General features: G+C 56.5%; 201 protein-coding genes and 11 pseudogenes (1 of these 212 cut by a window edge). 97 read left to right on the top strand and 115 right to left on the bottom strand.

Annotation, left to right across the window (positions count from 1 at the left end):
* The 6 genes from NXC24_RS22865 to NXC24_RS22840 all read right to left on the bottom strand — a co-directional run.
* Positions 1-425 carry the 5' portion of a lysine 2,3-aminomutase gene (locus NXC24_RS22865; RefSeq protein ID WP_104825736.1) on the bottom strand. 727 nt of this gene lie to the left of the window's left edge, so 425 of the gene's 1,152 nt are visible here — the first part of the coding sequence; the start codon lies at positions 423-425; the stop codon falls past the left edge of the window.
* Positions 426-619: 194 nt separating this feature from the next.
* A complete protein-coding gene (locus NXC24_RS35200) occupies positions 620-868 on the bottom strand; it encodes a hypothetical protein (RefSeq protein WP_158704529.1) in 249 nt (82 codons plus the stop codon).
* 81 nt (positions 869-949) lie between these two features.
* Complete coding sequence (locus tag NXC24_RS22860; protein WP_104825735.1) at positions 950-1,843, bottom strand: MurR/RpiR family transcriptional regulator; 894 nt, start codon at positions 1,841-1,843, stop codon at positions 950-952.
* A gap of 722 nt (positions 1,844-2,565) precedes the next feature.
* Positions 2,566-3,840, bottom strand: coding sequence for a diaminobutyrate--2-oxoglutarate transaminase (gene ectB / locus NXC24_RS22850; RefSeq protein WP_104825932.1), 1,275 nt, complete (start codon positions 3,838-3,840; stop codon positions 2,566-2,568).
* 234 nt (positions 3,841-4,074) lie between these two features.
* A complete protein-coding gene (locus tag NXC24_RS22845; RefSeq protein ID WP_104825734.1) occupies positions 4,075-5,061 on the bottom strand; it encodes a LuxR family transcriptional regulator in 987 nt (328 codons plus the stop codon).
* A gap of 415 nt (positions 5,062-5,476) precedes the next feature.
* A complete protein-coding gene (locus NXC24_RS22840; RefSeq protein WP_245464059.1) occupies positions 5,477-6,256 on the bottom strand; it encodes a hypothetical protein in 780 nt (259 codons plus the stop codon).
* Positions 6,257-6,725: 469 nt separating this feature from the next.
* On the opposite strand from NXC24_RS22840, the gene NXC24_RS22830 reads away from it, so the two are divergent.
* A complete protein-coding gene (locus tag NXC24_RS22830; protein ID WP_104825732.1) occupies positions 6,726-7,439 on the top strand; it encodes a winged helix-turn-helix domain-containing protein in 714 nt (237 codons plus the stop codon).
* Between the two features lie 290 nt (positions 7,440-7,729).
* Here the strand turns inward: NXC24_RS22830 and NXC24_RS22825 are convergent, their stop codons facing one another.
* The 12 genes from NXC24_RS22825 to NXC24_RS22770 form a co-directional block, all read right to left on the bottom strand.
* Positions 7,730-8,743 (bottom strand): 1-aminocyclopropane-1-carboxylate deaminase, encoded by a 1,014-nt coding sequence (locus tag NXC24_RS22825; RefSeq protein ID WP_104825731.1) that lies wholly within the window; start codon positions 8,741-8,743, stop codon positions 7,730-7,732.
* A gap of 363 nt (positions 8,744-9,106) precedes the next feature.
* Entirely contained in the window at positions 9,107-9,331 is a 225-nt protein-coding gene (locus tag NXC24_RS35840) for an exopolysaccharide production repressor protein (RefSeq protein WP_281060695.1), read from the bottom strand.
* 54 nt (positions 9,332-9,385) lie between these two features.
* A complete protein-coding gene (fdxB, locus tag NXC24_RS22815; protein WP_104825729.1) occupies positions 9,386-9,715 on the bottom strand; it encodes a ferredoxin III, nif-specific in 330 nt (109 codons plus the stop codon).
* The gene (locus tag NXC24_RS22810; RefSeq protein WP_104825728.1) at positions 9,712-9,915 is read right to left on the bottom strand and encodes a CCE_0567 family metalloprotein; all 204 of its coding nucleotides are present in this window, start codon (positions 9,913-9,915) and stop codon (positions 9,712-9,714) included. Before NXC24_RS22810 ends, fdxB begins: the two co-directional genes overlap by 4 nt.
* Positions 9,916-9,939: 24 nt before the next feature.
* The gene (locus tag NXC24_RS22805; RefSeq protein ID WP_104825727.1) at positions 9,940-10,428 is read right to left on the bottom strand and encodes a NifX-associated nitrogen fixation protein; all 489 of its coding nucleotides are present in this window, start codon (positions 10,426-10,428) and stop codon (positions 9,940-9,942) included.
* 12 nt (positions 10,429-10,440) lie between these two features.
* Entirely contained in the window at positions 10,441-10,941 is a 501-nt protein-coding gene (gene nifX, locus NXC24_RS22800) for a nitrogen fixation protein NifX (RefSeq protein WP_104825726.1), read from the bottom strand.
* The gene (gene nifN / locus NXC24_RS22795; protein ID WP_104825725.1) at positions 10,907-12,298 is read right to left on the bottom strand and encodes a nitrogenase iron-molybdenum cofactor biosynthesis protein NifN; all 1,392 of its coding nucleotides are present in this window, start codon (positions 12,296-12,298) and stop codon (positions 10,907-10,909) included. Before nifN ends, nifX begins: the two co-directional genes overlap by 35 nt.
* Entirely contained in the window at positions 12,298-13,743 is a 1,446-nt protein-coding gene (nifE, locus tag NXC24_RS22790) for a nitrogenase iron-molybdenum cofactor biosynthesis protein NifE (protein WP_245464064.1), read from the bottom strand. Before nifE ends, nifN begins: the two co-directional genes overlap by 1 nt.
* Positions 13,744-13,855: 112 nt before the next feature.
* Positions 13,856-15,397 (bottom strand): nitrogenase molybdenum-iron protein subunit beta, encoded by a 1,542-nt coding sequence (gene nifK, locus NXC24_RS22785; protein WP_104825723.1) that lies wholly within the window; start codon positions 15,395-15,397, stop codon positions 13,856-13,858.
* Between the two features lie 125 nt (positions 15,398-15,522).
* Positions 15,523-17,025, bottom strand: coding sequence for a nitrogenase molybdenum-iron protein alpha chain (gene nifD / locus NXC24_RS22780; protein ID WP_104825722.1), 1,503 nt, complete (start codon positions 17,023-17,025; stop codon positions 15,523-15,525).
* Positions 17,026-17,128: 103 nt separating this feature from the next.
* A complete protein-coding gene (nifH, locus tag NXC24_RS22775) occupies positions 17,129-18,022 on the bottom strand; it encodes a nitrogenase iron protein (RefSeq protein ID WP_104825721.1) in 894 nt (297 codons plus the stop codon).
* 595 nt (positions 18,023-18,617) lie between these two features.
* A complete protein-coding gene (locus tag NXC24_RS22770; RefSeq protein WP_104825720.1) occupies positions 18,618-19,592 on the bottom strand; it encodes a LysR family transcriptional regulator in 975 nt (324 codons plus the stop codon).
* 996 nt (positions 19,593-20,588) lie between these two features.
* Between NXC24_RS22770 and NXC24_RS22760 the strand changes: the two genes are divergently transcribed.
* The gene (locus NXC24_RS22760) at positions 20,589-21,554 is read left to right on the top strand and encodes a hypothetical protein (RefSeq protein WP_104825718.1); all 966 of its coding nucleotides are present in this window, start codon (positions 20,589-20,591) and stop codon (positions 21,552-21,554) included.
* 176 nt (positions 21,555-21,730) lie between these two features.
* Here the strand turns inward: NXC24_RS22760 and NXC24_RS22755 are convergent, their stop codons facing one another.
* A complete protein-coding gene (locus NXC24_RS22755; RefSeq protein WP_104825717.1) occupies positions 21,731-23,812 on the bottom strand; it encodes a prolyl oligopeptidase family serine peptidase in 2,082 nt (693 codons plus the stop codon).
* Positions 23,813-24,846: 1,034 nt separating this feature from the next.
* On the opposite strand from NXC24_RS22755, the gene NXC24_RS22750 reads away from it, so the two are divergent.
* Positions 24,847-25,395, top strand: a complete 549-nt coding sequence (locus NXC24_RS22750; RefSeq protein ID WP_104825716.1) for a hypothetical protein — start codon at positions 24,847-24,849, stop codon at positions 25,393-25,395.
* 174 nt (positions 25,396-25,569) lie between these two features.
* On the opposite strand, the gene NXC24_RS22745 is transcribed toward NXC24_RS22750, so the two are convergent.
* The 3 genes from NXC24_RS22745 to NXC24_RS22735 form a co-directional block, all read right to left on the bottom strand.
* Positions 25,570-26,631, bottom strand: a complete 1,062-nt coding sequence (locus tag NXC24_RS22745) for an LLM class flavin-dependent oxidoreductase (protein WP_104825715.1) — start codon at positions 26,629-26,631, stop codon at positions 25,570-25,572.
* A 244-nt stretch (positions 26,632-26,875) separates the two neighbouring features.
* Positions 26,876-28,378, bottom strand: coding sequence for an SDR family oxidoreductase (locus NXC24_RS22740; RefSeq protein WP_104825714.1), 1,503 nt, complete (start codon positions 28,376-28,378; stop codon positions 26,876-26,878).
* Between the two features lie 115 nt (positions 28,379-28,493).
* Positions 28,494-29,066: a nuclear transport factor 2 family protein gene (locus NXC24_RS22735; protein WP_104825713.1), complete on the bottom strand. Its 573-nt coding sequence runs from the start codon at positions 29,064-29,066 to the stop codon at positions 28,494-28,496.
* 1,000 nt (positions 29,067-30,066) lie between these two features.
* Here NXC24_RS22735 and NXC24_RS22730 point away from each other — a divergent pair.
* On the top strand, positions 30,067-30,795 hold the full coding sequence (locus NXC24_RS22730) for an aspartate kinase (RefSeq protein ID WP_104825712.1): 729 nt from the start codon (positions 30,067-30,069) through the stop codon (positions 30,793-30,795).
* A gap of 54 nt (positions 30,796-30,849) precedes the next feature.
* Here NXC24_RS22730 and NXC24_RS22725 read toward each other — a convergent pair.
* Positions 30,850-30,948, bottom strand: a pseudogene (locus tag NXC24_RS22725) (SOS response-associated peptidase); the annotation flags it as partial.
* A gap of 81 nt (positions 30,949-31,029) precedes the next feature.
* Positions 31,030-31,893: an isocitrate lyase/phosphoenolpyruvate mutase family protein gene (locus tag NXC24_RS22720; protein ID WP_281060691.1), complete on the bottom strand. Its 864-nt coding sequence runs from the start codon at positions 31,891-31,893 to the stop codon at positions 31,030-31,032.
* A 723-nt stretch (positions 31,894-32,616) separates the two neighbouring features.
* Between NXC24_RS22720 and NXC24_RS22715 the strand changes: the two genes are divergently transcribed.
* Both NXC24_RS22715 and rpoN read left to right on the top strand, forming a co-directional pair.
* Complete coding sequence (locus NXC24_RS22715) at positions 32,617-33,156, top strand: peroxiredoxin (protein WP_104825710.1); 540 nt, start codon at positions 32,617-32,619, stop codon at positions 33,154-33,156.
* Between the two features lie 78 nt (positions 33,157-33,234).
* On the top strand, positions 33,235-34,677 hold the full coding sequence (gene rpoN / locus NXC24_RS22710) for an RNA polymerase factor sigma-54 (RefSeq protein ID WP_104825709.1): 1,443 nt from the start codon (positions 33,235-33,237) through the stop codon (positions 34,675-34,677).
* A gap of 45 nt (positions 34,678-34,722) precedes the next feature.
* Here the strand turns inward: rpoN and NXC24_RS22705 are convergent, their stop codons facing one another.
* Positions 34,723-35,379 (bottom strand): nitrogen fixation protein NifQ, encoded by a 657-nt coding sequence (locus NXC24_RS22705; RefSeq protein WP_104825930.1) that lies wholly within the window; start codon positions 35,377-35,379, stop codon positions 34,723-34,725.
* A 472-nt stretch (positions 35,380-35,851) separates the two neighbouring features.
* Between NXC24_RS22705 and NXC24_RS22700 the strand changes: the two genes are divergently transcribed.
* From NXC24_RS22700 to NXC24_RS22635, 13 genes are all read left to right on the top strand, one after another.
* Positions 35,852-36,172 carry an iron-sulfur cluster assembly accessory protein gene (locus NXC24_RS22700; RefSeq protein WP_104825708.1) on the top strand — a complete coding sequence of 107 codons (321 nt, stop codon included), beginning with the start codon at positions 35,852-35,854 and terminating at the stop codon, positions 36,170-36,172.
* A gap of 685 nt (positions 36,173-36,857) precedes the next feature.
* Positions 36,858-38,072 (top strand): cysteine desulfurase NifS, encoded by a 1,215-nt coding sequence (nifS, locus tag NXC24_RS22690; RefSeq protein WP_104825706.1) that lies wholly within the window; start codon positions 36,858-36,860, stop codon positions 38,070-38,072.
* A 205-nt stretch (positions 38,073-38,277) separates the two neighbouring features.
* On the top strand, positions 38,278-38,661 hold the full coding sequence (gene nifW, locus NXC24_RS22685; protein ID WP_104825705.1) for a nitrogenase stabilizing/protective protein NifW: 384 nt from the start codon (positions 38,278-38,280) through the stop codon (positions 38,659-38,661).
* A 182-nt stretch (positions 38,662-38,843) separates the two neighbouring features.
* Positions 38,844-39,695, top strand: coding sequence for an electron transfer flavoprotein subunit beta/FixA family protein (locus tag NXC24_RS22680; protein ID WP_104825704.1), 852 nt, complete (start codon positions 38,844-38,846; stop codon positions 39,693-39,695).
* Positions 39,696-39,707: 12 nt separating this feature from the next.
* Entirely contained in the window at positions 39,708-40,820 is a 1,113-nt protein-coding gene (locus tag NXC24_RS22675; protein ID WP_104825703.1) for an electron transfer flavoprotein subunit alpha/FixB family protein, read from the top strand.
* A gap of 12 nt (positions 40,821-40,832) precedes the next feature.
* Positions 40,833-42,137: an FAD-dependent oxidoreductase gene (locus NXC24_RS22670; RefSeq protein ID WP_104825702.1), complete on the top strand. Its 1,305-nt coding sequence runs from the start codon at positions 40,833-40,835 to the stop codon at positions 42,135-42,137.
* 12 nt (positions 42,138-42,149) lie between these two features.
* Complete coding sequence (locus tag NXC24_RS22665; RefSeq protein WP_104825701.1) at positions 42,150-42,449, top strand: ferredoxin family protein; 300 nt, start codon at positions 42,150-42,152, stop codon at positions 42,447-42,449.
* A gap of 178 nt (positions 42,450-42,627) precedes the next feature.
* Positions 42,628-44,373: a nif-specific transcriptional activator NifA gene (gene nifA / locus NXC24_RS22660; protein ID WP_104825700.1), complete on the top strand. Its 1,746-nt coding sequence runs from the start codon at positions 42,628-42,630 to the stop codon at positions 44,371-44,373.
* Positions 44,374-44,604: 231 nt separating this feature from the next.
* Positions 44,605-46,086, top strand: a complete 1,482-nt coding sequence (gene nifB / locus NXC24_RS22655) for a nitrogenase cofactor biosynthesis protein NifB (protein ID WP_104825699.1) — start codon at positions 44,605-44,607, stop codon at positions 46,084-46,086.
* Between the two features lie 33 nt (positions 46,087-46,119).
* Positions 46,120-46,314 (top strand): 4Fe-4S binding protein, encoded by a 195-nt coding sequence (locus NXC24_RS22650; RefSeq protein ID WP_104825698.1) that lies wholly within the window; start codon positions 46,120-46,122, stop codon positions 46,312-46,314.
* 94 nt (positions 46,315-46,408) lie between these two features.
* On the top strand, positions 46,409-46,732 hold the full coding sequence (locus tag NXC24_RS22645; protein ID WP_104825697.1) for a nitrogen fixation protein NifZ: 324 nt from the start codon (positions 46,409-46,411) through the stop codon (positions 46,730-46,732).
* Entirely contained in the window at positions 46,729-46,941 is a 213-nt protein-coding gene (nifT, locus tag NXC24_RS22640; RefSeq protein WP_104825696.1) for a putative nitrogen fixation protein NifT, read from the top strand. The genes NXC24_RS22645 and nifT overlap by 4 nt, the downstream gene beginning before the upstream one ends.
* Positions 46,942-46,975: 34 nt before the next feature.
* The gene (locus NXC24_RS22635; RefSeq protein ID WP_104825695.1) at positions 46,976-47,863 is read left to right on the top strand and encodes an SIR2 family protein; all 888 of its coding nucleotides are present in this window, start codon (positions 46,976-46,978) and stop codon (positions 47,861-47,863) included.
* A 1,716-nt stretch (positions 47,864-49,579) separates the two neighbouring features.
* Here the strand turns inward: NXC24_RS22635 and NXC24_RS36205 are convergent.
* Positions 49,580-49,714 (bottom strand): hypothetical protein, encoded by a 135-nt coding sequence (locus NXC24_RS36205; RefSeq protein ID WP_281060690.1) that lies wholly within the window; start codon positions 49,712-49,714, stop codon positions 49,580-49,582.
* Positions 49,715-49,975: 261 nt separating this feature from the next.
* Between NXC24_RS36205 and NXC24_RS22620 the strand changes: the two genes are divergently transcribed.
* The 5 genes from NXC24_RS22620 (at position 49,976) to NXC24_RS22600 (ending at position 52,820) form a co-directional block, all read left to right on the top strand.
* Positions 49,976-50,404 carry a hypothetical protein gene (locus NXC24_RS22620; RefSeq protein ID WP_245464058.1) on the top strand — a complete coding sequence of 143 codons (429 nt, stop codon included), beginning with the start codon at positions 49,976-49,978 and terminating at the stop codon, positions 50,402-50,404.
* Entirely contained in the window at positions 50,326-50,826 is a 501-nt protein-coding gene (locus tag NXC24_RS22615) for a hypothetical protein (protein ID WP_245464057.1), read from the top strand. Before NXC24_RS22620 ends, NXC24_RS22615 begins: the two co-directional genes overlap by 79 nt.
* A 92-nt stretch (positions 50,827-50,918) precedes the next feature.
* The gene (locus tag NXC24_RS35195) at positions 50,919-51,152 is read left to right on the top strand and encodes a hypothetical protein (protein ID WP_158704528.1); all 234 of its coding nucleotides are present in this window, start codon (positions 50,919-50,921) and stop codon (positions 51,150-51,152) included.
* Between the two features lie 682 nt (positions 51,153-51,834).
* A complete protein-coding gene (locus NXC24_RS22605) occupies positions 51,835-52,041 on the top strand; it encodes a CsbD family protein (RefSeq protein WP_104825692.1) in 207 nt (68 codons plus the stop codon).
* A 524-nt stretch (positions 52,042-52,565) separates the two neighbouring features.
* Complete coding sequence (locus tag NXC24_RS22600; protein WP_104825691.1) at positions 52,566-52,820, top strand: DUF982 domain-containing protein; 255 nt, start codon at positions 52,566-52,568, stop codon at positions 52,818-52,820.
* Positions 52,821-53,289: 469 nt separating this feature from the next.
* Here the strand turns inward: NXC24_RS22600 and cysC are convergent, their stop codons facing one another.
* From cysC to NXC24_RS22540, 11 genes and pseudogenes are all read right to left on the bottom strand, one after another.
* Positions 53,290-55,227: an adenylyl-sulfate kinase gene (gene cysC, locus NXC24_RS22590; RefSeq protein ID WP_104825690.1), complete on the bottom strand. Its 1,938-nt coding sequence runs from the start codon at positions 55,225-55,227 to the stop codon at positions 53,290-53,292.
* Positions 55,227-56,127, bottom strand: a pseudogene (cysD, locus tag NXC24_RS22585) (sulfate adenylyltransferase subunit CysD). The gene cysC and the pseudogene cysD overlap by 1 nt, the downstream one beginning before the upstream one ends.
* Before the next feature lie 5 nt (positions 56,128-56,132).
* On the bottom strand, positions 56,133-56,882 hold the full coding sequence (locus NXC24_RS22580; RefSeq protein ID WP_104825689.1) for a sulfotransferase domain-containing protein: 750 nt from the start codon (positions 56,880-56,882) through the stop codon (positions 56,133-56,135).
* A 174-nt stretch (positions 56,883-57,056) separates the two neighbouring features.
* Positions 57,057-58,109: an NADP(H)-dependent aldo-keto reductase gene (locus NXC24_RS22575; protein WP_104825688.1), complete on the bottom strand. Its 1,053-nt coding sequence runs from the start codon at positions 58,107-58,109 to the stop codon at positions 57,057-57,059.
* A gap of 32 nt (positions 58,110-58,141) precedes the next feature.
* The gene (locus tag NXC24_RS22570) at positions 58,142-58,927 is read right to left on the bottom strand and encodes an ABC transporter permease (RefSeq protein WP_104825687.1); all 786 of its coding nucleotides are present in this window, start codon (positions 58,925-58,927) and stop codon (positions 58,142-58,144) included.
* A 3-nt stretch (positions 58,928-58,930) separates the two neighbouring features.
* Positions 58,931-59,845: a nodulation factor ABC transporter ATP-binding protein NodI gene (nodI, locus tag NXC24_RS22565; protein WP_104825686.1), complete on the bottom strand. Its 915-nt coding sequence runs from the start codon at positions 59,843-59,845 to the stop codon at positions 58,931-58,933.
* A complete protein-coding gene (gene nodU / locus NXC24_RS22560) occupies positions 59,833-61,560 on the bottom strand; it encodes a nodulation protein NodU (protein WP_104825685.1) in 1,728 nt (575 codons plus the stop codon). The genes nodI and nodU overlap by 13 nt, the downstream gene beginning before the upstream one ends.
* Before the next feature lie 35 nt (positions 61,561-61,595).
* Positions 61,596-62,313, bottom strand: a pseudogene (gene nodS / locus NXC24_RS22555) (nodulation methyltransferase NodS).
* The gene (gene nodC / locus NXC24_RS22550) at positions 62,231-63,589 is read right to left on the bottom strand and encodes a chitooligosaccharide synthase NodC (RefSeq protein ID WP_104825683.1); all 1,359 of its coding nucleotides are present in this window, start codon (positions 63,587-63,589) and stop codon (positions 62,231-62,233) included. The pseudogene nodS and the gene nodC overlap by 83 nt, the downstream one beginning before the upstream one ends.
* An 11-nt stretch (positions 63,590-63,600) precedes the next feature.
* Positions 63,601-64,260: a chitooligosaccharide deacetylase NodB gene (gene nodB / locus NXC24_RS22545; RefSeq protein WP_104825682.1), complete on the bottom strand. Its 660-nt coding sequence runs from the start codon at positions 64,258-64,260 to the stop codon at positions 63,601-63,603.
* The gene (locus NXC24_RS22540; protein WP_104825681.1) at positions 64,257-64,847 is read right to left on the bottom strand and encodes a NodA family N-acyltransferase; all 591 of its coding nucleotides are present in this window, start codon (positions 64,845-64,847) and stop codon (positions 64,257-64,259) included. The genes nodB and NXC24_RS22540 overlap by 4 nt, the downstream gene beginning before the upstream one ends.
* A gap of 328 nt (positions 64,848-65,175) precedes the next feature.
* Here NXC24_RS22540 and NXC24_RS22535 point away from each other — a divergent pair, with 328 nt between their 5' ends.
* Positions 65,176-66,102, top strand: a complete 927-nt coding sequence (locus NXC24_RS22535) for a LysR family transcriptional regulator (protein ID WP_104825680.1) — start codon at positions 65,176-65,178, stop codon at positions 66,100-66,102.
* Positions 66,103-66,511: 409 nt separating this feature from the next.
* Here NXC24_RS22535 and NXC24_RS22530 read toward each other — a convergent pair whose 3' ends face one another.
* Positions 66,512-66,724, bottom strand: coding sequence for a hypothetical protein (locus NXC24_RS22530; RefSeq protein WP_104825679.1), 213 nt, complete (start codon positions 66,722-66,724; stop codon positions 66,512-66,514).
* A 119-nt stretch (positions 66,725-66,843) separates the two neighbouring features.
* Here NXC24_RS22530 and NXC24_RS22525 point away from each other — a divergent pair, with 119 nt between their 5' ends.
* A complete protein-coding gene (locus tag NXC24_RS22525) occupies positions 66,844-67,101 on the top strand; it encodes a DUF982 domain-containing protein (protein ID WP_104825678.1) in 258 nt (85 codons plus the stop codon).
* Between the two features lie 210 nt (positions 67,102-67,311).
* Here the strand turns inward: NXC24_RS22525 and NXC24_RS22520 are convergent, their stop codons facing one another.
* Both NXC24_RS22520 and NXC24_RS35190 read right to left on the bottom strand, forming a co-directional pair.
* Positions 67,312-67,854, bottom strand: a complete 543-nt coding sequence (locus tag NXC24_RS22520; RefSeq protein ID WP_104825677.1) for a helix-turn-helix transcriptional regulator — start codon at positions 67,852-67,854, stop codon at positions 67,312-67,314.
* A gap of 146 nt (positions 67,855-68,000) precedes the next feature.
* The gene (locus tag NXC24_RS35190; protein WP_158704527.1) at positions 68,001-68,150 is read right to left on the bottom strand and encodes a hypothetical protein; all 150 of its coding nucleotides are present in this window, start codon (positions 68,148-68,150) and stop codon (positions 68,001-68,003) included.
* A gap of 495 nt (positions 68,151-68,645) precedes the next feature.
* Between NXC24_RS35190 and NXC24_RS22515 the strand changes: the two genes are divergently transcribed.
* Both NXC24_RS22515 and repC read left to right on the top strand, forming a co-directional pair.
* Positions 68,646-69,110 (top strand): protein psiB, encoded by a 465-nt coding sequence (locus NXC24_RS22515; protein ID WP_104825676.1) that lies wholly within the window; start codon positions 68,646-68,648, stop codon positions 69,108-69,110.
* Between the two features lie 864 nt (positions 69,111-69,974).
* Positions 69,975-71,273: a plasmid replication protein RepC gene (repC, locus tag NXC24_RS22505; protein WP_104825675.1), complete on the top strand. Its 1,299-nt coding sequence runs from the start codon at positions 69,975-69,977 to the stop codon at positions 71,271-71,273.
* 260 nt (positions 71,274-71,533) lie between these two features.
* On the opposite strand, the gene NXC24_RS22500 is transcribed toward repC, so the two are convergent.
* The gene (locus NXC24_RS22500; RefSeq protein WP_104825674.1) at positions 71,534-72,001 is read right to left on the bottom strand and encodes a helix-turn-helix domain-containing protein; all 468 of its coding nucleotides are present in this window, start codon (positions 71,999-72,001) and stop codon (positions 71,534-71,536) included.
* A gap of 960 nt (positions 72,002-72,961) precedes the next feature.
* On the opposite strand from NXC24_RS22500, the gene NXC24_RS22490 reads away from it, so the two are divergent.
* Complete coding sequence (locus tag NXC24_RS22490) at positions 72,962-73,291, top strand: hypothetical protein (protein ID WP_158704526.1); 330 nt, start codon at positions 72,962-72,964, stop codon at positions 73,289-73,291.
* 196 nt (positions 73,292-73,487) lie between these two features.
* On the opposite strand, the gene NXC24_RS22485 is transcribed toward NXC24_RS22490, so the two are convergent.
* The 3 genes from NXC24_RS22485 to NXC24_RS22475 form a co-directional block, all read right to left on the bottom strand.
* Positions 73,488-74,147, bottom strand: a complete 660-nt coding sequence (locus tag NXC24_RS22485) for a helix-turn-helix domain-containing protein (protein ID WP_104825671.1) — start codon at positions 74,145-74,147, stop codon at positions 73,488-73,490.
* Positions 74,148-74,557: 410 nt separating this feature from the next.
* Positions 74,558-75,196 carry a response regulator FixJ gene (gene fixJ / locus NXC24_RS22480; RefSeq protein WP_104825670.1) on the bottom strand — a complete coding sequence of 213 codons (639 nt, stop codon included), beginning with the start codon at positions 75,194-75,196 and terminating at the stop codon, positions 74,558-74,560.
* Complete coding sequence (locus tag NXC24_RS22475; protein ID WP_199773614.1) at positions 75,165-76,670, bottom strand: PAS domain S-box protein; 1,506 nt, start codon at positions 76,668-76,670, stop codon at positions 75,165-75,167. The genes fixJ and NXC24_RS22475 overlap by 32 nt, the downstream gene beginning before the upstream one ends.
* A gap of 236 nt (positions 76,671-76,906) precedes the next feature.
* Between NXC24_RS22475 and hemN (NXC24_RS22470) the strand changes: the two genes are divergently transcribed.
* The gene (gene hemN, locus NXC24_RS22470; RefSeq protein ID WP_104825668.1) at positions 76,907-78,256 is read left to right on the top strand and encodes an oxygen-independent coproporphyrinogen III oxidase; all 1,350 of its coding nucleotides are present in this window, start codon (positions 76,907-76,909) and stop codon (positions 78,254-78,256) included.
* Positions 78,257-78,411: 155 nt separating this feature from the next.
* Here hemN (NXC24_RS22470) and NXC24_RS22465 read toward each other — a convergent pair whose 3' ends face one another.
* The 13 genes and pseudogenes from NXC24_RS22465 to ccoN all read right to left on the bottom strand — a co-directional run bounded on the left by NXC24_RS22465 (position 78,412) and on the right by ccoN (position 90,035).
* Complete coding sequence (locus NXC24_RS22465; RefSeq protein WP_104825667.1) at positions 78,412-78,636, bottom strand: hypothetical protein; 225 nt, start codon at positions 78,634-78,636, stop codon at positions 78,412-78,414.
* A 403-nt stretch (positions 78,637-79,039) separates the two neighbouring features.
* Positions 79,040-79,126, bottom strand: a pseudogene (locus NXC24_RS22460) (thiazole synthase); the annotation flags it as partial.
* Between the two features lie 2 nt (positions 79,127-79,128).
* Entirely contained in the window at positions 79,129-79,326 is a 198-nt protein-coding gene (gene thiS / locus NXC24_RS22455; protein WP_104825666.1) for a sulfur carrier protein ThiS, read from the bottom strand.
* Positions 79,317-80,297, bottom strand: a complete 981-nt coding sequence (gene thiO / locus NXC24_RS22450) for a glycine oxidase ThiO (protein ID WP_104825665.1) — start codon at positions 80,295-80,297, stop codon at positions 79,317-79,319. Before thiO ends, thiS begins: the two co-directional genes overlap by 10 nt.
* Positions 80,298-80,657: 360 nt before the next feature.
* A complete protein-coding gene (locus NXC24_RS22445) occupies positions 80,658-81,338 on the bottom strand; it encodes an OmpW family protein (protein WP_104825664.1) in 681 nt (226 codons plus the stop codon).
* A gap of 283 nt (positions 81,339-81,621) precedes the next feature.
* Positions 81,622-81,900: a cbb3-type cytochrome oxidase assembly protein CcoS gene (gene ccoS, locus NXC24_RS36285; protein ID WP_104825663.1), complete on the bottom strand. Its 279-nt coding sequence runs from the start codon at positions 81,898-81,900 to the stop codon at positions 81,622-81,624.
* Entirely contained in the window at positions 81,897-84,176 is a 2,280-nt protein-coding gene (locus NXC24_RS22435; RefSeq protein ID WP_104825662.1) for a cation-translocating P-type ATPase, read from the bottom strand. The genes ccoS and NXC24_RS22435 overlap by 4 nt, the downstream gene beginning before the upstream one ends.
* Positions 84,173-84,667: a FixH family protein gene (locus NXC24_RS22430; protein WP_104825661.1), complete on the bottom strand. Its 495-nt coding sequence runs from the start codon at positions 84,665-84,667 to the stop codon at positions 84,173-84,175. The genes NXC24_RS22435 and NXC24_RS22430 overlap by 4 nt, the downstream gene beginning before the upstream one ends.
* A complete protein-coding gene (gene ccoG / locus NXC24_RS22425; protein ID WP_104825660.1) occupies positions 84,664-86,238 on the bottom strand; it encodes a cytochrome c oxidase accessory protein CcoG in 1,575 nt (524 codons plus the stop codon). The genes NXC24_RS22430 and ccoG overlap by 4 nt, the downstream gene beginning before the upstream one ends.
* A 414-nt stretch (positions 86,239-86,652) precedes the next feature.
* Positions 86,653-87,516 (bottom strand): cytochrome-c oxidase, cbb3-type subunit III, encoded by an 864-nt coding sequence (gene ccoP / locus NXC24_RS22420; RefSeq protein WP_104825659.1) that lies wholly within the window; start codon positions 87,514-87,516, stop codon positions 86,653-86,655.
* 1 nt (position 87,517) lies between these two features.
* Complete coding sequence (locus tag NXC24_RS22415; RefSeq protein WP_104825658.1) at positions 87,518-87,670, bottom strand: cbb3-type cytochrome c oxidase subunit 3; 153 nt, start codon at positions 87,668-87,670, stop codon at positions 87,518-87,520.
* A 9-nt stretch (positions 87,671-87,679) separates the two neighbouring features.
* Positions 87,680-88,411 carry a cytochrome-c oxidase, cbb3-type subunit II gene (gene ccoO / locus NXC24_RS22410; protein WP_104825657.1) on the bottom strand — a complete coding sequence of 244 codons (732 nt, stop codon included), beginning with the start codon at positions 88,409-88,411 and terminating at the stop codon, positions 87,680-87,682.
* A 7-nt stretch (positions 88,412-88,418) separates the two neighbouring features.
* Positions 88,419-90,035 carry a cytochrome-c oxidase, cbb3-type subunit I gene (ccoN, locus tag NXC24_RS22405; protein ID WP_104825656.1) on the bottom strand — a complete coding sequence of 539 codons (1,617 nt, stop codon included), beginning with the start codon at positions 90,033-90,035 and terminating at the stop codon, positions 88,419-88,421.
* A 387-nt stretch (positions 90,036-90,422) separates the two neighbouring features.
* On the opposite strand from ccoN, the gene NXC24_RS22400 reads away from it, so the two are divergent.
* The 6 genes from NXC24_RS22400 (at position 90,423) to NXC24_RS22370 (ending at position 97,074) form a co-directional block, all read left to right on the top strand.
* Positions 90,423-90,866: a pseudoazurin gene (locus NXC24_RS22400; protein WP_104825655.1), complete on the top strand. Its 444-nt coding sequence runs from the start codon at positions 90,423-90,425 to the stop codon at positions 90,864-90,866.
* Between the two features lie 23 nt (positions 90,867-90,889).
* A complete protein-coding gene (locus tag NXC24_RS22395) occupies positions 90,890-92,242 on the top strand; it encodes an STM4012 family radical SAM protein (RefSeq protein ID WP_104825654.1) in 1,353 nt (450 codons plus the stop codon).
* Positions 92,239-93,198 (top strand): class I SAM-dependent methyltransferase, encoded by a 960-nt coding sequence (locus tag NXC24_RS22390; protein WP_104825653.1) that lies wholly within the window; start codon positions 92,239-92,241, stop codon positions 93,196-93,198. The genes NXC24_RS22395 and NXC24_RS22390 overlap by 4 nt, the downstream gene beginning before the upstream one ends.
* A gap of 33 nt (positions 93,199-93,231) precedes the next feature.
* Complete coding sequence (locus NXC24_RS22385) at positions 93,232-94,440, top strand: MFS transporter (protein WP_104825652.1); 1,209 nt, start codon at positions 93,232-93,234, stop codon at positions 94,438-94,440.
* Between the two features lie 395 nt (positions 94,441-94,835).
* Positions 94,836-95,528, top strand: coding sequence for a carbonic anhydrase (locus tag NXC24_RS22375; RefSeq protein WP_104825650.1), 693 nt, complete (start codon positions 94,836-94,838; stop codon positions 95,526-95,528).
* A gap of 4 nt (positions 95,529-95,532) precedes the next feature.
* Positions 95,533-97,074 (top strand): SulP family inorganic anion transporter, encoded by a 1,542-nt coding sequence (locus NXC24_RS22370; protein WP_104825649.1) that lies wholly within the window; start codon positions 95,533-95,535, stop codon positions 97,072-97,074.
* A gap of 373 nt (positions 97,075-97,447) precedes the next feature.
* Here the strand turns inward: NXC24_RS22370 and NXC24_RS22365 are convergent, their stop codons facing one another.
* The 5 genes from NXC24_RS22365 to NXC24_RS22345 form a co-directional block, all read right to left on the bottom strand.
* A complete protein-coding gene (locus NXC24_RS22365) occupies positions 97,448-98,887 on the bottom strand; it encodes an amino acid permease (protein WP_104825648.1) in 1,440 nt (479 codons plus the stop codon).
* 169 nt (positions 98,888-99,056) lie between these two features.
* Positions 99,057-100,265, bottom strand: coding sequence for a beta-ketoacyl-[acyl-carrier-protein] synthase family protein (locus tag NXC24_RS22360; protein WP_104825647.1), 1,209 nt, complete (start codon positions 100,263-100,265; stop codon positions 99,057-99,059).
* Complete coding sequence (locus tag NXC24_RS22355; protein ID WP_104825646.1) at positions 100,266-100,547, bottom strand: acyl carrier protein; 282 nt, start codon at positions 100,545-100,547, stop codon at positions 100,266-100,268.
* A 95-nt stretch (positions 100,548-100,642) separates the two neighbouring features.
* On the bottom strand, positions 100,643-102,568 hold the full coding sequence (locus tag NXC24_RS22350; protein ID WP_104825645.1) for an acyltransferase family protein: 1,926 nt from the start codon (positions 102,566-102,568) through the stop codon (positions 100,643-100,645).
* Positions 102,569-102,741: 173 nt separating this feature from the next.
* Positions 102,742-103,332: a NodA family N-acyltransferase gene (locus tag NXC24_RS22345; RefSeq protein WP_104825644.1), complete on the bottom strand. Its 591-nt coding sequence runs from the start codon at positions 103,330-103,332 to the stop codon at positions 102,742-102,744.
* A 451-nt stretch (positions 103,333-103,783) separates the two neighbouring features.
* On the opposite strand from NXC24_RS22345, the gene NXC24_RS22335 reads away from it, so the two are divergent.
* Both NXC24_RS22335 and NXC24_RS22325 read left to right on the top strand, forming a co-directional pair.
* Positions 103,784-104,002, top strand: a complete 219-nt coding sequence (locus tag NXC24_RS22335; RefSeq protein WP_104825642.1) for a hypothetical protein — start codon at positions 103,784-103,786, stop codon at positions 104,000-104,002.
* A 1,043-nt stretch (positions 104,003-105,045) separates the two neighbouring features.
* Positions 105,046-105,633 carry a NodA family N-acyltransferase gene (locus NXC24_RS22325; RefSeq protein WP_104825641.1) on the top strand — a complete coding sequence of 196 codons (588 nt, stop codon included), beginning with the start codon at positions 105,046-105,048 and terminating at the stop codon, positions 105,631-105,633.
* A gap of 341 nt (positions 105,634-105,974) precedes the next feature.
* Here the strand turns inward: NXC24_RS22325 and NXC24_RS22320 are convergent, their stop codons facing one another.
* The 3 genes from NXC24_RS22320 to NXC24_RS22305 all read right to left on the bottom strand — a co-directional run bounded on the left by NXC24_RS22320 (position 105,975) and on the right by NXC24_RS22305 (position 109,790).
* Positions 105,975-107,009: an AraC family transcriptional regulator gene (locus NXC24_RS22320; protein ID WP_104825640.1), complete on the bottom strand. Its 1,035-nt coding sequence runs from the start codon at positions 107,007-107,009 to the stop codon at positions 105,975-105,977.
* Positions 107,010-107,217: 208 nt separating this feature from the next.
* A complete protein-coding gene (locus NXC24_RS22315; protein ID WP_104825639.1) occupies positions 107,218-108,156 on the bottom strand; it encodes a LysR family transcriptional regulator in 939 nt (312 codons plus the stop codon).
* An 806-nt stretch (positions 108,157-108,962) separates the two neighbouring features.
* Positions 108,963-109,790, bottom strand: coding sequence for a calcium-binding protein (locus NXC24_RS22305; RefSeq protein ID WP_104825638.1), 828 nt, complete (start codon positions 109,788-109,790; stop codon positions 108,963-108,965).
* 384 nt (positions 109,791-110,174) lie between these two features.
* Here NXC24_RS22305 and NXC24_RS22300 point away from each other — a divergent pair, with 384 nt between their 5' ends.
* A complete protein-coding gene (locus NXC24_RS22300) occupies positions 110,175-110,627 on the top strand; it encodes an SgcJ/EcaC family oxidoreductase (RefSeq protein WP_104825637.1) in 453 nt (150 codons plus the stop codon).
* A gap of 493 nt (positions 110,628-111,120) precedes the next feature.
* Complete coding sequence (hemN, locus tag NXC24_RS22295) at positions 111,121-112,467, top strand: oxygen-independent coproporphyrinogen III oxidase (protein ID WP_199773613.1); 1,347 nt, start codon at positions 111,121-111,123, stop codon at positions 112,465-112,467.
* Between the two features lie 96 nt (positions 112,468-112,563).
* On the opposite strand, the gene NXC24_RS22290 is transcribed toward hemN (NXC24_RS22295), so the two are convergent.
* The 3 genes from NXC24_RS22290 to NXC24_RS22280 all read right to left on the bottom strand — a co-directional run bounded on the left by NXC24_RS22290 (position 112,564) and on the right by NXC24_RS22280 (position 115,516).
* Positions 112,564-113,598, bottom strand: a complete 1,035-nt coding sequence (locus NXC24_RS22290) for a porin (RefSeq protein ID WP_104825635.1) — start codon at positions 113,596-113,598, stop codon at positions 112,564-112,566.
* Between the two features lie 486 nt (positions 113,599-114,084).
* Complete coding sequence (locus tag NXC24_RS22285) at positions 114,085-114,303, bottom strand: ferredoxin (RefSeq protein WP_104825634.1); 219 nt, start codon at positions 114,301-114,303, stop codon at positions 114,085-114,087.
* Positions 114,304-114,337: 34 nt separating this feature from the next.
* Complete coding sequence (locus NXC24_RS22280) at positions 114,338-115,516, bottom strand: cytochrome P450 (protein WP_199773612.1); 1,179 nt, start codon at positions 115,514-115,516, stop codon at positions 114,338-114,340.
* 695 nt (positions 115,517-116,211) lie between these two features.
* Here NXC24_RS22280 and NXC24_RS22275 point away from each other — a divergent pair.
* The 8 genes from NXC24_RS22275 to NXC24_RS22240 all read left to right on the top strand — a co-directional run bounded on the left by NXC24_RS22275 (position 116,212) and on the right by NXC24_RS22240 (position 125,752).
* Positions 116,212-117,234: an L-histidine N(alpha)-methyltransferase gene (locus tag NXC24_RS22275; RefSeq protein WP_245464056.1), complete on the top strand. Its 1,023-nt coding sequence runs from the start codon at positions 116,212-116,214 to the stop codon at positions 117,232-117,234.
* Between the two features lie 784 nt (positions 117,235-118,018).
* Positions 118,019-119,962, top strand: a complete 1,944-nt coding sequence (locus tag NXC24_RS22270) for an NAD(P)/FAD-dependent oxidoreductase (protein WP_104825632.1) — start codon at positions 118,019-118,021, stop codon at positions 119,960-119,962.
* A gap of 91 nt (positions 119,963-120,053) precedes the next feature.
* On the top strand, positions 120,054-121,166 hold the full coding sequence (locus tag NXC24_RS22265; RefSeq protein ID WP_104825631.1) for a hydrogenase small subunit: 1,113 nt from the start codon (positions 120,054-120,056) through the stop codon (positions 121,164-121,166).
* Positions 121,163-122,953 carry a nickel-dependent hydrogenase large subunit gene (locus NXC24_RS22260; protein WP_104825630.1) on the top strand — a complete coding sequence of 597 codons (1,791 nt, stop codon included), beginning with the start codon at positions 121,163-121,165 and terminating at the stop codon, positions 122,951-122,953. Before NXC24_RS22265 ends, NXC24_RS22260 begins: the two co-directional genes overlap by 4 nt.
* Positions 122,954-122,964: 11 nt before the next feature.
* The gene (gene cybH, locus NXC24_RS22255; RefSeq protein WP_199773609.1) at positions 122,965-123,678 is read left to right on the top strand and encodes a Ni/Fe-hydrogenase, b-type cytochrome subunit; all 714 of its coding nucleotides are present in this window, start codon (positions 122,965-122,967) and stop codon (positions 123,676-123,678) included.
* Position 123,679: 1 nt separating this feature from the next.
* Positions 123,680-124,270 (top strand): HyaD/HybD family hydrogenase maturation endopeptidase, encoded by a 591-nt coding sequence (locus tag NXC24_RS22250; protein WP_104825628.1) that lies wholly within the window; start codon positions 123,680-123,682, stop codon positions 124,268-124,270.
* A 139-nt stretch (positions 124,271-124,409) separates the two neighbouring features.
* Positions 124,410-124,703 (top strand): HypC/HybG/HupF family hydrogenase formation chaperone, encoded by a 294-nt coding sequence (gene hypC / locus NXC24_RS22245; RefSeq protein WP_104825627.1) that lies wholly within the window; start codon positions 124,410-124,412, stop codon positions 124,701-124,703.
* 302 nt (positions 124,704-125,005) lie between these two features.
* Positions 125,006-125,752, top strand: coding sequence for a hydrogenase expression/formation C-terminal domain-containing protein (locus NXC24_RS22240; protein ID WP_348632753.1), 747 nt, complete (start codon positions 125,006-125,008; stop codon positions 125,750-125,752).
* 194 nt (positions 125,753-125,946) lie between these two features.
* Here NXC24_RS22240 and NXC24_RS35185 read toward each other — a convergent pair whose 3' ends face one another.
* Complete coding sequence (locus tag NXC24_RS35185) at positions 125,947-126,105, bottom strand: hypothetical protein (RefSeq protein ID WP_158704525.1); 159 nt, start codon at positions 126,103-126,105, stop codon at positions 125,947-125,949.
* A gap of 428 nt (positions 126,106-126,533) precedes the next feature.
* Between NXC24_RS35185 and NXC24_RS22230 the strand changes: the two genes are divergently transcribed.
* From NXC24_RS22230 to hypE, 7 genes are read left to right on the top strand one after another with little or no spacing between them, the layout of a single operon-like run.
* Positions 126,534-127,415 (top strand): nickel-dependent hydrogenase large subunit, encoded by an 882-nt coding sequence (locus tag NXC24_RS22230; RefSeq protein ID WP_245464054.1) that lies wholly within the window; start codon positions 126,534-126,536, stop codon positions 127,413-127,415.
* Positions 127,408-127,749 carry a hydrogenase maturation nickel metallochaperone HypA gene (gene hypA / locus NXC24_RS22225; protein ID WP_104825623.1) on the top strand — a complete coding sequence of 114 codons (342 nt, stop codon included), beginning with the start codon at positions 127,408-127,410 and terminating at the stop codon, positions 127,747-127,749. The genes NXC24_RS22230 and hypA overlap by 8 nt, the downstream gene beginning before the upstream one ends.
* A complete protein-coding gene (hypB, locus tag NXC24_RS22220) occupies positions 127,749-128,615 on the top strand; it encodes a hydrogenase nickel incorporation protein HypB (protein ID WP_104825622.1) in 867 nt (288 codons plus the stop codon). Before hypA ends, hypB begins: the two co-directional genes overlap by 1 nt.
* Positions 128,616-128,622: 7 nt before the next feature.
* Complete coding sequence (gene hypF / locus NXC24_RS22215; RefSeq protein ID WP_104825621.1) at positions 128,623-130,896, top strand: carbamoyltransferase HypF; 2,274 nt, start codon at positions 128,623-128,625, stop codon at positions 130,894-130,896.
* On the top strand, positions 130,887-131,114 hold the full coding sequence (locus NXC24_RS22210) for a HypC/HybG/HupF family hydrogenase formation chaperone (RefSeq protein ID WP_104825620.1): 228 nt from the start codon (positions 130,887-130,889) through the stop codon (positions 131,112-131,114). Before hypF ends, NXC24_RS22210 begins: the two co-directional genes overlap by 10 nt.
* The gene (gene hypD / locus NXC24_RS22205) at positions 131,111-132,268 is read left to right on the top strand and encodes a hydrogenase formation protein HypD (RefSeq protein ID WP_104825619.1); all 1,158 of its coding nucleotides are present in this window, start codon (positions 131,111-131,113) and stop codon (positions 132,266-132,268) included. Before NXC24_RS22210 ends, hypD begins: the two co-directional genes overlap by 4 nt.
* Positions 132,265-133,311 carry a hydrogenase expression/formation protein HypE gene (hypE, locus tag NXC24_RS22200; protein ID WP_104825618.1) on the top strand — a complete coding sequence of 349 codons (1,047 nt, stop codon included), beginning with the start codon at positions 132,265-132,267 and terminating at the stop codon, positions 133,309-133,311. The genes hypD and hypE overlap by 4 nt, the downstream gene beginning before the upstream one ends.
* A 168-nt stretch (positions 133,312-133,479) precedes the next feature.
* On the opposite strand, the gene NXC24_RS22195 is transcribed toward hypE, so the two are convergent.
* The 3 genes from NXC24_RS22195 to NXC24_RS22185 all read right to left on the bottom strand — a co-directional run bounded on the left by NXC24_RS22195 (position 133,480) and on the right by NXC24_RS22185 (position 135,262).
* Positions 133,480-134,058, bottom strand: a complete 579-nt coding sequence (locus NXC24_RS22195; RefSeq protein ID WP_104825617.1) for a hypothetical protein — start codon at positions 134,056-134,058, stop codon at positions 133,480-133,482.
* A gap of 36 nt (positions 134,059-134,094) precedes the next feature.
* Positions 134,095-134,682 (bottom strand): hypothetical protein, encoded by a 588-nt coding sequence (locus tag NXC24_RS22190; protein WP_104825616.1) that lies wholly within the window; start codon positions 134,680-134,682, stop codon positions 134,095-134,097.
* A 142-nt stretch (positions 134,683-134,824) separates the two neighbouring features.
* A complete protein-coding gene (locus tag NXC24_RS22185; RefSeq protein WP_104825615.1) occupies positions 134,825-135,262 on the bottom strand; it encodes a SyrB-like regulator in 438 nt (145 codons plus the stop codon).
* A 383-nt stretch (positions 135,263-135,645) separates the two neighbouring features.
* On the opposite strand from NXC24_RS22185, the gene NXC24_RS22180 reads away from it, so the two are divergent.
* Positions 135,646-135,942, top strand: a complete 297-nt coding sequence (locus NXC24_RS22180; protein ID WP_104825614.1) for a hypothetical protein — start codon at positions 135,646-135,648, stop codon at positions 135,940-135,942.
* Positions 135,943-136,178: 236 nt separating this feature from the next.
* On the opposite strand, the gene NXC24_RS22175 is transcribed toward NXC24_RS22180, so the two are convergent.
* Positions 136,179-137,516, bottom strand: coding sequence for an ROK family protein (locus NXC24_RS22175; protein WP_245464053.1), 1,338 nt, complete (start codon positions 137,514-137,516; stop codon positions 136,179-136,181).
* A 320-nt stretch (positions 137,517-137,836) separates the two neighbouring features.
* Between NXC24_RS22175 and NXC24_RS22170 the strand changes: the two genes are divergently transcribed.
* The 4 genes from NXC24_RS22170 (at position 137,837) to NXC24_RS22155 (ending at position 141,547) form a co-directional block, all read left to right on the top strand.
* Positions 137,837-139,123: a DegT/DnrJ/EryC1/StrS family aminotransferase gene (locus tag NXC24_RS22170; RefSeq protein ID WP_104825613.1), complete on the top strand. Its 1,287-nt coding sequence runs from the start codon at positions 137,837-137,839 to the stop codon at positions 139,121-139,123.
* A gap of 59 nt (positions 139,124-139,182) precedes the next feature.
* Complete coding sequence (locus NXC24_RS22165; protein WP_104825612.1) at positions 139,183-139,851, top strand: HAD family hydrolase; 669 nt, start codon at positions 139,183-139,185, stop codon at positions 139,849-139,851.
* Between the two features lie 10 nt (positions 139,852-139,861).
* Positions 139,862-140,557: a GNAT family N-acetyltransferase gene (locus NXC24_RS22160; protein WP_245464052.1), complete on the top strand. Its 696-nt coding sequence runs from the start codon at positions 139,862-139,864 to the stop codon at positions 140,555-140,557.
* A gap of 273 nt (positions 140,558-140,830) precedes the next feature.
* Positions 140,831-141,547: a GntR family transcriptional regulator gene (locus NXC24_RS22155; RefSeq protein ID WP_104825611.1), complete on the top strand. Its 717-nt coding sequence runs from the start codon at positions 140,831-140,833 to the stop codon at positions 141,545-141,547.
* 62 nt (positions 141,548-141,609) lie between these two features.
* On the opposite strand, the gene NXC24_RS22150 is transcribed toward NXC24_RS22155, so the two are convergent.
* From NXC24_RS22150 to NXC24_RS22125, 6 genes are all read right to left on the bottom strand, one after another.
* Positions 141,610-141,804, bottom strand: a complete 195-nt coding sequence (locus NXC24_RS22150; RefSeq protein WP_104825610.1) for a helix-turn-helix transcriptional regulator — start codon at positions 141,802-141,804, stop codon at positions 141,610-141,612.
* 170 nt (positions 141,805-141,974) lie between these two features.
* The gene (gene ugpC / locus NXC24_RS22145; protein WP_104825609.1) at positions 141,975-143,147 is read right to left on the bottom strand and encodes a sn-glycerol-3-phosphate ABC transporter ATP-binding protein UgpC; all 1,173 of its coding nucleotides are present in this window, start codon (positions 143,145-143,147) and stop codon (positions 141,975-141,977) included.
* 75 nt (positions 143,148-143,222) lie between these two features.
* Entirely contained in the window at positions 143,223-144,248 is a 1,026-nt protein-coding gene (locus tag NXC24_RS22140; protein WP_104825608.1) for a Gfo/Idh/MocA family oxidoreductase, read from the bottom strand.
* A gap of 32 nt (positions 144,249-144,280) precedes the next feature.
* Positions 144,281-145,111 carry a carbohydrate ABC transporter permease gene (locus NXC24_RS22135; protein WP_104825607.1) on the bottom strand — a complete coding sequence of 277 codons (831 nt, stop codon included), beginning with the start codon at positions 145,109-145,111 and terminating at the stop codon, positions 144,281-144,283.
* 1 nt (position 145,112) lies between these two features.
* Complete coding sequence (locus tag NXC24_RS22130; protein ID WP_104825606.1) at positions 145,113-146,042, bottom strand: sugar ABC transporter permease; 930 nt, start codon at positions 146,040-146,042, stop codon at positions 145,113-145,115.
* A 76-nt stretch (positions 146,043-146,118) separates the two neighbouring features.
* Positions 146,119-147,585 (bottom strand): extracellular solute-binding protein, encoded by a 1,467-nt coding sequence (locus NXC24_RS22125; RefSeq protein WP_104825605.1) that lies wholly within the window; start codon positions 147,583-147,585, stop codon positions 146,119-146,121.
* A gap of 265 nt (positions 147,586-147,850) precedes the next feature.
* Between NXC24_RS22125 and NXC24_RS22120 the strand changes: the two genes are divergently transcribed.
* Positions 147,851-149,107: an ROK family transcriptional regulator gene (locus NXC24_RS22120; protein ID WP_104825604.1), complete on the top strand. Its 1,257-nt coding sequence runs from the start codon at positions 147,851-147,853 to the stop codon at positions 149,105-149,107.
* A 588-nt stretch (positions 149,108-149,695) separates the two neighbouring features.
* On the opposite strand, the gene NXC24_RS22115 is transcribed toward NXC24_RS22120, so the two are convergent.
* Complete coding sequence (locus NXC24_RS22115; protein WP_104825603.1) at positions 149,696-150,001, bottom strand: DUF982 domain-containing protein; 306 nt, start codon at positions 149,999-150,001, stop codon at positions 149,696-149,698.
* A gap of 577 nt (positions 150,002-150,578) precedes the next feature.
* On the bottom strand, positions 150,579-151,037 hold the full coding sequence (locus NXC24_RS22110; RefSeq protein WP_104825602.1) for a phasin: 459 nt from the start codon (positions 151,035-151,037) through the stop codon (positions 150,579-150,581).
* Positions 151,038-151,690: 653 nt separating this feature from the next.
* On the opposite strand from NXC24_RS22110, the gene NXC24_RS22105 reads away from it, so the two are divergent.
* The 3 genes from NXC24_RS22105 (at position 151,691) to NXC24_RS22095 (ending at position 154,710) form a co-directional block, all read left to right on the top strand.
* Entirely contained in the window at positions 151,691-152,446 is a 756-nt protein-coding gene (locus tag NXC24_RS22105) for an aquaporin (protein ID WP_104825601.1), read from the top strand.
* A gap of 570 nt (positions 152,447-153,016) precedes the next feature.
* Positions 153,017-153,607, top strand: coding sequence for a NodA family N-acyltransferase (locus tag NXC24_RS22100; RefSeq protein ID WP_104825600.1), 591 nt, complete (start codon positions 153,017-153,019; stop codon positions 153,605-153,607).
* 113 nt (positions 153,608-153,720) lie between these two features.
* Positions 153,721-154,710: a LysR family transcriptional regulator gene (locus NXC24_RS22095; RefSeq protein ID WP_104825599.1), complete on the top strand. Its 990-nt coding sequence runs from the start codon at positions 153,721-153,723 to the stop codon at positions 154,708-154,710.
* Between the two features lie 257 nt (positions 154,711-154,967).
* On the opposite strand, the gene NXC24_RS22090 is transcribed toward NXC24_RS22095, so the two are convergent.
* Together NXC24_RS22090 and NXC24_RS22080 are read right to left on the bottom strand one after the other, a co-directional pair.
* On the bottom strand, positions 154,968-155,876 hold the full coding sequence (locus NXC24_RS22090; protein ID WP_104825925.1) for a glycoside hydrolase: 909 nt from the start codon (positions 155,874-155,876) through the stop codon (positions 154,968-154,970).
* 392 nt (positions 155,877-156,268) lie between these two features.
* Positions 156,269-156,475: a hypothetical protein gene (locus tag NXC24_RS22080; protein ID WP_245464050.1), complete on the bottom strand. Its 207-nt coding sequence runs from the start codon at positions 156,473-156,475 to the stop codon at positions 156,269-156,271.
* Positions 156,476-156,596: 121 nt separating this feature from the next.
* Here NXC24_RS22080 and NXC24_RS22075 point away from each other — a divergent pair, with 121 nt between their 5' ends.
* The 3 genes from NXC24_RS22075 to NXC24_RS22065 all read left to right on the top strand — a co-directional run bounded on the left by NXC24_RS22075 (position 156,597) and on the right by NXC24_RS22065 (position 159,667).
* Positions 156,597-157,709: a histidinol-phosphate transaminase gene (locus tag NXC24_RS22075; protein ID WP_104825597.1), complete on the top strand. Its 1,113-nt coding sequence runs from the start codon at positions 156,597-156,599 to the stop codon at positions 157,707-157,709.
* Positions 157,710-157,920: 211 nt separating this feature from the next.
* Positions 157,921-158,949 carry an LLM class flavin-dependent oxidoreductase gene (locus tag NXC24_RS22070; protein WP_104825596.1) on the top strand — a complete coding sequence of 343 codons (1,029 nt, stop codon included), beginning with the start codon at positions 157,921-157,923 and terminating at the stop codon, positions 158,947-158,949.
* Positions 158,950-159,244: 295 nt separating this feature from the next.
* Positions 159,245-159,667, top strand: a complete 423-nt coding sequence (locus NXC24_RS22065) for a DUF4168 domain-containing protein (RefSeq protein WP_199773608.1) — start codon at positions 159,245-159,247, stop codon at positions 159,665-159,667.
* Positions 159,668-160,193: 526 nt separating this feature from the next.
* On the opposite strand, the gene NXC24_RS22060 is transcribed toward NXC24_RS22065, so the two are convergent.
* The gene (locus NXC24_RS22060) at positions 160,194-161,168 is read right to left on the bottom strand and encodes a LysR family transcriptional regulator (RefSeq protein ID WP_104825595.1); all 975 of its coding nucleotides are present in this window, start codon (positions 161,166-161,168) and stop codon (positions 160,194-160,196) included.
* A gap of 478 nt (positions 161,169-161,646) precedes the next feature.
* Here NXC24_RS22060 and NXC24_RS22055 point away from each other — a divergent pair.
* Positions 161,647-161,845, top strand: a pseudogene (locus tag NXC24_RS22055) (hypothetical protein).
* Positions 161,846-162,000: 155 nt separating this feature from the next.
* Here the strand turns inward: NXC24_RS22055 and NXC24_RS22050 are convergent.
* Positions 162,001-162,921 (bottom strand): sterol desaturase family protein, encoded by a 921-nt coding sequence (locus NXC24_RS22050; RefSeq protein WP_104825594.1) that lies wholly within the window; start codon positions 162,919-162,921, stop codon positions 162,001-162,003.
* 667 nt (positions 162,922-163,588) lie between these two features.
* On the opposite strand from NXC24_RS22050, the gene NXC24_RS22045 reads away from it, so the two are divergent.
* Complete coding sequence (locus NXC24_RS22045) at positions 163,589-164,062, top strand: hypothetical protein (protein WP_104825593.1); 474 nt, start codon at positions 163,589-163,591, stop codon at positions 164,060-164,062.
* 259 nt (positions 164,063-164,321) lie between these two features.
* On the opposite strand, the gene NXC24_RS22040 is transcribed toward NXC24_RS22045, so the two are convergent.
* From NXC24_RS22040 to NXC24_RS22000, 10 genes are all read right to left on the bottom strand, one after another.
* Positions 164,322-165,338, bottom strand: coding sequence for an AraC family transcriptional regulator (locus tag NXC24_RS22040; protein WP_104825592.1), 1,017 nt, complete (start codon positions 165,336-165,338; stop codon positions 164,322-164,324).
* Positions 165,339-165,832: 494 nt separating this feature from the next.
* Positions 165,833-166,237 carry a DoxX family protein gene (locus NXC24_RS22035; protein WP_104825591.1) on the bottom strand — a complete coding sequence of 135 codons (405 nt, stop codon included), beginning with the start codon at positions 166,235-166,237 and terminating at the stop codon, positions 165,833-165,835.
* Positions 166,238-166,544: 307 nt separating this feature from the next.
* Positions 166,545-168,734 carry a prolyl oligopeptidase family serine peptidase gene (locus tag NXC24_RS22030; RefSeq protein ID WP_104825590.1) on the bottom strand — a complete coding sequence of 730 codons (2,190 nt, stop codon included), beginning with the start codon at positions 168,732-168,734 and terminating at the stop codon, positions 166,545-166,547.
* A 779-nt stretch (positions 168,735-169,513) separates the two neighbouring features.
* On the bottom strand, positions 169,514-170,374 hold the full coding sequence (locus tag NXC24_RS22025; protein WP_104825589.1) for an alpha/beta hydrolase: 861 nt from the start codon (positions 170,372-170,374) through the stop codon (positions 169,514-169,516).
* A gap of 324 nt (positions 170,375-170,698) precedes the next feature.
* Positions 170,699-171,961: a nucleotide disphospho-sugar-binding domain-containing protein gene (locus NXC24_RS22020; RefSeq protein WP_245464049.1), complete on the bottom strand. Its 1,263-nt coding sequence runs from the start codon at positions 171,959-171,961 to the stop codon at positions 170,699-170,701.
* 823 nt (positions 171,962-172,784) lie between these two features.
* Positions 172,785-172,898 carry a hypothetical protein gene (locus NXC24_RS36280; protein WP_348632752.1) on the bottom strand — a complete coding sequence of 38 codons (114 nt, stop codon included), beginning with the start codon at positions 172,896-172,898 and terminating at the stop codon, positions 172,785-172,787.
* 79 nt (positions 172,899-172,977) lie between these two features.
* Positions 172,978-174,183: an MFS transporter gene (locus NXC24_RS22015; RefSeq protein ID WP_245464048.1), complete on the bottom strand. Its 1,206-nt coding sequence runs from the start codon at positions 174,181-174,183 to the stop codon at positions 172,978-172,980.
* Positions 174,184-174,247: 64 nt separating this feature from the next.
* Positions 174,248-174,760 carry a flavin reductase gene (locus NXC24_RS22010; protein WP_104825586.1) on the bottom strand — a complete coding sequence of 171 codons (513 nt, stop codon included), beginning with the start codon at positions 174,758-174,760 and terminating at the stop codon, positions 174,248-174,250.
* Between the two features lie 27 nt (positions 174,761-174,787).
* Positions 174,788-176,158 carry an LLM class flavin-dependent oxidoreductase gene (locus tag NXC24_RS22005; protein WP_104825585.1) on the bottom strand — a complete coding sequence of 457 codons (1,371 nt, stop codon included), beginning with the start codon at positions 176,156-176,158 and terminating at the stop codon, positions 174,788-174,790.
* A 291-nt stretch (positions 176,159-176,449) separates the two neighbouring features.
* A complete protein-coding gene (locus NXC24_RS22000; RefSeq protein ID WP_104825584.1) occupies positions 176,450-177,019 on the bottom strand; it encodes an XRE family transcriptional regulator in 570 nt (189 codons plus the stop codon).
* Between the two features lie 162 nt (positions 177,020-177,181).
* Between NXC24_RS22000 and NXC24_RS21995 the strand changes: the two genes are divergently transcribed.
* Together NXC24_RS21995 and NXC24_RS21985 are read left to right on the top strand one after the other, a co-directional pair.
* Entirely contained in the window at positions 177,182-177,724 is a 543-nt protein-coding gene (locus NXC24_RS21995; protein ID WP_104825583.1) for a GNAT family N-acetyltransferase, read from the top strand.
* A gap of 962 nt (positions 177,725-178,686) precedes the next feature.
* Positions 178,687-178,806: pseudogene (locus NXC24_RS21985) on the top strand (HU family DNA-binding protein); the annotation flags it as partial.
* A 117-nt stretch (positions 178,807-178,923) separates the two neighbouring features.
* On the opposite strand, the gene NXC24_RS21980 reads toward NXC24_RS21985, so the two are convergent.
* A complete protein-coding gene (locus NXC24_RS21980; protein WP_104825582.1) occupies positions 178,924-179,199 on the bottom strand; it encodes a hypothetical protein in 276 nt (91 codons plus the stop codon).
* Between the two features lie 1,335 nt (positions 179,200-180,534).
* Between NXC24_RS21980 and NXC24_RS21965 the strand changes: the two genes are divergently transcribed.
* The 8 genes from NXC24_RS21965 to NXC24_RS21930 all read left to right on the top strand — a co-directional run bounded on the left by NXC24_RS21965 (position 180,535) and on the right by NXC24_RS21930 (position 189,364).
* Positions 180,535-181,737 carry a cytochrome P450 gene (locus NXC24_RS21965; protein WP_104825581.1) on the top strand — a complete coding sequence of 401 codons (1,203 nt, stop codon included), beginning with the start codon at positions 180,535-180,537 and terminating at the stop codon, positions 181,735-181,737.
* Positions 181,738-181,823: 86 nt separating this feature from the next.
* Entirely contained in the window at positions 181,824-183,116 is a 1,293-nt protein-coding gene (locus NXC24_RS21960) for a cytochrome P450 (protein WP_104825580.1), read from the top strand.
* A gap of 1 nt (position 183,117) precedes the next feature.
* Entirely contained in the window at positions 183,118-183,426 is a 309-nt protein-coding gene (locus NXC24_RS21955; protein ID WP_104825579.1) for a ferredoxin, read from the top strand.
* The gene (locus tag NXC24_RS21950) at positions 183,413-184,258 is read left to right on the top strand and encodes an SDR family oxidoreductase (RefSeq protein ID WP_104825578.1); all 846 of its coding nucleotides are present in this window, start codon (positions 183,413-183,415) and stop codon (positions 184,256-184,258) included. The genes NXC24_RS21955 and NXC24_RS21950 overlap by 14 nt, the downstream gene beginning before the upstream one ends.
* A complete protein-coding gene (locus NXC24_RS21945) occupies positions 184,258-185,601 on the top strand; it encodes a cytochrome P450 (RefSeq protein ID WP_104825577.1) in 1,344 nt (447 codons plus the stop codon). The genes NXC24_RS21950 and NXC24_RS21945 overlap by 1 nt, the downstream gene beginning before the upstream one ends.
* Positions 185,602-185,694: 93 nt before the next feature.
* A complete protein-coding gene (locus tag NXC24_RS21940) occupies positions 185,695-186,693 on the top strand; it encodes a polyprenyl synthetase family protein (RefSeq protein ID WP_104825576.1) in 999 nt (332 codons plus the stop codon).
* A gap of 221 nt (positions 186,694-186,914) precedes the next feature.
* Complete coding sequence (locus tag NXC24_RS21935; RefSeq protein ID WP_104825575.1) at positions 186,915-188,465, top strand: hypothetical protein; 1,551 nt, start codon at positions 186,915-186,917, stop codon at positions 188,463-188,465.
* Positions 188,462-189,364 (top strand): hypothetical protein, encoded by a 903-nt coding sequence (locus NXC24_RS21930; protein ID WP_104825574.1) that lies wholly within the window; start codon positions 188,462-188,464, stop codon positions 189,362-189,364. Before NXC24_RS21935 ends, NXC24_RS21930 begins: the two co-directional genes overlap by 4 nt.
* 159 nt (positions 189,365-189,523) lie before the next feature.
* Here the strand turns inward: NXC24_RS21930 and NXC24_RS21925 are convergent, their stop codons facing one another.
* The 5 genes from NXC24_RS21925 to NXC24_RS21905 form a co-directional block, all read right to left on the bottom strand.
* Positions 189,524-189,988: a helix-turn-helix transcriptional regulator gene (locus NXC24_RS21925; RefSeq protein ID WP_245464062.1), complete on the bottom strand. Its 465-nt coding sequence runs from the start codon at positions 189,986-189,988 to the stop codon at positions 189,524-189,526.
* 456 nt (positions 189,989-190,444) lie between these two features.
* Positions 190,445-191,464 carry a PHB depolymerase family esterase gene (locus tag NXC24_RS21920; RefSeq protein WP_104825572.1) on the bottom strand — a complete coding sequence of 340 codons (1,020 nt, stop codon included), beginning with the start codon at positions 191,462-191,464 and terminating at the stop codon, positions 190,445-190,447.
* Positions 191,465-192,007: 543 nt separating this feature from the next.
* Entirely contained in the window at positions 192,008-192,229 is a 222-nt protein-coding gene (locus NXC24_RS21915) for a hypothetical protein (RefSeq protein ID WP_104825571.1), read from the bottom strand.
* Between the two features lie 430 nt (positions 192,230-192,659).
* Positions 192,660-193,046, bottom strand: a complete 387-nt coding sequence (locus NXC24_RS21910) for a hypothetical protein (protein WP_104825570.1) — start codon at positions 193,044-193,046, stop codon at positions 192,660-192,662.
* Between the two features lie 31 nt (positions 193,047-193,077).
* Positions 193,078-193,734 carry a DUF938 domain-containing protein gene (locus NXC24_RS21905; RefSeq protein ID WP_104825569.1) on the bottom strand — a complete coding sequence of 219 codons (657 nt, stop codon included), beginning with the start codon at positions 193,732-193,734 and terminating at the stop codon, positions 193,078-193,080.
* A gap of 891 nt (positions 193,735-194,625) precedes the next feature.
* Here NXC24_RS21905 and NXC24_RS35820 point away from each other — a divergent pair.
* Complete coding sequence (locus tag NXC24_RS35820; RefSeq protein ID WP_245464047.1) at positions 194,626-194,844, top strand: hypothetical protein; 219 nt, start codon at positions 194,626-194,628, stop codon at positions 194,842-194,844.
* A gap of 203 nt (positions 194,845-195,047) precedes the next feature.
* Here NXC24_RS35820 and NXC24_RS21895 read toward each other — a convergent pair whose 3' ends face one another.
* Positions 195,048-196,241, bottom strand: a complete 1,194-nt coding sequence (locus tag NXC24_RS21895) for a hypothetical protein (RefSeq protein ID WP_245464046.1) — start codon at positions 196,239-196,241, stop codon at positions 195,048-195,050.
* 811 nt (positions 196,242-197,052) lie between these two features.
* Positions 197,053-197,494, bottom strand: a pseudogene (locus NXC24_RS21885) (ISKra4 family transposase); the annotation flags it as partial.
* 908 nt (positions 197,495-198,402) lie between these two features.
* Here NXC24_RS21885 and NXC24_RS21880 point away from each other — a divergent pair.
* From NXC24_RS21880 to NXC24_RS35805, 4 genes and pseudogenes are all read left to right on the top strand, one after another.
* A complete protein-coding gene (locus tag NXC24_RS21880) occupies positions 198,403-199,335 on the top strand; it encodes a DMT family transporter (protein ID WP_245464045.1) in 933 nt (310 codons plus the stop codon).
* A 3-nt stretch (positions 199,336-199,338) separates the two neighbouring features.
* A complete protein-coding gene (locus tag NXC24_RS35815) occupies positions 199,339-200,577 on the top strand; it encodes an argininosuccinate synthase-related protein (protein WP_104825568.1) in 1,239 nt (412 codons plus the stop codon).
* Positions 200,574-201,317: a 2OG-Fe dioxygenase family protein gene (locus NXC24_RS35810; protein WP_104825567.1), complete on the top strand. Its 744-nt coding sequence runs from the start codon at positions 200,574-200,576 to the stop codon at positions 201,315-201,317. The genes NXC24_RS35815 and NXC24_RS35810 overlap by 4 nt, the downstream gene beginning before the upstream one ends.
* Before the next feature lie 282 nt (positions 201,318-201,599).
* Positions 201,600-201,714: pseudogene (locus NXC24_RS35805) on the top strand (IS1595 family transposase); the annotation flags it as partial.
* Positions 201,715-201,865: 151 nt separating this feature from the next.
* On the opposite strand, the pseudogene NXC24_RS35800 reads toward NXC24_RS35805, so the two are convergent.
* The 3 genes and pseudogenes from NXC24_RS35800 to NXC24_RS21855 form a co-directional block, all read right to left on the bottom strand.
* Positions 201,866-201,977, bottom strand: a pseudogene (locus tag NXC24_RS35800) (isochorismatase family protein); the annotation flags it as partial.
* A gap of 188 nt (positions 201,978-202,165) precedes the next feature.
* On the bottom strand, positions 202,166-203,662 hold the full coding sequence (locus tag NXC24_RS21860) for a hypothetical protein (protein ID WP_245464044.1): 1,497 nt from the start codon (positions 203,660-203,662) through the stop codon (positions 202,166-202,168).
* Complete coding sequence (locus NXC24_RS21855; RefSeq protein ID WP_158704524.1) at positions 203,646-204,968, bottom strand: DUF4365 domain-containing protein; 1,323 nt, start codon at positions 204,966-204,968, stop codon at positions 203,646-203,648. Before NXC24_RS21855 ends, NXC24_RS21860 begins: the two co-directional genes overlap by 17 nt.
* 277 nt (positions 204,969-205,245) lie before the next feature.
* Between NXC24_RS21855 and NXC24_RS21850 the strand changes: the two genes are divergently transcribed.
* The 3 genes from NXC24_RS21850 to NXC24_RS21840 are packed head-to-tail and all read left to right on the top strand — an operon-like array spanning position 205,246 to position 207,855.
* Positions 205,246-206,301 carry an EVE domain-containing protein gene (locus tag NXC24_RS21850; protein ID WP_104825564.1) on the top strand — a complete coding sequence of 352 codons (1,056 nt, stop codon included), beginning with the start codon at positions 205,246-205,248 and terminating at the stop codon, positions 206,299-206,301.
* Positions 206,279-206,698, top strand: a complete 420-nt coding sequence (locus tag NXC24_RS21845) for an ASCH domain-containing protein (protein ID WP_104825563.1) — start codon at positions 206,279-206,281, stop codon at positions 206,696-206,698. Before NXC24_RS21850 ends, NXC24_RS21845 begins: the two co-directional genes overlap by 23 nt.
* Before the next feature lie 17 nt (positions 206,699-206,715).
* Positions 206,716-207,855 carry a hypothetical protein gene (locus NXC24_RS21840; protein WP_104825562.1) on the top strand — a complete coding sequence of 380 codons (1,140 nt, stop codon included), beginning with the start codon at positions 206,716-206,718 and terminating at the stop codon, positions 207,853-207,855.
* A gap of 152 nt (positions 207,856-208,007) precedes the next feature.
* On the opposite strand, the gene NXC24_RS21835 is transcribed toward NXC24_RS21840, so the two are convergent.
* A complete protein-coding gene (locus NXC24_RS21835; protein WP_158704523.1) occupies positions 208,008-209,426 on the bottom strand; it encodes a DUF6035 family protein in 1,419 nt (472 codons plus the stop codon).
* Here NXC24_RS21835 and NXC24_RS21830 point away from each other — a divergent pair.
* From NXC24_RS21830 to NXC24_RS21820, 3 genes are read left to right on the top strand one after another with little or no spacing between them, the layout of a single operon-like run.
* Positions 209,413-211,314, top strand: a complete 1,902-nt coding sequence (locus tag NXC24_RS21830; protein WP_104825560.1) for an SIR2 family protein — start codon at positions 209,413-209,415, stop codon at positions 211,312-211,314. The genes NXC24_RS21835 and NXC24_RS21830 overlap by 14 nt on opposite strands.
* Positions 211,311-211,919 carry a hypothetical protein gene (locus NXC24_RS21825; protein ID WP_104825559.1) on the top strand — a complete coding sequence of 203 codons (609 nt, stop codon included), beginning with the start codon at positions 211,311-211,313 and terminating at the stop codon, positions 211,917-211,919. The genes NXC24_RS21830 and NXC24_RS21825 overlap by 4 nt, the downstream gene beginning before the upstream one ends.
* Positions 211,916-214,348 carry an AAA family ATPase gene (locus NXC24_RS21820; RefSeq protein WP_104825558.1) on the top strand — a complete coding sequence of 811 codons (2,433 nt, stop codon included), beginning with the start codon at positions 211,916-211,918 and terminating at the stop codon, positions 214,346-214,348. Before NXC24_RS21825 ends, NXC24_RS21820 begins: the two co-directional genes overlap by 4 nt.
* Before the next feature lie 206 nt (positions 214,349-214,554).
* Here the strand turns inward: NXC24_RS21820 and NXC24_RS21815 are convergent, their stop codons facing one another.
* On the bottom strand, positions 214,555-215,697 hold the full coding sequence (locus NXC24_RS21815; RefSeq protein ID WP_199773611.1) for an RHE_PE00001 family protein: 1,143 nt from the start codon (positions 215,695-215,697) through the stop codon (positions 214,555-214,557).
* Positions 215,698-216,220: 523 nt separating this feature from the next.
* Between NXC24_RS21815 and NXC24_RS21810 the strand changes: the two genes are divergently transcribed.
* Positions 216,221-217,138 carry a recombinase family protein gene (locus tag NXC24_RS21810; protein ID WP_104825556.1) on the top strand — a complete coding sequence of 306 codons (918 nt, stop codon included), beginning with the start codon at positions 216,221-216,223 and terminating at the stop codon, positions 217,136-217,138.
* 189 nt (positions 217,139-217,327) lie between these two features.
* Here NXC24_RS21810 and NXC24_RS21805 read toward each other — a convergent pair whose 3' ends face one another.
* From NXC24_RS21805 to NXC24_RS21795, 3 genes are all read right to left on the bottom strand, one after another.
* Complete coding sequence (locus tag NXC24_RS21805) at positions 217,328-218,143, bottom strand: MBL fold metallo-hydrolase (RefSeq protein WP_281060694.1); 816 nt, start codon at positions 218,141-218,143, stop codon at positions 217,328-217,330.
* 129 nt (positions 218,144-218,272) lie between these two features.
* The gene (locus NXC24_RS21800; RefSeq protein WP_104825554.1) at positions 218,273-219,277 is read right to left on the bottom strand and encodes a zinc-dependent alcohol dehydrogenase family protein; all 1,005 of its coding nucleotides are present in this window, start codon (positions 219,275-219,277) and stop codon (positions 218,273-218,275) included.
* 117 nt (positions 219,278-219,394) lie between these two features.
* Entirely contained in the window at positions 219,395-220,138 is a 744-nt protein-coding gene (locus tag NXC24_RS21795) for an SDR family NAD(P)-dependent oxidoreductase (protein WP_104825553.1), read from the bottom strand.
* A 109-nt stretch (positions 220,139-220,247) separates the two neighbouring features.
* Between NXC24_RS21795 and NXC24_RS21790 the strand changes: the two genes are divergently transcribed.
* On the top strand, positions 220,248-220,889 hold the full coding sequence (locus NXC24_RS21790; RefSeq protein ID WP_104825552.1) for a TetR/AcrR family transcriptional regulator: 642 nt from the start codon (positions 220,248-220,250) through the stop codon (positions 220,887-220,889).
* A 30-nt stretch (positions 220,890-220,919) separates the two neighbouring features.
* Here the strand turns inward: NXC24_RS21790 and NXC24_RS21785 are convergent, their stop codons facing one another.
* The 3 genes from NXC24_RS21785 to NXC24_RS21775 are packed head-to-tail and all read right to left on the bottom strand — an operon-like array spanning position 220,920 to position 224,568.
* A complete protein-coding gene (locus tag NXC24_RS21785) occupies positions 220,920-222,116 on the bottom strand; it encodes a TniQ family protein (protein ID WP_104825551.1) in 1,197 nt (398 codons plus the stop codon).
* Positions 222,014-222,937, bottom strand: coding sequence for a TniB family NTP-binding protein (locus tag NXC24_RS21780; RefSeq protein WP_104825550.1), 924 nt, complete (start codon positions 222,935-222,937; stop codon positions 222,014-222,016). Before NXC24_RS21780 ends, NXC24_RS21785 begins: the two co-directional genes overlap by 103 nt.
* Positions 222,928-224,568 (bottom strand): Mu transposase C-terminal domain-containing protein, encoded by a 1,641-nt coding sequence (locus tag NXC24_RS21775; RefSeq protein ID WP_104825549.1) that lies wholly within the window; start codon positions 224,566-224,568, stop codon positions 222,928-222,930. The genes NXC24_RS21780 and NXC24_RS21775 overlap by 10 nt, the downstream gene beginning before the upstream one ends.
* Positions 224,569-224,737: 169 nt before the next feature.
* Between NXC24_RS21775 and NXC24_RS21770 the strand changes: the two genes are divergently transcribed.
* The 5 genes and pseudogenes from NXC24_RS21770 (at position 224,738) to NXC24_RS21750 (ending at position 229,993) form a co-directional block, all read left to right on the top strand.
* Positions 224,738-225,910 (top strand): site-specific integrase, encoded by a 1,173-nt coding sequence (locus tag NXC24_RS21770; RefSeq protein WP_104825548.1) that lies wholly within the window; start codon positions 224,738-224,740, stop codon positions 225,908-225,910.
* 80 nt (positions 225,911-225,990) lie between these two features.
* Positions 225,991-227,157: an ATP-binding protein gene (locus NXC24_RS21765; RefSeq protein ID WP_104825547.1), complete on the top strand. Its 1,167-nt coding sequence runs from the start codon at positions 225,991-225,993 to the stop codon at positions 227,155-227,157.
* 285 nt (positions 227,158-227,442) lie between these two features.
* A pseudogene (locus NXC24_RS21760) lies at positions 227,443-228,234 on the top strand (recombinase family protein); the annotation flags it as partial.
* Between the two features lie 303 nt (positions 228,235-228,537).
* On the top strand, positions 228,538-229,653 hold the full coding sequence (locus tag NXC24_RS21755) for a Fic family protein (RefSeq protein WP_104825546.1): 1,116 nt from the start codon (positions 228,538-228,540) through the stop codon (positions 229,651-229,653).
* Between the two features lie 136 nt (positions 229,654-229,789).
* On the top strand, positions 229,790-229,993 hold the full coding sequence (locus tag NXC24_RS21750; RefSeq protein ID WP_104825545.1) for a cold-shock protein: 204 nt from the start codon (positions 229,790-229,792) through the stop codon (positions 229,991-229,993).
* A gap of 135 nt (positions 229,994-230,128) precedes the next feature.
* Here NXC24_RS21750 and NXC24_RS35795 read toward each other — a convergent pair.
* Positions 230,129-230,578 (bottom strand): annotated as a pseudogene (locus NXC24_RS35795) (GNAT family N-acetyltransferase); the annotation flags it as partial.
* Between the last annotated feature and the right edge of the window lie 108 nt (positions 230,579-230,686).

Raw genomic sequence — 230,686 nt, 5'->3', positions numbered from 1 at the left:
GCAGCAACTTCATCTGAATCCTTGCCAACTATGCGTTTGCGAAAGCAATAGCGGCAGTAAGCAGCGCAGCGGTCTGTCGCCAGCAACAGTCCCGTCTGAGCGTACTTGTGCTGAAATCCGGGCACGACCGTATTGTCATGCTCCCCGCTAGTATCCAGATTCCCGGTACCGTCGAACTCTTCGAATGAGGGCTCCACGATGAATTTGAGCTGATTGTAATAGCCACTGTTAACGATCTGTTCACGATAGAATTTTGTGACACGATAACGAGTAATGTTGTTAGCTTCCAGCTCGCCGGGGGTTATTGCACGCGCGCCCTCAACGAAATTGATAATCTTGGATGACAACCGTGGCTCAGAACTGGTGAGCGGAGCCACATTTAATTGCTTTGTCATCTTACTTGGGATGGTTCGAGTGGTCTTCATCTAAAGCCCTTAGTTAAACGAGGCGAGACGCAATGGTCATAACGGTTTCTTCGTTGTTCCCTTGCAATCGACGTGCCGTCGGCGATCTAGTGCGGGCAAAGGAACGCCAAGTCATGTTGTTACGCAGGGATGTCGACAGAACCCAGGCCAGATGCCTTCCAGAGGGGGAGGCATCATCTCGGAACAAGGGGCGACTATTTATCGGAATTGAGGCGGATTGCCTCGAAATTTGCATCTGGGGCGCTGAAAACCGAGCCTCCTGCTCCCGGATGATATCGGCAGCCCGCTATACTCGTAATGGCCCCTTCCACTCCAAAAGAGATCATGCCCGCTTCTGATTGATACGTCATAGGCAACCCCTGGCTAAGCCCAACAACGTCAACACCAGCACCCTGCTTCCTTTCATGTTCAGGTTCTGACAGAAGCTCATCGGAATTGCCCACCAGGTGCCTCCTGAAATACAATTCGTATATTGCAAAAGGTTGGGGCGGGCGGATAACGAGCAATTCAAAATTCCGCTTCGTTTAGTCATGAGAGTTCGTGCCGACGCCTCTCTTCAAGATATAAGTGTCGAATTCCACAAGTTGTTCTTCATGGTCAGCCAGAGCTCGAAGAGCGCAGCTCCCGCGTCTCGCCGCGACCAGTTCCATGAGACATTCTACTGCGGCCAATGCCGGAGTCATCGTGTGAATAAATGAAGGAACTTCGGTGCGAACGCGGATCACCGCTTGAGAAATCTTGGCGATTGGAGACAGTTCGCTGTCCGTCAAAGCGACGAGTTTTGCCCCACGGGATACGGCAAACTCGGCTGCCTGTACTGTGAAGCGAGTGTAAGGGCTGACTGTGACCGCTAACAAAACGTCTTCTGGGCCGACTGACCAAAGCGCATCATCGGAGGCACCGCCCATCCCATCGATCAATGTTGTAGGAGAGCCAAGCAATGATCCAACATGGTGCATTAAATAGGCGATGGGAAAGCTTGAACGGCGGCCGATGCAAAAAATTTGTTTCGCCTCCGCAATTAGGTCGGCTGCTGCCGCCAACGCGGCAATCGCGGACGGCTGCGCGAACCTGCTTAGATGACCCTGCAAAGCATTCACTGTATCGCGTATGAGGACGCCATCGCCCCCGATCTCCCCTCGTGTCAACAACTCCTCTCCACTCCCACCGAAGCTTTCCGGCCGTTCCCTGACGCTATCGGCGAATACCTCCTTTAATTTGTCGAAACCATCGAAGCCAAGGCGTTTTGCAAGTCTCGTTAATGTTGCCGGAGGCACTCGTGCTCGGCGTGCCTGCTCCCTCATTGACAGCAGTGCGACCTCTGTCGGATGGTCGACTAACCAACGCGCAGCGACCTTCATTTGCCGCGGAAATCGCTCATAGCTGTTCTTTATGAGACTTGTGGTGGGAAAATCCATTCTTACTTCCTGAAGTCTATTAGGCAAATGCTTAAGCGGCAAAGGTCTTTTCCTTGCCCTATGGATTTAAAGTCACCGTTTTTGTTGAACGTGACCATTCCGCGATGCTCAAACAGCCCGTGTTGGCTACGGCATCCACGCGCTTCAGCGTTCCCCGGAAGCTGGTTTGATTAAATCTTACTTGAAGATCAGGCGATGTGTGTCGACCCAAGCGCACCAACATCGTCATGAGAACCAGGACGGCGCCGAACATGAAATTACTCGATGTGCGGCACGCTGTCTTCTACGTCTCATCATCATAATCTCGTCCTTGACGTTAAGATCGCAGTCCATTGCTTCGCAATCGGGAGCAAGCAAATGATGTGCCAACTACGCAGAATTAGCCAAAGAAGGGATTATTTCCACTCTTCAACTATTTAGGTGAGGATGGGGCAACACGCAGGGCCGAAACTCCGTGTCATGAATCCGACAAATCTTAGTGTCCATTGACCAGTTTTCAGCATGGTCTTAGGAGACATCCGCCTCCCCAATGCGATGACGGGGACCGTTGGAACGACGTGATCGCCAGATTTTGAGAAAGATAGTTCTGGGCCTTGGCCCCATTTGGCGACCTCGTTACCCAACAAGCTTGGGGGTCGTACTTTTTATAGCGCCAACCAAGACGCCCGTCCGGCCGCACGATTGCTTTGGCTCTGCCATACCTCCCAGAGGCAAGTGTAGCTTTATACGCTTGAGTGCACGGACTTCTCCAGAATGTCCAGGCCACACTGCAAGGCCTGCCGTTCAATTGTCAATGGAGGAAGAAGCTTAATAACCTGATCTTCAGCGCCACATCGCTCTACTACAAGCCCGTCTTCAAAGGCTTTCCGTACGATTTGCGCCGCCAATTTGCCGGTACTGCAGTCGAGCCCCAGCATCATGCCCCTTCCACGCACGCAAAAGTTGGAATTTTGGTTGCTTTGGGCGACCTGCTGAAGGCGCTCTCTTAGAATGGATCCTTTTTCGACAACTTCGTTAGATAGCTTTTCATTTGTCCAGTATTTTCGCAAAGCAGCGGTAGCTGTCACGAGTGCGAGATTGTTGCCCCTAAAGGTTCCACTGTGTTCGCCTGGTTGCCATACGTCGAATTCGGGTTTGAGCAGTAAGAGCGACAGCGGCAGCCCACAACCGCTGAGAGACTTCGACAAAAGAACTATGTCCGGAGAAATTTCCGCAAACTCAAAGCTGAAAAAATCGCCCGTTCGTCCGCAGCCCGCCTGAATGTCATCAATAATCAGGAGGATGTCGTTCTTCCTGCAAAGCCGCTCCAGCGACTGCAACCAGTTTCTGCTCGCAGGATTGATGCCGCCCTCACCCTGAACGGTTTCGAGAACAACAGCTGCAGGCAAATCGACGCCACTGCTACCATCCGCAAGCACTTTGTCCAAATATTCTGTAGTATCCTGATCGGGCCCCCAATAACCGTCGTAAGGCATGAAGACCGCGCCGGAAGGAGGAAGACCTGCTGCATTTCGGAAGTATCGATTACCAGTTACAGCAAGCGCGCCCAGGCTCACCCCATGATAACCGTTGGTGAATGAAACGATGCTATGACGTCCAGTGACCTTGCGTGCAAGTTTCAAAGCTGCCTCGACGGCGTCGGCGCCAGTGGGACTGACAAACTGGTATTTGTATGTAAGACCACGTGGGCGCAATATCAGCTCGTCAAACAACTCCATAAACTCTCGTTTCGCCGACGTAGCCATGTCTAATGCGTGGACAACCCGATTTGATTGCAGGTATTCCACGGCAGCACTTAAGATATACGAGTCGTTGTGACCGTAGTTGAGCGCACTCGCTCCGGAAAGAAAATCGATGAACGCACAACCATTTTCGTCTTCGAGGATGGTTCCTGCCGCTTTCGTGAAGACCACGGGGAATGATCGTGAATAGGATCGCACGTTCGATTCATGGTTTTCAAAGGCAGATAGGGAATTGGAAATGCTGTCGTTACTCACGATTATCTCCTCAACCAGAAGCCATGACCCAGCAGCGCCTGTACCCTTGAAGCTCAGCGCAACGCCTCGATATCCGGCGTCCATTTGGAAAGCTTCCGCAACTCTATACGACCATTGCTAACTGTGCTCCTACCTGGAATGATAGTGTTCCTACTTTGCTTATAATTGGCCTATCGCAGGAAAACAGAGCTGCGGCAGTGGCAGCACTGCCGCCTATAGATGAACAATCGCCTCCTACAGCTCGATATATCCGAGATTTATTGCCTTAATAGCCGCGACCGTTCTGCTGGCAGCGTCCAACTTTCGCATGACGTTTTTAACGTGAAAATTAACAGTATTTTCAGATATCCTCATAATAATTCCAATGTCCCATGACGACTTTCCCCGTGCTACCCAGAGAATACATTCTTTCTCCCTAAGCGAGAGCTCAGGCACTTTCTCCATGACATTCGAACTCCCGACATTAGCAAGTCTCAGATGGAAATGTATCGCCGCTAGTTGTAAGTAGGCGATTGCCCTTTGGTGGAATTCACGCTCAATCTGCTGGGCAAAACTCATGATGGCGAAGCTTCCGGCCGAGCTGCGCAATGGAATAGTAATGCCTGACCTTACGCCAAAGCTTGCAGCCTCGTCGAAGATGCGCCGTTCGCTTGGAGTTGTGCTCGAGCCAACGTATGCCTCCCTCCATTGAATAGGGCCTGATCGCATTCGACTTTCCTTGATAATAGGAGCTTTCCGATCATAACCCATTTCGAGACACCGCTTCTGCCATTCATAAGGATAGTTCAGGATCTCAAATGAAGGGCGTCGAACCGGCTGTAAAACCTTGCGCTCGGTTGTAAGAGGACCGTAGGCTATCCACTTGCAGCCAAGATTCAGAGCAAAAGCTGATAAGTGCTCAAATAACTGTTTAGACTGAACGATGGTATGTGTCTGGTCAAGAAATCGGCCGAACTCGACCGCAAGTTCCCCTCGATTTAAAGCTTGAGAAGATGGCGAGAGGTCCGAGGAATTCAGATCGGCAACTCGGCCGGTCTGCTTACTGACTTGAGTAGAATCGCAACCACCCCGAAACAATCGATGCTCTCTCTCGGGCAAATAATGGCACGCCATGCTGTCGTCAGTGCATGACGCCGCTGGCCATGAGCGGCTGCGGCTCTCCGAGCCTCCGGCGAACGTTATCGCTAAAGCTTTGGAAGCGGGCTTTGGAAGAGCTGACATCCTGCTTTCGTCCCGTTTTTCCGAGGGGTCGGAATTGCTGTCCGTAGTTCAAGAGTCGTGCCAATTTGAAAGAACCCGCAGAGCCTCTACCAAATTTTTTTAGCCGTTTATGCGAAATGCAGCAGCAAATCAGCCGAGTACGTCGCGCCCTGGCTGGACAAACCTGACAATAGTTCTCTTATGAGTGGCTAACGCCTGTGACGTATGTATGAAAGTGCTCGAAGCAAGAAGAAAGCAATTCGCTGGTTTGCATACGCGCAATTCGGCTCAGGCACCGAGCTTTTTGCACCGAGCTTTGCATTTCGATAACAGGGACCGCATCTGGGGCATTAAAGATTGCACCGCGGAAGGAACAGGGTTGCGGCCAGGTTCTTCAGTTGCGGCACTCAAGATCTTGCTGCATGCATGTCGGTGTTCATCGTATTTCGCCCGGTTCGGCACACATGACATAGATTGGATGACCGTGAAACCCAAATGCTGCTTCAAAGAACTCCGCATCGTCATGCGAACGACGTTGACGTCTCCGCCCAATCCTCCGAACTAACGCCGCATCAAATTTATAAACGCCGACGAGGCTCAAATCTGCAGACGCACTTTTATGGCTGTCGGAGCCTTCGGGTACGATTGCTGTAAGGCGTTGCGCTTTGCCCGTCAGCACTCGTAGCGATCGTTTGCCGAGTGACTGGCTCACAACGACAATGTTGCGATATGATGACCGTACCAGGCGCTCCAGCATTGTCAAATTGATCACCATTTCCGCGGTAAATATCAAAACTACTCCATCGACATCAGCGACTTCCTCTGCCGCTGTCACATCAATAAGACGCCCGGGATATGGCATGCGCAGTGGGCATACGCGGAGCTCCATATCAAACAGCTCGTGACAGAAACGATGATCGACCTCGCCCATGCCTCCTAGTCCAAGGATAATTGTCTTTTGCACGCCAACACGTGCCAATTGAGATAATAAATGTTGCAGAACGGACGTGCCGCCGACCATAACTGCGCTGGCTGGGAAGCGCTCTTTGCCAATTAATTTAATATGTCGGGGGCTTGCGATAACGATCGCACATTTCTCCATTAGCAGTGCCCTCGGATCGTGCACAGAAGGTGAGACTAACTCTGCAACGTACTGGGTCCACTCCCTAATCAGATAGTTGACTGGTTGGTGGATCAGCGTCTCTTCCGGGCTCATGTCCAAACGCTATTCGCAGCCATCGGCGACGGCGAAGCATCAAGATCAGAGGGTCGAACAGGTGATCCGCGTCAAGAGTGTGTGGCTGGTCTTTCTGCCGCTGACAGATCCATTTCTTCACGAACCGAAAGCGCGTGTTAATGCAAGGTCGCTGGCTACAGATCCGGTTGGAGTATCTTTGCTTTAGCGACAAAGCGCTCAAGTCGGAGACTTCAAACATGTGCGCTCAGTTTTAGAACCATGGCACTGTTTCAAAACAATCTTTTCATTGGCACGATGTGTGCATGGTTATCCCCAAAATTGCCGACTGAGGAGTGAACTCCCTCCAGGATCAATTCGCCGACACGCCGTGATGGAAGGCTTCTGCGTGAGCCGCAGTTCTACAAACTGGATTTTGGAGATAAGTGCAAAACTTTGTTGGCGAAAAAATCTGAAGGTCGGTCGAACTTTCAATCAAGGATCTCACGCGATGTCGAAGAACGAGACTAATCGGGATTTCCACTCAGCGGCGGTGCTTATCACTGCACCAGACGATTGCTCTGGTCAGTTCTTGGAATGCGCATGTAAGTACATCAATACCAGCCATGGGAATGCCCTCGCCAAACACTTCCAAGAGGCGACGCCAGATGTGGTGTTTCTTAGGACGCATTTCCCTGACATTGAGACGCAGACGCTCTGTATTCGCCTGCGTCTTTCTCGTCGGGCGCGGTCAATGTCGATCATTGCGTTTGCAGCGGTTGCTGATGAAGTAACTCAAGAAGACACGGCCGCTTTCGACGACAATGAGCATGTTAGCCGATCGCGAGAGATAACGCTGACGAGCATCGGCAGAATCTTGGCCGGCTCGTGTCGGAGTTCCATTACCAGCCATCAAGAACTACTTGCCTTTCACGACATTGAATTGGATGTGGCCACCCATCGTGTGCGCCGAAACGGCCGGACGATTCATCTAGCTCCAACCCAGTTCCGCCTGCTGGAGCACTTTATGAGGAACCCATACCGGGCGTACTCGCGAGATGAACTAAAGAATGCAGCTTGGCCGCATGCCGTTCATATCGGGCCTCGCACCATCGATGTTCACATCGGTAACTTGCGCGCGGCTCTAAATAGGGATAGCGACCGCGATCTGATACGGACTATAAGATCTGTCGGCTACGCGCTTTCCGAGAAACCGGATTCGTAATTGCGGGATCGGCCTGAAGGCAGGCCGTGTAAGCGGCGCCCATTTGGCTGCGTCTTGATCAGTCAAAATAGGCGCACCCAATAGAGTAGGCATTATAATTAAAACAGCGCTTGATATTCAGCGTTTTCAGGCGAGGATTTTTTGATCGCCAACGTATGCCAATGTCGCTGATAGGGGCGAATTTTCATGTTGCTGAGATTGGAAAAAGGTTGTCGTCCGCAGTACTATTGCTTATTGGCGCATCCGCGGAACCTTAAAAGTCCAGGGCATCCATGGAGGCTCTTTTGGAATCAGCCGTTGCGAAACGTGTAGCTATAAGCATTGATTGCCGGCGAGCCGCCGAGATGCACGTAAAGGATTCTAGATCCTTCTGAAAAGAAGCCTTTGCTGATGAGATCTATCATCCCTTGCATTGATTTACCCTCGTAGACGGGATCAGTGATTATGCCTTCCAGCCCCGCGCAAAGGCGGATGGCCTCCTTTGTTTGTTCGGAAGGAATGCCATAACGAGGGTGCGCGTAGTCGGCGAGCAATACCACATCATCGGGGGTAATTTCCCTTCCGAGCTCGACGAGCTTTGCGGTATGCTGGACAATATCGAGCACCTGCGACTTGGCCTGGAGGGGGGTTGCCGAACCATCGATACCGATTACGTTGCGCTGTCGCCCATCCTTGGCGAACCCGACGACCATGCCGGCTTGTGTCGAACCAGTAACGGTGCAAACCACGATATAGTCAAAGGCAAAACCAAGCTGTTTTTCCTGCGCGCGCACTTCCTCGGCAAAACCCACATAGCCGAGACCGCCATATTTATGGACAGACGCACCGGCTGGAATCGCATAGGGTCTGCCGCCCTTTTGCTTGACGTCGTCGAGCGCCCGTTCCCAACTGCTGCGGATGCCGATATCGAAGCCGTCATCGACTAGCCGCACCTCCGCTCCCATGATCCGGCTCAGAAGAATATTGCCGACGCGATCGTATACAGCGTCCTCATATGGTACCCAATCCTCCTGCACGAGAAGGCATTTCATGCCGATTTTAGCGGCAACCGCGGCGACCATACGGGTATGGTTGGACTGCACGCCACCAATGGAAACAAGCGTATCGGCATTGGACGCGATCGCGTCTGGAATGATGTACTCGAGTTTGCGGAGCTTGTTGCCGCCGAACGCCAGACCCGAGTTGCAGTCCTCGCGCTTGGCGTAGATCTCCACCTTGCCTCCTAGATACTCACTGAGGCGGTGAAGCTTTTCGATAGGCGTGGGGCCGAAGGTAAGGGGATATCGTTCAAAATTTCTCAGCATTTTTTCTCCAAATGCGGCCTTAGATCCAAGTCAGCTATGCACGATCCTTAAGCTATTGGCGGCGCTCTCCTACGTTCGAAACAATCGCATTGTCCCCTCGCCTGCATTGATCATCGAGACGACGCAACTCCCGGCCCGATCCTCTCCGCACAAACGTCAACGCGACCGAACAGCAATAAACTCTTTGGGTTGCAACACGGTAGAAGCCATCGCTGACGGTCATGTCGTGTAGTTGCTCCAATAACGTCATGCTCGATGATCAATGTCTCATCCAAGCAGCCCGAGGCTCACAACTGATCTATTCCCGGCCTTCAAGGGCAGCAAACCGCACCATCCAGCCAAGCTGGAGGACATCGGACTAGTTCAGTCTTTCTTTTCGCAATGCTCTGGCCGGTAGCGCATTTCCTCGAGATCATCAAAACGCAAGACCCGCCGGCTCCTCTTTAAAGCGCAACTGGCCCGCCAGATCAGGAAGAGCACGCTTGCGAAATAGGCCAACTGAAGAAGGAGCCAAATATCCACCGTCGTGACCATTGCTCTGCGGATGGAATGTGAAACGAAGTAAGCGCCTAGAAGGCTGAAGCACATGACTAGTTGCAGGAGGCGACAGAAAATTGCAAAAGGCACAGTCGTTCTCCGGGTTTATACGCCAGCACATGAAGCGAGCTTGTCAGCCGCTATATGAATCTGACAGTTCTTCGGGCAGACGCGGGCGCAGGCGCCGCAGCCGATACAGCCCCCTGCTTCGTCCACAACCATGATCATACGATTGAGTTCGCCATCGAAGTCGTCGTCTTCGTCATCGCAGATGCCGAGGATTTCACCCGCTTCATTGGCGCCGTAAAGATGCATGACATCGCGCGAGCAGACCTTGAAGCAGCGGCCGCAGCCGATGCAAGTTTTGCCATCGATAGCGGTCAGATACTCCGGCACCCAGGTGGATCCGTCACGGGTAACAAAAGTCCCGGTCATCGTGAATCCTCCAAGGCGGCAAGCTGTTTCTTTGCCGCATTCAATTCGGCGAACGCGTCGAACGTTTTTTCTGCGATCGTCTTGATCTTGGGCCAGTTGACCGGGAGGTCCTCGGCAAGGTCGTGTAACTCCATTTTCGCAGTTGCCGCTCGTGACTGTAATTTACGGACCTTCTGAAGCTGCTCCACAATGTCTGACATTATATCTTTCCTTAAAAACTGATTTCATGGCGCCCGCGCCACATCGGGGTAGGCTTTTATGGCGATGACAGCATCATCGACCAATTTTGTGCCGGCCTCGGTGAGTTTGCGAAGCGTCTCAAAGCCGAACCGATGGACGTCTCGGAGCGTTTTTGACAAAACGACCAAACGCCCTGTCGTCAGAACCACTCGCCCGAAGCCCTCCGGGTTCATCGTCACGATCGAGGAGGCGACGAGGCCGGAGTTTTCCTCGATTTCCAGCCCGACGCAGGTGTAAAAGATTTGAAGCCTCCATATCACGTCCGGATCGGGATCGCCGATGATTGGCATCTGCCGGCGCTGCTCCTTCGTCACAATGAAATCGGCAACTAGGTCAGTGTCCGACTTTCCGTCCCACGACCCATGAGTATCCTGCGCCCTCACCACGCGAACCAAGCGCCTCATGAACGGGGTTGCCATAGCGTCGCTATCATCATCTGCGAGTGTATTCGCAAGGTTGCTGGGCGAAGTCATCGCCGATCTCCTTTAATCTTCGTCGTCGAAGAACGGCTTGGCGAGACCCATGCCGGCGTCTGCAAGCACCTTGCGCAGCCATGGCGGCGGGGCAGTTTTTAGCATGGTCTGGGCGCGCGTCAGCACCTCTTCGATGGACGATGGCTCCGGCACCTTGATCGGATGGATTTTTGCCGAGACGACTTTCGCGGCGGAGGGGCCGCCGATCGCCAGGCAGAACAGCAGGTGGCATCCCTTCAACGCCTCGACCCTCATCGTGATGCGATCAGTGCCGCCGTCGTTCGTGTGCTTGCCGCTTTCGTCTGTTGCTTCACCAAAATCGACGGCTTCGACGATTTCCCAACTGGTCGGAGTGACGTCATAGACAGCAAAAAGCTTGGCAGACCCGAAATGCGCATTCAGCCTCTTCAGGTCCTGTGTCGCGATCGCAACGCGCAGAACTCCCTTCGGGCACTCTGGCGCAGGGGCTGGCCCCTCGTCAGTGACGAGTGAAAGACGTCTGACGGCCGTCATTTTTTGCCTCCATGTCTTGCAAAGGATTGAGCGCTTCGGGGCTCGGCCGGCGGCAGTGCGACTGAAAAATGTTGGCGGCCTCGAACAGGAAGTTGCGCGCGCCCTCATAGAGGATGGTTTTCTTATGCTGGCTGCCCAGCCGGTCAAAGATCGGAAAGCCGACCCTCATCAGCGGAATGCCAAGCCGCTCAGCAGCCTGACGGCCATGGGAATGGGTCACGATCAAGTCACCGCCAGCGTGACGCGCCATGGTTTCGAGATCGGAAAGGTCGCCGACCTGAACTGCGTCGGCCGGCACCTTCTGCAGAATGCTGCTTGTGCCGGTGGTCGAAACGGCGGCGACGATTTCAGCGCCCATACCCTTGAAGAACGTCGCAAGTTGAAAGAGATGATCCGGCTCCGCGGCAATCGCAATGCGCTTGCCGCCGAAATGAAAATGGCCGTCGAGGAGTGCGTCCTGCAATTGCGCGCGCCGCCGCCGCACCGAGGCCGGCACGGGATTGCCGGCGATCATCGCCAGCATGGTCATGAAACGGTCGATTGCCCTTAAGCCGACAAGCTGCTCGAAGAGGACATAAGGCACGCCGGTCTTCGCCTGCAGTGCCACGGCGGCCGTGCGCATATGCTCGCCAATCGCAACCGCCTGGAAGCAGGTGCCAAGTTCGCGGATTTCCTCGACTTTCGTGCCGCCATAGGTAGTCGGCACCCAACGGTCGTCAGGAACCGTGCCGTCGAGCGAGCCAGAGACGTCGGGCAGGATCACGGGCTTCAGACCAAAGCTTTCGACCGTTTCGCGCAGAAGTTCAATATCGGCGACTGTCAGGTGCCAACCGGGCAGGATCGCAATCTTCTTCAGATCGCGGGGCCGACCGCCTGGGGTCGTAATGCCTTCGATTATGGAGGTGACAGCCTTTGCCCAACCCTCCTCGATCGCGCCGTCGAAATCCGGTGTGCTCGCTAGCACGACCTCGGTACCTGCTAGCTCTTCGGCACGCTCCAGCTTGATATTGACAAGATCGCCCTCGAAATTTTCGCCGCGGGTTTCCACCAGCGCCGTCGTGCAGATCCCGATCAGCTTCGGTTTTGCGCGTTTTTTAACATTAAGGAGCGCCTCTTCCAGATTGCCGGCGCCGCCGAGGATCGTCGCGACGGCGTCCATCGCGGTTGTCTGCAGAGGAATCGCCTCCTTGAAATGGCGCACGAAGAGCACGAGCGCGAAGCTGGTACAACCTTGGCTGCCGTGGAACAGCGGTATCGCACCATCGACGCCAAGATAGGCTAGAGCGGCACCGAGGGGCTGCGACGATTTCAGCGGATTGACCGCCGCCGACTTGGTCTGCGGGAGAATGCAGGCCATCAGCTTTCCTCACTACCTGCGGAAGCCGCCGGCGGAGGCGCCGACGGGATCTGTGAGGCGGGGAAGGTCTCGGTCTCGCTTTGCGTGTTTTGCAGTTCTTCCTTCATTGCGGGCTGGGCGTCCCATGGTGCCGGCTCCCGCACCTCACTCCAGATCGGGTTGTGGATAGCAAGATCGATCTGGCGAACGAGCTCCACCATACCGGCATAGCCGGCATAGGGATGATGGCGCTCCTGGTTGATATCAAGCCAAGGCGTTTTTGCCTTCAGCGCGACATATTGCGTACGCCCACCAGACAGCATGATGTCGGCTTTGTGTTCTGCGAGAATGTCGTACATCTCGCGCGGTCCCATCGATTCGAACATGCGGTGATCCTCCTTCAGAATTTCCTTGATGCGCTCCTTGTCTTCGGCGGTCGATTTCTTGGTCGAGGTGCCGACAATTTCGACGCCGATCTCCATCAGCGCGTGGGCAATCGACCATGCCTTCACGCCTCCGGTATTAAGCAGCACGCGCTTGCCTTGAAGCCGCGCCCGGTATGCCGCGAGCTTTTTCCATGCAATCGCCTCCTGCTCTGTGATCAGTGCTTCGGTGCGCTCAAGAATTTCCGGATCGGCACCCTTCGTGACGAGCAGCTCAGCGATCTGCCGCAGCGATTGCGACGTGTCGGTGATGCCGTAGAAGGACCCTTCGAAGAACGGAATATCCCAGAGTTCCTCCATTTTGCGGGCAAGATTTATGAGTGCGGTCGAGCACACCATCATCGCTGCCCGGGCACGATGGGCGGAGGCGATGTCACGATAGCGTGCGTCACCGGGGATGCAGGCGCGTACGCGGATGCCAAGCCGGTCAAGAAGCGGCTTTACCAGCCAGAACTCGCCGGAAAGATTGAATTCGCCGAGAATATTGATGTCGTAAGGACCGGCATCGTCCGGCTCCACCGTGCCGATGACATGATCGAGCAGCGCCTCGCCGGCGAGCTTGTTTCCAAGATTCTTGGAGCCGGAAAAGCCGGGCGCATTGACCGGCACCACCGGCAAGCCGAATTTTTCCGCAGCACGCTTGCAGACGGCTTCAATGTCGTCGCCGATCAGCGCCGTAACGCACGTCGAATAGACAAAGATCGCCGGCGGCGCGTAGGTTTCCTTGATCTCGCGGATCGCTTTGAAAAGCTTCCGCTCGCCGTGACCCATCACCACGTCGAGTTCCGTGAGATCGGTGGTGAAGCTCGTGCGCCAGAGCGTAGGGCCGGACGAAGCCGTACCACGGTTATCCCAGGAATTGCCTTCGCAGGCGAGCGGGGCATGAATCAGATGCGCAACGTCGGTGATCGGCTGCAGCACGATCTTTGCCCCGTCGAACGCGCAGCCGCCGGCTGCCGCCCCCGGAGTGAGCGGCTTGGAACAACCCTTCTTGCGCACGTTGGCATCTTTGCCCCGGTTCATCTCGCAAGCGGGCTCCTCGAAGACGTCCTGGATCCTGGCATCGAGCAAGCGGCTTGCGCCGGTCTTGGATGTCGATTGAAAGACGCTCGGCGGCGGAGCCGAGCGTTTGCCGTTAGCGTGTGAGGTCATAGGAATAGTCCGTGACACCTGTTTGGCTCGTCTCGCGGTCAAGTTTGTCGAAGATCGTATCGAGGATTGTCGTTAAGACACGCAGTCCGCCTTGGTAGCCCATCAGTGGGAAGCGATGATGATGGTGCCGGTCGAAAATCGGAAACGTCAGGCGGATCAGCGGCGTGCCGGTGTCGCGCTCCAGATATTTGCCATAGGAATTGCCGATCAGGAGGTCCACCGGTTCGGTGAAGAGCAGTGAGCGCAGTGCCCAGAGGTCCTTGCCCGCCCAGACCTTGGCATCCTTTCCGAACGGCGAGGATGCAAGCAATGCCTTCATTTCGCTTTCCCAGGCAGATGTGCCGTTGGTCGCGAGACAATGTGTCGGCTCGCCGCCGGTTTCCATCACGAACCGGGCCACCGCATAGACAAAATCTGGATCGCCGTAGATCGCGTATTTCTTTCCGTGCAGCCAGGCTTGACTGTCTGCCATGGCGTCGACGAGGCGCCCACGCTCGAGTGCGATCGCCGAAGGGATTTCCTTGCCGGAAATCTCCGAGATTTTCACCAGCAATTCGTCGGTCGCTTTGACGCCAAGGGGATAATGGAAGGAAGCCGTCGGCTGTCCGAGCTCTTTGCAATATTCCAGCGTCTTGCGGGTGTTGTAGTGCTGCAGCGACAGTGTCGCTTCGGCGCCAAGAGCTTCTTTGACGTCTCCGATCGTGGTGCCGCCATCATACATGCGATACATGCCGTCCGAGGGAGTATCGAACTGGTCGGAGGCGTCCTGGATGAGCGTATACGATACGCCCATGAGGTTCAGCAGGCGCTTGAGCTCGCGGTTGTTGCCGACGCAGAAGCCGTCGAATCCCGGGATGATGTTGATGGTGCCGTTTGGTTGCTTGCGCTCCCTGCCCTTCCAAAAGTGCTCCAGGATGCCCTTGACCATGCCGTCATAGCCATCGACGTGGCTGCCGACGAAAGCGGGTGTGTGGGCGAAAGGAACATCCAAGTCGGAAGGGACCGAGCCTTCGTTCTTGGCGTTTTCGATAAAGCCGTGCAAATCGTCACCGATAACCTCCGCCATGCAGGTGGTCGAGACGGCAATCATCGACGGGTCGTAAAGCGCATAGGTATTGGCGAGCCCGTCGACCATGTTCTTCAGTCCGCCGAATACCGCCGCGTCCTCAGTCATCGAGGAAGAAACCGCCGACGAAGGCTCCTTGAAATGTCGCGAAAGGTGCGATCTGTAATAGGCAACGCAGCCCTGGCTACCATGCACGAAGGACATGGTCCGCTCAAAGCCCGCGGCCGCAAACACTGCGCCGAGCGGCTGGCAGGCTTTGGCGGGATTTATCACGAGGGCTTCGCGGGCGAGATTTTTCTCCCTGTATTCCCAGGTCTTGGTGTATTCGCTTTGATCGGCAACGACCTGGTCCGGGTGCGGACATTCGAAATTCAGCTTCTTTTCGGCAAGCATTCGCCTGTATTCCGGCTCGCGGAACAGGGGCGCGTGGTCGAGAATTTTTTCCGCCGACTGCGGCATGGTAATCGCCTTTCTTTTCATCGTGCCGCACGGGTGGCGGCAAAGAACGTCGAGATGTTTGAGATTTGCGGATCAAGTCCGCGGCGAGAGCCTAGCCTGCCCCTGCTCCAAGACAGGCCAGGCCCTCATTCGGCCGCAACCGCCTCAGCCGGCGCGACCTTTTTCTTCCAGGGGGCGTCGTAGAGATCCCAGACTGGATTGTTGATGGCGAGGTCCATGTCTTTGGCAAAGATGGCAAAGCCGTCGTAGCCGTGATACGGACCGGAGTAATCCCACGAATGCATCTGGCGGAACGGAATGCCCATCTTCTGCACCGGGTACTTTTCCTTGATCCCGGAGCCAACGAGATCGGGACGGATCCCCTCGATGAACTTTTCCAGTTCATAACCGGTCACGTCGTCGTAGATGAGCGTGCCTTTTTTCACGTAATGGCCGGTGCGCTGATAGTCGTCGTTGTGGGCGAACTCGTAACCGGTGCCGACGATCTCCATGCCGAGATCCTCGTAGGCCGTGACCACGTGACGGGGGCGCAAACCGCCGACGTAGAGCATCACCGTCTTGCCTTCGAGGCGTGGCCGGTATTTGGCGATGACGGCGTCGACCAAAGGTCGGTACTTGGCGATGACTTTTTCGGTCTTTTCCTCGATTTCGGGCCCGAAATGCTTGGCAAGCTTGCGCAGAGAGGCTTCGATCTGCGAGGGACCAAAGAAATTGTATTCCATCCATGGAATGCCGTACTTTTCCTCCATGTGCCGGCAGATGTAGTTCATCGACCGGTAGCAGTGGATGAGGTTGAGCTTGGCCTTCGGCGCCCGTTCCACTTCGGCAAGCGTGGCGTCTCCCGACCAATTGCCGACCACGCGCAACCCCATCTCCTCCAGGAGGATGCGCGTGGCCCACGCATCGCCGCCGATATTGTAATCGCCGACGACGTTGATGTCGTAAGGACCCGCCTCGAACTCGACATCCGTTTTATCGAAAACCCAGTCACGGATGGAATCGTTGGCAATATGATGGCCGAGCGATTGCGATACGCCGCGGAAACCTTCGCAGCGCACCGGCACGATCGTCTTTTCGTATTCCTTCGCCTTCTTGCGCGACACGGCCTCGATGTCATCGCCTATAAGACCGATCGGGCATTCGGATTGGATGCTGACGCCTTTGTTCAGTGGGAATAATTCCTCGATCTCATCGATGATCTTGTCCAACCTCTTGTCGCCGCCGAAAACGATGTCTTTTTCCTGAAAGTCGGAGGTGAACTGCATCGTCACGAAGGTGTCGATCCCTGTGGTGCCGACATAATAATTGCGACGCTGCGACCAAGAATATTGGCCGCAACCAACCGGTCCGTGGGAGATGTGGACCATATCCTTGATCGGCCCCCACACGACACCTTTGGAGCCGGCATAGGCGCAGCCGCGGATGGTCATCACGCCCGGAATGGATTTGATATTCGATTTGACGCTGCATTCGGAAAGGACGTCCTCCTCCTTGTCGGTCGCGTCTGCGCCCGTTGCAACGCTGAGGTGCTTGTTGCGGCGCTTCGCCGCCTTGTCCGGATATTGCGACAGCACGTCCGCAATAAGCTTTTCATGCAAAGCGCCGTTTTTCTCGTAGTCGAGGCTCATAGGGCCTGCCCTCTTTTAAGGTTCGGATGACGCCTCGCGCTGAGGCGCGTTCTGAGGAAGGACGCGCCGGGTCAAGGGCCGGCGCGTCCGTCGAAAGCGGCGGTTATTGGGCGGCCGCCACCTTCGATTCCTTGGCCTGGAGTTCCGCAAGCATCTGCTCGTCGGTCTTCATGATGCCGAAGTCGAGCAGCATGTCCTCGAGCTCTTCCATGGTGATCGGGGTTGGGACGGTCCCTTGACCCGAATTGGCGTGGATCTTCTCAGCCAGGGTGCGATATTCTCCGGCCTGTTTGGAATCCGGCGCATACTGGATGACCGTCATTTTCCTGAGCTCGGCGTGTTGGACGATGTTGTCGCGCGGCACGAAATGGATGAGCTTGGAATTGAGCCTAGACGCGAGGGCCTCGGCGAGGTCGACCTCTCGGTCTGTCTGGCGCTCGTTGCAGATCAGACCACCGAGCCGCACGCCGCCTGCATGGGCATATTTCAGGATGCCCTTAGCGATGTTGTTTGCCGCGTAAAGCGCCATCATCTCGCCGGACATGACGATATAGATTTCCTGGGCCTTGTTCTCGCGGATCGGCATGGCGAAGCCGCCGCACACGACGTCGCCGAGCACGTCATAGGAGACATAGTCGACATTGTCGTAGGCGCCGTTTTCCTCAAGGAAGTTGATGGAGGTGATGACGCCGCGGCCGGCGCAACCAACACCCGGCTCTGGGCCGCCGGACTCCACGCACTTGATGCCCTTATAGCCGATTTTGAGCACGTCCTCGAGTTCGAGATCTTCCACCGAACCTTCTTGTGCCGCTAGATGCAGCACGGTGTCCTGCGCCTTCGAGTTCAGGATCAGGCGGGTGGAGTCGGCTTTGGGATCGCAGCCGACGATCAGGATCTTCTGCCCGAGATCGACGAGGGCTGCGAGCGTATTTTGTGAGGTGGTGGACTTGCCGATGCCCCCTTTGCCGTAGAATGCGATTTGACGCAAATCTGACATGTTGCCTTCCTTCTTTCGTTCCATCCATCGCGGAGTACGGTCGGCAGCTCGCGCCGCCCGCCAAGAAGCGGTTCAAAACGCGTGCCAAGTTGGCAGCCGACTTGAAGGGAAACTCTCTTGATTGTTTTTCAGCTATTTAGCCGCGTCAGACATATGCTCCAACTGGACAAGCCTTTGTCGCGGGCCCGACAAATCGGACGCAAGGTGTCGCAGTAAACTGATAAAGTCTGACGATCGGAGGGTGCCGCAGGTTGGCAAAGACCAACAGCAGGGCCAAGGAACTTTTAAAATTGAAGACAATCCAACATCGAATCACGCCAATGGCGAAGCACCCGATTCTGCCTCAGCCAAACCAGCGGAGACCCAAACTGCATGTTGCGCCGCATCACGCCCCAGGATCGAAAGCGGTATATCCATGCGGCGCGACACACACGAAACTGATACGAGATTTGGCACTTGCGCTTTTCGCAGCGGTAAGCGCGGGGATCCAGGTGAGCTGGACAATATTTCTGCTGGCCGGTCGCGGGTAGGCTCGCATGCCTAATGGCTTGGAAAGTTTAAATGCATCGGAACCGCAACAGGCGAGGCGGACATTTCATCCGGCGTAAACTTTCGCACGAGTGGGCTTCATTGTCGGAGCATCTGGACGCTCCGCAGCCGGCGGCGAAACCATCCGGGCTGCCTCCCGCATCAATGTCTCCCGCATCCAGAGGCTTGCCGCATCGCTATTGTGGAGGGCCGGCCATTGGAGGGCTTCTGTTAGTGTGGCGATCGGAAGCGGAAGCTCCATGATGCGCAGGGGCGTCGTTTTCGCGCAGTGCTGCGCCAGCCGCAAAGGCATCGTCCCAATGCGGTCGGTACCCGCCAGCATGGGCGGTATCATGCTAAAGGATTGCACCACAACCTCGATACGTCGCTTGAAACCACGCTCGCGCAAATACCACTCGTCAATGGCAGGCCTGCGGCTACTTCCAAATCTGACCGCAACATGACCCATCGACATGTATTGCTCGAACGTGAACGGCTCTGTTAGCTGCTTGTTCGTACTGCACCCTACGCACACGAATATATCGTCGAACAGTGCAGCATGAGGATGCTTCGACATGAACACTTCAGGCATAATGAGAAAGTCGACGTCGCCGCGCTGGATGAGCTCATCGAAGTCGTCTGAAACAGGTAGAAACTCGAAGCTGATGGCAGGAGCTTCCTGCGCCATACGCTCGACGACCTTTTCAAGAAACACGAGTGTGACGTAGTCGGATAGGATGATCTTGAAGCAGCGATCCGAATGAGCCGGGTCGAACGGCTCCCAGGTAATAACGGAGAGCTGGATATACAGCAAAGCCTCCCGGACCGCCACGGCGAGCCTTTCGGCACGTGGCGTTGGGACAAGTTCACGGCCCACCATCGTAAAGAGATCGTCGCTGAAATACGTTCGCAGCCGGGCGACGGCCGCGCTCATTGCGGGCTGGCTCAGATTGATGCTTCGTGCCGCTGCTGTGAGGTTGCGCTCGGTCATGAGGGCGTCGAGCACGACAAGGAGATTTAGATCAAGACCTTTAAAGCGCATGTTTTCCTTCATCCACGGCGTGGAGGTGTGCCATACACGCCATCGATCATCGTGCCTATTGAAAGAATACAAGTTGACCAAAATCAAGTAAATCGAGTGCACATTTGTATTGGATCGCCCGAAGGGTCGCATAAAATGGTGTTCGGGATCTTTGCGGTCTGCTCTCGTTGCGCGCCTTGGCAAATCTCTTAACCGGGCAACCTCCTTGGGGTCGGTCGTGAGACGACAAGACATGGAACTTCCGCGCATCGATGCGTGGTATCGGACAAAATTTCGAGCCAACCCAGGAGCTCGGCATAAGGGCCTCCGCTCACGTCCTCGCGGCAAAAGCAATCGCTTGGTTCGAATACTTGAGCGAACGTGGCGAACAGGTGCCGTTAAGAACATTCCAACTGCCGTGCAACAAAACGTCTCGCGAAGGAGGTGGTTACTGCCTGCGCGCATTAGGATCTGCTTAACCCCCACCCCAAACTATTGGCGATCTGAACTCCCGTGGGGAGTCTTCAACAGGAAGATGCCCTACCAAATCCCGCTTGCGATCGGCATCATGAATAGGTCTAAGTCCCTGAACTTGTAAAGTTATGTCTTGATTTATCCATGTCGTAAATAAGCCACATCTAAACAATAGATTTGCCAAACCTGTGGGGAATTGGAGTAAGGTCCCTATGTCCCCGGCTTTGATCGTATTCGCCGAACAAACTTTAGGGAAATTGATGTTCAGTCATGCAATCAAAGTCGGTGCTCCCGATTTCCGTTCATTTGGCTAGGTCCGACCGAGCCGAAATTTGGGTTCCATAAAGGGAGCAACGACACATTCCCTTGAACGATCCTCCCTGGATAAGATCAGCAAAGGCGGCGTGCGAGAGCATACCGCCTTTGCACATTCCGTCGATTCGTCACTGGATTTCGTAGCATCAACAGGAACACGCTCTGTCGAGACTAGAGTGCAGGTTCTGCCCACAGGAGGAACTTCCATCATCCATGAAAGGCCATCGAATGCTTAGTCCCGCAAACTCCAACCCGAAGGACCTCGAGGCCATCGCGCGCAACGGTGGGGTACTTCGCCGGATCGCGTCCCGAATTCCGACCTATCTCACGGATATGCGGGAGAATCCGGCTTGGCTACCAATGTTCCTGCTGGCACGTACAATGCCGTTCCGCAAGGCACATTGGCTGAGCGCAAGACCAGCGTCGCGGCAGGAAAGTGGCAAGCCCTCGATGTTTGGCGATCTCAGGGCAGAGGCGATCGCGGACGAATTGAGAAGAACGGGCCTTTTTTCCGGTTTGAACCTTCCAGCCGCAATCCACGAGGAAATTGCCCGTTTTGGACATGAGACTCCTTGCTTCGGCAATTTCGACCGAAGGTTTGACTTCTTGGCCAGCGACCATGCCGAAGCCGAGCGGTGGTTTGGCCGGACGATACTAAGTGGCCACCATTACGAACGAGCTTTGAGATGTGATGCCGTCGTTGCCGTTCAGCAAGATCCGCTGCTTCTCGACGTGGCAAGGCATTATCTCGGCGGCAATGCCAGATTGATCACCACGCGGACGTGGTGGAGCTTTCCGACGAAAAATGCCTCGGATGCGGATCTGAGCCGCGCTTCCTTCAAGTTTCACTTCGATCTCGATGATTGGCGGATGCTGAAGTTTTTCTTTTATCTCTCCGACGTCGATGCCAATTCCGGTCCGCATGTCTACGTGCGCGGCAGCCACAACCGTCGGCGCTTGAAGCATCAATTGACGCTGCTCGTCGGCCATCCGGCGCACGAGGTGCTGGATTTCTATGGCGAAGAAAATGCCATCACTTTGACCGGCAAAGCGGGTTCAGGTTTCGTCGAGGATCCTTTCGGCTTTCATATGGGAACCTTGGCAAAGCAGAGGCCGCGGCTCATGATGGAGGTCGGTTTTGGCGTCTCAAAACCATCAAAACGCCGTTTCCATGGAGAGCCGGTTCTTCGCTAGACGAGCAACCGTTCCGGCGCGGATCCAAGTTCTGGCAGACCGCTTACGCCTGTTGGAATGCACTCCGACTGTCATTTCTAGCGGACCCTCTTCGACCATGCAGTTGCCGCAACTTAATGGTCGATGATGCCGCTTATGATGGAGGGACAAGTCGATCGGCTGCTTTCCTCAACAAGTCACAGACGTTCCGAAAAACCGATGGCATCGCGAAGGAAACTGTAACCCAAGGCGAGGAAGGCTGCCCGATTGCGATTGTCCGCGCTGGTGTCATGACCACCGACCTCAGCTTCGTAGAAGTAGGCGGGGCAGCCGAGTGCTTGCAGCTTTGCAGCCATCTTACGTGCGTGCCCCGGATGGACGCGGTCGTCCCGTCTTCGGGTCGCGAGCAGGATAGGCGGGTAGAACTGCCCCGCTTCGGCCGTGTGATAGGCAGACATTTGACTGAGAAAAGCCCAATCCGCAGGCTTGTCGGGATCCCCCTTTTCCTCAATCCAGCTCGCACCCGCAAGGAGCTTCGTGTAACGACGCAGATCGAGAACTGGAACTATGCAAAAGAGCGCGCCGAAACGCTCCGGATATCGAGTTAGCATGTTGGCGATCAGGAGCCCGCCGTTTGAACCGCCCTGGGCAGCGATCCGTCCCGGACGCGTGACACCCCGGCGCACAAGGTCGGCGGCCACGGCGGCGAAATCGTCATGGGCAAGACGTCTGCCCGCCCTTCGTCCAGCCTCGTGCCAGCGTGTACCGAACTCGCCTCCGCCGCGGATGTTGGCCACCACGCTCGTGCCGCCGGGTTCCAGCCACAGCTTGCCTACCGCGGAGTTGTATTTGGGCAGAACCGATTTGCCGTAACCGCCATAGGCGGTGAGATGGACCGGCGCATTTCCATTTCCCATCGCCGGCCCGACCTGTGTATAGGGGATCATTTCACCATCCGTCGAAGCTGCCTCATGACGCGTGACCAGCAATCCGGATGCATCGAATTTGTCTGGATCACGTTTCAGGACGACGGGGGCGCCGAGCCGCGGCGCCCCGTTAAGATTGAACAAGAGAAGCTGCGGCGGTGTCATTGGATCTTCAGCCGAGACGAGGACTTCACCATTGCTCTCGTGAACTTCCGCATCTAACGGCCAGGCTCGAACAGTCGTCGCAGCGGGCATGGTGTCCAAGGTTTGATGTGTCCATTTCTGTCGTCCGGGCGTGAACATCTCGAAGCGCGGCACGAGATTATCGAGGAGGGATACCACGAGCTTTCCGTCATTCCAGAAGAAGGACTGCAGGGCGCACCTTTCGCCCGGTTCAAATAGCGTAGCAAAGCGGCGCGCACCGGCGATGAACGAGGACAGGGAGATGCCGATCAGCGCGTCAGCCGCATAGGTCGTCCCTCCGACCGTCCATGCGTCACGCAACTTCACAGCCAGCCAATCACCGAAGACGTTCCAGCTAGCATCTCGAGGAAGATCAATCTTAGTCTTCGGACCGCTCCTGTCGCCGATCCACCCGATTGTATCGAAAAATGTCCGCTCGATGAAGCAAACCCGTTCGCTTGCGGCGGTACGATCCAGATAGCCGAACACGAGGATAGAGTCGGGCCTCGCCTCGAAGATAACCGGCGCGGCGAGCGGATCCGCACCGCGCGTCCATAACCGCACTGTGCGCGCATAGCCGGAGCGCGTGGCCATGCCATCGCCGAGAGCGATGGAAAGCAAAAGAGTGTCATGATTGAGCCAGGCAATATTTCCTTTGGCCTCCGGTAGATTGAAGCCGTCGGCGACGAGGCTTCGCGTGGTTAGATCGTACTCGCGATGCACGACCGCGTCGCTGCCACCCAGCGACAGGCGAAGGACGGCTCTTTCGCATCTTCCCGGTTCGATCGAGGCACCGTCCCATATCCAGTCCTTCCCCTCGGTCTTGGCGAGGGCATCCAAATCTAGAACGATCTCCCACTCCGGGTCCGCCGTCATGTAGGCGGCGAGAGTTGTTCTGCGCCACACACCTTTCGGGTTTTCGGCATCTCGCCAGAAATTATAGAGGTGTCGGTCCCGGCGTGTGATCCACGCAATCTTGTCAGGGCGGTCGAAAATGCCTGCGAGCGTGTCGCGGTCTTCTTCGAACCCCGACCCGCCAAAGCGCGCCAGCGTTCGCGCCGATTGCTCTGTGACCCAAATCAAGGCCTTCTCTCCATCTATGTCTTCGAGCCAGAGATACGGGTCGTCATCGGGGGCATTCAATGTCGGGCGAGCATCGATACCAGTCATGTGCGAAAAACTCCTAGTCGGGAAGAACTCCGTGGTGCGGGGAAGTGGTAAGTCTGTAATGGCGGTGGCCGGACGATCTATCCGGAGAACCGATGATATTGTCCTTGCCTGGCTTTGTGTTGCCGAGCCCCTCTGAAGGTGAGAAACACGAGGCAATAAGCGGCCGTTTTAGCCTAATGGATTTTGGCCCCTGCCAGAAATCGTTACTGCTCCGTGGCCGCTGGGCGATGATCTCCGCAAACCGAGCAATCGTCAGACGGCTCGGTCCAGGCTCGCGGAAACCCCGCACAGAACTTGGGCCTCCACTCAGCTCCGCAGGAAACCGGAAAGAAAGGGGCGGTCCGCAATTTAGCGCCAGAAGGGCTGTCACCGCCGCATCCGCGCGAGTCTTATTCGGCGAATGCGAAAGTCCGATAGCAATGTTCATTGAAATCCCAGCGGGGGTTCATTGGCGACTATTGCTCGGCGCCGAGTAACTATGAGAACGCCGCCAACGCGAGTAATCGAGCGTACCGATGCCCAAGCGGGCAACGGTCCTTTCGGGCTGAATGCGGATCTGCGCCAAACTTGGCATGATGCCCTTCTCCTCCATTCTATCGGATCGATGTCGTCATAGGTCGATCGTTCCTGCCACCTCCTGGAAACGCAACTTCAAAAGCCATGCCAGCTGCGCAAAGAGCGCGAAATGACCCGCTATCCAACGGTTCAGGCATGGATGCGCCGGCTGGCCGAACACATCGGTGTCGCGGACGGAACAAACCCGACATCGTCCCCGTGATCAAACAACAACGCGAAGACTTATTGAGGTTTCAGGCGAGCGCGTGCCGGTTCATCACAGACCTGGTAATCGCGCCAATTGATCAGAAAGCGGCAAGACCGGCGGGAAGCTGTCACACGATTGACAGTAGCCGAGGCGCTGTTTGGCAAGCTGTTTGCTAGTTAAGCTTGGGGCAGCAAAGTCGACAAAGCATGGTCGGCTGCCAGTGGCGACATTGGATTTGAACAAAATGAGCCCACAGGAGGAGCGGTGGCGGATGACATGCATTGTCGGTTTGATCAGCGGCGGATCTGTTCACATCGGGGGCGATAGCGCTGGTGTGGCGGCCGGCTATTCGCTTACCCTCCGAGCCGATCGCAAAGTTTTCCGCAACCAGGACTTTCTCTTCGGGTTTACCTCTTCGTTCAGAATGGGCCAGCTATTGGCACATTCCCTCAAGCCGCCCAGAAGAGATCCTGAAACGGACGTCTATGCTTTCATGGTAACGGATTTCGTCGACGCGCTTCGCCAGTGCCTGAAAGATGGTGGCTACGCACGGAGGCAAAACGAAGTCGAGCGCGGCGGCACCTTCCTCGTCGGCTATGCCGGAAGGCTTTTCAGAATTGACGATGATTACCAGGTTGTTGAGCCGGTCGATGGCTTTGACGCCTGTGGATGTGGTCAGCAAATAGCACTGGGCGCGCTTTTTGCATCGTCAAGCTCACCGCCCCGCGAAAGGTTAGAGATGGCTCTTAACGCAGCCGAGCGTTTTTCCGCCGGGGTGCGCGGCCCATTTCACTTCGAGACACTCAGTCTGAATGACTGATGATGGTCACTACTGCCATTGATTGTGACGAGTTCGCCAAAGTCTAAATCGCCGCCTCTTCAGGCCAGAGGTCCGTATCGGTAGCGAGGGCCGCTCGCCGTGAAGCGAGACGACTTCAGTCAGATCTGAACGGCTCATCATCAAAAATTGCTCCGTCATCCCGGAACGCAGTTATCAGGTCGGCACGGGCGCATGAGCGACCGACTTGTTGACAGCCGGGATGATCTTGTCCCCCCAGAGTTCGATTTGCCGCAGCATCGCCTGATGATCGAAATCGCCCAATTGGCAGTGAATGGCGATCTGGGAGGGCTTCAGCACACTGATCTCTTCGAGCAGGCGATCGATCACCCGATTCACACTGCCGATTGGCAGATTGTCGCGCATAGTCTGAAACGACAGGTCCTGCTTGGTCGGGGTTTCCTGCAGCAGATAGCCGTCCTCACTTTGTTGGCGGCGCTGATGAAGCGCCTCCGACAGCCGACGCTGAAAACGGGCGTTGTCGAGATAGCTGTTGATCTCCGTTTCGTTGTCGCTGGCATAGCAACAACGCAACAGCGATATTTTGGCGTCCGCGGCATCCTTACCTTTTGAGAGCGCTGCGTTCTCGATGCTTTCGCGAAGCTTTCTCAAAGCGCCCAAGCCATCGTGGAATGCTGTGACGAAAAGATTATGTCCTTCCCGATAAGCCCGGCCCATGTTGTATCCGGACGCCGTAGCGATCCAGATGGGGGGGGTTGGCTTCTGGATAGTCCGCACCGAAATCGCCGTCAGTGGTACCTTTATATATTGGCCATTGTGCTCAAAAATCTTTTGCTTGAGACCTTTAAGAAGGACGTCCAGATATTCCGAACAAACGGCGGGCGCCTCATCGATGTCGACACCGAAGCGGTCAAATTCAAACTGCTGATATCCAGAGCCGATGCCAAGCTCCAGGCGACCACTCGAAACGACATCGGCGAAACCTATCTCGGAAAGCAGACGCTGCGGTTGATAAAGTGGCAACACGCAAACACCAGTCCCGAGGCGGATGGAGTTCGTCCGGCCGGCGCAATGGGCCACCATCATCAAGGGCGATGGAACGAGGCTATAGTTGTTGAAGTGGTGTTCGGCAAACCACGCGGTGTTGAAGCCAGCTTGCTCTGAAAGGACTGCCAGTTCGATTGAGTTGTTGATGATTCTGTCGGCCGATTGATGATAGCCCCGCTGAGAGGCAAGGATGAAAGTCGCGAATTCCATAATGTTTCCTCATTAACATTGGGCCGATTAGCGAATGGCCAGCAGGCACGTGTTCGTGGCCTCGGATCCAATCCGCCTTTTTCGGATTTCGGGGTTTCGAGACAAAATGGCTTGCCGTTCGCCGGCCGCAAGCGCTCACAAAACTGTCAAATTCGATGACGCTCCGCATGCCGTTTGGCACACAGTGTCCTTTTCGATCTCCCGTGAATGTTTTTGATCTTGGGAAATGCGATATTGCCGAAGTTCAGCCGTCGCCGACGTAGAGGGTCGAACCGTTGATGTATGAAGCATCTGGCGAAGCTAGGAAGAACGCTGCGTTTGCCACGCCTTCGAACTGCCCCCCGCTAAGGGCTGGGTTGCGGCGGCTGATCGCGGTCTGTGCGCTATCAGGTGTGTGAATGAAGCCAAGAGCAATCGTCGCAGTCCGAATGCCAACCGGCCCGAGTTCGGCCGCCATGCAGCGGGTCAGCATTTCTAATCCCGCTTTTGATGCGCCATACGCATGGCGCTGGGCAATCGTCAGGTAGCGGTTGATTGATCCAATATTCAGTATTACCCCGTTGGGTCGCATCATTTTGATAGCCTCACGCGCGCAGGTGAAGGCCCCGGTCAGGTTGACATCAATGACGCGCGCGATCTCGGCAGGCGTTTGCTCAACTCCCGACTTGCAACTATCAGGCCAAGCGGCACTGTTGACGAGGATCTCAAGCCGCCCGAACCGCTCCCGCAAATGGTCGAACAGTGCTACCACCTCCATTTCGCTTGAGATGTCCACGGGCTTTCCAATGTGCTCGCCGCCGAGGGATTTCGCGAGCTTCGCCGCTGCGGCGCCGTTCATGTCGGCAATTACGACGGTATCGCCGTTTGCTGCAAAGCGGCGAGCAACGGCCGCACCTATGCTGGTCGCGCCGCCCGTGACGAGGACGATCCGCTTACTGGTTGATTGTGGCGGACGGGAAAGCTCGGCTGGTGGTGTTTCGCTTACTCGCGGGTGCGCTTCGCCGGGCTGGTTGAACGACATCCATCCCCCATCAATTGTCAGCACCGTGCCGTTGATATAATGCGCATCCGGGCTGGCGAGAAACCGTACGGCTCGTGCAATTTCGTCCGGTCGCGCCATGCGACCTATTGGGATACGGCTGCGCACCGCCTCAAAGTTCGCATGGCCATCGCGCTGCAATTGCGCGACCATCCGCGTTCGCACATAGCCAGGCGCCACTGCCATCACGCGGATGCCAAGCGAAGTCAACTCGCAGGCAAGTGATTTCGTAACCGAGATAAGGCCCGCTTTCGAAGCCGCGTAGGCGTTGCGTTTTGGATTGCTAATTATCCCCGACATCGAGGCGACGTTAATAATCGCAGCACCGGGCTGCATCCGCCGCGCCGCTTCGCGAGCCATGAGGAAGGGGCCGATCAGGTTTACTGCCAACGCGCGTCTAAAGTCGTCGATGGGGGTCTCGGTGGTCGCGGCTATGCTGGGCCCAATCGCCGCATTATTGACAAGAACGTCGATGTGGTCGAACTGCGCGTCGATTCGCGCATAAAGGGCAAGGATGTCCTCTTCCCGTGAGACATCGAATTCAAGCCCGAGATTCGCTGCGCCGAAATCACGTGCCAGTTCAAGCACGCCGCTGTCCGGAAGGTCCGCGGCAACAACTATGTCCCCGACAGCGAGATGAGCGTCGACGAGTGCTCGGCCGATCCCGCCTGCAGCGCCGGTAATGATGACGACACGTTGCTTTTTCATGAGGAATTCTCCTGACCGTTTCACGGACCTTTATTTTCCGGACAAACACGCCGACATGGCAGTAGACATAAAGGTCGCGTGGTCCGCTCCGCCGTCGAAGATCTGAAACCACTCATCACCGAGGCGTTTTCGCCATGTGCATCGCATCTTCACGTTTCTGAAGAAAACGACGGTTCAAGAGCGCATAGACCGGATCGACCGGATACGATGCCCCGATCGGCTGCCGGAGACCGAAACGCTCCATCTCGGAGGTCACTGGCGCGGGCTGTTCCTCGAACCAATCGTAGACGACGGTCCGCTCGGCAATGCGCCACTCACCTTCCCTTTTCTGAAACAGATCGCAATAGCGGCCGCACAACAGCACCTGACGTATTGTCCTTTCCCCGTCCGGTCCGTGTTGCAGCGCAGTGAAGTAACTCTCGACGGCAGCCTCCGCCGGGTCGATGAACTCGATCAGAACATTCGTAATCTGATGGATGTTGCGCGGTTCGGTCTTGAAGACACCCCGCGCGAATTCTATGAATCCCTCTGCCGAGCCGGAATAAGCGCCGTGACTGTCATGCGCGTCCGGCCAGTACGCACTGCGCAGCGCCGCCTCGTCTGCCCGATCTATCCCGCGACAATATCGATAAAGACAATTACGGATCGCCTCACGATCAAGTAATTCGGTAATTTGTTCGTGGCACATCGCTTTGTCGCTAATTCCAAGATGGGGAGAGGCACTCGTGTATTAAGTGACCTGGCAACGACGCCAGGATGTTCGTAGCCGGCGGACCATCGAGGGGATGCTGCATTTTGCACCTGGCACGGCGCGGCCCGCCAATATGCTTCCCATCTATCAAACCGTCGTTTGGTTCGACATCCATAGGTGCGCTCGGCCGCGGTTGACGGTTAACGGGGATATGGCCCGTCAGGCCGTTCGCTCTTCTGGCTTCCATTGCTCTCTTCTTTGATAAAATCCGATTGGACCAATTGATACGGTCCGCCTTCCCTCCTGCCGACCGGTACCCAATAATCGTTTACCGGTGTGCATCGCCGTTACAAGCGAACTACTTTCAAATCTCATGCCAACGCGACCGGTGTCACCGTACGGGATGGTTTCGTGATTTGATTTCAGACACTTAGCTGGAACAGCGAGAGAGATTGATTTAACAAAAGCCGGTGTCGATTATCTGACAAATTCAACAGTGTATGCGTTTGAATCTTCACGACGCCCCTCTGAGGTGTTCGCTCTTTTCGGCCCTGAGACGGGAGGAAACAGTGAGAATACTTTTGGGGCTCGCTCTGCAAAGTTGGCATGGTTTTTGAAGTCGTGCGACGCAATGAGAGCCGCCAAGGCATATTTCACTGTGGGTCGGTGGATGGAATACGGGATCATGTGGGCCCAAAGCTCATGAACGGGCCCATCAGCTTGAGCGTCCCGGACAAAGAGCCGTAGCGCGTTCGAGACGATCCAACATCGTTCGGTAAAAGAATTGCGGGGAAATGGTGGAAGAGCAACTTTTCAAACGCGACGAAACTTCTCGACATAAGTTCAACGTAATCGAGCTTGCCTCGCAAATGGCGTTGACCGGAATGCAGTTCTACGCTGCGGCTTTTCAAAAGGTCTCAGCTGCCCATCGGAAATGAGATCGAGAAGCCCTGCAAACCTACATTTGGCCTCCACAGTGGAAGGGCGAGGTTCAGACATGTTCACCCAAGGTCTTTCCTCATGCAGCTTTTCAATAGTTGTCAAGTTCCGCGGAAGCCTCATCCATGATCCGTCGGTTTTTAGGACGGCTGTCGCGGAACTCGAGCGCTTGGCCGAGCGCGGACATCGAATTTTGGTAGTTCCTGGCGGAGACTTACACGACAAGGCGATTGAGCGTGTTGACAACCCATATCCACTCCGATCGGTGACGATCCATCACAGGTGCGCTCTTGTCCAAGATGAGCCAGGATATTTGCTGGTGAATCGTGCCTTCTCTTCGAAACTTGTTCCGTCTGCAACGTTGAGCGAAAGTCGGAGCCTGGCAAAGGTTGGCAAAATTCCAGTTCTCCTTGCCTCGCGCATGCTCTTCACAACGGATTCGGTCGAATGGAGTTGGGACATAACGTCCGACGCGGTGGCGGCGTGGATTGCGTGGGTAACCAATGCTCCGCTACTGGCAATTCTGACAGATGTAGACGGCGTCTACCGCAATGCGGCAACTCACGACCCGGAAGCGTTTATCGAGGAGATAGATGCCCACGATCTTGCCGAGCTTGGTCATGCGTCAGTCGATGCTTGTGCAGCCCATTTCATGTCATTGCGGGGTGCTGCGGGGGTCGTTATCAACGGCACCCTTCCAAACCGACTCCGTGATTGGACCGAGGGAAAGCATGTGAGAGCAACCTACATCACCACAAAAGAAAGGGTCCCGTCATGTTCGGCTTAGTTAACGACAATGCCGACTTCAAACGGATGCTCATGGTACCTTCCTGCGGCACGCTCAACGAGATCGGCGGTCATTCTTTGGCGAGCCCACATCGATCGGCCACATTGTCATCAGTTCGGCGGGAAATGGTCTCATTGGGTCGCAAGCATCGGGCACAGACGTACCGAGGCTGACCGCTTCAGCGGACCAATGCTAATCACGCACGCGGAGATACCGACTTCCGCCAAAGGCGGTTCACCATAACGCTGCGGGTCCATCGTCGAGCTTCGTTATCTCCTGCCCAGCCCGCCCGGCGCTTGCTTCGGCGATGATCCAGTTGCAAGCAGCCCGCATCCCTGCAATTGCTGCACGCATCGCGTGGTTGACCCACACGACATTGGTGATGCCGGCGTCATGATGCGCTGAAATGACCGTGCGATAGTAATTCGAAGGCGCGATCATGATCGGAAGCCGCTTCCATTCCTTCGCAAAGGTGAGGACCTCGTGCGTCTTCGCTTCCCCCGAATGGATCAGGATCGCATCGGCGCCGGCGTTCGCGTAGGCGTCCGCGCGCAACAGGGCCGCATCGAGACCGTAACCGGCGATTAAGGCTTCGGTGCGGGCTACAAGCACAAGGTCATTTCCCGTGGTATCCTTGATAGCCTTCAGGCGGCCGGAAAATTTTTCAATATTGTCCAGCGGAGGAGGATTCCCGACAGAGGAATTCATTTTCGGGAAGCTCTTATCATCGATGCACACACCAGAGGCGCCATGCTGCAACAGCTTTGCTGCCATTAAACGCGAACTATTCATGTTCCCGAAGCCGGAACCACCATCGGCGAGGATCGGCAGCCCGCTGGCGTCCGCCATTCGTTCCATCACCTCTATCAAATGTGTCCAACTTACCTCCTTGACCTCGCGATAGCCGAGGCTCTTCGAAATGCACGGGCCAGACGCCCAAATGGCCTTAAAGCCAGCCTGCATGGCAACCGCCGCGGAAAGCCCATCATGCGCGCCCATTAGATGCGTCACGTCCGGGGAGGAAATCAGATCGCGGAGCGATTTCGTCGGATCCTCAATCGCCCCGATGCTCTTTGGAACGAAAACCTTTTGATCCATGTCATGCTCCATCGCAAATCGGAAAGTGCCAAGCGCGGCGAAAAATCATCGACGCAAGTTGCGTGCCGGATGAGCGCGGGCGGCCGCGCTGCACGACTTGCCCCGGCCGGCGGCCAGGCCTTACAATCCAATCGTCGGTCTCCGAACATTCTTGTCCCGTTTCGAACATCCAACGGTTGACGAATGGACAAGCGAGGGAGAACCTAATCATTCAATAGCAATGATACGCCGAGATTTTAATCTCACCGCGACCGGACACGCGGGCGCCTTGCCGGAGAGCTGAAGGGTGGCGCACATCCCAATCTGGATATGATCGAGAGCAGCAACAGCGGCACATCACTCCGCGCTATCAGAAAACTTGTCTCGGCAAATCGCTGTGCCTAAGAACGCAACGACGGCGGCCACGTCAGTGCCTGCCGGCGGTGCTCGTTAAAGGATCTGACCCGGCTATCCGGAACGGTTCGGTCTTGGCGAATATCCGACGCTTCCCGATGACCAACCGATGTCACCGCCGCGGAGGTCACTCGCGGCTGAGATGTCTGGTTCAGCGCCCTTGTTGGAGGCGCTCCTACTCAAACCAAGGCTCCTTCGGGAAGTACAATGATCCTCGGCCCTAAGGGTAAATGGCATGGCGCTTGCCTGACCAGCATATCGACCGAGATCGGATATGCGGCCGCAATCGCCAAACAACGCCTCAATTGTCTGTTATGAAGGAGCAGTTAGATGGACATCAAAAAGAAGGTTCCCTTCGTCACATTCCGGACGCGTGTTCGCGATGAGGCCCTACCAGGGCCGAACCCGTATCGGTGGAAAGACAAGACATCCGACGACTATTTCCGCGGCAAGCGCGTCATCTTGTTTTCGCTGCCAGGCGCCTTCACCCCCACCTGCACCAACCAGCAGCTACCGGATTTCGAAAGCCTTTATGGCGAGTTTCAAAAGAAGGGCATCGATGAGATTTACTGTCTCTCCGTAAACGATGCATTTGTCATGAACGCCTGGGGCAAGTCCGTAGGGCTTCGCAACGTCGAGCTCATCCCTGACGGCTCGGGAGAATTTACTCGCAAGATGGGCATGCTCGTCGCCAAGCACAATCTCGGTTTCGGAATGCGCTCCTGGCGCTACGCGGCGGTGGTCGATGACGGCGAGGTGGAGCAGTGGTTTGAGGAAGAAGGCTTCTCTGACAACTGTCAAACCGATCCCTATGGCATTTCGTCGCCGCAAAACATCCTGGAAAAGCTGAAGGCCTCGGCCGCAGCATGAACGCCGGAGGATCAAAATGTCATAAAATGAAAATTCGCGCGACGACGTACCAAGATCGATAGGGGTTTCGCTCTTAGGATGCAGTATTTAGCAAACCTTCTCCAGCGCCAAAAGCAATCGCTGGTTATTACGCCTCAGCTCATCCAATCTATTCGTCTGCTGCAACTGGCGCACGGCGAACTGCATCAGTTCGTCGAGCAGGAATTGGAGAAGAACCCGTTTCTGGAGCTGGCATCAAGCGATGGCATCACTTCTGACGATGTCGTTTCGACCTCGGAGAACAGGCCCGATATTGTCACACAGGATGGCAAGGTTGATGCGCCGACAAGGGTCGAGTCTCCCGGGCCACTTGGAGAATGGAAATCAATTCGAAGTTCCGCCAATGTTTCGTCAGACCAACCCCCAGGCTTCGAGGAATTTGCTGCGTCTACCGAAACATTGCACGACGATGTCGCACGGCAGATTGCGCTCACTGCATTCACCTCTCGAGATCGACGCATTGCCGGTGCGCTTGCCAATCATCTGGAAAACACTGGATATCTTCAGGTGGACCTATCAGAGCTGGCGGCAAGTCTGGGTGTCCACGAGGGTGACGTCGAGCGAGTTCTCGCGACCTTGCAGCATTTCGATCCACCTGGAATTTTTGCGCGAACTCTTAGGGAATGCCTCGAGATACAGTTGCGCCAGCGGGATCGGTTCGACCCGGCTATGGAAGCGCTGGTCGCTAATCTTGAGTTGGTTGCACAACGTGACTTTCGCGCATTGAAGCGGCGCTGCGGTGTCGACGAAGATGACATTCTCGACATGTTGCATGAGATCCGGACACTCGATCCCAGGCCCGGAAACCGATTCCAATCCGGACGACCGGACGCCATCATACCGGACGTTAGAGTCCTGCCGTCGACCGCAGGCGGGTGGCAGATCGAACTCAATCCCGACATGCTGCCCAAGGTGCTCATCAACCAAACCTACTTTGCCGAAGTCTCTCGTCTGACCGCGCATGATTCCAGTGATCAGGCATTCCTCAACGAATGCTTCCAAAACGCGAACTGGCTGGTTCGCAGCCTCGATCAACGGGCCAAGACGATCCTTAAGGTAGCAACTGAAATCGTCCGCCAGCAGGATGTCTTTCTGGAACGCGGCACTGCCTATCTTCGGCCTCTCAATCTTAAGACTGTGGCTGACGCGATCGAGATGCATGAGTCGACGGTAAGCCGTGTGACTTCGAACAAATACATGCTCACCCCTCGCGGCGTGTTCGAACTGAAGTATTTTTTCACGGTCGCGATTGCATCCTCCGAAGGCGGCGAGGCACACTCGGCCGAAGCGATCCGCCATCGCATAAGGACAATGATTGCCGCGGAAACGGAGGACAGTGTGCTTTCCGACGATAATATGGTCGCCCAACTTCGGGAAAGCGGGATCGATATTGCGCGCCGCACCGTCGCAAAATACAGGGAAGCAATGAATATCCCCTCTTCCGTTCAACGTCGCCGAGAGATGCGTGCCGGGTTTGTATAGGCGCTGGGCAAGCGCTGACGGTTTCGCACCACTCGCGAAAGCGACTTAACGACGGGCTTCATCCGTTTCGGGGCCGAAGCACGATTCGAAATCCCTGCAGTCCTGACAGCTGGGAGCGGCGCAGAGCGAGAAACCTTCAGCCTCGCAGAGCTTGCGGTAAAGGTACTTTTTCCACCTCATATTGTTGGTATTGCCAGCCGACAGCGTCGGAAAATGCATGGCGAACAGCCGACCCAACTCGGCTCGGTCAGATAGACCAAGGTCCTGCCACAGATGGTCGTCGCGCAGAGCACGTCGGGCAATGATTTTAGCGAAGCGGGCACTGACTGGATCGTTTGGACGGGCATACGAAAGTAGCAAGTCACGCAGGAGCTTTTCCTCCGTACCGATCTCTGGATCGCTTGCCTCTTCCGGAAAAAAGGCGTCGATAAGCTTCGCAGGAAAACTCCGTGTTAGGACGGCCTGCAGCTCGACGCGAGAAAGGCCGGTCGCCTCGGTCGCCGACGCTTGGCCAGCTTCAATCTCCTCAAGCGCTCGGGAAAAGACACAGGTAAGCACATAGTCGTCAAAATCCATTTCCAAACCCATTCGCAGCCATAGCCTGGCATTGGATGACTGTGGATGTTGCCAGCGATCAGACATTCGTATTCCGCGACCGATGCCCTTTTCCCTTAAAACCTGGAATTGATGCAGATCTGACACGGCGCTTTTGCTCCTTAGTTTCATTGATCAAGGTCGCCTGCAGCTATAGCGGCCACGACGAGGAAGCTTCAAAAATTATGCCAGCTTGGTGATAAACAGCGTCGCCACAACTCTTCGAGGGTTTCTCAAACAATGTGATGAGCGTGCAAATAGAGATCGGCCAACACACAATGTCGGCTAATCGACAAAACAGACAGTCGTTGTTGGCACCTAAGGCCTTTCCCCGGTGCGCCTGCTATAAACTTTTTCCCAGCTACGCTGACGGCAGCGGGCATGAAAATGGCGCAGTGATGCCTTGGCGGGCGCCCTCAAATTCTCAGGCGACTGCCCTTTTTTATGTTGGACGTTGAGTGACGTCGGACATGCGCATATTGCCAGCAGAAGATCCGACGGCTCCTCAATGTTTTTCTCTTTGGCACGGCACATGCAAGGTCGTCTGCAAATTTACCGACGACCAATGAGAAGCATATTTATGATCACGCTCACAGAGAACGCCGTCGCCGCCGTGAAGATCGCGCTCAGCCGAGCGGACGAGCCGGCCGAGGGCCTGCGCATCGCGGTCGAGACCGGCGGCTGCGCCGGGCTCAAATACATGATGGGACCGGAGAGCGGCCCACGCGAGGGCGATGCGATCATCGAAACAGGCGGAATTACACTTTTCGTGGACCTAGGCTCGCAACCACACGTCAACGGCATGACGGTGGACTTCGTTACACGGCTGGAGTCCTCGGGCTTTGTCTTCGACAATCCCAACGCGGCAGAGATGTGCGCTTGTGGGAAGTCCTTTGCCTGATCATCCCGGATTGGTGTGAAACGTCATGCGCAAGTATCGCGGCAAGTTTAAGAGATCATCTAGCAATCACAAGGGCGCCCGCATTCTGCAAACAGCCAATACTGGAAGCAAGGTCGGCGCGCTCGCATCTCTGGATGCAATTGAATTGATGATGGGATTCGATCGGCCGCTGGAAGCGATCAGTGCCGCAATACTTCAGACGCTCCGAAGCCGTTTTGCGATCGCCTGCTCGTCTGAGTTGATCGAATATGTTGTCGGCAAGAGCGCCCAGGAAGCCCCCCGGATCATCAATTGCGACTTAACGCATGGTGTCGATCGGCCGCCGTCCACCTCGCCGTCACCGCTTGCGCGATGTGTAGCGCAAAGCCGCGGGATTCGGTCACATGCATCAAAGCTGTCGAAGAAGCGATTGGTGCGGTCCCTGCGGTGCGGTTCGTTGAAAGCCTCATTCGGTCAGAGACGAGTTTGTCGGCAGTCTCAAAGGAAGGCAGCGTACTCGAGATCGAGGAAATATCTTTGTAACCGACCGGGAATTTTCGGCGGAATGTCGCCAAGGACCGAGGATGCTTGGGGCTCGCCTGAAACATTCCCATTGGAACCTGAAAACGCCAGATAACGTCGCTGCAGCGAATGCGACCAATCGAATGCTCCGGCGATTGTTCTTACCCGACTGAGGATCGCTTCCATGAGATCTGTCTATCTCGACAACAATGCAACGACGCGAGTCGATCCTGAAGTCGTACAAGCGATGTTGCCGTTCTTTACGGATCAATTTGCCAATCCTTCGTCCAGTCACAGTTTTGGCGCCTCGGCAAGTGCGGCGATAATCACCGCGCGCAAACAATTGCAAGCTTTGATCGGTGCGGAGTTCGAGCATGAGCTCGTCTTTACCTCTGGCGGAACAGAAAGCGATAATGCAGCGATCCTGTCGGCGCTCGAGATCATGCCCGATCGCACACAGATCGTGACGTCCGCAGTCGAGCATCCGGCAGTGCTGACGCTCTGCGCGCACCTTGAGAAGACGCGTGGCATAAAGGTGCACAGGATTCCAGTCGATAGGCATGGTCGCCTTGACCTTCGCACATACCGGGCGGCCCTCACCCCACATGTTGCACTCGTCTCGATCATGTGGGCGAACAATGAAACCGGCACGATTTTTCCTGTAGCTGACCTTGCTAAGTTGGCCAAGGAAGTTGGCGCTTTTTTCCATACAGATGCTGTGCAGGCGGTTGGCAAGCTTCCGATGAACCTGAAATCGAGTGCGATCGACATGCTGTCGCTCTCAGGCCACAAGTTGCATGGACCCAAAGGGATTGGTGCGCTTTGGGTGAAGCGCGGCGTACGCTTCGATCCGATGATCAAAGGGGGACATCAGGAGCGCGATCGCCGCGCTGGCACGGAAAATACGGCCGGGATCGTCGGGCTCGGCAAGGCCGCTGAACTTGCCTTAAGCTTCATGAAAGAAGAGAACGGACGAGTAAGATCGCTGCGAGATCGCCTGGAAAAAGGGCTTCTTCAGCGCATCCCAGATGCGCTCGTCACCGGCGATCGGCAAAAGCGGTTGCCGAATACCTCCAACATCGCCTTCGACCAAGTCGACGGTGATGGCTTACTGCTTCTCCTCGACCGCTATGGCATCGCCTGTTCTTCTGGCTCGGCTTGCACTTCTGACGCGCCGCAGCCGAGCCATGTCCTGACGGCGATGAACATTCCCGATATCTCGAGCCACGGGGTCATTCGCTTCTCCCTGTCGCGTGATAATTGCGAGGAGGATATAGATCGCGTGCTCGATGTCTTACCCGGAATCGTCGGCAGTTTGCGAGATGGTTCTTCGTTTAGACAGACGCCGGCAAAGCGCCGAAGACCTTTGGCTTTTATGAAGCCTCCGGAGACGGACTGAAACCCCTCATGAAGCGGTTCGCGTTCTGAGGACCAGGTTTGGCTTGGCGGAACCAGGCAATGTTCGTCGCCGTCGCGACACAGAAAAGCTCGGACGTTTCAAGCCAATTGCAGCCATAAGAGCGAGGACTTTTCCTGCGGGGTTTTTGCGACACCGGATCATCGCACCGGAGCCCACAGAGCATCGTTCCAACAGGGAGAATGTTATGAACAGTTTTTGCAACGCAAGCCGAACCAGCGATACGGCCCAAATCCTCGCGCGGCTGAAAAATCTGTCGGCCGCGGAGGAGTTTTTCGCGCTGCTTGACGTCGCCTATGATCCGAAGGTGCTTGACGTCTCGCGCCTTCACATCATGAAGCGGATGGGACAATACCTCGCCGAAGAGGATTTCTCCGATCTCCCGGAACAGGTGATTGCTGCCAGGGCACGCGCCATCCTTGAACGAGCCTACGAAGATTTTGCGACGTCTTCGCCACTTTCGCACCGGGTCTTCAAAGTGCTCAAAGATCACAATCCGGCCAAGCCTGCCCAACCGGGTCACACCTTCGTGCCGTTCGATTCCATCTTGAAGCGTTTCGGCAGGGAGTAAATACGACATGGTTCCGGCTTGAACGATGTCGAGAAGCCGACAATGGCATTTCCAGCGCCAACACCTCAGAGGAAACCGTTGATCTGTCAAAGGGATGCGACATTCGAAAGGATTGGCACAGATAGTGCTTTAGAGGACACGAAGCGCCAAACCCGCCATTCGAACAGCAGCTAGGAGACCACATGCACGTCGTAGTCTGTATCAAGCAGGTGCCGGACTCTGCACAGATTCGCGTCCATCCTGTAACGAACACGATCATGCGCCAGGGTGTGCCAACAATCATAAATCCTTACGACCTATTTGCCCTTGAAGAAGCACTCCGGTTGCGTGACGTCCATGGCGGCGAGGTTACCGCGCTTACGATGGGCCCGCCCATGGCAGAGGATTCGTTGCGCAAGGCGCTCACTTATGGTGCGGATCGGGCGGTGTTGTTGACCGACCGCTATTTTGCCGGATCAGATACCCTGGCGACTTCTTTTGCTCTTTCACAGGCGATCGTAAAAATCGGCGAGATCTTCGGCGCCCCCGACATCGTCTTCACGGGCAAGCAGACGATCGACGGCGACACTGCCCAGGTCGGGCCGGGCATCGCCAAGCGCCTCGACCTCCTGCAACTCACTTACGTTTCGAAGATTTGCTCCCTCGATCTTGACGCGCGCGAAATTAAGGTCGACCGCCGTTCGGAAGGGGGTACCCAGATGCTGCATGGCAGGCTTCCCTGCCTCATCACTATGCTGGAAGGCACCAACGAAATCCGCCGCGGCTCGCTCGATGACGCGCTACGTGCGGCACGCAGTCAGATCGTAAAATGGAGCGCGGCCGACGCCGGCATCGAGGACCTCAGCAAGTGTGGACTGCGTGGTTCGCCGACGGTCGTCAAACGGGTCTTTGCCCCGACAGCAAGGACGGAAAAGGCAGAGCAAATCACCACCACCGATAAGGCGCTCGGCGATCTTGCTGATGAGTTGGTTGTCGAAATCTTCGCCCGCCAGCCGGCGCTCGAACACGAACTCGCCTTCGACGCCAGCGCATAACGGCAAGGAGCCATGACGTTGACCGCAAATCAAGAGACACCGCCCCCAGCCGTCGGCCGCGCGGGTACGAAGAAAGAACTGCCCGAGCATTTCAAGGACTACCGCCATGTTTGGGTCTTCATCGAAGTGGAGCGCGAAAATGTCCATCCCGTCTCCTTCGAACTTCTAGGAGAAGGCCGCAAGCTGGCGGACAAGCTTGGCGTCAAACTCGCAGGTGTCGTGCTCGGACCTCCGGGCGACGCCACGCAGCAGGCCATTGCAGAGGCGTTTGCCTATGGCGCCGACGTTGCGTATCTGGTGGAGAACCCCCTGCTCGAAGACTATAGGAACGAGCCGTTCACCAAAGCTCTGACAAACCTGGTTGCCACTTACAAACCCGAGATCCTGCTATTGGGTGCGACGACGCTTGGTCGCGACCTTGCCGGTTCGGTGGCGACGACCTTGTTGACGGGGCTCACCGCGGACTGCACCGAACTCGACGTTGATGCGGACGGTTCGCTTGCCGCAACGCGGCCGACTTTCGGCGGCTCTCTATTATGCACAATTTACACGCTCAACTGCAGACCGCAGATGGCGACAGTGCGGCCGAGGGTCATGGCGATGCCGCGGCGCATGAACAAGCCTATCGGCTGCGTCATTCAGCATGGGGTCCCGATGCTCGAGGAGGAGATCGTCACCAAAGTCCTCGGGTTCCTTTCCGACGTGCGATCGTCAAATTCCAATCTTGCCTATGCCGATGTGGTGGTGGGCGGCGGACTCGGTCTTGGAACATCGGAGAACCTGAAGCTGGTGAAGAATCTTGCGCGGGTAATTGGAGCCGAATACGGCTGTTCCCGGCCGCTGGTCCAGAAAGGATGGATGCCGGCTGATCGGCAGATCGGGCAAACCGGTAAGACTATCCGGCCGAAGCTCTATATAGCGGCCGGGATTTCCGGCGCCATTCAGCACCGGGTTGGCGTCGGGGGCGCTGATCTCATCGTGGCGATCAACACCGATCCGAACGCGCCGATTTTCGAGTTCGCCCACCTTGGCGTCGTAACGGATGCGATCCGCTTCTTGCCGGCCCTCACTGATGTTTTCACCCAACGGCTGTCGCCGCACAGTCGCGATAAGCTTGCGAACTAGGGGACACGGGTTATGAGTGGGGAAAAGTTTGACGCCATCGTGATTGGCGCCGGCATGGCCGGCAATGCGGCTGCTTACACCATGGCGAGCCGTGGCTTGAAAGTCCTGCAATTGGAGCGTGGCGAGTATCCAGGCTCCAAGAACGTCCAGGGCGCAATTATGTACGCGAACATGCTGGAGGAAATCATCCCGAATTTTCGAGACGATGCGCCCCTTGAGCGGCATCTCGTCGAGCAGCGCTTCTGGATGATGGATGATACATCCCACGTTGGCATCCAATACCGATCGGATGACTTCAACGAGTCGACGCCCGAGCGGTACACGATCATTCGCGCTCAGTTCGACCGTTGGTTTTCGCGTAAGGTGCGCGAGGCGGGAGCAACAGTCCTTTGCGAGACGACGGCGACGGAACTTGCCAAGGAAGGCGGCAAGGTGATCGGCGTGCGCACTGACCGTACCGGCGATGTCATACTTGCGGACACGGTCGTTCTTGCGGAAGGCGCCAATGGGCTGCTCGGCGCACGGGCCGGCTTGCGTCAGACGCCGACATCGGAGAGCGTGGCACTCGCTGTCAAAGAAATACATTTTTTGCCAGAAGACGTGATCGATCAGCGCTTCGGTCTTCATGGCAACGAAGGCTGTGTGATCGAGGCGGCCGGCACCATCTCCCGCGGCATGGCCGGACTCGCCTTCCTTTATACCAATAAGGAGTCGATCTCTCTTGGCATCGGTTGCCTCGTTTCCGACTTCGCCGCAACGTGTGAAAGTCCTTACGAGTTGCTCGAAGCGTTCAAGAACCATCCGTCGATCAAACATCTAATCGCGGATTCAGAAGTCAAGGAATATGCAGCTCATCTCATTCCCGAAGGTGGGTTCAAGGCAATTCCTCCGCTCTTCGGCGATGGTTGGGTCGTTGTCGGCGACGCGGCACAGCTCAACAATGCCGTTCACCGCGAGGGTTCCAATCTTGCCATGACGTCAGGTCGCATCGCCGGGGAGGCTATTTTCGAGGTCAAGAGCTGCGGAGGTCGAATGACCAAAAGGAACCTTGCACTCTACAAGACGATGCTGGACGATTCCTTTGTCATTAAAGATCTTAAGAAATACAAGGATATGCCGGCCCTACTTCATACCAATTCCCGCAATTTCTTCATGACATACCCGAAGTTGATGTCTGAGGCTTCAAAAAATTTCATGCGTGTCGATGGTACGCCGAAGATCGAAAATGAAAAGGCGACGACGGCAGCTTTCATAAAGGCACGCTCGCGCTGGGGGCTGGTCAGCGACGCGGTGCGTCTGGCATTGGCTTGGCGTTGAAGGAGAAATAGAATGACGGTTGCAGTGACGAAGTTGCGTGTTGAGGACAAGCTTTTCCAGAATCGCTATCTGGTCGATCCGGGACGTCCTCACATCAAGGTGCGGCCGCACGAGCATCCGAGTGCAAACCTTTTGGCGCTGACACGCATCTGCCCCGCAAAATGCTATGAGCTGAATGACAAAGGCCAAGTAGAGATTGCCGCCGACGGCTGCATGGAGTGCGGCACATGCAGGGTGCTATGTGAGGCAAGTGGCGAGGTCATGTGGAACTATCCGCGAGGCGGCTTTGGGGTTCTCTTTAAGTTCGGGTGAACAACTTTATTACTAAACTTCTCAAAAACACATTATTTCGTCACAGCCAGGCGCTGCATCGATTTTGCCTGGAACCAGCTTGCAATTTCAGAAACTAACATTAGAGTTTCTACTTATACAAATAAGCACAAACAGTGGTTGGAATGGGGGCATTCTACACAGCTAGGTGGTGTTGAAAATGACCCGCATCCTACGCGATTGCGTCGATAAAGTTGGACCGTTGCGCGAACAATCCAGCAAAACGCCTGAAATCGGAATCTCCTGCAGCGGGATCTACGAAATATCGAAGCTCCTGACGGCCGCTGCCCCGCTGGAGATCACGCTTGTCAAGGTCGCCAATATCCTCCCCACTTTTTTGCGAATGCGTCATGGAGCAATCGTTGTACTGGCGAGCGAAGGGGAGCCGGAAATTACCGCGTCGGCCGGAGTAACCGATCCTCGCCAATCGGGCGCTCGACACATCATCCCACCGGCTGCAATGGATCAGATCGTGACGACCGGACAGCCACTGGTGATAAGGGAGACCAGTAAGTCCGAGCTATTTCAGGCTGATCCTCAACCGTCTTTGAGCAGCGACACGATCCCCATTACATTTATCGGGGTTCCCTTAAGGGCTGCGCACAAACTGGTCGGAACGTTATGGATCGACCGCTTCAAGGACAGCGCCACTGAGCTGCGTCATAACGAGGATATTCGCTTCCTTACCATGGTCGCCGATCTCGTCGGCCAGACGATCGCGTTCCACCGAGCCCTGAGCACGTCGGGTCCCCAAATCATCCAGCTGCACCGGAAATCCGCGGAAGGCGGACGCAATGATCTGAGCCAAAATTCAAGAGCCAAAGTCGACTGGATCGTCGGAGAAAGCCCCGCAGTCAGGCAGGTGTTAGAAATCGTCTCTGCCGTGGCGATGACGAATACCACAGTGCTTCTGCGCGGTGAAAGCGGCACTGGCAAGGAATTTTTCGCACAGGCCATTCATGAGCTTTCCCCTCGCCGCAAGAAGTCTTTTGTCAAACTAAACTGCGCCGCACTGCCTGAAGGTGTCCTGGAATCGGAACTCTTCGGACATGAAAAGGGCGCTTTCACCGGGGCTGTCTCGCAGCGCGCGGGGCGTTTCGAATTGGCGAATGGTGGAACACTGCTCCTTGATGAAATCGGCGAAATCTCGCCTGCCTTTCAAGCCAAGCTTTTGCGCGTGCTGCAGGAAGGCGAGCTGGAGCGGGTCGGCGGAACTAAGACCCTCAAAGTCGACATCAGGCTCATATGCGCAACCAACAAGGACCTCGAGGCGGCGGTCGCAAGTGGCGAGTTCAGGGCCGACCTTTACTATCGCATCAATGTCGTGCCGATCGTCTTGCCACCACTCAGAGAGCGGCCCGGAGACATTTCGCGCCTTTCAAAAGTTTTTCTCGACCGCTTCAACCGGGAGAACAATCGCGAGCTCGCCTTCACGGCGCCGGCACTAGACCTGATTTCGCAATGCTATTTTCCTGGGAACGTGCGCGAGCTGGAAAATTGCGTGCGGAGGACCGCGACTTTGGCGCGCTCAAAAACGATCGTTCCCTCGGATTTTGCGTGCCAGAACAGCCAATGTCTATCGGCGCGTCTTTGGAAGGGCGACGGCGGCGGCGAGGGTAAGCCTATTGGTGAGCTCACTCGGGGTGGAACAACGCCGGCAGTACCACCGCTCTCTACCCAACCAGACAGCGTCTCGCATCCCGAGGTAACTCGCTTCAAGGCCTGCGATCCCAATGGTCCGGCTTGCCTAGCCCTATCACCGCGCCTCACAGAGCGGGACCGGCTGATCGAGGCAATGGAGAAAGTTGGATGGGTTCAGGCCAAAGCGGCTCGTATGCTCGGCCTCACGCCCCGTCAGGTCGGCTATGCTCTACGCCGGCACAATATCGAGGTGAAAAAGTTCTAAGCTATGGCGTTCGTCAGGTCGGAAATGCACTCTCGGCACTCCGCATGACAAGGGCGCGTCGCATTCGCGACGAGGCCCATGTGCCGATTGTCAGGAACGAACGAAACCGTGCGAAGCAAGTGTATGCAATTGAACGCGAAACGCTAAAACGCCCGGCGTGAGACAATCCCAGTCCCTGGCATAGGTCTTGCAGTATTGAACTGCAATCTTCACCAGCAACGGAATTGCTAGATGACCGCATCGATGATTTCGCTTGATAGCTCGGCCAGCGCCAAAACGTCCGACAATCGGCTGACTAATGCGAAGTCCGGCAGCTGCAAATCCTCATCCTGCGGCTCAACCGCAAAACCGGATGACATGGATCCAGTGACATGGGAGAAGATAAAGGATCATCCCTGCTATTCGGAAGAAGCACACCACTATTTCGCGCGCATGCACGTCGCCGTCGCACCGGCTTGCAATATCCAGTGCAACTACTGCAATCGCAAATATGACTGCGCAAACGAAAGCCGGCCGGGTGTCGTCTCAGAAAAGCTGACGCCAGAGCAGGCGCTGCGCAAAGTCATTTCGGTCGCAAACGAAGTGCCGCAGCTTTCCGTCGTTGGGATCGCCGGACCGGGCGATGCCTGTTACGACTGGAACAGAACGAAGGCGACCTTCGAAAAAGTTGCCGCGGAAATTCCCGACATCAAGCTCTGCATCTCCACCAATGGGTTAGCACTGCCAGATCATGTCGACGAGCTCGCAAGCATGAATGTCGATCACGTGACCATCACAATCAACATGGTCGACCCGCAAATCGGCGCAAGGATATACCCGTGGGTTTTTTACAATCACCGGCGCTACACCGGCATCGAAGGGGCCGAAATCCTGCACAAACGACAGATGTTGGGTCTGGAAATGCTGGCGGCGCGGGGCATCCTCGTCAAGGTCAATTCGGTCATGATACCCGGCGTCAATGACGAGCACCTGATCGAGGTGAACAGATGGGTGAAAGAGCGCGGGGCGTTCTTGCATAATGTGATGCCCCTGATTTCGGACCCGGCGCACGGCACTTACTATGGTCTGACCGGGCAACGGGCTCCGCGGGCAATCGAATTGAAGGTGCTTCAAGGTCGTCTCCAAAACGGCGCCAAGCTGATGCGCCATTGTCGGCAGTGCCGGGCCGATGCCGTGGGGCTGCTGGGCGAGGATCGTGGCAAGGAGTTCACGCTCGACCACATTCCCGATGCAGCCTCCTACGACGAGCGCAATCGCGCGGCGTACCGCGAAGTAGTGGCGCGGGAGAGAGGCAATCATGCAGCAGCCAAGAGCGAGGCGATCGAAATGGTCAAAGCAGCCGGCCCTGACGGGTCGCTTCACGTTGCGGTAGCGACGAAGGGCGGCGGTCGCATAAACGAACATTTCGGCCATGCGAAAGAGTTCCAGATTTATGAAGCCTCTCCGACAGGAATCGCCTTCGTGGGCCATCGCAAGGTCGAGCAATATTGCCGCGGCGGCTGGGGTGACGACGCTACACTCGACAGTGTGATCGTTGCGCTCGAAGGTATCGACATCGTGCTCTGCGCCAAGATCGGAGATTGTCCTAAAAAGCGGCTGGCGGACGCCGGCATTCGAGCAATGGATTGCTATACCTATGAGTACATCGAAACAGCCATCAGCGTGGTTTATGCCGCCGAGTTTGGCGTTGACCCGCTGACAGGGACGGCATGAACTGTTTTATTTTAACCTCCTCAGGAGTTGATAATGGCCTTCAAGATCATCGCATCCCAATGCACCCAGTGCGGAGCCTGCGAGTTCGAATGTCCATCAGGTGCGATAGAACTGAAGGGCGAGAACTACGTGATCGATCCGAAGAAGTGCACAGAATGCGAGGGAGCTTTCGACACCCAGCAATGCGCATCGGTATGTCCGGTACCGAAGACCTGCGTTCCAGCCTGATCGCCTGTTCGCTGGCCGAAGGCAGTATCTCCTCCAAAGGAGATTTTGACCTTCGCTGTTAAGCTGAGCAGTCTTACGAAAGCGAGGCACCACCGTGGGCCTAGGACGCGAACAGGAAGTGGAGATCGGCTCTCCGCCGCGCTTTCTACTGGGTGAGCGGGTTCGCGCCACGCGCCACATAAAAAATGACGGCACCTATCCCGGCAAAGGCGTTGGCGAAAACCTGGTGCGGAAGGGCGATGAGGGTTATGTGCGCGACATCGGCACCTTTCTGCAGCAGTTCTATATCTATGCGGTCGAATGGGTGGATCGCGGCACCATCGTCGGAATGCGTGCGCGTGAACTGACGAGCCTCGACAAAGCCGCGGCAAGAATTGCCGAAACGACTAGCAGCACAAAGGAAGGAATAGTCCCGTGAAAGTGATGATCCGCAAAACCGGAACCGGCTTGTCGGCATATGTTTCCAAGAAGGATCTCGAAGAGCCGATCGTTGCTATGGAGAATGAAAATCTGTGGGGCGGTTGCGTGCTGCTCAGGAATGGGTGGCGGCTTGCCCTGCCCGATCTGCCGAAGGACACACGCCTGCCGATTACGGTTGAAGCAAAAAAGATATCTGAGGAGGATTAAACGCTGCTAACGAACGACAAAAGGCGACGGCGGCATGACTGTGCTTCCTATATCTGATCATCTTTTGATCTTCCGAGGCGATCGCGCCGAAAAGCAACTTCGTTTGCTGAAGAAAGCGCTCGCCGCAGATGACATAATCCCATATCTCGGTCCAGGGCTGCTCCGGCAAAGTTCGGCGGCGCCGCCTGTACCGGATGGTCCGGAAGCCGTCGCAGCAGCTCTTAACATACGGGCGACAGCGCCTTCCAGGATCCGGAGCAACATGTGGTCGGTCGCACAGTTTATCGAGCAGCGCAGGCATCGCCGAACGGTACAAGCCTGGATGGCGGAGATATTCGCCCCGTACGCACCGTCGACTGTCCTCCATGCCTGTCTTGCAACGCTGCCACTCTCGCTCATAATCGACAGCTGGTACGACGGGACGATGCGCGCGGCTCTCATCGCGAATGCCCGAACAGACGTGGTCGAGATACAAGGCGTCACGCGGGCAAATGAAAACCGCGACATTTGGACGAAAAGTTACGATTTGTCCGGAAAGGAACTCAGGCACAGCCCGGCGCCAAAAACTGTGTTGTATACACCTCATGGAAGCGTTCGGCCCGCCGCTAATTTTCTCGTGTCAGACGCCGACTATGTCGAAGTACTGACAGAGATCGATATCCAGACACCGATCCCCGATATCGTCAAGAAGCGGCGCGCCAATCGAGGTTTTCTCTTTCTGGGCTGCCGCTTCGATGACCAGATGTTGCGCATTTTCGCACGCCAGATCATAAAGCGCTCCAACGGCCCACGCTTCGCTGTGATTGATGCCGCAACCATGACCAAGAACGAACGCCGCTTCTGCGCGGAATGCGGCATCAGCCTCATTGACCTGCCGATCGGCGAAGTTGCGGCTGCTCTTGTTAATCCGGCAGAGCCGTAAGCGTGAGCCAGGGAGCGCTTCGCAGCGCCACCGATTGCTTGCTCAAACTGAGAGCGAGTGACGAAGAGCGTGATTTATGGGCACGAGAGACTGCACCATCATTGTTGGGACGACCTCCAAACCTGGCTGGGCTCCGCCCGTTAAACCATCTAGGTTCACAGTTGGACAGGGGATCATTGCGGGCTAAGTGTCCGGTCAAAAGTGAGGGCAATCCCCCTCCCACCTAGCGCTCGGCCCAACAGTGATAACGCTCACACAGATTTTTGCCCCGCGCGTGCGCGCAGCGCAAGAAAACATTGAGAAAATTGGCTTTGTAGGAGGGATATTTTGACGCGTTCTCAGCTGCTAGAATCCTACTGTTGGCATAGATATTTCTGTTATCAACAAAGGCGGAATCGGAAAAACAGGGCCGCCTGACGGGGGACGCGAGGCGGCCCAGTGCGGCTGCGGGGTGCAGCCACGTTAAGCGGAAAGTCTCGCCTAACAATTAGATTTTATCATTCAACTGTTGAATTTCAATAGGCGGTTTGAATTAATTAAATGGGAATTTGATTGGAATACGCAAATCACGAGGTGCCTTGTTTTTGACCGGCGCGACACGCTCCCCGTGCTGATCGACAGCGCTAACGAATGGAACCCGCACGAACAAGGCTTGCTACAAAAGGCGTTCATGTCGCCTTTCCCGGCGACAGGCCATCATATAGCATCGATGAAATCTTAACTCGCGGCTACGCTTGGTGCTCATTGAACTTCTATAGCGGCCAGGCGGCGAATGATAACGAAGACTGGCCACTGGCTAAGAACACAGGAGAACGAAACCTGGCTCGAGCGCTGCCGCGCGCTTCCGCACCGCGAAAATGCCGACACAGCTTGCTGGACGGAAAGCAAACATCGACATCGCTCCGCGGCGTGCCGTTGTGACCAACGATGAGATGAAAACACGTGCCGCTCCGATTCCCAAAAAATGGAATGGCGCCTGGCCGTTGCTTGTTAGAATCGCCGCCGAGCGTGAATTGCAGTTATCCGCGCCAAGCTCGCGTACGTTCCTAAGATCCTCGATGCTTTGAATTGACCGCTGTTGGCGCATCAAGAGCGGAGAGCCGAATAGGGGTACCCTATTATGAGATCCCAAGAGAGGCGCCGGCAATGGCGCCTTTTGCATTTGGGGGAATCGCGAGACGAACGAATAGACGGCGTGCTGGCGAGGCCGAGGCATGGGCCGGATACTTCATGTCTGGCTGTGACTTTTTCGACGAGCTAGCCGGCATTAGCCTTACCGAAGAAACCGCCGAGCCGTTGGCAGGCACCGCATTTGCAACGCGGTAATGGACCTCATCGACGAGCGGGCACCGAGGCTTTTATCCGCCGCCACGCCCGTGGGCAGAGGAACAGTTCGGGCCAGCGACCGGCCGCGGCAAGCGGCGGCGCTAACGGTTGGCGACCAATCTAAGTGAGTGCGGCCGTTTGGATTTGCCATGTTGTCGGCTTCTGGCAATCCTCGGCGCCTTGCTCACCGTGATCGCCTTTTCCGAAAGGGCCAGCGCCTCTTTCGCGAGATCCTCAAGCTTAGTGCGAATTTCGTTCATGTCCGTGAACGTTTGTTCGACCATTGCGCATCCCCCCAGAGAACTCGCTAAATTAGACACAGCAAACGGACAAAATCAACATCCCGTGCAACCGTCTTGGCCAGCCCCGAGCGTTAGGTCAAGCGGGGGCTTAATCGCTACACGAAAAACTTACAGCAAAGCGCAATGGCAAAACCCCAAACGGCCATGCAATGACTAGCATGGCGCTGGCCCACTCCGGCTCGACGGGCGGCAGGTTTTCTTTGTCGTTTACCGCTGATTTCATGGTCCCCTCCCACGATTAAGCTCAAATCCTATCAGGCATTTTAGCCTTGTTGCATCAAAGATGATATCAGCGCGTCACGCGGCCGGCATCTCCTAAATCACCTCCGATCATTCCACCTTTCCAGCCCGCCTTGCGTGAGCTTTTATGGGTGCCCGCGGTTTCGTCCGCAGAGATCCTATCGACAATATCGAATATTTTTGGATTACCGAACAAGGTCTCGAAATATAAGGCTATGCAGCTACATCCCTCGGAGATACCCAAATGATCGACGAGACGAGAGAATACCTATTGGATCACCGCGGCAAGCTGTTGTTCCAGATCGAGCGGGCGAAACATCATCTTGCGGGCCTTCAGGCTGACGGAATCAAGGTCATCAACAGCAAGGCCTCTCTGCCTGCGGCCGATATCACCATCATTACCGAGGACTTAGCCGAGCACCTGAGAAGCGAGATCGAGGCGCTCTGTTGGGCGATCGATCATATTGATCACGAGCTGGAATACCTAGACGGCGATGATGAATTTGGCCATTCACCGGGCGCCACGCTCGCACGCATAGTTGACTCGACTCTTAGCTCATTACCGATAATCATTGCGGAAATTGGGGGATTGCTATGCATCACGCCGTCGTCGTTGCCGCATTATCGTTCTTCATGGTGCCTTCTGCTTTTGCTGCCAGCGATAACGATCTAATGCTCTCGATTACCATGAGCAAAGGAAACCCACCGTCATTTAACGGGGTAACCAACCTTGTGGACGGCACGTTGATCTCATTCACAGTCAGGGGTGATTTGCCAGGTTGCATCCAGCGATGTGGCTACGAGGGCGATGCCAGGACGGAAGGTGGCCGGTTTCATGTGGAGATCATTTCTGATCGACACCTTGAAGACGATAGCTATACCATTGATGTGGTCACAACTGATCAAAGTCGTCGCCTCAAGTTTCCGACATTAGACCCGACCGACAACAACCATATGATTAGATGGACAGCTCGCCTCAAGGTCGACGCGGACGGGTCCAAGATTGTGCCCGGAACGGCTCGGCTTCTTCCATTCTTATACGACGCCAAATACTTGAGAGATGAATTCGATCACGGACATCAACCAACCCAATGAACCGCGCGCTATATTAGCGCCACTGGACCGCAACGCCGCGTCGTCAGGAACTTTTGCTGCAGCTAGAGGTTACGTCTCAAAGGAGTACTCCGATGAGCAACGATTTGAACAGGCCGACCCCCAACCCAGATATCAGAACGACACCTGTACGCCGGCAGCCCTGGATGCCATGGGTCGCCATACTTGCTGTAATTCTGGTCGCAGCTCTCGCCTGGTCTTTCTGGCCGCACGCCAGCACGACAAATCCTAACGCCCCAGCCCAGACGACGACAACACAGCCGCCGACCACCACCACGCCGCCTGCGACAGCGCCCGCTCAGCAGTAAAGTAGCGGCGCCGAGAAGATGCCCAAAAAAATGACGCCTCAGGTTGCGAGAATGTTGCCTGGAGTGTAATCGTGCGTTGTATACTCATGCACAAGCAGCGGATGGTTTCGAATTCTCCCGATATAGGGTCACCGGTATCCAGCCTGACGGAGCGGCATGATGAGGATGGTTCGACGTTACTCAATATATTCGGAACCATGAGGCAATCTTAGGTCTCCGTGACCTAGAAATTTGTCAGCTTGCTTTGAGCACATTTTCTCAAGATTGAACCTAATGAAAGATGTAAACGAAACCCAGCGACTGGCACCAATCCTGGTCACTCTTTTATAAGCAAAGGCATTCATGACGAACGCCACCTCGCCAGACTTGCTTGTGCATGGCCGCTTTTAGCGAACCCTTCTTGGTAAAATACTTTGCCATTGATCCCTAGTCGGCAGAATGGGGCAAGAAGGCCTTGACGACGAAATTTACAGACGGTGAAGCGATAGGAAGCATTCGCAGAATCTGTCGCTGAGGGTTGATCCGACTTCTGCGTGCTGAAATGAAAGCGGCGGTCTTAACCCCAGCTTCCCCGCGCTTGCTTGCCCAGCTTCGCGCGGCGGCCCTTCCGATTACTTCATGAACAAAGATAGCCGATCTACGTTACCGCTGCAGGCACAAGTCCTATGACAAGGAGAAAGTCATGGATTGGAATAAAGTTGAAGGAAATTGGAAGCAGATGAAGGGAAGGGTCAAAGAGCAGTGGGGCCAGCTCACGCGTGACGACCTTGATCTAATCGACGGACGCCGAGATCAGCTCCAAAGCAAGATCCAGGAACGCTACGGCTTGGAAAAAGACCGCGCGCGGCGCGACATCGACGATTGGTACAATCGACAGACCTGGGAGTAACAGGCTGCATTGTTCCCTTTGACTGCATGAATTAGCGCCCGAAAGGCCCGGACATGCTCCCCACTTACCTAAGTGGGTAGGAGTAATGTTGGTAATATGACTAGCAGCAATTTTAAGATGGAAGTCCTCTCTGGGCCGGATGGTCGGCGGCGCTGGAGCACGGCGGACGTATGATGAATTTCTGCGCTCGTCGTTCTTACGGACCCGACTGCCGATTTCTGGATCATGAACAATGTCGACGCCATGTCGGATTCCTGCGAAGAGAACTTGACGCGGCTGCCAATCAACTGTGCACCATGAAAGCCGCCTCTCGATCAGTCTTGAAAGCCTGACGTCGCCGCACAAGCCTCGCAGATAGTCGCGTAGCGGATAAAGAAATTCCGGAAACACGTAGCCATAAGCGAACCCTCCACGTGCGGAGGGGTACCCGAATGCGAATACAGAATATTTCGAAGATGACCATCACCTCGCCCTCCTTGGAACAAAGCATCTGATCGCCAGTTTGATTGCGGAGGAAGGATGCCATGACCAGACAATGGTGGGATAAAACTCTGATGCTGGAAACGAGACATGCTGGCAGAGCGGTCGCGATCAACAGCGCCGAGCGCGCTGCCGATTTCCTGCTCAACGAATGGCCGGCAGAGAATACCGGCGAAGCCTATGAAGACGCCAAGAGAGCGGTTCTTGCAGCCCATGAGGGCAGAATAACTGCCGAAGAAGCGCGAGAGGCGATCATTAAGGCGGCCCGAGAGGATGGGGTCTTTGTGTACGGCCGGTGAGGTCATGCCTGCCTCCCGAATATATGCGGGAGGCAGCGATGGGTTTTTCTTCAGCGTCTTCGCGTCTTCCCCTCTTTGCGCGCTGCAGCTTATCAACGCCCCGATACACATCCTTTTCGATCGTCTTGCCGGCATCGACTCGTATGCCGAAGAACCGATCGCGTAAGGCGAGCGCATCAGCTTCCGGCTTGCAAGCAGCGATGACGTAAGATCGGGGAAGCCTCTCTCCTTCCTCCACGTACCGGCAGGAGCTAAACTTAGCGAAGGTTTTTGGCACAACCTTCTGGACCCGCAACTCGAAGAAGATTTCCTCCCTGCGATAAGTGTCCATCCGTACTTGAAGGCGTATCCCCTCGGTTGGCTGCGGTCATCTGGTCCGTAAGGCTAATGAAATGCCAGCACCCGCTGGCCTGGCCGGATACTCTTCTCAGCGGAGCAGCTGCAGCAGATTTTCGGCCCCCCCAGGATCTCAAATTGCTAAAATTCCTGTCTGCACTGGGCCAGTGCGATATTTCTCCTCCATTCGGCTTCGAAGGAACTCTTCTATCTGAAGCGCTAACGTCGCCGGCTCCTGGCCCATGGTTTTGAGATGAAGTTCCGGGTTCTCCGGCGCCTCATATGGAGACGAGACACCGGTGAAATTGGCAATGTTTCCGGCAAAGGCCTTCTTATAAAGCCCTTTCGGATCGCGGCGCGCGCATTCCTCCAAGGGCGTATCGACGAAGATTTCGATGAACTCGCCTTCGCCCATGAGCTCGCGCGCCATACGCCGCTCGTCTCGGAAGGGAGAGATGAAGGAGCAAATTACGATCAGCCCTGCGTCCGCCATCAACTTGGCGACCTCAGCGACGCGGCGTATGTTCTCGACCCGATCAGCCGCGGTAAAGCCAAGATCACGATTAAGCCCGTGGCGTACGTTATCTCCGTCCAAGAGATAGGTATGTTTGCCGTAAGTATGCAGAAGCGCTTCGAGCGCATTTGCGATCGTCGACTTGCCCGAACCCGACAGACCTGTGAGCCAAAGGACAGCGGGCTTTTGGTCCTTGAGCGCCGACCGCGCGGCCTTGTCGACGTCGAGCGCTTGCCAATGAACGTTGTCAGCACGACGAAGCGGGAAATCGATCATGCCGGCACCGACGGTCGCGCTGCTTACCCTATCGACGATGATGAAATTGCCGGTTGACCTATTTTCCTTATAGCCGTCAAAGACGATCGGTCGTTGCGTCATGATGTTGCAGACGCCCACCTCGTTCATGTGAAGCAGTTTGGCTGGTTCGCGAACGAAGCTGTCGACATTCAGTTGGTGCTTGAGCGCAGTCACCGTGGCGTTGACACTGTCCGTCTCCGTTCTCAAGAGATAACTTCGCCCCGGGAGCATCGGATTGGCATCGAACCAAATGAGATGCGCCTGAAGTTGGTCCGAGACAAAAGGTCTTGAGGCGGGGTCAACCAGCACGTCGCCTCTCGAGACATCTAACTCGTCGGCAATGACCAAGGTTACCGGTTCCCCCTCTGCGGCAGATATCTGGTTGCCGGCAGGGGCAATGATCGCTCTAACCGACGAGCGTAGCCCTGATTTTGCAACGATCACCGGATCGCCGACCGCAATTTTTCCGGATGCGACCCGGCCCGCGTAACCGCGAAAATCAGAATTGGGCCGCATCACGAGCTGAACCGGAAAACGAAAGGGTTTTTGCCTGTTAGGTTCGTCGAGTTTCACCGTTTCCAGATATTCAAGAAGCGCCGGGCCCTGATACCAGGGTAATTTCCCGGATTTCGAAACAATATTGTCTCCGAAGCGAGCGGACATCGGAATAGCCATTACGCTGGCAAAACCGAGCTTTTCCGAGAAGCTCACGTATTCGGCCACAATAGCATCAAATATCGCCCTGCTGAAATCGACGAGATCGATCTTGTTCACCGCCAGCACGACATGGCGAATGCCCAGAAGCGAGGCGAGATAGGAATGCCTGCGTGTTTGCTCGAGTATGCCTTGACGGCCGTCGACGAGGATGACGGCAAGGTCGGCAGTCGACGCGCCCGTTACCATGTTGCGGGTATATTCGAGGTGGCCTGGCGTATCGGCAACGATGAACTTGCGCTTCGACGTTGAGAAATAGCGATAGGCGACATCGATGGTGATGCCCTGCTCGCGCTCCGCCTCAAGGCCGTCGAGCAGCAAAGAGAAATCGATTTCCTCGCCATTGCCGCCGCGGATGCCGCCGTGGCGAAGGTCTGCCAATTGGTCTTCGAAGACCAGTTGCGCATCGCAGAGCAGTCGACCGATTAGGGTCGATTTGCCGTCGTCGACAGAACCGCAGGTAATGAATCGAAGAACCGGTGCTTTGTCCTCTTGGACCAGATGCTCTTCTATGTCATGCGGTGAGATGGAAAAAGGATATGACATCAGAAGTACCCTTCGCGCTTCTTCTTCTCCATTGCACCGGCCTCGTCGAGATCGATCAGCCGGCTCTGTCTCTCGGAGGTGCGTGCCTCCACGATCTCGCGCAGGACTTTCCGGCACCGTCTCCGCGCTGGATTCGATCGCGCCGGTCAAAGGGTAGCAGCCGAGCGTACGGAAACGGATCATGCGTTGCGTGACCGTTTCGTCGGGCTCAAGCGGCATACGCTCGTCATCGACCATGATCATCGTCGCACCGCGATGCACGACGGGCCGCGGCGCCGCAAAATAGAGTGGTACGACTGGGATATTTTCCTGTTGGATGTACTGCCAGATGTCGAGCTCGGTCCAGTTGGAAAGCGGAAAGACGCGCATCGTTTCGCCCGCGCTGACACGCGTATTGTAGGTTCTCCACATCTCCGGACGCTGGCGTTTCGGATCCCAAGCATGCTGGGCGTTGCGAAGGGAAAATATCCGCTCTTTGGCTCGCGATTTCTCCTCGTCGCGGCGGGCGCCTGCGAGCGCAGCATCGAAACCGTATTTGTCCAACGCCTGGCGCAGCGCCAGGGTCTTCATCATGTACGTGTGCACGTTGGAGCCGTCTCGAAAAGGGCTGATGTCCTGATCGATGCCATCCTGATTGACGTGGACAATCAATTTCAGGTCCATTTCCCGCATCATGCGGTCGCGGAAGGCGATCATCTCCCGAAACTTCCACCGGGTGTCCACATGAAGAAAGGGAAAGGGTGGTTTTCCCGGGAAGAACGCCCTCATCGCGAGATGCAATAAGACGGAGGAGTCCTTTCCGATGGAATAGAGCACAACCGGATTGGAAAAGGTCGCAGCGACTTCCCGAATAATATGGATGGCTTCGGATTCAAGGTATCGCAGATTGTCGAAAGACATCTCATTTATCCTTGCGGAGCCGATGCGTCGTTAAGCTCGAAGAACTTCGCATAAGGCCCGCCTGCAAAGTGCCGCCGTAGCTCGTCAAAATTCTGCAGCGAGCGAGCGAGCGAGCGTGTTTCCTGCCGTTGAATGGTGGTGCGATCGGAAGACGGATGCGCGGGAGCTCCGAGGAAGGCCAAAACGGTTGCCAGACACGCGCTCGGTTTAAGAAGAAGATCCTGATATTCGATCATCAGCAGTTTGCTCGGATCGAAAGCGCCCTTGACCCGTGTATGGAAATCGTCGGCAGCTTTGAAATAGGCTTCGCATTCGTCCACTGTCAGCGAAACGCTTGGGGGCTCATTAGGGTCCGCGTTAAATTTCAGCCACTGGCCCGTTTGCCTTGCCTGCACCAGCGATCGCAGGGATTCGAGTGTATTGCGAGTAAGCAAAATGACCTTGAGGCCTTGCCAGCGAGCCAATTCGTCGAAAAAGCCTGGACGGTCATAAAATTGAGGCTCGTTGATCTTACAGCCGACGTGTGTGACCTTCTTTTCGCTCGGTGGATAGCGCATATAGGCGAGCTCGAGAAGCTCGCGATCGCTGTGCCGCAGACGATCCTTATCGGGCCAATTTTCGTCATAGCTGTTGAGCAACTCACCGTTGCTCAAGACATTTGGATGGTCGTTCAGCAACGCTTCGAGATAGTGCGTCCCAGTTCGCGGCATCGCAAGGATTACAAATGGCTCGGGCGACGGTCGGGAATGGATCATTGCGCATGTTTCCAACTGTTATTGATCACAAAGGTGTGGATGGCCGCCTGCACAAGAACTCCGCGGTTGCGCTGACGAGCGTAAGGGCCCAGCGGCTGGCTCTTTAAAGCAGTTCCGCAAATCGGACCGAGGGCCAGAGGTCGCGCGATTGGACTAAAAAACCGACCAGGCGCATCATGGTGCCGGCGACCCGTAACGCTGGTAGATCGACTGGATTCCATCCAGAATCTCGCGTGACAACTTGACTTCGGCAGCGGCGAAGTTGTGCGTCAATTGTGTCAGGGAAGTCGCGCCCACGAGGGTGCTTGCAACGAAGGGCCGGCTCATGACGAAAGACAAGGCGCCATGCACTGGGTCGATGCCATGTTCTCGAAATAGCGTTGTATATGCGAGAGCCGCATGTTGCGCTCTTTCGTTGCTGTAGCGAAAGAACCGTCCGAACAAGTTCAGCCGCGAACCGCTTGGCCGCTGACCACCCAGGTACTTGCCAGTGAGGGTACCCATAGCAAGGGGCGAATAGACGAGGAGCCCTACCCCTTCGCGCAGAGCCATTTCTGCAATGCCGTTCTCGAAATCGAGGTTGATAAGATTGTAGGGGTTCTGGATGCTTGTCACGCGAGCAAGGCCGTGCATTTCCGCAAGATGCAGAAAGCTGGCAAGCCCCCATGGCGTTTCATTGGAGAGCCCGATGTGGCGAATCCGACCGCTTTTGACGAGCGCATCCAGGGCCTCCAACGTCTCCAGGATAGGGATCGTATCGTGATCAAGCTCATATTGGTAGTCGAGCAATTGAAAGACGTTTGTGCTGCGGTCTGGCCAGTGCAGCTGAAACAGATCGATATGATCCGTCTGCAGCCTTTGAAGGCTGGCGTCGACTGCATCGAAAAGGTTTGCGCGCGTATAGCTGACGCGGCCGTCCCGGACATAGGGCAGGTTTGCTTTGCCTGGTCGTACAGGACCGACCGCTTTGGTCGAGAGCACCACATCCTGCCTGCGGCCGCTTTTGCGCAGCCAACTGCCGATATAGCGCTCTGAAAGACCGTATGTTCCGACGCGCGGTGGTACAGGATACATCTCCGCCGTGTCGACAAAATTTACGCCTGCATCGAGAGCCGCCTCAAGTTGCGCGTGTGCCTCGGCCTCTGTGTTCTGCTCTCCCCAGCTCATCGTACCCAAGCCGAGCGCGCTTACTTTCAGGCCGCTGCGGCCCAGTTCGCGATACTGCATTTCATAACTCCTTTTCGTAAGCGGTCACGGCTTCAGGGCATCAGACGGCGCCGCAAAAGCCTTGCCGAAAGGAAGAACGGCAATGCCGCATAGAGGCAAAGCGCACCGACATGCAGGCCGACGCTTTCCGCGGGCCGGCCGAGCATTGCTGGACGAATGAGGTCGATCGCATGTGCGAGCGGCAGGAAGTGCGCCATTCCCTGAAATCCGTCCGGCAGTTGTGCGACCGGAAAGACCGCGCCGCACAGGAACAGCATGGGTGTGAGGACGAGCGTCTGGTAGAAAATGAAATAGTCGTAACTGGGTGCAAGTGCCACGACGACCATCGCCACGCTTGCGAATGCAAACCCGGTTAGCGCAATAACGGGCAGCACGCAGGGGATCGAAGTCCACGCCGCATAGCCGAGCATAATGGCGACGATCAAAATTCCCGTACCGGCCAGAAACGCCTTGGTGGCCGCCCACGCCAATTCGCCCAGGACGACATCGCCGAGCGTCAGTTGTGTGTATAGGATTGCTTCCCAGCGGTGAGATTGCATGCGAGCGAAAGCTGCATAAATCGTTTCGAAGGTAGCAGATGTCATGGAACTTGCCGCAACCATGCCGCCCGTCAGAAACGCGATGTATGGAGCCCCGTCCACGCGACCGACCATTACTCCGAGGCCGAAGCCGAGACCGAACAGGTAGATCATGGGATCGGCGAGATTGCCGAGTATCGACGCAAGCGCAACCTTCTTCCATGCCAGATAGTTGCGGCGCCACACCGCAATCCAGTTCCAAGCATTAGCCGGCAGCGTTGTCGCATAACCTTCACCCATCGTTTATTTCTCCATCTCGCGCCCGGTCAGCCGCAAAAAAACATCCTCCAGATTCGGTGGCCGCTGCAAAAGACGCAGGCCCGTTCGCCCGCGCAGTTGCGCCAACACCGGCTCAGGATCGGACGCATAACAAAAGAGCGTCTCGCCGCTCACCTCGAACCGTTGCGCATATGGCCGGATCGCTGAATGCAGTTCATGCGGATTGCCGCCATATATTTCGATCACCTGGCAGCCGATCTGCTCGTCGACAAGCGCATGCGGGCGGCCCTCGGCGATGATGCGTCCCTTCTCGATGACGCACAGGCGGTCGCACAAACGCTCAGCTTCTTCCATGAAGTGCGTGGTCAAGATAATTGTCTTGCCGCGCGCCAAAAGTGCCCGCAGGCGCTCCCAGATCAAGTGGCGCGCATGTGGATCAAGGCCAGTCGTCGGCTCGTCCATGACAAGCAGTTGCGGGTCGTTGATCAGCGCACGTGCCAGTGTCAGGCGCCGCTTCATGCCGCCGGACAACTCGGAAACGCGTGCATGCACCTTGCTCTCGAGGCGCGCGAACTCGAGCAGTGACGGGATAACCTTTTCGACCTCGCGCGTGCTCATGCCGAAATAGCGTCCGAACACTACGAGATTTTCGCGCACAGTGAATTCGGCGTCGAGGTTGTCGAACTGAGGGACGACGCCTATGCGCCTGCGTGCCAGGCGCGCGCGCGCCGGCACCGGTATGCCGAGCACGCTGATCTTGCCGGAGTCAGGAAGAGTCATGCCGAGAACCATGCGCGCGATTGTACTTTTTCCCGCGCCGTTCGGCCCGAGCAGGCCAAAGCACTCTCCCGCTCCAACGGAAAACGACAGCCCGTCGACAACGGTCCTTCCGTCGTATGACTTCGTGACACCGGCAAGTTCGATTGCTACCGCGGACATGTGCTCATCTTCATGTTGGCTGCGACGCCGACTGGCGCCAATTCAGAGACCCGCTCCTTAGTGAAGAGCACGCCGTTGCACCATACATGTTCGATGCGTCCCCATTCGCAGGCTGCGGCAGCATCCGGGAAGAAGCCCCGTCCATGGAGGTTGGCGCTCGTGTTGCAAAGCAGCGGGATGCCTGTGAGTTTTTCATACTCGATGAGGAGTTCGGTAACTCCGTGTTCAGAGCTCCTGGAAATGGTTTGCAAACGTGCAGATCCGTCGAGATGGACGACAGCGGGAATTTTGTCCTTCCACTCCGGGCGCGTCTGGTGGTCGAAGAGCATGTAAGGATCGGGCGTTCCGGGACTGAATATATCCGGCGCACGGTCTTCGAGGCATATTGGCGCCACCGGCCGGAAGTGTTCGCGAAATTTGACTTCGTTGAGATAGTCTTTCATTTGCGGCGAGGTCGCGGCTGCGAGAATGCTTCTGCCTCCGAGCGCCCGGGGTCCGAGCTCGGCGCGCCCAGCAAGAAAGACAACGGGCTTATTGCTGGCGAGGATGGTTGCGACTTCTGATATGCTGCACGGGGCAGCCTCCCATCCGGGCGGCGCGTCGCCATTTTTCAAAGCCGGGCCGCTGTAGACCGACCACTCCAGCGGCACGAAGCCTTCATGCGCCGCCATGGCGCTGCAGGCGGCACCGATTGCAGAGCCACTGTCATTCGGAAATGGCGGCACCCAGACGGCATCGAACAGGCCTGTCGCACGCAGTGCACTATTCCATTTGATATTGAGACCACAGCCGCCGGCTATGCATAAGTTTTGCGGCCCGGGCAAAGAGTGGCGCTGCATGGCAAGCGCCATTTCACCGACTAAGAGAAGCTCCAGGAAAGAATGGAATGATGCAAGCACATTTTCGGGCGCCTTATTCTCCAATCGGACCACGCTGGCATCGAAGAAATCATGCACGGCTATGAGGGAAGATTCAGCGTCGTTGATGTTTGCGCGATAGCGACAGGCTCGCTCTGTATCGCCTGAAAAGTGCTCCTCGTAGAGCTCTTCGAACACCGCGACGATGTCTTCATCAATCGAACCAAGCGCGATATAGGCCATCAGCTTGCCGGCGACACCGAGGTCCCAGCCCGCGCGGCTTGGCTGCTTATATGGCCCGAAGTAATGGCCCGCGGCCGCGTAGGCTTGCCCTATCATCGGGAATAAGGACTCAAGGAACCGGGCTCCGTGGCCATCGACGTAATAGAGACGCGGGAAGATGCAGCCATCCCAGACCAGGCAGAAAGCGGGTTCGCCAGCCTTGGCGAATGGACTGGTGCAGTATGCGGAGGCCACATGGCCGGTCACATGCGGATAGCTCTTATAAGAAAAAGCCCGGTCGTTGAGAATGAGGCCGGAGCAGTCGAGCGAATCGAGAAGACCGTCGGGGTGGAGTTCAACGTACGGCGCCCCCTTGAGAGTGACGGGAGCCGCGCCGCTGAGGACCTGGAAACGCGATTCGACTTCACCATCCCATCCGTCGATCACGAACTGATCGACATCGCTTGGATTGAGACCGTGTTCCGCCAACGCGGTGACAATTGCGTCGAGATTGTCGATCGTTTGGTATCGGCGGTTGTTGTCTTGCTTCTCCTGCTCAATGCAGAAGATTAGCCGTCCGTCCTCGATAAGGGCGATCGCCCCGTCATGGGTCAGCTTTATACCACAGATGCGCATAGTGTCTCCATGTCTAAGCTCGAAACTTCGATTGATCAGGAAGAGGAAACCGGATTGCGGAAACGGACGAGCAAGCAGTCTTCGTTGTCCGAGTCCCCCTGTAACTCAAGACGCTCTACCTCGACCAACATTTCGGTGAGAATGGCGATGACCGTCTCAGCGCCGGCAGCATGACCCCAGCGCCGGCAGTTCGCATCGCGAGCCGAGCCGAAAACCAGATGCCCGCCCGGCGCAAGCATGCGAAGCAGGTTGCCAACTGCCATTCGCATCTCGGCAATGTCTGCGAGGTAATAAAGAACTTCTGCGACGACGATCAGATCGAAACGCTCTTCAGAGGAAAACTGTTGTACGTCTGAGACAACCCAGCTGATATGTGCCGGCTTGTTCATCCGTCGGCGTGTTCGATCAATCGCTTCTGGCACGACGTCGATAACGGTGAGGCGCTGGCAATGGGGCGCCAGCTTTTCCGTAAACGCGCCGGCCGCACACCCGACTTCGAGTGCATTTGCGATGGGGCCCTGGCCAAGCGACAGCAGGAGCATTTGCGCGTGACGCTTGCGTTCGAACGGATTTCCGTCGAGGCGCCACGGATCGTCAGCAGCCAGTTCGCGATTTAAGAGTTGATAATTGTCGTGCGTTTTCAAGTGCGTCTACCTTGATAAAGCGGTCATCACTGGTCGGTGCAAATGCCGTCATATGCCATCGATCTGGTAGCATCTCGCGCAAGATTGTGCCGGCGAAGCGGAGCTTCATTTTCCTGGGATTCTCTCGGGCTTGATCCAGCAATTGGGTCTTGGATGGCGTCCAGCTTTCCACCCTTGTCTGGTGCCTTGGCAGCAGAGCCGCGCGACAGCCAATCGCTATTGCTCAACGTACAGAGCGCGTAGGCCTTCAAGGGAAGCAGGAAAAAGATGTTGATGAAGGTATGCAGGGAGAAGCCGATAAATCGAAATTGGCGAGCACGAAACGCCGCGACGCTGCATCGGATCATGGTCATCGATGCGATCATCAGGCATGTCCACCAGGGCACGGTCCCGGTGAGTGCGAACTGTACTAGTCCGCTTAGCACCGAGACGGCGAGCAGGAGCGGACCTAGGTTCTGACCAATGACGTCCAAAGTGAGAAAACGGTCAAGACCAGGCAGAAGGTTCATTGCAAGCAAAGTGTCGCGGAAAGTGCTGCGTGCCCAGCGAAGTTGTTGACGCAGATAAGGGCGCAGCTTGTTTGGAACAACAGTTGCCGCGATGGCGGTTGGTACATATTCGGTCCGAAATCCGGCCTTCAACATGAGGATCGTAAGATGACGATCTTCGCCGAAATCGCTTCGCTTTCCCCGGAACATTTGCGTTTCGTACTGGTCGAGTAGCATGGTAAGCGCGGTCCGGCGGTACATGGCGCATGGGCCACAGCAGCACATGACAGCACCGAAACGAGCCTGTGCCGCCCGCTCCTCGTTACAGGCCAGCCAGTATTCCATGTCGATCAAACGGGTCAACCAGGTCTCGTGGCGGTTGCTGGCAGCAAGTTGGCCCATAGCCGCGCCAATCGCCGGATCTTGCATCTTGACTGCAAGTTTCACGACGACGTCTGGGGCGAGAATGGTGTCCGAGTCGACGTTGAGGACCAAATCCCCAGAGGAACGGCGTATCGCCGCTATCTGCGCCTTGCGCTTTCCAACATTCTCCTTGAGAAGAATGAATGTGAATCTTGGATCGCGTGCAAATGCCGTGTGGACTGGCGTGATGGCGTCGCGATTGCTGGAACCGTCATCAACCACATAGACATTCAGATCCCCAGCATATTCTTGCTGCGCGATGGACTCCAGGCAGTCCCAGAGTGTACCCGGATCCTCATTGAAGGAGGGTATGATAACATCGACGCTCGGCCAATGCGCCGAACCGATCGGCTCTGCAGAGGTTGATGGTTCATCGGTCGGCCGAGCATAAACGACCTGCATGCTTTTATAAGCCGTCGAGAGCAGCGCATAAAGCGAGATAGCGGCAGTGCTGGTTGCGTCGAGCAGATTCATGAATATCGCTTTCAGTGATGTTGAGGAAGCGAGCGGATTACAAATCCGCGGTCGCGCACGACTGGGATGATGCGAGAGAGTGCGATGATGGTATGATGGCGCAGACTGCTATCTGTGCTCGGCTCGGCCTCGCTTGGAGGGCATCCGTCGTGCAACAGAACGATTGCGCCGGGACGGATAGAGGCGAGCACAGCATCGACAATGGCGTCGACGCCAGGACGAGACCAGTCTCGCGGGTCCACCGACCAATGGACGGCTTCCAGCCCTGAACTCGCCGACACGGAAAGAACGTCTTGGGTCCAGCTCCCGTAGGGAGCCCGCATGTATTGCACCGACGCCTGCGGGCATGCAGTCTTGATAGCCCTGCTCGCCTCAGATATCTCATGTTCTATTTCGCCGGGACCGCAATTGGACAGGTCCGGATGGGTCATGGTGTGATTGGCGACCTTGTGCCCTTCGGCGATCATTCGTTGGATGAGTTTCGGCCGCTCGGCCGCGTAAGTTCCGATAACGAAGAAGGTTGCGGCCGCCTGATGTTGCGCCAGCACATCTAGAATCTCAGGCGTACAAAAGGGATGAGGTCCGTCGTCAAATGTCAGATAGATGCTCGGCTGGTTGGTGCCGTCAACGCACGCATCTGGCATTTCGTATAAGCAATCAAGGTGCGTCATAGCTCTGGCCCGTTCCGATCGATTACCGTGCCGGCAGGCCAATCGGAGATGGATCCTCCGATCGGCAGGACGATGACAAGCGCGTCGTCAATGCGTGTGGGCGGCTTGTCAAGGCGCGCCTCCGGTAGAGTGGACCACACACGAATCCCCGATAAGATCGTTACCGGACCGTGACGGCCGAACCTTTCGATGTGCTTTTGCAATGCGGGCCGAACGGTGCCGAAAGCAAATGGAACGGCGAGTTCGCGCAGCACAGGAAGCATGGCGTGAATTGAATGCCCGATCCCCAGTCCCTCGAGATCCGGACGTACGCCATATAATCCGAGCTCACCCACCAACTGATCGATTGCACCAATCTTAATAAATCGGCGCAGCAAGCCTAGATGAGCCGCGACACCATTGGAATCATAGCCGATGAGACGAAGTTCGGGCCTTGCTCCCGCCCAGCTTCGACTGCCCTCGAATGGTTTTGCATTAAAGGGCCCGGTTGGCCCATAGGTCATCCGAAAGAAGTCGGCGAGCTCGATATGCTCGGCGAGTTCCAACTCGTTTTCCCAGCACAGTCTCCACCGCACCTTTGAGCGCATGCAAAGACCTCCTTTTTCTTGCTGTAGTTCTGAGGGAAACATCGTGTGATTGCAGCAACTGCTTGTCTACCGCACGTCATACGCGCCAGGCGGTCGCAACGGCGAACAATCGTGATAGTAGAACCTTTCCATTCCGCTCGCGTCTGAGATGATCAACTCTCTGAATACTTCCGGCCTTCATCGATCGTTCGTAAGCTTGCGCCGATGTACTCGTCTGCTAATCGACATACTTGTCAGGTTATCGACATTTTCCTCATGCACCATCATGCCGAATCGGTAAAATTGATTGTTTGGATGGCAACCATCCACATCTTGAATGAAGGAAAAAATGCGTTTCAAAGGACTGGACTTAAATCTTCTCGTAGCGCTCGACGCATTGATGACCGAGCGTAACCTGACGGCCGCGGCACGCAGCATCAATCTCAGCCAGCCTGCAATGAGCGCTGCTGTCGGCCGATTGCGTGTCTATTTCGAGGATGAACTGTTTACGATGAATGGTCGCGAACTTGTCCTGACGCCCCGCGCCGAGGGGCTCGTTTCGGCCGTCCGCGAAGCCTTGCTCCATATTCAGCTTTCCATCATTTCCTGGGAACCGTTTGATCCCTTTCAATCGGATCGCCGTTTCAGGATCATTCTTTCCGATTTCCTCACGCTCGTGTTTATGGAAAAGGTCGTGAAACGTGCTGCGCGGGAAGCTCCAGGCGTGAGCTTCGAATTCCTGCCCCTCGCGGATGATTACGACGAGCTTCTGCGCCGTGGCGAAGTCGATTTTATCATTCTTCCGGAAGTGTTCATGCCAACTGGACATCCTCGAGCGAAACTGTTTGAGGAGAGACTCGTATGCGTAGGCTGTGGCAGGAACCAAGAGCTATCACAGCCGCTTACCTTCGACAGATACATGTCCATGGGGCACGTCGCGGCCAAATTCGGGAATTCACGAAGACCGTCAATCGAAGAATGGTATTTGCTCGAACATGGTTTCAAGAGACGTATCGAGGTGGTCGTGCAGGGCTTCAGCATGATCCCGCCGGTTCTGTCCAATACCAATCGCATAGCGACCGTGCCATTGCGACTGGCGCAACATTTCGCAAACGTTTTGCCTCTTCGGATCATGGACCTTCCACTGCCACTTCCCCCATTCACAGAAGCCGTGCAATGGCCCGCGCTTCAAAATAGTGATCCGGCGAGCCTGTGGATGCGCGGGATCTTATTACAGGAAGCATCGCGCCTTGCCCTTCCACCCGCAGAGCATTGAGTGCGGACATGCCAGCAATGTTGCTGGAGCCCATCTCATGCGGAATACTCGCAAGATCGAGTTTATTAGGCGGAGAGGTCATCGAAGCACCTGACTTTCAACGGATGTGGCATGTCATTCGGAAGGGCGGCGCAAAGCAGATTGGCAGGAATGTCTTTTATGCCGTCGATAGAACGCCAGTTTTAAATGACAATGTGTGTGAGCTTAGCCAGCGGTGATGTGCGCTTTGCATGGTGGACAAGGCGCGGAATACACGCGTATCGAAAGAGTACTGGTACGGGTTAGCCACACTTCTGGTGCAGCGCCCCACATCTTCATTGCCATCCACGTGAAGATCCGTGGACCGACGTCGTCCAACGTTACGCCGATGCCCGTTGGTTCCGTCAGCATATAGGAGAGCGCATTGCGATCATTTCTGTCTCAGGTGAGCAGCAAATAGGTCGCGATTGGCATTCTGTATCAGCAGCGTTTCGTAAAAAACTTTCAGAATGTTTTCCGCCAATGCCGTATCTAGGTGTTGCATACGAAGGACAGTCACTTTTCGCTCCTGCCGTAAAACCTGTTCTTCACTTTCTGCGATATGACGATCCACCATATCGAGGTCGGCTTGAGTGAATATCATTTGCTTTCTCCCTGAGCTCGGTGCCCCTCGGAAGTGGCAGTGGCACTGGCATTGAGCGCTCCCTGCGCTCCGCGGAACCCAGTTTAGCGCTCGCGGTTCGGAAGTAGGAGGAAACGAAGATGACACTACAATGGTGGACGCTGCCAGTGACGATCGAAACGCGCCGGGCCGGCAAATATCTTACCATCGACAGTACGGAAAAGGCAGCAGAATACATGTTGGCGGAGTGGCCAGGAAACCAAACCGGCAAATTATTCGACCGAGCCAAACAAGCACTCATTGATGCGCATGATCGCAAAATCTCTGCCGACGCAGCGCGGCGGGCGTTCTTGGCTGCAGCCGAAGAAGCTGGGATCCCCTTCTTTAATCAATGCTGATGGGGGTGAAAACGCACGTAAGCATGGCGGTTCCCTACCGCGTTTTTGGAAGGCGTGAAAGGAACGCTCCGGAATCGGCCGGTTTAATGCGGGTACTTCAGGACGAGGCCTCTTCGCACTTTATGGCGCCTTTCGTCTCCCGCGCAACATCGCAAAGCGCACAAGACCTCGTCATGATGGATCTACTTCAATCGGCACAACGCCTTTCCGTCATTTGCTGCCGATAATTTGCTTTGCAATTGCGAATTCGACAGCATTGCGGCATTCAGGGTCGCCGACTGTCTGGCCATCATTTTTGCCGCAAGTCTCTATGCGACTTAACAAGCTGAAAACATCTCGCAAAGTTTCTTCGTCCAAGGTCCGCAACTTTTCGATTGAGGCCAATAGCAGAACCGCTTTGGCTTCAGTCCCGCCCCAGAGGTGGGGTGCTGCCGGCGCGATAATTTCCTCCGGAGTGGCGTCCAGAACCTCACAGAGATGAATAAGCCGGCATACCGTCAGACGGGAGACTTTATTTTCGTAGCGGCCATAAACCTGTTCGCTGAGCCCAAGCAAGGGCGCAAGTTTCGACCGAGGCAGTTTTCGTCTGTCGCGGGCGCCACGAAGACTGGTGCAGATCTGTTCTTCCAGTTCGGCGCTAAGCGCAATTCGCCCGTCAAAGGGCTTCCGATAGACTGGTTTGTCTATGCGTGGGTCGACGACCTGCTGCAAACCGAGTTCTTTAATCCATTGCTTCAAAGATGGACCTGCCATTGCTGAGACTGAGGTTAATGCACAAGATCTCTTTTATACGGAAAAATATCGAGGTTAAAACCTATAGCGTTGCATTTTTGATCAATTTTGGCGCAGCTTTCTATCAATCGACTTCGTGCCGCGTGCGCTAATTCTGCATATCGTCCTTATTTTTCAATAATTAAATGAAAGCGGGCACCGCACTCTCTTTGGTGCAAGAAAAGCAAAAGCGCGCCAAATTGGTTATCGCCGAACAGTGCCGCACTGGCATGACCTTCCCGACGGGTCCAATTTCGGACGAAACGCATCAATGCCATTTGTTCACCGAGCGGCCGAAGCGGCTCCCTGCCGCTTGGGTCTAGGGCCGGGGCGCCCCTTCATAGATGGGCTCCTCTGGGTCGTATTTTTAAGAGGTCACTAGTCGGCACGACTCTATACAGCACTCCCAGTCGATACGCCTACTGAAAATTGCATATTAAGCTCAAACATGCGTCTACTGACATACTGCTTTCGATTTCTTTGCCCAAAAAACGCAAAATATATTTGGCTCGCCTTCCGGCTTTCTCACTAAAGGCTTCCTATGAAATACCAGCCTAACTCACCTGATTTTACTGCAAATCTTTCGAATTTCGCCTAGCCTGCAAGGCTGTCCAGATTGCGAAACGCGTGCCAAATTGGCACAGGCGGCATTTACAGCGCCTTATGAAATCAGCATATTGCGCCGCGTCTCCGCTATCTGGGGTTGGTGCCAAGCCTCCCTTCTCGCTCATCTTTGTGGGCACGAGATCGCTTCCAATAGAAGGCTAAAGCAAATGAAAAATATCGTGTACGTGTTAGAGTCGGACACCGCCCGTTTTGGGGCGGTTGAGCTTCAGGATGGAAGCAGCATTGCTCCGATCTATGACTTGATTGGTAGCAGGCTGATCGAGATGATCCGCTTTGACGATATGCACTCGCTATTCGTAGACGAAGAAGCGTTGCGTGATGGGCTGACCGCCTTTACGATCTTTGATGGCTATCCAAAGCCTCTGGCGGGGAAAATTGTCCTTGTGGGAGGCGATGGCGGACAACCTTATCGTCCCCCTTTGATCACGATTGCGGATGCGGCGGCACGTTTCCAATGTTGCCGGCCGGTGCTCGATCCAGTCTTTGCTACGGCTGGCGACATGACGCCAAAGGGTCTTATAGTTGCCGGGGCACTGGCAAACTTGCAAGTCCGTATTGATCGTCGCTCTCCCGTGCTCGAAGAGAGCGACGATCGCGGTTTGATACAATAAATCCGACCGCCACGCTCGCGAACGTTCGGCCGGGCGTGGCGACAAAGGCTTAAGTACTCAGTTTCACCTAACTTACTCGTTTGCAAAACGGCAATCCCTTGATGAATTTGCTACAGTGGCGCTGCAGCTAAACAGGGGGGAGATTCTCAGGGGACTCCCGAAAACGCGCGCCGTTCGCAGGTCTGAGATGGCGACCCCACGCACCTCAGGTAATCATTGCTCCAGGAGATCTGATCCCAAACCCCAAATCAGGGGACGGAGTTTACTTCGACCGCGGACGGCACAATCCTCCCGCCCCATCTGATGGCCCCGGGTCGATAATGACCAATCGGGAAAGCGGGCTATCGCTATTCATCCAGCCATCCACATCTCGCACTCTGATGCTCACCGGCAAGTACGTGAGCAGCATTGCGTTTTCGGTCAAGCGTCAATGGCTCGATGTCCGAGCATCGGCCAATTCTAGACTTCTTATCCATATGGCGAACCAAATAGGATCGGTCGAAACTGCGTCGAAATGGCATTTAGATTTTCCTAAACATAGAAAAATCAAATACTTAGTTCAGAAATTGCCCGGCTGCGACCTCAAGTAGCAGCTCAAATTCGTACATATCTTGCGCCAAATTGATTTGTTGAGATATGCTTTTCTCGTATTGACCGCAAATATCCCGACGCGTGGGTCGGGTTTGAAATGGAGAGACAAAACCGACCAGAAAAAGAAAACCGCTCCCGAAGAAATCCGGAAGCGGGTCTGTAAGAGAATAAATTAGCCAAAACCTTTCTCGCAGACCCTTCCTTCCTTGTCAACAAAAAACACCACTTTGGTGAACGGCGGAGCTTTGCCTGGTCCCGAGCGGAGACGAGGATATGGACGATATAACCACCTGCCAACGGCCGGTTGGCCGTAAGATAACGCCTCAAAGGGTCGAATTCCGGCGCTTGGCAAAATCGGCAGAAATCGGAATGGTGACACGTGCCCAATTGGCGGTGCTTGCTCAAAATCTGACCTGTACAGGGCTGATAAATGGAACGGAAAGCCATCTGTTGCTGATATTGATCAACACCGCCCCCGCCGATGCGTTCGATACGTCGGGGCGACCAATCGTGTTCAAATCGAACCGACAATTGGCGTTTGAGGTCGGGCGTTCGGTTGGTCGGATCAGTCGAATGCTTTCCAAGCTTTTCGATCTCGGTTTGATCACGATGCAGGACAGTGGAAACTATAAGCGATATCCCGTCAGAAACAGCGATGGCGACATAACGGATGGATGCGGGGTCGACCTTCGAATACTGGTCCTGCGATATGGCGAGCTTACTCGCCTCGTAAAAGATACCCGGGCGGAGAAGAAGGCGACCGAAGCCGCGTTACGACGATATCGCGGCGCCTTGCGCAATATTCGTTGTGCCCTCGCTGGTGTCGCTGATGTAGGTGCAACAATGCGCCAACGCGTTGCCGACCGCGTCGAGCGCATCAGCAACTATATCGGAATTGCTGCCAAAGCGTCCAACCGGATGCTGCGTCGTGCGACTGTCCTTCTGGAATGGTCTATGGACCGACTGATGCAGCTCGACCCGCGACCTGAAGACCAACTCGGCGCAGTGAAAACGACATGCTTGCGTGGCGAAAACGGCATGCAGAAACAGACTACACCCCCTTATCAATCAGAACGTAGTAGTAATGTTCGAGAGGGTTCGGCTCATTTCGGACAATACAGTTTTCCAAAAGCCAGCGCCGCCAGCAGCTCGGTTTCTGAAGAAACCGCAACGCCTTGGCGAGGCTCAGTCAGCGAGCGGGAGCCTCAGCGGCAGGCTCTAATCGCGCTTAGAGATGTCTTGCGGGCAACCCCGGCCCTCGCGGAGCTTGGATGCACTCCCAAGAACTTTCAGGAGTTTGTTCGGCTGACTCCGATGCTATGCCGCTTCGCCGGCATCTCAGAGGATGCCCGCCGCTGCGCCGTGGAAGCAATGGGCGAACAGCAAGCAGCAGTGGCGGTGGCAGTTACTCTTGAAAAAGCAAATCGGCGGGAAGTCAGTTCGCCTGGCGGATATCTGCGCGCAATGGCCGAGCGCGCAGCCTCGGGCAGATTGCATCTTACCCGCTCGGTCTTCGGCCTGGCGGCTCGCCGCGACCTTGAGGAAAGCACTCGAATGGCCGGGCAAACTTGACCGGGTCACGCTCTTAGTGCAGCGTTCTAGTCGACAGTGTTCATGCGTCACGATCAAAGTGATCGACGATGTCGGCGCATGCGGTGAGCGACCGGAAAACGAGTGAGTGTAGGGTCCAGGCTTCTATGACTACGGGGCCCGGTTCCTTTAAAAGATGGTCATGGAAACCACATCGGCGGCGAGATCGTCGGTGAAGACCAACGCTGTCCGTTGCCCGAGTGCCTACCAGATAGCCAAGCTTTCCTGCGATTGATGTCTTATTAGCTCCCGCTATCTTGAGGCATCATACGCTTCAACAGCCGAACGAGATCGCGCGTTGCCTCGCTTGGAAGTGATCTGATAATTCGGTCCAGAGTGAGACGATCCTCGGCTTCCTCAGGCGTGCGTCCCCAAAGATGGGGCGCCGCTTCAAAGAGCATATCTATGGGCATAAAGCCGAGAATTTCACAGAGATGAATCATTCGGGTGACCGTCATCTTTGAAAACGCCCGCTCGTAACGTCCGTAAACGGGTGTCGACAGACCGAGCATTGGCGCAAGATCCGCGCGAGAGAGGCCTTCGGCCTCGCGCGTTTTTTTTAAGAATGCGCTGATCAGCTCTTCCATATCTCCTAACGTCGCAACTTTCCCGTCAAAACCGGGCTTGCGGTAGATCGGCTTGTCGACTTCCGGATCGGCGGTATCTACGAGGCCTCTCGCACTTTTGTAACTTTCTAGATCTTGCGTCACCGCCTGTCCTTATTTTTTCAACAATTGCCGGTCAGCGTGGGTCGCCTTGAACGGACTTGAACTGCTTGCCTTTGCCACTTTGCGGGTCGTATTTTGTCCATTCCGAGAGGACATTATCAGGTTATAACAACTTTAAAGAGTTTAGCCAATTTGCTTCAGTAATCCGATGCACGCTGAAGTCAAATCACGGCTGCGAGATCGGGGATCGGATTAAATCAGCGACAAACGATTGCTCGCTGCGACAATCTTCAAACCACCACGATCACCTTGAAATAAAGCCAAAATTCGCGAATACATCCTTGAAGCGCCTAAAACGGAGTCAGTGGCATCGTCATTGGTTCCGATGTGAACGGCCGAGCGAACGGTCGGCGCATCTTCGTGTCTGCTTATATCCCATTTGGTTAGCAGGGAAAGTAAGATGGTACTCTGGTGATGGTTTTCCCAGAGAGCCTTATCGGTGATCCCTCTCAGGTTGTTGCATAAAATTAAGCGATTTCTGATGGTCGGCTTGCTCGCGCGAAGCGGACGGGACAGTGCCTTTCTTCAAATGACGGACCCGGTCGGTGAGCGCATCGTAAAGCTCGCAGAGCGTCAAAGCGAAAGGCTTACTGCGGCTTTCTGGGGATTGGGCGGCTATGGAGGGAGGCGCTCGTCTTCTCTGGTAGGTGTCGGCCGTGCGGTGCCCGATTGACGCGTCGAAAATGCCCGGATTGAATAGGGCTCGGCCTTGAACCCGACTGAATCGAGCGCCAGACCGGCATCCCCGAGCCACTGGCTTGACGATGCCGAGACGCTCAGCGGACTTGCGGCGAAGGCCGCTGAGGCTGCCGTTGAGGGCTGCGACATCGTTCGTGACGACGTCGCTGCTCGCACACCGCATTGGTGTCGAAATAGCGGGTGCGATCGATCTTGCCGGCACATGTTCCGGCTTCCTCTACGCTCGCGGACCGCTCTGTTCGCATGATGGACGACGGGCCCTGGTGGCGGCCAATAATCTCAGCCACCGGATCAATCCGGCCGAAGGGCGAACGCTTTCTTTTCGCAGACGCCGCCGGCGCCGTCGTCTTGACGCCATCAGGCAATACGGAGAAGCCATTGCCGGTTTGGATCTCGCCGTGGACGAACAGCCGCTACGATCTGATCTCCATTCCGGTTGGCGGCAGCACCTGGCCCTTCGCTCCGGGCATGGTAGCAGAGGATTTCCAGATGATGATACGAGACGGTCGTGGCCTTCGGGCCAATGCCCGAATGTCCGATGCCGTTAGCAACAGGATCGGCATCGATCCATAAAACTGCTGCTGACAGGTGCTGAATCATGCCTGACGGAAGGTGACCGTCATGCTACGGTCCACGCCACAAGTTCCGGACAAGGGCCCGAAACAAGCTGACGTGGGCCCGCCGGACAATGTCCCAGATGAAATGACATGCGCGGCCGCAAATCGCATTTTTTCGGCGCGATGGCCGCAACTGCATCGCACAGGTCGCGCTAAGATAGTCCGGCAATATGGCCACAGAGCGAACGAAGTGCATCAGGCTTCCTAATCTCGACCATTCGCGCATGTCGCAGGCTGATTATACTTTCTTCCTTCAACTCGCTCATGGCACGCGATACCGTCTCGATCGTCAAGGCGAGATAGTCTGCAATGTCCTGCCGCGACATGGCCAATCTAAACTGCCGAGTGCCTCCCAGGCGCTCGCAGAGATCCAACAAAAATGCCGCCACCCGTTCAATCGCAGACTGCCGTCCGATAAGCAGCAGGTGTTCCTGAGCACGTTCCATAGCTTCAAGAGCAAGTGCAAAGAGTTCCGGCAAATGCCGCTGCTGAGCAAGGCCCTGTCCAAAAGCCACTATTCTTGTTAGGGCGAGCGCTTCGGCAAAATAACGATGCTGAGCGCCAGCTTCGAAGCCGAACACTTCCCCCGCGACATGGAAGGAAACGACCTGCCTCCCCCCGTTCGGAAGAATGCGACATACCCGGACAGCTCCGGCAGAAACCCGATAGCACTTATCGGCGCTCCCGCCCTGCGCGTATATCTCTTGGCCTCGCTCATATGTGACGGCGAGGTGCGCTCCTGCAATTTGCGGCCCCACAATTTTCGTTGGCGTAGTCCAAGTCTGTGCTGCGGGCATGAATTTCGGCTGCATCTTGTATTCCCCATGTTCCGGGGCAAGATTGCCGGTTCTTATGGGAGCGATAAATTCGGTTTCATCACTAAGGGTAAACACTTAAACGGCATCATTGCCGGCGATGTATTGCGATCCCTTTTAAAGGATATTCATCACTAGAGGCAGCGGCTCGTCGCCGTCGTAAGAAATCATGGCGCCGACCGGTCAGAAGATAATGACGGCGAGTTTTTCGGCAAAGACGTCCAATCGACGCCAGGTTCGCCCTGCGAAGCCCGCGGATGCGCCTCCAAAGTTGCCTTCGATTGATTCCGTCGTCGAGCGATGACGATCAAATTTTGAGTTTTTGGGAAACGGAATGCATGGCGCAACCTTTCCCGCTCGGAAGGTTACGGCAAGACGCCGAATGCGATGAGATCAACACTACGAAGCTAGAAGGGTCCAATCTCCACCGCAACAGCCATACGAACGAGATGCGGGAGGCTTTTTGCTCGCATCTTCGACATGACGCGGGCGCGATGAACCTCCACCGTGCGGCGGCTAATATTCAGATCATGTGCGATCGACTTGTTCGGAAGGCCCGCCACGACGGCAAGAAGCACTTGGCGCTCCCTCTCGCTCAAGGTTTGGACGCGCGCTTGAACGGCGAGGACCTCGTCGGCGTTAGCATCATTAACATGTAAATGGTCCGACGCTCGTTCGATGGCCTCAATGATAACGGCGTCCTCGCAGGGTTTCTCTATGAAGTCGACTGCACCGGCTTTCATTGCCTCGACTGCCACCGGCACATCGCCATGTCCGCTGATCACGATTGACGGAATTGCGATTTTTTTCACACTAAGCTGACGGATGAGATCAATACCTGACATTTCAGGCATTCTGAGATCCGTAACAAGAATTCCGTTGTGGATGCCCGGCGCAAAGGAGAGAAACAAGGCTCCCGATTGATGCACCTTGACGGCATAGCCGTTCATGGTCAGCATGAAGGCAAACGATTTGCGCACCGGCTCTTCGTCATCGACAATATGGATCGTATAGTCAGTCGGTTTCACACGTTTGTCCTTCCGCATAGGCGGGAAGCGTAAACTGGAAAGTAGCTCCGCCAGCCGCGTTTTTCGAGACGTTCATCTCACCTCCATGCGCCTCGACAATACGTTTTGAGATCGCAAGGCCGACACCCATTCCAGTTGGCTTTGTTGTGACGAATGGCTCAAAGAGCTCCGCGGCAATTTCCTCCGAAATGCCTTCGCCGGTGTCTTCCACGACAACGGCGACTTCGCCCTCCTGCGTGGGCATCGTGCGAATCGTAAGCTCACGATGCTCGACGTGCCGCATAGCTTCTATGGCGTTTCGCATCAAATTGATGATGACCTGTTCGACCTGAACACGATCGACCATCACCATCTCGGCACCGGGAACGTATTCGAATACGGTCCGAATGCCGTTTTCTCGGGAACCGACAAGCGCAAGGACGCCTGCTTCCTCCACGAGCGTGCGAATGTTTTCGAGGGACTTTTCCGTATCACCTGTCGTGACGAACTCTCTGAGATGTTTGATAATCTTTGCCGCTCTAAGGGACTGACTTTCAATCTCCCGCAAAGCGTTTCTCATGCCCTCTGGGAGATTGTTGTTCATGCCGCTCAAGAGCTTCGTGCATCCGCAAGCATAATTTGCGATCGCCGACAGCGGTTCGTTCAGCTCATGCGCAAGGGCGGATGCCATCTCGCCCATCTCGCTTAGGCGGGCCAATCTTGCCAATTCCGCCAGGATTCGCTGCTGGTGAGCAGCAGCTTCTTCCCGCTCCGTAAGGTCTCTTAGGAAGCCGATGAAAAATAAGCCACCACCAGATTCCAGCTGGCTCGCGGTTAACTTGAGGGGAAACGTCGATCCGTTCTTCCTGCGTCCGACAACCACTTGATCTTCGATGACTTGCTTTTTGCCGGTTCCAAGTTGCCGTTGCATATGGGTGCCGAGGACAGCGCGATAAGGATCAGGCATCAGCAGTCGCAGGTTCGCGCCAACGAGTTCTTGTTCTGCATACCCGAACTGCCGCAAGAGGGCGGCGTTGAGGGAAACAATTTCACCGTCGCGGGTCGTGATCACCGTCGCATCGGGCACTTTGTCCAATATCGATGCCAGATGCGCAGTGCGCGCTGTGAGGGCAATCTCCCCCTCGCTGATGGCATGTCTCGTCGCCTGTAACGCCTCTCCCAGACAAGCAATCAGAAGGACTGCAACGCCAAAGGAAACCAGTTCAAAGACCGTCGCGTCAGCCGCATCGCCCAGCCGCTGAACAAGGACATCAGCGCCAAGCGACATGCCCGCCGCTAGAGCGATTGGCTTTACGCCGCCGATGATTGCGACCATGAGAATAGCGGGAATGAACGGCAATAGGCTAAGATCATCGCTCGTGAACTGCGACAGGGCCAATCTCGGTACGAGAATGGCGAATGGAGTAGCGGCGGCGACACTATAGGCGACGATCGGTCTGTTCCGCCACCGGACAAACATCCAAGCGAGCCCGCCAGCGCCTTGTGTATGCATTTCGTGATCCGCCAGGGGATAAGGTACTGTCATCATGCCGAGCATCTCGCTGGCAGATCACAACTAAGCTGAACTCTCTTCATCGAGTGTGCTGCGCCTCCTTTGCGTCGGCGCCGCGATTTTGAAAAAATAATTCAAGCAAATCCGACGCGCTCTTTGTTGTCGATCAAAGAGCTATGCAAAACGTGTGCCTAGAATGCCCGCATTCTAGGCCGCACTCCATAGAAGGATTACGCATGCGATCGACACTTGTTGAAAAATACGGCGATGAGCGCCTGCCCCGCTACACCAGCTATCCGACGTCGCCGTGTTTCTCCACCAACGTTGACGATAGCACTTACGAGAATTGGCTGACGACTATCTCGCGGGAGAAAGCGGCATCGCTTTACGTCCACATACCATTTTGTCCATCGATATGCTGGTATTGCGGATGTCACACCACGAATGCGCGCAACGGCTCGATCGCCGACTACCTGCGAATGCTGCGCGAGGAAGTACGCCTCGTATCCGCAAGGACCGCGGCGCCGATGAGGATCGCCCATCTGCATTTTGGTGGAGGAACGCCAACGACCATTGGGCCGACGATAATGTTTGAGTTTATTGAGCTTCTGCGCAAACATTTCGAGTTCACAGGTTTGACCGAAATCGCGTTGGAGATCGATCCGAGGACGCTAGATCAAGAGATGGCGACTGTTCTCGGGGAAGCAGGGGTGCACCGCGCTAGTGTCGGGGTGCAGACCTTTGATCCGGCGGTCCAGAGGGCGATCAACCGCATCCAAAGCGAAGAACAGACAATGGAGGCGGTTTTTCAATTGCGGCGGGCGCGCATCGCCAGCATCAATTTCGATCTTATGTATGGCCTGCCAAACCAGACGGTTCAATCTTGCATCGAGACGACCAAGGCAGCGATCGCGATGGCGCCGGACCGTTTCGCAGTCTTCGGTTATGCGCATGTACCTTCCTTCAAGACGCATCAACGGCTGATCGACGAAGCCGCTCTCGCCAGTGCGCGAAGCCGTATTTCCCAGGCAAAGGCAATTTCGGAATACCTTGTTGCGGCGGGCTACCGCCGCATCGGGATCGATCATTTCGCCAGGCCGCACGACAGTTTGGCAACCGCGCAGACAAACGGGCAATTGCATCGCAATTTTCAGGGCTACACGACCGACGCCTGTGAGACGCTTATCGCCTTGGGTTCGTCGGCAATTGGCCGCATGCCAGGCGGCTATGTTCAAAACGAGGTACTTCCCAATCGTTATGCAAAGCGGATCGCATCCGGACGCTTGGCCACAACGAAAGGCTGGCGCTTGTCGGCCGAAGATCGCCTGCGGGCAAGTATCATCGAGCGCCTGATGTGCGACTTTCAGGTCGACATCGCGGCGTTGGCGGTCACATACGGTTTTGAGCCACACGCGCTTCTCAAAGGCAACCCCAGGCTCTCGATGCTCGAGAGCGACGGGGTAATCGAAAACGCGGGCGGCATCATTCGTTTGCGAGAAGAAGGGCGCTTTCTGATCCGCGCCGTTGCGGCCGCTTTCGATGCCTATGTGAGGGAATCGCCGCGTTGTTATAGCAAGACGGCCTGAGATTTCTCTTTTGCAACAAAGCAATGGAGCCCTTCGGCGCGTCGGTTATATCGCCGGCAAGCGATCTCATCTTAAGCGACTTGCGACCGGCTGGATGAAGAGTTGTTAGCAGCCATCTTGCGGATACCACAGACGAACGCAGATGGAACTCAATACTAATTTGCCGCTGCTCTTCGAGCGATCGCCATAACGTAGTCATCTGCGATATCGGCCAAGGTCAAGGCGACTTCCGGCTCTTTCCAACCGGCAGCGACGGCTGTCAGCACGAATTCGCGGAAAGCCTCGGCAAGCACCTCCTCGCGCTCGATGACGCGAGATGGATTATTCGCGGCATGTTGAGGGGCGCTGATCTGTATTGTTGTGGGTCGGTTAGGTTCCATGAGACGTCCCCCTGAAGGTTGACTTGTTTCGTCCTGAAATCCAGTCTTAACCGCACTGCGATATGCTTATTTTCTAAAAGATTAACCGGGACGTGTCGTTAGCCACGCATCCCGAAATTTGCCGCAGCGTCCATTTTGTTTGCTGGTTCAAAATTGTGTGCAGTGTCCCGGCGCTTCAGGTTCCAATGCGCGACGGTGTTTAGGGCACCTTTAGGCGTTTTTGTTACGATCCATTGCCTGGTTCAGCTTAGGATTTCGCATGCAAGACAATATCCGTCACCACTGCAGCACTACCCTCCCCGTTCTCGAAGACGCCGGCAATGCGTTCCATAGTCGGCCGACGATGCTGCCGATTCGCGCCTTCCATTCCCCGATGCGGTCAAGACTGTGCGGCGCGCGTAGCCGCTTCGGCGAGGACTGCTGGCGAGGGATAGCGCGCGGTGCCGAGCAGAAGTCGCGACCCGATTTGGCTTCCGTAGAGATCGAGCATGGTCAGCCTCCTTGCATGGGTGTCAGGATCTCGATCCTGTCGTTGTCGGCCAGAATATGTCCGTCGCGATCCTCACGATGAACGAGTTCGCCGTTGACGGCGGTTGCCAGCCAGTCGCCTTCGTAGTCGAGGGCGGCCAAAAGCTGCGAAAGCGTCGTGGCGGCGATCGTCTGCGCTTCGCCATTAATGATCAGGTGCATAGGAAACTCCTTTGCGTCGTCCGTTCGGAAAAGACGAGATCGGCGGCTTCTGCCGCCATTGTCGGCGCCAGCAGAAAACCGTGGCGATAAAGACCGTTGAGGTATGTGACTTTGCCGTCCCGCATTACTCGCGGAAAATTGTCGGGGAGGGCAGGGCGGATGCCGGCGCCGGTTTCGACGATAGTAGCATCCGCAAAGGCTGGATGCAGCGCATAGGCTGCGTTCAGCAGTTCCATCATCGAGCGGGCAGTGATCGGGCCGTCGAATTCGGTCTCGATCATCGTCGCGCCGACCATAAACAGGCCCTCGCCGCGGGGGACGATATAGACGGGAAAGCGCGGATGCAGCAGGCGGACGGGCCGGGCGAGCGTGACCTCCTCTGTATGCAGATAGAGCATTTCGCCACGCACGCCGCGCAGATTGCGACTTTGCCCGATGCGGGCAGCACCGGTGCAATCAACGATATCGGAGAAATCGTCTTCGCTCACATCTTCGTCGGTAAAGACGACGCCCTCTGCCGACAACAGCTCTTTCAACGCGCGCAGCGCCTGGCGAGGATCCAGATGCGCTTCGCCCTGGAAGAACAGGCCTCTGCGAAAACGCCGTGCAAGGGCGGGATCAAGCTCGGCCACACCCTCTTCGTCCAACCATTCATACCCAGACGTACGGGCCGCAAAGCGGCGGAGTTCGCCCGAATCCCGTTGAGGTGCGACAACCAGTGTCCCTTTACGGATGACTTGGCCATGCACGACGGCATCCCACCATTCCACGGCCATTTTCCCTAACGTCATTACTCTCTCATCGGCGCTTTCCCGCTCGCACCAGGGCGCCAGCATGCCGCCAGCGAGCCAGGACGCAGAGCGCCCGAATCCAAGATGCGGGTCGACGACTGTTACGTGAGCGCCACGCGCGCAAAGTTCACGTGCTACTATGAGGCCGGCAATTCCGGCGCCCTTAACGAGAATCCGCAATGTCATGCTCCCATAGGCGTATAGAGATCGCCCCCTTGCGGGCATTTTGCGACCATCTTATCCAGCGCCTGCTTTTGCGTCTCGGCGTCGATGTCGCGCGATTATCGCTGCGAGCAGAATTTCGGGCCGCACCTGGATGCGAGCTCAAGTGAACTCCTTGCGAGCTCGATAGCGCTGTGACTTGCTTGCGAATCGTTCCATTTCTCGAGCTACTCCACTTCGAGTTGACCTTGATCTTCTCACAAGTTTGATTATTAAGTCGGCATGCACACACCCAGCATTACTGGCGGCCAACGCCATCCAAACGATGCTCGAGCCCTGAATGACGCAAGTCGCTACATCAAGCGATTTTATGAGGGCTTAGAAACGATAGGTTACGCCCGCGCCAAGCAGCCATGGATCGAGCCTGGCCTTGCCGCTGACACCGGCGCCACCGACGTTGGCGTCGAAATCGGGCCTTAGGAAGATCTTTTTTGCGTCGAAGTTCACACCCCAGTGGTCGTTGATCATATAGTCGAAGCCGGCCTGGAGCGCGACACCGAAGGTGTTTTTGACATCAAGGCTGCGAGCACTTTTTCCTGACTGGTTGTAAAACAGCGTATAGTTGAGGCCGGCACCGACATAGGGCCGAAAAGCGCCAAAGTCGGAGAAATGATATTGTAGGGTGAGCGTTGGCGGCAGCAGCCAAGTCTTGCCGATCTCACCGAGCGCTGAAATCGAGCCTCCGCCATGGACCTTGGCGTAGGTTGTGGCCAGGATGAGTTCGGCGGCGATATTGTCGGTGAAGAAATACGAGATATCGAATTCCGGCACGACCGTGTTCGAAAAGGAAAGATCCGAACCAGGCAATCCGTCGACGCGCCCAGAGTCAGTGGTGATCACACCAAGCGCCCGCAGCCGCATCTGCCATGGGTTTCTATCCGCTGCCGCAGGAATGGGAGGCCTACTTGGCGGTGTCGTCAGATCGGCAGCCTGCGCGGTGCTCACGGTACCCAATATTGCGCTAGCGATGATGGCCCGTACCATGTCATTGGAAGTCATCCTTGTCTCCTTCGATCTGAAATCCTTAATCGAGGAGCAATAACATCGGCTGGCACATCAGGATTTGAGGCAGCTCAACTAAAGAAAATTGGTCTGCCTGTCGCAGACAAACCCTAGCTTTGTGTGGCAATTTCGCAACGTTCAGGCACATGGATGACGCTTGCCGCAACAGCGAATTGGAATAACAACGGCATCATTGCAAAAACGCCTTTGCTGCAGCTTTGCATCATTCGTGTTTGGCATGAGACGAGTTCGACTATCTGGGCTGAAAGCCTCACGCAATTCAACCCGGTTTCGAATCGTCATTTCGCAAAAGCGTCATCGTGTTAGACCGTCTGTGAATTCCAGGCATTTGGGAATTTTGCAGTTTCGTCGGGTCATCTGCGCTGACGCTTGTCGTTTGTTGCGCCCCCTCGGGCGCATTATCCTCATTCACTAAGATGCGCCAGGACGCTCCCTCCAGATCATCATACTGCCCGGACCTCAGCGACCACAGAAAACCTCCGAGGCCGAGCGTACCCATAAACAATGCCAGCGGGATCAGATAGATCAGCATATTCATGATACGGAAGCTCCCGCAGGGGTGGCGAATTTGCCGGCAGGTTCTGTCTGCCAATTCCAGCCATTTAGGCGCAATGCATTCGTCACGACGATCAGCGACGACGTGGACATGGCGACAGCGGCGATAAGCGGCGTCGCATAGCCCGTGATGGCGATCGGAACAGCCAGCACATTGTAACCGATGGCAAGGGCGAAGTTCTGGCGGATCAGAGCAGCCGTACGCCGCGCGACGCAGATCGCCTCCGGAACCGCGTCGAGGCGGTCCTTCAGGAAAACGAGGTCTGCCGCCTGTCGGCCAATGTCGGAGGCGGTTGCGGGAGCCATGGACACATGCGCCGCCGTAAGTGCCGGCGCATCATTGATACCGTCGCCAACCATCATGACCTTGTTGCCCGCCTCGTTTAAGCGTGCGCACTCTTCGACTTTCTGCTTCGGATCCAATTCCGCAATCCAGCGATCCATATGCAATAGCCGCGCGGTCGATTCGACGACTGCTCGCCGGTCACCAGACAGGATCATTGTATGTAGCCCCGCAAGACTGAGCTGGCGAATGGCCGCGGCTGCTCCGGGACGAAGAGTGTCCTCAAAGTAGAAGCGCGCCAGCTCTACCCTGTTCCTCGACAGTATAACCTCGGAAAGGGACTGATTTGGTTCTTTTTCACGAAGCGGGGCGGCGCAAGCGAACTGCATGTTGCCGAGCCGATAAAGTCCGTCGGCGGCCTCGGCCTCGAGGCCCGCACCCGGAATCTCCGCGACGCTGTCGAACCGGCGGACATTGCTGCCAGCACTACGCAACAACGCCTGGGAGAGTGGATGCCGGGAATGCGCGGCAAGACCGGCCGCAATCGCCCTTTCCTCCGGCCCCGCGCCCAACATTTCGATGAGACATGGCTGGCCCATCGTCAAAGTACCGGTCTTATCGAACACGACGGCATCGACCTCGGCGAGACGTTCCAAAGCAGAACCATCCTTGATCATAATGCCGCTGCGAAACAGTTTCCCGGCGGCGACGACCTGGACGACCGGTACGGCAAGACCAAGCGCGCACGGGCAGGTGATGATGAGAACGGCAACCGCGACCAGCATCGCATGCTTCCAATCCCCACCGATGAAACCCCAGGCAAGAAACGAAACCAGCGCAAGCAGGTGGACTGCCGGTGAGTAAAGGCTTGCAGCTCGGTCCGCGATCCTGCGATAGCGCGCCCTGCCCCCTTCGGCAGCTTCCATGAGGCTGATAATCTCGGCGAGTAGAGAGTTCTCCGCCGTCTTCGTGACGCGAATGGTCAACGAAGCCATGAGGTTCATCGAACCCGACCGAACCTCCGTGCCATTCCCGACTGCGACCGGCACGCTCTCGCCTGTGACGATGGAGAGATCGAGTTCGCTCGTGCCGGCGATCACGACGCCATCGGCGGGGACGCGCTCGCCGGCGGCGATAAAGATATGGTCGCCAATGCCTATGTCCTCTACCGAAACATATCGCCTGCTGCCGTCGGCCGTTATCAACAGGGCACCGCGGGGTGCGAGCCTCGCAAGACCGTTGACTGCGGCCCGGGCTTTCTCGCGCATGATATGGTCGAGCGCGCGACCGATCAGCAGGAAGAATAGCAGCGAAACGGAGGCATCGAACCAGGCGTGCTCTCCGTGATGGATCGTCTCCCACAACGATACGGCATAGGAGAGCGTGACAGCGAGAGAAATGGGCACATCCATGTTGGTCCGCCCGTGCTTCAAGGCATTCCACGCCGAGCGAAAAAAGAAACGGCCGCCATAGATAAGGGCCGGCGCAGCAATCATCGCGGAAATCCAGTGAAACAGGTCTCGCGTCGCCGCATCTGCGCCGGACCAGACTGATACCGAGAGCAGCATGATATTCGCTGCGGCAAAGCCGCAGACACCAACGGCCAGGAGCAATTGATTGCGCAGGCTATCCGTCTGGGACGCGGCGGGAGTGAAAATATGCACCCGATAGCCGGTTTCGGTGATCGCGGAAAGAATACCCGAGGGATCGATGCCAGCATTATCAAGCCGCTCGACATAGGTGCAACTGACCCGCCGAGCAGTCAGGTTGACTCGCGCGCCCTTCACATAGGGTAACCTGCGCAAAGACCGTTCGATGGTCGAGATGCATGCGCCACAGTGCATATCGGGAACGCTGAGGTCCAGTTGGCGAAGCCCCTCCCCCAGCGGATGGCTGGCCAGGACGATCTCCTCGGTACTGGCGCAGCACTTGCTCATTGTCATGACGCCTTCCGCGTCCATGGTGCAGCAGGTCATTGTCCAAACTCCGCCGTGTCGATGCGCCTGGCCTCATGCATTACCGTGACACCGTCTCTGCGCGAGATGGTTTCCACGATCCAGTCACCTCCCTCAATGCGATGTTTGGCTTCGAAATGGCCTTCGCTCGTCTTGGTCAGTGCAAGCACGAAGTCCTCTCGGTCGCCCACGGGTCTTCTGAACGTCAGCGTCACGTCGTCGACCACCGCCGGCAACCCGTCCTGATTGTGAATATCGTAGTGAATGACATTGCCGCGCAAGGACAGATCGCCGGAAATGCCGCTGCTAGCCATAGCGCGCATTGCTGCGGCCTTGCTGTTGAATTCCTGGCTTGCGACATAGGTATTCTCCACCACAAGGCCGCTCCAACTCGTGGACGCGAGAACCGCCATCGTCACGTTCACTCCGATCACGACGGCGAAGAACGCAACAATGACGACCAGCATATGGCGGCCGGTGAAGGGACGTCCGGCGGTAACTTGGCTTCTCATTTCGGCACTCCCGGTGCGTTGAAGGCGGCCCGGTACGTCGCCCGATCCGTGTGATTTTCGTCCTCTATGACGAACAGGAATTCCTTGATCGTCTCCGCCTTGGCCTGTTGCGTTACGAACACCTTGAGCGAGGTGGCCGCGTCCGGATCCGCATCGACAGTGAAGTGCCGGCCTTCCTCCTTCGAGAGTTCGGGGATCTTCATTGTCGCTCCTACTGCGCCCTCCAGTCGGATATCGATTTTCCTCGGCGCCGGGACCATGTTGAGAACGCGAAGCGTATAACCGTTGCGGATTGATCCATCCGACTCCAGCACATATTGCGGATTGCGATCATGGAGCACGTTCAGCTCCAGCCGCTCCCTGAGTGCCAGATGCACGAGCATCGCCACCCCGACCGCTGCCCATACAGCGGCGTAGAAAAGAACACGCGGCCTGAAGATCACCCGCCAATTGAAGTGCCGAATGCCCTCGACGAAGCTGCCACCAGGGTTTCGTATGAGGTTCGGCTGTACGGCAACCGTGCCGCCGTTGGTCGCAAGGCTCATGTTGGCGGCATACTCGCTCAGCGTCGCATAGGAGATCAGGCCGCGCGGCTTATCGAGCTTGTCCATCACGCCGTCGCAGGCGTCGATACATAGGGCGCAGGTGATGCACTCCATCTGCTGACCATCGCGGATGTCTATGCCCATCGGACAGACCGCCACACAGGCATTGCAATCAACGCAATCGCCAACCGGCTGGCCCGCTGCCTGAGCTTTTTTGGCATGGCGGGAGCGAGGCTCACCGCGCCAGTCGTTGTAGGTGACGACCAGGGAATTTTCGTCCAGCATAGCGCCCTGGATGCGGGGCCACGGACACATGTAGGTGCAGACCTGTTCCCTCATCAGCCCACCAAGAACGTAAGTGGTCGAGGTGAGAATGGCGACCGTGGCATAGGCGACCGCCGGCGCTTGGCCCTTGATTAAGGCAACGGCCAGGGATGGCGCATCCGCGAAATAGAATATCCATACGCCACCGGTGAGGACGCCGATAAGGACCCATATGCTGTGTTTGGCGACCCGCTTTGCAAGCTTGTCCGGCGTCCAGGGACCAGCATCGAGTTTCATGCGCGCGTTGCGATCACCTTCGATCGCGCGTTCCACGACAAGGAAGAGATCGACCCAGACCGTCTGCGGACAGGCATAACCACACCATGCCCGTCCCACCGCCGACGTTACGAGAAACAAGCCAAAGCCAGCCATGACAAGCAGACCGGCCACATAGAAAAACTCCTGGGGCCATATCTCGATGAAAAAGAAGAAGAAGCGACGAGAGGCCAAGTCGATGAGAATCGCCTGGTCGGGCGCATATGGGCCTCGGTCCCAGCGAATCCAGGGAGAAAGATAGTAGATGCCGAGCGTGATCAGCATGACGATCCATTTGAATCGCCGGAACCGACCCTGCGCCCGCTTTGGAAACACCTTCTTTCGTGCAGCATAGAGTGGCTGACGGTTGCGCCGTGCACCAACGTCGTCGACGTCTGAGTGTTCGCTGCGATCGTCACCTCTCGTGGGAGCTATGTTGAGGCTCATCGCGTGCCATCCTGTTGATGATCCTCATCCTGCATTTGACGAGCCAAGCAGTCTTGACGCAAGTCTGGGAGAGAAAGGTGAGCCCATCGGCTCAATCAAAAGGAGAGCCACACTCCGGGAGGGGTGTGGCCCGGAGGAACTACGAGCCAAAGCACGAAGGGACGTCCTCCAAGGCCGGAGAATAGCAGCTTGCTGGCTTGCGATCGTTGACTGAAATCAAATCCTGCAATCTTTTTCAGTTCTACGAGCAAGTTTTCTGGCTGTCCGAAAGCAACCTTGCTGGGGACCATGGTCGCGCGTCGCACCCGTCGGGCTCGGGTTTGTTTAAATGGACAAGATTGTGATCGACTGCTGACCGCGTCGTCCGGCCGGCCATGAGGATTGTGATGCACGTGCATTGGTGATTTTTCTTTTCTATTTTCCACCACCCAGTGAATGAACAAACACCGTCAACTCCTTCACGGTGGTTTCGCCTAGCCGGGCCGACCAAGCCGGCATAATGCCGTGCTTCGGCAGCGTCACTTGGCGGATAATCGCCTGCTCCCCTCGCCCCTTAAGCCAGATCGCGTCGGCGAGATTTGGTGCTCCTATCTCCTGTTTGCCCCTATCGTCTTCGCCATGACAGACAGCGCAATTGTCGAGGAAAACCTGCTTGCCGGCGCCGGCCGCTGCCGGATCGAAAACTGTGTGGGTCAAACCCCAAATATAAGCGGCCACCTGGCGTATCTGCGTGCGTTCGAGTACATCACCGAAGGCGGGCATCTCAGAGACGTGCGTCTCGGGATCTGCCTCAAAGCGGATGCCATGCGCGATGGTCTGTTGAATGGCGGGAAGACTGCCGCCCCACAGCCAGTCGTCGTCGTTCAGATTGGGAAACCCTGGAGCGCCGGTGGCACCGGAGCCATGACACGGCGCGCAGTTGACCTTGAAGGCCGACGCGCCACCGGCGATGGCAAACTCGCGCAGCGTTGGGTCGGCGTCGATTTCTTCGACGGATTTTGCGGCGATCATAACATCGAGGCGGGCCTGCTCAACCTTGGCGTTGTTAATTTCATGCTGCAGTTCCGCCCGGCTCGAAAAGCCGAGCAGTCCTTTGGTGGTATCTCTGATCAGGGGTATGGAGGGATAGGCGACGGCATAGCCGACGGCCCAGAGGATCGTGACATAGAATGTCCACACCCACCATCGCGGCATGGAATTGTTGAGTTCACGGATGCCGTCCCATTCATGGCCCGTTGTTTCGACGCCGCTGAGTTCGTCTATATGTTTGTCCGACATCTCAATCATCCTTCAGAGGTATGTCAGCGGCTTCGTTGGCGATCTTTTGGCTACCTGGCCGGAGCGTGAAGGCGATAGCCCCTACAAAAAACAAGGCCATTGCGAGGAGCCCCCAACTGTCGGCGAAGTGACGCATTGCAGTATATGTTTCCATGGTGGCACCTCAGCGATAACCGGTGGCATCGTCATAGGTCGAGAAATCAACCAGTGTTCCGAGCATCTGCAGATACGCGACGAGCGCGTCCATCTCAGTCAGCCTGGTGGGGTCGCCGTCGAAATCGCCGACCTTCGCTTTCGGATATCGCGCCAGCAGATCGGTCGTATTTGCGTTCGGATCGGCTTGCGCCCGCATGTCGGCTTCCGCATTCGCCAGCATGTCTTTGCTATAGGGCACGCCGACATCCTCGTTAGCCTTGAGATCCATGCCAATATCCTTAACCGTGACGTCCTTCTCCTTGAGGAAGGCGTAAGTGGGCATGATCGACTCCGGCACGACCTCGCGCGGGTTGGACAGATGCTGGACGTGCCACTCATTGGAATAACGACCGCCGACACGCGCCAGATCCGGTCCCGTGCGCTTCGAGCCCCACTGGAACGGATGGTCATACATGGACTCTGCGGCGAGCGAATAATGGCCGTAACGCTCCACTTCGTCCCGGAACGGGCGGATCATCTGGCTATGGCAGAGGTAGCAGCCTTCGCGGATGTAGATATTGCGCCCTGCCAGCTCGAGAGGCGTGTACGGGCGCATGCCTTCCGCCTTCTCGATCGTGTTCTGGAGATAGAACAGCGGCGCGATCTCGACGATGCCGCCAATGCTGACCACCAACAGCGACCCGACGAGCAGCAGGGTGGCATTTTTCTCGAGGATCTGGTGTTTGGCGAGTATTGACATGTTTATCTCACTCGGCAGCCTTGGCAATGAAAGCGCTCGGGATCGCGGCTTCGTCGCGCTGGCGCCCCCGGATGGTCATTGCGACGTTCCAGGCCATGATCACTCCCCCTGCCAGATAAAGAGCGCCGCCGACAGCGCGCAGGAGGTAGTAGGGGAACATCGCAGCCACGGTCTCTGCGAAGGAATAGACGAGGAAGCCCTGGCTATTGTATTCGCGCCACATCAGGCCTTGTTGGATGCCGGCGACCCACAGCACCGCCGCGTAGATAACGATGCCCAGCGTGGCGAGCCAGAAATGCCAGTTGACCATGCGGAGGCTGTAAAGCCGCTCACGTCCCCAGAGCTTTGGCGTCAGGTAGTAGATGGCGCCGAACGTGATCATGCCGACCCAGCCGAGCGCACCAGAATGAACGTGACCGATGGTCCATTCGGTATAGTGACTGAGCGAGTTGACCGTCTTGACCGACATCATCGGGCCTTCGAAGGTCGACATGCCATAGAAGGCGATCGCGACAATCATCATGCGGATGATCGGGTCGGTGCGGATCTTGTCCCAAGCTCCCGAAAGCGTCATCAGACCGTTGATCATGCCGCCCCAGGAAGGCATCCACAGCATCACCGAGAAGACCATGCCCAGCGTCTGCGCCCAGTCGGGCAATGCCGTGTAATGCAGGTGATGTGGGCCAGCCCAGATGTACATGAAGATCAGCGCCCAGAAATGGACGATCGACAGGCGGTAGGAATAGACAGGGCGGTTCGCCTGCTTCGGCACGAAATAGTACATCATGCCAAGGAAGCCGGCGGTCAGGAAAAAGCCGACTGCGTTGTGGCCGTACCACCATTGTGTCAGAGCACCCTGCACGCCCGAAAATAGCGAATAGCTCTTCGAGTCAAGGAACGACACCGGCATCGCCAGATTGTTGACGACGTGCAGCATGGCGATGGTGACGATAAAACTCAGATAGAACCAGTTCGCCACATAGATGTGCGGCTCCTTGCGCTTCAGGATCGTTCCCAGAAAGGTGACAAGATAGGCGACCCAGACAATGGTGAGCCAGATGTCGACATACCATTCGGGCTCGGCATATTCGCGGGCCTGCGTAATCCCGAGAATATAGCCGGTCGCGGCCATGACGATGAAGAGCTGATACCCCCAGAACACGAACCAACCGAGACTGCCGCCGAAGAGCCGGGCTCGGCAGGTGCGCTGGACGACATAGAAAGACGTCATTATCAACCCGTTGCCGCCGAATGCGAAAATGACGGCAGAGGTGTGCACTGGGCGCAGGCGACCGAAGTTCAGGTATGGCGCAAAGTTCAGATCCGGATAGGCAAGTTGCAGGGCGATCACGACACCGATCACAAAGCCGATCACCGCCCAAAAGACGGTCGCAATCAATCCATAGCGGATGACCTCGTCAAAATAGGCCCCGTTTTTGGGGTTGGCGCTCACTGTCGCGGGGGAAAAATCAATCCGCCGCAAAAGCAGTACGGTGCCCGCTAGCAAACAGAAGAACAGTATCCCCATGTGGGTTGCAAAAAGCTGGTCATGAGCGGCCCCCGCGCCGACCAGTGCCAAGAAAGCGCCGACCGCAACCAGCATGGTTTCAGCGGTGTAATTCATGTCATGCTTCCCAGTGCACAGACGACCACGCTACAGGCGGCCGCCTTTCTCGCCAGTTTGGGGAACTATTCGCACGTGACGGGCAATCAGTCCTTGATCTCTCTCAACGAACGCCGCGATTTTGTTTGGCGACCCACCTGATTGCATCTAATTGCGTTTTGATCACCCGCGGATGAGGCACGCCAGAAGCGTTCCCATTGAGAACGCAACCCCGAACGTGTGATTGCCGCAGTGACCTCATCGGCGATCCGCGCGCGGATGCACACCGGCGCGCATGCTTGAGGCGGAATTTGATTAAAGATTGCTCGATCTCAAGGAATGTCGGCCGGTTCGCGCCTAAAGCTTCGGACCGACAGCTAATCAGGCTATCGCGAAAGGAGATCAGAAATGCGTTTGAAAATCTGTCCTATCGTCGCAACGGCGGTGCTGACCGCGTCAGCAATGCCACTTAAGGCGGCGGATCACCAGATCCGGATGGTGAACAGAGGTACGGACGGCCCAATGGTTTTCGAGCCAGGTTTCACGAAGATCGCACCAGGCGACACGGTCACATTTATTCCGGTTGATAAGGGACACAATGTCGAAACGTTCAAGGGTTTGATCCCTGAAGGCGCGCCGGAGTTCAAATCTAAAGCAAACGAGGAATATCGCGCAGCACTCGATATACCTGGCGTCTATGTGGTGAAATGCACCCCGCATATGAGCTTGGGGATGGTGGCCCTCATTCAAGTTGGCGATAAGCCCACCAATCTCGATGCCATCAAGACTGCAACCGTTCCAAACCTCGTGCGCAAGCGTCTTGACGCCGACCTCACGCAGATTGACGAATAGTGCCGGCCGCAGGAGAAAGGAGCATGCAATCATTTGCAAATTGCCTGAGCGCCGCCATCGGCAAAGGCGACCTCGAGGCGTATGTATATAGCTACCCCCCAAAACGGACTTATAAAGAGCTTGAAAACATTCGATTGAGCGACGTGTGGGATTCAAACGACCAGGCGCCGGTATCGTTATACATACATGTGCCGTTTTGCCGATATAGGTGCACCTATTGCACGCTCTTTCTGACTACGCGGCACACGCAGGATCTTATTCGACGATATGTCGAAAAGATCTGCTGGCAGATACGCCTTTACGCAACATTCGCGGGGCACAGACCTGTCGCATCGGTCTATATCGGGGGCGGAACCCCAACTCTCCTGCCCATCGATCGGCTGGCTCAAATTTTCTCTTCCATTCGAAATGGCTTTCCAAATATAGACCGTTCAGCCGAGTTGTGCGTCGAAGGCTCTCCCGACACGGTGTCCGGGGAACTGCTAGACTTTTTGAAGAATCAAGGAGTGAACCGGATCAGCATGGGAATCCAAACGATGGATTCCGTCGAACTGAGAGCGTCCGGCCGCCCGTATCCGCTTTCTGTGTCCATTTCGGCCATTGAAGCAGTTCGCAAGCGTTTCGATAACTTCAATCTCGACTTGATCTACGGCCTCTTTGGTCAAACGCAGGAAAGTTGGAAACGCTCGCTGGAGCGGGTTTTGTCCTTTGGGCCGACAACCGTTTCGCTCTATCCGGCGGTCAGGCGGCCGCTCACTGCTATGCAAAAGCAGCAGCGATCTCAACCGCAAGAATATTTGGAAGACCGCGTCAAATACGCGATCTACGAAAGCAATGTCGATTTTATGCTGAGCAATGAGTATCGGCAGGAATCTTTCACCCGTTTTACCTGTCTTCCCGAAGGCACCAGCGCCTACGGCCAGGAAACCTCCGACTTCCTCGGTGTTCCGATGATAGGCATCGGAGCAGGTGCGCGAAGTTACAACGGAAAATATCACTACAGCCTCGACTATGCTGTCGATCTGAAGAATGTCGGCAAAGCCATCGTGGATTACATAGATCTAGAAACGACTGGTCGGAATTTGCTGAAGTACGGAGTTATATTAGACGAATGCGAACAACGTTTGAGATATTTTATACTCAATCTTACGCTCAACCAGCTTTCAGAAGCGGATTATGCACGACGATTCAAACGGGATCTCCGCGCCGATTTTCTCGAGGTGATAGATGCTCTGGAAGTCGAAGGCTGCATCGATTTGCGGTCCCACGGCGCCATCCGCCTGACCAGGAAGGGATACAAATATAGCAACCTCATAGCGCATCATCTCTTCTCGGAGCACGTGAAGATCCGGGAAGAAAGGTACGTTCCGAAATGAAAAACAGCGAGCGGTTTTGGGAACGAGGCTATTTGGATCCGAACGTCTGGACCATGGGCGGGCCAAGCCTCGAGGTCTATGAAATAGAACAGCAATTGCCAAGAAACGCGATGGTCGTCGACCTAGGATGCGGCGAAGGCAGGAACGCTCTCTTTCTTGCATTCAGGGGGCACACGGTAACCGCATTGGAACCGTCATCGAGCGCGGTCAGAAAGCTGAGATCGGTTGCAGACGAACATTCGTTGAGTATCGATGTGATCGAAGGGAAAATCGAGGATTTCGTGCCTGATCAGAGGTATGATCTGGCGCTGGCGCACTCTTCGCTGCATTTTGTGACCAAGGACGTGTGGGTTCCGTTGGTCAACGAGTTGAGACAACGGACCAACGAGAGTGGATTTCATAATTTTACATCGATTATCGGAACTTCCCGGTATCCGGTCCCCTACGAGTGCCGGCACGCGAATTCATTTGATCGGGGTGATCTCGAATCATTGTATGCAGACTGGCAGGTACTACGCTCTGATTTCTATGCGAAATGGGATTCTCATCCCGGGATTCCGACGCATGTTCACGCCGTAGAAAAATTTGTATCCAGAAAGGCAGGACCCCACGAGGCTTTGCCATTCATCAAAATCGACCTGTCGAACAGCGACGCGCTGCCTTGCGACTTGTTCGAAAAGATCCCGCTCGGGATCCAAGTTGCGGACGTCAGACCGTTATGTCCGCCGACAACGGTCAATCGGATCGAAATGCCCGGACTGAACCTTACCTCGCCAACCGAACTGACGCGCGGCTATGCTGTTGAAGAGTGGTTCTTTGGCAAGCACGCGCTTCAATTCACGCAAGGCGTGCTGACGGGTAAGTACGAGTACTTTACGCAGCCGTTCTCGTTGCAAACTGTCCAGAGGACGTCAAACGGTTATGAGGCACAAGCTATCTCGGCTCGCAAAAACTGATAGTAGCCAGGGCATACGAGGACTGCTGAGAGCATGGGGCAGAGCTGGGGGAAAAAAGACCGCGCGAGCACCGAGCAATCCAGCATAGTTAGCGGGGTGGATACTCGAATTCTCGTACTTTCTATCGCTGTGTTTATCACAGGATTGGCGGAAAACGTTTTCATCGGGGTGCTGCCGGCTGTAGCCGCCAGCCTTGGAGTAAGCGAGTCAGAAGCAAGTATCGTCATTTCAGTGTTCTCGGTCACCTACGCCTTCTTTGCACCGATAGCTGCGCTGATTTCCTATCGCTTCAATGTAAAACCGACGCTCGTCGCAGCTATATCGATCTTTGCAGGGAGCAATGTGCCGGTTGCCATCACTGGATCTGGGCTGTTCCTAACAGCCGCCTCGAGGATCATCACGGCTATGGCTTGCGCGCAAATATCGATTTGCGCCGTCAGTTGTGCAGTTCAGTTCGCCTCGGAAAGACACCGAGCTCGTGCTATAGCCGCCGTGTACCTTGGAATAAGCGGCTCGCTTTTTTTGGGGGTGCCTCTGGGCGTGTGGATCACTTATCTAATTGGTTGGCGCGCCGTAGGCCTTGCGATGATTGGGCTATCCGTGGTCACTGTATGGCTTGTGATCGTTCGGCTACCGAATGTCGGGTCGAGGAGCAAGCGCTCGCTTTTTGGCAAGCTGTATTTAGCTCATTTCCGAGATCGCCATCAGATGATGGCGCAGTGTGTTTCCATTTTGTTCATTGCAGGTCATTTCACCCTCTTCAGTTATTTGACTTCTTACGCCGCGAGCAAGGGGTTCTTCGGGCCCCACTGGGAGGCATTTCTTTACGCCGTTTTCGGGTCGTCGGGCATGGCGGGGGGCGTGCTGGCCGGTATTCTTTCTGATGTCGCAGGTCGTCGGCTCGCGCTGGTCGCCAGCCCTGCAATCTATCTCGCCACAACGTTGCTGCTATGCATGTCAGAAAGCAGCATCTTTTTTTTCGCGAGCCTGTCAATGTGGGGATGCGCGAGCTGGTCGATTTCGCCGATCGTCCAAAGCTATATTGCGGATCTCGGCCGAAGCCCTGGCGACATTATAATCGGTGCGAATGTCACCGCAATGCACATGGGCGTTGCCGGCGGTGCCGTAGTCGGCGGCAGGCTTATGGCAAATTATGACGTGTCGGTGCTGCCGATCGGAGCGGCCGGCTTGGCTACAATGGCTTTGGCCACGGCCATCTTGTCGGTCAGAAGCTCGCATTGAGAGTGCGGTTTTGGCACGTAATCGCGCTGCCTGTTCGTTGTGGTTCTTACGAACGGTCGTAGAGCCATTGCGCCGACACTCAGCATGGGCCTCGATCAAGCAGTAAGGGAAATTACCTGGCAAACCGAAAATTCCGCATTGCAGCATCGCCTTGAGGTGATGCCCCGCTCCGGCAATTGCGGTCGTGCGTTCGTCCACCGGTCTTTCTCGGGCAGCTATGGCGGCAACCGCGATTTATTCGCGGAGTACGCCCATCTCATTGCGCTTTAGAATGGCGCGAATCAAGTCTTGGCATGCTCTTTGCCTATCACACTTCCATCTCGCAGTTGCGAAATGATTTCCGCCGAGGCAGGCGCGCGCCCTGCTTCCATCCACCCCCACAATGAGGACTTGCTATGGGTGATCTACTAAAAGGAATCTCGAATTTCCGCGGTGCCGTGTTCCCGAACTACCAGGCACTTTACCGCAAGCTCGCGCAAGAGGGTCAGCAGCCGCACGCCTTGATGATTTCGTGCGCCGACAGTCGAGTCCTGCCCGAAACCATTACCCAGTCAGGACCAGGTGAGCTGTTCGTATGCCGCAATGCCGGAAATATTGTTCCACCATTTTCGACCGCAAACGGTGGCGTTTCGTCAGCAATAGAATATGCCGTCGTAGCTCTCGCGGTTCGAGACATCATCGTTTGTGGCCATTCCGATTGTGGCGCGATGAAAGGGCTCTGCCGTCCCGAATTGCTAAAATCCATGCCGAACGTCGCCGCTTGGCTGAAACATGGATACGCTGCGCATTCGATCGTTTGCCAAGCCTATCCGGCCGACCTTTCCGAACGTCAAAAGGTCCGCGCTATCGCTATGGAGAACGTCATTGTTCAGCTTGACCACCTGCGCACACATCCTTCCGTCGCAGCCAAACTTGCGACCAATGACATAACGCTGCACGGGTGGTTTTTCGATATCGAAACGGGGGAGGTGGAGGTTTACGACGGGTCGGCCGCTCGCTTCACAAAGATATGCGAGGACGGGCCCTTACCGGTCGCCGTTACCGGTCGCGATCGGCCGCAAGTCGTAGCCGCAGTTGCAGCGGAGTAGTGCCATGACCAATAACAGCTTCGCTTTTTCACGCGATTTCGCCTCGTCGCTTGTCGTCTTTTTCGTTGCTATCCCGCTTTGCCTTGGAATTGCAGTTGCCTCTGGCGTTCCTGTTGCCATGGGCCTGATATCAGGCATCATCGGCGGCATTGTGGTGGGCTTGCTGGCGGGTTCGCCCCTGCAAGTATCGGGCCCTGCCGCTGGTCTGGCGGTCATCGTCTTCGGCTTTGTCGAACAATATGGAGTGGCCATGCTCGGGCCGGTCCTGATCGTTGCCGGGCTTTTGCAGGTCATTGCCGCCTTCCTGAAGATCGGATCATGGTTTCGGGCAATCTCGCCCGCTGTCGTTCACGGTATGCTAGCCGGTATCGGCATCCTGATCATTCTCGGACAAATACACGTTCTGATGGGGGCCAAACCGGCTGCGGGAGGCATTGAAAACGTCGTGGCGATGGAACGAACATTCGGCCATCTTTGGGGGGGCGGTTTGACGAGCGAATCCGTCGATCTGCTTGTAGGTCTGATTTCCTTGCTCGCGATGATCGGCTGGGAAAAATTCGGGCCCAAGCGGCTGAAGCTGGTCCCGGGTGCGCTGGTAGGCGTTGCCATCGGAACTACATTAACGGCTGCATTGCGGCTACCGATTGCCCGGGTCGACGTTCCAGCATCTCTAGCAACCAGCATTTCATTGCCGACGGTGGAAAGTTTCGCGAATATGGCTCAGCCTGGAATCGTCGTCACAACCCTGGTGATTGCGGTCATCGCCAGTGCGGAATCATTGCTGTCGTCTGCGGCTGTCGACCGAATGCATGACGGCGCCAGCACACGCTTCAACAAGGAACTTTTTGCACAAGGTATTGGCAATGGGTTCTGCGGACTGCTCGGTGGTCTACCGATCACTGGTGTTATCGTACGCTCCTCGGCAAATATCCAAGCCGGGGCGCGCACACGGGCATCGGCTGTGCTGCATGGCGTCTGGATTCTTGGCCTTACGGTGTTGCTGCCGCAATTGCTTTCCATGGTGCCGCTGACGGCCTTGGCCGCAATACTGCTCGTGACCGGCTGGCGGCTGATCAGCCTTCATCACGTGCGCGATCTCTTCGATCATCATGGCTGGGCTCCCGTGGGCATCTGGATTGCTACCGTTACCATGGTCGTACTGCAAGACTTGCTCGTTGGCGTTACACTAGGTTTGACGCTCTCGATTTTCGAGGTCCTTCCTTATCTGCGCCGCAAGCTTGCTATCGATCGAATGGAAGATGCTGAGACGGTTCATCTGACGCTTGGCGGCGTTGCGACTTGCAGGGATGTTCCAGCGCTCCTTAATACTTTGGAATCGCTTCCAGCTGGTTGCACAGTCCGGATCGCCAGCAGCGATTTGCACTATGTCGACCATACCTGCGCAGAGACCTTACGCGATTGGCTTAAGCGGCAGAAAAATGTAGGTCGCACGGTCGATATTCAGCATCCACCCGCCGGCCGTCATCCGCGGTTGGTGCCTATCTTCAAGCGATTGACCGCCGAGACCGCCGAACCGACAGGGTAAGTGCAGGGTGTGCTGAGCAGCGGATGGGCGAAGACATTCTCGGCCATCCGCTCCTGCTGCTGGTGATCAATCGCCTCGCAAATTATATTAGGGAGCCTTGCATGTTCCTCCTGAGATTTTTTAGGTCTGTCCGCTGACGTGCTGCACTTCGCATTGCTTAGGTCGGCTCATGGTCCGTTTGAGAGCCTTTACAAGATTGCGAAGGAACAGCTCCAGTGCTTGATTGGCCGCCGGCCGTGTGGTGTTTCTGACAATTCGTGGTTCTTCCCACAAACTCGCCAATACGAATCAGGAACGTTGTGTCGGATCCATGAAGCATCGGCAGAGTGGCGCACTGGCGTCTCGCAGCATCTTATTCGGCGGGAACTCTTCATCATATTTGATCGGGATCATTTACGCCCTTGACGGGCAATCGTGAGCGTCGTGCCTTTTTAACTATCTGGTAGGCGATTGCGAGCAATACGAACCACAGCGGCGTAACCTTCAAGGCGATAGCCGTGTCCGGCTTCTGCGCAAGGGCCCACAGGATGAAGGTGAAGAAACTGAAGACCATCGCGACAGCCGCTCGTCCGCCAGGCAGTTTGAAGGTGGATTTTTCGTGCAAGTCAGGCCGCTTGCGGCGATATTGAATGTAAGATGCAAGGATGATCGACCAAATAAAGATGATAAGCACTGCAGAAACGGTCGTGACGATTGTGAAAACCTCGATGACATTATCGCCGGAATAAAGCAGTCCGATGCCCGCCAGCAGAAAGACGCACGAGAAGAACAGTGCATTTTCCGGCACTTTCCTTCGGTTTAACCTGCCGAATAGGCCCGGCGCCAGCCGGAGGGTCGCAAGTCCGTAGACCATGCGCGATGTCGAATAGATGCCTGAGTTGGCACTTGATGTTGCCGAGGTCAGCACGACGAAATTCACCATATGGGCGGCAATACCTAGGCCGGCAAGCGAAAACATAGCGACAAACGGGCTCGAGTTCGGATCGAGTTGATTCCATGGGATGACCGTAAGGATGACGAACAGGGCACCGAGATAAAAGAGTGCCACACGGACCGGAATCGAGTTGATTGCCTTCGGCAGGTTGCGGGCCGCGTCTTTGGTCTCTGCCGCGGTCATTCCAACGAGTTCGATACCTGCAAAGGCAAACACAGCAATTTGGAAACCAGCAACGAAGCCGTGGAAGCCATTTGGAAAGAAGCCGCCATACAGCCATAGATGCGAGACGGATGCCGTGCTTCGATCGGGCAGTGTGAAGCCTGTGGAAAGCATGTAAGCACCGGTAACAATAAGCGACAAAATGGTGACGATCTTGATGAGCGCAAACCAGAATTCGATTTCACCGAAATTGCGTACGGTCGGTAGGTTAAGGGCGAGAAGCGTGAATATGAGACCAAGCGCCGGTATCCAGAGCGCCAGATCTGGAAGCCAAAATGACACGTAGCTGGACACGGCGACGACGTCGGCCACCCCGGTCACAATCCAGGAGAGCCAGTACGTCCAGCCGGTAAAAAACTGCGCCCAGGGGCCGAGATAATCCCCGGCGAAATCCGCAAACGAACGATAGTCCAGATTGGATAGCAGAATTTCTCCGAGCGCACGCATGACGAAGAAAAGCATGAAGCCAATGATCGCATAGACCAGCAAGATCGAAGGCCCGGCGAGCGAAATGGTCTTTCCCGATCCCATGAAAAGACCGGTTCCAATTGCGCCTCCGATGGCTATAAGCTGGAGGTGCCGGTTGGAAAGATGACGTGCAAGATGCACATCCTCTTTTCGATGAGAATCTACGGAGTTCCGTGGTGCTACATTCATTGAGTACCTCTCGTCATTCACGATCGACGCGCTGCTGATCGGCCAAACCTCACGGCTCCAGCAGACAACATCATCCAAGTCAGCTAGCCACTGGCACAGCTCGCGCCAGACGACGAAGACCCGACGTTCAGCACGGCATCATCGACAGGTCAGCCGAGAAAACGCGTGGTTATACCCGCTTGAATGCCACAACGGCATTCGTGCCACCCATGGCGAAGGCGTTGCTCAGCGCTACGTGTACCTTCCGCTCGCGCGACACATTGGGAGTAAAGTCGAGGTCGCAAGCGGGATCCGGCTCGCGGTAATTGGCTGTGGGGGGCACGACGCCCTCGCGCAGAGCCATCACACAGGCGATCATCTCGAGCGCGCTCGACGCGCCGAGGCAATGTGCGTGCACGGATTTGGTTGAAGAGACAGACATCGAATGGGCATGATGCCGGAAGACGCGTTTGATCGCTTCAGTTTCGATCTGATCGTTGGCTCTGGTACCAGTGCCATGCGCATTTACATAATCCACGTCCTCAGCATTCAACTCAGCATCAGAAAGGCAGGCTCGCATCGCGGCCACCGGCCCTTCTACGGCAGGCGCAACGATGTCGAATGCATCGGCGGAAAGACCAGCGCCGGCGATTTCGGCAAGAATTGTGGCACCGCGCCGTGTGGCATGCTGATAGCTTTCCAGTACCGCCATGGCCGCACCCTCGCCTAATACCACGCCTCTTCTGTCGGCGGAGAAGGGTCGGCAGGTATCGGGTGCAAGTATACGCAGCGCTTCCCATGACTTCAGCACGCCCCACACGAGCGGGGCGTCGCTGCCGCCGGCCAGCATGACGTCGGCGCGGCCAAGTCTAATCTGATCCACCGCCGAAGCGATGGCATGATTGGCCGAGGCACAGGCGGACGTAACGCCGAAAACCGGACCGCGCAAGCCAAGGCTCATGCTGACCTGAGCGGAGGCAGCACTTGGCATAACCTTGGGTGCAGTAAGGATGGCAGCCCGGCGAGCGCCATCTAAAAGAAGAGCACGATAGTTTGCTTCGATCGCTTCCCATCCGCAGACGCCGACACCTACTGCCGCGCCGATGCGACAGGTGTTTCCGTCGTCAATGGAGAGTTCGGCATGTCTTGCGGCTTCGCGTGCAGCAATCACGGCAAGCAAGCTGAAGCGGTCCATCGAATTGGACTGCTTCGAATTTAGGCCATGCTCCGGTAGCGTCTTGATCTCGGCGCCGATTACGCCCTTCAACTCGTGAAGTTCTGAATTGGCGATTGGGCCGATAGCTGAACGCCCTTCGCGCATTGCTTCCCAGATGGAGGCGTGATTGGTTCCGAGCCCGCACAGGCCCCCAATTCCGGTGATAACGACGCGCCTGTCCATTCAAGCCTCCCTTGCTATCAAAGCGCGAACCGCTTCAATAAGATCGCCGACACTTTTAAGATTTGCCCAAGCTTCGGCGGTGTTAAACTCGATACCGATGTCATAGGCTTGCTCTAGATCCCAAAGGATATCCGCCAGTGTTATCGAATCGATACCGAGCGAGGTCAGCTCAGTCTCAGTCGTTACTTCGTCGTCGCTCAAGGAGGGATCCCTGTCGGTGCCATACGCAGCGGCGTTCTTCTTGATCATGGCGATGACGTTATCTGCGATTTGATCTGGCATATTGTCTCCTATCGATTTTTGTTTAGACGCACAGGTGGCACTAGGGAGCGTGCCCCTTCCCTCGAAATGGAAAGAGTGCATTGGCCAAATATGCTCTAGCGAGCGCCCCTGATTAGCCTCTCAGCAAGATTGGTCTGGCGAGCGATGATCTCAGATCCTTCATAGGAAAGGTGGCCGCTATCTCGGTAAAGGAATTTGCCGTCAATTTCGGTTTTGCATGTTGTGCCGTCGCAGAGAAAGTCGTAGTAGGAAACGACTTCTACGTCGGCCGTCAGCGCCACTTCGTTTAATAGCTCGAGGGTACGGGCGCGTCTGCGACGGTATTCACTGACGTCTATTTTGCAGTCGCTGTAGCGCCCAAGCATAATGCTCCCCCTCGCCTTCCTCTCAAGGCAATCGCCAATGTCGAAGTTTCCGACTGGCGGAGGAGCAACCACAACCACGCGCTTCCCCAACGCGCGAACACCGTCGACGAGGGCCTTAATCCCCTCAACGGTTATCAACTGCGAGACCTCGGTATCGGTGAAAGTCTCACCGCTCCTCTTCAGCACCATAAATTCATTCGATACCAGCGTATCGAATGGGCTTGAAATAGCCACCGTACTGATCTCCGGCCGATTTTTCAAAACGGCCAAAACACGGTCATTGAAGTCAATACAATCCCTGCCGAACGCACGAGAAAAGGGTGAGGCTAACTCCTTCGAAACCGCAGCAACGCCGATGGCGGGGAAGCATCCACTCATTGTGAGCTGAGCTAGTCCGCTTTCGCCGATTGTCTTGGCTAAGCCGGGAACCAGCGCCATGGCAAATGAATCGCCCCAGACCAGCAATTCTGGTCTGGTTGTGGTCTGGCAGCTCTTGGGGATGTCCAGAGGAGGCGGACCCGGTTTGAAATCACACGCTCTAGCGAGACCGTAGTTGATCCGCCGGATGGTGGCAAAATCAAACTTGTTCTCGGTTGTGGCAATGGCAACAGAGGGCGAGAAGGCGAGGAGGACCGATGCGGCCGCCAATCCTGAGACCAGCCTGAGACGAGACATGACATATCCCCGGCGGAATGGCTCCTCCACGAACGAGTAAAGCGCCCAGCTTCCAATTAATGAGAAAGCAATGGCCGCATAGATCGCAAGCGCCGGAGGCTCCGCCAGCCAAACAGCTCTGACATAGACAAGCACGGGCCAGTGGATCAAATAAAGCGAGTAAGAGATGTCACCAATCCTCGCCACGCCTCGCACGACCAAGTTGTCACGGGTGGGCGCAAGCAGGAGAGTCAGAGTTGCCAAGCAAATCAAAGCGGCATCCACGACTGGATGAGCGAAACCCATCGGGGCAAGGAGTAGAAGCGCGAGTGCTGGGAAGCGTAACTTCACAAGCGCGGCAGACACTACAGGCTTCGTGGGAAGCAATGCGCCAAGTGAACCAATGGCCATTTCCCAAGATCGGGTCGGCAGAAGATAAAACACAGCAGATGGATTCCGGGCGACCAGATAAAAACATAGCGCCAGGCTAGCGACAAGGAACGCCGCTATTCCGATGAGCCACCATCTCCTCGGCGCCAAAGCCAAAAAGAGTGGCAGCAGCAGGTAGTACTGTTCTTCGACGGAGAGCGACCAGAAATGCAGGAGGGGCATCGTTTCGGCGGCCGGCCCGAAATAGTCCACTTGGAACCAAAGAACGATGTTACTGGAAAATGTGAGGGACCCTATGACCTGATTGCGGAACTCCTGCAGCCCAACGTCCGAGAGAAAAAATGGCGCGGCGACCGTCGTAAGCGCAATGACGATGTAGGCCGCCGGCAACAGACGCTTCGCACGTCGGTAATAAAACTCTGAAAAGCTGAAGCACGATTGCTCAAGCTGCGTCCGGACTAGCTTGGTGATCAAAAAGCCGGAAATTACAAAAAAAACGTCAACGCCAAGATAGCCAGCTGTAAACGGCCCAATACGTGCATGATAGAGGACGACCAGCAAAACAGCCAAGCCACGCAACGCTTGGATATCAGTTCGAAATTCACGCGGCATTGGAGGGACCTGATGTAATTCTCAATCAATCGGATTCGCGATGGTTTGGCGGCCGGGTGGCTTTTTAGTTAGGCTTCCCAAGCAAGCCCGGGCTGGATCAACTCTGAAGTTGACCATGAGCGCGGTGTTGCCTAGCCACCCGACGTATACGGCGCATTGGTAAGCCGGGCGCGTCATAGCTCCGGTCCATTACGATCGATCATCGAACCAGAAGGCCAATCGGACATTGATCGTGCAATCGGCAGAACGACGACAAGTGCGTCATCGATACGTGTCGGCGGCTTATCGAGACGCGGCTCTTGTAAGGTGGAGCGCACGCGAACGTGCGAAAAAACCGTCACAGGACCGTAACGGCCGAACCTCTCGATATGTCTTTGCAACTCCGGTCGAACCGTGCCGAACGCAAACGGAACGGCGAGATCCTGGAGTGTTGGAAGCATGGCTCGGATTGAGTGGCTGACTCCGAGTCTTTCAAGATCGGTGCGTATCCCGTACAATCCCAACTCAGCCACCGGCAAGTCGATTCCGTCAATCTTAATGAAGCGACGTAGCACTCCCAGATGAGCCGCGATCCCGTCAGCGTCATAACCGATGAGGCGAAGCTCGGGTCTCGCGCCGGCCCAGCTTCGACTGCCCTCGAATGGTTTTGCATTAAAGGCCCCGGTTGGCCCATAGGTCGTCCGAAAGAATTTGGCGAGTTCGACATGATCGGCAAGCTCCAGATCGCTTTCCCAGCATAGTCTCCACCGCATTTGAGAGTGCATGCAAAGATCTCCTCTTCCGAGTGTTTTTTGAAGCAGCTATGCGATGAAAGTCACCGGGTTGAGGGCGCCTAAAAACATTCGCTGGCGCGCACTTTAGCCCTCACCCCCATAGGGTCGCTCTTGGCGCTGGGTTCCTTACTGTTGGGCTTTGCAACCAAATACCTGTCCATTCGCGAACCGCTTGCGATAGCCGTCAAATATTTGATAGCGATCAAACGATACTGCTTTAATGGATCATACCGCTCAATTCGTAAAATCGATTATTTGGATGTAGTGCATTCAAGCGATGGATGGGTTCCATCCGCTAAGTGCGACTAAAACCGTTGTTGAACTCAATGCGCTTCACAATTATTCGAAGCACCATAGTCGTTGATGGCGATTGGCCAGCAGTGCTGGCAATTTCGCGAATGGACGTGTAAAAGCGCTTCTGCATAAGGGTACGGGACGAAGAATGGACGAAAGCATTAGGATTGATAACCGGGGTGACTTTGGCATCTGGGCGATTGAGGTTGCCAAGCAGATTGTCGGCGAACAGGGTTTTGATCTGGCCAAAGCGGCGCGTGATGGAACGGAAGACGCAGTCCGAGAGGCGGGCAATGCACTCGGACAGGCTATCACCAACGCGCTCATGCAAGTCTATGACGGCCTCCTTGAAGGCGCGCCAGACTAGGTTACGCAACGTTTGAAGGCTTAGCAATTCGCCTCCGGAGACACCTGGTGCGAACATGTGCTGCCTTCACCAATTATCTTCGGCAACGCTGATTAAGAACGCCGCAGGTTTGGTTCTGTTGTCCCGGGATGAGCTTTCGTCGGCAGCACAAGACGGGCCGAGCAATGGGATCAAAAGCGACATACGGCTGGCGGCGCAGTCCATGATTCACTCTGGCATTCGCCGGCTGTGGCGTGGTTGATCCCATAGACACCGATTGCTGCTGGGTCGGCGGACTGGAATTGCCCCCTGCATCCCTGCTCTCGATCGATGAGGTTGCCCTGTCATTACCACGTGGCAAGCAATGACAGGGCGGGTGCGCTGACGCGGGTGGCATTGGTGCGCCAGCGACAGGGCGCCTGGTCTATATCAGACAATCGGCACGGGAGGAATCCTGTTCGCGAAAATATGGCGGAGCAATGCAAATATCTCAAGGTTTGCCTGCCCTTGTGCTTCAATCCGACTGCACCGCAGTTCTCCGCTGCGGTTGGCGTGGGAGGCTTATGAAATGGTTGAATGGTGCGCTTTCCTTCCGTGAAGCGCTCAACGATCCAGAAAAGAATACAGGACGTTCCTGCGTTCGATATTGCGAACTATCTTTGTCAATCGGCGCTACTCCGGTATCCTCAACTGCCATGGCCTTCTTGCCATCCAAAATTGAGGTGAATGTGTGTCGTCCTTTCACGTAAGACGGCCTCAAAAGCCGGTATATCCACCGAATGAATGAATGGCATCCGAACAATCAATTTTACGAACCTGGCAAAGGGAGGCATTAACTATCGATCCGATAAGCATCCCAACTGTCGATTACATATGCAAAATTACGAGTTTCAAAAGCATGCTCTAAGAATTGCAAGCTTATCACCTGAGAGCCCGAGGACCGAAATGCCATCTCGTCTTTGTCGACGAGTCTTGCAGTCGCCTGAGAGGCGTCTGAACATGCAACTGATGCCTCGCTTGAGAAAGGTTGCGCCCGAAAAAACCTAGGCGAAGGAGATCTTTGCATGCACTCTCAAATGCGGTGGAGACTATGCTGGGAAAGCGATCTGGAGCTTGCCGATCATGTCGAACTCGCCAAATTCTTTCGGACGACCTATGGGCCAACCGGGGCCTTTAATGCAAAACCATTCGAGGGCAGTCGAAGCTGGGCCGGCGCGAGACCCGAGCTTCGCTTCATCGGCTATGACGCTAAGGGTATCGCCGCTCATCTGGGAGTGCTACGCCGCTTCATACGGGTTGGTACAACCGAACTGCTAGTGGCAGAGCTCGGACTATATGGCGTTCGTCCCGATCTTGAGGGGCTAGGGATCGGCCATTCAATGCGCGTTAGGCCCGTACTGCAGGATCTCGGTGTTTCATTCGGTTTCGGCACAGTCCCGCCCGCATCGCGCAATCATATTGACGGATTTGGGCATCACGGCCCGGTAACGCTCTTGTCGGGGATTCGTGTGTGGTCCACCCTCCCGGAGGCGCACCTCGACAAACCGTCCACGAGCATCGATCAACCGCTCGTCCTCATTGTACCAGCTGGACGGCCGCTGGCCGATTGGCCCGCTGGCACGACGATCACTCGAAATGGGGCGAAGCTATGACGCACCAAGCCTTTACGACGTGCACCGAGCATGCGCTGACGGGATTGGCCAGCGCATGTGTCTATTGAATGCGATGGAATACTAAACAGCTGTGGATGGCCATCATCGTAAGCCATTACGGCCACTCAAATGACAGCACTTCTTCTCACCTCGGTCCATGCAATTCCGCCTTGCGCGAACTCAACGACGAGAAGCTAATGCCTAGCTGCGCACCGATCCCACAATTAGGCGCTCGACCAGACATGATTTGACACGTGCGGCATCAGGTTTCGGTTCGCGCGTTTATGATCAACAACGAGTTCGGCTATTTTACCGAAGCGATCGAGCACAGATCGCCCGAATCAATTGCCCCCAACAGTTTGTTGTTGCCTGCGAGAGCGGGGCTGCATACCTCTGATACGCTTTCTCGTATGAGAAGGACTTTCACCGTAGTTTGCCTTGTACATCGCCGAGAACCGTCCGAAGTGAAGAAATCCCCATTTCAAGCAAATTTCTCTCGTTGTGTGCCCGTTCGCCGGATCAAGTAAATCCACCCGCGCCGCCCGCAAACGAAGCATCGCCAAATAAGCGGCCGGCGTGGTCTCCCGGAAAGCACGGAAGCCGAGTTGCAATGCGCGGGTCGACACCCCAGCAGCCTTCGCGACCATCGGCATTCTGATCGGCTGGCTGATATTGGCTTCCATAAATTCAATCGCGCGCCGGACATGTCTGGGCGCTATCATGTAGGGCTTCCTGTCGAGCAGGTGGGAAAGCTTGTGCGGGACAAGGCGCACGATCAGGTCGGCCAAAGCTTGCGTGACGTGTGCCATTGCGATTGGGGATCGAACCGAAGGATCGCGCAACCCACGAATGACGGTCTCCGCAAGAGAGCCGATCATCTGACCGGCCGACGTCGACATTTCCAATTCCGGCAGAAGGTCCAATGATCCACTGAATGGCGTCTCGAAGGTTTGATCGAGCGTCTGCAAAATCAAATTCCAGTCGAGCAAAAGTTCGTCGATGAGGTTTGCTCGGCCGTACATCACGACGCTCTCTGGCTCAAGATTGTTATATAGGAGCAACTTACCGTGTCGAGCGGTGGCTTCACGTGAGCCGTAGGTTACTCCCATGCCTCCGCTACGCGGTAGCACAATCGACAAATGCTGCACGGCGTTGATGGTAGGCTGAATCTGAAACTCAAACTCGTGTTGATGAAAACCTTTGATCACAGTGGCATAGTCGCAGCTCGAAAAATCCAGCCTCCATTGGAAATCATCTACAGGGCTGACAAGCGCGGCTTTATATTCGCCAAAAGCAGTACCGAGTGTTTCGATCATGCCATCAAATGACGATCCACCACGCTTAAATGTCAAATGTGGGTTGCTGCTATGCGACATCCGATATGCCTGTTCGTGGTTGCAATTGGGATACTACACTCTTTGAGAGCCTTAATTTGCGCTTAGCCGCCGCGGCTACGATTTCGGCTCATACGGCCGTGAGGCCTTAGGGAAGTCCATCCACGCCTCGCGTCGTACCGGGCCCGATCCGCTCAGCAATCTTGTGGGCAGCACCCCACTCGAAGACGTTCAGCTTCATTTCTCTCTCCTAAGTGTCACGTTCGCGACACATCGAAGGCCTTGCTATGCGGCACGCCTCCTGCAGAATTATCTCACGCATCCAGGTGCTTGCCGGATCGTTTTCATGGGAGGCTGGCCACTGGATTGCCTCGGTGAACGCCGGAAGAGGTATTGGACTTTCCACAATTCGCAAGGGCATAGATGGTGCGAGATGCTTCACCAGCCGCAGAGGTAGAATTGCGAGCCTGTCGGTGCCCAACAGCGCTGCCGGCACCATCCCAAAGCTCTGAACGGCGACTTCGACGCGCCTTTTGACGCCTCGTTCCGATAGATAAAAGTCCTCAAGCGATTGCTGTTGGCCAACCCCAGACTTAGCTGTGACATGCCCCATCGACATATAGTCTCTGACCGTAAGTTGACGACATAGTTTCGTATTCGTCGTACAGCCGACGGACACGAGCTTTTCGTCGAACAGCTTCGCTCTGGGATGTGCGCTTGACATGAACAATTCCGGAAGAATCAGAAAATCGGCTTTGCCCCGTCGCAGAAGCTGGTCCGGGTTGTCTGGGAGCGGAATTAACTCGAAACTGACTGCGGGAGCTTCCCTTGCCAGGCGCTTTATGATTTTCCGGAAGAACACTGTCGTCATGAAATCACAAAGCGCGATCGTAAAGTGCCGCTCCGGTTCGTCTAATGCGAAGCTATCGGCAGAAATAATGTTGAGTTGAATGTGCTGTAGTGTCTCTCGGACCGCGGAGGCGAGGCTTTCCGCACGTGGCGTCAGAATAAGTTTTCGGTTCTGCATCGTAAACAGATCATCGCCAAAATAGTCGCGCAGCCGGCGGACAGCGGCGCTCATTGCAGGCTGACTGAGATTGATGCTGCGCGCCGCTGCCGAAACGTTACGTTCTGTCATCAAAGCGTCCAATGCGACGAGAAGATTAAGATCAAGACCCTTGAAACGCATACCAATTTAGCCCCAGAATTATCGTGAGGGTTGAAAAGAACAGTAGTGTTCCGATGTTTGGGGGCAGATCTGATGTCGTGACCTTTCAAAGCAAGATCAATCAGCATCGCAAAGGCCATTCGGTGCGTAATCCGGATATCTTGTAATTGAATTGACCAGTTTTGATTGTAGGTAACCTGACATTTTGGACATTATGGCTACCGCCTGCCGTTGCGCGTTTCACAGTCTTCGGAATGTTGATTTTGGCTTCCTCCGGTCATGACCTGACGGGCACTTTGATGGTGTCGCAAATGATTTCAACGTCCAACTGCACGCGAGTCAGATGTTCGACAGTGACGGGAGCGAACTGGCACATCGTTAACCCAGGGGGCGGACTTGCCTGGAACGCGGCTACGAACGAGCTGCTGGAAGACATGTCGACACCGTGCTTCAAAATGGATCCAGGCGTCCCGGGGCTCCTGACTGGGACGTGTCTGCCCTGTCGAGTTCGGCGTGCGCTCCAGCAAAATCGCGCCGCAACAAACGGACGCCCGGGGCGCTGATCGTCGCTAAATTGTCAATTGTTTAAAGAAAAGCTGAATTGGCTTGCTCTTCCTTTCGGGCCGTCACCATTTTGCAAAGTCCATTTGCACTCCGCGAACATGTGGGAAGAACCCTGCGGTCTTCAGAACTCGCTTGAGGAATCAATAATCGCAGTGCCGGGCACGAAAAACCATACTGGGTTGCTTGAGTGCAATCGCCAACCTCCCGGACAAGGCAAAACCGTGCACCTGATAAGGGGCAAAGCTTCGCGGCAAATCATCCTATCAGACGAATGTGAAGTCCCACCCTGTCAGATGCATATTGGCAAGATCAACGACAGTCTGCACACCAGCCAGGTGAACCAATGCATCGACGCTGTTTTCCGAGGTGACATAGGCCAGATTTGCGGTGTGCGTCTTATTGTCGTGATAGACGAGGATATCCCCGGCAGCCTCGCCTGAAATCGCACGTGCAGCGGCAGAGCCATCGGCGAAACTCCGATCAGTGATCACCACGACGTGCGCGCCGTTCGCACCCGAGGCCTTGCCGCTATAGAAGGTGTCCACCGGGGAGCCCGACTGAACGCTCGCGTGATTGATGAAATTCGCGCCGAAGCCGTCGTTGTAAAGGTCCATCGCATCGAAGGCGAAAGTATCCTGTGCCGGGTCGAAATCGAGGATGGTGGAGATGTCCGGGTCTGGCCCCTGTGTCGGAAAAAACCCTGGCATCGGATTGTGGTCCCCAGGCTGAGGATTGTGGAACTGGAAGACGAACGTGTCGCGCCCCTCGCCCCCTTTCAGCCAATCCCTACCATCACCGACGAAGAGAACATCATCGCCGGTTCCACCGGAGAGATAGTCGTTGTCCTCACCGAAAATCGGCGGTTTATCACGGCCGTTGTCGCCGGAAAGATAGTCGTTGCCGTCTTCGCCATAGACCTGATCATTGCCAGCGCCTCCTAAGATCCGGTCGTTGCCCTCGCCACCGAAAACCCGGTCATTGCCAGATCGAGAGTCGATCCAGTCGTTGCCCCCATGATCAATGATCACATCCTCTCCATTGCTGCCAAGAATGGTTTCGGCATTTTCGCTACCACGGAAAAATTTTTCCATGCAAATACTCCTTCGTTTGCAGCGCTCCAAAACGCCGCGTGACGCCTACCTATTTCTAAATCGGACATTGGGCATAATTGATTGTTTCGATCGGTTGCATCCATGTCACCGATGGATAGCTGTGCACTTTGTTCTCGAACGCCGCGACCTGTCATGAAGCGCTCACCGCTCGATAGCGTCTTCAGGAGGTCCGCGGTGTTATAGATCGCATGAATGCGTAACATTCAAACAATGGATTTTACGAATTGATGGCGGTGCTGCATCAGGCGGGTCATTGGGATTGGCGAAAATCAACGGCACACGGGTGACGCTGAAAACAATCAAAAGCAGTCAGGAGAAGCCCTGCCGAGAACCTGATCGTGCAATTAAAACTGGAGATGAAGCATGCGTCTTACACTTGCCGCCGCGGCGGTACTTTCCACTTTATCTTTGCAGCAAGCCGTCGCTGGCACGGTAAACTGCGCACCGATCACCGAGCATCAGGTAGCTGAATTGTTCGATCGCTGGAATGCGTCGCTCAGAACGCTCGATTCCGAAAAAGTCGCCGCGAACTATGCGGAAAGCGCGATCCTGCTGCCGACGCTATCGAACACGCCGCGCCTGACACACGAAGAGCGCGCCGCTTATTTCGACCACTTTCTGAAAAAGCGGCCGAAAGGAACGATCAATCTGCGCGTGATAAGGATCGGATGTAATATGGCAACCGACAGCGGCATTTATACATTTTCATTCGCCGATGGCACCAAATTTCCCGCGCGTTACACCTACACCTATGAGTTCATGGACGGAAAATGGATGATTACAACCCATCACTCCTCCGCGATGCCCGAGACATAGGGATGGCGCCAGCACGCGTGCTGGCGAAATGCCAGGGTCCCGCTTGCGATGAGCCCATCACGCCAACCCAGAACCCGAGCTTGAAATCGACGGCCAGGGCATGAAGGTCCATGCCCGGTGATCTTTGAAAAATGCGGCTCGCGGCTGCCCCGTCGACATGTTGTATTCATCGTGCTGCCTTTTCCTGCTAAAGCACGGCCACCGACCGTCACAATCCGAATGCCGTCATGATGGCATTTGAGCACAAACATCTTTCGGCATTCAAACAAACGACAGCTCGTTCAGCGACTTCGATGACGCTCAAGTCCTGGATCTTCAACTCGAATGGCATGAGCTTTGCCCGTGCGACTTAAAGGCGACGGGAACGCGACCGGCATTGCAAGACGGGAAGCCATGATGCCTGGCGGGCTCCCAAGCGCAGAATCCCATTTGATCGAAAGGAAGACGACGCGTGAAATCTGGACATGACAAGCCGGGCTGGAGACGAAAGTCATTGCGCGCGTCATCATCAACTTTCATCTCGAAAAAACATAGCGGGGTGCATTTACCTTGGTATACCGTCTATCCAACGACACAGGAGTTTTCCTCAGCAATCGGCGCACAAACTTATGAGGAATGGCTGAGGAGCCTGCCAACCGCTGACGCTGTTTCGCTGTATCTTCACATTCCATTTTGCCGTTCGATGTGCTGGTATTGTGGTTTTCCGACGAGCATCACGCGTCTGGATAATCTGATCATCAATTATCTAGCAATGCTGCGTGAGGAGATCCGCTTGGTCGCCGAGCGAGCGCCGAAGGAACTTCCCGTAAACGACGTGCACTTCGGGGGCGGATCTCCGACTATCATGCCGCCTGCAGACTTCCTGTCGCTAGTCGAACTCCTGCGCGGCCGCTTCGCGTTCGAAAAAGCGGCTAGCATCGCCATCGAGGTGGACCCGCGCACCTTCACCACCGATATGGCCGCGGCCTTGGAAAAAGCCGGTGTGACCCGCGCAAGCGTCGGTGTCCAGAGCTTCGATCCCATCGTACAAAAGGCGATCAACCGCGTTCAGAGCGAGGCGCAGGTGATGACTGCCGTCGAGAACCTGCGCCTGCATGGAATAGGGCGCATCAATTTCGACCTGATGTTCGGTTTGCCGTATCAAACAGTCCAATCCTGTCGCCGGAGCGCGAAATTAGCTATTGCGATGCGTCCCGACCGTCTCGCGGTTTTCGGCTATTCGCACGTTCCGTCCTATAGAACAAATCAGCGCTTGATTGACCGGGCAGCGTTGCCCGATATTGCCGCGCGCGCCGAGCAGGCCTCAGTCATGGCCGAAACATTAGCCGCCGCCGGCTATCTGCAAATCGGGCTCGATCATTTCGCGCTGCCGAACGATGAGCTTGCATTAGCGGAGAGAACTGGTCGTCTGCGGCGCAATTCGCTTGGCTACTCGGCCGAAACACGCCCGACTTTGATCGGCTTCGGCGCGTCGGCCATCGGTCGTTGCGGCGAAGGTTACGTTCAAAACGAACTCACACAAAACCCTTATAACCGATCGATTGCCTCCGGCCACTTAGCGACATCAAAAGGCTATCGTCTCACCGGCGACGATCGCGTACGGGCCGCAATCATCGAGCAACTCATGTGCTACTTGGAAGCAGACGTACCAGCAATCTGTGCGGCTCACGGATTTGATCCAATGCATTTACTTAGCTCAGCTAAGCAGTTGGACATTCTGGCTGAGGACGGGATAGTGGACATCGACAATGGTTTAATCCGTGTGGGCCAGGAGTATCGCTTTGCGCTTCGCGCTGTCGCCTCAGCATTCGACGCCTATCTTGGTCGCCCACCCCTCTAGCCCGCCAAGAAGCAAGTGCAAAAAAGCTTGAGACGCGATCATGGACTTTATCGAGCGCGAGCTTCTCGAGAGGCTATCTGCTCCCTCCCCGTCGATTTAGAACGACCGCTGAATCCGAAGCGCACCGGCCCAAGTGTCATCCTTGATGCTGTCGTAGTTCACATAGGATATTTCCGGCTCGATTTTCAGGTCCCTGGTTGCGAACCATTCGATGGTTGTCGCCGCCTGGAACGTCTTGTTGTCGGCGTATGCGAACTGCGTGTTCCAGTTTAGCCTATCGTTGATCTTGACGGTACTGCCGCCCCAGAACGCCCAATCGCCGCTGCTTCCAGTAACGTCACCGTTTGCATATTTGTTGATCTTGCTGCCGTCTGTATTCCAGGCTCCCATAAGGAATGCACTGAGTAGGCCGAAATCGGCATCGATACGAGCCTTGACTGCGCCCTCCCCGACAATGGAATCATAACCGGAGACAACTCTTACCGACCAAGATCCGGTCTTGTAGCCAAGACCTAACACCGCGTCCGGCGCATAATGATCTGCGCTCCCAGGATTCACACTCGTCGAGAAACTGTCTTCGATCGAGACAACTCCGAACATGCCGTTGCCGCAATCATAAAAATACGACAACTGATTCAATTTAATAGGGCCGTTGCCGATCACGTCCGGATTGATGACATTGCCGGCGTAGCCGATCCAATCATTATATTGAGAGCCGGCGCGGCCGATAAGGACACCACCAAGCGAGATATTCGCCAAAGGCAGATCGGCACCGATCGTGTTACTATCGTCCGTATAATCGAACCTTAGAGTCGTCGTCGTCTTCAGGATGCCATATTCAGTTTCCGACGCCGAATTGACATAGATTTCGCTTCGCGTCAGCCAGGTGGTGCCGCTGGGTTCAATTGGGGCGTAAGGATTGTATGACGATGCCTGCGTGCGGACCATACCCCCGACTTGCATGCAGGTTTCAGATCCAGGGATATAGAAATAGCCCTTGCCGTAGACATCGCAGATACCGACAAGTTCAGCCGGTTCCGGCTCGATGGCGACGACTTGATCGACAGCGCGGACTGAAGGCGCGACCGAAAGTGTTGCAATCGCGCCGAGAAGAATGGGTTTGATATTCACTGAGGCTCCAATGTTTAGGTCGACGAGAATTCATCACGCGCGCTGAACGCGTGCTCAGCAATCGCCGTTGAATGCGAATTCCAATGCTTCGGATTTGGGGTATTCATTCCCTTGAGCAAGCCAGCCTATTGCTACGCTTTCAAAAGCGAGAATTCGGCCTGACTAGGAAACAAGGCCAGATCCCTCCATTGCGTCTGGAAATCTGACGACAGAAGGTAGGCCGCGGCAGAGAGCATTTTGCTGACATTATCGACATTTCCGCTCTGTTAACTTTGTTCGTGAAGCGTTTGCGAATGGCTCGCAGCAATATGCATGCCGCAGGAAAAACTCTTTGTTTTGCGGGGTAACTTTTTTGAAACAGCTCGCTTGCAAGTCCGCCATTGTCGCATAGCCGACAGACCTGAGCGACATCGACGAATATTAGCAGCTAGCGGCATTTGAAGAGCCTGTTACGTCTGCTCATCCTTGCAAGTCCAAAGCACCAGTTCACGCCATAACTGGCGCTGTATCGGATGAGCGGATGATTTCTAGTGCACGTTCGGGGCATGATCGAGCACCGCGTGATGCGCAGAACTCGTTCCCTGCAGCAACGTCGATATTGCCGGGCAGGATATAACCATCCTCATCCAGCTTGAAGATCTCCGGCGCTTGGGACCAGCATCGCGCGTGCCCATGGCATTTGGCATTGTGGACGATGATGTGCATGCCTAACCTCCGCTTCTGCACAGCGGCGCTGGAGTTATGACCAGTCCAGGACGAGATTCTCGATCCCGAACACATGGCCGCCATGGGTTATTGGGGCGGTACCTTCCTTGATTCGGAAATGAGGGATATGAGACAGCCATTCCTCCAACCCGATGATGATCTCCCGCCGGGCAAGGTGCGAGCCAAGACAACGATGGGGGCCTACGGCGAACGCGGTGTGGCAGTTGTCCTCGCGTGCCAGGTCAATCATATTGGGATCCTCGAACTCCGCCGGATCACGATTGGCAATCATCGTGGCGCAGCAAACATAATCCCCTTTGCGAATCGGCGTGCCTTCGAAGACGATATCTTTTGTTGCCACCCGAATCATTTGTACGGTCGAATAGGCCCGCAACAATTCTTCGGTTGCGAGCACAATCCGTTCCGGTTGACTGCGCAATAAACTCTGGTCTTTTGGGTTGCGCGCCAGATGGGCCAAGTCAAAGCCTATCGCGGCTGCGGCCGTATGGAGTCCCGCGACGAACAATAATACGCCGATGCCGCGGACTTCTTTGTCGGTCAGCGGACGGTTATCAATCTGTGCCTGCACAACGAAGGTCATGAAATCGTCGGCGGGTTCTTTGCGGCGCAAGGCCGCAAGTTCATCGATAAACTCCAGAATAGCTCGAGCCGCTGCCGATCGTTGGACCTTGTCTCCGTGAAGCAAGCCTTTCGCCCAGCCGACAAATATGTCGAGCCGTTCAGCCGATATTCCCAAAAACTGAAGAATGACGCCAACTGTGAACGGAATGGCAAAGTCTTTCATCACCTCGCAGCTCCTGCCCGATGCGGAGATGTTTTCGACAATGGTGATTGCTCGCATACGGATGGAGGGTTCCAGCGCCATCACTCGTTTTGGCGAAAACAGGGGATTAAGCAGGGAGCGAAAAAGGCCGTGGGCCGGTGGATCGAGCTCAAGTGGGATCAACGGCCAGTCGTCATCGAGCGCGGAGGCGAAAAGGCTGCGGTTGCTGGAAAAAGTATCGAGGTCCTGCAGCACTTTGCGTTGGTCTTTGGCCCGGGTGATGAGCCAAGTGCCACGACCATCACGCGTATTGTGCAGTGAATAAAAGATTGGAGGCCCGGCGTGAACACGAGCGGCGGCTGCATGGGGATCGCCATTGGAGATGCGTTGCATGCCGGGTGATGTGAACAAGCTGAAGCCACTCACCATTTCGCGCGGAACATGATCTGGAATTGGGTGACTCACGAGTTGATATCTCCTTTGCGGCGGCCTTGCGCCGTGTTGTTCTTTGGCAGCTGAAGTCTCAGTGTCGCGGTTCACCCGCCCGTCAAAAGCCAAGAGGGCAAGATTGCCGATATTCGGCAACGCCGGCTCGTGACAGTCGCTATCGGGTCGTTCGGTCGATTGCGACCCGACACTCCCCCGATGACGAGGCCACTCAAACGTGCCGGACGCGCCGATCGCCTCGTATAGAGACTTCAAAATTCATGCCAGTTCCGTTGGTCGGCCGAAAAACAATCTTCCCGGCGCTCTTCGGCTGTTTGATCCGAGCAAGCTGAAAAGGCCTTTGTCGGGGAGCTAACAAAATCGACGCAGCGTGATCGCGGAAGAAACTGGCATAACGGTGGAGAGCAAACGTAGCGACGTTGCGGTGTTTCCGACAATGCCGGACACCGTCAAAGGTGCGTGAGTATCATTTCATTGTTTTTAAAACGATGTTCCGGCTTGGCCTGAATAATGCCTAAACCGCCGCCGACTTGCTGGAGGAGCAAAATCCGACGGTCGGCCGCACACGAAAGACGGGTAGACATACATATGGCACAGAGGGCCGCCGCGCAAAATGAAATTCCTGTGCGAAGTTTCGCCTGTCGCTAATCCATCGCCACACACAGAGGAGAACATCTGTGAGCTTTCTTGAAACGAGTTTGAAGCTGTTTCAACAAAAATATGCGCCAGACTTAGGTCCCGAACAATACGCTCACCACACTGGGTGTGATCGGGACGGCAATTCGATGAGCGGCTCGCTGTTGTGGGCAAGGGCTGAAACCCAGAGGATGAACAATGCGCTCGAAACCGGGACAACCAATATGGTCGACGCCGAGATCAGGCTGGCACGAGAACTTCAGCAGAGAGTAAAAGAGTATGTCCGATGGCCACAGGACGAGCGATCTCCAGAAGGGGTGTCAATTCTCGACTTCGGCCCCGGAACGGTGCGAGCATTTCAGCAGAAGACCCTTCCCCTTGCAACGGAGTTGCGCGGAAAAACCGCACGTTGCGTACTGGTTGATCGCTCGAACGAGTTCCTCTCGGACATAGAGCAGTCGCCACCATCTTTCGACCTGAAGATCGAATTTATACGGGACGACATATTTTCTGGGCGACGCTTTTTTTCCGATGAGGAAACGGCTTTGGTCGTCATGTTTGGGCGGACATTTGGGAATCTTGCCGCTGCCATGAGTGATGCTCCTCCGGTTGCGGCGGTCATCGACGCGTTGCGGAGGATATCGAACAGCGCTGAGAGGTGTTGGCTTGCGATCTCCATTGGCTCGGATTTGAGGTGGGATGTTGCAAAAGCCTACTACGAAGCGCATCCAGAATTTCAGCTAAACGTATTTTATCGGATGAAGGCAGAATTACCCGTCGACGATAACTTCGATCCAGGAGTGTTTGAGTATGAGGCCGATATAAGAGGTGATGACAGCTTCATGCAGGTAATCCATACCGCGATCGTGAATAGGAATTTGTCGTTTCGACTCAAAGGAAAAAGCATCGAACTAAAAAATGGTGATCGGCTGCATTTGAAGAACTCGTTTTCTTTTTCGGAAGAGTTTTTCAGAGAATGCGCGAACCTGGCAGGGCTTGTGTCGGTTGATGTGCTTTCAGATGACGCCGGCTCAGATATTCATGTGCTGGAAAAGGCGACCTAAGAACAAATCCTCCCGCCACTGAAGAGCCAAACCCTGCATGCAATTGGCAATAACAAGCCATTCCAAAATCTGGCAACAAGTTGTTGTGCCCTTTCGGCCAAAGCGCCAGGAAGCATCAGGCGTAGCGGACCGGGCGACATTCGCCGTCGAGACGCTCTGCCCCGAACTCGATGTCCGGGCGGTGAGATCGGCAGCAGGCTCTCGCGCTCGTCAGGCGGTTAATGGGTCAAAGTCGCTGGCTGTTGTCCGATGTGCGACAAACGCCGGTTATGCGCGCCCGGCGGTTTGATCGAGTATGTTGAACTAGAAAACATTTTTCCTTTGGCACGCATATTGCTGCGAAGCATTTGAAGACGCGTTACGCCGAGGGTACCGCATGGAGATGTCGAAATGCTAGCACCAAACTATCTGCCGGGACCTATGCCCGGTCGTCCGAGAGCGGGACGCTCCAGATCCGGAAGAAGGTACAAGCCATGTTCGCCGAGGAATATCGAGCCGTGGCCGCGCAGACGCATTCGGTTGTGCTTGGGTAGTCGCGACGAACGCACGAGCAAACCCTCATCGTCGTCATAACCTCCAATCTGACGGCGCCTCAATAGGCGGCTTTTTGCTCGCGGCGATCAATGCCGTCCGTCCGGCGCGTTTTGAATTAGATATTTGCCGAATTGCTGCAGAATCTCCCCCAAAGCCCGTCGTGGAACCCGCGCGCTTGGATAACAATCGCATCCGGGCGCGAGGCCTTGGCCGATTGGTCCAGATCCTTTCAACCGCAGGAACCTAATCCATGGCTCACTTAGAAGACATCGACCAGTTTCGCCAGCGTATCGCCGAAGCACTCCCTTCGGCCAATATCCCAACCTTGTTGCTCCTGCTTTATCAGTTCACAGGACGAGAATATTGGCTTAGTCCACCGTTTATTCCTGCCAAAAGCGGCTGGGACGACAACGACTCAGGTGGTCTGGCAATCGAATTGCAGGCGGAGATTCGCGATGCAGCGCTGAGCGCCATCATGGCTTGGCGCCAAGGCGTTCCCATCGCAAGAGCAGACTTATCGGCAGAAGAGTTGATCCGCATGCTCTCCATGTCAGAGGCTGAGCCTATTCCGCCGGAATATGCTGACATGATGATCCATAAGCTCCGGAGATATTCAGGCGCGGTTCCTGATCCGGTGTGTTTGCCGGACAATTTTCGCATACTTGTTATCGGAGCCGGCATGTCTGGGATCGCAGCCGCAGTTCGGCTGCGACAACTGGGCGTTTCTTACATCCAGATCGAAAAGCAAGACCGCACAGGCGGGGTCTGGCATTCACATCGCTACCCTGGCTGCGGGGTCGACACGCCCGGACATCTATACTCCTTCACATTTGCCAGTGGCGACTGGAGCAAGTTCTTCCCGTTGCAGCAGGAAATCGATGAATACCTCAACCGGGTCGCCTGCGAGTTCGGGATTGAAAGCTCAATCCGCTACGGCACGGAATGCCTGTTTGCTCGTTATGACGAGGAAAGCCGGACTTGGCATTCTCGATTGCGCTTGCCAGACGGGCGGGAAGAAACCCTTGTAACCAATGTGGTCATTTCAGCCGTGGGCGGATTTACGACGCCGAAATGGCCAAACATTCCCGGCCTGCGTGACTTCGACGGACCGTTGGTGCACACCTCCAATTGGGACCCCGGGGTTACGCTCGACGGCAAACGCGTGGCTGTGATCGGAAACGGCGCATCGGCGATGCAGATTGTCCCGGCCATCGCCGATCGGGTGAGTGCCTTGACAATCTTCCAACGATCTCGCCAATGGGCGGCACCCTTTCCAAAATTTCTTATGTCGGTCCCCGAGTCGATGCAGTTCTTGCTCCGCGCGCTACCGCACTACGAATGGCTCTATAGGCTCCGGCTCAGTTGGATTTTTGATACCCAAGTGCACGAGTCCCTGCAGAAGGATCCGGCGTGGCCGCATCCCGATCGCTCCGTGAATGCCATGAACGACGGCCACCGCGAGACGTGTACACGATATATCGAAGAACAGCTGGCCGGGCGGCCCGACCTACTGGCCAAGGTCATTCCCCCCTACCCGCCGTTCGGCAAGCGAATGCTCCTGGACAATGGCTGGTACAGCACCCTTCTGAAGCCGCAAGTCAGTCTGGTGGACAGCGCTGCTGCACAGGTTGAAGGCAAGTCGATCCGAGCGATAAATGGCGACAGCCATGAGGCAGATGTTCTCATCGTCGCCTCCGGCTACGATATCACGCGCTTCTTGCTTCCAGTTCAGATATTCGGACGCGATGGCGTGACAGTACGTGAAGCTTGGAACGATGACGACTGTCAGGCGTATCTTGGTACCGTCGTGCCGGGTTTCCCGAACTTCTTCATGCTTTACGGCCCCAATACAGCCCTCGGTCATCGCGGGAACTTTATCTTCACCATTGAAAGCCAGCTGGATTACGTGCTGAGCGTTCTGCGCCAGATGGGAAAAAAGAAGCTCTCCGAGGTGGAATGCCGGCAAGACGTCTGTCAACGCTACAATCGAACGATCCAAGAAATGCACCAGAAGATGATCTGGAGCCATCCCGGCATGTCCACCTATTTCCGCAATGCCCGGGGGCGGATCGTAACAAACAGCCCTTGGCGCCTTATCGACTATTGGAACCTGACGAAGGAGGCAGACCTCCGTGACTACCACACGATGGGGAACGTCGGCTCACAGTCAAAGGCATCGGCTGAAGCGGTTTGAAAGGCGCTCGCCATGGGGTCGAGTTGAGATCGAGGATTAAAATCGCTCAGTGGATAAGAAAGCCTCAGGGTTGGGAAGGTGGAGGAGCAGCATGGCCGCGACCGAAACGTTTTACGATGTTATCCGTCGCCAGGGCATAACCCGGCGCAGTTTCATGAAATTCTGCAGCCTGACGGCTGCCTGCCTCGGCCTTGGCTCCGATACGGCCGCGGCGATCGCCGAGGCGCTCGAAACCAACGAGCGTGTGCCGGTAATCTGGATGCATGGGCTCGAATGCACCTGCTGCTCGGAAAGCTTCATCCGCTCGGCCCACCCGCTGGCCAAGGATGTGGTCCTGTCGATGATTTCACTCGATTACGACGATACTATCATGGCGGCGGCCGGCTACCAGGCCGAGGCGATTCTTGAAGAGACCAGGGAGAAGCACAAGGGAAAGTACATTCTCGCTGTCGAAGGCAATCCGCCGCTCAACGAAGGCGGGATGTTTTGCATCGATGGCGGGCGACCCTTCGTCGAGAAACTCAAATGGATGGCCGAAGGCGCCCTGGCTGTCATCGCCTGGGGAACCTGTGCCTCTTCGGGCTGCGTTCAGGCCGCAAAGCCCAACCCTACAAAGGCGACGCCGATCGACAAAGTGATCCGCGACAAGCCGATCATCAAAGTGCCTGGCTGTCCGCCGATCGCAGAGGTGATGACTGGTGTCGTCACCTTCATCACCACGTTCGGCAAGCTCCCCGAACTCGACCATCAGGGCCGGCCGAAGATGTTTTATTCGCAGCGCATCCACGACAAGTGCTATCGGCGCGCTCATTTCGACGCCGGCCAGTTCGTCGAGGAGTGGGACGACGAGGGCGCGCGCAAGGGCTACTGCCTTTACAAAATGGGCTGCAAAGGCCCAACCACCTACAACGCCTGCTCGACCATTCGCTGGAATGGCGGCGTCTCCTTCCCGGTCCAGTCGGGTCATGGCTGCATTGGCTGCTCGGAACAAAATTTCTGGGACGCAGGAAGCTTTTACTCCCGGCTGACGGAGGTCAGCCCGTTCGGGGTAGAAACCACTGCGGACCAGGTGGGCATGACCGCAGCTGGTGTTGTCGGTGGGGCGATTGCTGCCCACGCTGCAATCACCGCCGTCAAGCAGGTCACCGCCAAGCGCGGCAAAGCCGATCCTAAAAACGGCAATGGACAGGAAAGATCACGATGACCATCCTAACGCCAGATGGCTTCACGCTCGACAATTCCGGCAAGCGTCTTGTGGTCGATCCGGTAACCCGCATCGAAGGCCACATGCGCGTCGAGGTCAATGTCGACGAAGACAATATCATCCGCAATGCCGTTTCTACCGGCACAATGTGGCGCGGAATTGAAGTTATTCTCAAAAATCGCGACCCACGCGATGCCTGGGCTTTCACCGAACGGATCTGCGGCGTCTGCACCGGAACCCATGCGCTCACATCGGTGCGGGCGGTTGAAAATGGGCTCGGCATCACCATTCCGGAAAACGCCAATTCGATCCGCAATCTCATGCATCTGGCATTGCAGGTTCATGACCACATCGTGCATTTCTATCACCTGCATGCGCTCGACTGGGTGGATGTCATATCTGCCCTCACAGCCGATGCGAAGGCCACCTCGGCGCTTGCCCAATCGGTGTCCGATTGGCCATTGTCTTCGCCTGGTTACTTCAAAGACATCCAGACACGGCTAAGAAAGTTCATCGAATCCGGCCAGCTTGGTCCATTCAAGAACGGCTACTGGGGCAATGCATCCTATAAGCTGCCGCCGGAAGCGAACCTCATGGCGGTAGCACACTATCTCGAAGCCCTCGATTTTCAGAGGGAGATCGTCAAGATCCACACGATCTTTGGCGGTAAAAACCCGCATCCGAACTGGCTGGTCGGCGGAGTGCCCTGTCCGATCAACCTCGACGGTACGGGAGCCGTCGGCGCAATCACAATGGAACGATTGAATCTGATTTCGTCGGTGATCGACCAGCTGATCGAGTTCAACGAGAAGGTATACCTGCCTGATATCATGGCGATCGGTTCATTCTACAAGGATTGGCTCTTCGGCGGCGGGTTGTCGGGCAAGAACGTGCTTGCCTATGGCGACGTTCCGGAACACGCAAATGACTACACCGAGGCGAGCTTGAAGCTCCCGCGCGGGGCGATCATTAACGGCAATTTCAACGAAGTCCTGCCGGTCGACCACTGCGATCCAGAGCAGATCCAGGAATTCGTCAGTCATTCCTGGTACAAATATCCGGACGAGGCCAAGGGCCTGCATCCCTGGGACGGTGTCACCGTGCCTCACTACGAGCTTGGGCCGAATGCAAAGGGCACCAAGACCAACATTCAAGAGCTGGACGAAGGCGGAAAATATTCTTGGATCAAGGCGCCGCGCTGGCGCGGCCACGCAATGGAGGTCGGCCCGCTTGCCCGTTGGGTCTTAGGCTACGCCCAGGGCAAGGCAGAATTCAAGGATCCTCTCGACAAGGTCCTGAAGGACCTCGGCCTGCCGACTGCGGCGTTATTTTCGACACTAGGGCGTACCGCCGCTCGTGCGCTCGAATCCGTATGGGCGGGCCGGCAGATGCGCTATTTCCACAACAAGCTGGTCGCCAACATCAAGGCCGGCGACAGCGCCACCGCCTTCATCGACAAATGGAAGCCGGAGACCTGGCCTTGCGAGGTCAAAGGCGTCGGCTTCACCGAGGCCCCGCGCGGCGCGCTCGCTCACTGGATCAAGATCAAGGGCGGCAAGATCGACAATTATCAATGCGTGGTGCCGACCACCTGGAACGGCAGTCCGCGCGATCCGGACGGCAATATCGGAGCGTTCGAGGCCTCACTGATTGACACGCCTATGTCTGATCCGTCGCAGCCACTCGAAATCCTCCGAACTCTCCATTCCTTCGATCCGTGCCTTGCATGCTCCACCCATATCATGAGCTCGGACGGTCAGGAAATGGCCAAGGTCCAGGTCAGGTGAGGAGGACGATCATGAGCATCTCTGCTATCCCAAACGCCGATTACAAACGCGCCAGCGAGCACGAAAACGCGTACGTCTACGAGGCGCCCGTTCGCCTCTGGCATTGGATAAACGCTTTCTGCATCCTGTCGCTGGCGCTGACAGGCTATTTCATCGGCAGCCCATTGCTGACGGTACCCGGCGAGGCGAGCGTAAATTTCTTGATGGGCTATATCCGTTTTGCCCATTTCGCCGCTGGCCAGATCCTGGCCGTGGCCCTGATCCTCAGAATCTACTGGGTCTTCGTCGGCAATGTGCATGCACGGCAAATCTTCTACGTTCCCTTCTGGAGCGGACGGTTCTGGAGCGAATGGCTGCAAGAGGTGCGCTTCTACACGTTCCTCACCGGAAACGCGCTGAAATATGCCGACCACAATCCGCTGTCGCAGTTCGTCATGTTCCTGATGTTCACGCTGCCGCTGACATTCATGGTGATCACCGGATTTGCGCTCTATGGCGAGGGCGTCGGCCACGACAGTTGGGAATACAGGCTGTTCGGTTGGGTTTTCTGGGTCTCGCCGAACAGCCAGGCCGTCCATACCTTTCATCATCTGGGAATGTGGGTGATCCTGATCTTCGTGATGATCCATATCTATGTCGCGGTGCGCGAGGACATCGTCAGCCGCCACAGCACCATTTCGTCGATGATTTCGGGTGAGCGGCTGTCCAAACACAAAGAGGACTAGGATGGACGAAGCGAACTCTCGCAAACCGAACGTGCTGGTGCTCGGCATTGGCAATATCCTCTGGGCGGACGAAGGTTTTGGCGTCCGCGCTGTGGAAGCCTTCCACCAGGCCTATGCGGTGCCAACCAATGTTACCGTGCTCGACGGCGGCACCCAGGGCCTTTATCTCGTGCAGTACGTGACTGAAACCGATCATCTGATTGTCTTCGACGCCGTCGACTTCGGCCTCGCGCCCGGCACGCTGAAGATCGTCGAGAATGACGACGTGCCAAAATTCACCGGCGCCAAAAAGATGAGCCTGCACCAGACAGGCTTCCAGGAAGTTCTGAGTGCTGCCGACCTTCTAGGTCGCTATCCAGCAAGCCTCGCACTGATCGGCTGCCAACCGGTGGACCTCAATAACTGGGGCGGACCGGTGACTGAGCCCGTCAAGGCCGTAATCCCGGCCGCCGTAATGGTAGCCGCCGGCATCCTGGAGCGATGGGGCGTCGCCATCAGTTCGCGCTGCGCCGCCGCGCCCGCTCTTCTCGCCAACGACATCGATTTTGCACATTACGAGCGGCGCGCCGATCCGGGCGAATTGACCGATTGAGCAGGGTTTCTGATGCGACCGAGCCAGTTGTCGATTGCGTTCCTGTTCGCCGGCTGCCCAAAACTGCAACCTAAGGACCCGCGCGGGAACCGCTTCTGGCCTCCCGATACGTGAACCCAGGCGGATCGAGGAGCTGATTGTGTGCATAGGAATTCCGATGCAGGTGACAGGCGGCGAACTTACAGCGGAGTGCCAGCGCCACGGATCGGTGTTTGCGATTTCGATGGTGCTGGTCGGTCGGCAACCGGTTGGGACGTACGTTCTTACTCATCTAGGATCTGCGATCCGGGTGCTTGATGCCGACGAAGCACACAAGATAGACGATGCGTTGGCCGGTCTTGCTGAAGCCGTCGAAGGACGTTCATTCGAAGCGCTGTTTGCCGATCTTGTCTCCCGCGCGCCGGAATTACCGTCTCATTTGCGGGAAAACTGACAGTTCGTATTCCGTGACGGTACGCAATCTCCTCATCTTTGTCAGCCACATTGTCATGTGGACTGTCGCCAACGACAGCCGGAGACGCACGAGATCGATCCTGCGGGCTGCGGGCGGATTGCCTGCGCGCTGACTATTGCGAGGCGAAAGGGCTGCCTAGGCATCGGGGCTGCGTGTGCGTATCCGCATGAGGCCGCGGCCGGAATTTTCCTTCAGATCATACGACCCAACTTTCTCAGGAACTGGTACGCCGTTTGCAAATCCCAAGTGCGAGATTGTTACACGCTGATTTGGAGCAGATAATGCCAGCTTACCCAGTTGGCTCCCTAAACGGCCGAAACCGCCGAGCCGCAATGCTCATATCCGACATTGCGGCAACGCTTGCGGTGCAAAAGGCCAGCCAGCAGGGGCGGCTATTCGACATTTTCGAATTCGACGACGATGATAAGAATTTGATTACGCAGACGCTCGGCAAAGGCGAGGTTTGCGGGGTAGCCGCGCTGCCCTCCGGGATCCTGGCGCAATTCCAGGAGGCGGTTATGGCCGGGGTGTGGCATATGCTCTTTACCGACTCCGCCGGCGATCTGATTGCGGAATACATCGAGGTCGGCCCCATTCCTATGGCGGTGCGGCGGGCCTGCACGACAAGGCCCACTTTGGTCACACATGGACCTGCGCCGCCTGGCGCTATGAACGTCATGCCCCTGCTGACCGAGATCGGTGATCGCATCGTCCAGTATCGGGATGGCGATCCGGCGCATGCAATCATTTTGTCGTTGTTTCCGATGAGCATCGAGGATGCGAATTTCCTGCAGGCCACGCTCGGAGCCGGTCCCGTACAACTGACATCGCGCGGTTACCGCACCTGTCGCGTGGCAGCAGCAGGGCCCCGAAACGTCTGGTCCGTACAGTTTTACGACAGCATGGATAAGATCGTCCTCGACATGCTGCAGATTGTCGACATCCCATCAATCGCCATCGCCACTGAAGAGGATTTCCGCGACTCCGCGGTGCACCTGCGTAATATCGAGGAGGCTTACTTCAAATGATCAGCTTAAAGAATATCGGCACCCTTGTTTCGAATGAGGACAGGGTGAAAGGCGGCACATGCTCGACGTCTATGCGCCCGCGAAGGGTGATGAGATCCGGCAGATGCTCGCAGGAACACCGCCACAAGGATTGGCTCTCCGCCTGCGAGATCCTGGCGTCGACGTTCTTGAGGCTTGGCGATGAACGCTGACTTTCAGGAAAGGGCGACAATCGATCCCGTGCTCGGCGCTGCGGAAACGAGCTTGCTGGCATTCGGCGGGAAAACGACCGGCATCGTCGCGACGCCATGCTTCGTGATTTTGGCTACTGCATGCACGGCTCGGAATGTGCGGGCCGTCGTGACCGAATTCATCGCCGGCAATCCGAGACGACTGGCGGTGTTGATTCCTGCTTGCTGTCTTTCATGGCCTTTGAGTTTGAAACGATGCGGACGGTGTTCAAGGCCAAGCCCACATTTTTCAACATCGTTGCGCCCGCCGCTAATCCAACCGCTCGCCCCATACGCCGTGATCTGCGTTGGAAGATTTTCCGACCGCTTCGGGAGCTTGCTGCTTGACCTATCTCCCTAGCGCCAGCTCGATCCGGATCGATGTGACAGTGTCGCAAGCGATTGCCTGTTTCGTGGACGTGAGGGTCAACCGTCCGCGAGAATTGGCACGCTTGTTCATCGGCCGCCGACCCGAAGAGGCGCCCGTGCTTGCCGGACGGTTTTTTTCACTCTGTGGTTATTCGCAATCTGTGGCGGCGCGCCTTGCCATCCTGAATGCAGCCGGCCTGCCGATGCCAATCGAGGAGCGGTTGGCTGCGATAGCCGGATTGCTGGCTGAACGGATATTCGAAACATTGAGGGCGCTGATTTTGCACTGGCCATCATCAATGTCGTCACGTCTGGTGGCTGACGCGGGCCAAAATCTGCGCGGCGCCCTGGCCGCGTCGCAGGCAATCATCCACGCATCGCGGCAGAAAAAAGTGAACCATAGTGCCCTGGCTGCCAATGCGCGGCGGCTTGCCGCTGCAGCAGAGGGGCTCGGCATCGCCAAAGACGGCGGCTTGTCGCCGGATGGCACGGCTTGCGCGGCTATTTTTCGAGATATCAAGGACGACCGAACTTTTTCATGCCGGCGTCCTGATCCGCTGACTGCCGCCGATGATGCCGAAGTTATTGCCCATCTTTGCAAAGATGCCCGCTACTGCGCCTTGCCGCATCTTGCCGGTCGGATTGTCGAAACCGGGGCTTACGCGCGGCTTTGCGACACCAGCAGGTCAGACGACCCGCACCTGGCGCAACGCTTCATGGCACGCATAGGCGACGTTGGCCTTTGCTTGAAGCAACTCGCGCGTCTTGCCAAGGGCCAGAATGATCCTACCGAACTGATGGCCGGCGGTCCGGTGCCCGGCGCCGGCGGCTTTGGCGTGGTGGAATGTGGGCGTGGGAGACTTTATCATCAGGCCGATATCGACGCGAACGGGAAACTTTGCGCCTACCGCATACTGGCACCTACCGAATGGAATTTTCATCCCGCCGGTCCATTTGTCAAAACCCTTCTGTCATCGCGGATCGGTGCTCATGAATCGGCAGCCACGTCGGTTTCTCGCCTGGCAGCGCTTTTTGATCCCTGCGTCGAGTTCAAGCTTAACATTCGCGATATCGCCCATGCATGAAATGTCGTTGATGGAGAGCGTGATCGCCATCGTCTGCGAGACGGCGCAGCTAAATGGTGCGAGCGAAGTCAAATCGATCCGCCTCGATGTCGGTGTTTTGAGCCATATCAATCCGGATTCGCTCCTGTTCTGCTACGAAGCTGTGCGGCGAGGCACGATCGCCGAACATGCCGCACTCGAAATCAACCGCATCGCCGGCGAGGGCTGGTGCCTCGATTGTGGGAAGACAGTGCGCCTCGATAGGCGGTTTGGCGCCTGCCCGGACTGTGGGCGGTATCAGGTGCAGACGACGGCGGGCGATGAATTGAGGATCAAGGACATGGAGGTGATCTGATGTGCACGGTATGCGGCTGCGAGATGGCAACGTTGGAAGATGGCAAGAGCAAGACAGGCGCGCATGGCGGCGAGCATGATCATCATCGCGGTCACCAGCACGATTATGGACATCATCATGATCGACACTCCGCGGAACACGGTGCACTCCAACATCATCAGCGCATTGCCGGCGTGCATGTTCCGGGCATGAACCCGGAGCGCATCGTCCAGATCGAAAAGGATATCCTCTCCAAAAACAATGCCTATGCTGCCGAAAACCGGGCTCGGTTCGGCCGCGACAGGATCTTTGCGCTGAATTTCGTCTCAAGCCCGGGGTCGGGAAAGACCAGCTTTCTGGTGCGCGCCATTCGCGACCTCAAGGACCGGATGTCGATCAGCGTGATTGAAGGCGACCAGCAGACCTCCAACGATGCCGCACGCATCCGCAAGACCGGCGTTCCTGCAATCCAGATCAACACCGGCAAGGGCTGTCACCTCGACGCCCACACGGTCGGCCACGCGGTGGACGACCTTGCGCCCGAGCCCGGTTCGGTCCTGTTCATCGAAAATGTCGGCAATCTTGTCTGTCCCTCCGCTTTCGATCTTGGCGAAGCCCACAAGGTCGTGGTGCTTTCGGTTACTGAAGGCGAGGACAAGCCGCTCAAATATCCCGACATGTTCGCGGCCGCCGATCTGATGATTCTCAACAAGTCCGACCTCCTGCCGCATCTCGACTTCGATGTCGGGCGCTGCATCGCTAATGCGCTACGCGTCAATCCGCACCTTCGCACTCTCACGGTTTCTGCGTGCAGCGGCGAAGGCATGGAAGCGTTCTATTTCTGGCTGGAGGCTGAGACGGCCAGGATCGCGAAAGCTTCGCAGTAGTCTGACGATGGTGAGCGCCTTGGCATCCATGGCGGAAGATCGTGTCCGGCGGTTGCGAGTGTGTGTGCGCGGTGCCGTGCAAGGGGTGGGATTCCGGCCGTTCGTCTATAGGCTTGCGAGGATGATGCAGCTTACCGGCTTCGTGCTCAACGACAGCGCCGGCGTGCTGATCGAGGTCGAGGGCGTCGCTGTCGACTGCTTTGCGAAACGCGTCTGCAAGGAGGCGCCGCCGCTTGCCCGTATCGATTCCGTCGACAAGCTGGAACTGGAGCCGGCCGGCGACGAAATGTTCGAAATCCTCGAAAGCGTCGGCGGCCGCGGCGCAACGCGCATTGGCGCCGATGCTGCGACTTGCGCCGAATGTCTGCGCGAACTGAATGATCCGGACAACCGCTTTTTTGGTTATCCTTTTGTCAACTGCACTCATTGTGGCCCGCGCTTCACCATCACCCGCGCGCTCCCCTATGATCGCGGCCGGACCTCGATGGCGGCGTTCCGGATGTGCCGCGCCTGCGGCGCAGACTATGCCAACCCCGAGAGCCGGCGGTTCCATACCGAGCCCCTAGCCTGCCCGGTTTGCGGCCCACAGCTTAGCCATCCTATCGCGGAGGTCTCCGCGCGGCTCATGAATGGCCAGATTATTGCGATCAAGGGTATCGGCGGCTTCCAGCTCTTCTGCGACGCGCGCAATGATACCGCAATTGATCGTCTTCGACGACGCAAGCTGCGCGACGAGAAGCCGTTCGCGATCATGGTGCCGGACATTGAGACAGCCCGAATACTTGCTAGGCCCTCGCGGGCGCAAGAGGATTTGCTTGCCTCGACCGCCGCCCCGATTGTCCTTATCGAGGCGCGTGATCACCTTTCCAAGCTCATCGCTCCCGGCCTCAGAAGGATCGGTCTGCTGCTCGCCCATGCGCCGGTGCACCACCTGTTGTTTGCTGCGTTTGCAGTAGGAGCGGCCGGCGCTCCCGCCGCTCTGATTGCGACCAGCGCCAATCCGGAGGGTGAACCGCTCGTATCAGATAATGATGATGCCATGCATCGGCTTGCCGGGATTGCCGACCTGATCGTCACACATGACCGTGACATTGCCATTCGCGCTGACGATTCCGTCATGCAGGTGATTGACGGCGCGCCGAGCTTTTTGAGGCGCGCCCGGGGTTTTGTGCCTGAGCCGGTCGATCTTGGCGAGGACGGCCCATGCGTGATTGCCACCGGCGCGGACCTCAAAAACACCATCTGCGTGACAAGGGGCCGCGAGGCGTTCCTGTCGCAGCACATCGGCGGTCTCGACAATGTCAAAGCGATCAGTTTCCAGCGGGAAGCTCTCGAGCATCTCTGCTCTATCCTTGATGTCAGGCCCGAATTTGCCGCCTGCGATCTGCATCCGGATTTCCGTTCAGCGCGGATCGCGGAACATTTGGATCTGCCACTTCTGCCGGTGCAACATCACCTTGCTCACGTCGCTGCAGTGGCGGCGGAACATCAGGCCGGCGGTTTGGTCCTCGGACTTGCACTCGACGGCCATGGCTATGGCGTCGATGGCAGTAGTTGGGGAGGCGAAATGCTGGTCGTCGACGGTCCTCGCTGGCAGCGGCTCTCTTCGCTTCTGCCCTTGCCGGCGCCGGGCGCAGATCGAGTCGCGCGGGAGCCCTGGCGCATGGGAATTGCCGCTCTTCAGGCCGCCGGCCGCCGCGACCTTTCGGCCACGCTTTGGCCCGAACATCCTGGCGTCGCGCAACTTGATGCAATGTTTGCCCGCGGCTTGCAATCAGCCGATACGTCCAGCTTGGGGCGGCTTTTCGATGCAGTGGCGGCGATAACTGGCGTCCGCCTCGTCCAGAGCTACGAGGGGCAGGCAGCAATGGAGCTCGAAGCACTCGCCGATAATCCCCAATGTCTTGCCGGGGGCTACAGTCTCGCCGATGGCCTGCTCGATTTTCGACCCCTCATCGTCCATCTGGCGGAGCGGCGGCTTGGCCGCCGCCAGGCCGCAGACCTATTCCATGGCACGCTGATCAGCGGCCTCGCGGATTGGGCCGCCCTTGGTGCATCGCAGGCTGGCACGCGCACGATCATGCTCGGCGGCGGCTGCATCACGAACCGCATTCTGGCCGAAGGTCTATCCAGCGCCTTGCGCGACCATGGCCTTGAGCCCTACCTGCCGCGCCAGGTTCCGCCCAATGATGGGGGTATAGCTCTCGGTCAGGCCGCCTATGCACGGCACGTCATCAAACACGACTGCGCCCAGATGTGGGAGCACCGGCCATGTGCCTAGCCCTACCGGTCCAGGTGATGGAACTGCTGCCGGACAATATGGCCAAGGTAACGCTCGACGGCGTCTTGAAGGTCATATCGATTGCACTCGTCGAGGATGTCACGCCCGGTGACTATCTCATCCTCCACGTAGGCTACGCGCTTGCAAAGCTCGACACGGAAGAAGCGGAAAGGACGCTTGCCTTGATCCGCGAAGCTACCCTCGGAGGTCCGGCGTGAAATATATAGACGAATACCGCGATGCCAAGCTCGCTAAAGATATTGCTCGCCAAATAGCGGCGGCGGTAGATCCGGCGCGCAGCTATCATTTCATGGAATTCTGCGGCGGCCATACCTATGCGATTGCGCGCTATGGCCTTGAAGACCTGCTGCCGGCCAATGTGCAGATGATTCACGGACCGGGCTGTCCAGTCTGTGTGCTGCCGATCGGCCGCATCGACGCGGCGATCGCGCTTGCCATGCGCCCAGAAATCACGCTTTGCACCTATGGCGACTTGATGCGTGTGCCATGCTCAAACGGCTCGAGTCTGCTCAAGGCCAGATCGGCCGGCGCCGATATTCGCATGGTCTATTCGACACTCGATTCGCTAAGCATCGCCGAAGCCGAACCGAACAGGCAAGTCGTCTTCTTCGCTATCGGTTTCGAGACCACGACACCGCCGACGGCGCTGGCGCTGCGGTTCGCGATCGCAAAGGACCTTCCAAATTTTTCGATCTTCTCAAACCACGTGCTAACACCGGCTGCGATCCAGAGTATCCTCGAAAACTCCGATGCCCGCACGCTGGGCAATATCAAGATCGACGGATTGCTCGGCCCTGCACATGTCAGCACGGTCATTGGTACGCAGGCATTTGAAGTTCTTGCCGAAGAATTTGACACGCCGATCGTGGTGGCAGGCTTCGAGCCGCTTGATGTCATCTATTCAATCCTGATGCTGGTCCGCCAGGTCAATGACGGCATCCACAAGGTGGAGAACCAGTATATCCGCGCCGTGACCAACCTTGGCAGCGAAAAGGCGAAGCGCGAGGTCGCAAATGTCTTCGAATTGCGGGATAGCTTCGAATGGCGGGGGCTCGGCGCAATGCCCCATAGTGCGCTTGGCCTCAGGCCTAAATATGCCAAATATGACGCCGAGAAACGTTTCGACATGGTGACGCCGGCGGCGCAAGACAATCCGGCCTGCGAATGCGGTGCCATCCTGCGCGGCGTGAAGAAGCCTTCCGACTGCAAGCTGTTTGATAAGGTCTGCACGCCAGATTCGCCGATGGGCTCCTGCATGGTGTCGTCGGAAGGCGCCTGCGCCGCGCATTGGATCTACGGCCGTTTCCGCGGGCCGGGAAAGGCGGACGAAAGCAGCAGGACGACCGCATGACCATGAAAGCCAAAAGGTCGAGGCTCGACCTCAGGAACGGACGCATTGATCTCTCGCATGGGGCGGGGGGGTGCGCCACGGACCAGCTGGTCAAGGGCATCTTTCACAAGGCCTTTGACAATGACTGGCTCAGGGCTGCCAACGATCAGTCGGCATTTGCCGTTTCGGCAGGGCGCATGGTGATGACCACCGACAGCTATGTTGTCTCGCCGCTGTTCTTCCCGGGGGGCAATATTGGCTCGCTTGCGGTGCATGGGACGATTAACGACATTGCCATGGGGGGCGCATGCCCGCTCTATCTTTCGGCAGGTTTCATCATTGAAGAGGGGTTTCCGCTCGCAGAGCTTAATCGAATTGCTGACGCGATGGGAGCGGCCTCACGCGAGGCAGGTGTACCGATCATCACTGGCGATACGAAAGTGGTTGAGCGCGGCAAGGCCGACGGCGTGTTCATATCTACCTCCGGCATCGGCATCATTCAAGCTGGCCTCGACCTACGCTCCGATGCCGCACGGCCAGGCGATGCGGTGATCATCTCGGGTTCGATAGGCGATCACGGCGTCGCTGTGATGTCGAAGCGCGAGAACCTTGACTTCGATACGGACATCATATCGGATTGCGCTGCGCTGCACGGGTTAGTAGCGGCAATGGTCGAGGTCGCCGGATCGTCAATCAGGCTGATGCGAGATCCAACGCGAGGTGGACTTGCGGCGGTACTCAACGAAATCGCCAATGCCTCAAATGTCGGCCTCCGTATCGACGAGGAGGCCATTCCGATCAAACCGGAAGTAGCCGCGGCGTGCGAATTGCTCGGCCTCGACCCGCTCAACGTCGCCAACGAGGGCAAGCTCGTCGTATTAGTGGCGCCAGAGTTTGCGGATGCGCTGCTCGCCGTCATGCGCGCGCATCCGTTGGGTGCGCAGGCCGCTTTGATCGGCCATGCCGAGGCTGACGACCATTGCTTCGTCCAGATGGAGACGTCGTTTGGTGGCAGTCGTATTGTCGATTGGTTATGGGGCGAACAGTTGCCGCGAATCTGCTGAGCACGGCTGTGCATATCGCTTCACGCAAGAATGCGTGCGTGAAGCAAGCAACGAGCTTGGTGAGCAGCTTTCATGCGGACTTCCGCGGTAAACCACGTACTCCCTCCTGTGGCCATGAAGAGATCTAAGCGCTGCCACGCAAACATGATTGGTTCATAAGATCTCGCGCTAATCGCTGAATCTCGCGAGCATCTGTCGAATTTGCATATTTTCCTGACGAAGATGTTTCACCAGCAAAGCCTTGAGGCGCCGGTTTTCTTCTTCAAGCGCGATTAGCTCCTCGTCTGAGATATCGATGTGGATGCCGTTTGATTGGGCGCTGACCATGCTCGTCGTTGCGTCCGCATTATCATCGATATTCGCTTCACGTCGACGCCTTATGTTCATTGGAGACCGCCTGGAAGACCCCTCTTTCGATTGTGAAACAGAGGTGAAGACCGGGCCATTGTCCTGCTGAGACGGACGCGTTGGTTCCATTTCGAGAGAGGGCGTCGACATCCGTTTATCATCGCGGGTTTTAACGTCGTCGTTGAGGTGAGTCTCTGGTTTTGGATCCGACCATAGCTCGCTTTCTCGCTTCGGAACATCTGAGACGGTCTTAGGCTCGAACAGATGTGGTGCGTCTGCCTCCGCCTCGCGGGCCAGCGTCTTGAGGTCGGTATCCCCCCAGATAGAAGCTGGCCGGATCGTTGGCCTGCGCCGGGCCGATTTGAGCTCGACAACGAATTTTCGCTGCTGTGTTTTCATATATGTCCCATCTTAGATCGTAAGGAAGACTTACGATCAGTCAAATCGCTCAAGCATTTTTTTAAGCTGATCATTCTGCAAAAGCAGCTTTTGAGCTAATTGAATCCGCAGTTGCGTGATTTCCTCGTCCAGGCTTGTCACCTCTTCGAAAAAGCATTCCTCAGACGATGAGGATGTCTCATTTTGAGTATTGCTTGCAACAGCTGCGTTCTGCGCAGTCACGTCAATGTGAACTCTTTTCGCATGTGTTGGCTTTTTCGTCCGCGGTATGCCTGGAGCCTTATAGCGCGTACCGCTTTCAAGCGGCACCGCAGAAGCTTCAGCGCTCGGCTTCCCGACCTCCGGGGGCGACAGTTCTTGAACCTCGTCACCTTCAACCGGTGCCGCACCTTCAATTTCGACCTCACCTTCGAATTCTTTTGGATCAGTCCCTATGATCTCAATAGATCGACTTTCATCGGCCTCGGAGCCACTGGAGGGCTCTGGTGGGTTTAACGCAAGCTGCGGTACATCTTGTGTTTCGCTTTGACTTGCGTCGGTATGGACACCATGCCCGATCGAACTTTCGGGTGCGGACTGTCGCCGCGAAGTTAATCGAGCAAGGAATTTCCAGGGTAATTTCATAGTGCTTCAACCTCGACCAGTCCGTATCCATAAGGGCGCCGCAGCTTGACACCGGGCTCGGAAGGCGAGCCCGGCGAACGCATCTTCTGCCGAGAAGGATAGCTCAGGTTGATTTCGCCACCATCCCGCTGTTGATCGGCGCTCAATCTAGCCCGAGCCGCTTGCGCAGATCGGCATTTTCCCCACGCAATTTCTCTGCCAAGAGTTTACGGAGCCTCTTATTCTCTTCTTCCAGCTGAATAAGATCCGCCATCTCGTCCCTTGCCGGAGCGGCCGTCGTAACTTTTTGCACGGACTGCTGTGCCGGCCTCTTGGCTGCAGTGTTCTTTATGGGTTCCTTGACGGAGATGTCAGCGACCTGCATTTCGACAGGCTCGGACTTTGTGCTTGCGGCTTCTTCGCTACGCTTCCTGCGACCTCGCGGCGCCTTCGCAGGTTTCGCAACCTGCGTGGTACCCGCTGCCTCGGCAGCTGCTTTCGGACGTCGCGGAGCGCGCTGTTTTTTTGGCGCTGGCGTTTTCGCCGGTATATTCGTGTCTGCCATCTCAGTGATTGTGCCAGTATTGTTCTCGTCAGCCATGAGTATCTCCCTCTGTCGGCAGGAGTCCTTTTCGGCTGAGTGAAAGACAGAGTCAATATTGGTGCTTTTGTGGCTCACTTTTTGGACAGCACCTGTCAAAACTCGTGGCTAAAGGGCGAGCAGCGGCTTACGGACGATGGAATGAAAAAATGCCGAGCTTGCAAGGTCGAACCGTCTGTTCACGACGAGTTGGCGATCACACTCTGCCACGAAAGGGAGCCCCCTACCAGCTTCTGCGATCGGTCGCTTCGTTCAATGTTCGGAATTTCCTAATTCATTTGCAATAGATCACGGCTTCACTTGGCACCCAATTCTTGACAGACATGTCCAAAGCCCACCGTCATAGAAATCGCCCTTGGTTCGACCGACAAAGAGGATACGAAATGCGTGCACCATCAGGTTCTGTTCCCGGACTTTGCTCTGCCTCCGCCACCATGTTCGCTGTGGGAATGGCGTTCCTCGGCTATTGGGGAGTGTATGAGCCGGGCGGCTGGGATCGGTCCGATCTGATCGTGGTGGTCCTGGCGCTCATCGGTTTTGCGGCGCTTGGCTCAGTTCCTTGGATTGTAACGACCCCTGTCGCGGAGGAAGGCCAGGAAAAGATTGTAGCCGCCAGGCGAGCGCTGTTGCTGGGGGTCGCCTTGATCTGGTTGTCCGTTCTCGTCTCGTTTTTTTCTTGAGCCTCACCCCCGGTACGCACCAGGCTGGGCTTGCATGATCCGTGCAGTTGCCTGGCTGGATCGAGCACATCCAGTACACTACTCCCACCCGCCAACAGCTTCAGGTGGTACTGGAACCCAATAATCCACTTGCATTTGGTTGCAATTCGACGTTCGAGAACGATGGCAGTTTATTGAAATGCGGATGATTGCAATTTGACCGGACGGCGTCTCTAACGACTGTGGCCGTTCTCTGCTCAGATTATGAAATTCAGCAATTCGCAGAGAACGAGACCCGCCGCCCCGCGCAGGCCGGCCACATCTTCCCGATCGCCGAGGGCAAGGGCGATCTCGGTATCCCCGGGATTGAACATCAATTGCCCAACGCTCTCTCGAATAAGATCTAACATCAATTTTCCGCCGTGCACGATGTCCCCATGCAAAGTGATGCAGCTGGGTGCCATCAGCTGTTGAAGGTTCGCCAACCCGACGGAAATATTGGACGCATAGTCTTCAAGCAGTTCTTTTGCCCCTTCAGCGCCCGTTTCGGCGAGCCACACCAAACGGCTCGCATCCAACGAGCGAGCCTGCGGCAGGCCCCTGGCCTTTGCTTCGCCTCGTAACCATCCCAGTGTGGCGATCGTTTCCCAACATCCGCGTCGTCCGCATCTGCACATTTGCCCATTGAGTTGCACGATGGTATGGCCGATTTGGCAGTGTTTTCCTCCTGCGGCCCTATAAGGATGTCCATCGACATAGAGCGCCGCGTCCAACGACTGACCGATGTGTACGACCGCGAAATTTCTCTGTCCACGTCCCCGTCCGAACCAACGATCGCCAACAAGCAAGGCTCTAGCATCTTGGTCGACACAAGCCGGAACTCCGAAACGCTTTTCCAACTCTGCTTTTGCCGGAAAGCCATGAAGATACGGCGCAAGATCCATAGCTACGATCGAGCCCGTTTGCGGGTTGAACTCTCCGGCAACTGCCACGCCGATGCCTAAAACCTGTTGGTGAGCAGATGCGATTGACTTCTCAATGCAAGCACTGACGATCTGAAATGCATCGGCAGCAGCCGTCAGATCTTTCGCCAAATCCACGTCGTGTTGAGCATAGATCTCGCCCCCCATAGAGACCAGGCATGTGTGGACACGGTCGTGCATCAGCCGAACTGCGCAGATCGGCTTGGCCCCTTTCGAGAACCAGAGCTTGGTAGCAGGTTTTCCGCCGGTGCGATCGGGGGGTACCAGGTCGCCTTCTTCAAGAATACGCTGATTGATCAGTGGTTGGACGATGCCGCCGATGGTTGCGCGGCTGGCACCGGTGACGCGCGCAAGCTCGACCCTGCTGGACGGACCCATATCGTAGAGGGCCTGCAGCAAGCGTCCTCGATTTGCAATCCCTAGCGTCCGCGCCGCGATTAAAGGATGAGCTGGCCAGAATCCTTTACTGTCGCTCTGGTCCCCCTCGGCCGGCCCGATGAGGCGCTTGCCAGATCCGACGTGAGTGTTCGTGTTTCTCGCAATTGATGGTTTTTCCGTTCTTTTTATCATGGACTCCGTCTGATCCGACTTTCTCTTTTTATCGATACTCAATTGTCTTGCGCCACCCCGCCTGAGTGCCTCCAGCGTTGCCGAACGCTCCCGGACCCGGAGCAGGCATAGCAACCATCACACACCTGAGTTTCTCCACCGCCGTCCGAATGTTCATTTCGCAAAAGAAGAATTATCCTTCGAGGAGACAATGCATCTCCGGACAAATATTTCAAAAAAGCCCAGCGCTACAACAGAAATATCCACAAATGCAAAATATACTTTTAAATATATTTTAGCCATACTGTTGATTTGACCTCCTAAAACATTAGAACTCTCCAGAAAATCGACAAACATCGACGCAACCATCGCCGGAGGAATAAATGAACGGATTTGCCAGCAATAATCTGGACCTCTGTGAGTCCGGAGGGCACTGGCGAGAAAGGGACCTCGCTCTCCTTGGTGGGGAGCCCACCGTTCCTGCCGGGCGGATTACGCCTTGGCCAGCCACACAGACGGAGCATTTGGATGCACTCCGCGAAGTTGTAGACAGTGGAAGGTATCATCGGGTCAATCACCCGGTCGTGGCCGATTTGGAGCAGGATCTCGCTACTTGGACAGGGAAGTGGAAGGTACGCGCGGTCGGCAGCGGTACGGCGGCAATCCATATCGAACTTGATTATTTTAAAGGCCGAGGCGAGCACGTGGTTACTGCGGCGCTAAATTGGCCGGGCGCGGTGGGGCCAATTGCGATTAGTGGCCTTCAGCCAGACTTTGTTGATGTCGACATGAACCTCGCCGGGATCGATCAAGACGCGGCAGCCGATCGGTTCGGACCTGGCGTCGGAGCGGTTCTCATTACCCACCTCTTCGGGAACAACATTCGTGTTCCTCATGCAAGATCTGCCGCGCGCGCTCAAGGGATTGCCGTGATTGATGACGTCTGCCAATCGATCGGCGCCATAAAAGCGATCGCAAATGGGGCATACATTGACACAGACGCGCTCGCTTTGTCCGGCAACGGCGCCAAGCATCTTGGAGCCGGCGAGCTCGGATTCGTGATCACGGAGGACAAAGATCTAATTGAACATGTGGACTGCGTTTCACTGACGAGTTCATCTCGAAACGGAGATCGGACTTTTTCGCCGTCATCAGCAGGATATAACTACCGTCCGAACGTCTTCTCCTCGTCCATAGCAAAAATGCGACTGGGTAACCTCGAGACACAACTTCAGATTCGAAGGAATAATGGGAAAATTCTATGGGAGATGATCCGAGATCTCTCCGGTATATTTCCACTCTTCGACCCATCTGACTGCAATCAGTCCATGCTCAGCTTCCCACTTCGCGTCGAACCGGAAGCTCTCGGTTTTGGTCCGGGTCCGACTGCAAGGGATGCCATCGTCAAACTGCTGCAGGCGGAGGGCGTGCCCGTTTTGATCTGGCTCAGGAAGCCGGTGTTCGAATATCTGCCGAATATTGCCAAGGATTGGAAAGCCGCCGATTTTCCTAATACGGTAAAGCTCTTGGATACGATGTTTTGCGTATCGGAGATCGCGCCACCCAATGAAGCCGGGGTAATGGAACTTTACGCAGAAGCGTTTCATCGGGTCTGGACGGCACTTTCCAAGTTTGGCCCAAAAATTTCCAATATCACGACAACCATCTAAACAGCACCTCAACGCCTGCTCTCTTGCAACGTCGTTTTCCAACGACAATGGAGTGATCCATGACCTCGTACAAAACACCAAAACTTCTGATTTTCGACTGTGATGGAGTCCTAATCGACAGCGAAATCATTGCGACAGCGGTTCATATCGAAGTGTTGGCAGCGCACGGATATAAGATAGCTGCCGAGACTTACAATCGTCGCTTCACGGGCATGACTGATCGGCAAACCTATTCAATCATCGAAGCTGAGTCTGGCTTGCGCTTGCCTGAGGGGCATCATGAATATGTTACGGCAGAAATCGGCAGACGGTATGCCAGCGATCTCAAAGCCATCTCAGGCGTCAATCAAGTTCTGGACGCCATTAATGTGGCGCGTTGCGTGGCATCGAGCAGCAATCTGAAGGAGCTACATTTTGCGCTCAAGCTAACAGACCTCTATGATTATTTTTCGCCAAATGTATTCAGTGCTTCCCAGGTCTCACGTGGCAAGCCCGCCCCCGATCTTTTTCTTTTCGCGTCTGAGAGAATGAACGCGTCGCCGGACAATTGCTTGGTCATCGAAGATAGCGTTGCCGGGGTCCAGGCGGCGGTGGCGGCTAAAATGCGGGTAATTGGTTTCGTCGGTGGTTCTCATTGTCCTTTCGGACATGCAGAAAAATTGCTGGAAGCAGGCGCCATAAGAACATTCAGCCAGATGACGGCGTTACCAGAAATTCTGTCAAGTTGATGCTTGGGCGATGGTCCGCCTGCAGGCTCAAGCCGTAGCTGGCGAACCAAAGGCGCAAAATGCTTTCGCGCTGGAGGGTTTCGCAGCTGAGGACCCCTTTTGTGTTGCGGCTACTAATCAGCCTCAGACTTGTCCCGCTGCAAGGCTCTTTAAGAAGAGCTTCAATCTAAAGCACCCGACACCCGGCAAAAAGGAAAAGACGATGGCTGAGAAGCAAACACACGTTCAAGCTCCGATAGTGATTGAGTATCTGGAGAATTGTCGCGATCTGGTTCCGGTTTGTGCAAGCTGGTCCTTCGGGCAATGGGGTTGTCAGGCCAACGGCTCATTCGAGCTGACACAACGTGAGTTCCAAGCGTCCTCAAGACGTTCTCTGCCGCTGACTTTGGTTGCTAGCGAAGACAGAAGACCCACAGGGATGATCAGCCTTTCCAATTGTGATTTTAAAGGAAGGCCTGATCTTTCGCCCTGGCTGAAGTCGCTGTACGTCCATCCATTCCACCGCAATAAGGGTACAGCTTCATTGCTGGTCAAGAGGCTGGAACACGAAGCTTTGCGTCTCGGCTACGAAAGGCTTTATCTTACCACGGAGAGCGCAAAGCTCCTCTACACGAAGAACGGCTGGTCGGAAATGGACCACGTGCAGACACCTTATGGTGATGCGACTTTAATGACAAAGATTTTGCTGCGCGCACGTATGGCCTAGGTTAGACGAGCCAAGGTGCGCCTATGTTGGTCTGCGGGTACTCAAACCTCCTGCGGGACTCAACTGATCTGTCCGTGTGAACATATCGGAGAGTGCCATGAATCGTGCTTCGGACCATTAGATCATGGCAGGCGTGACCTCAGCCAGACCGTCGTCTATAGTGGACTTCAAAAATCACGTCCCCACGAATCCTTAAGTAGCCCAAAGCGTTGCGGCGTTTGAATGCCAAGCGCCATGCGGTCTTCAAATTGCATCGACAGAGGAAACTGAAAAATGTGGCTTTGCGAGAATGCTCTCCAATGTCGTGGAATAGCCGTTCCAACTTCCGCTGGTGAACAGGTCCCCGCAAAGGCTGACGCTGCCTACAATGCGGTTCTGCAATTGCTTTACAGCTATGCGCGCGTGCCGGTGCAACATCTTAGTGATCAGGAGCTTGCCTGCGAACTGGACCTTGGTCGGACACCGATACGCGAAGCACTGATCCGACTTGCCGCGGAGGGCAAGATCCTTTCGATCCCTCAGAAAGGCTATTTCACCAGGCCGCTCGTGGAGGGAGCATTGTTGGACTTGTATGGTATCGCACGTCAAACCCTCACCTACGCGCTCTGGCGTATGCGGCCGCAGGTGCGGAAAACTGACGGCGAACGTGACAACCCGCCCCGCGACCAGCTCGCGATACATGCGGAAACCGTCTTTGCCCAAATTGCCCAGCTGTCGGCAAACTGCGAAATCTGCCGAATTGTCGACAAATTCTGTTTTTGCTCACATCCTGTCCGGATGGAAATAATTAACTCGGACCTTGGCCCTTCCTACGAACAAAGCCTTGCGAGGCTGATCGACGCGATGCCGTTATTAAGCAAGGCGACGGGCACGTTGGAATCAGCATTGATGAGTCACCTTGATCTCGAACAGAGCGCGCTCCCACGCGTCGTACAAGAGGTAAACAGGCAGCGCTCGACAAGTTTTCCTCGGCTGGTGAGAAGTTTGTGAATACGCCAGCGTGATCACTGTCGAGTAGCTCAGCCTATGGCCAAGCGCAGTTGCTTAGCCGCTCAGGAGGGACAATCCACCTTCGCGAGCGCTTCCTGTAATGAAGTCGCGCCGAGACAGACGAGCGCCCGGTTTAGGTGTGATCGGATTTCAGCTTCGCTCTTACCCTCTAGTAGTGCAATCTCGGACACGCTCCAACCGAGCGATATCCAGCGAAGACACGAACGTTCAATGGGCGAGAGCTTCCAGATCGTCATGAACACTCGGCAGATTGACTGGTCCGCGTCAACGAATCCTGTCTCAGCTCGAACGGCTCACCAGATGTCAAGCTGCGCTCCTCTTAAAAAAAGGGGGCCGCCGTTGGACAGGTCCGCACGGCAACCCCAGCGCCCTGGGAGGCAAGAATTGCAATTGGTTCTCATACGCATCAGTCGCGAATTGCGGCTCCTGTTAGCGGATCGAACCAATGCAGCTTTTCCAAGTCGACTGTCAGCGGAAGCCGCTGGTTAGTTAAAGGCGTTGACGCCGGCGGGATGCGCGCCACCAGACGGCTCTTGCCTCTTTTCCTTAAAGCTTCCGAATCTGCTGCCTCTGCCTCGCTCACCTTGACGGGCAGCGAGGCAATATCGAAGAAGACGAAGGTATCGGCGCCGAGCGCCTCGACAACGGCAATTGGCTCATTGAATAGCGTCTCGGATTCGGGACACACCATAAATATCTCGGGCCGCAGTCCGACAATGACCTGGCGTCCGACATAGTTAGAAAGCGCAAGCCGCGCGAAAACTGGAAAGGTGATATCGGTTCCTGAGATGATGCCGTGCAAGCTTCCCCCCTCCTCCCGCAGGTTAACCCGGAGGAAATTCATCGCCGGCGAACCGATGAAGCCGGCAACGAAGAGATTGGCCGGCCGATCGTAAAGCCGCTGCGGCGTGTCGATCTGCTGCAGGTTGCTTTCCCCGGCATTGGCCACCGGCTTCAGCACGGCAACACGATCCCCCATCGTCATCGCCTCGACCTGGTCGTGGGTGACGTAGAGCGTGGTAACGCCAAGGCGCTGGTTCGGGAGCTTGAGCTCGGCACGCATCTGGACACGCAGCTTGGCATCGAGATTGGAAAGCGGCTCGTCCATCAGGAAGGCCATCGGGTGGCGGACGATCGCCCGGCCCATCGCGACGCGCTGGCGCTGACCGCCGGAGAGCGCACCCGGCTTGCGATGCAGGTATTTGGTCAGATCGAGCATCTCGGCTGCATCGCGCACAAGCTTCTCGATCTTGTCCTTCGGCATTTTGCGCTGCTGCAGTCCGAAGGCCATGTTCTCGTAGACCGTCATGTGCGGGTAGAGCGCATAGTTCTGGAACACCATGGCGATGTCGCGGTCCTGCGGCTCGGTGTTGGTGACATCCTGATCGTCCATGAGCAGCCGGCCGCTGTTGAGCAACTCGAGCCCGGCCGCCATCCTCAAAAGGGTGGACTTGCCGCAGCCCGACGGTCCGACCAGCACGACGAACTCGCCGTCGGCGACCGTGAAGCTCACATTGGCGACGGCGACGGTTCCGTCCGGGTAGGTTTTTCCAATCCCGTCAAAGGTCATGGACGCCATATAATTCTTCTCCCAGTTCAAGAGGCGAGGCAGCCTATCCATTGGGATGAATGCCTCGCGGGATTCGTGACGGCATCAGCCAACGGTAACGGCCTTGCCGCTGGCGACGGACTCCTCGATCGCCGCCAGAACCTTTGTGTTGGCAAGTCCGTCATTTGCGTCGGCAAGCAGGGGCACGTCGCGCACCACGCTGTCGACGAAGCGGGCGATGGATTCCTGCACGAAGCCGCCGATGCGGGTGGCGCCTGTCGGCGTCATGCCGATGTAGTCGTTGAACCGCATGCCCCCATCGACGATACGGCGAAGGCCGCCGCTATGGGTGGGATCGGCCTGGATCTGACCCTTTTCGCCGACAAATTCGATTTTGAAATCGACGAGCGACGGGTTGTCGCGCGACAGGATCCAGCTGTTTTCCATGGTCACCACCGTGCCCTTGGAAAATTCGAGGATCGAGGCGTGGAAATCCTTGGTGTCGACGCCGCCGGCGGCAAGCGTGCCGGACCGGGCAACGGCATAGACGCGGGTCACCTCGTCTTCGAGAATGAAACGCAGGACGTCGACCAGATGGCTGCCCAGGAACCAGAGCGCCGACGACTTCGCAGCCCAGCTCAGCATCTCGAAGGGAACGAAGGTCGTGTTCGAGAGCCGCGCCGTGCCATGCTTGGCAAGCCCGATCTGGCCGTCCTGGATCATATCGCGGATCTGCGCCAGGATCGGGTTCACCCGATTGTGGAAGTCGATCATCAGCTTGCCCTTCGACTTTGCGGCAGCCTCGGCGATCTCTTCTGCTTCCTTGACGGTCGTCGCCAGCGGCTTTTCGCTCAAGACGTGTTTGTCGGCTTTGAGCGCCGCGAGGATGATCGGTGTATGCGTGAAGTCGGGGGTGGCCACCGACACGGCGTCGATGCGGTCGCTGGCGATCAGCTTATTATAGTCGGTGAACGCTTCCGCCGCGCCGAAGCTTTCCTTCATCTTGAGCGCCCTGCCCTCGTCCAGATCGCAGACGCCGACAAGTTCGGTCTCCGGCAGGACGTTGAAGGTACGGGCGTGATTATTGCCCCAGAGGCCGGCGCCGATAACGCCAATACGAAGTTTGCTCATTATTTTTTACTCCATTCAGACTTTAGAAAAGCTCAGCCTTTGACCGACCCGAAGGTCAGACCCCGGACGACGTAGCGGTCGAAGACCAAGAAGATGATCATCGGCGGGATCATCGCGAGCACGGCGGCCGCGGCGATGTAGTTCCAGGTGACGCCGCTGGTTGCGAAATATCCGAGCGTCCCGATCGGAAGAGTGGCGGTCGAGCGCGAACTCAGCACCAGCGGGAAGGCCGCGTTGTTCCAGGCGAAGACGAAGGCGAACATCGAGGTGACGATGATGCCGGGGCGGACGATCGGCAGCGTGATGCGCCACATGATCGTGTCCCAGCGGGCGCCGTCGACACGGGCAGCCTCTTCCAGCTCCGCCGGCACCTCGTCGATAAAGCTCTTCATCAGCCAGACCGAGAACGGGATCGTCAGCGTCTGCAACACCAGCACCATCGAAAGGTAGGAGCCTTGCAGGCCGACCCGCGTGATCAGCACGAAATACGGGATCAGGAAGGCGATCGGCGGCGCCATCAGCAGCCCGAGATACCACAGCATGATGTTCTTCTTGCCGCGCATCTTGAAGCGGGAGAGCGCGTAAGCGGCCGGCACCGAGAACGGCAGATTGAGTAGCACCGCGCCGATCGCGACGATCAGCGAGTTCACAAGTTGCGGTGCATTGGTGCCGGGATCGACGAGGATATGCCGGAAGGCATCGAACGTGGGCTCGAAGGTGAGCTGCGGCGGCATCGCAAACGCGGTTTCGGCCGGACGGATGGCAAGCGCCAGGAACCAGAGGATCGGACCGATGAAGACGGCCAGGAACAACAGGCCCGCGGCATAGGTGAGCGCCGTGTAGAAAGTCGTGCGGCTGTTCATATCACCACTCCTCATTCCGGAAGGCGAAGAAGACGTAGAGGGCGACGATGATGTTGACGATCAGCACAGCGATCCAGGTCTGAGCGCTGACGAGCCCGACATTGAAATTGACGAGGCCTTGCTCGTAGAGCGAATAGCCGAGCGTGCGGGTGGAGGTCCCCGGCCCCCCACGGGTCAGCACCAGCACGGTGTCGAAGGTGTTGAAGATCTGCATGAAGCGCAGCATCACGATAATGATGGCGGTGCGCCGAATGAGCGGCAGCTTGATGCGCATCAGGATCGTCCAGGCCGATGCGCGATCGAGCCTGGCGGCCTCGATGATCTCGTCGGGAACGGCAAGCAGACTCGCATAGAGGACAATCGCGAAAAAGGGTGTCCACTGCCAGATATCGACGAAGAGGATGGCGGCAAGCGCCGTCGATGGCGAGCCGAGAATGCCCTCTGCCGGCAGCGGCAGCGAGAGCGACCGCAGAACCCAGGTTACAAGGCCGCCGCCCGGGTCGTAGAGGTAGCGGAAGAGGAAGCCAACGACGATCGGCGCGATCGTGGTTGGCAGAATCAGGAGCGCGCGTACGACATTCATGCCGGGCAGCGATTTGAGGAGGACAAGCGCGATCGCCAGACCGAGCGAGAACTCAATCGCCGCGCCTAGGATCGACAGGATCAGCGTGTTGGTCAGGGCCGCGCGGAAATCGAAGGCGTTGAGCGCCTGGACGTAATTGTCAAAGCCGACGAAGGCCAAGGGCTGCGGACCGACCTGCAGGTTCCAGAAATAGAAGCTCGACTTCAGGGCAAAGAGCAACGGATAGGCGATCAGCGCCAAGAGCATGATCACTGAAGGTGCGATCAGGAAGTAGGGCAGGTTTTGCCGTAAGAAGCCGCGCCGGACGGGCGCAAGCGCCTGCGGCGAGCGAAGGGTGATAGCGTGCATTGTCGAAGTCCAGTTCTTCTTCACTCGTTTCAGCCGGCGCGAACGTCTGCACGCGCCGGCCCCGAGGAGAATTCTATTACGCCTTGCCGAGCTTGCCGATCAGAGCCTTGGCGCCGTCGAGCGTGTCGGCGTAGCTTTCCTTCTGGTAGGGGATCATCAGATTGCCCTTGAGGATGCTTTCGAACAGGCTGTTGGTGCGCTCGAGCGCCGTCTTCGGATCTTCGCTGCCGGTCAGGAGCTGGTTGAGCGTCAGGCCGAGCACGCTTTCGACGGCGGTGTAACCGGGAACAGGCGGACGCGTGATCTTGCCGTTGCCCTGCTTCATCATGTCATATTGGACATCGAGATAGGGATAGATCGCCTTGACGTCGGCGTCTTCATAGAGCGACTTGCGGGCAAAATCCGAGAACTGGAAATTTAGATCCGGCCACTGCGCCATCTTCTTCTGGGTCGCCTTCGAGGTCGCCCATTTGATGAAGGCATAACCGTTGTCCTGCCGGTCGGAACTGGACGGCACGCCAAGGCTCCAGCCGCCGAGGCTGATTGTCTGGGCTACGCCCTTGGCCTTCGGCAGTGCCGCGGTCGCGTATTTGTCCATGACATCGGACTTCTTGCCGGTCATATAGCCGGAATTTTTGACCAGGTAGAAGTACGGCGTCCACCAGTAGAACATGCCGATATCGCCCTTGGCGAAGCGGGTGCCGGCATCGAACCAGACATAATTGATCGCTTCGGGCGGCGAGAGCTTGTAAAGCTGCCGGTAGACGTCGACCGATTTCGCCCAGGCGGGACCGGTGATCTGCGGCGAGAAGTCCCAGGGCGCGCCGGGGAAGGATTTGAACCAATTCGCGCCGTGGCTGGCCGACAGCTGGGTGAACATATGGGTGATCGGGGAGGGTTGCGACCCGCAGATCACCGTCGGGAAGAGCGGCTTGCCCCCGAAGAACTTCCCTTCAAGCGACTTCAGCGTCTCGATGTACTTCGTCCATGTCCAGTCTTCAGAGGCCTTGGTCGGCGGCGCGGCGATGCCGAAACTGTCGAAGATGTCCTTGCGGTACATCACGCCTTGCGCATAGGCCGCGACCGGCAGGGTGGCGATCTGTCCCCGCCACATGTTCGACGAATAGAGGACCTCGGGGATGAAGTCGGCAAGATTGATGTCGCTGTCCTTTGCGATGTAGTCGTTGAGGGAAATGATCCAGCCGTTGTCGAGATACTGCCCGAGCCACATCTGGTCGACGGCGATGACGTCCGCGTCCGACGTCTTGGCGACGAACGCCGAGACAAGGCGGGTCTGCAGCGCGTCATAGGAAAGGCTTTCGAGCTCCACCTTGATGCCGGTTTCCTTTTCGAACTCCGGGATCATCGCTTTCATCGAAAAGAAGAATGGATCTTCGACCGACAGAACGCGTACGGTCTTCGCGTCTTGGGCAGACGCGCGCCGTGGCGCGACAAGCGCACCCGCGCTTGATGCCAAGAGAGCTGCGACAGATGCTGACTTCAGCATGTTCCGGCGCGACATATTAACAATATCGAATGTCATCTGTGCCTCCTCAGTTGTTCTTAAATCCAACCGATCCGGGAAGCCTTCTCGGCACCGAGCTCGATTTCGATTGTACCCCTCATCTGCCGTTTTCAGCAGTTTGTTTGTACTTCGCACAAACTTACGATACTGTCAACATGATGCGATCGGAAGTACCCGTGACTAGCAGCTGACCCATGTGGTTGGCGGCAAGCCTTTAAGCGCCGTCTGGTCGAGCAAGCGCTCACAAGCTAGAAAGACGGGACTGGCAAATCGGAGATGCAAGGTGAAGTTCGAGAATCAGCCATCCTATTCGCTGGGGCAGCGCGGTCCTTCCAACAAGGACACGCTTGCTGGGGAAAGTGGCAATGTAAAGCTCGTTTCACAGTCGACCCTCGGCGAGATCAACCGCGGTCGGGTGCTGCAGGCGTTGTACGACAACGGTCCCAAAAGTCGCGCGGAACTTGCCCGTCTGGCGGGCGTCAATCGCACGACGATCACAGGCATCGTCCAGCCGATGATCGAGGAGGGCCTGCTCGTCGAAGGCGACGCAGTGCCATCAGACTTCAAGGGCGGCAAGCCAGCGCGTCCGATTTATTTCAATCCTGAAGCACCAATGCTCGGCGCCGTGCTTCTCTTGCCCGGCAACATCCAGACATGCCTCGTGACGCTCAGCGGCGATATCAAAGCTCTCACCAAGGCGCAATTCGATCCGCGTGGCGACAGGGATGCGTTCCTGGCGATCATCAAGGACGCCTTGTCCGCGACGCTTTCCCAAGCCCACCAGGCACCTTTCGGGATCGGCATCGCCTCGGGCGGCATGATCGACAGCGATAACGGGGTGATCCTCACAGTCAATCTTGCGCCCGTTCTGACGGGCCTCCACTTGGTCGATATCCTGCAGACCCATTTCTCATTGCCTGTTGTCATCGACCATCATCCGCGCGCGCTTCTCGTTGGCGACCGGTGGTTCGGGCCGGGACGAGGCCAGCAAAACTTCGCGGCGATCTATACCGGTGAGGTATTGGGCGGCGCTTTCTACATCGACGGACGGGTCTACCGGGGCCTTGCCGGCTCCGGCGGCGAACTGGGCCATACCGTGGTGCAGATCGATGGGGAACTCTGCAATTGCGGTAAGCACGGATGCTGGGAAACAGTCGCCGCCCTACCCTGGCTGCGGCGTGAAGCGGCCCGACTTGGCTTCGCAAACCCTGAAAGCGTCACCTGTGCTCGCCTCATCAAAGAGGCAGCAGAAGGCTCCGAAGCTGCGAACGGCCTGCTGGACCGCTATACCCGAAACGTCGCGTTCGGGATTCTCAACCTGCAGCAGACCCTGTCGCTCAACTCCTATGTCCTGCATGGGGACATTGCAGGCGGCGGCGCAGACGCCGGCGAACGCGTCAGGCAACATGTCGAACGGTTGGTCAAGAAGCGACCGAACCAGGAGATTTCGATCACGCTGAATGGCATCGGAGAAGGCCATACCGCATTGCGAGGCGCCGCTGGCTTGGTCTTGTCCAGCCACCTGAAGCTGGTCATCTAGGCAGCATACGATCCCGACGGCGAAACGGCCAGCGACGCGGCTGAGCCATTGTGGTTTTAATTGTCGGGAGGTCACAAAGTATCGATCTCGCCGGACGGGCCGCTCGCGCTTTGTCTGCGAGCATGTCTTTCTCCAGCACAATCTTAGATACCCAATGAAAGTTTCGTAAGACTATCGATACGGGCGTAAGGGCCAATTATGGTCTGGTATTGCTTCAAGTAGCGGCCTGCTTGATCGGATTGCTATCCCCGCCGCTCTTAGTTCGATTTGGGGGACGGCAACATGCAGGGGCGGCCATCTATAGATAGCAGAACGTCAATTGCGCGCGCGCATGAACGCCGATAGACGACGACTCCGAATTTGCCGTGCTCTTGGATAATGTATCGAAATTGAGATCGACATGAAGGAGATGCGTCTGCGCTACGCGAAGCTGCCCGGCAAGCGAACTCATTCACACCTTGCTCGTTTCAGGATCAACCGTCGCCAAGGTCGACCAGACAGACAAGGAACCAGCCATCGATTAAATGGCCGCGATCTGGATTGGACTTGAAAGCGCAAGTCCAGCCTTAGCCAAGCGGAGCATCCAAATCATTGGACGAGAGCCCGCCGAGCGGTTCGCCCCGGGTGAGCGTTCGGTTCGGCTTTCAAAGGAGCCGCCATGCCGGCTTCGAGGCAAGCGGCCATGAATGCCTCTCGTGCAACGATGGCGGCTACGCCGCCATTGAGGGCACCGCGACAGGTCTTGATGGCACGCTGATGGCGTTCGCCATAACGCAATGGCCACTCGTTTTCGAGAAAATCCAAAGCGTCGTATACGCCCGCAAACGTCCGCTCAAGACCACACTGAAGTCGGATAGTGACCAAACGAGTCCAGGAAACATCGGTCATCGGCATCCTATTTTCCTTCCAATGTCACCTGTGGTCATTCAACAAATATTGGAATAACTTTCGAGCGTTCAAGAGTCGCGACGACGCGAAGTCGCCTTGATCGAGCCAGAAGGGGCGACCGCTCAAGCCAGCGCGGGTGGCAAACGTCGCCTGTTACGATGCGATATCATGAAGTCTTGCCACCGCCGCCACCAATAATCGCAAAGCCTTTTCTCTGATCGTGCGTGTCTCTGATCGTGCGTGGTGCGGCCAATCAAGCCGCTCTCTTGTGAAGATCGCACCTGCTGACGATCGTAGAACGGGAGAGTCGCCATCGCTGCGATGATGAGGATGGCACAAGTTTTTGACCAAGTAAGCCCTTGCCAGCCGCGCGCCTCCCGAACAGACCGCTTCAAAAAAGCGGTTATTGCCGAGGCTGCGACCGGTCAGTTTCCTTGGCTGGGCAATGAAGCGCAATCACCTCCCACGGCTCCTTCGTCAACAAGTCTTTAGTGGCCTAATAGATCGTAGGATAGTGCTCGTCTTCCTCCTAATTAAGGGCGGAGTGTACGACAGTCATAGGACGTTGTTGGAGTGGCCAGCCTTATACTGCCTTGAGGTCCGCCAAAAATTTCTCAAATGCATTGTTGATCGGCTTGGCGATCTCAGCAACCGCCTTGCTCGCCAACGCCCGAAATTCCTTGGCATCCTCGATGCTGGTGTCTACGCGCTTGTGCAGGAATGCCGATTGGAGTTCGAACACTTGTGACGGCGAATTCGCGCCGAGCAACGCTTGCAAATACGAGAAACCGGCCACCGCATTAGCATGCAATGCAGCGACAGACTTAAGCGACAATTCGTAGCCTGCCAGCGTTGCGGTTTCGAAGATCGGAGTGAGGATTTTTTGTGCCTCTTCAGCGCTCGACGCGAATTTAAAGAAAGCTTCAGTCAACTGCTTGTTCCCCTTTTCTACGGATGCCCCGATTTGATCGGCCACCTTCAGAGGCGATGATGCTGAATTTTCGATTGTTTCAAAGGACCTTTCTGAAGCCTTGGTGGTCATAGCGCTTTCCTTCTCACCTTGTTTGTTAATGTCGCTAGGCACGGCGATATTGTTGAAACAATTTAACCTGAGAGTATCGCCTAGCAGTTTGTACATGCACGAATGCGGAACTCAGTTTGACGGCCGTTTTTCAGACTCCGGATCTGAGAGATCCGAATTGGCTCCGTTACCGCCTGGTTTAGGAAGCCGGCCCATACGACGAGTACGTGCAAACTCGATGCCAACTATGCACACGCTTTCAAAAAGGGTGTTTCCGAGTATTGTTCTACGGCTTACGCGGAAATCTTCAGACTGCAACGCGTCTGCTATGTCGCTTATTGTCTGACTCAAGACATTTTTGAACGCCAGACAGAGCGACCATCGGAGTGATCGCTCTGACGTAGACCCATTTTTTGCTTGGCACGAAACTTGTGTGTTTATCGCAGACCACCGGGAGCAAGCCGCCGCAAGGGCACTGATGCTGGTCTCGGCTGGTCGTCACAAAAATTGAGGTCAACGACATAGCGCACAGAACGAACCCGGACGATTGATCCTGTGGGTGTCAAAGGGTTCTGGCGAACACTGCATCGATAACCTGCCAAAAACCCAGCATGCGGCCAGAACGTCGAGGTTGGCGAAAAATATCCGTAGGGATGCAATCAACGGAGTTAAGGATGAATAGATATTTTTGCGAATTGCTAGGAACCTTTGCGCTCATTTTCTTCGGCTGCGGCACACTCCTCTTTATGCGTTCGGAGGTGGGGCCTCTCGGTGTCGCGCTTGCCTTCGGGATGACAGTGGTAGCGATGGCCTACGCGATTGGCCCAGTATCAGGGGCTCATCTCAATCCCGCCGTCAGCCTCGGTTTTCTTGTTGCGCGACGGTTTGGACTGTGGGACTTCGTCGCGTATGTCTTGGCTCAAAGTGCGGGGGCTATAGCGGCCGCAGGAGCGCTCTATGTCATAGCCATGGACAAAGTCGGCGGCTACGACATTGCCGTAGAAGGTTTCGCTCAAAACGGCTGGGGAGCCTATGGGGTAAGATCTGCGTTCCTGTTCGAGTTCATCTCCACGTTCCTGTTTGTGACGGTATTTCTCAAAAGCACCGCCGAGGACGGGGCGGGCACTGTCGCAGGTTTTGCAATTGGTCTTACCTTAGTTGCAATCCATCTGGCCGGCATTACGGTTTCGGGTGCTTCTGTAAACCCTGCCCGGGCGCTCGGCCCGGCGCTCTTTGCAGGGGAGACGGCGCGCTCGCAGCTCTGGCTTTATATAGTTGCACCAATGCTCGGTGCTGTTGCGGCGGGCCTTCTGCAACTCACTGAAGTTCTCGCGTTTCGACCAATAAGCAATGCGCTGAAGCGCAATGGCACTACTCTTGCTGGGCGAAGTAGAGCTGATGCAGCTCGCCACTTCCGGTCGCGCCCTTGATCCAGATTTCGACGGATTTCACATTTCCTTGACGGTGCACCGCCCCGCCCCGAGCCAATGGGGCTACATATCACGTGATTTCATTTTCCACCGTGCATTATCACCTAAGCGGTTCCAGTTTCATCTTTTAGGTCGCGTTGATCTTCTTTCGCGACTGGAAAATCGGACGGCGGCCAGATTTGGAAAAACTTGGGTCCGTATTCAGAGCCCGACGGCCTAAAATAGACGTCTGATCGATATTGCGGCTGATGCTTCTCCAGGGATGCTCTGTGAGCGGTTTCAACGCCAGCACTTCGGATTCACTTGTGAACACTCTCTGCTCGGCATTATGAGCTCTGCTCATGGATCCATGAAGGAATGCCATTTCAGTTTTGGTTTGCCTCATGATATTGGCCGCTGGGGACAACGAATATCGCCTCGCCCGAGTCCATAGAACGGAGAGCATCAGCCGTGCGCGAAAGCCATCGCGCAGCACTTGTGCTGTAGTACAACCATTGATTGTTGGTAGCGATACGATAATAATCTTAGGCCGTAAACCCTCCGGCCAACGTCAAAAGAAGAGGTCTTTGAATGCGCGCAGACGTCCAGTGGAAATTGTGCTGGGAAAATGAGTTGCAACTCTCCGATCATGTTAATCTCGCCGAGTTCTTTCGGAAGACATACGGGCCGACTGGAGCGTTTAATGCAAAGCCGTTCCAAGGCAGTCAAAGCTGGGCCGGCGCAAGACCTGAGCTTCGTGCGATCGCGTATGACTCGATCGGCGTTGCGGCCCATCTGGGTTTGCTGCGCCGTTTCATCAAAGTTGATGGGGTAGATCTTTTGGTGGCTGAGCTAGGTCTGTATGGAGTGCGTCCGGATCTTGAGGGGCTCGGCATCGCCCATTCGATCCAGGTTATGCTTCCAACATTGCAGAAGTTTCAAGTTCCATTCGCCTTCGGTACGGTTCGACCCGAGCTGCGGAAACACATTGAAAGATTCGCCCGACACAGCCCGCTGACTGTTGTGTCACAGGTGAGCGTACGATCCACGCTGCCACACGCTCGCATCGACTTGCCGCCCACCCGTGTCGAGGATCCCCTGGTCATCATTATGCCCATTGGACAGCCCATCTCCGCCTGGCCGGCCGGTACGATGATCGACCGGAACGGACCGGAGTTATGACCTACCTCGATTGCTTGCGGGAGTGCTCAGGCTCGTGGTGGAACTCACGGTCCCAAGCGCAATCCGGTCCGGTCATCGACAGGATCGTGCCGTCCGTCCTCGGATGAAGAGATATGCGGTTCAATGGCCTTGATCTCAATCTCCTGGTTGCGCTCGACGCCCTGATGAGCGAGCGTAATCTGACGGCGGCGGCGCGCAGCATCAACTTGAGCCAGCCAGCCATGAGCGCGGCCGTCGCCCGGCTGCGCACCTTCTTCCAAGATGAGCTGTTTACGATATCCGGGCGCGAATTTATCCCCACACCTAGGGCAGAAAGCCTGGCGCCCGCGGTGCGCGATGCTCTGCTTCATGTTCAGCTCTCCATTATTTCCAGAGAGCCGTTTGACCCCGCGCAATCGGATCGTCGCTTCAAAGTTATCCTTTCAGATTACGACGCGCTCGTATTTTTCGAAAAAGTCGTGGAGCGCGCGGTGCGGGAAGCTCCTGCTGTCAGTTTCGAATTTCGACCGCCGGGCGATGACAATGAGGATCTACTCCGGCGCGGCGAAGTCGATCTTCTCATTCTGCCGGAAATGTTCGCGTCGAACACCCAGCCCCGAGCAAGGCTATTCGATGATGTCCATGTGTGCGTAGGCTGCACCTCGAACAAGCAACTGGCAGAGCCACTCACATTCGATAAATACATGTCGATGGCACACGTTGTGGTCAAGTTTGGGAATGTACGTAGGCCTGGCATTGAGGAATGGTATTTGCTCGAATATGGTCACAAGAGACGCATCGACGTCGTCGTACATGGCTTCAGCATGATTCCGCCGATGGTTTCGGGCAACGAACGCATAGGGACCATGCCCTTACGGCTTGCGCAGCATTTCGCAAAAACGATACCCCTGCAAATCGTTGAGCTTCCGCTGCCACTACTCCTTCCGTTCACCGAAGCCGTACAATGGCCCGCCCTGCACAATAGTGATCCCGCAAGCCTCTGGATACGCGAACTCGTGTGCAAGGAGACGTCCCACATGATTTCGCCACCGGCCGCGGCCGAACCTCATATCCGCCGGATAAGCACCGGCCCTGTGCGGCCCACCTGCGATCGGCGAATTTGATAACGACCGGTAAAGTCATGCGTCTTGCCCTTTTTTACACAAGCCAATTGGGTTCGACCGCACGGCCATAACCAGTCGCAACATTATTTTGCGTCCGGGCGCAGCAGAATAGCATGGATGCGTCAGTTGAACGGAAACTCGGATAATTTCAGCGCTCCGATCGACATGAAGGACGAGCTGCCATAACTCAGGTCGCGATTGCGGGTTGCAGGCACAAGGCTCAGCAGCCGTTATCGAGGCCGATCGACGTTCGTCCGCTACTTTGCCGAATGCCGGTAAAAGACATCCGCCAGAATGTGGTGATCATGGCGATAGACTTCAGCCATGATATTGTAGAGCTCTGGATCGTGAACCTCGAACTCGTCTGATGTGGCGACGGTGAGTTCACCATGGCTGTAAGCCGTATTCGTATTGAACCAAAACCGCGTGCCTTCGGCCCAATATTCATCGACGGTGTTTTCCATATACGAACGCGCCCAGAGTCCTTTTTCGCGGGCGTGGAAATAGGCTTTTTCAACTCGCGCGACGAGATCAGGATCCACCGTGCGAAGCGCGTTGAAGATGTTATGGGAGAATTCGTGAACAAGAATGTTCCCTCCGTAATACCGAGTGCCGCGCACGCCCATCAAATTTTCCACGGCCCCCGTCGTGTAGAGCCCGCCCATGCCGCGCGCCCGTTGGGCCCAGTATTCCCGGGCAGTCATCTTGTCGATCGTGTTGGCGTAATTCCGCCGTTCGTCGGGGGTGAGGCGCGGATCATCGGGCGCCGGCTTCTTCCAATCCCGCTGCTCCGGAATGTCAGTCGTCGTCTCGTCGATTGCCATAATGCCCACCCGCGCCCCAGCCCGGATTAAAGCATCGCGAACATCACGACGTTCTGACAACATGTATAGGACAATGTCACGTGCGATCAAAAGTGCCGTGTCTGGAACCTTTTCGGACGAGATAATAGGTATGCCCGCTGCGTCAGCATATTTGGCATAAAACGGATCCAGGCCGAGTGAAGTCGGTGGGCTGCGAACCATGAAAGTATCGAAATTGGATATATCTGCCATCGACAATGGCGACGCAGATAAACCATCCTCAGCGCCGCCGAGTCCCCCTACGGACGCAGCAAGAAGATATCCACCACACAGGACCATCCCCATCGAGCATATATGAATCATCATGACCTTTCCCCAATGCGCTGTCTTCCTGAGACGACGCAACAAGCGTGCCAATTACCAAGCAAAGAACCGATGGCTATATCTATCGACGATAGTCTGTCGCGCTGAGCATTTGCGGCTACGCCTTTATCCGAAGGAAGGCGGATTAGGACTTGCAGCTGAAGGCAACATGCTTCTCGACGCTGGGACGTTGCTCGCAGCCGCGCTTGCATCAATACGAACCGAGGGCGCCTGCCGCGCTGGTCGGTGGATTTCACCGCTGTGAAGTGAAGCTTGCCGGAACCATCCGACGTTTGGATGAATCCTATCAAATCAATCGATTATCCCAATGGGCCAATCAAGCGTAAATAGGCGGTGAAGTGCTCCACCGAAAGTGGGGTCCGCGATGCTAATCAGTGGTGGTCCACGTGAAGATAAGCCTCCTCGGCAGGGATGTCGACGATGTCCCCATTGATCACATTCGCCATGGCCGGCTCATCGGTGGCGAAGGTATTGGGCAGATCAGGATACCCAATCTGCCGATGGACGATATCGATCTCGCTTGCATGGCCGTCTTTGAGGTCTCGATCGAGTCCGTAGCTCTCGGTTTGTAATTTCATGCTCCAGGAAGCCCTCATGAAGATTTCAGTGGTGATCGTCCTATCGAGCTGCACATTTCTGCCGGTCTCGACGCTGCCGATCGCGATTGCGATTCCGACTAACTGAAAACGGAGAAAAGATATGTCTGATGCAAAACTGCAAGGGGTGCTTTCGGCTCTTTCGCAGACGGCGAGACAGCTAGACGCTATTCCGCCCAAACAGCGGGGTCCGGAGGCCAATTGCGTTAAGCTGGACACGAATGAGAATCCATTTCCGTTGCCAATGCTGGTGATGCGAAGCGCGATTGCCGCCCTCAAACGGCATTATCTTTATCCCGAAGATGATAATCGCTGCTTGCGGGAAGCGGCCGCCAATGCATATGGCCTCTCCCCCGATCAGGTGATCGCCGGCAATGGATCGTCTGAACTGCTGGCGCTCATCTACAGGGCTTTCCTTGCTCCCGGTGATAGCGTGGCGATGATGTCGCCAGGTTTTTCGTTCAACCGCAAACTAGCCATGTTGCAGGGTGCTCGATTTCTCGAAATCGGATGGGGCAAATCTTATTCGTTGCCGATAGAGCAATTGCTTCTCGGTCCCGCCAAAGAGGCAAAGTTCATCCTGCTGGCCAATCCGAATAATCCGAGCGGAACCTTTATTCCGATAGCCGAGATCGACAGGCTCGCTGCGCAATCCGACCGTTTGATCGTGTTGGATGAGGCGTATGTCGATTTTGCGCCCGACGATGCTCTACGACTTATCAATCGCCACTCGAATCTGCTGGTCTTAAGAACATTTTCCAAAAGCTACGCCGCCGCCGGTATTCGCATTGGCTTCGGCTTCGGTCATCCTGAACTTATCGGAAGGCTGCGTAACAGCCAAAATCTCTTCAACATGAATCTTATCGCCCACGCGGTCGGCACTAGCATCCTCTCGCACCGCGCCGCCTACGCCGAGAACCACAAACATATCAAAGATGAAAGACACCGAACCACGGCTGCACTTTCTAAACTCGGATTTTCGGTGACACCTTCTCATGCAAATTTCTTGCTCGCTCGCGTACCACCTGGGCAAAACGGCACGTGGTGGCAAGCATCGTTGAGAAGACGCAAGATACTTGTGGCCGTCTTTCCCGATGACGGCTTGGAAAATCATATTCGCGTAAGCATCGGTTCAAAAAACCAAATGGATGCATTCCTATCGGCCGCCGCTGACATTTCTGAAAGCCTGAAAGTGCAGCCAGTCACGCACGGCTAATTTTTGTTTTTGCGCACGCTACAGAAACAGCCAAGTCGATCTGGCCGAGATACCGAGATCTCTGCACCAGATGAGGTTCACACAACCGGTATCGGCCATTGCACTTTCCCTAGTGCCTTATGATGCCTTGTCGTGGAGAACCATGGCCGGAGCATAGACGGCCTCTTGATCGCTTGTATCGACATCTTTAGTTAACATTGGAGACAATTGAATGGGAAATGCCATTCCTTCTAATCTGACCTTCGGCATCTTCGATCATCTGGACGACAACGGCTGCGACATAGCCCAGCAGTACGCAGATCGCCTAAGGTTGGCCGAGGCGTGCGACGGCCTTGGTTTTTATGCTTATCATCTTGCTGAGCACCACTGTACTCCGCATGGGAGAGGGCCATCACCAAATTTGTTTTTATCGAGCGTCGCGCAGCGTACGCGTTGGATTCGTATCGGGCCACTTGTCATGCTGCTGCCCCTTTATCATCCGCTGCGGGCTTTTGAAGAAATCTGTATGCTGGACCAATTGAGCGGCGGCAGAGTTGAGGTCGGGATTGGACGCGGTTCTCTCCCGATCGAATTAAGTTATTTCGGGATGTGTGCGGACGCGGCACCAGGCTGCTACGCGGAAGCAAGTGAAATTCTTATTACCGCGATGAGAGGCGGCACCCTGTCCCATAAGGGCCAGCATTTTGAGCTTAGCAGCATACCTTTGACACTAAGACCTCATCAAAGGCCGCATCCACCGATGTGGATTGCCACAGGTAGACCCGAGTCGGCCCTTTGGGCCGCTGCGAATGGCGCAAACATCGCGTGCCTGGGACCGTCCTCTTCTGTCCGTAGAATTACTGACGCCTTCCGCGCCCATCGAAAAGAGAACACGGGCGAAGATGATCAATCCTCATTTCGTGGGTTGCTTCGCATGATCGTGATTGGGCGCTCTGACCGCGAAGCCCGTGTGCTCGCTGCGCCGGCTTACGAACACTGGCTCGCCAGCTTTAAATTTCTTTACGAGGTAAATGAACTGCAGACTCCACCAAACCTGCCGCTGACTTTCGACGAGGCAGTTGAGAATGAGTTATGCGTCGTAGGGTCTGCGGCGTCGGTGAGACAAACTTTACTGAGCCAGATAGATGCGGCAGGCGCCAACTATCTTCTATGTCAACTTGCATTTGGGACCCTGCCGCTGGACGCTTCCCTTTACACAGCAGCTACTATTCAATCCGAATTTATGGCTCATCTTAACTGATGTGCCATGATTTGGAGCCCAACAACTTTTTCCTGCGCCGTGCTGGCCCTCCAGTTGAATGCTAAAGGTCAAGCAACAATCCTCGCCGTCGCATCCGGTTCATATGCTCCTGATGATGGAAAAGTTTTTGCAGCGGCCTCTCCATGGTCAGCAGATCGCCTCGCTGTTGTCCTATGACAAGCATTGAAGGCCACATTGTCGCCGAGTACTCGTCAGCCGGAGCCGGCTATATCGCCGCGTTTGGCTCTACTTTGGGAAAGAAGCCTTTTCCCCGCACTATATGAGAGGAATTAAAATGATCGATCGTTACATCTCTGCCGCATCGTTGGCCGCCGCGTTTTTGGGCTTGATGTTTCTCAGCAATCCTGCGCCGGCGCAGCAAACGCCGCAAGAAAAGCAACCCGCCCAAGGACAACCAGATGGCAATGGTGGGGCTACGAGCATCAGTGACCAAAAGATCGAAGCTTTTGCCCTCGCGTATCTCCAAGTGGGCAAGATTAGGCAGGAGTATGCGGCCAGGATCGAGGCGGCGCCGGATGAGACAGCGAAGCAAGAGCTACGGAGCGAGGCAAGAAAACAGATGATACAGGCCGTTCAGACCTCTGCCAATATTTCGGTGGACGAATACAACGAGATTCTGTCGGCTGCACAGAAGGACCCTGTTCTCGTTAAGAAACTTGAGGATAAACTGCAGAAATCCGGACCCACAGAGCAGTGAGCGACGCTACGATCACCAATCCATTTGCCGCCATGGCCGCGCCAAGCCCTACAATCTTGGCACGGCGTTGACCAGGGTTTTTCATCACAACGTCCGCGACATTGCTTCAAACGGGTGGTGCGCACGTCAACAAGATACTGTGCGGCAATTTTCCGGCAGCCCAGCAGTCACATACGAGCAATGGACGCAATCATTTACTCTTCGGCGGACTTGTGCATTATCCGGATCTGCTAATGGCTCAAAGTGCCACTGTCGAACAAGATCACCCAAGTAGCTCTCACGGCGTAGTCGCATCTCCGACATCGTTAAGCGGCAGACCGACAGGTAAAACGGGAGGTCATGAATGAGCGATGATCGCGCTCGGCTACCCGTTGAACTGAAATCCCCAGCGTTAACCTAATCCCATTGTCAAAGCGGTCGGCGAGACGGCGCGGGAAAGTCAAACTTGCCGGGAGGATTAAGGCGCCGCTCCGGAAACGGCGCTATGGCAGCCATTTAACAGTGATGGCCCAATGAAGTTTTCGGATCATAGGTGTGCCGGACAACATTCGTGCTGGTTTGGGTTGCTGAGCGGCGCGGTCGTGGCAATCGGCGAATCCATGCGGGACGCCTCCGCAAACAGCATTTCGCGCATCCAGACGCTTCCCGGATCACCATTGTGAAGTTCATGCCATTGAACGGCTTCGGTGAACGGAAGGGGTCGTGGCAGCGGAAGCTCGACGATCCGCAGTGGCATTGTTCTTGCGAAATGCTGCGCCAGCCGTAAGGGCATGGTTCCTATGCGCTCATTGCCTGATACCATGGACGGAATCATGCTGAATCCATGTACGACGACGTCGATACGCCGCTCGCGACCGTGCTCGAGGAGGCACGATTCCGCGAGCCCCGGCCTCCTCGTATAGAATTTGGCTACAACGTGCCCCATCGACATGTATTTCTCGTACGTAAATGGCTCTTCCAGTTGCTTGTTCGAGCTGCAGCCTACGCACACGTGGACATCATCGAACAGTCTCGCTTGGGGATGGGCGTTTGACATGAATATTTCGGGCAGAATGAAAAAATCAACGTCGCCGCGCCGAAGAAGATCCTCCGTATCGTCGCCGGGGGGAAGAAATTCGAAGCTGATGCCGGGAGCTTCTCGCGCGACACGCTCTGCAATCCTTTCGAAAAACACGAGTGTGACGTAATCGGAAAGTACAATCTTGAAGCGGCGATCCGACCTGGCCGGGTCAAACGGCTCCCTGGAAATAATCGAGAGCTGAATCTGCAGCAGAGCCTCGCGCACCGCGGGCGCAATACCTTCCGCCCGCCGGGTGGGGATAAATTCACGGCCGGCCATCGTAAACAGCTCATCTTGGAAATAGGTGCGCAGTCGGGAGACGGCAGCGCTCATGGCAGGTTGGCTCAGGTTGATGCTGCGCGCCGCCGCCGTCAAATTACGCTCGCTCATCAGGGCGTCGAGCGCAACTAGGAGATTTAGGTCAAGACCATTGAACCGCATATCTTATCTATCCACAGCGCGTATGTACGCCATCCAAACCTATTAGTACTCCTCATTAGTAATACAAATTGACGTTTTCACAGCGCAAAGACGCGTTGTGAAAACTTTCTTCGCAAATCGCATATTGAGCGGAAAAATGAATATGGCGCTGTCCGATAGCGGCCCCATACAGTTGAAAGAAAGAGCGATCCGCACCGCATCGCGGTGAACTTCAGCGAGTGAACGGCAGGCCTTCCTGCGTAGCCGATGGTCCGGGGCAGCCCCCTTCGGCGCCCGGAAAGATCTGTCCATTCCTGCGTAACAAGGGTTTTATGTCCTCTGCGAATTTCTCTTGGTGATTTTGCCAGAGATTAATTCGGTTCATCCCAACGGTCGAGCGCCTTCTAGTACGGTGGCGTTAGACCGGGAGTTTACGATGAGAGGAAGAGGCTCAATACTACTTTGAAGGGCATTTCAAAACAAGCAGACGGCACTTGCCGTGCTCAGGATTGTTGCCGCGCGGCTATTCACCGAACATGGCCCTGTGAAACTAATTGGCTTCCCCTCTGACGGCGGGGCGACGGCCAGGAATGCAGTTGATTTTTCGCCCCATGCTGCCAGCAGGCGGCGGCGATGCCGCGATCCTGTTTCGCTTCGTCTTCCTGTATGTGGTCTTGGCCGGGAGCGGAGAGCTTTGATGCCAAGATGATATGGAACCGATCCTCGTGCTCAACTTGCCGGGCAGGATCATCAGCAGAAGGGTGGGCCGCAGCCTTGCTGATCTTTTTATCAAGCAGCCTCCTGATCAAGGCTTGCGCCAACAAGTTTAGATCAGACCCTAGCCCTTTGAACCTTACGCTGCGGAACTGCTATCCGAACGAACAGGTCCATCTCTTTCCGCCGCGTTCAACCCGCCAGCCTCAACTCCCCGAATACGATTCCCAACCTTAGTTCTGATCCAACGTCGCTTATCAAACGGAAACATAAAATAGTCACGTACGGTGAGTGGTTCGGGCTGATCTCGGAGACCAACTTGCGGCCACTCGTCCTTTTTCGGCCAATATGCCGTGCGGAAAATCGTGTCCCATACCGTCGTAAAGAACCCATAGTTTCGATGCCGATGATGCGGTTCCATCGAGTGGTGAATGCGGTGGAATTTGTTGTCGCCGATAATGTATCGGAGCGGCCCAAGATTGACACGTGTGCTAGAGTGAGAAAGGTGGGCCTGAAAGGTAATCAGCGTCATGGCAATGACGGGCACAACGCCTGATTCGAAGTTAATCAGCGTAAGTGGTAGCGTGACAAACAATGCGTATACAAACGGCTCGGTAAGATGATGATTGCAATTCCAGGCCGACAGTTCACGAATTGAATGATGAGTAGCATGCAGGCGCCAGAGGAACGGAACGGCATGTTGAGCGCGATGCATCCAGTAATAGAAGAAGTCACCGGCTATCGCGACGAGCACACCTGAAAGGACAGCGAGGCCCGTGTTAATAATTGGATCGTTAGAGTGAAGCAAGGCACCAAAATTGACGGTTAGGAGCGGCTTAATCCCTAACAATTTCAGACCCACCGCGTACAAGTGCCAGATTACAGCGCCGCATCCAATGCGAATAACCCAATTCCGCGCGCCCCGAACGTATGAGGCAAAGCTATATCGATAAGCCGGAAAGATCACCTCGAGTACGACGCATGTCGTAGCGAAAATCGCCACCAGCGTGAACGATTTCACGAAGAACTGGGCCATCTCCTCAAAATCGAGAACGTACATAAGAATTGCTCCGACGAATTGGCGAACGACGCAAATGCCCTATGCGATGTAGGCGGCGATTGAAAATCGATTGTTTGGATAAGACCAATTCGTTTCGTAAATGGTAATCGCCACGCCACGAGCCGCCGCAGCAATCGGCAAGCCGCCGGCGTCATGCTTCTCGACTGCTGCCACTCTCGCCTAGCGCATTTTGCGTAAGGGGCTATCGGCGTCTCGTGCTACAAACAGTTGACCGGTAGAAACCGAGCGAGAGGAGACCACCGGTCATTTTGAAAGCGACGGCATTTCAGTCTTCGTAGGGCAAGAGCAAACGTTTTTTAGGCACGGTTCTTTGGCTCACCGTTTGGCGGGAGTCGGGACGCACGATCCCATTCCAAGGACAAGCCTGGCGCCGCCGAATTGCAGCAAGATAACAACATTCTGGCTGCCTTGTGACTGGTGCTCTTCAACCTGGCAGGTCTCACTCACCTCAGATTTGTCCGCGGCGTGGTTATTCGCCCGGTGCAGAACCCAGCCGAGCGCTTATCGAACAACGCCGGACACCGGACGTTCGTTTTGTGCCGATACAGTGTGCCCGCTAGATTCTTCCTTGGCATGAATTGTGCTGTTGTGTCGCGTGTTGAGGAGTCTCAACCAACTCACCATTCTACCAACCGAGGAGATTCTAATGGCTACGCCAATTCAGCAATTGACTAATCAGGTCGATGACAATCCCGGGCCGAGATATCAACCGCCATGGGAATTCCTATCGATCGATACGAATACTGGCGTGGGCGGAAAGTACATCTACATCGGCTACACTTTAGGCCAGGAAAATCCGGTGACGTCGGTCGACTTTGTCGCTTACAGTCAAGCACAGGCGAACCCTCCCTCTGGTTGGAGTTGGACCGGACAAGACTTGAAAGAAGGCGCAGGCGGAAAATTCATCTACATGGTCTGGAAAAACGGCGAGCCCGGCAAACAGCCCATCACAGCTCTCCAGTTGCTCGTGACGGGTCAGTCCTCACCTCCGCATATTGCCGGTTACCAGGCGATCAACCAAGACCTAAACCAGGGCGCCGGGGGTCCGTATATCTGGCCATATTACAGCACGACCGTCCAGCTTCAGACCAAGGAGGAGGCAGTGCTCATCAAAGCATAGCCATCGAAAGCGCCGTGACGATCAAGGAACGCTTTGTTTTGCGACTTGCACGTTCAGCACAAATTTAAAGATGTGCGTTAGCTCTGGATTTCTGATCTCGGCCTTCGCGGGTCTGCGACCTGATTTTTGTCGCGTACTGACGGAGTTGCAACGCTGTGGAACCGACGGCAAGAATAACGAGGAGAAGGTAAGGGTGGAAAGTCCTGCGCGCTCGTCTCGTATTGAAAAAACAATCGGCCGCGTCATTCCTCTTTTTTCGTCACGGTGTCCTGAAAGAATGCAACCCGCAAGCCCGTCTCCTTGTTTCAGACGGATTTTCTCCATAGTGCGCCCTATAAACTGCGGAAAATCTTCCGAACTGAAAGAATCCCCATTTCAGGCAGATGTCTTTCAAAAGCATACGGTTCTCTGGATCTAGCAGGTCCTCCCGTGCTGCCCGCAACCGAAGCATTTGTAGATAGGCTGCGGGTGTCATGTCCTTAAAAGCACGAAAACCAGCTTCGAGTGCTCGGGTGGAAACACCCGCTGCTTCTGCCACCATCGGCATTGTAATCGGCTGGTCGATATTGGCTCGCATGAACTCGATGCCGCGTCGAACATGTCTGGGAGCGATCATGCTGGGTTTCCTATCCAGTAGATGCAATAGCCGATGAGGCACCATCCTTATCACCACATCGGCGAGCGCCTGCGAAATATGTGCCATGGCTATAGGAGACTTCAAAAGCGGACCATTATCGCGTAATCCGTCGATGATTGTTTCGGTGAGATTGCCGATCGTGCGACCAACTGGCGTTGACAGATCCAGCTCAGGCAAGAGGTCGAGGGAGCCATTGAAAGGCACGTCGAAAGTCTCGCCAATTGCCCGTTGGAATAAGGACCAATCAAGCACCAGCTCATCTATAAGATTGGATTGCCCGTGCATCACGATGCCGTCAGGCTCGAAATTCCGGTAAAGCAGCAATTTCCCTTGTGCTGCCTCGGCGGTGCGCGGACCGTAGGTAACCCCCATGCCACCGCTGCGCGGCACCACGATCGATAGATGCTCCGTTGCGCCCGAGCACCATTCCGCACGGAACTGAAACCCATCCTGATGGGAACCGGTAATCAATACGGCGCCTTCACAGGCCGAAAGATCGATCCCCCAATGGAAGTCTTGCGAGCGACTGACGAGTTCAGCGTCGAATGTCCCGAAAACCTCGCTGAGAGTTTCGATCATGCTGTCGAACGTTGAGCCGCGATATCGAAAAACGGCATCATCTGCGCTATTTTCCATCATGTGTTCTCCAGGTGCCAGCGAGATCGTTCCTGTCGGTTCATACAAGATCGTCTCTCGGGTTTCATAGAGCTTGCGACAACCATTTTTTAATTGAATATAGCTTGCCGGAGTTTTCCCTTCCCACTCTTATCCGAGTATTGTCAGGCATGACATTCCGTCCTTCGGATCTTCAGCCTCCTTCGCCTCATCAGCGCCGACTGAATTGAGTGGCCGATTACGAGCACAGCAGTAAACAGCGCCCGGGGTGGGTTCCACCTCGACCCGTTTATTGTCGACCTAATGTCGGTGACTAGCTATGTCGAAAGGCCATCGGCGTTGTCAACCGCAAAAATACCGGTTGTCGCGCGATCAAAAGTATTGGTAGTCTGAGAGAGCTTCAGCATGTTTGCTGACCACATGTCATACGGCGACTTCCCGATACGATCCAAAGCTGGAAACTCAACATGGCTGGATCCGGACACATGACTGTTCTCGCTGCAGTCGCGAAGCCCCTCTCATATTCGCTTCAACTTTGCGTCAAAGCTCCACGCCCCGGGTCCTGTAAAGGCCAGATAAAGGAAGATGAAGCCAAACAGGAGCATATCATCGCCGCCGTTCAGCATGGGAAAGACGCTCTTGCCTGAGAAATGGGTAGTCCAGTAGCCGAGGCCCATCTGCCCGGACAAAAGGAGTGCAACCGGTCTAGTCAGGAGGCCAGTCAGCACAGCCAGGCCGCCGAACACCTCCCGAAGGCTTAAAATCAGCATTAGAGTGGATAAATTACCTTCGTCCCCTGCTCTGCCCACGCCGAGCGCGGGGAATCCGACTAGCTTCATGGCGCCATGTTCAATGAGCAGCAGCGCGGTAACGATTCTGAGCACGGCAAGTGCCGTCTGCTCACGTTTTGAATCATCCTCCAAAGCAGTCTCCAGTTTTCCAGTTGTCTCGTAACAAATTTCCGGTCGACCGGCATTCGGATCAGGGACGCCGGAGTCGATAGAAACGAACCTGCGTTGATCAAATCAAATACCGTGCCAAGAAATTCTCGAGGGACGTAAGGCGATCTTACGCATGACCAGATAAGTCTTCAGAGCGCGGAAGAGGGAGTGGCGCTTGATACAATCCGGTTTTGTCGTCAGTGTCCGCTGCCAAAGAAACGCACGCTTCAATGGTGCGATCCTTTACACGAGCGGATTGCAAATCCGTTCCACTTGGGAGGGTCCAGGCTCACTTATTGTCCATGAGTTTTTGAGACATGTAGGTGTATTCGAGCGCGTAGAGGCGCGCGCGTTCCTGCAGGTTGGCGGCAGCGGCGTGGCCCCCCTCGATGTTTTCATAATAGTAGAAGGGCAGACCCATATCTTCGAACAGGGCGGCCATTTTGCGCGCGTGCACCGGACCGACGCGGTCATCTTTGGTCGAAGTTTCGAAGAAAGGTTCCGGATAGGCCACACCCGCCCTGACGTTATGATAAGGCGAGATTGAGCGCAGGAAGGCGCCTTCGACCGGATCGTCCGGATTGCCATATTCGCCCTGCCACGAGGCTCCTGCCGACATGTGGGTGAAGTTGACCATGTCGAGAAGCGGCACCTGGATCACGGCCGCGTTCCATAGATCAGGGCGCTCGGTCAGTTGCACGCCCATCAGCAGGCCGCCGTTCGAACCACCCATGATCCCGAGATGCGGTGCCGAGGTAACCTTCTTCGCGATCAGGTCCTGGGCCACAGCCTGGAAGTCGTCATAGACGCGCTGACGATGGGTTTTCAAACCGGCCTCGTGCCATTTTGGTCCGAATTCGCCACCCCCTCGTATATTGGCCAGCGCGTAGGCACCCCCCTTTTCCAGCCACAACTTGCCAAGCGCTGCCAAATAGGTGGGACGCATTGAAATTTCAAAACCGCCATAAGCATAAAGAATGGTCGGGTTCGTGCCGTCGAGCTTAATGTCCTTGCGCGCCACAAGGAAGTACGGAACCTTCGTTCCATCCTCCGAGGTCGCCCAGAACTGCTGTACTTGCAAGTCTTCAGCATCGAAGCGTTCCGGGCTCGACTTGAGCTTCTCGACATTGCCGCTTGCAGCATCGGCGTAAAAAAGGGTTGAAGGTTCAAGAAAACTTTCCGAGAAGATGAACAGGTGATCGCTCTCATTGTCGCTGGAGGTCACGGACAAAGTCGCATTTTCCGGCAGTGCCAACTTAAAGGATGTCCAGCCATTCTCGCCGAAATCGAAGCTACGTAGCTCGCTGCTGACATCCGTCTGGATCGACAGCACGAGGCGGTTCTTGGTCTGGGTAATCCCTTGAACAGACTGGTGGTCGTTGGGCATGAACAGCACAAGTGGTTCGACATGTGCCGGATCGGCGAGTGCCGCGCGGAGATCGAAAGCGATAATCGCTCCGTTGTGGAAGACGGTGCCCTTGGCCGAGACCCAGTCCGACTTCAAAGTGTAGATTGCCTGGCCCTTGAAGTAGCGACTTAAAGCAGCTGTGGTCGGGAATGGCAGAACAACCTTGTGGTTATCGGTGTGACCGTTCGGATAAAAGGCTAGTTCTGTGTTGAAGGAGTCGAGGCCCCGATAGGAGATGTCCATCACATACTTGCCATCAATGTCGCGCATCACGCTGCGTCCAGACGAGACGTCTTTCTTGTCGCCGCGAAAAATCTCGACCGCCTGATCCAGGCTCTGGCCCCGCTTTAGCACCTTGGTAACGTAGCCGTAGCCGGAAGTCGTCACTTCGCCCGGCCTCCATTCCCGGGTCACGTAGATGGTGTTCTCGTCCACCCAAGTTGCCGACTGCTTGCCCTCGGGCAGGACGAAGCCTTCCTTAACGAACTCGCCCTTGGCGATGTCGAATTCGCGCACCACATCTGCATCCTTGCCGCCATCAGACAGGCTGAGCAGGCACAGATTGTCGACGGGCGGCAGGCAGTTCTCGCTTCTGAGCACCCAGGTCTTATCCTCGAGTTTGGACAGCGCCTCGACGTCAAGAACGACGTGCCATTGCGGGCTTCCAGACCTGTAGGCTTCCCAGCTCGTACGCCGCCATAGACCCTGCACGTGCGTGCCGTCCTGCCAAAAGTTGTCGATCATGCCGCCATGCACGAAGCCGGGCGGAACAATGCGATCGGTGGCGTGCAGGATCTTCAGAATGTCAGCCTGATATTCGCCATAGCGTGGATCTTTCGACAGTTTGTTGACGGTTGATTGGTTATGCGCCTTGACCCAGACAACCGCCTTTTCGCCGTCGATCTCATTCAGATAGGCGCGAGGGTCGGCGGCGTCGTTGGGAGCGTTGTTAGGGTTGGAATCGATCGGCTTGGCAACAGTGGTCATCGGGGTCTTGGCAGAAGCCGCCATGGTGAATGCCATCGCCAAAGCCGTAGTTATTAACAATCTATTCAGAAATTTACCGCGCATGATTTGCCTCGCCGAAATCCAAAGTCTAAGCGGTTGAAACGAACCGCTCCGCCTCTCGTCTTCGCAAGAGCTGTGCCAATCAAATGCGTATGAATAGAACCTTTGGAATCAACGATTGGGAGCAGGCAGGCCGTGTAGGATAAGTGCCACAAAAATGTCGCAAGCGCTCCAGGCTTGTCACTTCCAGATGGCTCTGAGACGATCATCGGCGTACTGATATCCTTGGTGTGGTCTCCGAACGGAGTGCACGGGCAGGCCCCGCCGAGGCACTCGGGAGTGGTCGGCCACGACCTGACGAATGGGATTGCGTCCTCAGGTGATGGGGGCGAGCGAGCACATATTTCGTCGCGAAGCGGAGACGACCATTTTCGTCTCGCTAGCCTCCCAAAAAACGTGCGGACAATCCACGCCTGAAGGAGGCGCAAAAGTCCGATGCGCCGGTAGGTTAGCGGTCAAATGACAAGAAGGCGGTGCGCTGTGGGCGACGCGCGTTCGGCGGTCGTAACCGCCCTTTCGACCCGGGGTATAGAGGCATCATCGAAACATCGATCACGTATGATGCCCGCTTGGCGAGGAACGAGGCGAAAGTTTCATGGCGATTGGTGAGGGTCCCGCCGGCAAGCCGCACCACGACCAATTAACGACGGTCAAGCGCCGCTTCCCTTGAAACCCTTTACACACCCCGCCAGATTTGATGTCGGTCGCGACAGCGGATCCTACTCGAATTCGGCTGGCCCCGGTGGGCATAGCATCGTAAACTAGTCTATTAGGCACATCCGTTAGATCCGGCTCGTGGGGCGCGGCCCAATGCCGACTGCTAAGAAGCGGTCGAGCATTGCATTCACTTGGTCAGCCACCTCGATGGTGTTGAAATGGCCAGCCAACAGCGTCTTGGCCAGAACGAGCTGGGAGCAGCGAACCTTTAGCCAGTCGAGATCACATGCAGCCCTTACCAGCGGCACATCGGCAGCGATGTAGGCCATCGGGACCCTGCAACGCATTGCCGCAGGAGACGCATCATAGTTGAGCATGAAATTGCGCATTGCAGAATACGCCACATGCTGCGGTGTCTTCTCGCACGAGGCGCGGATATAAGTGTTGTGGATGGTCTCGCGCCTGGAAGGAGTGTCGTAGTCGAGGGCCATGGACCACGCGTTTTTTCGCAAAACCTCCCGATAGTTTGGGGTCGAAATTTCATCCAGGAACTGCTCAATTTCGGGGCTATCGCGTAGCGCAAACCGGGGCGTGACAATAGAATCGATCAACACCACACCCGAGGCCAGCTCCGGATGGCGACCGCACAGCTCGAGCGCGACCGACCCACCCATGCTGTGGCCGATGATCAACGGTTTCTCCAGGTTGCGCTCGCGGCATTGCCACGCTACGTCGTCAGCAAAACCCTCAATCGTGTACTCCTGCTTCGGCGCATCGCTGTCTCCGTGACCGCGGAGGTTTACCGCCATGACGTGCCGACTTTTAGCAAAATAGTCAATCTGCGGCGTGAATATCCTGTGATCGCCGGTCCAGCCGTGAATCAAGACGAGCGGCGGACTTAGGGGCGAAGGCGATATTGCTTCGAAGTGCGCAAGGCACACCCCGGCGCGGTTCATCAGTATGGGGCTCGATTCGGCTGCATTCATGAGGTTCGGCTCCTTCTTTCTGGGTCGTCAGCCAAGGGTAGAGTGTGTGTGTCACAGAGAGAGAGAGAGAGAGAGAGAGAGAGCGGAACAACCAACGGCAGTCAGATCGCAAGACCAATGGTTTGCCGATCCACACTGATCGAGTTGAGAATGCCCGTGGCAAATGGGGCAGCACTGAATGATGAACTGTGAGCGGCACCAAGCCGGAGACGAAGATCGACTTGCGCGGTAGGCAAGCATCGAAGGAAAGGTATCATGCCCAAATCCCCATGAGCGAAATGCCTGAGCGCACCGACGATAAATTCGAACAATCCGAATGCACGATCAAACCGGCCGCAGGTCGCCGATCCGACAATGTCTATTTGCCACCATAGCCTCCAATTCGGCAACGAGACCGGAGGCGGCGATTTCAGCTTTGATGCCATCGCCCAAGCGGCGCGCTGCATCGCGATAGCGCGGCTCCTGTAGCAGCCGACTGACGGCATAGGCGATTTCGGCTTCACTAGCACTCGGGGGTAGTCGAAGACCAGCTCCCTTCGACACAACTCGTGCAGCATTATCTCCTTGGTCGCGCCCGTTCGGCAGCACCAGTTGCGGTAGACCGTTTATCAGCCCCCGGCTGACGGTGCCGTGGCCGCCCTGAGTTATCAAAAGGCAGACTTCCTTCATCACTGTGTCATGCGGTGCGCCGTGCAACAGATGCACGTTCGCGGGGGCGACCAGCTTCCCCGCATCGACATGAGGCCCGATGGTCGCCACGGCGTACACGTCCAGCGTACCCAATGCGCAAATGATCCGTTGGACCAAGTCGTCTTGACCCTGAGCGCCGGAGCTGCAGGCGACGAGCACACGAGGTCGATTGGCGTCCACCGGCCAAGGGGCCTTCCAGCTCTTTGACCAATTTGGTTGCTCCAGCAGCGGCCCAACATAACGAACGTTGTCCGGTAGGAGGTCGGCCTCAAAATCGAAGGTCCGGCTGATCGCCAGCAAGTACCGATCGGCACACTCAAATAAATCCACCGTCCTGGCCAAACCGGAAAGGCCGAGGCGGGCACGCGCCCCGTTTAGAAGCGAAAGGAATTGGTTTAGGAAGCAAGCCCAATTTTCGTTTGCCGCCGCGATCGCGAGCCGCTCTTCTGGCGTCTGCGGCTGCGCCAATCCGCTGGTGGCCGGCGGAATTCCTGGCAAAGGGCGAAGGCTCACATGGGGTGACAACATTGCGATGGGCACGTCAGCGGCTTCGGCGCCCAAAACGGCACCGAACAACATATCGATGGCAATGACAGCATCCGTCGGTATGCGGCCGATCTCATCCTGGACGTCGGCTGCATAGGCTGGCGCGGGGCCGAACACCGCCTTTTGGAACCAGTCGTGCATGTCTGAAAAGCAAGTCGGATCCGCGTCGGTACCCGTCGGGGCACGGCGCCAGCACACGAAGTCGAAACCCGCCGCAACCACTTCATGCTGCATCTCTGGATCAGCCATAATGCGGACGCTATGGCCGCGCCGTTGCAGTTGCCGAGCTGCAGTCAGCAACGGGCCCAGATTACCCGACGTCCCCCAGGACGCAAGCAGGAAGCTATACATCACGCCTCACCTCAATCGTGGTTGAAACCAAATTTCGTCGCAATCGCAGGCTGCCAAAAATAAGTGATCGATAATGGGGACGTCATGTCGAGGTCTGCCGCCGTCACAATCGGAGGCGCGGCGATACAACATACTTTAAGTAACTTCCCTCAGCGGGACCTTTCCGGTTAGAAAGATGACGCTCCCTTGCGGCCATCGCAGACGTTCTTGCAGGTGCCTTAAAACCGAAAGGATTTCCCAATTGCCCACAGCTCAACCTGCTCGAGAGCTGACGCAATCGGCCGGAAAGGTCTAGCTGCTTAGCCGACCTCGACAAAGGCGATATCGTCTTGCGAACTTACGTCCGTCGCACTGAGGATCCGACGAATCCCCGATCATCTTCAGCTCGCGGCCAGCGAACTCAATGACTTACCCGCTCAAATTTCGTTCAACTCCATCTGTCCTGCAATTTTTAAGTCGTTTGAGGCGCTGCGTAAAATTGATTGTTTGAATGAGTACAATCCGCGGCCGGCATGTCTCTGCGCGTTCATCAAACTCGCTGCCCAAGCGCAATCGTCACCGGCCACCCCCGCTTCCGCCTTTTTCGCAAACTGGCGCCGCCCAGTGTAAATCCGCTGCGGCCTTAAATCATCTTGACGAGCAATGTCGGCGACGGTCGCAACGCCTGCCGAAGCGGGCAACGCAGCGCGCCGCGACCTTCAAGCCCGCGGAAGAAAAGACGATCTGGGACTCTTGCTCGAGCGTCATCAGTGTTATTTGGGTCGATGCGATCGTTTTCAACGCTGGCCCTAGTAGTGTGTCCATCGCCTAGCACAACATTAAATTAAGCCTGAATACCGGCTCTGACAGCGAGTCGGGCGATGCAGAGCATGGAGAACGGCGTCAGTTCCGAGGGTGCAAGGACGAAGGCGCTTCCCGCAGGAAGCGCAGGGCCCATTTTCATCCCGGCGGATTCCTTCACCCGTCTTTCCGAAAGCTCGCGAACTCGGATGGCGATTATTTTTCGAGTTGAACCGCTAGCGCTTCCCGCCAGCAATCAATCTTGCCTCGGGATCCTGACGCAGCCGCCACATGGCGCCGCATCCGATCAGTGGGCCGATAGCAAGCATCATAAACGCACCTGGCCATCCCAGAGCGATCTGCACGACCGGCAGGATCTGGATGCTGAAAAGCGTCAACAGAAAACCGGCGCAGGTTTGCGCAGTCAGCAAGGTACCAACGGAACTCGGCTCGGCGAGTTCTGCGACAGTTGCCGAAAACTGGGCGGAGTCCGCGATCACGCTAACACCCCACAATATAACCACGGGCGCTAGGACAATGAGCGGCGCGCCATAGAGCCATCCAACGAGAGCGGCACAGGTTCCGCTAACAGCCATAGCGGCGATCGTCACAAACGTCCGCCCGTAGCGGTCGGCAAGTATGCCTCCCAGCCACGATCCGATCGCACCGGAAGCGACAGCCGCAAAGGTCAACCAAGCCGCTTTCGTATTGGAAGAGTCGAGACCTCGGTCAGCGAATGACTGATGAAGGAATACCGTCAACCAGGCCCACATTGCGTAGAGCTCCCACATATGGCCAAGGTATCCGAGGTTCGCCTTACGGACCGACGCGCGGCGCCAGCTTTGGGCGACTTGCGAGAAGTCCACTGCCGTGGCTCGGCGTATGTTCGGTCCCAATTGGACGAAGCAGATCAGAATGGCTGCAAGAAATGCTGAACCGGATGCAGCGAGGTAGATGCTTTGCCACCGCACCTCGACAGTCGCAGCCAGGAGATGTGGACTTGCCGAACCGAGCGAAAGGGCCCCAACCAGCAGTCCTATCAGAAGGCCTAGATCCCGGTTTGCCCAGGTCGCCGTTATGCGCATGCCGACGGGATAGACGCCAGCCATACATAGCCCAGTAACGAAGCGCAGCAGGATCACGCTTATTCCAGTCGGCGAATTGACCACGAGGCTCAGAGTGGCCAGCGCTGCCGTGACAGCGCATCCTGCAAACAGTCGACGCGGATCGTATCGATCGGCGAGAGAAAACAGTGCGGAAAAAATCGTTCCTACGACAAAGCCTATTTGAACGGCACTCGTAAGCAACGCCTCCTCGGCCGAGGTGATCGGCTGTTGCTGCTTTATGCTAGCAATCGCGGCGCTGGACGAAAACCACACGCTCATCGCCGACACCTGGGCCGCGAGGATCAGCGCCAAGGAACGCCACTTGCCATCGGTCAAATGGGTTCCACGTAGGGCGGCATGCGAATGCAAACGATCCGATTTAACCTGCTTGCCCATTTCTTCAGGCTCGGATATCGGCAGGACGCGCGGCACTGACGCCAACGCGGTGGAAGTCTCGCCCGAAATAGATGAGCCCATCGCAACCGGGCTGATTTCGAACGGCCATCACTCGGCAATAAAAAACGGTGTGGGTACCCACCTCCGAGACGGAATCGACATCACAATCGATAGCACAAACAGCCCCTTCGAGCACCGGAGCGCCCGTTTCAAGAACGCTCCACTTTGCGCAGGTGAGGCGCTTGCCGACCGACAGGCCCTTCGTAGCGAACTGCATCGCCACGTCGCGTTGGTCGGCCGATAGAACGTTGACACAAAGATTTCCATTCTTCCGAATGATTTCGTTGTTGGCGCTCGAGCGATTTATGCAGACGAGGAGCGTCGGCGGCTCGTCGGTCACAGAGCAGACTGCGGAGATTGTGCATCCTGCCAGCCCCGCGACCCCGTCCGATGTGACGATATTAACTGCCGCGGCAAGACCTGCCATAGCGTCTCGGTAGTTGGACTTATCCACCATGTGAAATCCTCCATCTCACGAGTGAAGTCACTTGGCAGCCGCACCGCCGCGATACTTCGCGGCCGCATGCGTCGCGGGCAAACGGGGATGACCGAACAACTTTTCCCGGTAGGTGCCCTCGGCGTAGGACGTCTTATAGACACCCTTTTCCTGCAGCAGCGGGACCAAATAGGTGACCACGTCGTCGATGCTTTCCGGCGTGACGGTGCGGGACAGGTTGAATCCGGCAATACCAGTTTCCTCGCTCCAGCCGATCAGCATATCCGAGATTTCCTCGGCGGAGCCGACCCACGGGGCTTGCCGGCTGCCGAGCACCATCTGTTCCAAGAGCTTGCGGCGCGTCCATTTGGGGCCAGCAGTCTTGTTCATGATCTCAACGTTGGAGACGATTGCCTGGCTCTTTCCGGTTTCGATGGGCTCGTCGAGGTCGTATTTTGCGAAATCGATGCCGAGCGAAGCCGCTGCATGTGCGAGCGCCGCCTCCGAGTTGACATATCGGCGGTATTCCTCGAATTTTTCCCGAGCCTCAGTGGCCGTTTTGCCAATGATGAGCGTTGCGCCAAGAAAGACCTTTACGTCTTCCGTGGATCGGCCCTTTGCTTCCGCGCGGGCCTTGATGTCGGTGGTGATGCCTTTGACATCTTCCTTCTTCTGGCCATTGACGAAGACACACTCCGCATGGGTGGCGGCGAACTCCCGACCCCGGGCGGACGAACCTGCTTGATACAAAACCGGTGTGCGCTGTGGCGACGGTGAGCAAAGATGCATCGCATCGACCTTGTACTGCGGACCTTCGTGGTGAATGACGCGCACTTTGCTCGGATCGGCGAAGACAGCATTGTCTTTGTCGACAATGATGGCCTCATCATCCCACGAACCTTCCCACAGCTTGTAGACAAGCGACATGTATTCGTCGGCGAGATCATAACGGTCGTCATGGGCAATTTGCCCCTGAAGGCCGATTGCTCGCGCGGCACTGTCTAGATACCCGGTTACAATGTTCCAGCCGATGCGCCCGCCGGTCAAATGGTCTAGCGTGGACATACGGCGGGCAAATAGGAACGGCTGCTCATAGGTCAGGTTGCAGGTAACACCAAATCCAAGGTTCTTGGTAACGGCCGCCATTGCGGGGATGACGATCGTCGGATCGTTGGCTGGGATCTGGACTGCGCCGCGGACAGCAGCGTTCGGGCTGCCGCCATAAACATCGTACACGCCAACGACATCAGCGAAGAAAACACCGTCGAACAGGCCTTGTTCGAGTTTAAGGGCATAATCTGTCCAATATTGAAGATCGTTGAACCGATACGATTGATCCCGGGGGTGAGCCCACAGCCCTTGCTGGATGTGACCTGGGCAAAACATATCAAACGCGTTCAGATGTATTTGGCGAGCCATAGGTGTCCCTTGCTAATTCGAAGGCTAATGTCCATCTTAATATCATAATTATATCACTAAATTGGACAACTGCGCGATGTCAAGAGAGTTTCATACTCAGCATCACCGAGTTGAAAACTGCACTGAGTGATCGCCGCCCTCGTTAAAACCTCATTAGCTGATTACGACCCCACTCCGATGCGCTGGCAGCTCTTCTCCCCCGAACAGAAAAGGCAAGGATCGCATCGGCGATTCTTGCCTCTAATGTCATTCGGCGCGCCCCTTCATACGAAGGATCGCCCTACATCCTTTTCATGCCTCCCGGAGTACAATCACCACATATCGGCACTCTTCACCTGTCTCATTCTTGAAGGTGCAATCATTGGGAGGGCCGAGTTCCAGGCAGTCTCCCTCTTTCATCTCATGCCTGATGCCGCCTTCGATGAAGACGAGTTCACCCTGCAAAATCCATACGAGGTGTTTGCGATGCGCGTATGAGGAAGCTGGAAAAGATGATTGCTTTCCGGCAGGAAAAGTGACGTCGATTACATCGACCGGCGTGGAAGAACGAGGAGAAACATGGGTACGCACGTAGCCCGTGACGGGATCTATCCAGGTGGGCTGATTGCATTTCCGCAGCAACATTCCTTCCTGCATCTCCGCTCGAACCATCAGCGTAGACATGCTGATCTCAAAGGCACCGGAAAGGCGAGCCAGTAACATTGCTGTTGGGCTAGCGCCGCCGCGCTCAACTTTATGGATCATCGCACGCGATACGCCGGACCGCTTTGCTAGCTCTGTTAGCGACCAGCCCCGGAGTTCGCGCTCAATTTTTATTCGTGCGCCGAGGCGCTCATCAACGTTATCCAACATAATAGACAGTCTTGACCTGGTTTTTTAAAGGGTCCCGAAGTGGCTTCAGCGTCAACACGCCGACTTTTTGACTTGTAAGGTTAGTTTCAATCGATTATCGATCACGACAGCCACTCTGCCCTAATCTGCGGATCGGCACCAATCATCAAATATATTGGACAGCCTCGCGTCATGGAAAATGCTATCGGAATCCGTCCGGCGGTTGAAGCGGACCTACCAGCCATTCTCGACATCTACAATGACGCGGTGCGAAACACCACTGCGATATGGAACGAGACGCTTGTGGATCTGCCTAATCGAAGAGAGTGGTTTGCCGACCGTATGTCCAAGAACCACCCGGTTCTGGTTGCCGAGAGGCAGGGCGAGGTTTTTGGCTATGCCACCTACGGCGTCTGGCGCGTGATTGAAGGCTTCCGGCAGACGATGGAGCATTCGGTCTATGTCAGGAGCGATCGCAAGGGTGGAGGAATCGGGGCCGCGCTCATGCAGGCACTCATTTCCGAAGCGCGGGCTCGCCATATCCACGTTCTCGTCGCTTGCATCGAAGCCGAGAACCTGGGTTCAATTAAACTGCACGAAAAATTAGGCTTCAAAACCGTCGGGCGATTTGGTCAAGTCGGCCAGAAATTTGGGCGATGGCTCGACCTCCTGTGCATGGAACTTCCACTTCAAGAGGCCTCCAAACCTCCTGTCACAGCACAAGTTTTGGACTGAAACTGATTCCTCGCACCACTTCCTTCGCTACCGCACAGAAGGCGCTCGGGTGGACCTCGACCTGGATCAGACTTGGATTGACGTCAGCGCCTTGGAACCTGATTGAAGATGCCTTCGCTGCTGCAGGCAGGAGACGTTGGCCCCACAGCATCACATTGCATAACGGGCCGGTGGCGCTCCGGAGCCGCGGTTGCTTGCTATTCCTTGCTTGGATTCGGATGCGATCACAACTCTTTCGATGCGGTAAATCTGCCGCACTCGATCTCGCGTGCCATAATGTGGAGCAATCTTCATGGTCTCCACCTACCTTATGATGGTCGCGCATCCGACGCTGACCATCGAAGCATCGACAACGCCGCATAAGAGATTGTTGTCCAGGTCGCGTTTTTTTGCGGCTGGACTTTGCACGCATGCCACCGCCTCCAGACTGCTGTGGCATGGGACAATGTCATTTCCTCCAGTCCGTTCGCTTATGTGAACCCGCGTCTCAAGACGCGATCGTTCACGTCCCGACTGAGCTGCGACAGAATTCCTACCTGGAAATGTCTCTGGAAGTGGGCATGTCGCAGACATCCAGATAAACCACGCCGATGGGTGAAAGGACGTTACTTCGTCCGCGAAGGCGTGCGTGACTGGGTGTTCCGCGCAGCGATAAAGGCAAAGCCGGAAGAACTAGGTTCTGGCGGCTGATCCATGCATCCGACGTTCCTATTCGTCGCCATTGCAAAATCCGAGTCGAAGCGAATCCGTTCGATCCTCTATGGAATAGCTACTTCGCTGCGAGGCGAGGCCTACCATCGGTGAAGACGGATCGGCTCGATGAGACCGCACACTCTGCCGACCAACAGGAACTGGCGGTTCTGGTCAAACAGGGCTTGGCGGAGGCTTGAGCTGTATGCAGGGAAACTTGCACGTACAGTTCTTAGGGAGGGCCGGCCCGGCGACGGGTCGTCCCTACCCGACAGGATACGCCCGAGCGTGAAGCGCGCATTCCGGGCACCGGCGCAACGGTCAAAGTCGCAGCTGCAAAGAAGCTCACCTTCCAGCCGGCCAAAGCGCTGAAAGATGCACTCAACAAGTGACCAACGGAAAGCCTCGCTCAGTCGAGCGGGGCTGCTGTCCTTTCTGGATTCACATCTGTGCCGTTGTTGGGGCGCTGGATAGGTTCTGCCTTATCAATATTCTCGGCGCTTTCCAGGTCATTCGGCTGATGGGGCGAGATGAATAATGTCTCCCCTCGACCAGCCTTCGGCAAGGTGCATTAGAAACTCCATCTCTTTTCTCAGAGCGACGGTCCGACTGACATCGTGTGCGTGCTCGTTTTCGGCGCGCACGTGATAAAATTCTCCGACCGCAATTCCCGCCGCTTTTCGCTTGTCCTCAAGCGAGGTCTTCAACCCTGCGAGTTCCTCCTTAACAGCGAAGTAGCGCCGCATAACGGCGATCAAACGCAGGTCGTTTTCCGCTTCATCCATATTGGCGCCTTCCAAAATGCTTTGATTAGGAAGAAGCAGATTCGCTCTCTCCTGTCACGCCTCGAACGACAATCGTCAAGATGATACTTTAGAAACATCTAAAGTAGAGAGGATGTAATATTCATGACAAAGCGAGAAGTATTCCATTCATCGCCTTCGGCGGCCCCGCAAACAACCCAATTTCCTTCATCTTGAAGGGTGATACCCGGAACTCTGACCCGTGTGTCGGGTGTCCCTTTCTAGTTCGTTCGCATCCAGCAGATAGCAATACGCGCGCCAACTGTCCGTTCACCGCATAATTTGAGTGAAAACCTAAAAAAGAAAAAACCGAACGCCCCCTTGCAGATCGTCCGGCTTTTCCCGCGACTACCTACTTCGACAGGGCAAACGGTCGGGTAGCATGTCGCTAGTTGGAGCGTATGCACGATATGAATATACAGACGCATTTCGCGTGCGCGAACTACCAAGGCAGGTAGGTTACCAAGTTTGACGGCCCGACACTCCGACCCTGCGGCTACCGCCTCGCACGCTCATCCGATCCAGCGAGATGTCGGAGAGCGCGCTTCATTTTCCTGATTATTGCCGCCGACATCGGATTGGTTTCCAGCGAACCACGCCCGCTCCAGGCAATCCTTATGCTTGAAATATCGCGCAAGGACTGCCTCGCACATTCAGCGCAAGACCAGGCCTTTGTCCGGCACTTGCTTCGCCGGTTGTCGGCTTTGAGACTGAATGTCAGAAACCAGACACTACCCGCCGCTGGGAAGTGCTTGATGAGCCTGCAAATTCACTTCGGCACGCGTTTTGCTCTGTTCGCCGCATCATCACCAATCGCATGGACGGTCTTTGGGACGAACACGGAGCCGCGCCCTGTCCGCTTCTGGTCCGACGGTTTTGCTGTGGCAATGACTTGGTGCGCGGTTGTGGACCCGAGAAAATGCAGGGACGTGTTGGATGCGATCTAGTTTAACTGCCACCGGCGGTGTGGGACTGATCCGGAGGAGGTGTTGGCGGAGACGTCGCTGGCGGGTACGGTCGAACCTCCTTCACCAATTCCTACGATCAGTCAATCTATGCCGAGTCCGACAGGTTCGACGTCACCCGATGGCACAACCCGCACCTGTCGCTCGGCAAAGGGCCGCAATTCTACCTGAGCGCTGCGCCGGCGCGCCTAGAATTGCGATGCGCCTTCCCTGCGCCGTTCGTGCCACTGGAGGATCTGGCGCTGACAATCGCCGTGGAGGGCATCGCCTCCATGCCGTCCTACATCATTCGCTGCCCGTAGCCTACCGGTCACCTTCCGCCCTTCCATCGCTTAGAGAGTGAAGCGCCACCATGTCCGAACACCCCTTGCCGACGCTGCCGATGTGGCGCCTCAATCACATCGAGCCCTCGCCCGAGATGCTAACGCTACGCGCCAACGGTCCGATCCATCGCGTGCGCTTCCCGTCCGGGCACGAAGGCTGGTGGGTGACAGGCTACGACGAGGCCAAGGCGGTGCTGTCCGACACGGCATTCCGGCCCGCGGGGATACCGCCGGCGGCATTCACGCCGGATTCGGTGATTCTCGGTTCGCCGGGGTGGCTGGTCTCGCACGAGGGGGACGAGCATGCCCGATTACGCACGATCGTGGGGCCGGCCTTCAGCGAGCGCAATATGAAGCTGCTCGCTCAGCAGGTCGAGGCGATCGCCACGCAGTTGTTTGAGACGCTTGCGGCCCAGCCCCAGCCCGCCGACCTGCGGCTCCACCTCTCCTTTCCGCTTCCGGCGATGGTCATCAGCGCGCTGATGGGCGTGCCTTACGAGGATCACGCCTTTTTCGCCGGGCTGTCCGACGAGGTGATGACGCATCAGCATCAAAGCGGCCCGCGCAGCGCGTCGCGCCTGGCCTGGGAAGAACTGCGCGCCTACATTCGCGGCAAGATGCGGGACAAGCGCCAGGATCCCGGCGACAACCTGCTGACGGATCTGCTCGCGGCTGTCGACCAGGACAAGGTGACCGAGGAAGAGGCGATCGGCTTGGCGGCGGGCATGCTTGTGGCGGGGCACGAGAGCACCGTCGCGCAGATCGAATTCGGCCTGCTGGCGATGTTCCGTCATCCGCAACAGCGCGAGCGCCTGGTCGGCGATCCATCCCTTGTGGACAAGGCAGTGGAGGAAATCCTGCGCATGTACCCGCCGGGTGCGGGCTGGGACGGCGTCATGCGCTACCCGAGGACCGACGTGACCATAGCGGGCGTGCATATTCCCGCGGAGAGCAAGGTGTTGGTCGGCCTGCCGGCGACCTCGTTCGATCCGCGCCATTTCGACGACCCGGAAACCTTCGACATCGAACGCGAAGGAAAGCCCCACTTGGCGTTCTCCCATGGGCCGCACTATTGCATCGGTGTGGCGCTGGCCAGGCTGGAACTCAAGGTGGTGTTTGGTTCGATCTTCCAGCGCTTTCCCCGGCTGCGCCTCGCCGTGGCGCCCGAAGAACTGAAGTTGCGCAAGGAGATCATCACCGGCGGGTTCGAGGAGTTCCCGGTGTTCTGGTGATGCAGCCGGGGATCGCGATCTTCTGCGCAATTTGCCGGCGCGCCTGACGCGCGCCGGTCAGATCGGCCAACCAACAGGTAACCAAGATGGACGTGAAAGAAACAACGGCAGCATGCCGGGACGCCTTCGCCGAACTGGCGTCGCCAGCGTGCATCCATGACCCCTATCCGTTCATGCGGTGGTTGCGCGAGCACGATCCGGTGCATCGCGCGACGTCGGGCCTCTTTCTGTTGAGCCGCCACGCCGACATATACTGGGCGCTCAAGGCCACGGGCGATGCGTTCCGAGGACCGGCGCCGGGCGAACTGGCCCGCTATTTTCCGCGTGCGGCGACCAGCCTATCGCTCAATCTGCTGGCGTCCACTTTAGCAATGAAGGATCCACCGACGCATACGCGTCTGCGCCGGCTGATCTCGCGCGATTTCACCATGTGCGAGATCGACAACCTGCGGCCGAGCATGGTGCGCATCGTCACAGCGCGCCTAGATGGCATGGCGCACGCGCTGGAGCGCGGGGAGGCAGTGGACCTGCATCGCGAATTCGCGCTTGCCTTGCCAATGCTGGTCTTTGCCGAACTGTTCGGCATGCCCCAGGAGGACATGTTCGGGCTCGCCGCCATCATCGGCGCCATCCTGGAAGGCCTGAGCCCGCACGCCAGCGATCCCCAGCTCGCCGCGGCGGACGCGGCCAGCGCCAAAGTTAAGGCCTACTTCAGCGACCTCATACAGCGCAGGCGCACCGACCCCCGCGAAGACATCGTGTCGATGCTGGTCCGCGCACACGGCGATGATGCCGACATGCTGTCGGACGCCGAGTTGATCAGCATGCTATGGGGCATGCTGCTGGGCGGCTTCGCCACCACTGCTGCGACCATCGACCATGCGGTCCTGGCGATGCTGGCGTATCCCGAACAGCGGCACTGGCTGCGGGGAGACGCCATGGGGGTCGAGGCATTCGTCGAAGAAGTCCTGCGCTGCAACGCGCCCGCCATGTTCAGCTCCATACCGCGCATCGCGCAGCGCGACATCGAACTGGGCGGCGTGGTCATCCCGAAAAATGCGGATGTGCGCGTGCTGATCGCCGCCGGCAATCGTGACCCGGACGCGTTTGCCGATCCCGACCGCTTCGACCCCGCACGGTTCTACGGCACAAGTCCTGGCATGTCGACCGACGGGAAGATCATGCTGAGCTTCGGCCACGGCATCCACTTCTGCCTCGGCGCGCAACTGGCCCGGGTGCAGTTGGCCGAGAGCCTGCCGCGGATTGAGGCGCGCTTCCCCACGCTCGTACTCGCCAAGAAGCCGACCCGAGAGCCATCCGCGTTCCTCAGGACGTTCCGCGCCCTGCCCGTGCGGCTGCATGCGCAGGTAGGGGGCTGAGATGCGCGTGGTGGTCGACCAGGATCTGTGCGGAACCACAGGGCAGTGCGCGCTGATGCTGCCCGTTACCTTTCGTCAGCGCGAACCCGACGGCGTCGCCCAAGTGTGCGTGGCGACGGTCCCGCAGGCGCTGCACGCCGCCGTGCGGCTCGCGGCCAGCCAATGCCCGGTCGCCGCCATTCGGGTCATTGAAAGCGACGCAGGCGATCGCGAGCGCGCCCGGGCCGACCCTGCGCCTTTTTCGGCAGAGGCCGAGCGGCATGCCACGAAAGACCAACGCAATCCAGGAGGACACGATGGTACGGTTTGAGGGCAAGGTGGCCGTGGTGACCGGCGCCGGCGCCGGCATCGGCAAGGCATGCGCGCTCGCCATCGCGCGCGAGGGCGGCAGAGTGGTAGTGGCCGACATTGATGGCCCAGCGGCGGCCGCCTGCACGGCGCAGATCGCGGCCGAAGCGGGCAACGCGCTGGCCCTGGCCATGGACATCGCCGATGCGCAGGCGGTGGCCGCGCTGTTTGAGGCGGCTGAGCAGCACTTCGGCGGGGTTGACCTGCTGGTGAACAATGCGAGCGCCATGCATCTGACCCCATGCGACCGCGCGATCGTCGATCTGGACCTGGCCATTTGGGATGAGACGATGGCGACCAATCTGCGTGGCACGCTGCTCTGCTGCCGCCAGGCCGTTCCGCGAATGATCGCCCGTGGCGGTGGCGCGATCGTCAACATGTCTTCATGCCAGGGGCTCAGCGGTGACACCGCGCTGACCTCCTATGCCGCATCGAAGGCTGCGATGAACATGCTGTCGGCCTCGCTCGCCACCCAGTACGGTCACGCGCAGATCCGCTGCAACGCGGTTGCGCCGGGTCTTATCATGACCGAACGTCTCCTCGCCAAGTTGGACGAGTGCATGCAAAGGCATCTGCGCCGCCATCAGCTCCTGCCGCACGTCGGCCGCCCCGAGGACGTGGCCGCGCTGGTGGCTTTCCTGCTCTCCGACGATGCTGCATTTATCACCGGTCAGGTCGTGTGCATCGACGGCGGCATGCTGACGCATGTGCCGACATACGCCGATGGTGGCAACAGTCGCGCCGGGCGACCGGCCGATGACACTACCAAAGCGGCCGCGGCGCCAGAGAGGTAATGGACATGCTGCTCAATCCGCTGAACCGCCGGCACCGGCTGCGGGACGACATCCCGGTCATGCCCGGCGCTTTCCCCCTGGTCGGGCACCTTCCGGCCATCGTTTGTGACCTGCCGCGCCTGCTGCGGCGCGCGGAACGGACCCTGGGCAGCCATTTCTGGCTTGATTTTGGCCCTGCGGGACAACTGATGACATGCCTCGATCCGGATGCGTTCGCATTGCTCCGGCACAAGGACGTGTCCTCGGCACTGATTGAAGAGATCGCGCCCGAAATCCTTGGCGGAACGTTGGTTACTCTGAACGGTAGCGCGCACCGGCAGGCACGCGATGGGATCAAGGCGGCATTCCTGCCGAGAGGCCTGACCGAGGCCGGCATTGGCGAGCTGTTCCAGCCCGTCATCCGGGCCCGGGTGCAGGCGTGGCGCGACCGCGGCGAAGTAACTATCCTGCCCGAAACCGGCGACTTGATGCTGAAGCTCACCTTTTATCTCATGGGCATCCCCGCCAAAGACCTGCCGGAGTGGCATCGCAAGTACCGGCAACTGCTGCAATTGATGCTTGCGCCGCCGCTCGACCTGCCCGGAACGCCCTTTCGGCGCGGCCGCGCCGCCCGCGACTGGATCGACGCGCAGTCGCGCCAATTCATCCGCGATGCGCGCGCGCATGCGGTGCGCACCGGGTTGATCAACGACATGGTGAGCGCGTTCGATCTCAGCGAAGACGCGCTCTCCGATGACGTCCTTGTCGCCAACGTTCGCTTGCTGCTGCTTGCCGGTCACGAGACCACCGCCTCGACGATGGCCTGGATGGTGATCGAGCTGGCGCGGCAGCCTGAGCTGTGGGACGCCCTGGTCGAGGAGGCGCAACGCGTGGGCGCAGTGCCGACCCGGCACGCGGACCTGTCGCAGTGCCCGGTCGCCGAGGCGCTGTTCCGAGAGACGCTGCGCATGCATCCGGCGTCCTCGCTCTTACCGCGTCGCGCGACGCAGGAATTGCAACTCGGCCAGCGGCGCATTCCCGCGGGCACCAGTCTGGGCATCCCGCTGCTGCATTTCTCGACGTCACCGCTGCTGCACGAGGCGCCTGATCAGTTCCGCCTGGCGCGGTGGCTGCAACGCACGGAGCCGATCCGGCCGGTGGACATGCTGCAGTTCGGCAGCGGCCCACACGTCTGCATCGGCTACCACCTGGTATGGCTGGAACTGGTGCAGTTCAGCATCGCCTTGGCGCTGACCATGCACAAGGCCGGGGTGCGGCCGCGGTTGCTGAGCGACGCCGAAAAAGGCCGGCGCTATTACCCGACAGCACAGCCCTCCATGAAAATCCGCATCGGATTCTCATGAGCTGGCATCGCATAGCCGGCTGGCGCGGCAGCGACGCCGGCAACACTGCGGCGGCTCTCCGCTCGCCCTCTCCGGTACAAGGACATGACCAAGATGCAGACCGGTTCCACGCTACACGACGACCAAACTGGCGTTTCCGCGCTCGACGGATTGGGCGCGCAGGCGCCCGGCGCATCCGGCAGGCTGCTGCCGGAAATCTGGATGCTGGACGGCACAAAGCGGGTCGAACAGGCACTGGCGCGTCTTCTCTGCGCCGAAGACGACGGTGAGGCCGAGCTGATGGCGGCGATGCGCTACGCCACCTTACATGGCGGGAAGCGCACCCGCGCCTTGCTCTGTCTGGCTGCCGGCGCACTGACCGACACCCCGGCGTACATGCTCGACCTCGTCGGCGCCGCCATCGAGATGATGCACGCCTGTACCCTGGTCCACGACGACCTGCCCGCAATGGACGACGACGTGCTTCGCCGCGGCCTTCCGACCGTGCACGTCAAGTTCGGCGAAGCCACTGCGATCCTGGTCGGGGATGCGCTACAGGCGCATGCCTTCCTGACCCTGGCGAGCCTGGATGCGCCGGGCGACATCCGTATCGCGCTCGTGCGTGAATTGGCGCAAGCGGTGTCCGCCGAGGGTGCTGCAGGCGGGCAGGCCATGGACCTGTCGCTGGTTGGAAAGCACGTTGAGGTCGGCAGGATCTTGGCGATGCACCGCATGAAGACCGGAGCGCTAGTGCGCGCGTCCGTTCGCATGGGCGCGCTATGCACCATCATGGAGGATGCCGCGCACGCTGAGCTGTACTGTGCGCTCGATCAATACAGCACCTGTTTCGGCCTGGCGTTGCAGGTGGTCGACGACATTCTCGACGCGACAGCGGATAAAGCGACGCTGGGCAAGACCCCCGGCAAGGACGCGGCGGCGCAAAAGCCGACCTGCGCGTCGATCATGGGACTACAGGCAGCGCGCCAGCTCGTGGTGGATCTATTTCGCGACGCGGGGGATGCCATCGCCCCCCTGGGGCCGCGTGCGGAACGGTTGGCCCAGATCCTGCAGCGCGCCAACGCGTATCTGTTGAAGCACGCGCCATGCGCATGAGCGCGCCCGGCCGCGTGGGGTCACCCCTGTGCCGCTGCGATCAGTGGCGGCAGCGGTTGCAGGCTTTACTGTGTCCAAATCCACGTCGCCGATCGCAGCGGTTGCCCAGCACTGCCGGCGCGCTACGCGCAAGCACTATGCGGTGGACCGCGACGGGCACGCGGCGACGTGCGCGTCCCGATCGTGGTGCTCGTCAACCGTCTGCAGAAGGAACATCCCGCGTGAACGCGCTGTCCGAACAGATCCTTTCCGAATTGCGCCACCTGCTGATCGAGATGAGCGATGGCGGCAGCGTTGGCCCGTCAATCTACGACACGGCGCGAGCTCTGCAGTTCCGCGGCAACGCCACCGGTTGGCAGGACGCATACGCGTGGCTCATCGCGCAGCAACAGGCCGATGGCGGATGGGGAAGCGTGGACTTCCCGCTGTTCCGCCATGCTCCCACGTGGGCGGCTTTGCTGGCATTGCAGCGTGCCGATCGTCTTTCCGGTGCTGCCGACGCAGTCCAGGCTGCAACCCGGTTCCTCCAGCGCCAGCCCGATCCCTATGCACATGCCGTTCCGGAAGACGCCCCGATCGGTGTGGAGCTGATCCTGCCGCAGCTTTGCGGCAAGGCCGCATCCTTGCCGGGCGGCGTGGCGTTTCCGCGTCACTCGGCGCTGTTGCCGTTGCGGCAAGCGTGCCTGGTCAAGCTGGGGGCGGTGGCGATGTTGCCGAGCGGCCATCCGTTGCTGCACTCCTGGGAAGCCTGGGGGACGTCGCCAAGCACCGCATGCCCGGATGGCGGCGGCAGCATCGGCATCAGCCCGGCGGCCACCGCCGCGTGGCGTGCGCACGCCGTGACACAGGGGAGCACGCCGCAGGTCGGGCGCGCGGAAGCGTATCTGCAGGCGGCATCACGGGCGACGCGCAGCGGCATCGAAGGTGTCGTTCCCAACGTCTGGCCGATCAATGTGTTTGAGCCATGTTGGTCGCTGTACACCCTGCATCTGGCGGGGCTGTTCTCGCATCCCGCACTCGCCGACGCGGTGCGCGTGATCGTTGCGCAGCTTGAAACCCGCCTGGACGTGCGCGGTCTGGGCCCGGCCTTGCACTTCGCGGCTGATGCGGACGACACCGCCCTTGTGTTGTGCGTCCTGCGCCTTGCAGGCCGCGACCCGGCAATCGACGCGTTGCGCCAGTTCGAAATCGGCGGGCTGTTCGTCACCTTCCCCGGCGAGCGCAATACCTCGGTGTCGACCAACATCCATGCCCTGCATGCGTTGCGACTGTTAGGAAAGCCCGCCGCCGGCACCAGCGCCTATGTCGAGGCCAATCGCAACCCGCACGGACTATGGGACAACGAAAAATGGCACGTTTCATGGCTGTATCCCACCGCGCATGCGCTCGCTGCGCTGGCGCAAGGCAAGCAACAGTGGCGCGACGAGCGCGCGCTGGCGGCGCTGCTGAAGGCGCAGCGTGACGACGGCGGCTGGGGCGCCGGTCGTGCGTCCACATTCGAGGAAACCGCCTATGCGCTGTTCGCGTTACAGGTGATGGACGGCAGGGAAGAGCCAATAGGCCGCGCGCGCATCGCTCAGGTGGTGGCGCGTGCGCTGGAATGGATGCTCGCCCGCTATGCGGCGCATAGATTGCCGCAGACGCCGCTGTGGATTGGCAAGGAACTATATTGCCCCACCCGGGTCGTGCGCGTGGCCGAACTCGCCGGATTATGGTTGGCGCTCAGTTGGGGGCGGCGCGCCCTGGCCGAGAGAGCAGGATCGGCGCCATGACCGAACGCGCTCTGCAGCAGGTGCTGGAGTGGGGGCGTTCCCTGACCGGGTTCACCGACGAGCATGCCGTGGAAGCGGTCAGGGGCGGCCAGTACATCCTGCAGTGGATCCACCCGAGCCTGCGAGATACCAGCGCTCGCACGGGCCGCGATCCGCAGGACGAATCGCTGATTCTGCCGTTCTATCGCGAACTGGCGCTGCTGTTCTGGCTCGACGATTGCAACGACCTTGGTCTGATCACGCCGGAGCAGCTCGCCGCGGTGGAGCGGGCGCTGGGACAGGGTGTGCCGTGCGCGCTCCCTGGATTCGAGGGCTGCGCTGCGCTACGCGCTTCGCTGGCCGCGCTCGCCTACGATGGTCGTGACTATGCTCAGCTTCTTGACGATACCCTGTGCTACTGCGCGGCTCTGCGCGCCGGACGCGCGCAGGCGGCAGGGGCGGAGCGCTGGTCCTACACCGAATACCTGCACAACGGCGTCGATTCGATCGCCTACGCGAACGTGTTCTGTTGCCTGTCACTGCTCTGGGGGCTGGACATGGCGAGTTTGCGCGCGCGTCCGGCGTTTCGCCAGGTCCTACGGCTCATTTCCGCGATAGGGCGCTTGCAGAACGATCTGCATGGACGCGACAAGGACAAGTCGGGTGGCGAGGCCGACAACGCGGCGATCCTGCTGTCGCAGCGCTACCCGGCTATGCCTGTGGTAGAGTTCCTCAACGACGAGTTGGCCGGCCATACGCGCATGCTGCACCGGGTGCTGGCCGAAGAACGCTTTCCGGCGCCGTGGGGAGCGCTGATCGAGGCCATGGCGAACCTGCCCGCGCGGTACTATCAGACCTCCGTCAACCGCTACCGCAATAACGCTGCGGGGGATGCCAGTGTGCGCAGGCCTGAACTCTAGACGGCGGCGTGCGCGCGCACTGCCCTGCTACCACGCGTGGCAGGTGGTGGCCGGGCACGTCGCTGGCGCGGGTAGCATGATGCGACGGCGACGGACAAAAAGAGTTATATCATACAACCATGTGAAAAAAATCTTTGCTCGCACTGTACCCGCTTGATGTCACGCTTCGGCCGTCTGCTCGCCGGCCTGTTCATGTTCCTCGGCCAGAATGCCGACAATCGAAAGAACCCGGTTCCTGATTCGGGGCGACAGCCGCAAAATGCCCTCGATCAGTCGGCGACCGTCAGCCGTCGCCAGGTATGCAATGCGTTCGTCAATCTCCGCGCCTTCTGGGTGGGGAACTCCGCTGCCGGGTTCCGGCAGGCCTTCGAAAAACCGCGCCACTGGCACATGCAGGCAACTTGCTATTTCATAGAGCATCGAAGCACTGACGCGGTTTTTGCCGCTTTCGTATTTCTGCATCTGTTGGAAGCTGACGCCGACGCCCTTGCCCAACTCGCTCTGCGATAAATCGGCTTGAATTCGGAGAATGCGGATCTGTTGTCCGACGTGGCGATCGACGGGATGGAACCTCTCCGATGGCGACGCCCCCCGCCGCGTGAAACTTGCTTCGATGTCTGTCATATAACTCATGCCGGCTCCTCTAAGGTCGCAAAAAGGCATGATAGGGGCAACCAGGCATCTCGACTTTCATATTTGTGATGCGATTACATATTCTTGATGCGAAATTCACGATTTCGGCGAGTTTTGCCGCAAAGCACGTCACCGACCGGGGCCAGCTTTGGGAGCGATGCTGCCCGACCGCTGCGCCGCGACTATTGCGCGGTTCAAAGCGTAGCGACGCGAGTCGGTATCGTTTTGTCAGACCGTCGGTCAGTTTGAAGATCGACGTGTTCCAGCCGGGTCGTCCCTTATCGAACAAGCATCGCACCGAAAAATGTACACAATAGGGGATCACGCTCCCGTTTCCCATCATGTTGGGGCCGATTTCAGCTCCGGCAATTGCGCCCCTGGTCGTCATTCAAGTATACCCGCAAAGGCTGGCGGCGGCGCATTGACCCTCCTATGGACCGGCAGCGTTCAAAGTCTTGCCAGACGCCATAATCGCATGAGCTCTGCTGGCGCCGAGATACCTGTCGATATCACATAGGGATCGGCGCGACTTCGTGGCGCTTGGCTGCCGCGCTTCTTGATAGGGAGTCCATGGCTGAGGTCGTTGACGAAATAGAGGGCAACTTTCTGCTCGCCCGCCACGGTCCATGACGTCAGGCTACCCCAGGACTTTTCAGCCGTTCGCCCGCTGTACTCACCAATGCCTTTGGCTTGGAGCCATTGAGTGACACATGCACGCGCGTTTAGGGGATTGACGACACGATCATTTGCACCTTGCCAGATCGTTATCGGAGGCGAGGGTCTCGGTCCGTCATTAATTTGCGCAATCGGGCGTCCCCATCCGCCGGACGGAGGAGCTGCCCCATCCTTCATCGCCCGCAAGGCGGACACGGCATCACGGGCGGATCCGAAAGGCATGCCGGCAACAATCGCCGCTCCCGCAAATATCTCCGGGTAGTTCGCCACCACCGCGCTCACCATCGCGCCACCGGCCGACAATCCCACGATGAATATTCTGGAAACGTCGATCCGATGCCGCTCGCACGCATACTCGATCATTTGCCTGATGGACATCACCTCGCCCCGGTCCCTGGCAACGGCGCTCGGCCGGTACCAGTTGAAACAGGTTTGCGCGTTGTTGGTGCGCCGCTGTTGCGGGTATAGGAGAACGAAACCACGATCCCTCGCGAGCTTCGAGAAACCGCTGGCCGCATGCAGACTTTCGGGAGACTGGAGGCATCCATGGAGAACAACGACGAGTGCCGGCCTCTTCGGCAAACGCGCCGGAACGAAGGACTTCATCAGAAGGCGGCCTGGATTGCTTCCGAAAGCAATGACCTCCAGCAGCCCAGCTGTTGCGCGAGGGGAAGGTGATTTGCTTGGTTTCCGCCGTTTGAGTGCCGGTTTCAAAGCCGTCTCGACCAGGCGGGTCATCTGTTTCTGCGTTCTGAACGCTTTCGAAAGGGATCGGCTGAAACTAAACCTCATGAGTTCTCGCGCTCCAACCGCGCGAGGAGTGCTCGAAGGCCCAGCTGGGCGGCTTCGCGCACCGCTTCGTTGAGGGCAAACCAGCGCTAGGTAAAGATTCCGAACGACGTCTCAGTGACGATGCCCATAATGCCTGCCTCCCCGAAGGCCTCTCTATGCGGCGACGCCGCTTGGCTCGCGACTTTCGACATGGCCCTTCGGAACGCCCAACGTCCGTTTCGGCGGCTACCGTACAACGGAAGAGGTGTCTACCATGCTCATCGGCACATATGTCGGGAAGTAGGCGACGCGGGTCAACGCGCCTTCGTCCGCTACGATACACTGAGGCTCGGCCGCGGAACCCGTTCTTTACGATTGCGCTATCGCAGAGCACCAGCCGCCACATGAGCAACAAACTCGCTTCGACATTCTTTTCCAAGTTCGGGGTGTTTTCAGAAGGGATACGAAACTCGTTCTCATCGGATATCCGTTGTGCCGAACAAGGATTGGTGCCCGCTATCGAGGTCGAAGTAAATATGCTGATCGAGGTGAAAGCTCCTGGCATCAGGCGGTGCCGTGCTTCGGACGAGCGAGCTGCTCGACCAGATCGTCGGCATCATTCCTCCGATCGAGATCCCTTTCCTTTGTCAACTTTGCTCGGATGCGTAGCGCTTCCTCTTCGGTCGCCTGCACAGGCTGGCCAGAACCCTCCGGAAGGCCCGCGCCGCTCTGGGCGATGGTGGAACTCTTAGGGCGGTCGTTCAGGCCTTCTGTGAACTTGTTCATGACAGTTCTCCTTCTCAGGTCCTAACGATGGCGACATCGGATGGTTCGGCCAATCGCGAAAAATTGGAGGAAAATCGACGAGAGACTGTTCTTCTACGCGAGGAGGCTGGCTACTGAGCCAGTTATAAGGCTAAACCCACCATTGCTAAGGCGGGAGAATCCGTCCTGAGGAACAGGTAACTCCAAAGCCCCCACTCCGTCTGGTGACCGAAAATTGCGAGTCGAAGGCGTCGGAGCCGTCGAGCATTCTTGGAAACTCGTTTTCGATCTCGATTTTTGTCAAACCACCCAGGAACTGACAGAAACCTCCGTCAGCCGTGCGTCTTCCCGGCTCTCGAGCGGCAGTAGGCCCGAACTCACAGGCCAAGCCTTGCGCTACCGCACGCAATCCTGCCTTGGCCACCGCGACAGTGTCAGGGCGGCCTAGCTTTCAGTGACGCGGTCGCGCCTGTGAACAGAAGCGCACCGCCGCCTTTCGGGATGAAACGCTTAACGCTAGCTCTTGCCACGACACAACCGGCTTTGGGATTTTGCCGCCAAAAGTCCTCGAATGTCTGTTCGTCAAGTTGCAAGGTCGATGCAGCCCGGTTTTCGCCGACATTAAACGCGATGAGTTCGATTGCACCGAGTCGTTCAGCACGTACTCAACCTCATCAGGCTGGGTCGGGTCGGCAACAATCACCTCAACCGTTGACATCAGCCAGTAGGCCTTCTTGCAGCTTTGCAACTCCTGGGGCGCGGCGATTACGATTGCGAGTCCTTCAGCGGCAAAGCGCCGCGCAAGCGCGGCACCAAGCCCCTGTTTGGCTCCGAACACCGGGGGCCTTCGCCACAAGAAGTCTCCTCGGTCAGCAGACACGATCGAAGATCAGGATGAAATTATTCGCTGGCAGGTCAAGCGTGCGGGCGAGCTTCAGGCCGTGCGGAGCCGCGGCCTTTTCCAGTTCGCCGATGTCCTTGAGACCCCATTCGGTCACACCAGCGGCTAGGATTTCCTTATCGAAAGCTTCGTTCGAGCCTGTCGTATAGTGGCCGTCGCGCTTGAACGGGCCATAGATTGCCACAAAGCCATCCGCCGCGAGGACCGACGACGCGAGGCGAGCAATGCCTTCCTGGATCGACACCCGGGCCACTTGAAAGAGGTTGATCACGAAGATCACGTCGAAGGTCTGGTCCTTCGGGTCGGGAAAGGTAGATGGATCGGTGAGATCTATGCAAATAGGATCGGCGACATTGCTGTTGCCAGCGTCCGCGCGCTTCGATTCGATCGTATCGAAAACATCAGTATCATAGTCGGACGGCAGGAAATGCACGCCGGAGAAATGCGGAGCGAAATAATTGATGTGAAGGCCCGCGCCGCTCGCTAATTCAAGAACCTTGCCCGACGCTGGGAAGATTTCCTTGAATGCTGTTAGGATGGGATCTTTGTTACGATTGCCGGCCCACGCGACATAGGGGCTCAAGGGATATGGATCGATGTCTGGGCGCTGATCAACTTGGGTCATACTGGTCTCCTTGGTATTTGGCTCGCCACCTTCGTCGAACCGGATGGAATTAGACGGGTTGGGCGAGGAGTTCGGAGAGGAAGCCATCGACAGCGGCGTTGAAGTCAGGATCGACCCCAAAGAGGTCGAGATTGCTCATAGAGCGTTTGATTGCTGTCCCCGAGGCGCTGGAACCCGGTTCCAATGACACAAAAATTGCGCCAAGATCAGTGCTGACAGCAGTTGGCTGATGGGTGGGTGTCCATAATCTGCCCCTCCTGAGCGGGTGCTTTGGTGCAGCCTCACTCTGCCAGAGCGTCCGTCGCTGTTCACACCTCATGTAATCTAATGCCGAAGGGGTGCGCCTCACCCGACCCCGATCTGATCTTGTGTTCAGATCAGCCAGTCAGATCGGGCTGATTGTCATCCCGAGGGGAACCAAAAGGGCATATAGGCGGACATTCCAACTTGTTCGCCACACTTCCATCCTTACCTCCTACACCAGTGGTCGTCGCGGCGCCCTCAAGCCTCAAGCTGACGAAGTTGACGAGATAGCGCATATTTCCGTTGGAGGTGCCCTATGGCTATGCTGAAAAAAGGCGGTTCCCGCAAGCGCAACGAGCGCCGTAGGTATCTTATCACCGGATATGCAGGCAGATGGGAGCCGCTCTTTGAGAAAAAGCGGAGGCCCGCGCGACCGCAGCGCGCGTGCTTTCTGGCGTGTCCGAAGGTGTCAAGCGCACCAAAAACACGGGCGGCACCGTTCATGACATATGTCATACGATCGGCGGACGAAGAGCCTGAAATTCAGATTGAAGAGATCGCCCCTCAGAAGGACGCGCTGAACATTGCCCTCGCGGCCGCAAAGCAGCGCGGCGCCGAGCGTGTCGCTGAAATCCTCAGGGGCCCGAGATGTTGTCTGCGGACGAGTTCGCCGATGAGATCAGCGCCACTCGTGAGACGGTGAACAGAAAGCGCAAGCGTTATGAAATTCTCGGGCTCGAAGGAGCAAAGCGAGATGTGCGCTTTCCAAAATGGCAAATCGGCGATGATGGTCAGCTGCTTGGCGGTCTCGCGCAACTGTTCGAAGCTTTTAACGGTTTACCGGTTTCTCCTTCAGGAAAGCGATAGCCTCGGCGGTCGCACCGGTCTTGAGATGCTGCGAAAGGGCATGATCGAGCATGCTGTGGGAGCGGCGCGCTCCATCGGCTGCAGTTACACGGGCAACCGCTCCAATCTGGAGCGCTTGCTGAAGGTCTGGCGTGAAGCCGAAAACATCCAACCTGACGACCCGCCTACCGACCCAAGCGCGCCATGAACCAGCGACAGCGTTTTCATCTGGCAATCAAACGCGATCCTTGGTCTGACAACATCGTCGCCAGTCGGTGGATGGAGGTTTGGACGCCGGAAACGGTCTTCGCCACCCGGCCGTCCTGCTGCGATGCTCTGTCGAAACAGAAGCTCAGCAACGTAATCGCCACCATCAGGAGCACTGTGAGCAGAGCCGACTGGGTTATGGTGGTTGGTTCAAATTGCACGCAATAGAGCAGCATGTTGCCAAAGGCGAAGGTGAAGAGGCTCGTGCGACCGAAGAACGTCAGCGACCTCCACAGCGAGGTCGGCGCAACCGACTGGCGCAAGGTAAGCAGGACAGCGGCGGCCGTAATGGCAAAAGCACCGACAACGCCGGCGGCGAAGTAAAGCGGATGGCTGTCGAGTCGCATGGCCATGTTCCCAAGGCCTCTCTTCGTTTCGCTATCGAGTATCCACGCGCCCGCGATGAGCGACAGCCCGGTGCCAAGGAGCACAAGCCAAGCGCGCCGAGTCATCCCTGCGGCCACACCCGAAGCCGAGCCCATCAGGATTTTCCCGAGCGCCATTCCGGATATGACAAGCGTCATGCCATGCAGGACGGAGGGGCCGCCGAGCTTGGCTCCCCCTATTCCGAACAGGAACATCGCGAGGCGGTCCACTTCCGTTGGCAAGCCAAATACTACGGGACTTGGCAGCCCGCGCAAGACCGGATGAAGAATGTGAATGGCGACGCCCAGGATCAGAAGCGGAACGAGGCCCAGGCGATTGCGCGTCCATAATAGGGCGGGAGCCACAGTCAGCGCGATTGCGTAAAACTTCAGAATGTCAGTGAACGGGGTTACCCCCAGCATGAAGATCGTCGATATGGAAAAGAATAACGAGTATTCCGACTTGGCAAAAAAAAGAACGACGACGGAAAGACTGTATAGCAGCCAGCATTGAATGGCCCGCGACCACAGAGGAGCGATCGATATACTGCGCTTGTCGGTATCAAATCGTGGCCTGTATACGACTTCAAGCATCGTTCCGAAAAGAACAATGAAGGTTGGCGTTGAAAGCGCCATCAATAATTTAAGACCATCAACATAGGGCTCCTTAAGAAAGTCTGCTAATTTGGACACCGCCAAGACGTGACTGCCCATGGCCAGGAAAATCGCACATGACCGGGCCACATCGATCCCAACTATCCGATCTATCTTCATATTTACTGTCATGCTCCGGCAATTCTCCTATGGATAAGCAAAAGGGCTTGCCTACTCACAAAGCCAGACCGACAACCCCAGTCCGCTTGCGCTCTACCAATGATCGTCAGGGCAATAGTCTGCGCCGAAGCAATGCTGTCGACAAAAGGAATGGAATGACGATGAGATGCAAAGTGCGCCGACATGTAGGCAGACGTCGACGACGGGTGACCGAGCATTAACGGGCGTATGATCGATCGAATGCACCAAAGGCAGAAATCAAACCGCCAACCATGCGCTGATTTTTTGAGCGACCTATGGCTCCGACGGTTCGAGATGAATTTCCCAAGATATTCTCACCGCACTCCAGTAGACACGCAAAGCTCCAGTTCTTTTCTAAGCGGTGATTTTCAGTTTTGACCTCTCTAATAAGCATCTCCGAAAGATCGGTAAAATTGATTGGTTGGATCGCAATGATCTAAGCAATGGATGGTAGAATGCGTATTAAGGTCTTCGCGGGCAGTTTCACTCCTGTCCTTGGCGTAGCGCGACAAATCAGGCCAACAGCCAGAGCGCCATTCTTCAAAACCGTCCTCTGCGAATCGGTCCTCGTCGCCATCGGCAAGCATGAAAACACTCCTGCCATGGCTGCGTTCCCATAATGACCAAATGGGAAAGCACGGGCGATAAACTCCAGTACAACGGCATTGGCAGCCGCCGAGCCGTTCGATGACACGAGCAAATGGCTGAGTGATCTGCCAAGACAGCCAATCCAGGGAGCGGGAAAACTGGGGGTCACGCCGCAAGATTTTGCCTGCTTAAGTCGACCATCCGCAACGGCGGCTCAGACTTGAAGAACGCGATGAGCGCCAATCGGCGACCAACGCATCTGACGCTTTTTGTGCATGCGGGCATTGACGAGGCTGTTGGCAGCACTTTCAGCAGGTGAGCTAGAATCGGCAAGCCCGACCAGTACCGCTGGCAGTAGTTGACGATCGAAGCTTCGTTCTGGATCACGTAGGTGCGAAAATTGTGATCAGTTCATATAGTCGCCTGACTTTGCCGTTCGCATCGCGCAGCCCGGCGTGCTGATCCAATTGGGCAAGCATCTGCTTTACGGCCTCGGTTGCCTCTCGGACATATCCACTCCGTAGGAGATGTCGAAGCCTTGGCACATGCACCGCAACGTCTCGGAGATAGACGTTCAGATCCTGGAGATACTTGATGCCCTCCAAGGCCTGTTCAATGTGCCGCAGCCGCATCGATAGATGAAACCAGTCAAGGATACCCCACGTTTTTCCCAGTCCCGCTTGGCTTCAGTCCGACGGGCGTAGCCGTATAAGACCATCAGAGAATCCCGCTCCTGCGCCTTGACCAACATTGAATATGCCCTTGCCATCACAGGCAACGTGCTGTCCGACGTGTTGGAGAATTCCGGAATGAGCGCATTATTGACGATAACATACAGGTTGAATTGATTTCGCTTCTGCTGAGGTGGGATGGTTTGCCGACGCAAGGACCGCGTACGGCAATGTGAGAATCTGCGACGAGGACCTCCGTCTGAGTGAAGCTCTTGGAAGTCATGGGCGAGGCTTAGAGACCGCGCCGACCTCGTTCGGACCGCTCTGCGAGCCGGAAGCTTTCTTGCCTTCGACTTCTCATTTTCGACAGGTCCCTAATGAATTGCCAAGCCGGGCTGCAGCGGGAAACCCGTCCGGATAACAGGATCACAGCGTTCGGTTGCATGCCGGGCAGTCGGACTCATTGTCGGCCTTCTGACAATGTTGGGTATGAAACACTGCCCATCAAAGCGATCATGTTGTCCAAAAGGGGTTTTCTGGATGGCACGGCATTTGCCTCGTCGAATCACAAATACCGTATGGCACGAACCTGCAGGAGTTCCTCCATGAACAGCTTCCGGCAGTCGCTACTGCAAGATCTGCGCATGCGAATCCGCCCCTCGGCTGCAAGCGGAATGGCCGAGCTTGTAACCAGACAATCCCCCTACTGCATATGGAGACGCCAAAATCTCGCGACGCGGGCAACGACTGGACAACAAGTCGCTCGATCGTCCCGCCGCTTAATGAGGTCCAAGGGTGGACATCGATGAGCGCCTCGAGCAAGGCCTGACGGTTCCGCGATGCCGACGTTAGGTGGATCGCCTAATCTGTTTGCACTCGTTCTGCACAGTAGGATGGATGATGGCCAGCACAAAGGCTACTTGAACGTGAACGTTTTCGAAAGTGCCTGGAGGTCACCGACCTCATCCTTCTTGGCCGACGTGGCCGTACTGGGTGTCGCATTCGTTTGGGGTGCGAGCTATCCGGTCGCGAAAGGCGCACTATTCTATGCGCCGGTTTTGATCCTCATTCTTTATCGTTTTCTGATTACCACGATCTTTATGACAGTGGTGGCAAGACATGAGATCGCATTGATCTCTTGGGGCGATTGCATCCGTGGCATCATACTGGGAACAATACTTTTTTCGATTTTTATTGCTGAAACTTACGGTGTTGCATCAACAAGCGCCATGAACACGGCCTTGATCATTTCGCTTTGTGTAATTTTCACGCCGATCATTGACTATGGGCTATCAGGGCGACTTCCACCTACGGGCATATTGGCAAGTGCTGCCATATCCTGCATCGGTGTCGGCATTCTCACTGGTGGGATCGGCAAGTTCAGTCCGGGTGACGCGCTCGTGCTGGGGGCTGCGATACTGCGAGCGATTATGGCCGTTTCCACCAAACGCCTTCTGGTCGGCCGGCAGATTTCGTCTGCGGCACTGACGGCCATTCAGGGATCGGCGGTGGCAACACTCACTTTCGTTTTGGCCGTCGATCAATTCGGAATCCACGGCCTTATTGTGAAGGCCACCCTTCAGTTTTGGGGCGCTGTCGCTTTCCTTTCACTCTTCTGCACCATCGCTGCATTCTACATTCAAAACGCCGCGGTCAGAAAATCGACGCCGACACGGGTTGGTTTGTTGATGGGAACAGAACCCTTTTTTGGTTTCGTCCTCGCCCACCTTCTCCTGACAGAATCATTGACCGCAACGGGCTTGATAGGTGCCGGCCTCATCCTCGCCGGAACCTCTGCCGGCATCTTTTTTGAAAGTAGGACCTGACAAATGAACCTTGTCTCAATTTCGATCAAACCATCTGTCGGCGGCATTTTGAGTTTCGAAGATCTGGAGGCTTTTCCTGACCGAAACGCACCAGTTGCAACCATGTTCAGCGGCGGTCTCGACAGCACCTACCTTCTCTACAAGCTGCAAAGCCTTGGCTTTGCAAATGTTGAAGCTGTCGCCGCAGATGTCGGAACGTCCATCGACAAGCCTTTGCTGGAACAGACGGCAGCAAGGTTCGGCGCGCGCTTTGTCTGTCTCGAAGGGCGGGAAGCTTTTGTCGAACAAGGCGTGAAACCCGCCATTCGGGCCCACGCCAAGTACCTTGCCAGCTATCCGTTAAGCAGTTCTTTGAGCCGTCCTATAATCGCCTCGTTGATTGTTGCTTATGCAACGTCAATCGGCTCACGGCTACTTCTTCATACAGCAAATCTTTCGCAGAATAGCCTTCCCCGCCTTAACAATAGCATCAAGCGCTCGGGATTTTCCGGTAACTTCGGCAGTCCGTATGAATACTCGGTGATTTCCCGGCAGCAGAAGGCCGCCGCCCTCTCCAAGTTCGGACTGACCTTTGTGACGGACCGCACGTGGAGCGGGGACGAAAACCTCTGGTGCCGGGAATTCGAATCTGGACCTTTGGACGATCCCGAAAACTTTTCTATCCCGGAAGAGGCATTTGAGTGGACGCGTAACATTGCCGCGCAGCAGCCGGTAGAGATCAAACTGGGGTTTATTGACGGAAATCTCGTCTCAATTGACGACCGTGACATTGCACTGATCGACACAATCCCGCTCCTGAATAAAACAGTTGGTAAATTCGGACACGGCCGCTTTGTCGGGCTCGAACACATCTCAACCGGTGAAAAGGTTCTCGAGGTTCGCGAGGCGCCCGCGGCGGCCATCATCATGGACGCGCTGCGGCACCTCGAGACCGCTTCCCTTGGTGTCGGATCAATCGTGTTGAAGCAAGGGCTTGAGCAAGCCTGGTCCCAGGAGGCGGTTTCAGGTGCATGGGGCAGTACTATTCACAGGATGTGCGATCGGGCCATAGCGTCCGCACTCGAGGGCGTCAGCGGAAGCGTCAGCTACATAGTCGACAACACGCGCTTTTTGCCTCGGTCCATCATAGCCAGCACACCGAAATACATTACGAACCGCCACCTTTGGGAACATCAAGCCGCGAGGCATCAAGCGTCCTCTAAACTTCCCCCTCGCCATCGCCAAGACGGGAGACATCCATGAAAAAGGTCGCACCCCAGGGGCTATGCAGCTTCCGTCAAGAATGCACTGATCATCTGGCGACAAATGGATGGTGGTTTTCGAGAGGTGAGCGCAGCGAAGCCGGCTTCGGCATCGAAATTGATGCTGGCTGGAACAACTTGGCTGACCATTGGAATCGACTGCTTCTCGATGAATACATGCGTGACGGTGGGACCTATCGCTACCGGCGCTATGGTGCGTTTGAATATGACGCAGTGGAGGGAATTTTCCGGCTCCTTCCGCATGCCCCTTACGAGCAATCGAAAGCCATCAACCACTTGAATGGCGGCTTCAAGCGCTACTTCGAGCCCTTTGAACAATCCTTTATAGATCATCCCATCTTAAACAAGATTCTGACAGGTTTCTGCAGAATTCTATGTGAAACCGCAGGACATGATCGTTGGAATATTAAGCTTCATCCCTACCGGATTGTTGCACGCGACGGTGTAAACGGCAAACCAGCACCCGAAGGCCTTCACCAGGACGGGGTGGATTTCATCGTTTCTTACATGATCGCGCGAGTTAACGTGACCGGCGGTATGAGCACGATTACTGATGCCTCAAAGCGGTTACTCGGCGATGTCGAAATGAACCTTCCAAATGATTTTGTGATCTGCAACGACCGCAAGACGTTTCATGATGTATCATCGATCGTGACCGACAATCCGAAAATGCCGTTCGCATATCGTGACGTCCTTGTCATCGCCTTCGAGAAACTATGAATCAGGTCCGAACCTGAGCACGTTGCGAAAATCGGAGTAGCGAACGTCCCTAATGCCAAGAGCGCCAAGACCATTTTCAGTGAGCTTGAATACGAAATTGAACGTGAGATCCTCTCTGCTTTTCCTGCTGCAAAAAACAACGGGCAGGATAGATTTCTTGCATTTTGAGCAACAAGAGCGTGTTATCAAACGCGGCCCTTATAACAAACAAACAGCAATTGATCGCGGTCAAGGGCCTCCCACGGGTATCTCTGGGATCCGAAGGATGGGAATGTTTGGACGCTGCTCGCAACGCTTTCCAACATCCGGACCGTTGAAGAAATGAGCTGGCTTCCGAAATGAAGAAGATTGCCGGAGAGTGCTGGAAATCATGGTGTGGCCGGATGGCAAGATCTGTTAAACCCATTCTATCAGAAGATGCTATCGCCAGCGCTCCGGCACGACAACGCCGCACCCGCTAAGCTGCCTCGGCGATGGATCTGTACCCGATCGACGATGGGCGGCTGCATCATCTCGTGTGTGCAGGTCCGGGGTCGCGTTGCGAAAGAGGTCACGTGATAGCCGAGTTCCACGCCGTAGCGGGCCGTGGATCCGATGCAGGTATTTTCAGCAGCCGACGATGATGAGATGGGGAATGCCATGTTGGCGAAGCTGCTGATCTTGGCAGAATGAATGAACCGGTGTCGACGACCTCCACCGCCAGAATAGATGTCCATTTCTGCCGCCTTGAACGGATACGAACCTCTGACCCTCCTATTGACGCTCGGCGATACCCATGACCCGTTGATATTTCAACGAGTTCCGAATTTGCCTAGAAGTCGAAGGGATCCTTCAGGTCAAGTTGGCCATCACATATAGAACCGATAGCGCGGATCGGCTTCTACTCCATCCGGAATGTACTTCAGGATTTCTCCCACCTGACGGGCAGCCCGCATGGTTATCGGCAGCGCTCCATCGAACTGGGTATTGTTCCAGTTCATCTTCGTGAGAGCCATTGTCTCATGGAGAAGGGCATCCCATTCGGTCCGATCTCGGCGTTGGCAGCGCAGTATTAAAGGGTTCGGCACGTACATTCCGGGATACGTGGCGAAGAAATCCACGCTACCCCGCGTATAAAGAAGCGAGGAATCTTGATCGACGCGCATCGCGGTTCCCCGCAATGGCGGGTAGTCCCCCTGCCTTACCAGCTTTATTGGCGACCGTCGCGGCATCCAAATGAAGTCTGCCATGGTCACCCCAGCTTCATCCAGGGCCGCATTCAGTCCTTCAAGCTCATCATCGTGGAATCTCGAGCTCTTATGGATCACCAATCGCGCGGGGTAGTTGGCGTGCTCGCGCTTGTAAGCCCCCAACGATCTTTTCAACAGGGAGTGGGCGTCATCCCGGCTGAGATACGGGTTACGGTCGTGCTTGTCCTCAAGAGCAGTGCCTCCCTTAAGAATGAGGCCCTCTCCGCGTTCATCAAACAGCTGTGCGGAGCTCGTCCGCAACGAACCGCGCGAAAGGTCCTGGAAAAAGCTTATGCCGAGATAGGTCGTGTCGTAGCTCTTACGATCTCTAATCATTCGCCAAGGGGTGCCACCGGCCTTGTAGTAGAGGGCGCAGAAGAAGTTCCACGCTCTCGTGGCTTCATCCTGGACCCGGCGATCGGACAGGCGAGCGAGCTTTCGCTTGATGATCGCGCTGTTGTCGTATGTCGATGGCCAGATAAGCTGAATCGGAATCTTCATCGGCATCGATGCTGCCTTCAGGGCACCCCGAAAGTCCTCGTAAAGACCGTTTTCCGGGTCGTCCGCATCTTCGCTGTCGCCAGTACCTCCGCTTCCAAGAGCCTCTTCCTCCGCAATTCTAAGGTTTTTCACGCGCTCGATGATTTCTATAGGCAAGGCGCAAACGATGACGTGCGGTGGTCGATCCAGCTGCGATAAGTCGCGGATTTCCTCTATGAAAAGGTCCACCGCCTTCTTGATCGCGGTCTCATCGGCAATTTCCCTCACCACGTCCGAGATACTGGAAGTGGCCAGAATGCGCTGGTGCTGATCATCAATTTCGAACCAGCAACGGAAGGGGCCTCCGATGCCGCTGCCAGGAAAAGCCGGGAATAAGTTTGGCTGGCGGCTTTGTTTGGCCGGGACTATGCTTTCGCAGCGCCGGAACCATTCACGCAGACCATCGACGGTGCGGGAGCTCCCGATCACTCCGACCTTTACTGTCTTCGTCCGATCCAGGCTGAAATCAACTGGCCCATGGTCGATCAGACCAAAGCGCACGTCCATGTGCCGCCCTTCACTGCCGAACTCCAGCAGCGGCTCGCCGATGTGCTGCAGTTTAAAGATCGAACTCAATCTGGCCCGCCTTCCTTGCCTTTATCAGATCAGAATCTTCGCGGCTGCCCCAGAGCTCGTCGGGCACCCCAAACTCGTGGGAAAGAGGCTCCACGGGGTCGAAGCTGAGATAAGGGTACTCGTAGTGGAGCAGATCACCCTGCTCTGTCAGTAGGGCCCGCCACACGCGAAGATGGCCGCGAACATTTGAGTTCGTCTCGAACATCTTGATCGTTGTGAGTCGTTCGGCGCCATATTCGTATTCGATCAAGCCGTCGCGCGTGAAGTGATAGGTCGGATCGACTGCGAGGTACCATTCTCCATCGATCTCTAAAAACCGGGGAAAGAACGCTGCGTGCCGGACGTATGCGGCGCCTGTGCCATCCAACTTCCTTCCATGCTGGGTTACTACGGCCCGCTTGCCGTCGCCGTGCCGATCTCGGAAGGTGTAAACGACCTTATCGCGCTTCTTCAGATGACCTTTGAAAAAGTAGTATTTTTTTGGTCGGTCAAAGACTAGCCGCTCCCGCAAGCGCTCGCCAAGGCATCGGTTAAGCAATTGGACGAAAAGCCGTTTCGTAACCTCATCGTCGGAACTGAACCATTCCTCCGTCTCAACGATGTCCACGCTTCCTTGATCACAGGCCCGTTCGAAAAGGGGACCTCCCAGGTCGCGAAAGGAAACAATGTGTCCGTTGTGGACGATCCAGTCGATGGGCGGTCGCTCCTCTTTAATTAGGAGGGCCTTCCTGACATCCGTCATGTCAAGGTCGGTCGATGCAAGTTGGATCCTAAACGGAAAGCTTGCCTTCAGGAGGTTAGTTTCGAGCAGCTCTACAGAACGAAGGGACGGCACCACCATTCCTGGACGGGCGAACTCAGCAACAAGTGCAGCCAAGCGAGGTGCAGTCGTTTCCGTCAGCGAATCCTTCTCCCGATCGAAGACGATCTTTCGGGATTGCGTGTTTTCCGGAACTTGGAAGTAGCTCTGGACAGACTTCCAGCAGATGAGGTCGCTCGTTCGATGAATAACGACCAAGATGACCGGGACGTTCGAATTGAGCCAGTAGTCCAAGTCTCGCTGCTCTGGCCGGTAGGCAAAAGTCTCGCCGTTGTCCTCCGCGAGTTGATCGACTGTCTTGAGCTGAGCGGCAATGTACTGCGCCCTAACCTCACCGGTCTCGGCATCGCGCAGTTCGAGAAAGCCGTCGATACCGGCATCCAAAGCCCCGGTCGGATGAAAAGCAATGCCGACATTCAGAACACGAGCGGAGAACCGGTGGACGCCTTCCTCTCCCGCTAGCTGATTCCGATGCAGCTTTTTCACGATTTTCCCTGTTAAGCCCGAGCAGATCCCCGAACGAGAACATAGGAGGAACCGTCGGCAAAAACCAGAGCGTTGCCGCAGCCTTGCCCAGTTTTCTTAGGCCAAGATGCAGATCAGACAGGGATTAGAAGTGCATTTAGCCAATTTGCTACAGCATCGCCAATTCCGAAAGGCCTATCTAAAAGCCTCGGGGAAAATAACGACTTCAAATTGCATGAGCATATTGTGTTTCGCAGCGGCTTGATATGGTTGGTGGAAGCGAATCGGGGAGAGACGCATGGGCCAAACGTTACGCCCAACTAAGTTTAAAGACGTCGACCTTAACGACAAATTCTTTGATAGCCTGAAAGCTCAATACAGTGAGTTTTCCAATTGGTTTAAGAAGAAGGCACAGGAGCCGGTTTACGTTATCGACGAGGAAAATGGGAACGGAATTCGGGGCTTTCTGTACATCAAGGTCGAGACCGGCAAGATCACTGACGTGCAGCCTCCCCTACCTGCCAAGAAAAGGCTCAAGGTTGGCACACTCAAGGTGAACGCCAAGGGCACTAAGCTCGGCGAGCGGATCATCAAGCGCATTTTCGACCATGCTATCCTCGAAGACGTTGCTGAAGTCTACGTTACCGTATTCGATACGCACACCTCGCTGATAAAGCTGTTCCAACGCTATGGCTTCGAGCAAAAAGGCATAAAGACGACCCCGAACGGGGAGGAGCTCGTGCTGCTGCGGTCGCTCGAAACCACGGTCGGAGACATCGTCAAGGACTATCCCTTCATGCAGACCGAAGGGAAAGCTAAATGGCTGTTGGCGATAAAGCCGGCATACCACACTGCCCTTCTGCCTGATTCCATCCTGAAAACGGAAGATCCCAACTCAGAGGAAGACGTCCCTCACACGAACACCATCCACAAGGTATACATCGCGGGCTTGATCCTCACGCGGATGAAGAAAGGCGATCTCGTCGTTTTCTATAGAACGACCGATATTTCAGGGAAGGCCTTCTACAGGTCTGTCGCAACGTCCGTTTGCGTAATCGAAGAGACCTACTCCCGCAGGGACTTTAAGGACGGCAACGAGTTCGTAGCCTTTGCGAAGGACCATAGCGTTTTCAGCGAGAAAGAGCTCCTGGATCGCTATGCGGACGGCAAGCCCCTTTATGTCGCCAAAATGACATACAACGCCGCTTTCGCGAAGCGTCCCACTCGCGGTGCTTTGATGAATGTTGTAGGCGTCAGCGAGTTTCCTCGGTGGGACCTTAGGCCTCTGACCGATGACCAATTTGCTACCATTCTTCAACTGGGTGAGGTCGATGAAAGTCTTATTGTCAATTAAGCCGGAATTTGCGGAGAAGATCTTTGAAGGCACCAAGCGCTTCGAATTTCGTAAAAGCATCTACCGTTCGAAAGACGTGAAGACGGTAGTTGTTTACGTGACGCGGCCCATCGGACAAATCATCGGCGAGTTTGACGTCGAGGAAATCCTCTGCGAGACGCCCGACGAGCTTTGGGCGCTGACCTCTGACTTCTCCGGAATATCGAAGCACTTCTTCGACGAATACTTCTCGGGGCGGACACGGAGTTTCGCCCTCGCGGTCGGAGATGTCCGCCGTTACGACAGCCCGCTCGACCCTTCCGACGTAATCGAGAACTTCACCCCACCCCAGTCCTACATGTATGTGAGCGACGAGCTCGGCCGACCTTCGACTGGTCAGCTCAGCCTGGCGGTCTGAGAAGGTCTTTAAACAAGATGAATGGCACCCTGGCGATTTGGTATGAGCCTGAGCAGGTACATGGCACTCAGCCACCGCAGGATGGCGCGCCGGAGCAGCCTCGCCTTGAAATCCACTTCAACCTGTGGCGAGACACCCCATCCAAGACGAACTTCCTGGACATGGGATTGCGCCTGTCTGACGTTCATCTGCTGAAGCGCATCTATTTTTATTTGCCCGTACCTATCGGGATCGCTCAGGTCAATGACCTAAGCGAGGTCATGACCTTCGCTCAAACGCTCGACGCCGTCTTCAACACGGTCGTGGAGATTGGAGAAGAGACAGACCTCAAATACACCACCATATCGAATGGTGAGCCTTTCGTTACGGTCCACAAGGTGGCAGTCGGTACGGATGTCAAAGTAGCCCCCGTGGAAGACGGTATCAAGGGGCCAGGCTGCACTCTGGTCTTTACGGAGAAAATTTGCCAACGCCTGCGATCTGCTGGCAAAGGAGATCAATACATTCGTCTGCGCCTGCATCTAATCGGCGCTTCCAAGAGCCTTTTTACACAGGAGATCGACGGCCAAGGTAGCATCTTTGTCAGTTCGACACAGCGACTGGAACTGACTGAACTCCGCCTCAACGAACAACGTAGCTACCCACCATCGATCAGGAAGAAGGCGCAGGCCAACCCCTTCAAAATCACCCGCGTACACTACTTTCTGATCCGGGAACTCGGACACTCCCTAATCACCCAGCATGCGCCATTGCGCAAGGTGCGGCGACTGGAAGCCAAACTCTGGGCGTCATACCTGCGCGGAAGGGCTATCTCCACTAAACAAGCAGCCGAAGAAGAGCGCCTTCTCTCTCGCTTGATGATTTATCATTGGAAAGAAGGCAGTCCCGACGATCCGATTGGAGACTTCACAGCGTTTGCCAGCTTCCAGGCCAGCACGCCTGGCCTACTTTTCTACATGATCGGCGTAGTTTTGCTGGGAGCAATCGGTGGCGTGCTCGGCAATTGGGGCGAAAAATATTGGGGCTTTGGCGGCTCCGTCGCCGTCTGGTGCGTAGTACTGGCTGCGCTTTGGCTAATTGCTTGGAGCGGTTTGTGGACCTGGCTCGAGCGAAAGGTGGCGCAACTGGTAAGACTCTCCTCGAGAGCCCTTCGGTGAATTACGAAGAATGACTTTGCCGAAATCGATCGGCCTCTAAGCCGGCGCACGGGTTATCATTCACCCAATCGTAGATGAATCTTACAGGTTTCTCATACGAGGCGAATAGTTTAAGCAAGTGATATTGGGCTCCCAGCTCCTGGGAATTAAATTTAGAACTGCGACCTCCCCAAACCCGAGGCAAGAAACCTTTCGACTCGCGCGCCGATTGCCGGAAACATGAATTTCAGAAATGGCAACGTCCCGGAATCGGGCAGAAAGCGCTCATCACCATTCAGAATCGCTTGTCGCATAGCGTGCGATCGTTTCGCCCATTTTCCCTTTTTATCCTGGGCTTTGATCAAGTCTTCGCATTCATATTCCCGAAGCGCGACGCCCATTGTCAGCGCGTGTTCTGGGTACCCATCGCAGATGCGGTGAACGACCTGGATAAGATGTTTGAAATCCCATCCCACCGGTGTCTTCTCACGCGCGCTCAAAACCCCATTCATGAGGCCGGTAATCGCGCGGTCATAGCGATCGCCGATTGGGGCGGGCACTCCGCTTGCAGAAAGCTCCCCAATAAGGTTTTGCCACGTCTCAACCTGCGACACCGTCTCGGGCGTCTTTTGATTTCGAGCGAGCCAAAACGAACAAATCCGCTGGCGCAGGTCGTCCTCGCCTCCCAGCCGGGTCGCTTCCCGCTGCCGCAGCAGCAAGTTGGCTTGGCCGGCATAATCAAATGCCCAAGCGGTTTGCTTTTCGAAATCTACTATCAGATCTCTAAAGGCGACGATCTCATCCCGCCACCGGTCCTTCAGCTTGCCAGCATTCACTTCCGGTACGCGATAGTGACAACGGACGTGGAACAAGCCTTCTCGCTCCGACAGCTGCGCCGTCTCCTCATCGACGACCAATATGTTCGAGTTATTTGAGAATAGCAGGTCGTCAGTAGTCAGACGACGATCTTCCGGATTGAAGCCCGCCATCATCCAGATCAGCAAAGCGCCCTCCTGACGATAAAAGGAACGGCGCTCGGCCACGACATCGAGAAACGTGGTTGAAAGCTGCACCTCGAAAGCGACGCGGCCGAAAACGGTCTGCGCCTGCACATCCGGCTGCCGACGGCTCCCGGGCTTCAGGCTTGAACGCCATTGCCGTTCCGTGTAGATGTCGCTGTTGGTAGGATCCGCAGCAAGGCTCCGGATAATGCGAGATTTGGCGGCTTTGTGCGCTTCGCTCTCGCGTTGTCCATGGTATTTCAGGGCTTGGATTTCTTCCCGCGACAAGGCTGATCGGGTCTTCGCTGGGCACGATCCGTCTTCGCTCTTATGGCGGAAGAAGAAGCGCTTTTCGGGCGATGACACGAGATACACAGGGGTCGGGCAGAGAGCGCAGCTGAAGCGCGGAACGCTGGACAAGTTCTCGCGGATCGAGACGCGGTCCGCGATCAAATGATCGTAGCGCCGGCCGGAAATCCACTGAACCGCGTCGAGGACTTCGCCGCTAGCAAGATCAAGGATCTCTGTGATTTCTGGATTTTGCACCGGATCGGCATAGGCCAGCGGGTCAACCGTAATGTTCCTGCGCATTCACCCGTTCCTCAGCCACCCACAAATACTGCGGAAAGCGTGCAACGAACCGAAAGGCGGGGCACGTGAAATGCGCCCGCGCCAACATCAATTGCTTGCAATCTTAGCACGAATTGAGCTTATAGTGCTTCGCATGGGGGCACAAATCTTGGAAATTCCAAAGAAGATTACGGCGATAAATATCTCCGTGTTGGAGACCCTGAAACTTCTCGACGAAGAGTTTCTGGAAGTCGCGGTTGGCGTTGCGAAAGCCGAATACGCGCTCTGGTTGGGGTCGGGAATTTCGAGGGAAAGAGTGGCTGACCTGCGCGTGGTCGCGAGACGCGTGCTGGATTACCTGTCAGCTAATGCAAGAGGTGAAACCGGCGACGGAACATACAAACGCGCACTGGACAAAGCGCTAGGCCTCGCTTTGACCCCTGGCGAAAAAGCTGCGGTTGATCAGGAGGCAGATCCGACAACTTGGGCAAATATAGACATCATTGTTGAGCGCCTCGTCGGCAAATACGCACTACTACTCGACATACGAATACAGGGACATCCATCGGACCATTTGGTGTGGGACATCGTCGATGTCCGAGGAACTTACGCTGACGATAACCTCGAGCCGGACTGTGAGCATACAGCGGTTGCAGTATTGGTTCTGGAGGGTGTGTTTCCGAAAGTCGCATCGGCCAACTGGGACGGCTTGGTAGAAAAAGCGGTGGCGACCCTGTCCGATGGCAATGAAACGTTGGTTGCCGTGCTGGTGAGAGCGGAAGATATCCCGGGCGCAGGCGGGCGAGCCCTACTTCATAAATTTCATGGATGCGCCATCCAGGCTAAGCGCCAGGAAGCGCAGTATCGCGAGTACATCGTAGGTCGGGACCAGCAGATTACGGATTGGCCGAACGATCCAAAATTCGCGCTCATGAAAAATCAGCTGGAAGGACTGAGCGTCACGCACCGTACTCTGATGATTGGCCTTTCGGCCCAGGATTCCAACATCAAGGACATATTTTCGGTCGACCGCGCGATGCTGAAGCGCGGCTGGCCTTCGCATCCACCCGCTTATGTATTTGCGGGCGATGAGCTCGGCGCCGAGCAGGGGACTATGCTCAAGAGCGTCTATCAGGACGATTATGACGATCGCCAGTTCGAAATCGAAAAAGCGGCAAAAATCCCTGCTTACGGAAAACCACTTCTGACGGCATTGGTTCTGAGCGTGCTGGGTCAGAAGTTTGCTAAGTTGATCGAGCTCGTCGATGCATCACAATTGGCCGCGGGGGAGCGGGCGAAGATCATAGAGGGAGTCATCGGCGCGAGAGATCGGGTCGCATCCAAGGCGGGTGACACCAGCGACGACAAGCGAGCGTTCATGAACGCGCTGGTCGCCGGGATCACACGAAACCTTTCGATTTTCCGCGGGGAGATCGGCGGCCTAGCCAAAGGCATCTACGGCCCGGTTGGGGTGCTGCCTATTGGGCAAATGGCCAACGATCCTTATGTCCAGATGTCGAACATGCCGGAACTGGGAGTGTTTCTCGGGATCGCTGGTCGAGCGACGGAAGTGGACGGATGGCAAATCACACCGGTCACCGGCGATGCGAACATGGGTAGCTTCTCAATTTCCGGCGCGGCTGGAAAGCAGCAGAAAATGTTCGTAGTCTCGAACAATGAAACGCTGTCGAAGCTTATTGGCGAAGGCGTCATAAATGAAACCGATAGCGACACAATCGTCGCCGTTTGTTCCGCCCGCATTGCTCGCCGACAAACGAGCCCGTCGTCACGGTTTGGGCGGGGCGATGCGGAAAGCAGCTATCGCGAGTTCAGCTTCAAAGAGCTTATAGTCAATGCCACGAGTACCGACGAGATATTGGCGAGGCTCAAGGAAGAGGCAACGCTATGACACCCACTACACTGGCACCCGTTGAGCAGATTGTCGCGATCCTCGAAGGCTCGAAAGCATTTCGGCGCGTGCCCGCTCCTCTAAAGATCGGAAACGTCCCTTTTGAGTTCTCCGCTGTTCTGATCGGGCAGGACAAGAATCCAGACCTCGTAATCGTCATCGATACTATTGCTGAGGATATTCAGCGCACACGTCAGAAAATTGGCGGACTCGGGCGGGCTCTGGATGTGGTTGGTTCCCGACGACCGGTTACCGCAATCCTCACGGGTCCGCGGCCAGCCGAAAGCGCCCTCGAGTCAATTTCGAAAGTCTGTCGCGTTCTACCAGTTGGCACTCCGACTGGTACGAAGGACGACGAGCTGCTGCGTGATTGGCTTTCCGTACTTTTGCCATTGCCAATAGCTCCGCAGACAGGGATAGCCGCCGATCCTCTCGGGGAAATGATCCAGCTCCTACCCGCGTCTATAGATCCCCAGTTAAGAAAATCGGTCGTTGAAGCGTCTCCACGCGGAGCTGCCGCTGTCAAATTTGAGTTGAAACGGCAACTAACGGCACCTTTCAACACCGCCGAAAAGAAACTTGAAACCGATGAGGGTGACCAATGAGCAGCCTCGACGATGTCCATCGCCTGTCCATCACTGACTTCCGAAGCATCTCGGGGACAATTCGAGTTCCACTCGATGCACCTATCATCCTGATCCATGGCCCCAACGGAACCGGAAAGACTAGTGTCCTGTCGGCCCTCGAGCTCGCTCTGACTGGCAACGTCAGGTCGATGAGAGAAGACGATGCGAATTTTGCGCGGCATGTGGTTCACGAAGGGGCTCAACACGCCAAGGTCGTTATCGAAGGACCTCTTGGTCCCGTGGATGATCGTGGCAGCTTTATGATCGAGAACGGCCGCATCGCCGGCACACCGTACCTTGACGGCGACGATGGCAAATTTTTCAGCGAGCGGTGCTATCTTGCGCAATCGATGCTCGGCCGCCTTCTCGACATCTATCAGAAATCGAAAGTCGAGGATGGCGAGAGTGCCCTGACTCAATTTGTGAAAGATCTGCTCGGCCTGAGCCAGCTCGATGCCCTAATCGATGGTCTTCACGACGCGGGACATAAAGCTCGGACAAAAAATCTAGTGCCGGAATATCGAGCTTTTGAGAGCCGGATCGAGCGAACAGACCAGGAAATTGCACTACTTAGGGCCGAACTTGCGACCCAGGATAAAACTCGCACCGAAGAGCTTGGAAAAGTTCATGCCGCATTGAATGAACTGTTACCCGATGAACCCTCAGATGGGTTCGACCTCGAAAACCTAACCGCCCTGCTTGGCAACGTGGGTACCGAAGGCGTTGCCGTGGAGGCAACCCGTCGTCTGAACGATCTCCGGTCGCTCACAAGTGCCTGGTCGAAGCTACCAAGCGATTCAGGATCTCAAGAGCGCGCCCAGGTAGAAGCGAACGAACAAACGGCGCGAGAGGCCGCAAACGACTGGCGAACCACGACGGGCGCCGAATTGGAGGAACTGATCGTCTCTCTCCGCGTCCACTTTCCGGACCTGCCCTCCTGGTCTTCGACCGACCCGATGACCGCCGCCGAGGAAGCTGAGAGGCGGATCGCAAACGAACTAGCCCGTATTGAGACGCTTCTGGAAAACGACGAAGCGGCAAAAAAGAAAGAATACGAACTCAGCGACAACATCGCGAAGGAGGAAGCGCGGGGGCTGCTCGTCGACTCCCAGATTTCAGGACTTGCGCAGGACGCCGGTCAGTTCGCGAGCGCCCTTGCAACGCTTCTACCTCATATTCACACCGACGATTGCCCCGTGTGTGGGCGGGATTTCTCACAGGTATCACCGGATGAACGTCTGTCTCTTCATGTACAAAAAAGTATCGCGAAGCTAACTGACGACGCAGCCCGCTTAACGGCCCTCGCGTCGGAAAAGACCACATCAACAAGCCGCGTTGCTCAGCTTCGGCGCGAACTCGCTTCTGAGACTGCCAAACGGATTTCCGACGAGCTAAGATTGGACTGGATAAACGCACAGGCCGACTTCGCTGAAGGCAAGGTCACATTGGCCAGGCTGTGGCAGCCGGCAATAAACGGCACTATCCTTCTTGCCGACGAGGCTGAACTGAAGGGTCGGCTGGCAAGTTTTCGCGAAAGGGATCGCGGGGCATCGGAGCTTTTAGATGCTGCCATTCGCATGGCCGGGGAAATGGCACGAAGCGATCTCGCCCGAGAACCCTTTCACATTATAGTCTCCGCACTAACAGCCCAGGCCGAGATTGAAGTCGAACAGGCAACTTCTCTTCAGGCGCACCGCGGGACCGCCATACAGTCGGCTCTTACAGTTATCTCGATCGACAAGCGTCGAAAACAAGCAGCGGCAAATCTTGAAAAGGCGCGAGAGACGCGCGCGGTCCTAGTGGGGGCGGTGGCCGAACTGGAGAAGTTGAAAGGGCAAGCAAAGACCATCGCCGATACTGCGCAGGAAGCTCGAACCAAGATCGTTAGACGCGTTTTCAACGAGTCGCTCAACACGCTCTGGCGAGACCTATTTGTACGTCTTGCCCCTACCGAGCCATTTGTTCCAGCCTTCAAGGTACCCGGCTCGGATTCCAAGGATTTCGCCAAACTCGAAACCGTGCATCGGAATGGCAAGAAGGGTGGAACGCCAGGATCGATGTTGAGTGCCGGAAATCTGAACACGGCGGCATTAACGCTGTTTCTCGCACTCCATTTCTCCGTTGGCGCGAGAATTCCGTGGCTTGTACTTGATGATCCGGTTCAGAATATGGACGAGGTTCACGTCGCGCAGTTTGCAGCGCTGCTGCGAACGATTTCGCGCGCTCATGGAACGAAGGTGGTTATCGCCGTTCATGAGCGGACGTTGTTCGATTATCTCAAGCTAGAGCTCAGTCCTTCGTTCGAGAAAGACAGGCTCCTTGCAGTCGAACTTCGTAGGACGGCCGGCGAACCTACTACGGTCGATCCCGACCTTCTCACATACTTGGTGGACGCCGTCGCGGCATAAGACATTGCCGTGGCACGAAGTTTGCGCTTAAAGGCGCTCCCCGTAGTGTCATCCTTCGACCTGGTCCGCGAGGGTTGTCGGTCGCGGCGGCTCTAACACTAAGAGCAGGCACAAGCACAGGTCAGCCGGCTCCGACTCGGGACAGCTGACCCGCCTAGAGATGTTTCAGACCGTGGCCACCAGACTCATCGCGTTCGTCGACGATCTCAGATTACGCCCCACGCCCGAAACCTCCCCCTCCCCGTCATCTCCCTAAGGCCGAGTTCCAAAACGATCCGCCGCGCCGCCTGCGGCGTGACGTCGAGCGTTTTCCCCACCATGCCGGCCGAAACCAGTGGCTTTGCTATCACAAGCTCAACCAGCTCCGGCAATTTTGACGACGTTCGCCGCCCCTTGAGCTTCCGCTCGAACATTTTTCGCGCCAGCGCCAGCCGGTCATGTTCCTTCGTGCCGATCTCGGCGGCCGCCAACAATCCCTGTGCGATGGCCAGCAGTCGCGTCTCCCGGTCGCGATGCCTGCGCCGATCCACCGGAATGGTTTTCAGGCCCAGATTGATGGCGGCGAGGTGGACGCCGGTGGTGATGCCGGCCTGACGCAGCATTGAGGCACATAATAGCCGGCCGAGCCAGGGGGCGTGCTGCAGCACGGAAAGCTCGTTCCAGGCGTCGAGAGCGACGATGGCCTGTAGCACGACCGGCAGTTCATCGGCTTGGCGCAGCACGCCGCGCCATTCGTCGAGGCGCGCGTCTTCGTCCCAATCGAGATCATAGACGAGAGGATCTCGTTCGCGGGTATCAGTAACGCGCCCGGGTCGCTTTGCCTCCTCAATCACAGCCTCGGATCGCGCGAGCACCGCGTCGATGGCGGCATAATCGACGCCGGGAAGCCCTTCGGCTTCGTCGCTGCTTTTCCCCTCCCCTTCCGCATGCACAGCGATGGCGGGCCGGATGACGCCGGTCGGCTCCCCCACCTCGGCGCCGATCGCCCCCGTGTCCGACGTCTGTCGCAATATCCGAATACCCTCTGCGGAAAGCGCCCAGCCGGGCGACTGGCCCGCGATGCGTCGGCGGGTGCGCAGGACGTCGCGGGCGATTGTCAGCTCATGGGTCGGTGTGCGAACATCCTTCGTGGCGTCGTGCAGGACGAGGTCTTCGAGGTGGACGAGTTCGCCGTCAATCCACAGCGAGGCGCAGGCATCGGCGAAGTGCATGCGTTCGATCCAGCCTGCGCCGACCGGTGAGCGGGCAATGCGCTCGTCGAGACGCGTCAATGCGACGGCCGCGTCGAAAGCGGGCCCCATCAAATTTAAAATGCCAGTTTTTGCGAGATCGTAAGCCATTGAAATTATGGTAAACGATTTCCTAAAAGAACTCTATATGACTATTATGGTTCCTCACATGGTACGATTGCTAGATGGCGTTCTAACCATCGATAAGGATCAAGTATCGATAGTGATGGATTTGGCGGCGCAAACTCGGTATGTCAGTCATTGAGGATGGGCGGAAAGCCTGCAAATCCAGGCTTTTTGCGGCTTCTTCGTTGAGGATCGGTGGAAAATTCTGCCCGATTGAGCGGAAATGACACGCGCCAACCGGGCGAGCGCCTCCCCTCCCCCGACCGCCTATTAGCGCCAACGCTTGCCCAAAATGACAAGTCCAGCTTGGTTCCCCTCCGAAACAGCCGATTTCACGGCATTTCCGCCATGGATGCCCGCTGGCGCACTTTTAGGAGTCGCGATGAGTTGACCCCTAGCTCACACGAGAAAACGCGCTGAATGGCGTTCTATTTGAGCCATAAAACACGCTTGCAAACCACCCTTTTCTCAGACATTCATTGTCTGTACAAACACTATCAAAAACGAGCCAAAACTGATGCCCCAGGTTGCAAACGCCAGTTCGCCTCCCCAGCCGCAGCGATTGATCGGCTACGCGCGGGTATCGACAGACGATCAGCTGAATGACGCCCAGGTCGACGAGCTGCGCGCCGCCGGCTGCCATCGCATCCACCAGGAGCATGGATCCGGCATTTCACGCGCGCGACCGGTGCTCATCAAACTGCTAAAGGATCTCACCGCCGGCGAAGTGCTGGTCGTCGTTCGCCTCGACCGCCTGGCCCGATCGGTCAGCCATCTGCTGCAAGTGATCGAAGACCTCGAAGGGCGTGGGGTGCATTTTCGCTCGCTGCGCGATCCGATCGACACATCGACGCCGCAGGGCATGTTCTCGCTGCAGGTGCTCGGCGCCGTCGCCCAGCTTGAGCGCGCTCTGATCGCCGAACGAACCAAAGCCGGCATGAAGGCCGCGAAGGCGCGCGGCAGGCTTGCCGGCAATCCCGGTTTGCGCGAGCGCCGGCCGGAAGCGATCAAGGCGGTGTCGCAAGCACGCGAAAAACTCTATCTCGACGAACTGATTTCGTCAGCACAGACTTGGTTACCCATGGTGAGGCAACTGCGTCCGCAGCATAGTTGGGACAATGTCGTCCGCGTTCTTAATCGCCGCGGCCACGACTGGACTGTTGAGCGGCTCCGACGCGCGGTGCATCGGATGGTTCGTGAGAAGCTTGCAGAGCCAGAGCTGCTGGTCCGCTCTCCGCGCCGCGCGCCAGAGGACCATTTAATGAAACTTGTCGCCGCGATCACCATCGCCGATCCCAGTCTGTCGCTTCGCAATATCGCTGCGCAACTCGATCAAATGGGGGAACGACCCGCGCGTGGCGGCAGAAGGTGGCAACCCTCGTCTATCAGAGCGCTATTGGACGAGGCGCAGCGCTTTGGCCTCCTTCGTTCTTAAATACTCGGTGTATTTTCAAACTAGGCGATTGCCCCATTCTCCCTACTTGGGAGATAAACGGCAGCCGTCGACGCCCTCGGACGCCTCCATGAGACGTTTGGCGCGATAAGGGTGTTGCGCCAAAAGCCATGAGCATCGTCGAGGACAGGGCGGTAGGCCTGTGCTCTCGATGATCAACGTGAGTTTCGGTTATGGTTGATGCCCCAGTCTGACTGTCATGTTGGGGTGACGCTCGCTCAAGGCCTTCAAGGCGAGCAGACTCTTTTGTTCCTTTGCCCGGTCGAACGTATAGGTTCCCGGTTCGACGCCGTGGTCCCAGCCCCAGCGTGTGTGGCAGGCGTCACCGGTCAAAAGAACCGGACCGTCAGCTGTGCGGGCCACGAACGAAACATGGCCGGCAGTATGCCCGGGAGTTAAGATGGAGAAGAGCGTTTCGTCACCGAAAACATCGATCACCCCGTCGAATTTTTCATTGGGATCCTTGGCGAATTGAAATTCCTGAATGGCGGGCCTGCCTTCAAAGAACTTGTTTTCCATCCCCTGGACGAAGACGTTCTGCAACTGTTTGGTATTGGCCTCGCCAAAGCCGGTATAGAAGGGTATGTCGAGCGGAATATCCGGCATGCCGGAAACATGATCGAAATGAAGATGCGTCATGAAAACGCCCTTGAGCGGAACGCCCTTCGACTGGACGGCAGACAGGGGTTCGTTGCGAACCTTCATCCGGTCAAGTTTCGCGAACTTCCGGATCACCAGGCCCACTCCGACCCCCTTTGGATCCTGCACGAAGCGCTTTGAGACGCCGGTATCGATCATGAATGCGCCGTGGACCGGATGCCGCAGAAGATGTGTATAAATCTCTATCGATTCCTCCCGATCCTTCAGACCGGCCTTGATGGCGGTGGGGTGCTTGAGATTGAGCAATCCGGAAAGAGGAGCCACCCAATCCGCGCTGGGGATGGTCTCAACCTCGATTGGCCCAGGCTTGTCGATCAAAGCCTCCATGGCGGACGAACTGATCGACCGCCCCAGATTTGCGGCCTTTGTTTGATGCTTGGTCTGCATAAAGCATGCGATGCACATAGTGATCTCCTGTTGATATTAATCGCTCTCGACGCGAATTGCTGGCGGCGGCTATTCTTCGACCTTGACGACGATCTTCCCGATCTGGTCGTTGGAATCCATGAAGCGGTGCGCTTCGACGATCTGGTCCAATGCGAAGATCTTTGCGACCTTCGGCTTCAACGCGCCTGTGCTGAGGTGCCTGAAAATATAGTCCTTCGCCTTCCGCAACGCCTCGGCGTCGTGGAAGAGCTCCGGGAAGGCCCAGCCTCTTAGCGTGAGGGCTTTCGACAAGGCCGACCAAACCGGAAACGGCGTGGGGCTTCGGTCCAGCAGCCCGTAGGCGAAGTAGATCCCCTTGTAGGCGGCGCTCTGAGCCAGAACCTCGATACCGCTTCCCAGAACAGGGTCGAAAATGATCCGCGCGCCTGTGCCGCCGGTGATCTCCGCGGCGCGTTTGACGACGTCCTCGTCGTCGCTGACGACCACGTGGTCGTAGCCCAGAGCCAGAAGATCGGCCTTCTTCGTCGCGGTTCGCGTGATGCCGATGGCTGTGCCACCCTCGGCCTTCACGATCTCCATCGCGGCAAGCGCGGTGCTGCTGCTGGCCGCCGGAAGCATGACGAAATCGCCGGGACCGACATTGGCGATATGAACCAGGGCGCCGTAGGCGGTGAGGTACTGCATCCAGACGGATGCGCCCTCCTCCGGCGTGAGCGTGTCCGGATAGGTGCCGAGCGCGGTGACGGGCACGACCGCGACTTCACCGTAGACGCCGTAGTGGCTGAAGCTGAAATTGGGGATGGTGTTGACGGTCTTGCCGATCAGGCTTTCGTCCACGCCGGGGCCGACGGCCTCGACCACGCCGGCGGCCTCGTAGCCGAGCTTTGCCGGAAACTGGGGCTGAAGGATGTAGTGCCCCTGGCGGAAGAGCGCTTCCGCCCGATTCAGGGCGAACGCCTTGATGCGAAGGCGGACCTCATCCTTTCCGGGTTCCGGGATCGGCAAGGCTTCGACCTGGAGAACCTCCGGGCCTCCAAGCTTATGGAACTGTACTATTTTTGCTACTTTGGACACTAGCTTCTCCTGACGGGTTGCATCTGGCAATGTCACGACACTGTTTGGGGGGATTGTGAGCTTCCATTCGGGAGTCACGAGACGATTGAGATCAGCGCCTAACGGGCACTGAGGGGATCACCAGGGCAGCGCGCCCTGTACATTCGAAAACGTGCCCGTGGGGCTATCGGGTCCAAGCAGTGCGACCCGCACCGGTTCACGCGCCGCGTCCTCGACGGAGCCGCCATACTCGCTCATGTCCGTGGCGGTGAGACCGGGACAGACGGCGTGGACCGTGATGTTGGTGCCTTGAAGTTCAATCGCGAGCGCTTGCGTGATGGCATTCAAGGCGCTCTTCGACGCCGTGTAAGTGCCGGCGTATTGGCGAAGCGGGTTGGAACTTTCGCTGTTCAGCGTCAGCGAACCGGTTGCGCTGGATATGTTGACGATTTTTGCCGCGGATGCTTCCCTCAGAAGCGGCAGCATCGCCTGCGTCACGGCCACGACGCCGAACACGTTGGTCGCGAACACCGTCTTCAGTTCCTCCAGATCGACGATAGACAAGCGCGTTTCCGCGATAATCTGGGCATTGTTTCGGCTGGGATTACCGCCGTGGCCGACGCCCGCGTTATTCACGAGAACATCGAGCCGGCCATAGGTTCGGCGAATCTGCCTCTCCGCCTGGGCGATCGAGCTTTCATCAGTGACATCAAGCTGGATGGTCCGGGCGTCGGAGCCAACACTGTCAATGACGTCCTCGCCGGCCTCAAAGCGGCGCGACCCTATAAGTACGGTGAAGCCCTGCTGCGCCAGATCTTTCGCGATCTGGAGGCCAATCCCCTTGTTTGCGCCGATGACGAGCGCGACGGGTTTGTTGTGCATGTCTGGTTCTTCCTTTGGACTTGGCAAAAACGACCCTTCATGCCATATACGGAACGATCGTCCGTTTACTCATATACGGAATCAGATTCCGTTTATCAAGGGGTAGAATTTGTCCGAGGATACGAAATGGACCAGTGAGGCTGGAAAACAGGTGGTAGGCAGGCGCCGGCGAGCCGATGCGCAGCGCAACATTGGCTCGCTGATTCAGACCGCGTCAGAGGTGTTTGCCGATTCGGGACTGGACGTACCGATACGCGAAATCGCGGACAGGGCTGGCGTCGGCGTCGGCACGCTTTACCGCCATTTTCCGACGCGTTCCGATCTTGTCGTGGCCGTCTTCCGTAAAGAGGTCGATGAATCCGTTGAGGCAGCGTCGACGCTGGCTGCTAAGCACCCACCGGGTGAGGCGCTCGAGCGTTGGGTCGAGCACTATGTAGAGTTCATAGCAGCGCATCGTGGGCTCGCGGCCGCCTTCAATTCCGGCGATCAAGCTCTTGAAGGGCTCCCGGCCTACTTTCTGGAACGCCTTGGCCCGCTGGTTCAGAATCTGCTGGATGCAGCAGTCGTCGAGGGTCAAATACGACCTGGGGTGCAGGCGCATGAACTCCTGCACGGTGTTGGAATGTTGTGCGTGCCACCTACTTGCGGCGAGCCGACTGATCCGCAGCGAATGGTGGGCTTATTCATGGACGGATTGCGCTACGCCGCTAGCAAGGCTGGCAACCCTACGAAAATCTCATCGAGAAAATAGTGTCTGAGTTAGAAGATAGGCAGGAGCGCCTCATTTGCTTTTGAGTGCCTGGTTCATGAGGCGACCAAGCTTCCTATCGCGCAAGCCTCCTTTCATGGTGGAAATCGCCTTCCAATCCTGGCTGGCCAAGATCCGTCTGGCCAAACGTTGATACTCGACGTCTGATCGAAGCCCGAGCTTTGGGACTGTCTCGAAAACCTCAACAGTATTGAGTATTTCGACGGGTAGCGACAATGGATTACGCTTTCGGTCGGCAAATGCTTGCTTGAGGAAAGAGGGTGGCGGTCCTAACCATTGCCTTGCCTGCGCCAGATCAAGCAACTGCGCTGCAGCTACGAAGGTCGCGATGCGCCATGACAACGACAGCCGGGCGAGCGGATTGTTGCAGGCGGTGAAAACAGGAACGCGTCCAAAGGGAAGTTTCAGGTCAAGCCACGCGATGAACGGCTTTCCGTTTGCCTGCGACGGCGACCATAAGGTGTCGATCGCAGCTGTTATCTCATTCAGCGCGACGCTACCTCCTCTCCTCACGACAGCAGCGTCTATCGCGGCGGTCAGCACGAGCAGGAAATCCGTCTTGGCCGGCTCTTCGATTCTCGCTTGCCCGCCCGATACAATGGTCGAGCAGTCTCCGCAGACGAGTCTCGCCCGTTCCTCGATACCGCCGAAGCGGAATCGGCCACGCGCGAAACAGCGGCTGCACCAATCTTGCAGCATCCGACGATGCTTGCGGCAAGCTACAGCCTCGATGTGGGACCATTCTCGGCGACAATAATGATCTCGATCCACCGACACGTCCTCATCCAGGCAATCCGGGCAAATCCCGCGCTCCCGACGGTCGGCAACATACCAGTCGATCGTTCTTGCCAACCGGCTCAGCATCATTGCTTCGACATCGGCGATCTTTAATCTGGCGGTCCGCGCCCACGATTTGAGGACCGTTGGATTCGGACGAAAATCCCGCAAGTCGAAGCTGCTGGAATTCGGCGACCTATCCTGATGCCCTAACCAATGTTCGATGTCGGCCGGCGTGCATCCGTAGCGACAAGCTACTCTGGCCTGCCACGAGGAAATTAGTTCGTCCGCGTAAGGCCGCGGTGCGATCGGCAGGAGGGGGATTGACCTCACCGCGCCGACCGCCGCTGGAGGGAGCTCTCCGAACGCCGAACCATAGAGACGAGCGGCAACACAAGGTCCTCGCGGCTGAAGCTGTCTGCGGTGATACATTCCCTGCCGTTGTGAATAGCATCGGCAGCGACGGTCTCCATCAACCGAAATATGCGCACCGTCACGCCATCCGTGAGGTCGAGAACCCGCCGACGAACTGCCGGAGATGTCACGGCCGATGGCTGCCGTAGCGGAAAAATGGATGCCAGGCTCGAAAGAAGCTGCGTCAGCCGCGGATCGTTCGACCAACGCTCAAGATGAAATGCTTCGAACCGTTCGGCAAGCTGCGGGTCGGTAAGCAGAGCTTGCCGTGCAAGATCGGTGCCCGCACAGATCAACGGCACCTTGAGATCATTGGCGAGAAAGCGGATCACATTGAGAAAAATCCGCTGCTGGCGAAACGTACCGGTCAGCATCGCGTGGATCTCGTCGATAACAAGCATTCGCACGCCCATCCTGCGCATCAGGTTACGACAGACCGCTTTGAGGCGGAATGCCGCGTCGCTGCTTGGCCCGGGCGCGCCGAGCGCATTCAAGAGCTCGCCATAGACATCCCGCTCCAGCGGTTCCGCGGGCATCTGCATCGCCACGACCGGCATGACGGTTTCGCCAGTGCCTCTGTTGAACGTCGCCGGATGATCGCGAAGAAACTTGCGGATGATTTTTGTCTTTCCCATGCCGGTGTCGCCATACAAGAGGAGGCAAGGCATGCGATCTAGTGAAGGATAGGAAAGCAGATCCTCGAGCCGTATCAATGCCGAATTTGCCTGAGCCGTTTCCAGCCAGCGATCCGCCCGGATCCAGGCAATACGCTCATCGTCGCTCAATTCGGCATGGCTTCGATAAGCCGGCAGAAGGTGGGCATAGTCACTCAAGACCATTCCTCCACTGACAATGGTGACACGTCTATGCAGACATCGTCGTCGTCATCTGAGACCGGCAAATTGGTCGTTCGATGAGAGGCTGCCAACCCACGCTCTGCCCGTTCGGTATGGCGACGCATGGATTTGGTCTGCTGGACAGCACTCTCCATAAGCCTTCTCTGCTCCGCGATGGTTTGGAAAATTAGGTGCTCATCAACAGCGCTGGCGCCCCGCGCTCTTAGAGCAGCACGGGCCAGGCGGTGTTCACCGAGCGTAATCGGCGGACGATCGAGCGCTGCAAAGCGCACCGGCCATATCGATCCGTCTGCTTGCTCCAAGTAAACACAGGAAAGATCGCGGGGATCATACTTGACCCGCAGTTGGCGGGATGATCGCCCTGCGAAAGGGCTTAGAACGTCATCCCAATAGCGAATTGCGAACAGATGCAGGCCATCCCTGCGGATACAGCGCTCCTCATAGGGCAGAAAATCGAGCAAGAATCGCTCCGGATCATGCGGCACGCGCACGGGGTGCGAACGGGCGGCCATCGCATCGTCCCAGGCTGTTCGCGGGGGAAGCAGCAAGGCACTATGAACGTCAGCATGGTAGCGGCCGACGATCTGCAGGGCCAACCATCGCTCCAATTCGTCCAGTGTCATTGCTGCGTGCTTCTGCGGATCGTAAGCGCCTCGCTTGGCAATGCTGCTCGACGTGGATCCCGGAAGCAGGTGCACGGCGCCCATCATGGTTCCGATCAGCCGTTCGATATGTCCGCCGTAGTGCGGCCGCGCTACAGGCCTGTACATGAGCTCGATCCCGTGCTCAGCGGCGCCCCTGACGAGAGCCTTGCCATGGAATTCTGCTCCGTTGTCGAGATGAATGACGTCGGGCAGTCCAAAAACCGGCCACTCGGTATCAATACCCATCGCCAGCAGCCGAGGTGCTTTCGGCATCACCACGTTCTGGATTGCCAGGGCGACCGATGTCGATGAGGGCCTCTCCAGGCTGAGATAGAAGCCAGCTACCATTCGGCTGGCAATATCGATCGCCAGCGTCAGCCAGGGCCGCTGCAGCGGCTTGCGGCCAACAGCATCAACGACGAACACGTCCACCAGCGTGTGATCGATCTGAACGATCTGGAGGGCGTAGTCGGCGTTATAGTCTTGCACGACAATGCCGAATTTTTCTGCTGCCGCCTTCGCGCCCTCCCTCCAACGCATCAGCATCTTGGGATCGATGCAATCGACCCGTGCCCTCACCGCCGTCCACGATGGCGCACGAACACCCCGCTCATGGCAAACTTGCCGTACCCGATCATGAAGATCGGTGATCGTCGGCCGCTCACGCTTGCGGTAGGTATCGCGAATTGCCGCCTGAATGATCCCTTCGATGTCCGGCGACAACAGCGTTCTGCCCTTGGAAGGTCCCGATATAGCATCCAGCAGCGAGCTCGTGACCGGCGATGCGCGATACTGGTTCAGCAGCTCGTAGAAACGCGTTTGCCCCAACTTCAGCTCTCGGCATGCCCTGCCCACATGCGCGGCTGAAAGGCGAGGCAACAGAGCCAAGGGACGAATAACCTTCTCACGTGACACAGCCCTCAGCCAGGCTGCCTCCTCAACGCTCAACTTGTCTGGCTTCCGGCTCATCAGCGCTCACCTTACATCGAGCTGCAAATCAGGCTAAAATTCCGCCGAACCTACTCAAGTTCACTCAATTAGAATGAGCGATTATTATTACGCGACAAAGACATATGATCCGCTCGTTTAAAAAGACGGACACGTTAAAGTCGGAGCAAATCACAGCGCCTGAGTCCCCATGCTAGAGCCGAAAACCCTGCCCTCCCCCGCCGATCCGGTGCTGGCACGCGCCGAGGAGCTGGATGTGCTCGACGCCATCCTGCCCTTTGCCCGGCGCGATCAGCTCGCCACCCTGCTGACGGACGAGGACGTCGCCACCCTCAAGCATCTGGCCAAGGAAGGCATGGGCGAAAACACCTTACGGGCGCTTGCCTCCGATCTCGGCTATCTGGAGGCCTGGTGCGAACTCGCGACTGGGTTCCCCCTTCCCTGGCCGGCGCCGGAAAGCCTGCTGTTGAAATTTGTCGCCCACCATCTCTGGGATCCCGTCGAACGCGCCGATGATCCAAGCCACGGCATGCCGGCCGAGATCGAGACGGGATTGCGCGCTCAGGGGTTGCTGCGCGCCCACGGTCCGCATGCGCCCGACACGGTGCGCCGGCGCCTGACCTCCTGGTCGATCCTGACGCGCTGGCGCGGCCTGAGGGGCTCGTTTTCTGCCCCCTCCCTGAAGACCGCATTGCGGCTCGCTGTGCGGGCCGGTGGACGGCCAAGGCAGCGTAAAAGCAAAAGATCGGTTACCGGGGATGTGCTGGCAAAGCTGCTGGCTGCCTGTTCCAACGATCGCCTGGTCGATAGTCGAGATCGCGCCTTGTTGCTGACGGCCTTCGCCTCCGGCGGCCGCCGGCGCTCCGAGATCGCCAGCCTTCGGATCGAGGATCTGGTTGACGAGGAACCGGTGCATGCCGATCCGAAAAATCCCGCCTCCCCTCTCCTGCCGTGTCTCACCATCAACCTCGGCCGTACCAAGACGACGGCGGCCGAGGACAGGGCGCATGTCATTCTGATCGGCCGACCGGTCGAGGCGTTGAAGCGCTGGATCGGCGAGGCCAAGATCGAGAGCGGACCGGTGTTCCGGCGCATCGACCAATGGGGCAATGTCGACCGGCGGGCGCTGACGCCGCAATCGGTTAATCTGATCGTCAAGAGCCGCTGCAAGCAGGCAGGTCTGGATCCGGAAATGTTTTCGGCGCATGGGCTGCGCTCCGGCTACCTGACGGAAGCCGCCAATCGTGGCGTGCCCCTGCAAGAAGCGATGCAGCAGTCCTTGCATAAGTCGGTAGCCCAGGCCGCAAGCTATTACAACAACGCCGAGCGGAAGAACGGCCGGGCGGCGCGATTGATGATGTAGCGGCGGCATCAAGGTTTCCCCGAGAAGACTCACCTGAGTTTTTCCTTGCAATTCTGGAATTCAACTCCATAACTACAAGGATGATCGACCGTCGAATATCATCCGAACTGAACGAACTGCTAGACACCAGCCCGGCTGTCGCACTCATCGGCCCGCGTCAGGTTGGTAAAACGACATTGGCACTCTCCATAGCCGACCATCGCCCATCGATCTATCTCGACCTGGAATCAGATGCTGATCGCGCCAAACTCGCCGAGCCGGAACTATATCTCAGCCAGCATAGCGACAAGCTCATCATCTTGGACGAGGTTCACCGGCTACCTGATCTTTTCCAGAATTTGCGCGGACTTATCGATCGCGGCCGTCGAAGCGGGAGGAAAGCTGGACATTTCCTGCTGCTCGGATCCGCATCCATTGACTTGCTGAAACAGTCGGGCGAGACACTGGCTGGCCGCATCGCCTACCTTGAAATGGGGCCGGTCAATGGCATGGAGGTGCCGGCTGACGAGCTGAATACGCTCTGGCTGCGAGGTGGTTTCCCGGATAGCCTGCTCGCCGCGAGTGATCGTGTAAGCCAGCGCTGGCGACAAGATTTTATCCGCACGTACCTCGAGCGAGATATTCCTTTGCTCGGCCCTCGTATTCCCGCCGAGACATTACGGCGCTTCTGGACTATGCTCGCGCATCGCCAATCGGGACTTCTAAACGCCGCGGAATTTGCCCGTGCACTTGGCGTCGATGGCAAGACAGTTGCGTCCTATCTCGACCTCCTGGTTGATCTGCTGCTTGTACGACGTCTGGAGCCTTGGCATGCAAACGTTGGAAAGCGTCTTGTAAAGTCACCACGAGTTTACGTTCGCGACAGTGGCATCACCCACACCCTCTTGGGGCTGACCACTCAGGAGGATCTGCTCGGTCATCCGGTCGCCGGCGCAAGTTGGGAAGGTTTTGTAATCGAGACGTTGATCGCGGCAGCCCCCGCCGGAACTGAGAGCAATTTCTATCGGACGTCCGCCGGTGCCGAAATCGATCTGCTCCTCACACCACCGGGCGGTCGTCCCTGGGCCATTGAAATCAAGCGTAGCCTGTCGCCAAAGCTCGAGAAAGGTTTCTATCTTGCGTGCGAGGACCTGAATCCGATACGGCGCGTCGTCGTTTATCCCGGACAGGAGATCTTCCCGATGAACCAGGACGTGCAAGCAATGCCACTGTCAGCGTTAGGGAGAGCTTTGGCTCACCTAGCCTAGCGAATTTGACATCCACCGGTTCGTCCAGACCGGAGGACGCAATCCAGCGCTTGTCTACCACTGGACATGAGCACCACAAGAACAGCTCTGCTGAAACGAGCTGCACCATATCCCGGCACATAAGGCGGCCAAGGCATTTTCTCTGCTTAAGAGCCCTCTTGCCTATCTACAGTTGGGAAACGCTCTGGGCGTTATTCTAGCTGGTCATAAGACACGCATTCATTATCTGTACAAACGCCATCAAAAACGAGCCAAAACTGATGCCGCAGGTTGCAAGCGCCAGCTCGCATCCACCAGGAGCATGGATCCGGCATCTCACGCGCGCGACCGGTGCTCACCAAACTGCTGAAGGATCTCACTGCCGGCGACGTGCTCGTCGTCGTTCGTCTCGATCGCCTGGCCCGATCGGTCACCCATCTGCTGCAAGTGATCGAGGACCTTGAAAAGCGCGGAGTGCATTTCCGATCGCTCCGCGATCCGATCGATACGTCGACGCCGCAGGGCATGTTTTCGCTGCAGGTGCTTGGTGCCGTCGCCCAGCTCGAGCGCGCCCTGATTGCCGAACGAACCAAAGCCGGCGTCAAGGCGGCGAAAGCCAGAGGCAGGCTTCCCGGCAATCCCGGTCTGCGCGAGCGCCGACCGGAAGCGATCAAGGCGGTGTCGCAAGCGCGCGAAAAGCTTTATATCGACGAACTGATCTCGTCGGCCCAGACCTGGCTACCGACGGTGCGGCAGTTGCGCCCGCAGCATAGCTGGGACAACGTCGTCCGCATCCTCAATCGCCGCGGTCATGATTGGACGGTCGAGCGGCTACGTCGCGCGGTGCATCGGATGGTTCGCGAGAAGCTCGCGGAGCCTGAGCTGCTGGCTCGCTCACCGCGTCACGCGCCCGAGGATCATTTGATGAAACTTGTCGCCGCGATCACCATCGCCGATCCCAGTTTGTCGCTGCGCGACATTGCCGTGCAACTGGATCAAATGGGAGAACGGCCGGTGCGTGGTGGTAGGAAGTGGCAGCCCTCTTCCGTCAGGGCGCTGTTGGACGATGCACATCGCTTCGGCTTAGTTCGTCCTTGAGTAGGTGATTGATAAGGGAGCGCCCGAGCTTTTTGCCCCGCGAGCTTCCTTGACCGGCGGAAATCTCCTTCTAATCCGTGCTTGCCACGACCTGTTCGGCCAAGCCGGCCACGGTGGATTTCCTGCCCAATGGCACAAGCGGTCCTATCATTTTCTGCCAACCACCGAGGTAGTTACAGTAGCAAAGTCGCTCTTATATCTCGGGTCGCCTGGAGGCTGCATTGGGTGCATGAGCGATAGCTCCGCTTGCTATAACTCACAACCTCCGCCATAATTGAGTTATAGGAGGAAGGGCTATAACTCATGCACTGGAATTGGACGCAACTCGGCTGGCCGCACTTCAGCTACGATCGTGAACCGCTCGAACCGCTCGAGCGGCAGTTTCTCAAGTCCTCGGGAGAGGTCATCGGGGCCGTGCGTCACTTCAATGAGGAGGACGGCAAGTCGCTGCGGATCGAGCTTTTGAGCGATGAGGCCGTGAAAACCTCAGAGATCGAGGGTGAGATGCTGGATCGGCTGAGCGTGCAGTCGTCGCTGCGTCGGCAGTTCGGCCTTGATGCCGACAACAGGGCGATCAGGCCTCAGGAACGTGGCATCGCCGAGATGATGATCCACCTCTTCGAGACGTGGTCCAAACCGCTCGACCATGAAATCCTCTTTCGATGGCATTCAATGCTTATGGCAGGCAACAGCCATCTCGCAACGATCGGTGGCTATCGGATTCACGAGGACGCGATGCAAATCGTCTCCGGCCGCTTCGACAAGCCGACCATTCACTTCGAGGCACCGCCTTCTAGGCAGGTACAGTCCGAAATGGACCGTTATGTCTCCTGGTTCAACAGATCCGGACCGGAGGGCGAAAGTCCCCTCCCCGCTCTGACGCGCGCTGGCATAAGTCACCTTTACTTCCAAAGCATCCATCCATTCGAGGATGGAAACGGCAGGATCGGCCGAGCATTGGCAGAAAAGTCGCTCGCGCAAAACATCGGGCAACCAAGCCTTATCTCGCTTGCATATACGATCGAAAAGAGCCGCAAGGCTTATTACGGAGAGCTCGAAAACAATCAGCGCAAGCTCGATATAACCGAATGGCTCATCTACTTCTCGCAAACTACCCTCGATGCGCAGCAGACGACTCTCACGCGCGTTGCGTTTTATATCCGCAAGGCAAAGTTCTATGAACGGTTCCGCGGCCAGTTCAACAAGCGCCAAGACAAGGCGATCTCCCGCATGTTCCGCGAAGGAATTGGGGGCTTCAAAGGCGGCCTGAGCGCGGAAAACTACATCTCGATTACAGGAGCGTCGCGGGCCACGGCTACTCGAGACCTTCACGATATGGTGGAGAAGGGAGCGATGAACCGCACCGGCGAACGCCGCCATACGCGTTACACCATAAACCTGCCGGAGCCAGAGCGATAGAAACAACGGGCCGGGCACGGCCTTTCGTCGCACTCTATCAAAGAGTGCGACATCACTCGCGAAAGCAGACTGGCTTGATTCTTGCTGTGGCTGTTCATTAGTTTGCTGCTTAAACTGCGAAGACTCGAGGATTGTTATGCCAACAGGCAAGGTTAAGTTCTTCAACGCCGATAAAGGTTTTGGTTTTATCACGCCGGAAAGCGGAGGAGGCGACGTTTTTGTGCATGTCACCGCCCTGCAATATGGTGATTTGCTCAGAGAGGGACAGTCCGTTTCCTACGATCTCGGTCAGGATAGAAAGAGCGGCAAATTAAAGGCGGAAAACGTCAGACCCCTCTGACGCGATTGGATCGGAGAGGCGGTAATAGGCTCAAAAGCACCTTCGGGGCCGCCTGCTCTTAAATAGCGAGATCTCGGTCTGCGCCGAAATCATCGATAAGTCACGCGCCCCGGGCGTATGTGGCACAGCGCCCCAGAAGCGCTTTTTCACCCGGTCGAATGGTGTCCCATCCAGAAGCGGAATGTCTATGAGACTAGCATGATCCTCAAACCCCATCTTGGTGATAGCAAGACCCCTGATGTTATCGGCACGTATGGTCACATGATGAATTCGAACACAAGTTCTGCGGTGTTATCCGGGTTCAGGGAAAAGAGCGCTGCCGATCTTTGGGTTCGCGCGTGCAAATGTAGCGATGTCAACAAAACGGTAGATCGCCGTACGGCTCAACGACTGAAAGCCGACAAGCAGCCGATCGTGCTCCGCAACATAAAAGCAAGCGCAAACTCACGATTAACAAACCATCGGCGAACTCGTCGGGAGAAAGCGGTTGTCTCCAGCGCCGTCGTTCCGCCGGCGCGGATGATTTCCGTTCAGAAGGCTACCCAGCTCCTCCGAATCCGAGCTTACGGCCCTTCGACTATGCATGTTCTCAGCGATCCCATTTTAGATTACTAGCTTATCGGCGATACTCGGGAGACCACAAGCGAGGACCTTACCTGCTGCGGTCTCCAAACCGCAGCAGCTTTGTGTCGC

Origin of the sequence: Rhizobium sp. NXC24 (assembly GCF_002944315.1) — a bacterium.
Taxonomy (GTDB): domain Bacteria; phylum Pseudomonadota; class Alphaproteobacteria; order Rhizobiales; family Rhizobiaceae; genus Rhizobium.
The sequence above is the reverse complement of the archived record's forward strand: the minus strand, read 5'-3'. Positions and strand labels throughout refer to the sequence as shown.

Excerpts from the sequence above, each read along its gene's own strand:
- NXC24_RS22140 (WP_104825608.1), bottom strand. The coding sequence starts at position 144,248 with ATGAGCAAACTTCGTATTGGCGTTATCGGCGCCGGCCTCTGGGGCAAT.
- NXC24_RS21750 (WP_104825545.1), top strand. The coding sequence starts at position 229,790 with ATGCCAACAGGCAAGGTTAAGTTCTTCAACGCCGATAAAGGTTTTGGT.
- fdxB (WP_104825729.1), bottom strand. The coding sequence starts at position 9,715 with ATGACCGGGACTTTTGTTACCCGTGACGGATCCACCTGGGTGCCGGAG.
- NXC24_RS22490 (WP_158704526.1), top strand. The coding sequence starts at position 72,962 with ATGATGGACGACGGGCCCTGGTGGCGGCCAATAATCTCAGCCACCGGA.
- NXC24_RS22355 (WP_104825646.1), bottom strand. The coding sequence starts at position 100,547 with ATGCCAGATCAAATCGCAGATAACGTCATCGCCATGATCAAGAAGAAC.
- NXC24_RS22160 (WP_245464052.1), top strand. The coding sequence starts at position 139,862 with ATGGTCCGCCTGCAGGCTCAAGCCGTAGCTGGCGAACCAAAGGCGCAA.
- NXC24_RS22325 (WP_104825641.1), top strand. The coding sequence starts at position 105,046 with ATGCACTCTCAAATGCGGTGGAGACTATGCTGGGAAAGCGATCTGGAG.
- NXC24_RS22065 (WP_199773608.1), top strand. The coding sequence starts at position 159,245 with ATGATCGATCGTTACATCTCTGCCGCATCGTTGGCCGCCGCGTTTTTG.
- NXC24_RS21940 (WP_104825576.1), top strand. The coding sequence starts at position 185,695 with ATGCAGACCGGTTCCACGCTACACGACGACCAAACTGGCGTTTCCGCG.
- NXC24_RS35195 (WP_158704528.1), top strand. The coding sequence starts at position 50,919 with ATGAGCAACGATTTGAACAGGCCGACCCCCAACCCAGATATCAGAACG.
- NXC24_RS21755 (WP_104825546.1), top strand. The coding sequence starts at position 228,538 with ATGCACTGGAATTGGACGCAACTCGGCTGGCCGCACTTCAGCTACGAT.
- NXC24_RS22735 (WP_104825713.1), bottom strand. The coding sequence starts at position 29,066 with ATGTGCCACGAACAAATTACCGAATTACTTGATCGTGAGGCGATCCGT.
- NXC24_RS21810 (WP_104825556.1), top strand. The coding sequence starts at position 216,221 with ATGCCCCAGGTTGCAAACGCCAGTTCGCCTCCCCAGCCGCAGCGATTG.
- NXC24_RS22270 (WP_104825632.1), top strand. The coding sequence starts at position 118,019 with ATGGCTCACTTAGAAGACATCGACCAGTTTCGCCAGCGTATCGCCGAA.
- NXC24_RS22750 (WP_104825716.1), top strand. The coding sequence starts at position 24,847 with ATGACATGCATTGTCGGTTTGATCAGCGGCGGATCTGTTCACATCGGG.
- NXC24_RS22360 (WP_104825647.1), bottom strand. The coding sequence starts at position 100,265 with ATGGACAGGCGCGTCGTTATCACCGGAATTGGGGGCCTGTGCGGGCTC.
- NXC24_RS22465 (WP_104825667.1), bottom strand. The coding sequence starts at position 78,636 with ATGGAACCTAACCGACCCACAACAATACAGATCAGCGCCCCTCAACAT.
- NXC24_RS22680 (WP_104825704.1), top strand. The coding sequence starts at position 38,844 with ATGCACGTCGTAGTCTGTATCAAGCAGGTGCCGGACTCTGCACAGATT.
- NXC24_RS22375 (WP_104825650.1), top strand. The coding sequence starts at position 94,836 with ATGGGTGATCTACTAAAAGGAATCTCGAATTTCCGCGGTGCCGTGTTC.
- thiS (WP_104825666.1), bottom strand. The coding sequence starts at position 79,326 with ATGCACCTGATCATTAATGGCGAAGCGCAGACGATCGCCGCCACGACG.
- NXC24_RS21835 (WP_158704523.1), bottom strand. The coding sequence starts at position 209,426 with ATGCGCAGGAACATTACGGTTGACCCGCTGGCCTATGCCGATCCGGTG.
- NXC24_RS22740 (WP_104825714.1), bottom strand. The coding sequence starts at position 28,378 with ATGAAAAAGCAACGTGTCGTCATCATTACCGGCGCTGCAGGCGGGATC.
- NXC24_RS22430 (WP_104825661.1), bottom strand. The coding sequence starts at position 84,667 with ATGAGAAGCCAAGTTACCGCCGGACGTCCCTTCACCGGCCGCCATATG.
- NXC24_RS22230 (WP_245464054.1), top strand. The coding sequence starts at position 126,534 with ATGCCAATCGAGGAGCGGTTGGCTGCGATAGCCGGATTGCTGGCTGAA.
- NXC24_RS22135 (WP_104825607.1), bottom strand. The coding sequence starts at position 145,111 with ATGAACAGCCGCACGACTTTCTACACGGCGCTCACCTATGCCGCGGGC.
- NXC24_RS22170 (WP_104825613.1), top strand. The coding sequence starts at position 137,837 with ATGAACGGATTTGCCAGCAATAATCTGGACCTCTGTGAGTCCGGAGGG.
- NXC24_RS22165 (WP_104825612.1), top strand. The coding sequence starts at position 139,183 with ATGACCTCGTACAAAACACCAAAACTTCTGATTTTCGACTGTGATGGA.
- NXC24_RS22810 (WP_104825728.1), bottom strand. The coding sequence starts at position 9,915 with ATGTCAGACATTGTGGAGCAGCTTCAGAAGGTCCGTAAATTACAGTCA.
- NXC24_RS21765 (WP_104825547.1), top strand. The coding sequence starts at position 225,991 with ATGATCGACCGTCGAATATCATCCGAACTGAACGAACTGCTAGACACC.
- NXC24_RS22805 (WP_104825727.1), bottom strand. The coding sequence starts at position 10,428 with ATGACTTCGCCCAGCAACCTTGCGAATACACTCGCAGATGATGATAGC.
- NXC24_RS22045 (WP_104825593.1), top strand. The coding sequence starts at position 163,589 with ATGGCTACGCCAATTCAGCAATTGACTAATCAGGTCGATGACAATCCC.
- NXC24_RS22600 (WP_104825691.1), top strand. The coding sequence starts at position 52,566 with ATGACCAGACAATGGTGGGATAAAACTCTGATGCTGGAAACGAGACAT.
- NXC24_RS22210 (WP_104825620.1), top strand. The coding sequence starts at position 130,887 with ATGTGCCTAGCCCTACCGGTCCAGGTGATGGAACTGCTGCCGGACAAT.
- NXC24_RS22280 (WP_199773612.1), bottom strand. The coding sequence starts at position 115,516 with ATGGTGAGTGGCTTCAGCTTGTTCACATCACCCGGCATGCAACGCATC.
- NXC24_RS35840 (WP_281060695.1), bottom strand. The coding sequence starts at position 9,331 with ATGTGCTTCAGCCTTCTAGGCGCTTACTTCGTTTCACATTCCATCCGC.
- NXC24_RS35185 (WP_158704525.1), bottom strand. The coding sequence starts at position 126,105 with ATGAATTCGGTCACGACGGCCCGCACATTCCGAGCCGTGCATGCAGTA.
- NXC24_RS22005 (WP_104825585.1), bottom strand. The coding sequence starts at position 176,158 with ATGGCTCGCCAAATACATCTGAACGCGTTTGATATGTTTTGCCCAGGT.
- NXC24_RS21785 (WP_104825551.1), bottom strand. The coding sequence starts at position 222,116 with ATGTATCACCGCAGACAGCTTCAGCCGCGAGGACCTTGTGTTGCCGCT.
- NXC24_RS22105 (WP_104825601.1), top strand. The coding sequence starts at position 151,691 with ATGAATAGATATTTTTGCGAATTGCTAGGAACCTTTGCGCTCATTTTC.
- NXC24_RS22715 (WP_104825710.1), top strand. The coding sequence starts at position 32,617 with ATGGACATCAAAAAGAAGGTTCCCTTCGTCACATTCCGGACGCGTGTT.
- NXC24_RS22485 (WP_104825671.1), bottom strand. The coding sequence starts at position 74,147 with ATGCAGCCGAAATTCATGCCCGCAGCACAGACTTGGACTACGCCAACG.
- NXC24_RS21960 (WP_104825580.1), top strand. The coding sequence starts at position 181,824 with ATGGACGTGAAAGAAACAACGGCAGCATGCCGGGACGCCTTCGCCGAA.
- NXC24_RS22080 (WP_245464050.1), bottom strand. The coding sequence starts at position 156,475 with ATGAAATTACAAACCGAGAGCTACGGACTCGATCGAGACCTCAAAGAC.
- NXC24_RS22300 (WP_104825637.1), top strand. The coding sequence starts at position 110,175 with ATGCGTCTTACACTTGCCGCCGCGGCGGTACTTTCCACTTTATCTTTG.
- nifE (WP_245464064.1), bottom strand. The coding sequence starts at position 13,743 with ATGAACCGGGGCAAAGATGCCAACGTGCGCAAGAAGGGTTGTTCCAAG.
- NXC24_RS21840 (WP_104825562.1), top strand. The coding sequence starts at position 206,716 with ATGAATGGCACCCTGGCGATTTGGTATGAGCCTGAGCAGGTACATGGC.
- ccoN (WP_104825656.1), bottom strand. The coding sequence starts at position 90,035 with ATGAATTACACCGCTGAAACCATGCTGGTTGCGGTCGGCGCTTTCTTG.
- NXC24_RS22020 (WP_245464049.1), bottom strand. The coding sequence starts at position 171,961 with ATGTATAGCTTCCTGCTTGCGTCCTGGGGGACGTCGGGTAATCTGGGC.
- NXC24_RS35815 (WP_104825568.1), top strand. The coding sequence starts at position 199,339 with ATGAACCTTGTCTCAATTTCGATCAAACCATCTGTCGGCGGCATTTTG.
- NXC24_RS22840 (WP_245464059.1), bottom strand. The coding sequence starts at position 6,256 with ATGAGCCCGGAAGAGACGCTGATCCACCAACCAGTCAACTATCTGATT.
- cysC (WP_104825690.1), bottom strand. The coding sequence starts at position 55,227 with ATGTCATATCCTTTTTCCATCTCACCGCATGACATAGAAGAGCATCTG.
- NXC24_RS22760 (WP_104825718.1), top strand. The coding sequence starts at position 20,589 with ATGCTTAGTCCCGCAAACTCCAACCCGAAGGACCTCGAGGCCATCGCG.
- NXC24_RS21825 (WP_104825559.1), top strand. The coding sequence starts at position 211,311 with ATGACACCCACTACACTGGCACCCGTTGAGCAGATTGTCGCGATCCTC.
- NXC24_RS22675 (WP_104825703.1), top strand. The coding sequence starts at position 39,708 with ATGACGTTGACCGCAAATCAAGAGACACCGCCCCCAGCCGTCGGCCGC.
- ugpC (WP_104825609.1), bottom strand. The coding sequence starts at position 143,147 with ATGGCGTCCATGACCTTTGACGGGATTGGAAAAACCTACCCGGACGGA.
- NXC24_RS22770 (WP_104825720.1), bottom strand. The coding sequence starts at position 19,592 with ATGCGCTTTAAAGGTCTTGATCTAAATCTCCTTGTCGTGCTCGACGCC.
- NXC24_RS22090 (WP_104825925.1), bottom strand. The coding sequence starts at position 155,876 with ATGATTCATATATGCTCGATGGGGATGGTCCTGTGTGGTGGATATCTT.
- NXC24_RS21955 (WP_104825579.1), top strand. The coding sequence starts at position 183,118 with ATGCGCGTGGTGGTCGACCAGGATCTGTGCGGAACCACAGGGCAGTGC.
- NXC24_RS22030 (WP_104825590.1), bottom strand. The coding sequence starts at position 168,734 with ATGCGCGGTAAATTTCTGAATAGATTGTTAATAACTACGGCTTTGGCG.
- NXC24_RS22370 (WP_104825649.1), top strand. The coding sequence starts at position 95,533 with ATGACCAATAACAGCTTCGCTTTTTCACGCGATTTCGCCTCGTCGCTT.
- NXC24_RS22650 (WP_104825698.1), top strand. The coding sequence starts at position 46,120 with ATGGCCTTCAAGATCATCGCATCCCAATGCACCCAGTGCGGAGCCTGC.
- NXC24_RS21980 (WP_104825582.1), bottom strand. The coding sequence starts at position 179,199 with ATGGATGAAGCGGAAAACGACCTGCGTTTGATCGCCGTTATGCGGCGC.
- NXC24_RS22825 (WP_104825731.1), bottom strand. The coding sequence starts at position 8,743 with ATGCTGAGAAATTTTGAACGATATCCCCTTACCTTCGGCCCCACGCCT.
- hypE (WP_104825618.1), top strand. The coding sequence starts at position 132,265 with ATGACCATGAAAGCCAAAAGGTCGAGGCTCGACCTCAGGAACGGACGC.
- NXC24_RS22150 (WP_104825610.1), bottom strand. The coding sequence starts at position 141,804 with ATGACGATCTGGAAGCTCTCGCCCATTGAACGTTCGTGTCTTCGCTGG.
- NXC24_RS22520 (WP_104825677.1), bottom strand. The coding sequence starts at position 67,854 with ATGGCAGGTCCATCTTTGAAGCAATGGATTAAAGAACTCGGTTTGCAG.
- nodU (WP_104825685.1), bottom strand. The coding sequence starts at position 61,560 with ATGCGCATCTGTGGTATAAAGCTGACCCATGACGGGGCGATCGCCCTT.
- NXC24_RS22345 (WP_104825644.1), bottom strand. The coding sequence starts at position 103,332 with ATGCACTCTCAAATGCGGTGGAGACTATGCTGGGAAAGCGATCTGGAG.
- NXC24_RS21950 (WP_104825578.1), top strand. The coding sequence starts at position 183,413 with ATGGTACGGTTTGAGGGCAAGGTGGCCGTGGTGACCGGCGCCGGCGCC.
- NXC24_RS22305 (WP_104825638.1), bottom strand. The coding sequence starts at position 109,790 with ATGGAAAAATTTTTCCGTGGTAGCGAAAATGCCGAAACCATTCTTGGC.
- NXC24_RS22365 (WP_104825648.1), bottom strand. The coding sequence starts at position 98,887 with ATGAATGTAGCACCACGGAACTCCGTAGATTCTCATCGAAAAGAGGAT.
- NXC24_RS22025 (WP_104825589.1), bottom strand. The coding sequence starts at position 170,374 with ATGAATGCAGCCGAATCGAGCCCCATACTGATGAACCGCGCCGGGGTG.
- NXC24_RS22390 (WP_104825653.1), top strand. The coding sequence starts at position 92,239 with ATGAAAAACAGCGAGCGGTTTTGGGAACGAGGCTATTTGGATCCGAAC.
- NXC24_RS22845 (WP_104825734.1), bottom strand. The coding sequence starts at position 5,061 with ATGTCAGCTCTTCCAAAGCCCGCTTCCAAAGCTTTAGCGATAACGTTC.
- NXC24_RS22720 (WP_281060691.1), bottom strand. The coding sequence starts at position 31,893 with ATGGATCAAAAGGTTTTCGTTCCAAAGAGCATCGGGGCGATTGAGGAT.
- NXC24_RS22110 (WP_104825602.1), bottom strand. The coding sequence starts at position 151,037 with ATGACCACCAAGGCTTCAGAAAGGTCCTTTGAAACAATCGAAAATTCA.
- NXC24_RS22130 (WP_104825606.1), bottom strand. The coding sequence starts at position 146,042 with ATGCACGCTATCACCCTTCGCTCGCCGCAGGCGCTTGCGCCCGTCCGG.
- nifN (WP_104825725.1), bottom strand. The coding sequence starts at position 12,298 with ATGGCCTGCATTCTCCCGCAGACCAAGTCGGCGGCGGTCAATCCGCTG.
- nifW (WP_104825705.1), top strand. The coding sequence starts at position 38,278 with ATGAACAGTTTTTGCAACGCAAGCCGAACCAGCGATACGGCCCAAATC.
- hypA (WP_104825623.1), top strand. The coding sequence starts at position 127,408 with ATGCATGAAATGTCGTTGATGGAGAGCGTGATCGCCATCGTCTGCGAG.
- NXC24_RS22050 (WP_104825594.1), bottom strand. The coding sequence starts at position 162,921 with ATGTACGTTCTCGATTTTGAGGAGATGGCCCAGTTCTTCGTGAAATCG.
- NXC24_RS36280 (WP_348632752.1), bottom strand. The coding sequence starts at position 172,898 with ATGGGCCCTGCGCTTCCTGCGGGAAGCGCCTTCGTCCTTGCACCCTCG.
- NXC24_RS22860 (WP_104825735.1), bottom strand. The coding sequence starts at position 1,843 with ATGGATTTTCCCACCACAAGTCTCATAAAGAACAGCTATGAGCGATTT.
- NXC24_RS22095 (WP_104825599.1), top strand. The coding sequence starts at position 153,721 with ATGCGGTTCAATGGCCTTGATCTCAATCTCCTGGTTGCGCTCGACGCC.
- nifA (WP_104825700.1), top strand. The coding sequence starts at position 42,628 with ATGACCCGCATCCTACGCGATTGCGTCGATAAAGTTGGACCGTTGCGC.
- nifH (WP_104825721.1), bottom strand. The coding sequence starts at position 18,022 with ATGTCAGATTTGCGTCAAATCGCATTCTACGGCAAAGGGGGCATCGGC.
- NXC24_RS22190 (WP_104825616.1), bottom strand. The coding sequence starts at position 134,682 with ATGAAATTACCCTGGAAATTCCTTGCTCGATTAACTTCGCGGCGACAG.
- NXC24_RS22070 (WP_104825596.1), top strand. The coding sequence starts at position 157,921 with ATGGGAAATGCCATTCCTTCTAATCTGACCTTCGGCATCTTCGATCAT.
- NXC24_RS21915 (WP_104825571.1), bottom strand. The coding sequence starts at position 192,229 with ATGAACAAGTTCACAGAAGGCCTGAACGACCGCCCTAAGAGTTCCACC.
- NXC24_RS22415 (WP_104825658.1), bottom strand. The coding sequence starts at position 87,670 with ATGGAAACATATACTGCAATGCGTCACTTCGCCGACAGTTGGGGGCTC.
- NXC24_RS22240 (WP_348632753.1), top strand. The coding sequence starts at position 125,006 with ATGCCAGCTTACCCAGTTGGCTCCCTAAACGGCCGAAACCGCCGAGCC.
- NXC24_RS21920 (WP_104825572.1), bottom strand. The coding sequence starts at position 191,464 with ATGAGGTTTAGTTTCAGCCGATCCCTTTCGAAAGCGTTCAGAACGCAG.
- NXC24_RS22530 (WP_104825679.1), bottom strand. The coding sequence starts at position 66,724 with ATGATATTCACTCAAGCCGACCTCGATATGGTGGATCGTCATATCGCA.
- NXC24_RS22620 (WP_245464058.1), top strand. The coding sequence starts at position 49,976 with ATGATCGACGAGACGAGAGAATACCTATTGGATCACCGCGGCAAGCTG.
- NXC24_RS22155 (WP_104825611.1), top strand. The coding sequence starts at position 140,831 with ATGTGGCTTTGCGAGAATGCTCTCCAATGTCGTGGAATAGCCGTTCCA.
- nodC (WP_104825683.1), bottom strand. The coding sequence starts at position 63,589 with ATGAATCTGCTCGACGCAACCAGCACTGCCGCTATCTCGCTTTATGCG.
- NXC24_RS21830 (WP_104825560.1), top strand. The coding sequence starts at position 209,413 with ATGTTCCTGCGCATTCACCCGTTCCTCAGCCACCCACAAATACTGCGG.
- NXC24_RS22745 (WP_104825715.1), bottom strand. The coding sequence starts at position 26,631 with ATGGAATTCGCGACTTTCATCCTTGCCTCTCAGCGGGGCTATCATCAA.
- NXC24_RS21845 (WP_104825563.1), top strand. The coding sequence starts at position 206,279 with ATGAAAGTCTTATTGTCAATTAAGCCGGAATTTGCGGAGAAGATCTTT.
- NXC24_RS22755 (WP_104825717.1), bottom strand. The coding sequence starts at position 23,812 with ATGACTGGTATCGATGCTCGCCCGACATTGAATGCCCCCGATGACGAC.
- NXC24_RS22580 (WP_104825689.1), bottom strand. The coding sequence starts at position 56,882 with ATGATCCATTCCCGACCGTCGCCCGAGCCATTTGTAATCCTTGCGATG.
- NXC24_RS22475 (WP_199773614.1), bottom strand. The coding sequence starts at position 76,670 with ATGCATACACAAGGCGCTGGCGGGCTCGCTTGGATGTTTGTCCGGTGG.
- NXC24_RS22400 (WP_104825655.1), top strand. The coding sequence starts at position 90,423 with ATGCGTTTGAAAATCTGTCCTATCGTCGCAACGGCGGTGCTGACCGCG.
- hypF (WP_104825621.1), top strand. The coding sequence starts at position 128,623 with ATGGTGAGCGCCTTGGCATCCATGGCGGAAGATCGTGTCCGGCGGTTG.
- nifB (WP_104825699.1), top strand. The coding sequence starts at position 44,605 with ATGACCGCATCGATGATTTCGCTTGATAGCTCGGCCAGCGCCAAAACG.
- NXC24_RS21945 (WP_104825577.1), top strand. The coding sequence starts at position 184,258 with ATGGACATGCTGCTCAATCCGCTGAACCGCCGGCACCGGCTGCGGGAC.
- NXC24_RS22615 (WP_245464057.1), top strand. The coding sequence starts at position 50,326 with ATGCATCACGCCGTCGTCGTTGCCGCATTATCGTTCTTCATGGTGCCT.
- NXC24_RS22395 (WP_104825654.1), top strand. The coding sequence starts at position 90,890 with ATGCAATCATTTGCAAATTGCCTGAGCGCCGCCATCGGCAAAGGCGAC.
- ccoP (WP_104825659.1), bottom strand. The coding sequence starts at position 87,516 with ATGTCGGACAAACATATAGACGAACTCAGCGGCGTCGAAACAACGGGC.
- NXC24_RS21995 (WP_104825583.1), top strand. The coding sequence starts at position 177,182 with ATGGAAAATGCTATCGGAATCCGTCCGGCGGTTGAAGCGGACCTACCA.
- repC (WP_104825675.1), top strand. The coding sequence starts at position 69,975 with ATGGACGATATAACCACCTGCCAACGGCCGGTTGGCCGTAAGATAACG.
- NXC24_RS22445 (WP_104825664.1), bottom strand. The coding sequence starts at position 81,338 with ATGACTTCCAATGACATGGTACGGGCCATCATCGCTAGCGCAATATTG.
- NXC24_RS22665 (WP_104825701.1), top strand. The coding sequence starts at position 42,150 with ATGACGGTTGCAGTGACGAAGTTGCGTGTTGAGGACAAGCTTTTCCAG.
- rpoN (WP_104825709.1), top strand. The coding sequence starts at position 33,235 with ATGCAGTATTTAGCAAACCTTCTCCAGCGCCAAAAGCAATCGCTGGTT.
- NXC24_RS22540 (WP_104825681.1), bottom strand. The coding sequence starts at position 64,847 with ATGCGCTCAAAGGTGCGGTGGAGACTGTGCTGGGAAAACGAGTTGGAA.
- nodB (WP_104825682.1), bottom strand. The coding sequence starts at position 64,260 with ATGACGCACCTTGATTGCTTATACGAAATGCCAGATGCGTGCGTTGAC.
- NXC24_RS21925 (WP_245464062.1), bottom strand. The coding sequence starts at position 189,988 with ATGACAGACATCGAAGCAAGTTTCACGCGGCGGGGGGCGTCGCCATCG.
- nifD (WP_104825722.1), bottom strand. The coding sequence starts at position 17,025 with ATGAGCCTCGACTACGAGAAAAACGGCGCTTTGCATGAAAAGCTTATT.
- NXC24_RS22570 (WP_104825687.1), bottom strand. The coding sequence starts at position 58,927 with ATGGGTGAAGGTTATGCGACAACGCTGCCGGCTAATGCTTGGAACTGG.
- NXC24_RS22335 (WP_104825642.1), top strand. The coding sequence starts at position 103,784 with ATGGACGAAAGCATTAGGATTGATAACCGGGGTGACTTTGGCATCTGG.
- NXC24_RS22670 (WP_104825702.1), top strand. The coding sequence starts at position 40,833 with ATGAGTGGGGAAAAGTTTGACGCCATCGTGATTGGCGCCGGCATGGCC.
- NXC24_RS22060 (WP_104825595.1), bottom strand. The coding sequence starts at position 161,168 with ATGCGGTTCAATGGTCTTGACCTAAATCTCCTAGTTGCGCTCGACGCC.
- NXC24_RS22125 (WP_104825605.1), bottom strand. The coding sequence starts at position 147,585 with ATGACATTCGATATTGTTAATATGTCGCGCCGGAACATGCTGAAGTCA.
- NXC24_RS22435 (WP_104825662.1), bottom strand. The coding sequence starts at position 84,176 with ATGACCTGCTGCACCATGGACGCGGAAGGCGTCATGACAATGAGCAAG.
- NXC24_RS22040 (WP_104825592.1), bottom strand. The coding sequence starts at position 165,338 with ATGATGGAAAATAGCGCAGATGATGCCGTTTTTCGATATCGCGGCTCA.
- NXC24_RS22830 (WP_104825732.1), top strand. The coding sequence starts at position 6,726 with ATGTCGAAGAACGAGACTAATCGGGATTTCCACTCAGCGGCGGTGCTT.
- NXC24_RS22700 (WP_104825708.1), top strand. The coding sequence starts at position 35,852 with ATGATCACGCTCACAGAGAACGCCGTCGCCGCCGTGAAGATCGCGCTC.
- NXC24_RS22535 (WP_104825680.1), top strand. The coding sequence starts at position 65,176 with ATGCGTTTCAAAGGACTGGACTTAAATCTTCTCGTAGCGCTCGACGCA.
- nifK (WP_104825723.1), bottom strand. The coding sequence starts at position 15,397 with ATGCCGCAGTCGGCGGAAAAAATTCTCGACCACGCGCCCCTGTTCCGC.
- NXC24_RS22180 (WP_104825614.1), top strand. The coding sequence starts at position 135,646 with ATGCGTGCACCATCAGGTTCTGTTCCCGGACTTTGCTCTGCCTCCGCC.
- NXC24_RS22730 (WP_104825712.1), top strand. The coding sequence starts at position 30,067 with ATGTTCACCCAAGGTCTTTCCTCATGCAGCTTTTCAATAGTTGTCAAG.
- NXC24_RS22100 (WP_104825600.1), top strand. The coding sequence starts at position 153,017 with ATGCGCGCAGACGTCCAGTGGAAATTGTGCTGGGAAAATGAGTTGCAA.
- NXC24_RS21795 (WP_104825553.1), bottom strand. The coding sequence starts at position 220,138 with ATGCACAACAAACCCGTCGCGCTCGTCATCGGCGCAAACAAGGGGATT.
- NXC24_RS22525 (WP_104825678.1), top strand. The coding sequence starts at position 66,844 with ATGACACTACAATGGTGGACGCTGCCAGTGACGATCGAAACGCGCCGG.
- ccoS (WP_104825663.1), bottom strand. The coding sequence starts at position 81,900 with ATGAATATGCTGATCTATCTGATCCCGCTGGCATTGTTTATGGGTACG.
- NXC24_RS21905 (WP_104825569.1), bottom strand. The coding sequence starts at position 193,734 with ATGACCCAAGTTGATCAGCGCCCAGACATCGATCCATATCCCTTGAGC.
- NXC24_RS21965 (WP_104825581.1), top strand. The coding sequence starts at position 180,535 with ATGTCCGAACACCCCTTGCCGACGCTGCCGATGTGGCGCCTCAATCAC.
- NXC24_RS21805 (WP_281060694.1), bottom strand. The coding sequence starts at position 218,143 with ATGGAGGCTTTGATCGACAAGCCTGGGCCAATCGAGGTTGAGACCATC.
- ccoO (WP_104825657.1), bottom strand. The coding sequence starts at position 88,411 with ATGTCAATACTCGCCAAACACCAGATCCTCGAGAAAAATGCCACCCTG.
- NXC24_RS35820 (WP_245464047.1), top strand. The coding sequence starts at position 194,626 with ATGTTGTCTGCGGACGAGTTCGCCGATGAGATCAGCGCCACTCGTGAG.
- NXC24_RS21880 (WP_245464045.1), top strand. The coding sequence starts at position 198,403 with ATGGATGATGGCCAGCACAAAGGCTACTTGAACGTGAACGTTTTCGAA.
- nifX (WP_104825726.1), bottom strand. The coding sequence starts at position 10,941 with ATGACGGCCGTCAGACGTCTTTCACTCGTCACTGACGAGGGGCCAGCC.
- NXC24_RS21850 (WP_104825564.1), top strand. The coding sequence starts at position 205,246 with ATGGGCCAAACGTTACGCCCAACTAAGTTTAAAGACGTCGACCTTAAC.
- NXC24_RS22075 (WP_104825597.1), top strand. The coding sequence starts at position 156,597 with ATGTCTGATGCAAAACTGCAAGGGGTGCTTTCGGCTCTTTCGCAGACG.
- NXC24_RS21930 (WP_104825574.1), top strand. The coding sequence starts at position 188,462 with ATGACCGAACGCGCTCTGCAGCAGGTGCTGGAGTGGGGGCGTTCCCTG.
- NXC24_RS21780 (WP_104825550.1), bottom strand. The coding sequence starts at position 222,937 with ATGGTCTTGAGTGACTATGCCCACCTTCTGCCGGCTTATCGAAGCCAT.
- hypB (WP_104825622.1), top strand. The coding sequence starts at position 127,749 with ATGTGCACGGTATGCGGCTGCGAGATGGCAACGTTGGAAGATGGCAAG.
- fixJ (WP_104825670.1), bottom strand. The coding sequence starts at position 75,196 with ATGCGGAAGGACAAACGTGTGAAACCGACTGACTATACGATCCATATT.
- NXC24_RS21770 (WP_104825548.1), top strand. The coding sequence starts at position 224,738 with ATGCTAGAGCCGAAAACCCTGCCCTCCCCCGCCGATCCGGTGCTGGCA.
- nifS (WP_104825706.1), top strand. The coding sequence starts at position 36,858 with ATGAGATCTGTCTATCTCGACAACAATGCAACGACGCGAGTCGATCCT.
- NXC24_RS22250 (WP_104825628.1), top strand. The coding sequence starts at position 123,680 with ATGGACGAAGCGAACTCTCGCAAACCGAACGTGCTGGTGCTCGGCATT.
- NXC24_RS22320 (WP_104825640.1), bottom strand. The coding sequence starts at position 107,009 with ATGTCGCATAGCAGCAACCCACATTTGACATTTAAGCGTGGTGGATCG.
- NXC24_RS22315 (WP_104825639.1), bottom strand. The coding sequence starts at position 108,156 with ATGCGTTTCAAGGGTCTTGATCTTAATCTTCTCGTCGCATTGGACGCT.
- NXC24_RS35810 (WP_104825567.1), top strand. The coding sequence starts at position 200,574 with ATGAAAAAGGTCGCACCCCAGGGGCTATGCAGCTTCCGTCAAGAATGC.
- NXC24_RS22010 (WP_104825586.1), bottom strand. The coding sequence starts at position 174,760 with ATGGTGGATAAGTCCAACTACCGAGACGCTATGGCAGGTCTTGCCGCG.
- NXC24_RS21820 (WP_104825558.1), top strand. The coding sequence starts at position 211,916 with ATGAGCAGCCTCGACGATGTCCATCGCCTGTCCATCACTGACTTCCGA.
- NXC24_RS22285 (WP_104825634.1), bottom strand. The coding sequence starts at position 114,303 with ATGCACATCATCGTCCACAATGCCAAATGCCATGGGCACGCGCGATGC.
- NXC24_RS22185 (WP_104825615.1), bottom strand. The coding sequence starts at position 135,262 with ATGGCTGACGAGAACAATACTGGCACAATCACTGAGATGGCAGACACG.
- NXC24_RS22115 (WP_104825603.1), bottom strand. The coding sequence starts at position 150,001 with ATGCCGATGACCGATGTTTCCTGGACTCGTTTGGTCACTATCCGACTT.
- NXC24_RS22195 (WP_104825617.1), bottom strand. The coding sequence starts at position 134,058 with ATGAAAACACAGCAGCGAAAATTCGTTGTCGAGCTCAAATCGGCCCGG.
- NXC24_RS22515 (WP_104825676.1), top strand. The coding sequence starts at position 68,646 with ATGAAAAATATCGTGTACGTGTTAGAGTCGGACACCGCCCGTTTTGGG.
- NXC24_RS22575 (WP_104825688.1), bottom strand. The coding sequence starts at position 58,109 with ATGCAGTATCGCGAACTGGGCCGCAGCGGCCTGAAAGTAAGCGCGCTC.
- NXC24_RS22385 (WP_104825652.1), top strand. The coding sequence starts at position 93,232 with ATGGGGCAGAGCTGGGGGAAAAAAGACCGCGCGAGCACCGAGCAATCC.
- NXC24_RS22635 (WP_104825695.1), top strand. The coding sequence starts at position 46,976 with ATGACTGTGCTTCCTATATCTGATCATCTTTTGATCTTCCGAGGCGAT.
- NXC24_RS22350 (WP_104825645.1), bottom strand. The coding sequence starts at position 102,568 with ATGCCGCGTGAATTTCGAACTGATATCCAAGCGTTGCGTGGCTTGGCT.
- NXC24_RS21895 (WP_245464046.1), bottom strand. The coding sequence starts at position 196,241 with ATGACAGTAAATATGAAGATAGATCGGATAGTTGGGATCGATGTGGCC.
- ccoG (WP_104825660.1), bottom strand. The coding sequence starts at position 86,238 with ATGAGCCTCAACATAGCTCCCACGAGAGGTGACGATCGCAGCGAACAC.
- NXC24_RS22605 (WP_104825692.1), top strand. The coding sequence starts at position 51,835 with ATGGATTGGAATAAAGTTGAAGGAAATTGGAAGCAGATGAAGGGAAGG.
- NXC24_RS21775 (WP_104825549.1), bottom strand. The coding sequence starts at position 224,568 with ATGAGCCGGAAGCCAGACAAGTTGAGCGTTGAGGAGGCAGCCTGGCTG.
- NXC24_RS35190 (WP_158704527.1), bottom strand. The coding sequence starts at position 68,150 with ATGGCATTGATGCGTTTCGTCCGAAATTGGACCCGTCGGGAAGGTCAT.
- cybH (WP_199773609.1), top strand. The coding sequence starts at position 122,965 with ATGAGCATCTCTGCTATCCCAAACGCCGATTACAAACGCGCCAGCGAG.
- NXC24_RS22260 (WP_104825630.1), top strand. The coding sequence starts at position 121,163 with ATGACCATCCTAACGCCAGATGGCTTCACGCTCGACAATTCCGGCAAG.
- hemN (WP_104825668.1), top strand. The coding sequence starts at position 76,907 with ATGCGATCGACACTTGTTGAAAAATACGGCGATGAGCGCCTGCCCCGC.
- nodI (WP_104825686.1), bottom strand. The coding sequence starts at position 59,845 with ATGTCCGCGGTAGCAATCGAACTTGCCGGTGTCACGAAGTCATACGAC.
- NXC24_RS36205 (WP_281060690.1), bottom strand. The coding sequence starts at position 49,714 with ATGAAATCAGCGGTAAACGACAAAGAAAACCTGCCGCCCGTCGAGCCG.
- NXC24_RS22265 (WP_104825631.1), top strand. The coding sequence starts at position 120,054 with ATGGCCGCGACCGAAACGTTTTACGATGTTATCCGTCGCCAGGGCATA.